Source organism: Brevibacillus centrosporus, from assembly GCF_003710815.1.
GTDB classification, from domain to species: Bacteria; Bacillota; Bacilli; order Brevibacillales; family Brevibacillaceae; genus Brevibacillus; species Brevibacillus centrosporus.
The window spans coordinates 1-230,686 of sequence record NZ_RHHP01000002.1 but is presented as its reverse complement, the minus strand read 5'-3'; the positions used below and the strand labels follow the sequence as shown (position 1 = coordinate 230,686).

At 49.7% G+C, this 230,686-nt stretch carries 227 protein-coding genes, 1 other RNA gene, 5 pseudogenes and 3 other annotated features (1 of these 236 cut by a window edge); of the genes and pseudogenes, 186 read left to right on the top strand and 47 right to left on the bottom strand.

Annotation, left to right across the window (positions count from 1 at the left end):
* From EDM55_RS04360 to EDM55_RS30160, 16 genes are all read left to right on the top strand, one after another.
* Window positions 1–1,002, top strand: partial view of an amidohydrolase/deacetylase family metallohydrolase gene (locus EDM55_RS04360; RefSeq protein WP_122959695.1) — the 3' portion only. Its footprint begins 150 nt before the window's first position; the window shows 1,002 of its 1,152 coding nt (coding positions 151–1,152); its start codon lies off the left edge, out of view; it ends in the stop codon at window positions 1,000–1,002.
* The gene (locus EDM55_RS04355) at window positions 993–1,367 is read left to right on the top strand and encodes a hypothetical protein (RefSeq protein WP_092274133.1); all 375 of its coding nucleotides are present in this window, start codon (window positions 993–995) and stop codon (window positions 1,365–1,367) included. Before EDM55_RS04360 ends, EDM55_RS04355 begins: the two co-directional genes overlap by 10 nt.
* 30 nt (window positions 1,368–1,397) lie before the next feature.
* On the top strand, window positions 1,398–1,760 hold the full coding sequence (locus tag EDM55_RS04350) for an SFCGS family glycine-rich protein (RefSeq protein ID WP_092274130.1): 363 nt from the start codon (window positions 1,398–1,400) through the stop codon (window positions 1,758–1,760).
* A gap of 3 nt (window positions 1,761–1,763) precedes the next feature.
* Complete coding sequence (locus EDM55_RS04345; RefSeq protein WP_092274127.1) at window positions 1,764–2,102, top strand: DUF4312 family protein; 339 nt, start codon at window positions 1,764–1,766, stop codon at window positions 2,100–2,102.
* A 21-nt stretch (window positions 2,103–2,123) separates the two neighbouring features.
* Window positions 2,124–2,912 (top strand): DUF4311 domain-containing protein, encoded by a 789-nt coding sequence (locus EDM55_RS04340; RefSeq protein WP_092274124.1) that lies wholly within the window; start codon window positions 2,124–2,126, stop codon window positions 2,910–2,912.
* Window positions 2,912–3,562: a DUF4310 family protein gene (locus tag EDM55_RS04335; RefSeq protein WP_122959694.1), complete on the top strand. Its 651-nt coding sequence runs from the start codon at window positions 2,912–2,914 to the stop codon at window positions 3,560–3,562. The genes EDM55_RS04340 and EDM55_RS04335 overlap by 1 nt, the downstream gene beginning before the upstream one ends.
* Window positions 3,563–3,591: 29 nt before the next feature.
* Window positions 3,592–4,707: a DgaE family pyridoxal phosphate-dependent ammonia lyase gene (locus tag EDM55_RS04330; RefSeq protein ID WP_122959693.1), complete on the top strand. Its 1,116-nt coding sequence runs from the start codon at window positions 3,592–3,594 to the stop codon at window positions 4,705–4,707.
* A 5-nt stretch (window positions 4,708–4,712) separates the two neighbouring features.
* A complete protein-coding gene (locus EDM55_RS04325; RefSeq protein WP_122959692.1) occupies window positions 4,713–5,432 on the top strand; it encodes a KDGP aldolase in 720 nt (239 codons plus the stop codon).
* 23 nt (window positions 5,433–5,455) lie between these two features.
* Window positions 5,456–5,713: an HPr family phosphocarrier protein gene (locus EDM55_RS04320; RefSeq protein ID WP_092274113.1), complete on the top strand. Its 258-nt coding sequence runs from the start codon at window positions 5,456–5,458 to the stop codon at window positions 5,711–5,713.
* 840 nt (window positions 5,714–6,553) lie between these two features.
* Complete coding sequence (locus tag EDM55_RS30730; protein WP_246071124.1) at window positions 6,554–6,727, top strand: ATP-binding protein; 174 nt, start codon at window positions 6,554–6,556, stop codon at window positions 6,725–6,727.
* A 252-nt stretch (window positions 6,728–6,979) separates the two neighbouring features.
* Window positions 6,980–9,235 (top strand): immune inhibitor A domain-containing protein, encoded by a 2,256-nt coding sequence (locus EDM55_RS04310; protein WP_122959691.1) that lies wholly within the window; start codon window positions 6,980–6,982, stop codon window positions 9,233–9,235.
* 228 nt (window positions 9,236–9,463) lie between these two features.
* A complete protein-coding gene (locus tag EDM55_RS04305; RefSeq protein ID WP_122959690.1) occupies window positions 9,464–10,294 on the top strand; it encodes an electron transfer flavoprotein subunit beta/FixA family protein in 831 nt (276 codons plus the stop codon).
* Window positions 10,291–11,322, top strand: coding sequence for an electron transfer flavoprotein subunit alpha/FixB family protein (locus tag EDM55_RS04300; RefSeq protein ID WP_092274105.1), 1,032 nt, complete (start codon window positions 10,291–10,293; stop codon window positions 11,320–11,322). The genes EDM55_RS04305 and EDM55_RS04300 overlap by 4 nt, the downstream gene beginning before the upstream one ends.
* On the top strand, window positions 11,306–12,601 hold the full coding sequence (locus EDM55_RS04295; protein WP_092274102.1) for an FAD-dependent oxidoreductase: 1,296 nt from the start codon (window positions 11,306–11,308) through the stop codon (window positions 12,599–12,601). Before EDM55_RS04300 ends, EDM55_RS04295 begins: the two co-directional genes overlap by 17 nt.
* Window positions 12,601–12,897: a ferredoxin family protein gene (locus EDM55_RS04290; protein ID WP_092274099.1), complete on the top strand. Its 297-nt coding sequence runs from the start codon at window positions 12,601–12,603 to the stop codon at window positions 12,895–12,897. The genes EDM55_RS04295 and EDM55_RS04290 overlap by 1 nt, the downstream gene beginning before the upstream one ends.
* Before the next feature lie 16 nt (window positions 12,898–12,913).
* Window positions 12,914–13,069 (top strand): hypothetical protein, encoded by a 156-nt coding sequence (locus EDM55_RS30160; RefSeq protein WP_170184507.1) that lies wholly within the window; start codon window positions 12,914–12,916, stop codon window positions 13,067–13,069.
* 66 nt (window positions 13,070–13,135) lie between these two features.
* On the opposite strand, the gene EDM55_RS04285 is transcribed toward EDM55_RS30160, so the two are convergent.
* The 5 genes from EDM55_RS04285 to EDM55_RS04265 all read right to left on the bottom strand — a co-directional run bounded on the left by EDM55_RS04285 (window position 13,136) and on the right by EDM55_RS04265 (window position 19,383).
* Window positions 13,136–13,525, bottom strand: a complete 390-nt coding sequence (locus tag EDM55_RS04285; protein ID WP_258957840.1) for a M67 family metallopeptidase — start codon at window positions 13,523–13,525, stop codon at window positions 13,136–13,138.
* Between the two features lie 22 nt (window positions 13,526–13,547).
* Window positions 13,548–13,760, bottom strand: coding sequence for a hypothetical protein (locus EDM55_RS04280; protein WP_092274093.1), 213 nt, complete (start codon window positions 13,758–13,760; stop codon window positions 13,548–13,550).
* Window positions 13,761–13,845: 85 nt separating this feature from the next.
* Window positions 13,846–17,025: a coiled-coil domain-containing protein gene (locus EDM55_RS04275; protein ID WP_122959689.1), complete on the bottom strand. Its 3,180-nt coding sequence runs from the start codon at window positions 17,023–17,025 to the stop codon at window positions 13,846–13,848.
* A gap of 163 nt (window positions 17,026–17,188) precedes the next feature.
* Window positions 17,189–18,391, bottom strand: a complete 1,203-nt coding sequence (locus EDM55_RS04270; protein ID WP_122959688.1) for a BMQ_0737 family morphogenetic spore coat protein — start codon at window positions 18,389–18,391, stop codon at window positions 17,189–17,191.
* A gap of 107 nt (window positions 18,392–18,498) precedes the next feature.
* Window positions 18,499–19,383: a glycosyltransferase family 2 protein gene (locus EDM55_RS04265; RefSeq protein ID WP_122959687.1), complete on the bottom strand. Its 885-nt coding sequence runs from the start codon at window positions 19,381–19,383 to the stop codon at window positions 18,499–18,501.
* A 152-nt stretch (window positions 19,384–19,535) separates the two neighbouring features.
* Here EDM55_RS04265 and EDM55_RS04260 point away from each other — a divergent pair, with 152 nt between their 5' ends.
* On the top strand, window positions 19,536–21,152 hold the full coding sequence (locus EDM55_RS04260; protein ID WP_092274082.1) for a hypothetical protein: 1,617 nt from the start codon (window positions 19,536–19,538) through the stop codon (window positions 21,150–21,152).
* 49 nt (window positions 21,153–21,201) lie between these two features.
* Here the strand turns inward: EDM55_RS04260 and EDM55_RS04255 are convergent, their stop codons facing one another.
* Window positions 21,202–22,281 carry a peptidoglycan-binding protein gene (locus EDM55_RS04255; protein ID WP_092274079.1) on the bottom strand — a complete coding sequence of 360 codons (1,080 nt, stop codon included), beginning with the start codon at window positions 22,279–22,281 and terminating at the stop codon, window positions 21,202–21,204.
* A 96-nt stretch (window positions 22,282–22,377) separates the two neighbouring features.
* On the opposite strand from EDM55_RS04255, the gene EDM55_RS04250 reads away from it, so the two are divergent.
* Window positions 22,378–22,725, top strand: a complete 348-nt coding sequence (locus EDM55_RS04250) for a DUF1360 domain-containing protein (RefSeq protein WP_092274077.1) — start codon at window positions 22,378–22,380, stop codon at window positions 22,723–22,725.
* A gap of 3 nt (window positions 22,726–22,728) precedes the next feature.
* On the opposite strand, the gene EDM55_RS04245 is transcribed toward EDM55_RS04250, so the two are convergent.
* A complete protein-coding gene (locus EDM55_RS04245) occupies window positions 22,729–23,922 on the bottom strand; it encodes a glycosyltransferase family 2 protein (protein ID WP_246071141.1) in 1,194 nt (397 codons plus the stop codon).
* Window positions 23,923–24,091: 169 nt separating this feature from the next.
* On the bottom strand, window positions 24,092–24,940 hold the full coding sequence (locus EDM55_RS04240; RefSeq protein WP_122959686.1) for a DUF1698 domain-containing protein: 849 nt from the start codon (window positions 24,938–24,940) through the stop codon (window positions 24,092–24,094).
* Window positions 24,941–25,172: 232 nt separating this feature from the next.
* Here EDM55_RS04240 and EDM55_RS04235 point away from each other — a divergent pair, with 232 nt between their 5' ends.
* The 6 genes from EDM55_RS04235 to EDM55_RS04210 all read left to right on the top strand — a co-directional run bounded on the left by EDM55_RS04235 (window position 25,173) and on the right by EDM55_RS04210 (window position 31,008).
* Window positions 25,173–26,024, top strand: coding sequence for a hypothetical protein (locus EDM55_RS04235; protein ID WP_092274068.1), 852 nt, complete (start codon window positions 25,173–25,175; stop codon window positions 26,022–26,024).
* 159 nt (window positions 26,025–26,183) lie between these two features.
* A complete protein-coding gene (locus tag EDM55_RS04230) occupies window positions 26,184–27,593 on the top strand; it encodes a sugar phosphate nucleotidyltransferase (RefSeq protein WP_092274065.1) in 1,410 nt (469 codons plus the stop codon).
* Complete coding sequence (rfbG, locus tag EDM55_RS04225; RefSeq protein WP_092274351.1) at window positions 27,586–28,713, top strand: CDP-glucose 4,6-dehydratase; 1,128 nt, start codon at window positions 27,586–27,588, stop codon at window positions 28,711–28,713. The genes EDM55_RS04230 and rfbG overlap by 8 nt, the downstream gene beginning before the upstream one ends.
* Window positions 28,710–29,486: a glucose-1-phosphate cytidylyltransferase gene (gene rfbF / locus EDM55_RS04220; protein WP_122959685.1), complete on the top strand. Its 777-nt coding sequence runs from the start codon at window positions 28,710–28,712 to the stop codon at window positions 29,484–29,486. Before rfbG ends, rfbF begins: the two co-directional genes overlap by 4 nt.
* Window positions 29,487–29,519: 33 nt before the next feature.
* Window positions 29,520–30,107 carry an FkbM family methyltransferase gene (locus EDM55_RS04215; protein WP_122959684.1) on the top strand — a complete coding sequence of 196 codons (588 nt, stop codon included), beginning with the start codon at window positions 29,520–29,522 and terminating at the stop codon, window positions 30,105–30,107.
* A gap of 4 nt (window positions 30,108–30,111) precedes the next feature.
* Complete coding sequence (locus tag EDM55_RS04210; protein ID WP_122959683.1) at window positions 30,112–31,008, top strand: NAD-dependent epimerase/dehydratase family protein; 897 nt, start codon at window positions 30,112–30,114, stop codon at window positions 31,006–31,008.
* A gap of 101 nt (window positions 31,009–31,109) precedes the next feature.
* Here the strand turns inward: EDM55_RS04210 and EDM55_RS04205 are convergent, their stop codons facing one another.
* The 6 genes from EDM55_RS04205 to EDM55_RS04180 all read right to left on the bottom strand — a co-directional run bounded on the left by EDM55_RS04205 (window position 31,110) and on the right by EDM55_RS04180 (window position 37,859).
* Window positions 31,110–32,549 carry an FkbM family methyltransferase gene (locus EDM55_RS04205; protein WP_122959682.1) on the bottom strand — a complete coding sequence of 480 codons (1,440 nt, stop codon included), beginning with the start codon at window positions 32,547–32,549 and terminating at the stop codon, window positions 31,110–31,112.
* Window positions 32,550–32,572: 23 nt separating this feature from the next.
* Window positions 32,573–33,679, bottom strand: coding sequence for a glycosyltransferase family 4 protein (locus EDM55_RS04200; protein WP_122959681.1), 1,107 nt, complete (start codon window positions 33,677–33,679; stop codon window positions 32,573–32,575).
* The gene (locus EDM55_RS04195; RefSeq protein WP_246071140.1) at window positions 33,676–34,635 is read right to left on the bottom strand and encodes a GDP-L-fucose synthase family protein; all 960 of its coding nucleotides are present in this window, start codon (window positions 34,633–34,635) and stop codon (window positions 33,676–33,678) included. The genes EDM55_RS04200 and EDM55_RS04195 overlap by 4 nt, the downstream gene beginning before the upstream one ends.
* 24 nt (window positions 34,636–34,659) lie before the next feature.
* Window positions 34,660–35,892, bottom strand: a complete 1,233-nt coding sequence (locus EDM55_RS04190) for a glycosyltransferase family 2 protein (RefSeq protein WP_122959680.1) — start codon at window positions 35,890–35,892, stop codon at window positions 34,660–34,662.
* 2 nt (window positions 35,893–35,894) lie between these two features.
* Window positions 35,895–36,878, bottom strand: coding sequence for a GDP-mannose 4,6-dehydratase (locus EDM55_RS04185; RefSeq protein ID WP_122959679.1), 984 nt, complete (start codon window positions 36,876–36,878; stop codon window positions 35,895–35,897).
* 120 nt (window positions 36,879–36,998) lie between these two features.
* Window positions 36,999–37,859 (bottom strand): hypothetical protein, encoded by an 861-nt coding sequence (locus EDM55_RS04180; RefSeq protein WP_122959712.1) that lies wholly within the window; start codon window positions 37,857–37,859, stop codon window positions 36,999–37,001.
* Window positions 37,860–38,092: 233 nt separating this feature from the next.
* Here EDM55_RS04180 and EDM55_RS04175 point away from each other — a divergent pair, with 233 nt between their 5' ends.
* Together EDM55_RS04175 and EDM55_RS04165 are read left to right on the top strand one after the other, a co-directional pair.
* Window positions 38,093–38,800: an FkbM family methyltransferase gene (locus tag EDM55_RS04175; protein ID WP_122959678.1), complete on the top strand. Its 708-nt coding sequence runs from the start codon at window positions 38,093–38,095 to the stop codon at window positions 38,798–38,800.
* Window positions 38,801–39,899: 1,099 nt separating this feature from the next.
* Complete coding sequence (locus tag EDM55_RS04165) at window positions 39,900–40,871, top strand: GDP-mannose 4,6-dehydratase (protein WP_092274031.1); 972 nt, start codon at window positions 39,900–39,902, stop codon at window positions 40,869–40,871.
* Between the two features lie 131 nt (window positions 40,872–41,002).
* On the opposite strand, the gene EDM55_RS04160 is transcribed toward EDM55_RS04165, so the two are convergent.
* On the bottom strand, window positions 41,003–42,121 hold the full coding sequence (locus EDM55_RS04160; RefSeq protein WP_122959677.1) for a deoxyribonuclease IV: 1,119 nt from the start codon (window positions 42,119–42,121) through the stop codon (window positions 41,003–41,005).
* Between the two features lie 198 nt (window positions 42,122–42,319).
* On the opposite strand from EDM55_RS04160, the gene EDM55_RS04155 reads away from it, so the two are divergent.
* The 13 genes from EDM55_RS04155 (at window position 42,320) to EDM55_RS04095 (ending at window position 56,483) form a co-directional block, all read left to right on the top strand.
* The gene (locus tag EDM55_RS04155) at window positions 42,320–42,964 is read left to right on the top strand and encodes a bifunctional transcriptional activator/DNA repair enzyme AdaA (protein WP_092274025.1); all 645 of its coding nucleotides are present in this window, start codon (window positions 42,320–42,322) and stop codon (window positions 42,962–42,964) included.
* Complete coding sequence (locus EDM55_RS04150; protein ID WP_092274022.1) at window positions 42,915–43,442, top strand: methylated-DNA--[protein]-cysteine S-methyltransferase; 528 nt, start codon at window positions 42,915–42,917, stop codon at window positions 43,440–43,442. The genes EDM55_RS04155 and EDM55_RS04150 overlap by 50 nt, the downstream gene beginning before the upstream one ends.
* Before the next feature lie 4 nt (window positions 43,443–43,446).
* Window positions 43,447–44,148, top strand: a complete 702-nt coding sequence (locus EDM55_RS04145; protein WP_373863316.1) for a 2OG-Fe(II) oxygenase — start codon at window positions 43,447–43,449, stop codon at window positions 44,146–44,148.
* Between the two features lie 28 nt (window positions 44,149–44,176).
* A complete protein-coding gene (locus EDM55_RS04140; RefSeq protein ID WP_122959675.1) occupies window positions 44,177–44,995 on the top strand; it encodes an SPL family radical SAM protein in 819 nt (272 codons plus the stop codon).
* 294 nt (window positions 44,996–45,289) lie between these two features.
* On the top strand, window positions 45,290–46,315 hold the full coding sequence (locus EDM55_RS04135) for an asparaginase (protein WP_092274014.1): 1,026 nt from the start codon (window positions 45,290–45,292) through the stop codon (window positions 46,313–46,315).
* Between the two features lie 69 nt (window positions 46,316–46,384).
* Window positions 46,385–48,061 (top strand): peptide ABC transporter substrate-binding protein, encoded by a 1,677-nt coding sequence (locus EDM55_RS04130; RefSeq protein WP_122959674.1) that lies wholly within the window; start codon window positions 46,385–46,387, stop codon window positions 48,059–48,061.
* 119 nt (window positions 48,062–48,180) lie between these two features.
* Window positions 48,181–50,244 (top strand): sigma 54-interacting transcriptional regulator, encoded by a 2,064-nt coding sequence (locus tag EDM55_RS04125; protein ID WP_092274008.1) that lies wholly within the window; start codon window positions 48,181–48,183, stop codon window positions 50,242–50,244.
* An 18-nt stretch (window positions 50,245–50,262) separates the two neighbouring features.
* Window positions 50,263–51,693, top strand: coding sequence for a dipeptidase PepV (gene pepV, locus EDM55_RS04120; protein WP_092274005.1), 1,431 nt, complete (start codon window positions 50,263–50,265; stop codon window positions 51,691–51,693).
* A gap of 17 nt (window positions 51,694–51,710) precedes the next feature.
* Window positions 51,711–52,643, top strand: coding sequence for an ABC transporter permease (locus EDM55_RS04115; protein ID WP_092274001.1), 933 nt, complete (start codon window positions 51,711–51,713; stop codon window positions 52,641–52,643).
* A gap of 9 nt (window positions 52,644–52,652) precedes the next feature.
* Window positions 52,653–53,588: an ABC transporter permease gene (locus EDM55_RS04110; RefSeq protein ID WP_174769297.1), complete on the top strand. Its 936-nt coding sequence runs from the start codon at window positions 52,653–52,655 to the stop codon at window positions 53,586–53,588.
* 18 nt (window positions 53,589–53,606) lie between these two features.
* Window positions 53,607–54,629 (top strand): ABC transporter ATP-binding protein, encoded by a 1,023-nt coding sequence (locus EDM55_RS04105; protein WP_092273996.1) that lies wholly within the window; start codon window positions 53,607–53,609, stop codon window positions 54,627–54,629.
* Window positions 54,626–55,576 (top strand): ABC transporter ATP-binding protein, encoded by a 951-nt coding sequence (locus EDM55_RS04100; protein ID WP_122959673.1) that lies wholly within the window; start codon window positions 54,626–54,628, stop codon window positions 55,574–55,576. The genes EDM55_RS04105 and EDM55_RS04100 overlap by 4 nt, the downstream gene beginning before the upstream one ends.
* A 319-nt stretch (window positions 55,577–55,895) precedes the next feature.
* Complete coding sequence (locus tag EDM55_RS04095; RefSeq protein ID WP_092273990.1) at window positions 55,896–56,483, top strand: hypothetical protein; 588 nt, start codon at window positions 55,896–55,898, stop codon at window positions 56,481–56,483.
* A gap of 59 nt (window positions 56,484–56,542) precedes the next feature.
* On the opposite strand, the gene EDM55_RS04090 is transcribed toward EDM55_RS04095, so the two are convergent.
* The gene (locus EDM55_RS04090) at window positions 56,543–56,920 is read right to left on the bottom strand and encodes a DUF3899 domain-containing protein (RefSeq protein ID WP_092273987.1); all 378 of its coding nucleotides are present in this window, start codon (window positions 56,918–56,920) and stop codon (window positions 56,543–56,545) included.
* A 16-nt stretch (window positions 56,921–56,936) separates the two neighbouring features.
* Entirely contained in the window at window positions 56,937–57,815 is an 879-nt protein-coding gene (locus EDM55_RS04085; RefSeq protein ID WP_122959672.1) for a LysR family transcriptional regulator, read from the bottom strand.
* A gap of 127 nt (window positions 57,816–57,942) precedes the next feature.
* Between EDM55_RS04085 and EDM55_RS04080 the strand changes: the two genes are divergently transcribed.
* Window positions 57,943–58,848, top strand: a complete 906-nt coding sequence (locus tag EDM55_RS04080; protein ID WP_092273981.1) for a PhzF family protein — start codon at window positions 57,943–57,945, stop codon at window positions 58,846–58,848.
* Between the two features lie 85 nt (window positions 58,849–58,933).
* Here the strand turns inward: EDM55_RS04080 and EDM55_RS04075 are convergent, their stop codons facing one another.
* Window positions 58,934–59,893: a superoxide dismutase gene (locus tag EDM55_RS04075; protein ID WP_092273978.1), complete on the bottom strand. Its 960-nt coding sequence runs from the start codon at window positions 59,891–59,893 to the stop codon at window positions 58,934–58,936.
* Window positions 59,894–60,062: 169 nt separating this feature from the next.
* On the opposite strand from EDM55_RS04075, the gene racE reads away from it, so the two are divergent.
* A complete protein-coding gene (gene racE / locus EDM55_RS04070) occupies window positions 60,063–60,875 on the top strand; it encodes a glutamate racemase (RefSeq protein ID WP_122959671.1) in 813 nt (270 codons plus the stop codon).
* Between the two features lie 77 nt (window positions 60,876–60,952).
* The gene (locus EDM55_RS04065; protein WP_122959670.1) at window positions 60,953–62,008 is read left to right on the top strand and encodes a GerMN domain-containing protein; all 1,056 of its coding nucleotides are present in this window, start codon (window positions 60,953–60,955) and stop codon (window positions 62,006–62,008) included.
* Window positions 62,009–62,081: 73 nt separating this feature from the next.
* On the opposite strand, the gene EDM55_RS04060 is transcribed toward EDM55_RS04065, so the two are convergent.
* Window positions 62,082–63,302 (bottom strand): MFS transporter, encoded by a 1,221-nt coding sequence (locus tag EDM55_RS04060; protein WP_092273969.1) that lies wholly within the window; start codon window positions 63,300–63,302, stop codon window positions 62,082–62,084.
* A gap of 225 nt (window positions 63,303–63,527) precedes the next feature.
* Here EDM55_RS04060 and rph point away from each other — a divergent pair, with 225 nt between their 5' ends.
* The 10 genes from rph to EDM55_RS04010 all read left to right on the top strand — a co-directional run bounded on the left by rph (window position 63,528) and on the right by EDM55_RS04010 (window position 75,402).
* Complete coding sequence (gene rph, locus EDM55_RS04055; RefSeq protein WP_092273966.1) at window positions 63,528–64,289, top strand: ribonuclease PH; 762 nt, start codon at window positions 63,528–63,530, stop codon at window positions 64,287–64,289.
* A complete protein-coding gene (locus EDM55_RS04050; protein ID WP_092273963.1) occupies window positions 64,282–64,884 on the top strand; it encodes an XTP/dITP diphosphatase in 603 nt (200 codons plus the stop codon). Before rph ends, EDM55_RS04050 begins: the two co-directional genes overlap by 8 nt.
* Before the next feature lie 46 nt (window positions 64,885–64,930).
* Window positions 64,931–65,455: a metallophosphoesterase family protein gene (locus EDM55_RS04045; RefSeq protein WP_122959669.1), complete on the top strand. Its 525-nt coding sequence runs from the start codon at window positions 64,931–64,933 to the stop codon at window positions 65,453–65,455.
* A gap of 126 nt (window positions 65,456–65,581) precedes the next feature.
* Complete coding sequence (gene tig, locus EDM55_RS04040) at window positions 65,582–66,874, top strand: trigger factor (RefSeq protein WP_092273957.1); 1,293 nt, start codon at window positions 65,582–65,584, stop codon at window positions 66,872–66,874.
* A 179-nt stretch (window positions 66,875–67,053) separates the two neighbouring features.
* A complete protein-coding gene (gene clpP / locus EDM55_RS04035) occupies window positions 67,054–67,635 on the top strand; it encodes an ATP-dependent Clp endopeptidase proteolytic subunit ClpP (RefSeq protein WP_092273954.1) in 582 nt (193 codons plus the stop codon).
* Window positions 67,636–67,655: 20 nt separating this feature from the next.
* Complete coding sequence (clpX, locus tag EDM55_RS04030) at window positions 67,656–68,921, top strand: ATP-dependent protease ATP-binding subunit ClpX (protein ID WP_092273951.1); 1,266 nt, start codon at window positions 67,656–67,658, stop codon at window positions 68,919–68,921.
* Window positions 68,922–69,087: 166 nt separating this feature from the next.
* Window positions 69,088–70,785 (top strand): ATP-dependent protease LonB, encoded by a 1,698-nt coding sequence (gene lonB / locus EDM55_RS04025; RefSeq protein ID WP_092269688.1) that lies wholly within the window; start codon window positions 69,088–69,090, stop codon window positions 70,783–70,785.
* Between the two features lie 236 nt (window positions 70,786–71,021).
* A complete protein-coding gene (gene lon, locus EDM55_RS04020; protein ID WP_122959668.1) occupies window positions 71,022–73,361 on the top strand; it encodes an endopeptidase La in 2,340 nt (779 codons plus the stop codon).
* Window positions 73,358–74,014: a ribosome biogenesis GTP-binding protein YihA/YsxC gene (yihA, locus tag EDM55_RS04015; protein WP_092269680.1), complete on the top strand. Its 657-nt coding sequence runs from the start codon at window positions 73,358–73,360 to the stop codon at window positions 74,012–74,014. The genes lon and yihA overlap by 4 nt, the downstream gene beginning before the upstream one ends.
* Before the next feature lie 35 nt (window positions 74,015–74,049).
* The gene (locus EDM55_RS04010) at window positions 74,050–75,402 is read left to right on the top strand and encodes a protein O-GlcNAcase (RefSeq protein WP_122959667.1); all 1,353 of its coding nucleotides are present in this window, start codon (window positions 74,050–74,052) and stop codon (window positions 75,400–75,402) included.
* Between the two features lie 78 nt (window positions 75,403–75,480).
* On the opposite strand, the gene EDM55_RS04005 is transcribed toward EDM55_RS04010, so the two are convergent.
* On the bottom strand, window positions 75,481–76,422 hold the full coding sequence (locus tag EDM55_RS04005) for a DMT family transporter (protein ID WP_246070948.1): 942 nt from the start codon (window positions 76,420–76,422) through the stop codon (window positions 75,481–75,483).
* Between the two features lie 258 nt (window positions 76,423–76,680).
* Between EDM55_RS04005 and hemA the strand changes: the two genes are divergently transcribed.
* The 18 genes from hemA (at window position 76,681) to EDM55_RS30155 (ending at window position 95,469) form a co-directional block, all read left to right on the top strand.
* Window positions 76,681–78,036 (top strand): glutamyl-tRNA reductase, encoded by a 1,356-nt coding sequence (hemA, locus tag EDM55_RS04000; protein WP_092269674.1) that lies wholly within the window; start codon window positions 76,681–76,683, stop codon window positions 78,034–78,036.
* 39 nt (window positions 78,037–78,075) lie between these two features.
* On the top strand, window positions 78,076–78,894 hold the full coding sequence (locus tag EDM55_RS03995; RefSeq protein WP_122959666.1) for a cytochrome C assembly family protein: 819 nt from the start codon (window positions 78,076–78,078) through the stop codon (window positions 78,892–78,894).
* A gap of 20 nt (window positions 78,895–78,914) precedes the next feature.
* Window positions 78,915–79,844, top strand: a complete 930-nt coding sequence (gene hemC / locus EDM55_RS03990; RefSeq protein ID WP_122959665.1) for a hydroxymethylbilane synthase — start codon at window positions 78,915–78,917, stop codon at window positions 79,842–79,844.
* Complete coding sequence (locus tag EDM55_RS03985; RefSeq protein ID WP_246070949.1) at window positions 79,841–80,665, top strand: uroporphyrinogen-III synthase; 825 nt, start codon at window positions 79,841–79,843, stop codon at window positions 80,663–80,665. The genes hemC and EDM55_RS03985 overlap by 4 nt, the downstream gene beginning before the upstream one ends.
* Window positions 80,649–81,623 carry a porphobilinogen synthase gene (gene hemB / locus EDM55_RS03980; RefSeq protein ID WP_092269664.1) on the top strand — a complete coding sequence of 325 codons (975 nt, stop codon included), beginning with the start codon at window positions 80,649–80,651 and terminating at the stop codon, window positions 81,621–81,623. Before EDM55_RS03985 ends, hemB begins: the two co-directional genes overlap by 17 nt.
* A gap of 7 nt (window positions 81,624–81,630) precedes the next feature.
* Window positions 81,631–82,914 (top strand): glutamate-1-semialdehyde 2,1-aminomutase, encoded by a 1,284-nt coding sequence (gene hemL / locus EDM55_RS03975; protein ID WP_122959664.1) that lies wholly within the window; start codon window positions 81,631–81,633, stop codon window positions 82,912–82,914.
* Between the two features lie 106 nt (window positions 82,915–83,020).
* Window positions 83,021–83,509, top strand: coding sequence for a GyrI-like domain-containing protein (locus EDM55_RS03970; protein WP_246070950.1), 489 nt, complete (start codon window positions 83,021–83,023; stop codon window positions 83,507–83,509).
* A 110-nt stretch (window positions 83,510–83,619) separates the two neighbouring features.
* Window positions 83,620–84,414 (top strand): alpha/beta fold hydrolase, encoded by a 795-nt coding sequence (locus EDM55_RS03965; protein WP_122959710.1) that lies wholly within the window; start codon window positions 83,620–83,622, stop codon window positions 84,412–84,414.
* Between the two features lie 90 nt (window positions 84,415–84,504).
* Window positions 84,505–86,379, top strand: a complete 1,875-nt coding sequence (locus EDM55_RS03960; protein ID WP_092269657.1) for a bifunctional metallophosphatase/5'-nucleotidase — start codon at window positions 84,505–84,507, stop codon at window positions 86,377–86,379.
* Window positions 86,380–86,487: 108 nt separating this feature from the next.
* Window positions 86,488–86,817: a PadR family transcriptional regulator gene (locus tag EDM55_RS03955; protein WP_092269654.1), complete on the top strand. Its 330-nt coding sequence runs from the start codon at window positions 86,488–86,490 to the stop codon at window positions 86,815–86,817.
* On the top strand, window positions 86,804–87,355 hold the full coding sequence (locus EDM55_RS03950; RefSeq protein ID WP_122924777.1) for an HAAS signaling domain-containing protein: 552 nt from the start codon (window positions 86,804–86,806) through the stop codon (window positions 87,353–87,355). Before EDM55_RS03955 ends, EDM55_RS03950 begins: the two co-directional genes overlap by 14 nt.
* A gap of 1 nt (window position 87,356) precedes the next feature.
* The gene (locus EDM55_RS03945) at window positions 87,357–88,205 is read left to right on the top strand and encodes a DUF4097 family beta strand repeat-containing protein (RefSeq protein WP_122959663.1); all 849 of its coding nucleotides are present in this window, start codon (window positions 87,357–87,359) and stop codon (window positions 88,203–88,205) included.
* 139 nt (window positions 88,206–88,344) lie between these two features.
* A complete protein-coding gene (hemE, locus tag EDM55_RS03940) occupies window positions 88,345–89,382 on the top strand; it encodes a uroporphyrinogen decarboxylase (RefSeq protein ID WP_092269645.1) in 1,038 nt (345 codons plus the stop codon).
* A gap of 19 nt (window positions 89,383–89,401) precedes the next feature.
* Entirely contained in the window at window positions 89,402–90,334 is a 933-nt protein-coding gene (gene hemH / locus EDM55_RS03935; protein WP_122959662.1) for a ferrochelatase, read from the top strand.
* A gap of 13 nt (window positions 90,335–90,347) precedes the next feature.
* Complete coding sequence (gene hemY, locus EDM55_RS03930) at window positions 90,348–91,760, top strand: protoporphyrinogen oxidase (RefSeq protein WP_122959661.1); 1,413 nt, start codon at window positions 90,348–90,350, stop codon at window positions 91,758–91,760.
* 272 nt (window positions 91,761–92,032) lie between these two features.
* Complete coding sequence (locus EDM55_RS03925) at window positions 92,033–93,475, top strand: LysM peptidoglycan-binding domain-containing protein (RefSeq protein ID WP_092269635.1); 1,443 nt, start codon at window positions 92,033–92,035, stop codon at window positions 93,473–93,475.
* 13 nt (window positions 93,476–93,488) lie between these two features.
* Window positions 93,489–94,487 carry a YutH/CotS family kinase-like spore coat protein gene (locus EDM55_RS03920; protein ID WP_092269631.1) on the top strand — a complete coding sequence of 333 codons (999 nt, stop codon included), beginning with the start codon at window positions 93,489–93,491 and terminating at the stop codon, window positions 94,485–94,487.
* Window positions 94,474–95,469 (top strand): YutH/CotS family kinase-like spore coat protein, encoded by a 996-nt coding sequence (locus tag EDM55_RS30155; RefSeq protein WP_092269627.1) that lies wholly within the window; start codon window positions 94,474–94,476, stop codon window positions 95,467–95,469. The genes EDM55_RS03920 and EDM55_RS30155 overlap by 14 nt, the downstream gene beginning before the upstream one ends.
* A gap of 40 nt (window positions 95,470–95,509) precedes the next feature.
* Here EDM55_RS30155 and EDM55_RS03910 read toward each other — a convergent pair whose 3' ends face one another.
* The gene (locus EDM55_RS03910; protein ID WP_174769294.1) at window positions 95,510–95,692 is read right to left on the bottom strand and encodes a YszA family small membrane protein; all 183 of its coding nucleotides are present in this window, start codon (window positions 95,690–95,692) and stop codon (window positions 95,510–95,512) included.
* A 175-nt stretch (window positions 95,693–95,867) separates the two neighbouring features.
* Between EDM55_RS03910 and EDM55_RS30725 the strand changes: the two genes are divergently transcribed.
* From EDM55_RS30725 to EDM55_RS03800, 22 genes are all read left to right on the top strand, one after another.
* The gene (locus EDM55_RS30725; RefSeq protein ID WP_246070953.1) at window positions 95,868–97,991 is read left to right on the top strand and encodes a PP2C family protein-serine/threonine phosphatase; all 2,124 of its coding nucleotides are present in this window, start codon (window positions 95,868–95,870) and stop codon (window positions 97,989–97,991) included.
* Window positions 97,992–98,023: 32 nt separating this feature from the next.
* Window positions 98,024–99,268, top strand: a complete 1,245-nt coding sequence (locus EDM55_RS03900; protein ID WP_122959659.1) for an ATP-binding protein — start codon at window positions 98,024–98,026, stop codon at window positions 99,266–99,268.
* Window positions 99,269–99,364: 96 nt separating this feature from the next.
* Window positions 99,365–99,715, top strand: coding sequence for an STAS domain-containing protein (locus tag EDM55_RS03895; RefSeq protein WP_092269621.1), 351 nt, complete (start codon window positions 99,365–99,367; stop codon window positions 99,713–99,715).
* Between the two features lie 32 nt (window positions 99,716–99,747).
* Window positions 99,748–99,990, top strand: a binding site (T-box leader).
* Between the two features lie 137 nt (window positions 99,991–100,127).
* Window positions 100,128–102,800, top strand: coding sequence for a valine--tRNA ligase (locus tag EDM55_RS03890; RefSeq protein WP_092269618.1), 2,673 nt, complete (start codon window positions 100,128–100,130; stop codon window positions 102,798–102,800).
* A gap of 43 nt (window positions 102,801–102,843) precedes the next feature.
* Complete coding sequence (locus tag EDM55_RS03885; protein WP_092269613.1) at window positions 102,844–104,217, top strand: bifunctional folylpolyglutamate synthase/dihydrofolate synthase; 1,374 nt, start codon at window positions 102,844–102,846, stop codon at window positions 104,215–104,217.
* Between the two features lies 1 nt (window position 104,218).
* Complete coding sequence (gene murC / locus EDM55_RS03880; RefSeq protein ID WP_122959658.1) at window positions 104,219–105,601, top strand: UDP-N-acetylmuramate--L-alanine ligase; 1,383 nt, start codon at window positions 104,219–104,221, stop codon at window positions 105,599–105,601.
* Window positions 105,602–105,740: 139 nt separating this feature from the next.
* Entirely contained in the window at window positions 105,741–106,739 is a 999-nt protein-coding gene (locus EDM55_RS03875) for a ketoacyl-ACP synthase III (protein WP_174769295.1), read from the top strand.
* 135 nt (window positions 106,740–106,874) lie between these two features.
* Entirely contained in the window at window positions 106,875–107,318 is a 444-nt protein-coding gene (locus tag EDM55_RS03870) for a prepilin peptidase (protein ID WP_122959656.1), read from the top strand.
* Window positions 107,319–107,375: 57 nt separating this feature from the next.
* Window positions 107,376–108,650: a hypothetical protein gene (locus tag EDM55_RS03865; RefSeq protein ID WP_246070951.1), complete on the top strand. Its 1,275-nt coding sequence runs from the start codon at window positions 107,376–107,378 to the stop codon at window positions 108,648–108,650.
* 161 nt (window positions 108,651–108,811) lie between these two features.
* Window positions 108,812–109,051 (top strand): DUF4321 domain-containing protein, encoded by a 240-nt coding sequence (locus EDM55_RS31250; protein WP_092269595.1) that lies wholly within the window; start codon window positions 108,812–108,814, stop codon window positions 109,049–109,051.
* A gap of 11 nt (window positions 109,052–109,062) precedes the next feature.
* A complete protein-coding gene (locus EDM55_RS03855; RefSeq protein ID WP_092269591.1) occupies window positions 109,063–109,647 on the top strand; it encodes a Maf family protein in 585 nt (194 codons plus the stop codon).
* Between the two features lie 100 nt (window positions 109,648–109,747).
* Window positions 109,748–110,446 (top strand): RadC family protein, encoded by a 699-nt coding sequence (radC, locus tag EDM55_RS03850; protein WP_122959654.1) that lies wholly within the window; start codon window positions 109,748–109,750, stop codon window positions 110,444–110,446.
* A gap of 44 nt (window positions 110,447–110,490) precedes the next feature.
* Window positions 110,491–111,534, top strand: a complete 1,044-nt coding sequence (locus EDM55_RS03845) for a rod shape-determining protein (protein ID WP_092269584.1) — start codon at window positions 110,491–110,493, stop codon at window positions 111,532–111,534.
* A 14-nt stretch (window positions 111,535–111,548) separates the two neighbouring features.
* Window positions 111,549–112,508, top strand: a complete 960-nt coding sequence (gene mreC, locus EDM55_RS03840; RefSeq protein WP_092269580.1) for a rod shape-determining protein MreC — start codon at window positions 111,549–111,551, stop codon at window positions 112,506–112,508.
* Complete coding sequence (gene mreD / locus EDM55_RS03835) at window positions 112,508–113,035, top strand: rod shape-determining protein MreD (protein ID WP_092269577.1); 528 nt, start codon at window positions 112,508–112,510, stop codon at window positions 113,033–113,035. Before mreC ends, mreD begins: the two co-directional genes overlap by 1 nt.
* Window positions 113,036–113,072: 37 nt before the next feature.
* Window positions 113,073–115,508, top strand: a complete 2,436-nt coding sequence (locus EDM55_RS03830) for a peptidoglycan D,D-transpeptidase FtsI family protein (protein ID WP_122959653.1) — start codon at window positions 113,073–113,075, stop codon at window positions 115,506–115,508.
* A 99-nt stretch (window positions 115,509–115,607) separates the two neighbouring features.
* Entirely contained in the window at window positions 115,608–116,279 is a 672-nt protein-coding gene (minC, locus tag EDM55_RS03825; protein WP_092269735.1) for a septum site-determining protein MinC, read from the top strand.
* 33 nt (window positions 116,280–116,312) lie between these two features.
* The gene (gene minD, locus EDM55_RS03820) at window positions 116,313–117,107 is read left to right on the top strand and encodes a septum site-determining protein MinD (RefSeq protein ID WP_092269570.1); all 795 of its coding nucleotides are present in this window, start codon (window positions 116,313–116,315) and stop codon (window positions 117,105–117,107) included.
* 57 nt (window positions 117,108–117,164) lie between these two features.
* Window positions 117,165–118,295, top strand: a complete 1,131-nt coding sequence (locus EDM55_RS03815) for an FtsW/RodA/SpoVE family cell cycle protein (RefSeq protein WP_092269566.1) — start codon at window positions 117,165–117,167, stop codon at window positions 118,293–118,295.
* Between the two features lie 233 nt (window positions 118,296–118,528).
* A complete protein-coding gene (locus EDM55_RS03810; RefSeq protein ID WP_005832370.1) occupies window positions 118,529–118,729 on the top strand; it encodes a cold-shock protein in 201 nt (66 codons plus the stop codon).
* A 159-nt stretch (window positions 118,730–118,888) separates the two neighbouring features.
* On the top strand, window positions 118,889–119,674 hold the full coding sequence (locus tag EDM55_RS03805) for a M23 family metallopeptidase (RefSeq protein ID WP_122959652.1): 786 nt from the start codon (window positions 118,889–118,891) through the stop codon (window positions 119,672–119,674).
* A 64-nt stretch (window positions 119,675–119,738) separates the two neighbouring features.
* Entirely contained in the window at window positions 119,739–120,500 is a 762-nt protein-coding gene (locus EDM55_RS03800) for a M50 family metallopeptidase (protein WP_373863317.1), read from the top strand.
* Here EDM55_RS03800 and EDM55_RS03795 read toward each other — a convergent pair.
* Entirely contained in the window at window positions 120,497–121,036 is a 540-nt protein-coding gene (locus EDM55_RS03795) for a GNAT family N-acetyltransferase (protein ID WP_373863315.1), read from the bottom strand. The genes EDM55_RS03800 and EDM55_RS03795 overlap by 4 nt on opposite strands.
* Before the next feature lie 125 nt (window positions 121,037–121,161).
* Between EDM55_RS03795 and EDM55_RS03790 the strand changes: the two genes are divergently transcribed.
* The 9 genes from EDM55_RS03790 to EDM55_RS03750 all read left to right on the top strand — a co-directional run bounded on the left by EDM55_RS03790 (window position 121,162) and on the right by EDM55_RS03750 (window position 128,465).
* Window positions 121,162–122,643, top strand: a complete 1,482-nt coding sequence (locus EDM55_RS03790; RefSeq protein WP_122959650.1) for an Rne/Rng family ribonuclease — start codon at window positions 121,162–121,164, stop codon at window positions 122,641–122,643.
* A 61-nt stretch (window positions 122,644–122,704) separates the two neighbouring features.
* Window positions 122,705–122,782, top strand: a sequence feature (ribosomal protein L21 leader region).
* A gap of 10 nt (window positions 122,783–122,792) precedes the next feature.
* Window positions 122,793–123,104, top strand: coding sequence for a 50S ribosomal protein L21 (gene rplU, locus EDM55_RS03785; protein WP_122924804.1), 312 nt, complete (start codon window positions 122,793–122,795; stop codon window positions 123,102–123,104).
* A gap of 15 nt (window positions 123,105–123,119) precedes the next feature.
* Window positions 123,120–123,473, top strand: coding sequence for a ribosomal-processing cysteine protease Prp (locus EDM55_RS03780; RefSeq protein ID WP_092269546.1), 354 nt, complete (start codon window positions 123,120–123,122; stop codon window positions 123,471–123,473).
* 1 nt (window position 123,474) lies between these two features.
* Window positions 123,475–123,774 carry a 50S ribosomal protein L27 gene (gene rpmA, locus EDM55_RS03775; protein ID WP_055743112.1) on the top strand — a complete coding sequence of 100 codons (300 nt, stop codon included), beginning with the start codon at window positions 123,475–123,477 and terminating at the stop codon, window positions 123,772–123,774.
* Window positions 123,775–123,963: 189 nt separating this feature from the next.
* Window positions 123,964–124,545: a Spo0B C-terminal domain-containing protein gene (locus EDM55_RS03770; protein WP_092269543.1), complete on the top strand. Its 582-nt coding sequence runs from the start codon at window positions 123,964–123,966 to the stop codon at window positions 124,543–124,545.
* Window positions 124,546–124,561: 16 nt separating this feature from the next.
* A complete protein-coding gene (obgE, locus tag EDM55_RS03765; protein WP_092269540.1) occupies window positions 124,562–125,839 on the top strand; it encodes a GTPase ObgE in 1,278 nt (425 codons plus the stop codon).
* A gap of 8 nt (window positions 125,840–125,847) precedes the next feature.
* Entirely contained in the window at window positions 125,848–126,513 is a 666-nt protein-coding gene (locus EDM55_RS03760) for a PilZ domain-containing protein (RefSeq protein ID WP_092269537.1), read from the top strand.
* Between the two features lie 290 nt (window positions 126,514–126,803).
* A complete protein-coding gene (locus tag EDM55_RS03755; RefSeq protein WP_092269533.1) occupies window positions 126,804–127,244 on the top strand; it encodes a helical membrane plugin domain-containing protein in 441 nt (146 codons plus the stop codon).
* A gap of 42 nt (window positions 127,245–127,286) precedes the next feature.
* Entirely contained in the window at window positions 127,287–128,465 is a 1,179-nt protein-coding gene (locus EDM55_RS03750; protein ID WP_092269530.1) for an NAD(P)/FAD-dependent oxidoreductase, read from the top strand.
* Window positions 128,466–128,538: 73 nt separating this feature from the next.
* On the opposite strand, the gene EDM55_RS30150 is transcribed toward EDM55_RS03750, so the two are convergent.
* Window positions 128,539–128,691, bottom strand: coding sequence for a hypothetical protein (locus EDM55_RS30150; RefSeq protein WP_170184398.1), 153 nt, complete (start codon window positions 128,689–128,691; stop codon window positions 128,539–128,541).
* A 188-nt stretch (window positions 128,692–128,879) separates the two neighbouring features.
* Here EDM55_RS30150 and EDM55_RS03745 point away from each other — a divergent pair, with 188 nt between their 5' ends.
* From EDM55_RS03745 to EDM55_RS03715, 7 genes are all read left to right on the top strand, one after another.
* Complete coding sequence (locus tag EDM55_RS03745) at window positions 128,880–129,323, top strand: ACT domain-containing protein (protein WP_092269527.1); 444 nt, start codon at window positions 128,880–128,882, stop codon at window positions 129,321–129,323.
* Window positions 129,324–129,345: 22 nt separating this feature from the next.
* The gene (locus EDM55_RS03740) at window positions 129,346–130,650 is read left to right on the top strand and encodes a homoserine dehydrogenase (RefSeq protein WP_122959649.1); all 1,305 of its coding nucleotides are present in this window, start codon (window positions 129,346–129,348) and stop codon (window positions 130,648–130,650) included.
* Window positions 130,647–131,729 carry a threonine synthase gene (gene thrC, locus EDM55_RS03735; protein WP_092269520.1) on the top strand — a complete coding sequence of 361 codons (1,083 nt, stop codon included), beginning with the start codon at window positions 130,647–130,649 and terminating at the stop codon, window positions 131,727–131,729. The genes EDM55_RS03740 and thrC overlap by 4 nt, the downstream gene beginning before the upstream one ends.
* Window positions 131,726–132,655: a homoserine kinase gene (gene thrB, locus EDM55_RS03730; RefSeq protein ID WP_092269517.1), complete on the top strand. Its 930-nt coding sequence runs from the start codon at window positions 131,726–131,728 to the stop codon at window positions 132,653–132,655. Before thrC ends, thrB begins: the two co-directional genes overlap by 4 nt.
* 23 nt (window positions 132,656–132,678) lie before the next feature.
* Window positions 132,679–133,542: a prephenate dehydratase gene (pheA, locus tag EDM55_RS03725; protein ID WP_122959648.1), complete on the top strand. Its 864-nt coding sequence runs from the start codon at window positions 132,679–132,681 to the stop codon at window positions 133,540–133,542.
* Window positions 133,543–133,650: 108 nt separating this feature from the next.
* Window positions 133,651–135,018 carry a SafA/ExsA family spore coat assembly protein gene (safA, locus tag EDM55_RS03720; protein WP_122959647.1) on the top strand — a complete coding sequence of 456 codons (1,368 nt, stop codon included), beginning with the start codon at window positions 133,651–133,653 and terminating at the stop codon, window positions 135,016–135,018.
* An 11-nt stretch (window positions 135,019–135,029) separates the two neighbouring features.
* The gene (locus EDM55_RS03715) at window positions 135,030–136,058 is read left to right on the top strand and encodes a YutH/CotS family kinase-like spore coat protein (protein WP_122959646.1); all 1,029 of its coding nucleotides are present in this window, start codon (window positions 135,030–135,032) and stop codon (window positions 136,056–136,058) included.
* 42 nt (window positions 136,059–136,100) lie between these two features.
* On the opposite strand, the gene EDM55_RS03710 is transcribed toward EDM55_RS03715, so the two are convergent.
* Window positions 136,101–138,089: a bifunctional 2',3'-cyclic-nucleotide 2'-phosphodiesterase/3'-nucleotidase gene (locus EDM55_RS03710; protein ID WP_122959645.1), complete on the bottom strand. Its 1,989-nt coding sequence runs from the start codon at window positions 138,087–138,089 to the stop codon at window positions 136,101–136,103.
* 187 nt (window positions 138,090–138,276) lie between these two features.
* Between EDM55_RS03710 and EDM55_RS03705 the strand changes: the two genes are divergently transcribed.
* The gene (locus EDM55_RS03705; protein ID WP_092269502.1) at window positions 138,277–138,849 is read left to right on the top strand and encodes a BofC C-terminal domain-containing protein; all 573 of its coding nucleotides are present in this window, start codon (window positions 138,277–138,279) and stop codon (window positions 138,847–138,849) included.
* A gap of 43 nt (window positions 138,850–138,892) precedes the next feature.
* Here the strand turns inward: EDM55_RS03705 and EDM55_RS03700 are convergent, their stop codons facing one another.
* A complete protein-coding gene (locus EDM55_RS03700) occupies window positions 138,893–139,978 on the bottom strand; it encodes a hypothetical protein (RefSeq protein WP_246070952.1) in 1,086 nt (361 codons plus the stop codon).
* 131 nt (window positions 139,979–140,109) lie between these two features.
* Here EDM55_RS03700 and EDM55_RS03695 point away from each other — a divergent pair, with 131 nt between their 5' ends.
* The 9 genes from EDM55_RS03695 to yajC all read left to right on the top strand — a co-directional run bounded on the left by EDM55_RS03695 (window position 140,110) and on the right by yajC (window position 147,901).
* Window positions 140,110–140,301 carry a hypothetical protein gene (locus EDM55_RS03695; RefSeq protein WP_092269499.1) on the top strand — a complete coding sequence of 64 codons (192 nt, stop codon included), beginning with the start codon at window positions 140,110–140,112 and terminating at the stop codon, window positions 140,299–140,301.
* Window positions 140,302–140,480: 179 nt separating this feature from the next.
* Window positions 140,481–140,981, top strand: a complete 501-nt coding sequence (ruvC, locus tag EDM55_RS03690; RefSeq protein ID WP_092269729.1) for a crossover junction endodeoxyribonuclease RuvC — start codon at window positions 140,481–140,483, stop codon at window positions 140,979–140,981.
* The gene (gene ruvA / locus EDM55_RS03685) at window positions 140,978–141,595 is read left to right on the top strand and encodes a Holliday junction branch migration protein RuvA (RefSeq protein WP_122959644.1); all 618 of its coding nucleotides are present in this window, start codon (window positions 140,978–140,980) and stop codon (window positions 141,593–141,595) included. The genes ruvC and ruvA overlap by 4 nt, the downstream gene beginning before the upstream one ends.
* A gap of 4 nt (window positions 141,596–141,599) precedes the next feature.
* Window positions 141,600–142,598, top strand: a complete 999-nt coding sequence (ruvB, locus tag EDM55_RS03680) for a Holliday junction branch migration DNA helicase RuvB (RefSeq protein WP_092269493.1) — start codon at window positions 141,600–141,602, stop codon at window positions 142,596–142,598.
* On the top strand, window positions 142,595–142,813 hold the full coding sequence (locus EDM55_RS03675) for a DUF2905 domain-containing protein (protein ID WP_092269490.1): 219 nt from the start codon (window positions 142,595–142,597) through the stop codon (window positions 142,811–142,813). The genes ruvB and EDM55_RS03675 overlap by 4 nt, the downstream gene beginning before the upstream one ends.
* A 318-nt stretch (window positions 142,814–143,131) precedes the next feature.
* Window positions 143,132–145,228, top strand: coding sequence for a SpoIID/LytB domain-containing protein (locus tag EDM55_RS03670; protein WP_092269486.1), 2,097 nt, complete (start codon window positions 143,132–143,134; stop codon window positions 145,226–145,228).
* Window positions 145,229–145,270: 42 nt separating this feature from the next.
* Window positions 145,271–146,299 carry a tRNA preQ1(34) S-adenosylmethionine ribosyltransferase-isomerase QueA gene (gene queA / locus EDM55_RS03665; protein ID WP_092269483.1) on the top strand — a complete coding sequence of 343 codons (1,029 nt, stop codon included), beginning with the start codon at window positions 145,271–145,273 and terminating at the stop codon, window positions 146,297–146,299.
* A gap of 117 nt (window positions 146,300–146,416) precedes the next feature.
* Window positions 146,417–147,547: a tRNA guanosine(34) transglycosylase Tgt gene (gene tgt, locus EDM55_RS03660; protein WP_092269480.1), complete on the top strand. Its 1,131-nt coding sequence runs from the start codon at window positions 146,417–146,419 to the stop codon at window positions 147,545–147,547.
* A gap of 15 nt (window positions 147,548–147,562) precedes the next feature.
* On the top strand, window positions 147,563–147,901 hold the full coding sequence (gene yajC / locus EDM55_RS03655; protein ID WP_092269476.1) for a preprotein translocase subunit YajC: 339 nt from the start codon (window positions 147,563–147,565) through the stop codon (window positions 147,899–147,901).
* Window positions 147,902–147,965: 64 nt separating this feature from the next.
* On the opposite strand, the gene EDM55_RS03650 is transcribed toward yajC, so the two are convergent.
* A complete protein-coding gene (locus EDM55_RS03650; protein WP_092269472.1) occupies window positions 147,966–148,367 on the bottom strand; it encodes a TIGR04086 family membrane protein in 402 nt (133 codons plus the stop codon).
* A 132-nt stretch (window positions 148,368–148,499) separates the two neighbouring features.
* On the opposite strand from EDM55_RS03650, the gene corA reads away from it, so the two are divergent.
* Entirely contained in the window at window positions 148,500–149,477 is a 978-nt protein-coding gene (gene corA, locus EDM55_RS03645; protein ID WP_055743137.1) for a magnesium/cobalt transporter CorA, read from the top strand.
* A 67-nt stretch (window positions 149,478–149,544) separates the two neighbouring features.
* On the top strand, window positions 149,545–150,261 hold the full coding sequence (locus tag EDM55_RS03640; RefSeq protein WP_122959643.1) for a DUF421 domain-containing protein: 717 nt from the start codon (window positions 149,545–149,547) through the stop codon (window positions 150,259–150,261).
* A 2-nt stretch (window positions 150,262–150,263) separates the two neighbouring features.
* Here the strand turns inward: EDM55_RS03640 and spoVB are convergent, their stop codons facing one another.
* Window positions 150,264–151,850 (bottom strand): stage V sporulation protein B, encoded by a 1,587-nt coding sequence (gene spoVB / locus EDM55_RS03635; RefSeq protein WP_122959642.1) that lies wholly within the window; start codon window positions 151,848–151,850, stop codon window positions 150,264–150,266.
* 88 nt (window positions 151,851–151,938) lie between these two features.
* Here spoVB and EDM55_RS03630 point away from each other — a divergent pair, with 88 nt between their 5' ends.
* The 9 genes from EDM55_RS03630 (at window position 151,939) to EDM55_RS03585 (ending at window position 162,249) form a co-directional block, all read left to right on the top strand.
* Window positions 151,939–152,175: a post-transcriptional regulator gene (locus EDM55_RS03630; protein ID WP_092269461.1), complete on the top strand. Its 237-nt coding sequence runs from the start codon at window positions 151,939–151,941 to the stop codon at window positions 152,173–152,175.
* Window positions 152,176–152,354: 179 nt separating this feature from the next.
* Window positions 152,355–153,593: a protein translocase subunit SecD gene (secD, locus tag EDM55_RS03625; RefSeq protein ID WP_092269458.1), complete on the top strand. Its 1,239-nt coding sequence runs from the start codon at window positions 152,355–152,357 to the stop codon at window positions 153,591–153,593.
* Entirely contained in the window at window positions 153,583–154,500 is a 918-nt protein-coding gene (gene secF / locus EDM55_RS03620) for a protein translocase subunit SecF (protein WP_092269455.1), read from the top strand. The genes secD and secF overlap by 11 nt, the downstream gene beginning before the upstream one ends.
* Window positions 154,501–154,599: 99 nt before the next feature.
* Window positions 154,600–155,505 (top strand): cation diffusion facilitator family transporter, encoded by a 906-nt coding sequence (locus EDM55_RS03615; RefSeq protein WP_174769303.1) that lies wholly within the window; start codon window positions 154,600–154,602, stop codon window positions 155,503–155,505.
* Window positions 155,506–155,613: 108 nt separating this feature from the next.
* Complete coding sequence (recJ, locus tag EDM55_RS03610) at window positions 155,614–157,968, top strand: single-stranded-DNA-specific exonuclease RecJ (RefSeq protein ID WP_122959641.1); 2,355 nt, start codon at window positions 155,614–155,616, stop codon at window positions 157,966–157,968.
* 12 nt (window positions 157,969–157,980) lie between these two features.
* Complete coding sequence (locus EDM55_RS03605; protein ID WP_092269448.1) at window positions 157,981–158,493, top strand: adenine phosphoribosyltransferase; 513 nt, start codon at window positions 157,981–157,983, stop codon at window positions 158,491–158,493.
* 579 nt (window positions 158,494–159,072) lie between these two features.
* Window positions 159,073–161,238, top strand: a complete 2,166-nt coding sequence (locus EDM55_RS03595) for a RelA/SpoT family protein (protein WP_122959639.1) — start codon at window positions 159,073–159,075, stop codon at window positions 161,236–161,238.
* 72 nt (window positions 161,239–161,310) lie between these two features.
* A complete protein-coding gene (dtd, locus tag EDM55_RS03590; RefSeq protein WP_092269442.1) occupies window positions 161,311–161,748 on the top strand; it encodes a D-aminoacyl-tRNA deacylase in 438 nt (145 codons plus the stop codon).
* Window positions 161,749–161,769: 21 nt separating this feature from the next.
* The gene (locus EDM55_RS03585; RefSeq protein ID WP_122959638.1) at window positions 161,770–162,249 is read left to right on the top strand and encodes an SRPBCC family protein; all 480 of its coding nucleotides are present in this window, start codon (window positions 161,770–161,772) and stop codon (window positions 162,247–162,249) included.
* 144 nt (window positions 162,250–162,393) lie between these two features.
* Here EDM55_RS03585 and EDM55_RS03580 read toward each other — a convergent pair whose 3' ends face one another.
* Window positions 162,394–164,226: an N-acetylmuramoyl-L-alanine amidase family protein gene (locus EDM55_RS03580; protein WP_122959637.1), complete on the bottom strand. Its 1,833-nt coding sequence runs from the start codon at window positions 164,224–164,226 to the stop codon at window positions 162,394–162,396.
* Between the two features lie 210 nt (window positions 164,227–164,436).
* Between EDM55_RS03580 and EDM55_RS30145 the strand changes: the two genes are divergently transcribed.
* From EDM55_RS30145 to EDM55_RS03550, 7 genes are all read left to right on the top strand, one after another.
* The gene (locus EDM55_RS30145; RefSeq protein WP_170184421.1) at window positions 164,437–164,607 is read left to right on the top strand and encodes a hypothetical protein; all 171 of its coding nucleotides are present in this window, start codon (window positions 164,437–164,439) and stop codon (window positions 164,605–164,607) included.
* 99 nt (window positions 164,608–164,706) lie between these two features.
* A complete protein-coding gene (locus EDM55_RS03575; RefSeq protein ID WP_092269436.1) occupies window positions 164,707–166,221 on the top strand; it encodes a coproporphyrinogen III oxidase in 1,515 nt (504 codons plus the stop codon).
* Window positions 166,222–166,308: 87 nt separating this feature from the next.
* Window positions 166,309–166,567, top strand: a binding site (T-box leader).
* A 71-nt stretch (window positions 166,568–166,638) separates the two neighbouring features.
* The gene (gene hisS / locus EDM55_RS03570) at window positions 166,639–167,919 is read left to right on the top strand and encodes a histidine--tRNA ligase (RefSeq protein WP_092269433.1); all 1,281 of its coding nucleotides are present in this window, start codon (window positions 166,639–166,641) and stop codon (window positions 167,917–167,919) included.
* Window positions 167,920–167,942: 23 nt separating this feature from the next.
* A complete protein-coding gene (aspS, locus tag EDM55_RS03565) occupies window positions 167,943–169,727 on the top strand; it encodes an aspartate--tRNA ligase (RefSeq protein WP_092269430.1) in 1,785 nt (594 codons plus the stop codon).
* Window positions 169,728–169,776: 49 nt separating this feature from the next.
* Window positions 169,777–169,958, top strand: a non-coding RNA gene (ssrS, locus tag EDM55_RS03560) — 6S RNA.
* Between the two features lie 68 nt (window positions 169,959–170,026).
* Window positions 170,027–170,782, top strand: a complete 756-nt coding sequence (locus EDM55_RS03555) for a tRNA threonylcarbamoyladenosine dehydratase (RefSeq protein WP_122925601.1) — start codon at window positions 170,027–170,029, stop codon at window positions 170,780–170,782.
* 6 nt (window positions 170,783–170,788) lie between these two features.
* Complete coding sequence (locus EDM55_RS03550) at window positions 170,789–172,147, top strand: AAA family ATPase (RefSeq protein ID WP_092269427.1); 1,359 nt, start codon at window positions 170,789–170,791, stop codon at window positions 172,145–172,147.
* 15 nt (window positions 172,148–172,162) lie between these two features.
* Here EDM55_RS03550 and EDM55_RS30140 read toward each other — a convergent pair whose 3' ends face one another.
* The gene (locus EDM55_RS30140; RefSeq protein ID WP_170184422.1) at window positions 172,163–172,336 is read right to left on the bottom strand and encodes a hypothetical protein; all 174 of its coding nucleotides are present in this window, start codon (window positions 172,334–172,336) and stop codon (window positions 172,163–172,165) included.
* A 96-nt stretch (window positions 172,337–172,432) separates the two neighbouring features.
* On the opposite strand from EDM55_RS30140, the gene cymR reads away from it, so the two are divergent.
* From cymR to EDM55_RS03530, 4 genes are all read left to right on the top strand, one after another.
* Window positions 172,433–172,852, top strand: a complete 420-nt coding sequence (gene cymR / locus EDM55_RS03545; RefSeq protein WP_092269424.1) for a cysteine metabolism transcriptional regulator CymR — start codon at window positions 172,433–172,435, stop codon at window positions 172,850–172,852.
* A gap of 38 nt (window positions 172,853–172,890) precedes the next feature.
* Window positions 172,891–174,039, top strand: coding sequence for a cysteine desulfurase family protein (locus tag EDM55_RS03540; protein ID WP_122959636.1), 1,149 nt, complete (start codon window positions 172,891–172,893; stop codon window positions 174,037–174,039).
* A 151-nt stretch (window positions 174,040–174,190) separates the two neighbouring features.
* Window positions 174,191–174,553, top strand: a complete 363-nt coding sequence (locus tag EDM55_RS03535; RefSeq protein WP_122959635.1) for a DUF4183 domain-containing protein — start codon at window positions 174,191–174,193, stop codon at window positions 174,551–174,553.
* A 123-nt stretch (window positions 174,554–174,676) separates the two neighbouring features.
* Complete coding sequence (locus tag EDM55_RS03530) at window positions 174,677–175,057, top strand: DUF4183 domain-containing protein (RefSeq protein ID WP_122959634.1); 381 nt, start codon at window positions 174,677–174,679, stop codon at window positions 175,055–175,057.
* 72 nt (window positions 175,058–175,129) lie between these two features.
* On the opposite strand, the gene nhaC is transcribed toward EDM55_RS03530, so the two are convergent.
* On the bottom strand, window positions 175,130–176,482 hold the full coding sequence (gene nhaC / locus EDM55_RS03525; protein WP_122959633.1) for a Na+/H+ antiporter NhaC: 1,353 nt from the start codon (window positions 176,480–176,482) through the stop codon (window positions 175,130–175,132).
* Between the two features lie 239 nt (window positions 176,483–176,721).
* Here nhaC and EDM55_RS31365 point away from each other — a divergent pair.
* The 6 genes and pseudogenes from EDM55_RS31365 to EDM55_RS03500 form a co-directional block, all read left to right on the top strand.
* A pseudogene (locus EDM55_RS31365) lies at window positions 176,722–176,805 on the top strand (methyl-accepting chemotaxis protein); the annotation flags it as partial.
* On the top strand, window positions 176,786–177,094 hold the full coding sequence (locus EDM55_RS03520; protein ID WP_375371889.1) for a hypothetical protein: 309 nt from the start codon (window positions 176,786–176,788) through the stop codon (window positions 177,092–177,094). The pseudogene EDM55_RS31365 and the gene EDM55_RS03520, both read left to right, overlap by 20 nt.
* A 97-nt stretch (window positions 177,095–177,191) precedes the next feature.
* On the top strand, window positions 177,192–179,453 hold the full coding sequence (gene recD2, locus EDM55_RS03515; RefSeq protein WP_122959632.1) for an SF1B family DNA helicase RecD2: 2,262 nt from the start codon (window positions 177,192–177,194) through the stop codon (window positions 179,451–179,453).
* Window positions 179,454–179,527: 74 nt separating this feature from the next.
* The gene (locus EDM55_RS03510) at window positions 179,528–180,007 is read left to right on the top strand and encodes a PRC-barrel domain-containing protein (protein ID WP_092269406.1); all 480 of its coding nucleotides are present in this window, start codon (window positions 179,528–179,530) and stop codon (window positions 180,005–180,007) included.
* 36 nt (window positions 180,008–180,043) lie between these two features.
* Window positions 180,044–180,250 carry a YrzR-like zinc ribbon domain gene (locus EDM55_RS03505; protein ID WP_049737968.1) on the top strand — a complete coding sequence of 69 codons (207 nt, stop codon included), beginning with the start codon at window positions 180,044–180,046 and terminating at the stop codon, window positions 180,248–180,250.
* Between the two features lie 28 nt (window positions 180,251–180,278).
* Window positions 180,279–180,473, top strand: coding sequence for a hypothetical protein (locus tag EDM55_RS03500; RefSeq protein ID WP_246011181.1), 195 nt, complete (start codon window positions 180,279–180,281; stop codon window positions 180,471–180,473).
* Window positions 180,474–180,654: 181 nt separating this feature from the next.
* On the opposite strand, the gene EDM55_RS03495 is transcribed toward EDM55_RS03500, so the two are convergent.
* Entirely contained in the window at window positions 180,655–181,341 is a 687-nt protein-coding gene (locus tag EDM55_RS03495) for a TerC family protein (protein WP_092269400.1), read from the bottom strand.
* 367 nt (window positions 181,342–181,708) lie between these two features.
* Here EDM55_RS03495 and EDM55_RS03490 point away from each other — a divergent pair, with 367 nt between their 5' ends.
* From EDM55_RS03490 to EDM55_RS03450, 9 genes are all read left to right on the top strand, one after another.
* A complete protein-coding gene (locus EDM55_RS03490; protein WP_122959631.1) occupies window positions 181,709–182,773 on the top strand; it encodes an AI-2E family transporter in 1,065 nt (354 codons plus the stop codon).
* Window positions 182,774–183,095: 322 nt separating this feature from the next.
* Window positions 183,096–185,744: an alanine--tRNA ligase gene (alaS, locus tag EDM55_RS03485; protein WP_122959630.1), complete on the top strand. Its 2,649-nt coding sequence runs from the start codon at window positions 183,096–183,098 to the stop codon at window positions 185,742–185,744.
* 118 nt (window positions 185,745–185,862) lie between these two features.
* Window positions 185,863–186,123: an IreB family regulatory phosphoprotein gene (locus EDM55_RS03480; protein WP_092269719.1), complete on the top strand. Its 261-nt coding sequence runs from the start codon at window positions 185,863–185,865 to the stop codon at window positions 186,121–186,123.
* Window positions 186,124–186,133: 10 nt separating this feature from the next.
* A complete protein-coding gene (gene ruvX / locus EDM55_RS03475) occupies window positions 186,134–186,550 on the top strand; it encodes a Holliday junction resolvase RuvX (protein WP_122959629.1) in 417 nt (138 codons plus the stop codon).
* Between the two features lie 5 nt (window positions 186,551–186,555).
* Window positions 186,556–186,846 (top strand): DUF1292 domain-containing protein, encoded by a 291-nt coding sequence (locus EDM55_RS03470; protein WP_092269388.1) that lies wholly within the window; start codon window positions 186,556–186,558, stop codon window positions 186,844–186,846.
* Window positions 186,847–186,998: 152 nt separating this feature from the next.
* Window positions 186,999–188,099, top strand: a complete 1,101-nt coding sequence (mltG, locus tag EDM55_RS03465) for an endolytic transglycosylase MltG (protein ID WP_246071002.1) — start codon at window positions 186,999–187,001, stop codon at window positions 188,097–188,099.
* A gap of 105 nt (window positions 188,100–188,204) precedes the next feature.
* Window positions 188,205–188,843, top strand: coding sequence for an O-methyltransferase (locus EDM55_RS03460; protein ID WP_092269385.1), 639 nt, complete (start codon window positions 188,205–188,207; stop codon window positions 188,841–188,843).
* Window positions 188,844–188,906: 63 nt separating this feature from the next.
* On the top strand, window positions 188,907–189,548 hold the full coding sequence (gene udk / locus EDM55_RS03455; RefSeq protein WP_092269381.1) for a uridine kinase: 642 nt from the start codon (window positions 188,907–188,909) through the stop codon (window positions 189,546–189,548).
* A 109-nt stretch (window positions 189,549–189,657) separates the two neighbouring features.
* Window positions 189,658–191,487 carry a peptidoglycan D,D-transpeptidase FtsI family protein gene (locus tag EDM55_RS03450; protein ID WP_122959628.1) on the top strand — a complete coding sequence of 610 codons (1,830 nt, stop codon included), beginning with the start codon at window positions 189,658–189,660 and terminating at the stop codon, window positions 191,485–191,487.
* Here the strand turns inward: EDM55_RS03450 and EDM55_RS03445 are convergent.
* Complete coding sequence (locus EDM55_RS03445; protein WP_092269375.1) at window positions 191,420–191,890, bottom strand: Mov34/MPN/PAD-1 family protein; 471 nt, start codon at window positions 191,888–191,890, stop codon at window positions 191,420–191,422. The two genes, EDM55_RS03450 and EDM55_RS03445, sit on opposite strands and share 68 nt — an antisense overlap.
* 170 nt (window positions 191,891–192,060) lie before the next feature.
* On the opposite strand from EDM55_RS03445, the gene EDM55_RS03440 reads away from it, so the two are divergent.
* Together EDM55_RS03440 and EDM55_RS03435 are read left to right on the top strand one after the other, a co-directional pair.
* Complete coding sequence (locus EDM55_RS03440; protein WP_122959627.1) at window positions 192,061–193,125, top strand: HD-GYP domain-containing protein; 1,065 nt, start codon at window positions 192,061–192,063, stop codon at window positions 193,123–193,125.
* 157 nt (window positions 193,126–193,282) lie between these two features.
* Window positions 193,283–193,855 (top strand): GNAT family N-acetyltransferase, encoded by a 573-nt coding sequence (locus tag EDM55_RS03435; protein WP_122959626.1) that lies wholly within the window; start codon window positions 193,283–193,285, stop codon window positions 193,853–193,855.
* A 72-nt stretch (window positions 193,856–193,927) separates the two neighbouring features.
* On the opposite strand, the gene EDM55_RS03430 is transcribed toward EDM55_RS03435, so the two are convergent.
* The 3 genes from EDM55_RS03430 to EDM55_RS03420 all read right to left on the bottom strand — a co-directional run bounded on the left by EDM55_RS03430 (window position 193,928) and on the right by EDM55_RS03420 (window position 196,282).
* Window positions 193,928–194,125: a hypothetical protein gene (locus EDM55_RS03430; protein WP_122959625.1), complete on the bottom strand. Its 198-nt coding sequence runs from the start codon at window positions 194,123–194,125 to the stop codon at window positions 193,928–193,930.
* 111 nt (window positions 194,126–194,236) lie between these two features.
* Window positions 194,237–194,986, bottom strand: a complete 750-nt coding sequence (locus EDM55_RS03425) for a PRC-barrel domain-containing protein (RefSeq protein ID WP_122959624.1) — start codon at window positions 194,984–194,986, stop codon at window positions 194,237–194,239.
* A gap of 12 nt (window positions 194,987–194,998) precedes the next feature.
* Complete coding sequence (locus EDM55_RS03420; RefSeq protein ID WP_122959623.1) at window positions 194,999–196,282, bottom strand: hypothetical protein; 1,284 nt, start codon at window positions 196,280–196,282, stop codon at window positions 194,999–195,001.
* Between the two features lie 401 nt (window positions 196,283–196,683).
* Between EDM55_RS03420 and EDM55_RS03415 the strand changes: the two are divergent.
* The 7 genes and pseudogenes from EDM55_RS03415 to EDM55_RS03385 all read left to right on the top strand — a co-directional run.
* Window positions 196,684–196,881: pseudogene (locus tag EDM55_RS03415) on the top strand (RNA polymerase subunit sigma-70); the annotation flags it as partial.
* Between the two features lie 384 nt (window positions 196,882–197,265).
* Entirely contained in the window at window positions 197,266–198,078 is an 813-nt protein-coding gene (locus tag EDM55_RS03410) for a restriction endonuclease (protein ID WP_170184423.1), read from the top strand.
* 136 nt (window positions 198,079–198,214) lie between these two features.
* Entirely contained in the window at window positions 198,215–198,538 is a 324-nt protein-coding gene (locus tag EDM55_RS03405) for an ArsR/SmtB family transcription factor (RefSeq protein ID WP_122959621.1), read from the top strand.
* An 18-nt stretch (window positions 198,539–198,556) separates the two neighbouring features.
* Complete coding sequence (arsB, locus tag EDM55_RS03400; protein ID WP_122959620.1) at window positions 198,557–199,615, top strand: ACR3 family arsenite efflux transporter; 1,059 nt, start codon at window positions 198,557–198,559, stop codon at window positions 199,613–199,615.
* 3 nt (window positions 199,616–199,618) lie between these two features.
* Window positions 199,619–200,044 (top strand): arsenate reductase (thioredoxin), encoded by a 426-nt coding sequence (gene arsC / locus EDM55_RS03395; protein WP_122959619.1) that lies wholly within the window; start codon window positions 199,619–199,621, stop codon window positions 200,042–200,044.
* A 15-nt stretch (window positions 200,045–200,059) separates the two neighbouring features.
* Complete coding sequence (locus EDM55_RS03390) at window positions 200,060–200,518, top strand: ArsI/CadI family heavy metal resistance metalloenzyme (RefSeq protein WP_373863326.1); 459 nt, start codon at window positions 200,060–200,062, stop codon at window positions 200,516–200,518.
* A gap of 280 nt (window positions 200,519–200,798) precedes the next feature.
* Window positions 200,799–201,944 (top strand): hypothetical protein, encoded by a 1,146-nt coding sequence (locus EDM55_RS03385; protein WP_122959617.1) that lies wholly within the window; start codon window positions 200,799–200,801, stop codon window positions 201,942–201,944.
* 77 nt (window positions 201,945–202,021) lie between these two features.
* Here the strand turns inward: EDM55_RS03385 and EDM55_RS03380 are convergent, their stop codons facing one another.
* The 5 genes from EDM55_RS03380 to EDM55_RS03365 form a co-directional block, all read right to left on the bottom strand.
* Window positions 202,022–203,068: a flavin-containing monooxygenase gene (locus EDM55_RS03380; RefSeq protein WP_122959616.1), complete on the bottom strand. Its 1,047-nt coding sequence runs from the start codon at window positions 203,066–203,068 to the stop codon at window positions 202,022–202,024.
* Between the two features lie 66 nt (window positions 203,069–203,134).
* Window positions 203,135–203,413 (bottom strand): ArsR/SmtB family transcription factor, encoded by a 279-nt coding sequence (locus EDM55_RS03375; protein ID WP_122959615.1) that lies wholly within the window; start codon window positions 203,411–203,413, stop codon window positions 203,135–203,137.
* Between the two features lie 127 nt (window positions 203,414–203,540).
* Window positions 203,541–203,708: a hypothetical protein gene (locus tag EDM55_RS30135; RefSeq protein ID WP_170184424.1), complete on the bottom strand. Its 168-nt coding sequence runs from the start codon at window positions 203,706–203,708 to the stop codon at window positions 203,541–203,543.
* Between the two features lie 5 nt (window positions 203,709–203,713).
* On the bottom strand, window positions 203,714–204,208 hold the full coding sequence (locus EDM55_RS03370) for an ArsI/CadI family heavy metal resistance metalloenzyme (protein WP_122959614.1): 495 nt from the start codon (window positions 204,206–204,208) through the stop codon (window positions 203,714–203,716).
* Between the two features lie 72 nt (window positions 204,209–204,280).
* Window positions 204,281–204,607, bottom strand: coding sequence for an ArsR/SmtB family transcription factor (locus EDM55_RS03365; protein ID WP_373863325.1), 327 nt, complete (start codon window positions 204,605–204,607; stop codon window positions 204,281–204,283).
* Window positions 204,608–204,754: 147 nt separating this feature from the next.
* On the opposite strand from EDM55_RS03365, the gene EDM55_RS03360 reads away from it, so the two are divergent.
* The 4 genes from EDM55_RS03360 to EDM55_RS03350 are packed head-to-tail and all read left to right on the top strand — an operon-like array spanning window position 204,755 to window position 206,807.
* Entirely contained in the window at window positions 204,755–205,204 is a 450-nt protein-coding gene (locus tag EDM55_RS03360) for a MarR family winged helix-turn-helix transcriptional regulator (RefSeq protein ID WP_122959613.1), read from the top strand.
* Between the two features lie 55 nt (window positions 205,205–205,259).
* Window positions 205,260–206,126, top strand: coding sequence for a permease (locus EDM55_RS03355; protein WP_122959612.1), 867 nt, complete (start codon window positions 205,260–205,262; stop codon window positions 206,124–206,126).
* Window positions 206,127–206,139: 13 nt separating this feature from the next.
* Complete coding sequence (locus tag EDM55_RS30130) at window positions 206,140–206,292, top strand: hypothetical protein (protein ID WP_170184425.1); 153 nt, start codon at window positions 206,140–206,142, stop codon at window positions 206,290–206,292.
* Between the two features lie 23 nt (window positions 206,293–206,315).
* On the top strand, window positions 206,316–206,807 hold the full coding sequence (locus tag EDM55_RS03350; RefSeq protein WP_122959611.1) for an arsinothricin resistance N-acetyltransferase ArsN1 family A: 492 nt from the start codon (window positions 206,316–206,318) through the stop codon (window positions 206,805–206,807).
* A gap of 271 nt (window positions 206,808–207,078) precedes the next feature.
* Here the strand turns inward: EDM55_RS03350 and EDM55_RS03340 are convergent, their stop codons facing one another.
* Entirely contained in the window at window positions 207,079–207,693 is a 615-nt protein-coding gene (locus tag EDM55_RS03340) for a hypothetical protein (protein WP_141295464.1), read from the bottom strand.
* Between the two features lie 78 nt (window positions 207,694–207,771).
* Here EDM55_RS03340 and EDM55_RS03335 point away from each other — a divergent pair, with 78 nt between their 5' ends.
* The 6 genes and pseudogenes from EDM55_RS03335 (at window position 207,772) to EDM55_RS03315 (ending at window position 214,668) form a co-directional block, all read left to right on the top strand.
* Window positions 207,772–208,143: a hypothetical protein gene (locus EDM55_RS03335; RefSeq protein ID WP_122959608.1), complete on the top strand. Its 372-nt coding sequence runs from the start codon at window positions 207,772–207,774 to the stop codon at window positions 208,141–208,143.
* 122 nt (window positions 208,144–208,265) lie between these two features.
* Window positions 208,266–208,466 (top strand): hypothetical protein, encoded by a 201-nt coding sequence (locus tag EDM55_RS03330; RefSeq protein ID WP_122959607.1) that lies wholly within the window; start codon window positions 208,266–208,268, stop codon window positions 208,464–208,466.
* A complete protein-coding gene (locus EDM55_RS03325; protein ID WP_122959606.1) occupies window positions 208,459–209,937 on the top strand; it encodes a recombinase family protein in 1,479 nt (492 codons plus the stop codon). Before EDM55_RS03330 ends, EDM55_RS03325 begins: the two co-directional genes overlap by 8 nt.
* Window positions 209,938–210,082: 145 nt before the next feature.
* A pseudogene (locus tag EDM55_RS30715) lies at window positions 210,083–210,382 on the top strand (recombinase family protein); the annotation flags it as partial.
* 48 nt (window positions 210,383–210,430) lie between these two features.
* The gene (locus EDM55_RS03320; RefSeq protein WP_259676066.1) at window positions 210,431–211,486 is read left to right on the top strand and encodes a recombinase family protein; all 1,056 of its coding nucleotides are present in this window, start codon (window positions 210,431–210,433) and stop codon (window positions 211,484–211,486) included.
* Window positions 211,487–211,950: 464 nt separating this feature from the next.
* A complete protein-coding gene (locus EDM55_RS03315; RefSeq protein ID WP_122959604.1) occupies window positions 211,951–214,668 on the top strand; it encodes a TrlF family AAA-like ATPase in 2,718 nt (905 codons plus the stop codon).
* Window positions 214,669–215,156: 488 nt separating this feature from the next.
* Here the strand turns inward: EDM55_RS03315 and EDM55_RS03305 are convergent, their stop codons facing one another.
* Window positions 215,157–216,119, bottom strand: a complete 963-nt coding sequence (locus tag EDM55_RS03305) for a ParB/RepB/Spo0J family partition protein (protein ID WP_122959602.1) — start codon at window positions 216,117–216,119, stop codon at window positions 215,157–215,159.
* 490 nt (window positions 216,120–216,609) lie between these two features.
* Between EDM55_RS03305 and EDM55_RS03300 the strand changes: the two genes are divergently transcribed.
* Together EDM55_RS03300 and sigK are read left to right on the top strand one after the other, a co-directional pair.
* Window positions 216,610–218,238 (top strand): recombinase family protein, encoded by a 1,629-nt coding sequence (locus EDM55_RS03300; protein ID WP_122959601.1) that lies wholly within the window; start codon window positions 216,610–216,612, stop codon window positions 218,236–218,238.
* Window positions 218,207–218,740, top strand: coding sequence for an RNA polymerase sporulation sigma factor SigK (sigK, locus tag EDM55_RS03295; protein ID WP_092269296.1), 534 nt, complete (start codon window positions 218,207–218,209; stop codon window positions 218,738–218,740). Before EDM55_RS03300 ends, sigK begins: the two co-directional genes overlap by 32 nt.
* Here the strand turns inward: sigK and EDM55_RS03290 are convergent.
* On the bottom strand, window positions 218,700–219,017 hold the full coding sequence (locus tag EDM55_RS03290) for a hypothetical protein (protein ID WP_092269290.1): 318 nt from the start codon (window positions 219,015–219,017) through the stop codon (window positions 218,700–218,702). The two genes, sigK and EDM55_RS03290, sit on opposite strands and share 41 nt — an antisense overlap.
* 754 nt (window positions 219,018–219,771) lie before the next feature.
* Here EDM55_RS03290 and EDM55_RS03280 point away from each other — a divergent pair.
* The 5 genes and pseudogenes from EDM55_RS03280 to EDM55_RS03255 all read left to right on the top strand — a co-directional run bounded on the left by EDM55_RS03280 (window position 219,772) and on the right by EDM55_RS03255 (window position 223,391).
* Window positions 219,772–220,947: a hypothetical protein gene (locus EDM55_RS03280; RefSeq protein ID WP_092269272.1), complete on the top strand. Its 1,176-nt coding sequence runs from the start codon at window positions 219,772–219,774 to the stop codon at window positions 220,945–220,947.
* Window positions 220,948–221,455: 508 nt separating this feature from the next.
* Window positions 221,456–221,746, top strand: a pseudogene (locus tag EDM55_RS03270) (sigma factor-like helix-turn-helix DNA-binding protein); the annotation flags it as partial.
* Window positions 221,747–221,906: 160 nt separating this feature from the next.
* Window positions 221,907–222,332, top strand: a complete 426-nt coding sequence (locus tag EDM55_RS03265) for a DMT family transporter (RefSeq protein ID WP_122959600.1) — start codon at window positions 221,907–221,909, stop codon at window positions 222,330–222,332.
* Between the two features lie 23 nt (window positions 222,333–222,355).
* Entirely contained in the window at window positions 222,356–222,931 is a 576-nt protein-coding gene (locus tag EDM55_RS03260; RefSeq protein WP_092269261.1) for a Crp/Fnr family transcriptional regulator, read from the top strand.
* Between the two features lie 10 nt (window positions 222,932–222,941).
* The gene (locus tag EDM55_RS03255) at window positions 222,942–223,391 is read left to right on the top strand and encodes a DMT family transporter (RefSeq protein WP_122959599.1); all 450 of its coding nucleotides are present in this window, start codon (window positions 222,942–222,944) and stop codon (window positions 223,389–223,391) included.
* A gap of 59 nt (window positions 223,392–223,450) precedes the next feature.
* Here EDM55_RS03255 and EDM55_RS03250 read toward each other — a convergent pair whose 3' ends face one another.
* Entirely contained in the window at window positions 223,451–224,128 is a 678-nt protein-coding gene (locus EDM55_RS03250; protein ID WP_122959598.1) for an MBL fold metallo-hydrolase, read from the bottom strand.
* A 223-nt stretch (window positions 224,129–224,351) separates the two neighbouring features.
* On the opposite strand from EDM55_RS03250, the gene EDM55_RS03245 reads away from it, so the two are divergent.
* Window positions 224,352–224,852 carry a CarD family transcriptional regulator gene (locus tag EDM55_RS03245; protein ID WP_092269251.1) on the top strand — a complete coding sequence of 167 codons (501 nt, stop codon included), beginning with the start codon at window positions 224,352–224,354 and terminating at the stop codon, window positions 224,850–224,852.
* Window positions 224,853–224,964: 112 nt separating this feature from the next.
* Here the strand turns inward: EDM55_RS03245 and EDM55_RS31360 are convergent.
* Window positions 224,965–225,030 (bottom strand): annotated as a pseudogene (locus EDM55_RS31360) (MerR family DNA-binding transcriptional regulator); the annotation flags it as partial.
* A gap of 151 nt (window positions 225,031–225,181) precedes the next feature.
* Between EDM55_RS31360 and EDM55_RS03235 the strand changes: the two are divergent.
* Together EDM55_RS03235 and ybaK are read left to right on the top strand one after the other, a co-directional pair.
* Window positions 225,182–226,003 carry an SDR family oxidoreductase gene (locus EDM55_RS03235; protein ID WP_092269248.1) on the top strand — a complete coding sequence of 274 codons (822 nt, stop codon included), beginning with the start codon at window positions 225,182–225,184 and terminating at the stop codon, window positions 226,001–226,003.
* A gap of 65 nt (window positions 226,004–226,068) precedes the next feature.
* The gene (gene ybaK / locus EDM55_RS03230; protein WP_092269245.1) at window positions 226,069–226,548 is read left to right on the top strand and encodes a Cys-tRNA(Pro) deacylase; all 480 of its coding nucleotides are present in this window, start codon (window positions 226,069–226,071) and stop codon (window positions 226,546–226,548) included.
* Window positions 226,549–226,562: 14 nt separating this feature from the next.
* On the opposite strand, the gene EDM55_RS31355 is transcribed toward ybaK, so the two are convergent.
* Together EDM55_RS31355 and EDM55_RS03225 are read right to left on the bottom strand one after the other, a co-directional pair.
* Window positions 226,563–226,781 carry a GNAT family N-acetyltransferase gene (locus tag EDM55_RS31355; RefSeq protein WP_326245068.1) on the bottom strand — a complete coding sequence of 73 codons (219 nt, stop codon included), beginning with the start codon at window positions 226,779–226,781 and terminating at the stop codon, window positions 226,563–226,565.
* 36 nt (window positions 226,782–226,817) lie between these two features.
* Window positions 226,818–227,873 carry a CapA family protein gene (locus EDM55_RS03225; protein WP_122959597.1) on the bottom strand — a complete coding sequence of 352 codons (1,056 nt, stop codon included), beginning with the start codon at window positions 227,871–227,873 and terminating at the stop codon, window positions 226,818–226,820.
* Between the two features lie 156 nt (window positions 227,874–228,029).
* On the opposite strand from EDM55_RS03225, the gene EDM55_RS03220 reads away from it, so the two are divergent.
* Together EDM55_RS03220 and EDM55_RS03215 are read left to right on the top strand one after the other, a co-directional pair.
* A complete protein-coding gene (locus tag EDM55_RS03220; protein WP_122959596.1) occupies window positions 228,030–229,211 on the top strand; it encodes a UDP-N-acetylmuramoyl-tripeptide--D-alanyl-D-alanine ligase in 1,182 nt (393 codons plus the stop codon).
* A gap of 221 nt (window positions 229,212–229,432) precedes the next feature.
* Window positions 229,433–230,398 (top strand): C40 family peptidase, encoded by a 966-nt coding sequence (locus EDM55_RS03215; RefSeq protein ID WP_092269233.1) that lies wholly within the window; start codon window positions 229,433–229,435, stop codon window positions 230,396–230,398.
* The last annotated feature ends 288 nt before the right edge of the window (window positions 230,399–230,686 follow it).

Here is a 230,686-nt window from a genome sequence, read left to right as displayed (position 1 = left end):
ATCGAAGCAAACGAGACAATCAACGCGGAAGGCTGCCTGGTCACGCCTGGTCTGATCGACCTTCATGCGCATGTGTTCCCGACGCAAACCTTCCTCGGTGTGGAAGCTGATCGGGTAGGAGTGGAGCAGGGAGTCACTACTGTCGTCGACGCAGGGAGCACAGGGATAGGGGCCTTTGATGCTTTTCTCGAAGAAGCCGTACGTCCTTCTGTCACACGAATTCTCGCATTTCTGAATATATCCGGCGACGGCTTGTGCAAAGGGGGAGGAGAGCTAGGGGATATGTCCCGCCTGACTCCACGCGAGGCTGCCGCGCTCATCCGCGAGCAGCCGCTCCTTCGGGGAATCAAGGCCCGCATGAGCAGCTCGGTAGTCAAGCACAATGGCATTCGACCCTTGCATGTAGCCAAGGAGGCGGCGAGGGAGGCCGGTGTCCCCATGATGGTTCATATTGGCAACGCTCCACCCAGACTGGCGGAAGTTCTGGCATTGCTGGATCGAGGGGATGTGGTCACGCATGCTTTTCACGGAAAAGCGGGGGGGATGTTTGACGAGGGAGGGGAGCTGATTGCGGAGGCGCAGGATGCACTGGATCGCGGTGTTTTGTTCGACATCGGGCATGGGGAGTCCAGCTTCAGCTTTCGCACATTACGTCTCGCGCAGGAAAAAGGAGTCGCCCCTCATGTGATCAGCACAGACGTGCATCGGCGAAATTTGGATGGTCCCGTGCACAGCCTGACGCATACGCTCACCAAGTTTCTCGCAAATGGCTATCCGCTCGAAGCGATCGTCGCCGCGTGCACCAGCGCACCAGCGCGCATCCTCGGAATGGAAAACGAGATCGGGACACTGAAGCCAGGGGCCTGTGCAGACGTTACGATCCTGCAACTGCGAAAAGAGCCGACACGATTAACGGATTGTGAAAAGGAAACCATCGAGACAAGTGAACGACTGGTAGCTCATCAAGTGATTACTTCAGGAAAGGTACTGACATGCAAATGATGGATGACATCCTCAAAGAGTTGACAGAATCAAAATCAGAAAATATATCTGAAATTTCTGAATGTAAGGCGATTCTTCAAAGGATCGAAGGAGAAACCCTGCGAGTGGGCATCTGCATTCCAAAAGACAGGTGGCTAGCCATCGGTGCTCATGTTCTCGGGTTTGTACGCCGCATGAAAAACAAGGAAAGGCTGCCCGTAATTGAAGCGGAGCTGTTCGCAGAAATCCATCCGGACATGGTCGCGCTCTCACGCCGGGTACTGGTATCTGTGGGCGAAGCCTGGCAAGTGGATGAAACAGAAGCCTTTTTACTTGCTGTACATTTTGAGGCCATTCGTGTCATGCAGACAGATCCATCGCAGTGAAAACGGCTAGGAAAGAGAGGGTGTCTACACATGTCCAAAGTAAAGATCGTGATTGGGGATCGTCTGGGAAAAGGGCAAAACATTGCCAGAGGTATTGAAGCCGCTGGCGGGACGGCCATCATTATACCAGGTGTTGGAGCAGATATGAAGGTAGGGGACGTGATGGTACGGGAGGGAGCAGACCTCGGGCTGTCGTTTTGCGGGAGCGGAGGGGCAGGAGCGCTCACAGCCAAGACCAAGTACGGCTTTCCTGTCGAGTACGGACTGCGTTCAATCGATGCGGGTATCACCGCCTTGCGCAGCGGTAAAAAAGTGATTGGCTTTGGCTTTATGGACACCGAGGAGCTGGGCAGGCGCATGGTGGAAGAATTCGTCAAGCTGGGAGGGAGGTAGCGCATGTATAAGGAAACGACACAGACCTTGCGATTATCCGGAAGCGCCGATACGAAAGAAGGGGCCTTCAACAAGATATTTTCCCAGATCAAGCACGTGGTGGCGAGACAGACAAACGATTTGGTCGTGCGGATCGAACCGATTGGTCTAGAGGTGATTTCGGCCACGGAGACCGTTCGCCAGGAGCGGCTGTTCGGCTTGTTCTTCCCACGGAAACGGACGCGATATGACATCACAGTCGATATGCAGGTGAGGCTCGGCGTCGTGCAAGTAGAAAACATTTCGTTTCATCAGCAGACCGAGCAGACTGCAGATGCCTGGCAGCTCGTTCGTCAGCGATAGAAACAAACAGGGGGAAGGTTCATGGTAACTTTGATGATCATTTTGAAGTCCATCGTCATCGGAGCGTTGGTCGGCTTCGGTGTTGGGGCAGGGGCGGCGAGGATGTTTCATGCGCCCAATGTCCAGGGGATGGGGGCGTTCCGGACATTCGGTGAGCTTAATGCGTGTGCGGGCGATCCGATATCCCACTTTTCGTTCGGACTGGGCTTTTTGTTCAACTCCTGGGCATCCGTCGTTGGTGCCGGTGCTTTGACACAGGATGTGGACCATCGTGTCATTCCGAACTGGGCGGCGGCAATCCTGCTGTGGAAAAACAAGAATGTCGAAGAGACTTTGCACAATCCAAAGCGGATGGCGATCGCAGGAGCGGCTGTAGGGGTAGTTGTGGTGACTCTCCTGAATTCCACGGCGACGGCGATTCCCGAATCGATGCAGCTCGTGGCGACAAAAGTGCTGGTGCCAGCCGCGAACTGGCTGATCAATCCGATCATGCCGATCGTATTCTGGATGGCGGCTATGGATGCGGGCAAGCGGACAGGGATATGGGGAACTGTCCTGGGCGGTATGTCGCATCTGGTCATGGGCAACGCTGTTCCGGGGATCGTTTTGGGGATCTTGATCGGAAAAGGCTTGGACGACAGCGGCTGGAACAAAATCACGAAGACGATGCTGGTTGCCGTGATCCTGCTGTTTGTACTGAGCGGTTTCTTCCGTGCCTTTGATGTCGCCCTCCTGAAGAGCATGCATGTAGAAATTCCTGACTGGCTGGTACAGCTTCACGAAACGTTTGGATCGGCGGTGAAAAAGTAATGGGTGAACTTACAGCAAAAGGATTTTGGTATTCCGAATGGGCGTTTCCTCTCTTTGTCGCGTGCTTGGCTTCAGGAATTTTTGCCGGTACTCATCTCTACTACGTGTATCATATCGGGGCTTTCAATGATATCGCGATCGTCGCGATGCTGGAAGCAGGGATCAAGGGAGGAGGATACGGCGCAGCTGCTGCGTTCGGAGCAAGCTTCCTGTTCGCGCGAATTTTAGAGGGGCCGTTGGTCGGGATTCTTGACATCGGGGGCTCCCTGCAGACGGGGATCGGGATCGGCGTTCCTGCCCTTATGCTGGGTGCAGGCTTTACGGCTCCCCTGACTTCCTTCCCATTGGCGTTGGTGACAGGGGCATTGCTCGGCTTCGTCATTGGTTCCATCATCATTTTGATTCGCAAGTATACGATCAATGCGGCCAACTCCACATTTGGTGCGGATGTCATGATGGGAGCGGGAAATGCTGCGGGACGTTATCTGGGACCTCTGATCGTGATTTCGGCGATCATGGCTTCCATTCCCGTAGGACTGGGTGCGACGGCGGGAGCGGCGATTTTCTACTATTACAATAAACCGATTGCGGGTGGAGCGATTATCGGTGCGATGATCCTCGGCGCGATTTTCCCCATACCGACACAATGAGTACGATCAACGGGAAGGATGGACACCGAATGGGCATTTATCAAAAGCTGGGACTAAAGCAGGTGATCAATGCGAGCGGGAAAATGACGGCGCTGGGTGCAAGTGCCGTCGCTCCTTCTGTCGCACAAGCGATGGGCGATGCCGCCATGGATTATGTAGAAATGAGTGAGCTGATGCTCGCGGCTGGCCAGCACATCGCAGCGGCTACTGGGGCGGAGGATGGTTGTCCGACCTCGGGGGCAGCGGCGGGTATCGCCATCAGTGTAGCAGCGGTGATCACGGGCACGCATTTGAGCTTGATCGAAAAACTGCCTTGCTCGGAAGGCTTGAAAAACAAGATCGTGATCCAAAAAGGACACGCCGTCCATTTCGGTGCGCCGGTTCAGCAAATGATTGCACTGGGCGGTGGCAGAGCAGTAGAAGCTGGAAGTGCCAATCATGTTGAGGAAGCTCATCTGCGCGAGGCCATCGATGAACAGACGGCAGCACTGATCTACGTCAAGTCCCATCATGCCATCCAAAAGGGGATGCAGTCGCTTGAGACGATGATCCGGATAGGCCGCGAGCAAGGGATACCTGTCATTGTCGACGCTGCAGCGGAGGAGGATCTGCGAGGTTATCTAGTCAAGGGAGCGGATCTGGTCATTTACAGTGGAGGAAAGGCGATCGGCGGGCCGACCTCTGGATTTATTGCAGGTCGAGCGCCTTTGATTGCAGCCTGCCGCGCTCAGTATAAAGGGATTGGCCGGGCAATGAAGGTCGGGAAAGAGGCGATCGTAGGCCTACTGACAGCTTTGCAGCAGTACGACCCGGAGAATCAGGACGCATCATGGCAGCGCACACGGGTAGAGTGGCTGGCAGGGGAGCTGGGCAGCATCGCTGGCGTGACAGCAAACATCGTCCAGGACGAAGCAGGCAGAGCTATCTACCGCGTGCAGGTACGCATGGACGAACAAGTGACGGGGAGGACAGCACAGGAGCTGGTTCGCTTGCTGGAGCAGGGCGACCCGGCCATATTCACGCGCAACCACGCTATTAATACAGGCGTGTTCGCCTTTGATCCTCGGCCGTTTCATGCAGGGCAGGAGAAAATCATTGCCGCTCGGATGAAAGAGCTGCTGGAAAAACGAAAAGAAGGAGAGTAGTCCGCGTGCGCACAACAAACATACGCTTGAATGTACTGGCAAAGGATGTAGAAAACGCAATGCAGATCAATACCTTGGCAAAGGGCCGCGTGTTGATCGGAGTGATGGTCAAAGGATTTGCCACCGTCGAAGCGGCCGTTCGAGCCGTCCAGCAATACCAGCAAGGGGGGATACCCGTTTCAGTAGGATTAGGAGCAGGCGATCCAGCTCAATGGAAAAAAGTAGCGCAGGTGGCAATCCAAACAAGTCCCGATCATGTCAACCAGGTCTTTCCCGCAGCAGGCTATACGCTGGGCGCCTTGCAGGCAATCGGCAACAGCCATACGCTTGTGAATGCATTGATCACCCCAAGCAACCAGGCAGGAAAAGTGCAAGTGACTACGGGACCTGTAAGTGAAAAGGTGGGGGAAGTGCTCTCCTGCGAGGCAGCTGCGGCCATGCTGGCAGAAATCGGGGTGCATTCGGTCAAATTTTATCCGGTAAACGGAATGGAGAAGCTGGATGAGATCAAAGCAATGGCGAGAGCTGCCGTCCGTTTCGGAATTCCCGTTTTTGAACCGACAGGGGGAATCGATGCCACCTCGATCCGTCCGATTGTCGAGGTCTGCTTGGAAGCAGGCGTCCAGCAGGTCATCCCTCATATCTACACCTCGATCGTGGATAAAACAACAGGTCTGACCCGGCTTGAGCAGGTAGAAGAGCTGCTGGCTGCCGTAGACAAATAATGATCAAGTAAGGAGTGATTCAAGTGAATGAAAGACAGGTGACCGTTCAGCTGTCGCAAGGATTGCATGCTCGCCCTGCTACATTGTTTGTGAAGCTGGCGGCGTCCTTTTCCAGTGAAATCGGAGTAAAAAAAGAAGACAAGCACGTAAATGGGAAAAGCATCATCGGAGTCATGTCACTGGCGGTCGCAAAGGGGCATACGGTTACCTTGACGGCAGAAGGCGCAGATGCAAGGCTGGCTTTGGATGCACTGGAGCAGGTGTTGATTTCCGAGGCCTAACTGGACATTTCCATTTCCGATAGACTAGAATGGAAACCGTGCCGACTACAAAAAGAAAGGCAATGGTTTCAAGGACATGGTTACTGCCTATTTGAAAAACTATCGGATTCTGCTCATCATGCTCATCTCGGCTGTACTTTTCTTCGTAATGACATGTGTGAGTATCGCCGCTTCTTACTTCAATACGATTCAATCCGTCCGCCTTTCGATTGCCAACCAGAGCATGAAGGCGGCTTCTTTTGTCGCGAGCCAGCTGGATACGCGGGCCTACCAAGCCTTTCTCGAGAACCCGGTAAAAGAAAATCCGGCATATAAGCAGCTGGAGAAAGAGCTGGCAAAGGCGAGAGAGCAGTTTGGAGCGCTATTTTTATACATCTCAAAGATTGATGCGGATCAGCAAGGGGGGCGTGTCATGATTGCTTCCCTTCCTCCAGACTCGGATTACACGATGCAAATCGGAGAGCCCTGCTATATTAACGCAGAGCAAATCCAGATGATCGTGAGCGGTCAAACTTACTACTCCGATGTTATTTCGGATCCAATACACGGCAAATACCTATCGGCAGGGGCACCTCTCTTGGGGGAAAGCGGCCAGCTTCTAGGAATTGTAGGGGTGGATATGGATGTGCTGTCTGTTGATGGAATCGGCAGCGATGTTGTTCGAAGAAGCGTCCCCCTCTTCCTCTTCCAAGGACTGTTTGTCGCTGTGCTCGTATTCGTCATTCTTGGGCTGCAGCGTTGGTATCAGCGGGAACTGAAAGCGGCTGTTGGGGATGCAGAGAGGACATATCAAGACGAGCTGCGATCGAGAATTCTGGCCCCGAAATACTGCGAGAACAAATGGACAAGCTTTTCGACTTTGGGTATTCGACGAAGCACTCCGTCGGAGGAAGGGCGCGTGGAGCGGGTCTGTGTATTGTGCAGTCGGTGGTGAAGAAGCACGGTGGTAGGATTGAGGCCGTGTCAAGCGAGGGTGTGACAAAATTCACGGTGCATTCGCCGCTTCGTTTATGATGCTACCATCATGAATATGCTAGTTCGATCGGATGGATATTTCGAGCTTTTACGACTTTTTTCGAGGGAATCAAGCTAGGACTATCGGAGGGTTTCCTTTTTGTGGAATAAACTCTTTTGATCAAACATGATATATTTGTCGAATAATTAAAATTGGTAAAAAACGGTCTGCGTGTCATAATTGACTTGTGTCGGAACTGGGGGGTAATCGGTTTTCCGGCCAATCACGAGAGATAGAAGAGGGTGAACGCAGTGAAGAGTGGCAAGAAGTTTTTATCCATCTTATTTTCTTCTTCCTTGGTTTTCAGCAGCTTTGTAGCGTTTCCGGCAGTAGGTATGGCCAAGTCAAAGGACAAGCCCCCGCTTGAAATGGACTTGGCAACGGTCAACATGGATAAGTTGATTCAAGCGTTGGTGGAGCAAGGGGAGATCGACGAGGACGCAGATCCAGAGGAAATCGACAAGGCGGTCGAGAAGTTTCTGCGCAGCAAAAAAGTTCCACATGGGATCGATGAGTCCAGCTCCTTCGGAAAAAAAGCGAGCAAGTCTCAGCTGGCAGCCGTTTCAAAAGCAGCCAATAAAGTTACCAAGGTGAAGGATGACAATCAAGTACGAGCTTCCAGAGGGGTACATACGGATAATCTAGTAATTGCACTCGTAGAGTTCTCTGACCTGGAACATAACAGTTTGGAGAAGAAGAGCGACACCTTGTGGACAAAGGATTTCAACCCAGAGCATTACGAGAAGATGCTCTTTGACCGCAAAGGCTATGAAACACCTGAAGGCACGAAAATGACGACAATGGCGAAATACTATTACGAACAGTCCGGAAATACCTGGACTGTTGATGGAGTCGTAACGCCATGGCTTACTGCAGAGAATGACAAGGAATACTACGGTGCCAATGACAAGAACGGTAACGATGCGCGCCCTCGCGAACTGGTGATTGAGACGCTGGAATCAGTAGGGGATGCAATCGCTGGACATGAAGACGATTACGACCAGCGTGATCCATACGATTTGGACGAAGATGGCGATCTGATGGAACCGGACGGCATGCTGGACAACCTGATGCTCGTTCACTCCGGGATCGGGGAAGAAACCTTGGAAGATGAGGATGCTATTTGGTCCCATCGCTGGACGTTGGAAGAGCCAATTAAAATTCCTGGTACTGACTTGAAAGCGTATGATTATATGATTCAGCCCGAAAATGGAGCACCAGGTGTTTTCGCGCATGAATATGGCCACAATTTGGGACTGCCAGACCTTTACGACACGTCTCGAGCTGGCCTTGATTCTCCGGTAGGGGTATGGTCATTGATGTCTTCTGGCAGCCATACAGGCGAAGTGTTCCAAACCCAGCCAACCGGCTTCGATCCTTGGTCCAAATTAATGCTGCAGGAGATGTACGGCGGCAGATGGATTCAACCGGAAGTTCTTAACTACCAGGATCTTAAGAAGCGCAGTAAAACTTTGTCGCTCATCGATGGAAGCAGTATTGACAAAGGTGGAAAAGTGATCAAGCTGAACATGCCACAGGTTGAGAAGCTGCCACCCATCCAGCCGAAAGATGGAGACTATTCCTATTTTTCTGATGAAGGGGATAACCTGAACACAAAAATGACGTCTGAAGTCATTGACTTGACAGGGGCAAGCGATGCTTCCATGAGTTTTGATTCCTGGAGATCGATTGAAACGGGCTATGACTACCTCTATGTGAACGTTATTGACGCTGACACAGGTGAGAGCGAAAGAATCGAGTCATACGACGACGAAACCAAGGGTTGGGATAAAGAAGAAATCAGCCTGAAAGATTTCGTCGGTAAAAAGATTCAGGTCGAATTCAATTACGTAACAGACGGCGGTTTGGCAATGTCCGGCTTCTATCTGGACAACTTTGAAGTCGAAGCAGACGGAGAGGTTGTGTTCGATGACGATGCGGATGGCGACAAGAAGTTTGACTTGGATGGCTTCCTCCACTTCGATGGAAAAGGCAAAATGTACGATGCCTATTACTTGGTGGAGCTACGCTCCCATGAAGGAGTAGATATCGGCCTGAAATATTTCCGCCGTAGCGATACGTTCCTGACGTATGATCCAGGTATGGTTATCTGGTACTATGATGGCCGCTATGGCAAAACGCAAGACAACAATACGAGCAACCATCCAGGCTACGGTATGCTGGGTGTAGTCGATTCCCATCAAAAACTCCACTATTGGAATAACGATGAGGGAAATAAAGATGCAATCGCAGAATCCCGTTACCAATTGAACGATGCGGCATTCAGCCCAGAGAAAACATCTCCTGTGAATCTGGATTACAAGCTCGGTACGATGGATTACAAGTCGGAAAAAGGCGTTACCGAATTTAAAGACAGCAATGACTATTCGATGCCAAAGGCGCCGGAAATAGGGAAAATCTTGCCAAAGATCGGTCTGCAAATCAAGCTGTTGAGCGTGAGCAAGAAGTTTACGAATGCTCGTGTGCAGTTCTCGATCAAAAAATAAGAATAGGCGTGATCGTCATAGAAAGAGGATGCATACCCAGAATGAGGGTATCGTGTCCTCTTTTTTCATTCTCTTGTTCGTGCCTTCGATTGCCCGTGTAACTGGTCTAAGCCTCCCTATTCTGAAATAGGTTATAACAATGAACGACAAGCTGCCCGTAGCTTCGCGCGCGAAGGAGACAACCAGTGGTACAAGTATACGCGGCTGGGCAGCAAGGAGGGATAGAACATGCTGCACATCGTCGCTTGTATTAAGCAAGTGCCGGATACGAAAATCATCAAGATGAATCCCAAGACCAACACGATGGATCGGGCGAGCGCACCTGCGATCCTCAACCCCTATGACGCTCATGCGGTTGAAGAGGCGGTAAGGCTGAAGCAGCGTTATGGCGGTGTCGTTTCGGTCGTTACGATGGGGCCGCCACCAGCAGTCAAGGCTATTCGGAAATGCATCGAAATCGGCGCGGATGCCGGGTATCTGGTGACAGACAGGGCTTTTGCCGGAGCAGATACGCTGGCGACGAGCTACGCCATTACCAAGGCAATTGAGAAGATTTCGGAAACGCAGCCGGTAGACTTGGTGATTTGTGGAAAAATGACCATCGATGGCGATACCGGGCAGGTAGGTCCAGGCATTGCGAGAAGGCTCGACATGCCCCCTTTGACGAGTGTCAAAAAGGTAGTGGAAGTAAACAAAGCAGAAGGCTACTGTATTGTTCACCGCAAATTAGAGGATGGCTACGAAGTGATCCAATCCTCGCTGCCCTGCCTGTTCTCTGTAGAAAAGGAGATCAATGAGGTGCCGTATTCACCTTTGCCCAACATGCTGCGGGCAGCGCGTTACGATCCTGTCATTTGGGCTGTGAACGACTTGGGGGATATCGATCGCACCCTGCTAGGACTGAAAGGCTCGCCAACCATCGTAGCCAAGGTATGGCCGCCCGAAAAGCCAAAAGGCGGCGAGATGCTGGAAGGAACAGCCCAAGAACAGGTTTCGCGGCTCATGGAGATTTTACAGGAGAAACAACGGTTGTTCCGGGTTAAGGAGGGGCAGGCATGAATATCGAGGAATACTGCGGCATCTGGGTGTACTTGGAGGTGAATGACGGTAAGATCGCGCCGGTTTCCTTGGAGCTTTTGGGTGCTGGACGCCAAATGGCAGACAAAAGGGGAGTGCCGCTCGCAGGTCTTTTGATCGGAGAGAAGGTGAAGGAGCTGGCAAAAACGGTCTTTCCGTATGGGGCAGACCAGGTTTATGTATACGACGACCCGATCTTTCACGATTATCGAACGGAGTCTTACATGCGTGCAGTCATCGAGTGTGTGAACAAACACAAGCCGGAAATCATTCTGTACGGGGCGACCTCTACGGGAAAAGATCTGGCGAGCGCGGTAGCCACGGATCTGGAGACTGGACTGACAGCGGATACGACGATGCTCGATGTGAACGCAGAAACGGGCCTTCTGGAAGCGAGCCGTCCGGCATTTGGCGGCAATATCATGGCGACGATCTTGTGCAAAAAGCATCGACCGCAAATGGCAACGGTCCGGCCCAAGGTCATGAAAGCGCTGGAGCCGAACGCGGATCGAACGGGAGAAGTCATCGAAGAAACGATTACCCTGCGTGAGGAAGACATTCGCACAAAAGTACTCAAGATCGTGCGCGAAACGAAAGAAAAGGTCCGACTGGACGAAGCCGACGTGATTGTCGCAGGCGGGAAAGGCATGGGAAGCAAAGAGGGCTTTGCGCTAATTCACCGCTTTGCCGAAAAGATCGGGGCGACGGTCGGGGCAAGCCGGGATGCCGTTGAGGCTGGCTGGATTGATCACGAGCATCAGGTCGGGCAAACGGGCGTGACGGTCACCCCCAAAGTATATTTCGCGATCGGCATTTCAGGGGCGATTCAACATCTGGTCGGAATGCGCAATTCCGGTCTGATTATCGCCATTAACAAAGACCCCAATGCGCTTATTTTTCAATCGTGCCACTACGGTATCGTGGGTGATGCCTTTGAAATTGTACCGATATTAATGGAAGCGTTTCAAAAGGAGCCGGACAAGGAGGTTCAATATGGCGGAAAAGTTTGATGTCATTGTGGTGGGAGCAGGTCCGGCGGGAACGGCTTGTGCATATACACTGGCGAAAAAAGGCGTGAATGTCCTGTTGATGGAGCGGGGGGAGTATCCCGGCTCCAAAAACGTGATGGGCGGCGTCCTGTATCGGAAAACCATGGAGGACATCATACCTGGGTTCTACAAGGAAGCGCCTGTGGAGCGGCCGATCGTGGAGCAGCGCTTCATGATGCTGGACAAAGAATCCGCTCTTAATTTCAGCTACAAAGGGATGGAGTGGGCACAGGAGCCGTACAACAACTTCACTGTGCTGCGGGCGAAGTTTGATCAGTGGTTTGCCGACAAGGCCGTGCAGGAGGGAGCGCTGCTGCTCAATGAGACGGTGGCACTCGAATGTATCGTAGAAAACGGAAAGGTCGTCGGAATCCGAACCGACCGCCCCGATGGGGATGTGTACGCGGATGTCATCGTCCTGGCAGACGGTGTCAATTCGCTGCTTGCCAAATCGCTGGGCTTCCATAAAGAGTTCCGTCCGGATGAGGTTGCGCTGGCCGTCATGGAGGTACTCAAGCTGGATCGGAAAATTATCGAGGACCGCTTCAATTTGGAAGGGGATCATGGCTGTACCATTGAGATTTTTGGGGACTCGACGAAGGGAATTCTCGGGACGGCCTGGCTGTATACGAACAAAGACAGCTTGAACATCGGGGTAGGCACGATGCTCTCCGGTCTAATCAAGAACAAGATCAAACCGTATGAGCTGCTGGATTATGTCAAAAACCACCCAATGATTCGACCATATATACAAGGAAGTGAACAGCAGGAATACTTGGCACACTTGATTCCAGAGGGCGGCTACCGCTCGATGCCAAAGGTTGTCGGAAACGGGGTCATCGTCGTGGGAGACGCGGCTCAGCTGGTCAATGCGATCCACCGGGAAGGCTCCAATATGGCTATGGCTTCCGGAGTGATGGCGGCAGAAACCATCATGCAAGCGCGCGAAGCCGGCGATTTTTCAGAGCGAATGCTCGATTCCTATCGGACGAATCTTTTGAACAGCTTTGTCGGGCAGGATCTGAAAAAATACAAGGATGCTACTCATCACTTTGAGAAGTTCCCGCAGTACTTTGAACAGTATATTCCGATGATGAACAAGGCAGCGAGCCAAATGTTTACCATAGACGGCACTTCCAAATGGACCAAGCAGAAGAAGATCTGGAGCGAACTCGGGACAGCCAAGGATAAATGGAAAATGGCTCGCGATCTGATGAATGCATGGAGGGTGATGAAGTGATGGCGAACATACCCAAAGGCCAGTCGATCGAGGAGAAGCAGTATTTGGTTCGGTTTAAGGCCGATACACAGTCCCATCTCCACGTGCTCAGTGCAGATGTCTGTGCTACCCAATGCCCGGATAAGCTTTGTACAATCTTTTGCCCAGCGGAAGTCTACAAATGGGAAGAGGTGCGGATGCATGTGGGATACGAAGGGTGCCACGAATGCGGAAGCTGCCGGATCGGTTGTCCCTATGAAAACATCAAGTGGGAATACCCAAAAGGTGGTCACGGAATCATCTTTAGACTCGGTTAATAGGCGGGGAAGCACGATGATACAAGAGGGCGACAAAGTAGTATTTCTGAAGGATGGGGTTCGCGGGATAGTCATCCGTGTCGAAGCAGATCGTTGCCACGTCTTGTGGGAGGATGAGTTTGTCAGTTGGGAAAAGATCGAGCTTTTGCGTCTGGAGCCGAACGATTCATGAAAATTTTCCGATAGCAAAAACAAAGAACAGCGGGGCCGAGGGCACCCGCTGTTTCTTTTTCAAAACCTAGCACCTAAGTTCTACGCGCAGAGGCAGTGCTCGTGACCCGACGATCCGGTAACAGCCGATATTTGGCTGTTTGGAGGCGAGTGAGACGATCAGATAGGCTGCTTCCGGATAGTAGGCATACGCGATATCCTCAGGGGATGGCAAGGGAGGAGCCGTAGGATGGGAATGATAGATCCCTACTAGAGCTTCCCCCTTTAACGCCATTTTCTGCAGTGCTTTTTGTATATGACGAGAGTCCATGGAAAAGGCAACCGGACTCTTTTCGATGTTTTCCATTCTCCAGATGGTTTCTGCACAACCGTTTCGTCCCGAAAGCAAACCGCAGGCTTCGAAAGGGCGCTCCTCCATACAGTGTCGGATCATTTCGTTCCAGACCGAATGGGACACCAAGAAAGGTGGCGTGGAGGACTCAGGCTTGCCAACGCCTGCCGCAGCAGCCCCCGGTTGTTTTCGATTGAACGTGAGGCTTGACGTTGTGAACAGGGCCTGTTTTGGGCAATGGAGTCATAGGTCTAGGCGCTTGAACTTGCCCTCTAGCTGCTTGCTGCTGCTGGAGTTGAGCTTGACGGACAGCCATTTGCTGGCGTTGTTGATGGTATGCGCGTAGTTGTTCAGGTGTCATGGTATTTCCCTCCCTTTCTTTACTGTACTATGTTCTATTCAGTGTCTGGCACCGTGGGAACGGCTATTGCACATTGGCAGAGAGTTCACTTGAACGGATTAAAGGTGTTGCCTCGGTTCAAGTGTGGAGGGAGTGGAAAGTTGGCAGGAATCGAGTTGGAGAATTGCTGGTTTTGCTGCTGGATCTGCTGGGATTGTGAAGAGGACTGCCCAGATACGGAATTGCCGGGTGAAGTATAGGTGCTAGGCAGCTGACTGAGCATTTTGTTTGCGCGGGCTTCCTTTTGTGTAAAATCTTTGATGGCTTGTTTGTATCTTTCTTCCTTGTCTTGGAGTTCCTTGACCATCTGTTTGAGCCCATCGACTGTTTTCTTAAGCACTTTCTCTTGTGCGGCGAGCTGCTCATATTGCTTATCTTTTTCACTTTGCATTTGTTTGTACTGGAGTTCGATGATCGTCATTTTCGAGAGCAGCTGTTGGTAGTTTTCGGCTGCGTCATTGGCGTCTTTCACCTTCTGCTCATAGTCCGCCGTTTTTTGTTTCTCAGCTTCCAGAGATTTGCTTGCTTCGGTCAGCTTTTCCCTCCAGGTGGCTTCAGCGGATGCTGCCAGCTTGAGCTCATGCTCGCGCTGCTCAAGGCTGAGTGTACTCTCCTTCGCTTGCGCCTTCCAATGGGAGATAGCTTCTTCTGCATCTGCTTTTTCCTGAAGCAGCCTTGCTTCTCGTAGCTGGAGGTCTTCGATCTGTTGCATAGCGGCCTGCAGCTCCTGCGCTTGCTGCTCTTTCCATTCCGTATGGCTGGTCAGGGTAGCCTGCAGCTCCTGATCGTGCTGGTCTAGAGCGAGCTTCCATTCGTCTGCCTTGGCTTCCCACTGGGCAATGGTCTCATCTGCCTGCGCTTGGGCATCGAGCAACTGCGCTTCTCGTTTCTTTTGCTCCCCGATCTGCTGCAGGGCTGCTTGCAGCTGCTCTGCCTGTTGTTCGTTTTGCTCGGTTTGCCTGGTCAGGTGACTCTGCAGCTCCTCATACCGCTGGCCCAGCGTCTGGTGCGCTTCTTTTTGCTGATCGAGCGCGAGCTGCCACTCAGCTTGTTTGGCCTCCCAATGAGCGTCTGTCTGCGATTGTGCTTGGAGCAGCTGAGCTTCGTGATGCTGGAGCTCTTCGATTTGTTGCAAGGCTGCTTGCAGCTGCTCTGCCTGTTGTTCGTTTTGCTCGGTTTGCCTGGTCAGCTGAGTCTGCAGCTCCTCATACCGCTGGCCCAGCGTCTGGTGCGCTTCTTTATGCTGATCGAGCGCGAGCTGCCACTCAGCTTCTTTGGCCTCCCAGTGAGCGTCTGTCTGCGACTGTGCTTGGAGCAGCTGAGCTTCGTGATGCTGGAGTTCCTCGATTTGTTGCAAAGAGGCTTGCAGCTTTTGGGACGTTTGCTCGATTTCTTCGGCTTGAGCGGTCAAGTGGACTTTTTGCTCTTCCAGGCTCTGGTTAAGTGCTTGGCGTTCCTCTTGCCATTCAGCTTCTTTGGCTTCCCAGTGAGCGATCGTCTCGCTTGTCTGGGACTGAGCTTGGAGCAGGCTTGCTTCTCGCTGTTGAAGCTGCTCGATCTGCTGTGATGCGGCCTGCAGTTCTTCCTTGTGCTGATCAAGCATCTGCTGCCATTCAGCGATCTGTATTTCCCAGTGAGCAAGCGTCTCATCAGCTTGTGATTGAGCCTCGAGCAGCTCAGCTTCGCGCAGCTGGAGCTCTGCGACTTGCTGCAAAGCGTCTTGCAGCTTCTCGGTCTGTTCCTTGAATTCTGCTGCCTGTGCGCTCAAAGCAGTCTTCAGCTCATCGTTTTGCTGGTCGAAAGCGAGCTGAGCTTGTGATTGAGCCTCGAGCAGCTCAGCTTCACGCTGTTGGAGCTCTGCGACTTGCTGCGTAGCGGTCTGCAGCATCTCCGCCAGCTGATCGCTGTCCTCGGAATGAATACTCAGAGCCGCATGCAATTCTTCCGTTTTTTGATCAAGAGCGAGCTGAGCCTGTGATTGCGCCTCGAGCAGCTCAGCTTCACGCTGCTGGAGCTCTGCGACTTGCTGCGTAGCGGCCTGCAGCATCTCCGCCAGCTGATCGCTGTCCTCGGCATGAGTACTTAGTGCCGCATGCAATTCTTCCGTTTTTTGATCAAGAGCGACCTGAGCCTGTGATTGCGCCTCGAGCAGCTCAGCTTCACGCTGCTGGAGCTTCGTGATTTGCAGCAAAGCGTCTTGCAGCTTTTCAGCCAATTGATCGCTGTCTACAGCGTGGGTACTTAAGGCTGCCAGGAGCTCTTCGTTTTTCTGCTCAAGAGCGAGCTTCCATTCGTTTTCTTGTGCTTCCTGCTTGGCGATTGTTTCTTCAAGCTGCTCGCGTTCTTGAAGCAGCTGGGCTTCGCGTTGACCAGCAGCGGAGATTTGATTCTGCGCTGCCTCCAGCTTTCCATTCCATACGCGCTCGTGCTCTTGTAGCAAGAGGATGACATGCTCCTGATCTGCGACGAGCTGGATGAGCTCCGATTCTCTTTTCGCAGCGGCTCCCAGCTGTTTTTGAGCCGCTTCCAGCTCCAGATTCAGTTGGTCTGAGGAATCCTGCTCATGTTCTTGAAGCTGCTGACGCAAGCTTTCGATTGCCTGCTGGAACGCTGCCTCCTGTTCCTGATAACGCGCAATGACCTCATCTTTTTGCTGGCTTTGCTTTTCGGCTTCAGCGGCGCGATTCGCGATCTGTGCAAGCTGCTGTTCCCATTGCGAAGTGAGCTGCTTCAAATGCACCTCTGTTGCTTCTTGCTGCGCGAGGAGAAGCTCTTCATCGATGGTGGTGGCGTTTTTTGCCTCTAACAGTTCTTCCTTGAGATCTTCCGCCACTTGTTTCCATTTGCCCTCGCGTTCCTTATAGAGAGAGATGGTCTTGTCTCGCTGCTCAAGCGCCTGCTGATGCTGCTTGAACTTTTCTTCAAGCTGCTCGAGCTTGGCTTGTGTTTGGCCGAGAGAGCGTCTTGTGCCTTGCTCCTTTTCTTGGAGGTCTTGCAGCGCCTGCTCGTATTGATTCACAACATCCTGATAGGCTTGCTCCTTCTCTACTAAGGCTTGCAGCTGCTCCTGAAGCTGGGATATTTCCAGGCTGTATTGCGTTGCTTTTGCTTCATAATAGTACGCTTGCTTTTTTAATAACAGCAGCTTTTCTTTTCCGCTCTTTCCCTTGCTGGTAGTGGTGCTCGACACACTTTGGCCTGAGGTGGAGGTCCTTTTTTTGAGCATAGTGTTGTCCTCCTTTTTTCATATAGGTATCCACTATAGACATATGTAACGGGCAGGGATTGGTGCCTGTATCTCGGGGAGCAGTCGAGCAAAGAAAAGACGGGAGAAGCCATGGCCTTCTCCCGTCGAGTTATGGAAGGAAAGTTGTCTGAAGAGGAATAGCTTACGGGGTAGTGATGACGATATCGCCGAAGGTTACGCAATCGGCAACCAGCAATTGTTCGTCTGGAACGACCGTGACAGTTGCAGAGAACACGAGGATACCATTCACATCGGTCAGTGTCAGGATGATGACGTCTGGCAGTCCGAGTCCAGTTTCGGCAACGGTCAGCGAATAGGTCATCGTCTCTTGCACACCGCTGGATGTGAAGGTGCGTACCCCTGTACCGGTAACAGTGAGTCCTGTCAAAATTGCGAGACCAGGCAGGACGGTAATGCAGGTCGGCGAGCTGATGGACGTAGGCGAGAAGCTGAAGCTTTGGTCGCCAGGCAGTACATCAGGCAGGACATTATCAAAGAAATTAAAGGTAAACGAGCTGCTGGAAGGATCGCAGACTGGGCAGATATCGGCGATGAGCTGAATCGTACCGACTGCAAGCGTAAGCGGAATACCGAGAGATACGGAGACATTTGGTACAAGTGCGTTGACGGACGCTTGGCAATCGCAGTTCGCCACTGGGAAGATTGGCGGGCATTGTGGCGGGAATACAATTGGTGGGCAACGGAAGGAAGGTGTTGGCGATGGAACAGGAATGTTGTTTGGACGAGGCGAGCAGAATTTCGCCAGCACTTCGAGTTTGACTTCCGCTTCCACCTGGATTTCTACGCACACAATGACGTCGAGTTGCACCATGCCACCCAGGAGGACATTGCCGATTGGGTTGCACTCGATTGCGCTGATGCGGCAAACGATGTTGCTTTCATCGAGCGGTTCAGGCAGGCACAAGACGACTTCCTGGTCGAACTGAACGGTTGTCGTAAATTCGCACAGAGGCGTGCTGTCGGCAAAAACGCGCACGACAACAGTCGCACCAAATACGAAGCGAACGACCCCAACGCGAACAGAAGTACCACCAACTACAATGTTTTCGCGACGAATGCTTACGACATTGCAAGAAGGACCTGGTACGACTGGCTCGATGCAGGAGATGGTGATCTCTTGACCGGCACGAATAGCTGCGTCTACCAGAGCTCGACAATCGTCGGGAAGGGCAATCTTGTTACGGTAGCTGTTGGCAAGAACGACCCAGTCATACACTTTGTTGACGCGAATGCACTCTGGCTGCAGGTTGTTGGAGATCGGCGGAGTGGCGGTAGGCGTCGGTGTAGGGAGCTGGCGACCCTTAATGGGCTTCACATGATTCACCGTATGAATCCTTCCTTTCCTAGGGGATTTGCTTTGCAGTTACATACTATGTGGGCAATGGGAAATTTGCTTGTCAACGAATGCCTATTTTTAGGTAAATCAACTGATTAAAATGGAATGTTGAATTGTTTAAAGAACCAGCTGTCGTCGTATTTCCGTTGGGCGAAGTAGCGCATGCGCTGTGCGGCTGCCCCATGAGTCAGAACATCGTCATCGATTTCAGACGCTTTTGCGTAGAGAATGAGCTTTTTCGTCGCCTCCACACGCGGCTCACTGAAGTGGCTGTACGCCATCCGAAGCATGTTGTAGTAGACATGCTCATGCACAACTGAATAAGGATGTGTCTGTCGGAACAGATGGAGAATTTTTACAGAAGGCTGGACCATGCAGGTGTAGCCGAAAAGCCACATCTTGATGGAAAATTCGATATCCTCAAATCCCCAAACACGAAACCCTCGATCAAAGCCGCCTACTTTTTGAAAGACTTCTTTCGATACGAGAAAACATCCCCCAGGCAAGATGGCAACTGGAATCGGCTTTTGAGGATTGGGATTCCACGTAATCCCCAGACGCTGATCCAGATTTTGCCCATATCCTATTTTGTGCGGCTCCGTCATGGAAGCAATACCTGGTGCCACCCCATCTGCCTTTTTCGCAAGAACCATCTCCATCAATCGGTCAATCCAAAAGTTTTCAAACGTCAGATGGGCATCGCAAAAAATGAAGTAGCTCCCTCTCGCACGCTCGGCTCCCAGATTACGAGCTGCGGCTGCGCCGATTCCTTCGGTGGTAATCAGGGTGATTTGCGGTGATTTCGGCTGCTGGGAAAGAAAGTGACAGCAGTGATCGGTGGAAGCATCATCGACCACGATGACCTCATAAGGAAAGCTGGTTCTGCTATTGAAAAGGGACACGATGGTAGAGCGCACGTTGTCCCCCTCGTTTTTCACGGGAATGATAATGGAAACCAGCGGCTTTTGGTGTATGGACATAGGACCACTCCTTTCTCATAAGCCATGGTATGCCGCTTTGCTGTAGGGGGAACGCCAGGAGGCCCAAAATCATAGAGGGAGATGTTCACTCATGGCGATGGGCATTCATACAATATCGCGGATACCGTTAGTGCTGTGAAGGAGTGACAAGGATGGACGTCGAGGTATATTACGGCGGGCAGCGTGGGGGAACGATGCCATATACGGCACTGCCTGCTTTTCGATTGTTTTGTAAACAGAATGGTTTTCAGCTTAAGTGGGACCCTAAAAACAAAAGAGTCGATCTGGATTCAGGGTTAAAAGGAAAGGTATGCGTTCTGTATACAGGACCTGCTTCCACGGAGAATGCCTATGAAAAGGAAATCGTGGAAAAGGTCCAGCGCTTCGTTTCCGAATATCGAATGGAGGTTGTATTTGGGCCAAAAAACAGTGCAGCTGCTGCGAATGCTGACGTTGCCATTCGCGTAAGTGTAAAAGAGATGCGTTTGCTGGAAAAGCCGAGAATTCTCCTCTTTCAGCAGGAGGATCGCAGAGAGCTGGTCAAATCCTTGCAGTCGGAATTAAAGCAGACAGGGATGCCTTGCCTGATTCGAGCGAACAAAGCGGCTAAATCTGGGAATGCCGCCGTCCATTTGCAGCTGCAGATCCCTCAGTTTACGGAAATCTACAAGCGGAAGACCTATGCAGAAAAGCTTGCTTTTTACCTAGCATCTGGTATTTTGAATTACTTTCAGGAAGATTTGCATATTCAACCTTTTGCGTATTTGCCGCCAAATCTGTTAAAAGTGTTCTTTGACAGCGTGATGTTCGGTCAATCGTTGCAAGGAGAAGGCGAATCCGATCAGGTAAATGCAGGCGAAGGCGTGGAGGATCCGCAGGACAGCGATGAACGGGATGCGTCAGGAGTAAGTCACGAGGAGTCAGATGACGACGACAAGCTCGATGGGGATGAAATGCAGGAACTCGACGAGGTGCAGGAGCCTCAGGAGCTTCAGGAACTTCAGGAACTGGGAGAAGATGAGCTGATTCTGACGATACACGAACCCGAGGATGAGCCGGTGCTGGATGAGGTCACGGAAGAGTCGCAGCAGAGCTCAGAAGCGGAAGCAAACCTGACGGAAGCGGAAAACCAAGTCGAAGCAAAAAACCAAGCTAAAGTGGAGGAATCATCCGCTGTAGAAGAACAAGACTTCCCGGTAAATCAAGCACCGATAGAGGAAACCAATAGGGGCGAGACATCTCTGGTCTTAGCGGAACCGACCGTTCATCATCCGATTCCCGAATCGATGCAGACAGCCCAGACCCTGGAGGCAGAAGTTTACTTTGACTACACGTTGATCCACTCCGATTCCGAAGACAGACCCTTTTTGCTGATCGGGACCCTGCAAGTCAAAAATACAGGGACAGCGGATCTCTACAACCCGATTGTGTGCTTGCGCGTGACTCCTGCTGATTCGATCAAAATGGGTGGTCAGATACTTCCTCCGAAGTTCGTGGAAACGATGGCCGTTCAAGGAGCTTCGGGCTTAAGCGGATGGAGGTATTTGAACGATGACTGGTTTGCGCAAGCGCAGGAACGCGGGGAATACTGGATCGCACCGATTCAGCCGGTCCTGATCGAGCCGAAAGCGACGGAAGCCTTCCAAAATTTCCAAATCTCCTTTTTGAAGCAGCCTTCCGGAAAGGGTGTCACGGTCGAAGGAGTCGTCCTTTGCAACAATCAGGAAGTAAATTTTTCTGCCAATAATCGGATCGCCATTTCGTTCTAAAAGAAAAACCCACCATTTCCTCGTGAAATGATGGGTTCATCCTCGTATCTTATTTTTTCAAGAACATTTGTACAAACGTTTTCCCGTACGGTCCGCCATTGACTACGGCGATCCCGACATAGTCGTAGGAGCTGCTCATGATGTTGGCTTTATGTCCCGAAGAATTCATGAACATTTGATGAGCACCGCTTACGGTTTGGTTCTGCGCAATGTTTTCAGCTGCGGCCATATAGTTAATGCCGAAAGATTCCATCATTTGAAATGGCGAGCCGTACGTAGGAGACGTGTGGCTGAAATAGCCTTTGTCTACCATTTCCTGTGCTTTTACGCGTGCGACCTTCGTCAGCTGCATGTCGACCTGATAAGGAGTCAGCCCTTTACTCACGCGTTCTTGATTGACGAGCTGCACCATTTCTTTTTCGTCTGCAGTCAATTCAGATGGCAATGGAACTTGGGCACTTGGATTTTGACCCGTTCCTGGATTTTGCGAGGAGCCATTGTTCTGAGACGGCGGTGTCGTAGGTGTTGTCGTACCTGGTTTGATATTTTTAAATTGCTTGGAGATTTCGCTATACGTCTTCGAATCAGCTTCGCCAGTCAATGTTTGCTTGTTTCGAGATTGGAACAGCATGACAGCGAAGCGGGTAGAGTCGTCGTAAGTACCGGTAGCCGTGACTTTGTAGCCAAGTGCAGCCAGCATTTTTTGCAAATCTTTGACTCGTTCACCGGTAGAGCCAAGTTTCAGTGTAGCAGTTGTTGCTTGATCACTTGGCTTCGTGGGATTGGTCGGTTTGGTTTCCGGCTTCGTCGCCGGTTTTTTCGAAGCATTGTACACTTGCTTCAATTTGTTGTACGTTGCGAGGTTTACGATGCCTGTTTGCTTCAGCTTGTACTTCTTCTGAAACTTCTTAACATTGTAAACAGTATTGACGTTGTAAATCTTGTCCACTTTGAGCTTGTAGTCAAACTTCAAAGCATCCAGCATTTTTTCCACTTCAAGGACTCTGGAGTTGTTCATACCCTTTTTTAGAGGAGTAAACGTGGTTTTTGCATCAGCTGTTTGTCCGATCATGGTGAAGGAGACGGACAGGGAAAGGATAGCTGCAATCTTCGTTACGTGGCGATTCATGTCATCACGCCTTTCTCTGGTTTGTCCTGACCAATGTTAACAAAGTGCTGTGATAGATGAAAAGTGAAAAATATTGGAAAGGGAGGAAAGAAGCCTGTGTTCGACCTTTCATGGATTGACCTGACCATACTGGTGCTGGCTAGTTTTCGTCTGACCCATTTGATAGTCTTCGACGAAATCACGGCGTTTCTTCGGAATCCCTTTTTTACGGTCACCTATGAGACAGATGCATCCGGTCAGCTCCTGCGACAGATTTACTTTAAAGGGGGCAAAATTCGCAGCTGGATCGGACGGCTGCTCAGCTGCTATTGGTGCGTAGGTATTTGGGTGGCACTGGTAGTGGTGGGGCTGTACTTGTATGTACCGGCTGCCTATCCGCTTCTTCTCCTGCTGGCGATCGCAGGAGCGGCAGCCGTGATTGAAACCAAGATGTACATGAGCTAACGATCAGTTGCGAAACGCGCGATACACGATGGCTTCTTCGTGACTGAGCGGGAGCACATCTTCGGCCAAATAACCGCCTACGCGCATGTTATCGATCTGAGGCATGGCAGGGACGCTCGTGCTGGTGGAAGAAATATCGATCCGATGAGTCAGACTTCGTGGATCGAGCGGGATTTCCAGGGCAAAGAGGGCTTTCGTGACCGTGAAGCTCTTTACCAGCATTCCGTTTACCAACGCAGTCAGCGTAAAAGGCTTCGGCAGCTGCATGGGAACACCCGGGATCTTGCCTTTTAGCAGCAAAAACTGGGCTGGGGCCGCAGGGTCAGACTCCATCGTGATGCGCAGGATCGGAGGGGCCCAAAGATCTCTGTACCGATTCATGCCCGTAATCTTTGATGAGTTGGAACGGAGCGTTTTGAGCTGTCTCAGCAAATCGACGACGCCCATGCCCCGATATTGGGGGACGTAGGACACCCAGCCAGGTGGGATCGAAGAGTAATTTTTGGCGAGAGATTTCAATACTTCTGGTACCCCGACCGAATGCCATTGCGTAGCTGATTTGCAGGCACCGTGTATGCGTGCGCTTGCCAAAAACTCGGGGATGAAACCGATTGGATAAGCCTTGGCAATTCGCATCCACAGGTCATAGTCCATGCAAAATTGAAGTCTTTCATCGACGCCACCCATTTGACGAAAAACATGGGTGCGAATGAAAGCAGTTGGCTGACAGATGACGCAGGACTGGTACAAGGACTTGGCATCTGCTTTTTCAGAGGGATAGGCACTGTAAGCTGTACCGGACTCATCGACAACCTGACCTCGCCCATGAAGCATGCCCCATGCGGGCTGCTGCTGGAATGCATGGACAGCTTTTCGGATCGCACCTGGCAAATACGTATCATCGGAGTTGAGCCAGCCGATGATCTGTCCCTTTGCCAATGCCAGGCCTTTGTTGATGGCATGAGACTGTCCGTTGTCCGGCTCCGAGATGAATCGAAAGCGTGGGTCTTTTTGCGCATATTCCTGCAGGATGGAAAGGGTCTGATCAGTCGAGCCTCCGTCTATGACAATGTGTTCGATGTTTGGATAGTCCTGTTTCAATATGCTATCTATCGTTTCGCGGATGAACTTTCCTTGATTATAGGAGGGCGTAATTACGCTCACTAAAGGCAGCTGTGGTAGAGACAACTGGAACACTCCCTTGCGTGAAGTCAACACGAACAAAAACGTGCTACCTACAGATTATGTACAAGGGCTCCTTTCTGCATCAGGGTGGCCGCCCGATTTTCCAGCTCTCCGTGAGGCAAGCATGATAAAAAGGTACACAAGCCTTCAACAGCTGTGTGCACCTTTTTTCTATTTGCAGCTACAAATAATCAGGGACCAATCCAGGGTTGCGGTAAATTCGGAGGAGCTCGGCATAGGCTTCTCGGTCCATTTCACTGGCTGGAATGGCTCGTGCTACCAGACTGATCCGCCCGCCTTCATAGCCGCCAAGCGATCCGGACGGGATGGTGCGGATCGATTCGGGAATAGGCTCAAACATGGTGCCACGCAGCATTTCCATCAAACAAGGAACGGTTGGCAGCAACCAAGTGGTGATGTCCGAGTAAAGCCGATTTTGTTTACCGGGAGGGCCGTTGTACACCATCATGGATTGATTCATATCCAGGATGCAGGCTGTCTCCAGGAGTAAATGCCCGCCTGTTTTCAAGACGCTTCTGCTCTGGGACAAAGTCCACATCGGGTCACGAAGGTGATAGAGTAGCCCAAGGTGCTGCACGACATCAAATTTGTTGTAATAAATTTGCTTCGGAAACGGCAAGGGAACGGTGACGTCATCCATCAGGAGGACCTGCAGCCCTTCCCAAAGCTTGTAGGGAGTGATGTTGTAAAAAGGTACAACCTTGCTCTGCAAGATGTTTTTGCAGAATTCGAAGTTGGAATACAGAAGATGCAGGCAATCTGTCGCTACGACCAGGCTTGCCCCGAGCTTTTCTGCTTCAAAAGACCACATGCCGTCAAAGCTGGCGAGGTCCAAAACACGTTTACCCGCATAGGAGATATGACCCCTGGATTGGCGGGTCATGTTCCACAAATCGACTAGCTGCTCAATACCTGGAGTCACGATGCCTGGTCGTAGCTGAATTTTATGATACCAGGCGCGTTTTTTGATCTCTTGGAGAATTTCCTCATTGGTCCAGTGCCTTCCCAATTTCCTGCTTCCTCCTTTATTTTCGGCCATGCTGGTATTGCTGTGAATTTGTTGCTCTATACCATATGTACAAGGTGTTTTCATGGAAACGGGATAGAAATATTATTTTTGTCCCCATTTATGTAAATGCGAGAAAACCTCTTCTGCATGCTGGCAATTGTCCGGTTCTCCTTGCTTGCAAAAGACATAGAGTAATGCAGGGAATTAGGAGAGAGGCAGGAGGCGTAATCAAATGTCTTTACCCATTGTTTTCATCCATCGGGGGGATGACGAGTATCTTGCCTATGCTCTGGCGCAGGCAAAATGGAGCAATCCAAACTCACCCATTTTTTTGCTGGGAAAGCCGTTGAATCAGCAGTTCGCACAAAATGGGGTCATCCATGTGAGGATGGACGATTACATGGAGACCGCTGCGCATTTTGCGAAAGTATACAAGCATATTCATTACATGCCCTTTGAATACAATCTGTTTTGTTTTCAAAGATGGTTTATTTTGCGCGATTTCATGAAGAGTCACAATATCCAGAAATGCTGCTATCTTGATTCCGATGTGATGCTGTACACGGACGTAAATCAACCCCAATTTGAATCGTTTTTTATGGAATTTGTCTGGACCAATTTCGTTGATATACAGCGGCTCGATCGGTTTTGCGCTTTTGTCACAAGCCACTTCGAAGACTTGGGACTGTTTGGGCAAGTGGTCTCGTTTGCCCATAGAAGCAAGGATCACGTCAGGGACGGCATGCCCCTGATCACAGACATGGTGCTGAGTGTGATGTATCTGAGGCAATTTGCGGGATATCGATTGACGCACGGTCTGTTTCCCGACGCCTTCTTTGACGGAAACATACAGCAGTCGTATTTGACGGAGAGTCTGGACGGGAAAAAGAAAGTCTATTTGAAAAATGGCGCCCTCTATTGCAAAGACAGCCAGTCAATGCGTGATCACAAGCTCTATACCTTGCATTTTCAGGGGACGATCATGAAGCATTATATGAAATTCTTTTACTCTCCCGCCCTCGCGCAGGCAGGTTCCTTTTACTTTGATTATCAGAGGGCGAAATGGCAGCCCGTACACGCATAGGGAAAGGAGCCTGGTGCTGTTTGCGCCGGGCTTTTTGCTGTGGGCAGCTATCTTCCCTACCCTAGTGAATCGACCATTTTCATGGGACAGTAGAGCATCCATTTCACGATACGCATATGATGAGTCAAGCAACGAGATTAATGGACTGAGGTGGCCTGAGTGAAACTGATATTGCTATCGGGTGGTTCAGGAAAAAGACTGTGGCCGCTCTCCAATGATGTCAGATCCAAACAGTTTCTAAAAGTGCTCCACAATCCCTTGGGGGAACAAGAAGCCATGGTCCAGCGCGTCTGGAGGCAGCTGGCAGAAACAAATTGGCAGCAGCCGGTGTACATTTCCTCTGGAAGCGCGCATATCGATTTGATTCACAGCCAGCTTGGAGAAGAAGTCCCGCTGATCATCGAGCCACAGAAGCGCGATACGTTCCCTGCCATTGCTTTGGCTGCATCCTATTTGCATACGTGCGAAGGTGTCGGACTGGAAGAGGTAGTTACCATCATGCCGGTGGATGCGTACGTAGAGCTGCCCTTCATGGAAAAAATGAAGGAGCTGGAGTCGGTCCTACGCCTATCAGAAGCAGATCTGGCTCTAATCGGAGTGACGCCTACCTACCCTTCTACCAAATACGGCTATATTGTCCCTCGCAACATCAAGGAAGAGAGCAAAGACAGTCTGCTCTATTACGAGGTGCAGTCTTTCAAAGAAAAACCGGCAACAGAACAGGCAAAAGCGTTACTCGCAAGGGGGGCATTGTGGAATTGCGGGGTATTTGCTTTCCGGCTAGGCTATCTGATTCGGGAGCTTGCTAGCAAAAAGTGGCCAACGGATTATCACACGCTCGTGCAGCAATACGGACAGCTGCCGAAAATCAGTTTTGATTACGAGATCGTAGAAAGAGCAGAAAAGGTAGTCGTCGTCCCCTATTACGGAGATTGGAAGGACCTGGGCACCTGGAACACGCTGACCGAAGAGATGAACGTGGAATCGGTCGGGCGGGTGCATCTGATTGAAAGCAGCTCCAACACTCATGTATTAAGTGAGCTGGACATACCCGTCGTAGCGATCGGACTTGCGAACACAGTCGTCGCAGCCAGTCCGGACGGGATACTAGTAGCCGCAAAAGAGAAAAGTCACTTGGTCAAAGATATCGCCACGGACTGGAATCACAGGCCGATGTACGAAGAAAAGCGATGGGGCTGGTATCATGTTCTTCATTTCCAAAAAACGGAAGAAAAGGGAGAGGTGCTCACGAAACGGCTGCACATCCACGCGGGGAAAAATCTGAGCTACCAATACCACAACAAGCGCAGCGAGGTATGGATGGTCGTCACTGGAGAGGGCGAGTTTATTCTCGATGATCAGCTTCGGCACGTCGGTCCTGGCGATGTTTTGGAAATACCCGTGGGGGCCAAGCACTCCATCCGGGCGCTGAAAGATTTGGAGTTCATCGAAGTGCAGATGGGAAGCCAGCTCATTGAGGAAGATATCGTCCGGTTGGGGATGTCTTGGGAGGAAATCACGGATCAGATTGCCAAACCTTGCCAAACGAAACGTGATGCTCATGATTGACAAGGGCTTTTGGAGAAACAAAAGGGTGTTGATCACAGGGCACACGGGGTTTAAAGGCTCCTGGCTCTGCTTGTGGCTTCACGAGCTGGGAGCGAATGTAACCGGATTTTCATTGGCGCCTCCAACGACGCCCAATCTGTTTGAGTCTACCGGTATCGACAAGCTCGTGCATTCCATCATCGGCGATGTACGCTCAAAGGAACAGGTACAGGAAGCTCTCTTCCTGGCGAGGCCGGATATCGTCATCCACATGGCGGCTCAGCCACTTGTGCGATTTTCCTACCTTTCTCCGGTAGAAACGTATGCAGTCAACGTACTGGGAACCGTTCACGTTCTGGAGGCAGTGCGCCAAGCAGTCGACAGCGGCATTCCCATACGGGCCGTGATTAATGTAACGACGGATAAATGCTATGAGAACAAAGAGTGGAACTGGGGGTACCGGGAGATTGACCGCCTCGGAGGCTACGACCCCTATTCGAATAGCAAAGCGTGCAGCGAATTGGTGACGATGAGCTACCGTCATTCTTTTTTTTCTGCCGCCACTTACGCAAATCACGGGGTGGCACTCGCATCAGCTCGTGCGGGAAATGTCATCGGAGGCGGGGATTGGGCACAGGACCGGCTAATTCCTGATTGTATTCGGGCGATCGGAGAAGGGCGGAAAATCAAGATCCGCAACCCCGGTGCAGTCCGCCCCTGGCAGCATGTGCTGGAGCCGCTGAGAGGGTACCTGATGCTTGCCCAAAGCATGTGGAAGGAAGGCGTTTCCTTCGCGCAGAGCTGGAACTTCGGCCCTGAGGATGGCGATGCCAAGCCGGTTGAGTGGATGGTTGAAAAGCTGCTGGCAAGCTGGGGAGAAAATCCCGGCTACGAGCGGGCCACGGACACTACTTGGCATGAAGCCCATTATTTGAAGCTTGATTGCTCGCTAGCGAAAAGCCTGCTGGGGTGGAAGCCGCTGTGGTCACTCGAACAGGCGCTGGACAAAATCGTGGAATGGAATCAGGCATACCTGCGCGGAGAAGATATGCGGGCGGTTTGTCTCTCCCAGATTGAACAGTTCATGCAAGGGGAAACCGAGCAGCCAAAAAGTTCAAGGAAGGGGGGAAAAGCTGAATGAAGGTAGTCATACTTGCTGGAGGGTATGGCACGAGAATCGGAGAGGAAACGCACATCAGGCCTAAACCCCTGATCGAGATCGGAGAGATGCCGATCATTTGTCACATCATGTCCCACTACTCGCGGTACGGCTACAATGACTTCATTATTTGCCTCGGGTACAAAGGGTACATGATTAAAGAGTACTTTGCCCATTACTTTCTGCATCACTCCGATGTGACATTCGATTTTCGCAATGACAACCAGGTTCACTATCACCAGCACAAGACGGATCCGTGGAAAGTGACCTTGATCGATACGGGGAAGGATACGGCAACAGGAGGCAGGGTCAAACAAATCCAAAAGTATATCGGGAACGAGCCGTTCATGCTCACTTACGGGGATGGAGTCTCCAACGTAGATATCGCGAAACTGGTTGAGTTCCACCGAGCGCATAAAAAGCTGGCGACGATCACCTCGACGCAGCCTCCAGGAAGGTTTGGGGCGCTTGATCTGACGGAGAATGGTGCGGTCTCGGGCTTTCGCGAAAAGCCAAAAGGGGATGGAGGCTGGATCAATGCCGGCTTCTTTGTGATGGAGCCCGGCGTGTTTGATTACATTTCAGGTAACGACACCGTTTTGGAGAAAGAGCCGCTGGAAGCCCTTGCGCGCACGTCACAGCTGATGGCCTACAAGCATACCGGCTTCTGGCATCCGATGGACACGCTGCGGGACAAAAATTACTTGGAAGAGCTGTGGAGATCAGGCAAGGCTGAATGGAGTCACGAACCGTAAAGTAGACGGGACCAACGAGGGGGTAGCGCAGCAGTGTTGAATGAAAACAGCGAGGAATTGTTTGCTTCCATCCGTCCAGGAGATATCGCCATTGACTGTGGGGCAAACGTGGGGGAAGTGACGCAGCGGCTGGCGGATAAAGGCGCGTTCGTCTTTGCCTTTGAACCCAATCCGTTTGTGTACCAGGCCCTTTGGAATCGATTCAAGGGCTATCCCAATGTCATATGCATCAACAAGGGCGTGTGGCATGAGAATTACCAGCTGCGCTTGTATTTGCACCAGCATTATCAGCTGGATCCAGTGGGGTCTGCCTATGCATCTTCCATCCTGGCACAGCATCCCGTCACCGACACAAGCCAGTTCGTTGTTGCAGAAATCATTGACCTGACCCAATTTATCGACAGCTTGAATCGCGAGATCAAGCTGGTCAAAATCGATATTGAAGGTGCCGAATTTGAATTGCTGGAGAAGATGGTAGCCAAAGGCCAGCACAAACGGATCGAGAAAATCGTCGTGGAAAATCACGAATGGCTGATTGAGCATCTAAGGCCGATCGCAGCCAATTTTCGAAAGCTTATGGCAGAGCAGCAGATTCATAACATTGATCTAAACTGGGTGTAAAGACATGTTCGTGCTCATGACGGGGGCGACCGGTTTCTTGGGGAGTCATCTTGCCAGGGGGCTCCTCGGGGACGGTCACAAAGTTGCGATCCTGAAGAGAAGCTACTCAGATTGCACGCGGATTTCCGATATTTTGCCGCAGCTGTGCGCCTTTGATGTGGACCACGCAGACTGGGTGGAGCAGCTCGAAGCGTGCGGGAGGATAGAGGCTATCATCCATGCAGCAACAAGCTATGGCCGTCAGGGTGAGAGCTTGGTGGAGCTGGTGCAATCAAACGTCACCTTTCCCTTGCAGCTGCTCGAGTTTGCCATCCGGCGCGGTGTTCCCTTTTTTCTCAATACGGATACCTTCTCAAGGGTGCCATCTGTGCTCTCCTCCCATCTGTCTGGCTACAATCTCACCAAGAGGCAGTTTCTCGAGTGGGGAAGCCTGCTGGCAAGCTCCTCGCCAACCCTCCGATTTCGCAGCCTGCGTTTGGAGCATGTGTATGGGCCTATGGACAGCGCAAACAAATTTGTTCCGTTTGTCATTCGCAGTTGTCTTCAGCAGGAAGGCGAGCTTGCACTGACGCTTGGCGAGCAAAAGCGTGATTTCATTTATATTGATGATGTGGTGTCGGCATTTCTAACGGTCCTGAGCCGTGCGGGAGATTCTGAGGTGCCGTTTCTGGAGTATGAGGTCGGAACCGGTGTGGCGACTTCCGTTCGTGATTTCGTTCGGCTGGTTCACAGTCTGACTGCATCCAAAACAATACTGCGCTTCGGTGCGCTCCCTTATGCCACGCATGAAATCATGCTGTCACAAGCAAATACGCTTCCGCTGGAGCAGCTGGGCTGGTCCCCACACACAACGCTCACAGACGGGATCCGTAACATGATCAAACGGGATATAAGCCGGTAGAAGAGGACACTCTTCGCCGGCTTTTCATTTCGGAGAGCATTTTTGAACACCAAAAAGCATGGCTGTAAGGGAGCCATGCTGGATCAAAGGTGCAAGCGACATCAAACGAGGAAGGTTTTGTTTGTGCAAAACAAATCGGTGTGGAAAGGCTTCATTTCATCGAGCAGCTGATTGTAGTTGTTGATTTTCACGACCGTGTCGTCTCTCTTCAAAATGTAGATGTGAGAAAACAGTTTTTCCAAGAGGACGTACAGTACGAGCGGATGCCGGTTGAAATTTTCCCGAATGCTATCCAGGTTAAACTCGATAATCAGATCGGGGTTCCATTTTCGGATCGTGTTCAATCCGCTTTCTAGGACGGTATATTCCGACCCCTCCACATCAAGCTTGATCAGGTCTACACGCGGAATTAGGTTTTGATCCACCCAGTCATCCAGGCGCACGCAATTGACTTTCTGGTTGGATTGCGCAGCCACTTTTTCATCTGGGGGAATAAAGGACCAGCCTCCTCCACGGGATTCCTCGTGAAAGTGGATGGTTCCATTCCGGTCGAATACCCCAAGGTGAAGAGGCTCGATGTTTTTGACTTGATTCTCCGCGATGTTCTTCACCAAATAGGGATAATTGATGTGAGATGGCTCAAAGGCGTACACTTTGCCTTGGTTCGCCAAGTAACTGAAGGCGAGTGAGATGGTCCCGATGTTGGCGCCGATGTCCAGGCATATGAAATCAGGCTGGATGACGTTTTTCAGGGGAGAAATCACATAGTGCTCATAGTAGCCCTTTTCCGTCCCAATAAAGTGAAGGACACTTTCATCTGATTCACTTCCATACACGGTAAAAGACTTTTCATCAAATGGCAGGAGGAATTCTACTTTTTTCAACGAGCTTGTCGCTCCTTCTACAGGTTTGCAAATGCGGATGATATCGTTTTGAACGAAAAACGACATGTCGGGCCGCAGCTGGTGAACAAATTCCTCCAGCTGCGCAATGGTCGGATAATCCTTCAGTAAGGAATTCGGACCGATAAAGCAACGGGCATCATCGATGAGGATGACATGATTGTCGACAGTATGCTGCAGGATGGCTTCTAGCTCTTGGAGGATGGGGGTATCGACGTCTCCTCGTGCTGACTCCAGAGACAGCGGAATGTAGTGCCCGTCTAGCCAAAACAGGCATGGCTCCGTAACGGATTCCAAAATACTCGGCAATACACGGGCGCTGTCCCCATGAAGAATGGTGATGTGGGGATCGGCGACAAAGCGGTTTTTTGCAGCCTGATACAGCTGCGGGTCCAGCTCAACCGATGTAATCTTGTGAAAATTGTGCTTCATCCACTCGACCATGTCTCCCTTGAATGTCCCCGTTTCGATAAAACTGTGGATGTTGTAGCCTTTGGCGTAAAACTGAATCGTGGATACCTTCAACTGCACGGTGGGCATCTCGTGCATCCAGAAGTCCCAAGTCTCCTGTTCAGTCAGTGCGTAAGGTATCTTCATCTCTGATCTCCACGCTTGCACAATTTCTTTCATCCGTGACATGGCAGATCCCCTCCTTTCAACGTTTATTTTCGAACGACGGAACGAAAGACGGCGAGAGTCTCTCGGGCGCATTTCTCCCAAGAAAATCTCTTTGCCTGATTGATTCCTTTGGCGATGAGATCGTCTCTGATGTCAGGAAGCAAAATAGCCGCCAGCTTCACGGCAATGTCCTCGGGCATGGTCGGGTCGAACAAGAGTGAAGCGTCACCTGCTACCTCAGGGATACTGCCGCAATTGGAGCTTGTGATGGGGATTTGCGAGCGCATGGCTTCAACCAGCGGAATGCCGAAGCCTTCGAAAAGAGAAGGGAAGCACAGGAAGCCCGCGTTCCTGTACAAGTAAGGCATCTCCCCCTGTGGAACATAATTCAGCCATTTGATCTGATCCCACAGCTGGTTTTGGGAAATGAAGTTGACGACGGATTGATTGGCTTCCTGAGCGAAGCCAGTGAAGACCATCGGGATACGCAGGTCGTACTTTTGCCGCAGAATGACGAGCGCCTTCAGCAAATTCAGGTGGTTTTTGTGGTGCCAGGTGTTGGCGGGGAAAAAGCCGTAGCCTGGAGTCAGCTGATATTTTTGAATCACGTGCTGGTTGAGGCTCTCGTCAAAAGGCAAGGAAAACTCTTTGGATGCATCCAAGTGAATAGCATGTACTTTGTGCGCAGGAAGCCCGTATTTTTGGAGGATGGTTTGCCTGGAAAATTCGGAGAGGGTCAGGACAGCGCTGCTGCGTAAAGCAGAGGATTTGTAGTTTTCCAGTCTCCATCGCAAGGCATGATTCTCAAAAAATTGCGGGTAGTATTCGTGTTGGATATCCGGGATGTTGATAACGCTCGGGATCGTGACATCTGCCGGGTTGAGCACCAGCAACGGACAAAACCACAGATCAAGCTTCAGAGTGCGTATCCAGTGGTGGAAGAGCTGATGCGCGTTCGCATTCTCCGGAATCATGATTTTATGGACGTTGCTCTGCGAATCGAAGGTATGGAAATTATGGTTGGTGAGAAAGAGAAACCACGTCTTGCCATCTCCAGCATTCATGGAGTAGGAGAGCAAATTTCGCACGTATTGCTCCATGCCGCCGATCTTGCCAGGGATGACAGACAGCAGATTGATGCCAATCCTCAATCTGACCCCCCCTTTTCCTGCTGAATATGGTTGCGATACCAATCGATGGTTCGCGTAATGCCCGCAAGCAAGGAGGTTTTCGCTTCAAAGCCAAAGTGTTTCTTTGCTTTGCTGACGTCCAAAAGCCTTCGAGGCTGGCCGTCCGGTTTGCTCGAATCCCAGACGATGTCGCCCTGATAGCCGGTTAAAGATTTGATGACCTCCGCCAGCTCCCGGATCGACACCTCCTCGCCGGATCCGATATTGACCGGTTCGGACTGATTGTAGGAGCGAGTGGCAGCTACGATCGCTTCTGCGGCATCTTCGACGTAGATAAACTCACGGGTTACCTCTCCTGTTCCCCAAAGAACGATCGATTTTTCTCGATTTTGCGCAGCTTCCACGCATTTTCGGATGATCGCCGGGATGACATGAGAGGTTTCCAGGTCAAAATTGTCCCAGGGTCCGTACAAATTGACCGGAAGCAAAAAAATGGAATTGAAGCCGTACTGCTCGCGGTAGGCCTGTGATTGGACGAGCATCATCTTTTTGGCCAATCCGTAGGGAGCATTCGTTTCTTCCGGATAACCGTCCCACAGATGCGTTTCGCGAAAGGGGACAGGCGTGAATTTGGGATAGGAGCAGATCGTACCGATGGCCACGAATTTTTCGACGCCAAACAGCCGCGATTGTTCGATAAGCTGTGTTCCCATGATCAGATTGTCGTAGAAGTACTTCCCGGGATTTTTTTGGTTCGCTCCGATTCCACCAACCACTGCGGCTAAATGGATGATAATATCCGGGCGAAAGTCTTGCAGCATGCATTGAATGTCATGTTCCTTCCGCAAATCGTAATCACGGCTCCTGGGAATAAAGATGTGCTCACAGGATGTGCGATGCAGCTTTTCCACAACATGCCTTCCTAAAAAACCAGCTCCACCCGTGACGACGATTCGCTTTTCCGCCAGATTCAGCATGGTATCCACCTTCCTTTCCGAATGTCAGTAGTGTAAGGGGGTTGGTTTGCGATTATTGACCCAGTTCTGAATGTGGGCAGGCCCTTTGGTGAATTCCTGGTAAAAGGCGTATTCTTCTGCGGAGAGAGGGAGGATCTCCAAGGCGTGATAGCTGACCGATCGAGAGCTTCCGTCCGGTTGGGAGAGCAGTGTCTGGCGGTTGCAAATAATGCTCACATTACAGCTGGGACCGCGGGAATGAAGGGGAATCGCGACGTCGAAAAGGGGCTGTGTCACTGTGAAGTTGTGTACGAGGGCGCCATTTACCATGACGTGAAAATGCAAGGGAAGCTCCACCATGGTGCTGCGTCCTTTCATAACCAGTACCTGCATTGGCAGAATGGGAGGAATCTGTATCGACAGACGCAGGTGCTGTGGAGCCCATCGGTCCGCATAGCGATTGGAAGTGACCAGCTGCGGGCCTTTGCCAAAGGCATGGTAGTGCTTGAGCTTACTTAAGAACCAGTGAGCCCCTTTATGGTAGTGATGAGTGGTGTAGTGGTAGAGCCATTCATTTGAGACCGTTCCGAAATGCTTGACACTTGTTTTTAAAATTTCGGAAAAACCCGGTTCCAGCTCATTGACAATGGTTTTGCAGGCGGCATACAACCGGGAGTTGGCCAAAAATTCCGGCACCCATCCGATCGGATAATGCAGTGAGATCCGGTTCCATAAATCGTAATCCATGCACCAATCATGTTCCTCGTCTACTCCGCCTACACTTTCAAATGCGCGCTTCCTGAGAAAGGCTGTGGGCTGGCAGATGAGGTTGAGATGAAACAGCTTTTTTCGATCGAATTCCATCCATACATAGGGATATTTCATTTTATTGTTCTCGTCGATGTGCATCCCCTTCCCGTATACGACGCCCCAATCGGGATGAGCGAGGAGCGCTGTTACGGCTTTTGTGACGGCCCCGGGAAAGTACGTATCATCTGAATTGAGCCAGCCGATAATTTCGCCGCGTGCCATTTTCAGCCCCTTGTTGATGGCGTGAGACTGACCGCGATCAGGCTCGGAGACATATCGAAAACGTTCACCCAAATGACTGTATTGCTGCAAAATAGCGACCGTTCCGTCCTTCGAGCCACCGTCTACTACGATATGCTCGATGTGGGGATAATCCTGCATCAAAATGCTGTCGATGGTCTGCTTGATAAAGCTGGCTTGGTTGAACGAAGGCGTGATGATACTGACGAGCGGCAAAGACTGATTCATCTTCAACAATCACCTCCCGCAGATTTTTGCTGCCGAATGATCCCACGCCAGTAATTCAGCAGATCCTCCATCGACTGCTCGAACGAGATTGCTGGAGCCCAGCCTGTAACAGAACGGAACAGGGAAGAATCCCCGAGAACGACATCTACATCAGAAGGACGAAGCCGTTTGGCATCGATGTGAATATCTACATGAACATTGGCTTTGGACAGCAAGGTTTGCAGCATTTCCCCGATCGTGATGCTCGTGCCAGAAGAGATGTTGTAGACTTCTCCGGGCATTCCCGATTCGAGGGAAAGCCAGTACGCCCGGACAATATCGCGTACATCTGTAAAATCGCGGACGGCCGAAAGATTTCCGACATAGACATGGGGCGGTCGCAAGCCTTCTTCAATCAAAGCGATTTGCTTGGCGAAATTGGAGGTCACATAGCATTCTTCCCGGCGCGGACCTGTGTGATGGAAGGCACGCGTCCGTACGATGTTCAGCCCGTAGCTTTGGTGGTATTGATAGCCGAGGTAATCTTGGGCTATTTTGCTGACTGCGTACGGATTGAGAGGGCGAAAAGGATTGTTTTCCTTGATCGGGGACTCGTTTGGATGAACCTTTCCGTACTCCTCACTGGAGCATGCAATCTGAATCTTGCAGTCCACCTCCAAGTGACGGACAGCCTCGAGTATGTTCAGTTGACCTACCAGGTTGTTCACGAGAGTCTCTGCAGGTGCGTGCAAAGAAGTAGGGACAAAGCTCTGGGCTGCGAGGTGGAAAATCAGATCCGGCTGCGTCTGCGAAATGAGGCGATTCACGGATTCAGCGTCTGTCAGCTCGCATTTCAAGAGCTGCACGTTCTGCTGTAGTGCGCCGAGTGACTCCAAACGACCAGGCGAACGAAAGGTTCCGATCACGTCGACATCTCCACGCGATAGGAGATACTCTGCCAGGTGACTTCCAGCAAACCCGCTTATTCCGGTAATCAGAGCCTTCATGGGAGAAAACCTCCTACAGGAGCAAAGATCGTCTGCGGATGACAAAAAGCTTAACATAGTATGGATATGAGCCAGTACGAGAGGACGTCACGGCAGTTGCCTCCCATAGATTTTGAATGGCTAATCTTTCGAGTTAGCCAAGAGCCATTGGCATGTGGCGTAATTAAAGTAGTGGAGCTCATCGTGGGAGGGCAGATTGCTTGGGAGAAAAGAGGGGATGTAATGCTTGGTTGCTCCTTGAAAATGCAGAGAGTTTACCTTGAGGAACCCATCTTTTTCGGAAAGCTTGCCAAGCAGGGCTCCGTTCTTCCAATAAATCTTTTTCTTCCCATCCAAGAGTTCTATTTGTTCGCAAGGGGGAGCGAGCGGGCAACTCAGATTATGATCGAAGAATGAGTCACCGAACACGCCATAGGTACTGGCCATCCGTAGGTAATAATTCCGAAAATGAATGCAAGTGACCATGTCGGAGAGAGGCGTGTTTCCAATGGAGCGGCAATAGTCAAGCAGCTTGTGCTGCAGCTGGGTCTCCCTGAAATGAGCGGTGAGATAGGCGCAATAACGATCCAATGTAGGAAGATTGCAAACAGTTGTCCAAGAAAATTCCAAGGCAAGCCTCTCGTATTCAGGCTTGTTGATGTCGCAGTACAAAAGCACATCTGAATCGAGATAAAGGATCTTCTGCAGCTGATTTACCTTCATGAAGTCTCGCAAAATAAACCACCGCTGGAAACAAAAAAGATTGTAGGCGAAGTTATTGGGAGAAAGGTGGCGGTAGAAGCTGGCGAAGCCCTTGGCGCTTTGGGAGTAATCGTCAATCAGGTGATGCTCTGTCCCATCTGGGGTATGTTTTCGATTTTCGCGGGTTCCGATGAGAATGACACGTGACTGCGGGTTGCTTGCCTTGGCTTGCTGCATGCACAACCCGAGGTGTTCTTCATCTGCGCGATGAATAAAAATCACAGGGATGCTCAACCGCATCAGCTCCTCTGTCGATGCTGAAATACATGCAGACAAAAATTTCTTGTTAGCATATGTACTAAAAGAGAAGAAAGCAACGGCGGCAGCCTTTAAAGGGACATTTCCGTTAAACAGGATCATAGAAGGGCCTATTTTTCTCCCTGAGGCTGGAAAGACCAAGCTTTTTTCGGATGGAGACATAAGATATCCGTGAAAGAGTAGAGATAAATTTCAACCACAGGGAGTGAAATGGGATGGATACCCTTTCTTTCTACGAAAAACAAGTCTATTCGCAGAACGGGGAAGACGGAATGATTGAAGAGCTGTTTTCCCGAATCGGGACGACTAACCAAATCTTTGTAGAGTTTGGAGTCTCAGTGGGACTGGAGTGCCTGACCCACAATCTCCTCGTTCATCACGGATGGTCCGGCTTGATGATTGAAGCAGATCCGCAGCACTTCCAGCAGCTGGCAGTGAACTTTGGTCACATCTTACGTGTCACCCTTCACCACGAGCGGGTATCGAGGGAGAATATTGCTTCCATTTTCCGTGCGAACCACATTCCAACATCGTTTGATTTCCTCTCCATCGACATTGACGGAAACGACTATTGGGTCTGGCAAGCCTTATCTGAATGGAAGCCACGTGTCGTCGTGATTGAATACAATGCGTCCTTTCCTCCCCCGCAAAAAATGGTTGTGGTCTACGATCCAAACTTTTCTTGGGATGGGACGACACATTTTGGAGCAAGTCTGACTTCCCTGGCTGGGCTTGGCAAGCAGCTTGGCTACGCGCTTATCGGAACGGATACACGCGGCGTCAATGCCTTTTTTATCCGCCGTGAATTACTTGCTGCCAGCGGTTTCGAGGAACAAACGCCAGAACAAGCATACCATCCTCCTTCTTATGGACCCGTTGAAGGTGGTCACCCTCGCCGCATTGGCCCCTATTTGGAAATTTGATTCCAGAGGTACTTATAGACTGCAAGGGACCCATCGAGAGGTCTGGTAATCAAAATGAGAAGGAGAAGAGACAGCGGAGAAGCCGGGGGACACAAAGTGCTTCATATAGGGCTTTGCAAGTCCTTGGAAGTGCAGGGAGCAGACACGGATGAAATCACCTGACTCGATCTTTTTGCAATAGAGCTGATTGCTTTGAAGGTACACTTTCTTTTTGCCGTCCAATTGCTCTAACTGAAAAAGGTAGCTCGGCAGGGGGCAGTTCACGTTGTGATCAAAAAAGCAGTCGGAAAACAGGCCGAAGCACTTGGGGAGTTTCGGATGGTCGAGATGAAAGAGATCGCAAAGCACCATGTCGGATAAGAGACCATGCCCGAGTCTTTCAGCGTAGTACACCGTCCGGGAATAAAGCGTGGGATTTTGGAACTGCTTCATCACATAACTGCAAAAGGAATCTAGCCTGTCGAGGGAACAAAAGGACGTCCAAGAAAATTCCATAGAAAAAGAATGAAAGCGGGGAGAGTCAATGGAGGCGTATAAGAGCACATCGGAGTCTAGAACACAGCACTGTGACAGATTGTGCTGTTTCATGAAATCCTTCAAGATGAACCAACGCAGAAAGTTAAAAAGGCTGTAGATATAGGGATTCGTGGATTTGTGCTGATAAATAGCTTCAAAGGAAGAAGCACTCTCTGTGTAATTGCTGATGAGGTAGTGCTCTACGCCACCTTCGCACAAGGGAGCGCAGTCCTCTGGTCCCAGAAGGATGACGCGTGAAGAAGGATTGCTGACGGTTGCTTGCTGCAAGCTGTACTTCACGTGCTCTTGATGATTTCTCTGCAAAAAAAGGATAGGTATGTTCATCTCGAGGCCCCCTTTCATTCTCTGTCCTGTATCATATGAATGTGAAATTATGTGAGATCGCCTTGTTTTTGCAACAAAGAGCGGAGCGGTGTGCTGTAGACTGTCAGACAGCGATAACCTCTGCATATCGGGTGAACCCAATCTAGCGCTGAGTCGAACGAACTTCGTGACCTTGACATACTTATAAGCATGTTGACACGAACCAGGGAACTTATGTGACTGAGGAGAGAGGGAGTCTATGAAAACTGCTTTCCTTACAGGGATCACTGGTCAGGATGGGGCTTATCTGGCCAAGTTTTTACTGGAGAGGGGCTACCATGTAGCAGGATTGGTTCCTCGTCGCAGCACGGTGGACAGATGGCGGCTGGACTACCTGGGCATTGTGGACCAAGTGGAATACATCGACGGGGACATCATGGATGTGTCCTCTCTCATTCGTGGGTTGAAGGCATGCAAGCCGCAGGAGGTCTACCATTTGGCCGCACAAAGCTTCGTCGGCTCTTCCTGGGAGCAGCCGATACTGACAGCTCAGGTGACTGGTATGGGAGTCCTGCATGTGCTGGAGGCGATCCGGGAAGTGGATCCATTCATAAAGATGTATCAGGCATCCTCCAGCGAGCTGTACGGACTCATCCAAGAGCCGCAGCAGTCGGAGAATACCCCATTCTATCCACGCAGTCCCTATGCCGTATCCAAGCTGTTTGGCTACTGGATGACCAAAAACTACCGAGAGAGCTTTCAGATGTACGCCTGTAACGGAATTCTTTTCAATCACGAATCACCGTTGCGGGGTTTTGAGTTTGTGACGAGGAAGGTAACGGATGCTGTCGCCAGGATCGTGCATCAAAAACAAAAGGAATTGCGGCTTGGCAACATTGCGGCGAAGCGAGACTGGGGCTTTGCGGGAGACTATGTGGAAGCGATGTGGCTCATGCTTCAGCAAAATACGCCCGATGATTTTGTCATCGCTACGGGCAAGACCTCCACAGTCGAGGAAATGTGCAGGATCGCGTTTGATTACGTAGGCTTGAATTATCAGGATTACGTCGTCATTGATCCAGCGCTGTACAGACCGGCAGAGGTAGATATTTTGCTCGGCAATCCGGAAAAAGCGAAGCAGGAGCTGGGGTGGGCGCCCAAAACAAAGCTCGAGCAGCTCGTCCACATGATGGTCGAAGCGGATCTGCGGCGGGTAGCCAAAATGTCATGAGCCATGAAAAAACGAGGCTGCACTTCAGGCAGCCTCGTTTTTTGCGCTACAGTAAGAATTTATAAGATTCTTAGCCAGTATAAGTGCAACTAAGGCTCCACCGCAAAGCTTGGCGGAGCCAAGTTTTCTAATTAAAAAGCAGCTTTCCCCGCGAACCAAGCGATCATGCGCTTGTTGATGTCTTCCTCGGAGAGATCCTCAAACAGTCTGGCTTCCACGACCATGTCGTACAGGCGCTCCATTGGCTCGCGACCGTCTGCTTTTTTGGCTTTCGCGTCGTTTTTCAGAAGCTCCCACGTATTCACGACGAAGTCGCGACGGTCAACCTCCTGCTTGTGGAAGAAGAATTCCAAGCGCTCGACGTGGTCGAGGAAATCACTGCCAAAACGATTTTCCGCCTTTCCTTGCAGGAGGGCGATCTCCGCTTCGTACATCGGGCGTTCATTGCCTTTTTCCTTGGAGATCCAAGGGGTTTCCAGAATCAGCGGCAGATGACGGAGCTTTTCGTGACCAGCGATGTATTTCATGGCGTCAAAGCCGATGAGGCCAGCCCCTACAGGAGCGTGGCGGTCTTTACCTGCGCCGCGGAAGTTTTTACTGTCGTTCAAGTGGACAACGGCGAGTCGATCTAGGCCGATCACGCGGTCAAACTGGTCGAGAACCCCATCAAAATCGTGCACGACATCGTAGCCGGCATCGTGAATATGGCAGGTGTCCATACATACGGTAAGGCGGCGGTTGTCTTCTACCTTTTCCATGATCGAGGCAAGCTCCTCGAAAGAGCGGCCAATTTCGGTTCCTTTCCCTGCCATCGTTTCCAGCGCGATGTTGACGTCGGTATCCTTGACGCCGTTAAGTACCTCATTTAAGCCCTCTGCGATGCGCGCAATCCCGTATTCCGCATCTTTGTCCGTATAAGCTCCCGGGTGAAGCACGATATTTTTTACCCCGAGATAGTGCGTGCGGCGGATTTCCTCCTGCAAGAAATTGACGGCCAGCTCATACGTGTCATCCTTGTACGAGCCCAGGTTGATGATGTACGGCGCGTGGACGACGATTTCTTCCATGCCATGCTTGTCCATCACGGCCTTGCCTTCCGTGATGAATTGATCTTCAATCGGTTTGCGCCGCGTGTTTTGCGGAGCCCCTGTATAAATCATAAAAGTGCTCGAGCCGTATGTGACAGCCTCTTCCGCTGCATTCAGCAGTCCTTTGCCCGAGAACGATACGTGCGATCCGATCTTAACCATCCAGCAATCATTCCTCTCTTATCAGGTAGTGCGAAAAGCTGCAATTGTCTCTTTCCTAACATAGCCGAAGATGAGCGATTCGTCCATCGGGAAGACACAGGCAGACGTGCAATCCAGCTTCACTATCTTGCTTATCTATTCGAGAATGCGTACAGAACCCCTTCCCAGCGGGTATACTGACGTTGGAGGTGAAGGGAAATGGAAACAGCAGGAACCAATTCTGAACAGCTGACAGATGAAAAATGGCAGGCCATTGTGGGCAACGACACTGCCTTCGATGGGAGCTTCTTTTACGCCGTAAAGACGACGCGCATTTTTTGTCGGCCATCCTGCAAGTCGAAGCCGCCGAACAAGGAAAATGTACGTATCTTTGAAAATGCGCAGCAAGCCCTGTCCGCAAAGTTCCGTCCCTGCAAAAGATGCAAGCCGACGGGTCAGCGTTTGCCTGACAGGGAGTGGGTAGAGCAGATCACGCAATATATCGACACGCATTTTTGCGAGAGGCTGACACTCGAAAGTTTGGCAGAAGAGTGCCACGGCAGTCCGTACCATTTGCATCGCACCTTCAAACGGATCAAAGGTGTCACTGTGGTCGAATACGTCCAGCAGACTAGGATCGAGACGGCCAAGGAAATGCTCGCTCATACCGATCAGCAGGTAGCGAAGATCGCCGCTGCAGTAGGCATGCCAAATACGTCTTATTTCATGACACTCTTTAAAAAACTGACAGGGCGTACACCTACAGAGTATCGCCAATTTCATCATAAACAATCGTCCGTGGAGGGATTTATTCATGAAAATGGAGAAGAAGCCGGAAGTGTACTGGACATTGCTGAGCCATGAGGGATGGAGTCTGTATGTGGCAGCGACCTCGGAGGGCCTATGCTTCGTTGGGTCGCAGGACCATCCGTGGGACGAATTGTCCGCATGGGTTAGCCAGCGTTTTCCGGGCAGCAAGCTTACACAGGATGATGCGAGATTGCAGCCGTATGTCACTGAATTGATCGCGTACCTCGACGGGGAAAAAGATCGCTTTTCGATCCCTCTCGATGTGCGCGGGACCCCCTTTCAACGAGCGGTCTGGGAGGCCCTCTGTCAGATTCCGTTTGGACAGACGAGGACTTACTCGGACATCGCCGCGCAGATTCAAAAGCCTGCTGCGGTGCGGGCGGTAGGAGCCGCGATTGGAGCGAATCCCGTGCTGATCTGTGTTCCCTGCCATCGCGTGATCGGAAAGAACGGGACGCTGACGGGGTATCGGGGCGGGATGGAGATGAAGGAAGTCCTCCTGTCTCACGAGGGGAGTGCGCTGCGTGTCTAGGCCGATGCGAGAGAGGATTGCAGCCTTCGATTGGGAGAGCTTGCAGCAATCATTGGACGAACAAGGCTATGCGGTCCTGCCGCCCTTGCTAAACGAAAGGGAATGCCACAAAATGATAGAGACCTATCAGAACCCCGCGCTTTTTCGCAATACGATCGACATGGCGCGTTATCGCTTCGGAATCGGCGAATATAAATACTATCAGTCTCCTCTGCCAAACTTGCTGCTGGAGCTGCGCGAAGGGTTCTATCCAGAGCTTGCCAAATCGGCAAATCGCTGGCTCGGGCAGCTCGGCCGCGAACCCTATTATCCTGCTGCGCTGTCTGAATATCTCGATCATTGCCACCAGCTAGGACAAACGCGGCCGACTCCGCTGATCCTAAAGTACGAAGCAGGCGGCTACAACTGTCTGCATCAGGATTTGTATGGAGAGGAATTCTTTCCGTTTCAGGTAGTATTCGTGTTAAATCAAAAGGAGCGGGATTACACGGGCGGCGAGTTTTTACTCGTCGAACAGAGACCGCGTGCTCAGAGCAGAGGTCATGTCATCGCGCTTGAACAGGGAGCTGGCCTGATTTTCCCCACGCAGCATCGGCCGGTGGCAGGGACGCGTGGTTACTACAGGACGACCCTTCGCCATGGCGTCAGTACGATTGCGTCTGGGACAAGGTATAGTCTGGGGATTATTTTTCACGACGCCAAGTAGGCTCGCGTCTGGAAGGGAACGGTTTGGCATGCATGTGGAAATAGGAGAGAAGCACCCGAAGACGCTCTTGAATAAAGGAACGGGCTTTCTAGTAGACTACAGTCATTCATTGAATCCTTATACTGGTTGTTCCTTTGGCTGCTCATACTGCTATGTAAGGCAGATGCCTGTATCCCTCTTTCGTTCACAGCAGTGGGGCACATGGGTGGATATCAAGAAAGAAGCGGCAGAGCTGTTGCGCAAAGAGCTGTACCGAGCCAAAGCCAAAGGGAAGGTCACCATTTTCATGTCATCGAGCACGGACCCTTACCAGCCTATCGAATTTAAAGAAGAGGTTACGCGTTCGTTGCTGACCGTAATGGTAGAGGATCCTCCCGATTTTCTGTTCGTACAAACGCGGAGCCCTCTCGTCACCCGCGATATCGACTTGCTGCAAAAACTGGAAGACAAAGTACGGGTCAGCATGACGATAGAGACAGACCGCGATGACATCCGCAAAGCGTTTTCGCCTGTGGCTCCTCCGATCCAAGCAAGGCTCAAGGCTTTGGAGAGGTTAAAAGAAGCGGGAGTGCCTACGCAAGCGACGATTGCTCCGTTATTGCCGAGCAGTGAAGCCTTTCCTGATAGGCTAGTTCCTCTTGTTAATCGTGTCTGCGTGGACGACTATTTCATGGGGGATGGCAGCGGTGGCAAAAGGACGCGAAGTCTCGGTATTTCCAAAAGGTACGAGGAGCTGGGACTGTTGGAATGGTATCATCCTGATGCGTACAAAATCGTCCTGGAGCGAATGGGGCAGGTATTCTCTGCTGATCAAATCTACGTGAGTCAAAACGGGTTTGCTCCCTAACGTACGCATGGCATGTAGATAGAAAGAATTCAGCACCCTATTTCCGGAAAGTACGGGAATGTAGGGTGTTTTTTTGTGCAAACAAGGAGAGGTTACCCTGTTACCGGAATGAATGGACCTATTGTGTAAAATAGGTTAACCTATTTTCTTGGAGGTTTGGAACGGGTTTTCCCCTTTTTACTGGGAAAATGGGAAAGAAACGATAGTTGAGGTACATTTTTTAGCGTTGGCACGCGACTTGCTTAGTAAGAAAAGTACAAACATTCAAACTAACGCAGTCAAAGGAGACTTGTTATGAACGTGGTAGCAAACGTATACCGGGGCGAGAAGGTAGAAAGCTCCCATCTCGGCCATATTGCTGTCGTACATCCTGATGGTACTCTGCTCTACTCCTATGGCGATCCATTTCGACTCACGTACGCAAGGTCCAGCATGAAGCCGCTGCAGGCGATTCCGATCGTGGAGACGGGAGCTGCCGATCGATTCGGACTGGAGCCTGCCGATCTGTCGCTCTGCTGCGCATCTCACAGTGGGGAACAGCGTCATCGCTCTCGTGCGATGGGAATCCTTGCGCGCGCAGGTCAGCAGGAAGCTATGCTGCAATGCGGGACACATGTGCCGCGTGATGAGGAGAGCTACAAACAGCTGATCCGCGAAGGGAAGCCTCTGACACCTGTATTTAGCAACTGCTCAGGTAAGCATTCCGGTATGATCGCCACAGCAACGCATATGGGAGAGGATGTCAGCACCTATCACTTGCCCGACCACCCGGTGCAGCAGCGCATTCTCGACGTCGTGGAAGACATCACGGGCTATCCAAAAGAAAAGATTTACATGGGAACAGACGGCTGTGGAGTGCCGGTCCACGAGCTGCCTTTGGCCAACTACGCCTGGGCATTTGCTAAACTGGCGAAGCCGGAAGTCGTGAAAAGTCCTGACCGTCAGAAGGCGATCCAGCGAATCACCGATGCCATGACAGCTCACCCCGAGATGGTAGGCGGCAACAACCGATACTGCACGGACCTGATGACCGCTTTTAAAGGAAGAATCGTTGGCAAGGCAGGTGCTGAATCCGTCTATTGCCTGGGAGACCGCAAAACGGGCTTGGGCGTTGCGGTGAAAATCGAGGACGGGGGTGCCAGAGCGATCAATCCGGTGGTCAATGAAGTGCTTCGTCAGCTCGGAATAGGCACGGATGGTCCTTTGGAAGAGCTCGGTGCCTACACCAACCCGTTGATCAAAAACATGAGCGGGTCGACAGTGGGTCGCATTGAAACCGCGTTTACGCTCGAGGCAGTCAAGCAATCTCTTCGTGCATAAATGGCTTCTCTCTTCGGGAGCTGTTTATCCATATACTCATGTGGCAAAGAATAAGGGGGTCTTACACAAATGAAAAGGCAAAAAGCATGGAAGGTTCTCAGTACAGCTGCTCTTCTGGCTGTACTCGCAGTCACTGGCTGTAGCCAATCGGCAGCGCCACCACAGCAGGGTGCGCAAGGGGGATCAACACCAGGGCAAGCGACTCAGGATGCTGGCGGACAAGCTGACATGACAGCCAAGCTCCGGTTGAATCTGAAAACGGAGCCGCCTTCACTCGATCCGCCGAAAGGTTTCGACAGCACGTCCAATGAGGTGTTGAATGCCACCATGGAGGGCTTGGTCCGACTGGACAAAGATCACAAGCCTCAACCGGCGATGGCAGAGAAATGGACCGTCAGCGAAGATGGAAAAACGTATACCTTCACGCTGCGCGACAGCAAATGGTCCAATGGCGATCCAGTGACGGCTCAAGACTTTGAATTTGCCTTCAAGCGGATTCTCGACCCGAACAACGCATTTCCGTCGGCCTTCCTGGCGTACTACATCGATGGCGGCGAAGCGTTCAACAAAGGAGAGGGAACAGCGGACGGCGTGAAAGTGAAAGCCTTGGACGACAAGACTTTTGAAGTCCATCTCAACGCACCTGCGGCTTACTTCCTGCACATCATCACCCAGCCGACTTTCTTCCCAGTCAACAAGAAGGTAGTCGAGAGCAATCCGAAATGGGCAGAGAATGCGTCCTCTCTCGTGACGAACGGGCCGTTCAAAATGGAAGATTGGGTGCATGACCAATCCGTGAAGGTCGTGAAGAACGACGGCTACTGGGACAAGGACTCCGTCAAATTCGCAGGAATCGATTGGGTCATGGTCAACGATGAAAACACGCAATATCAAATGTACAAAACCAGTCAATTGGACATGGTGCAGACCGTTCCGATCGATATGAAAAAGGAATTGATCGACTCTGGTGAGGCAAAGGTAGAGCCGGAAGCATCCATCTACTACTACCGCATGAACACGACCATGCCGCCGTTTACTAACGTCAATGTGCGCAAGGCGTTTGCTCTGGCCATCGACCGCAAGACCTTGATCGAAAATGTCGTACAAGGCAAACAGCCAGCTGCGCTTGCACACGTACCGCTCGGATTCCCAGAGCCGGAGGGCGGAGATTTCCGCGAAAAGGGTGGAGACTTCTTCAAAGACAATGATGTCGAGCAAGCGAAAGAGCTGCTGAAAAAAGGAATGGAAGAAGAGGGCTGGACGACACTGCCGCCAGTGACCCTTACCTTTAATACGAGCGATACGCACAAAGCGATCGCCCAGGTACTCCAGGAAATGTACAAGAAAAACCTCGGTGTTGATGTAAAGCTGGAAAACAAGGAATGGAACGTATTCCTGGCAGACCAGCGTGCCCGCAAGCTGCAGTTCTCCCGTTCCACGATCCCCGCGGACTACGGCGATCCTGTGAACTATCTGGAGCTGTTCGTGACAGACCACCCGGGCAACCGCATCAATTACAGCAACAAAGATTACGACGCACTCGTAGAAAAAATCCGCAATACGGCAAATGAGACGGAACGCTTCAAGCTGATGCATGACGCGGAGAAGATCTTCATGGATGATATGCCACTGGTGCCTATCTACTTCGGAACAAAAGTGTATATGGATCAGTCAAATATTAAAGGCATCATCCGCCACCCTGTAGGAACAATTGATTACAAATGGGTGGAAATTGGGAAGAAGTAAGGTAGAAGGAAGACTGGAGCCGCCTGCTTTTCGGCTCTGGTCTTCGCTTTCCCGTTTTCATCGACGTCTTACACGTTTTGGCGCTTTCGATCACCGAAGAAGAGTATGGAGCGAATGTTATGGAGAAAAGAACAGTCACGTTTGTAGCCAAAATGGATGAGTTTTTGCAATCAGTTGTCAGTCAGTGCCATGAGCTTGGAATCTCGGAGGACATCCACATCGAGGCGATCCGGGTAGACCAGCTGCCGTTTCGTCCGATTACGCCAGGTTCGCTGGTCGTGCTCTCTACCAAAAGTATAGTCCCCCAGGTAGAGTCGTATGTGCCACCTGGATCCAAGCTGATCGTTGCCAAGCGAATGCTGCCTTATCACAACCTGCGCGAGATGCTGGAAATTCCCAAGGGTGTCAAGGTGCTGCTGGTGAGCGATACAGCGGAAACCGCGCAGGAAAATGTAGAGCTATTACGCGCATCAGGTATGGACTTTGAAGTGTATCCGTACTACCCGGGAGCCGATTACCCGCCTGACGTCGAGATCGCCGTGACGCCAGGAGAAGCGGAGCATGTCCCTCCCCATATCCGCAAGGTGGTGGACATCGGGTTTCGCGTCATCGATCTTTCTACGCTGCTCGCGATCTACGCCCACTTCAACAGCGACAATTTTCAAAAAGTGACGGCACGAGCCATGCAGTCCTTAATTTACATCACGAAGGAATTGAACAAGGAAATTCAGCATGCTCATTTGTTGAGTAAATATTTGGAAGCCATCGTGAACCGAATTGAGGATGCTGTTATCGCGTTTGATGAAAGCGAGATCGTCCGGTTCGTCAATCAAAAGGCAGTGGACTCGCTTAATCTGCATGGCGTCGATGTGGTGGGAGAGAAGTCAGCGGTCTGCCTGCCGCCTGATTTTTATGAAGCCATCCAGCAATGTGAGGAAAATGAGGATGTATTGGTAGATTGGGCGAACAAAACCTACTTTTTTCGCAAGATGCACATCGTGATGGAAGGAAGCTTTCTAGGGAGTCTGATCCTGTTTCGCAAGGCGGCCGACATTGAAAAAATGGAGCACGAATACCGGCTTCGTCTTTACAGCAAAGGCCTCGTAGCGAAATACCAGTTTGATGATATCTACGGTGCGAGTGCCACGTTTTCGCAGGTGATTCAGATTGCTAAAAAGATTGCTAGGAGCAATTCCACCGTCTTGCTTCTGGGAGAAACGGGGACAGGAAAGGAATTGCTCGCCCAGGCTATCCACAACGCTTCGCCTCGGCGTAGAGAGCCGTTTGTAGGGGTGAACTTTGCTGCTATTTCCGAATCCTTGCTGGAGAGCGAGCTGTTCGGTTACGAGGAAGGCGCTTTTACGGGGGCGCGGAAAGGCGGACATATCGGTTGGTTCGAGCTGGCCCATAAAGGAACCATTTTCCTGGACGAGATCGGGGATGCCAGCGGCGCGATACAAAACAGGCTCTTGCGTGTCCTCCAAGAGCGCCAGATCATGCGCGTCGGAGGGAGTAAGGTCATTCCCACAGATATACGCGTCATTGCAGCGACCAATCAGGACTTGCAGCAAATGGTGCAGGAAGGAACTTTTCGTGCGGATCTCTACTACCGCCTGAACATTTTACCGATCCATCTGCCGCCTCTGCGCAAGCGGCGGGAGGATATCCCTTGGCTAGTCGAGCATTTCGTGAAAAAGTACTCGTTTGATCTGCGGCGACCTCCCTTCACTCTTTCAGCGGAAGCGATGAAAGCCCTGCTGGATTACGATTGGCCGGGCAACATTCGTGAGCTGGAGAATGTCGTGGAGTATTTGGCCCACATCGTAGACGACGAGGCATACAGCTGTCACCTCCCGTTTTTGCGCGAGGTCACGCACACTCCTTTGCCTTCTGTCGTGATGGATCAGGAATGCGAAGCGATGATCGCGGAATACGGGAAGCGCGGATTTCTGGAGGAAATGACGGCGATTTTGCAGCAGCTCAGTCAAGGAGGGCAAGGGCGTTACAACCTTGTAGAGCAACTGCAGGAGAGTGGCCTTCAGGTATCGTCGCAGCAGCTGCGTTATCGTTTGAAGCTGCTCCAGCAGGATGAGCTGATCCATGTCGGCAAAGGCAGACAGGGCAGTCAAATATCCTCCAAAGGAGAAGCGTTGCTTGCTTATCTGAAGTCGTCGAGATCTTGAGTGAATGGAGGCTACTATATGAAGGATTATTGGCAACAGCAGGCACTGCTTCATCGGGATGGTTTCGTGAAAGAGCTGCACTCGTTTTTGTCCATTAACAGCATCGAGGATATGAGCACAGCCGCCGAGGGCAAGCCATTTGGAGAAGGAGTCGCTGCGGCGCTGGAATACATGCTGGCCCGCGGCGAGTCCGATGGCTTTCATACGAGAAATGTGGACGGGTATGCCGGTGTCATTGAATACGGAGAAGGAGAAGAAGAAATTGGGGTGCTCGTCCATGTTGATGTTGTCACTGTAGGTGAGGGCTGGACGACTCCTCCCTTCGAACCGAATGTTCGAGGAGGCAGGATTTACGCACGAGGCGCGATCGATGACAAAGGGCCAGCTCTAGCCGCTTACTACGCCTTGAAAATGGTGAAGGACTCAGGCCTCGCGCTAACCAAAAAAGTCCGGCTGATCATCGGAGGGGACGAAGAGAGCGGCTGGCTGTGCATGAAGCACTTCGCCCTGCACGATAAAGTCCCGCAAATCGGGTTTTCGCCGGATTCATCCTTTCCCATGACACATGCGGAAAAAGGTCAGATCAATCCAACCTTGGCGCTTCCAGTCCAAGTGAGCTCTAACGCTGATGCATGCTTTCAGCTGCTGTCCTTTCTATCGGGCGATCAAGGAAACAGCGTACCGGAATTGGCGAGGGCAGCTGTAAAAGCACCGCAAAAGACAAGCCCAGAATGGCAGCGAGAAGTGAAGAGCGGCTGGGAAGCGTTTTTGGAGGCGCAGGCAACGACAGGGGAACTTGAGATCACTAAGGCTGGTGATCTCACATTTGTCCTCCACGGCAAACCTGCACATGGCATGGTCCCGCAAAATGGGGTGAATGCTGGCACACTGCTTGCTGCGTTTTTGCTCTCTTTGGATTTTGAAGCTTCCGATTATTCATTCTTATCGCTGCTTGGCGAAGTACTGCACGAAGATTTTTATGGCGAGCGGCTGCATGTGGCCTGTGAGGATGAAGTGTCAGGGAAGCTGACGGTCAATGCAGGTATCTTGAGGTACGATCGCTTGGAGGGAGGGAGTGTGCGGCTCAATATCCGTTATCCCGCTACGGTCTCCTGTGAAGAGTACGTGGAAAAGCTGACGCAAAGAGTCGATGAGCTCGGCTGGACGATTTCCAATCTGCGTACCTCCAAATCGCACTATGTGCCAAAGGATCGTCCTGTCATCCAGACGCTGTCACGCGTCTACGAGGAGCATACAGGCTTGCCGGCCCATCTGCTGTCTTCGGGAGGAGCCACCTACGCCAAGATTATGAGCGAAGGTGTCGCATTCGGACCGCTTTTCCCTGGCAAGGAATCCATGGCACACCTCACAGACGAATATGCCGACATCAACGATTTGCTGCGTGCGATGGGGATTTACGCAAATGCCATCGCAGAGCTTGCCAAATAAACAAGGAGGCGCTACCTGTGTCCAACTTTCTGGTCAAACGCGTGCTGATGATGCTGGTCACCCTGTGGATCATCGTGACGCTGACATTTTCTCTGATGCATGCCATCCCAGGCAATCCGTTTGCCTCCGAGTCCGATCAGCTGCCGGAGCAAATTCTCGCCAATTTGCGGGCGAAATACCATCTGGATGAGCCATTGCCCGTACAGTATGTGCTGTATTTAAAAAACCTGGTCATGCTCGATTTGGGGCCATCGATCAAATCCGATTCACGCGGTGTGAACGATATGATCGCAGACGGTTTCGGTGCCTCCGCTTGGCTGGGAGCCCAAGCTATTGTGATAGCGCTTATTCTGGGCATCACCTTTGGAATCATCGCTGCCCTAAACCGCAACAAGCCGCTTGATTACATCGCGATGGCCCTGGCCGTTCTGGGGGTAGCCGTTCCCAGCTTCATCATGGCGCCTCTCTTGATCAATTTTTTCGCAATCAAGCTGACGATCTTTCCGGTCGCAACCTGGGGTACGTGGATGCATACGGTGCTACCCTCCCTGGCTCTCGCATTTGGACCCGTCGCGGTTATCACTCGCTATATGCGTGCCAGCATGATTGAAGTGATGAACCAGAACTACATCCGGACCGCAGAGGCAAAAGGGATACCTACGTTCCTGATCGTTATCCGGCACGGCATCCGCAACGCGATTCTACCTGTCGTCACGTTTCTAGGACCACTGATCGCTTCTTTGATTACCGGGACGTTTGTGGTAGAGAAGATTTTTGCGATTCCGGGCATCGGAAAGTATTTCGTAGACGGTATTTTCAACCGGGATTACCCCGTCATTTTGGGCACGACGATTTTTTACAGCGCGATCCTGATCGTGACCATCTTCCTCATCGATATCGCGTATACGCTGATTGACCCGCGGATCAAGTTGACCAACAAGGAGAGATAAACAGTGGCGATGGAACAAAGAATAGACCCTTTATTTCGCCCGTTGTCCAAGAACGCACAGGCCCAAGCGATTTCGAGGCCGAGTCTTTCATTTGGGCAGCAAGTCATCCGCAAGCTGGTGAAAAACAAGCTGGCGATGCTGGGGCTTGTCATCATCGTGGTGCTCATTGCGATGGCGATTATCGGCCCCAATCTGGTGCCGTACAGCTATTCGGATCAAAGTCTTCTGATGAAAAATCAGGAGCTATCCTCGGAGCATTGGTTTGGTACGGACGAGCTCGGACGTGATATGTTCGCGCGTACCTGGTACGGAGCGCGCATCTCGCTGACCATTGGTGTAGTCGCAGCCCTCATCGACTTGATCATCGGAGTGGCCGTCGGGGGCATTGCCGGCTACATGGCTGGACGCGGCAAGCGTGGAGAGCGGATCGATACCATCATCATGCGGGTCATTGAGATTTTGTATGGCTTGCCGTATTTGCTTGTCGTGATCCTGCTCATGGTCGTGATGGAGCCGGGGCTCTTGACGATTATCATCGCGCTCTCTGCGACGGGCTGGGTAGGCATGGCGAGGCTCGTGCGCGGGCAAATTCTGCAGCTGAAGAACCAAGAGTTCATCCTGGCAGCACAGGTATTGGGCGCCAAATTTTCCCGTATCCTTTTGAAGCACCTGATTCCGAACACATTCGGCGTCATCATTGTCAATCTGACCTTTACCATTCCGTCGGCGATTTTTGCCGAATCGTTCCTGAGCTTTTTGGGCTTGGGCGTACAGGCTCCGGTAGCTAGCTGGGGGACGATGACAAACGACGGCTTAGGCGTTATTTTGACTGGAGACTGGTGGCGGCTGTTCTTCCCGGCGTTGATGATCTCGCTGACGATGTTCGCTTTCAACGTATTTGGGGACGGCTTGCAGGACGCGCTCGATCCACGTTTGCGCGATTAGGAATGGGGGGCCTTTGCGATGACGAAGCATTTGCTTGAGATAGATGATCTAAAGGTGAATTTTAAAACGTACGGCGGAGAAGTGCAGGCGGTTCGCGGCGTCAGCTTCCACGTGGATAAAGGGGAAACCGTTGCGATCGTAGGGGAGAGCGGCTGTGGCAAAAGCGTGACTGCGCAGGCCATCATGGGTCTGATTCCAAATCCGCCAGGCAAGATCGTTGGTGGAAAGGTCGTCTTTGAGGGCCGGGAAATCAGCCAGCTTCCGAAAAGCGAACTCCTCAAAATTCGCGGCTCCGAGATCGGCATGGTGTTCCAGGACCCGATGACCGCGCTGAATCCGACGATGAAAGTAGGCGCCCAGATTGTAGAGGGCTTTGTTCGCAGTCAAAAGGTAACGAGAGAGGAAGCACGGAAGCGGGCGATTGAAATGCTGCGGCTTGTCGGCATTCCTGACCCTGAGGATCGAGTAGACCAGTACCCGCACCAATTTAGTGGCGGGATGCGCCAGCGGGTCGTCATCGCCATTGCACTCGCGTGTCAGCCAAAGCTCGTGATCGCCGACGAGCCGACCACTGCTTTGGACGTGACCATTCAGGCGCAGATTCTGGATCTGCTGCACAGATTGCAGGAGGAGCAGGAGCTGTCCGTCGTCATCATCACGCACGACCTGGGGGTTGTCGCAGAAATTGCGCATCGCATGGTTGTCATGTACGCGGGAATCGTGGTAGAGACGGGCTCGGTGGAAGATGTTTTCGCCAATCCGCGCCATCCGTATACATGGGGATTGATGAGGTCGCTGCCCCGGCTGGATGAAGGGGAAAAACAGCGGTTGGTTCCGATCGATGGCACCCCGCCAGACCTGTTCAATCCGCCAAAAGGCTGTCCGTTTGCAGCTCGCTGTGACTTTGCAATGGAAATTTGCGATCAGCAGATGCCGGCAGCGACGGATTTTGGCGGAAATCACAGAGCAGCATGCTGGCTGCATGATTCACGAGCGCCGCGCATCGATGAGCTGGTTGCAGCAGGGAGGCAAGGAGTATGACGGACGCATTAGTTGAAGTTCGCGATTTGAAAAAGTATTTTTCCATCGGTGGCGATTTTGAGCTGAAAGCCGTAGATGGTGTCTCCTTTACGATTCAAAAGGGAGAGACCTTAGGGCTGGTAGGCGAGAGTGGCTGCGGCAAATCGACGCTTGGCCGCACGATTATCCGGCTCTATGAAAATACGGGCGGAGAAGTGCTTTTCAAAGGAAAAGACGTACATCAGCTTCGCGGGAAGGAAGTCGGACAGTTCAACCGCGACGTTCAAATGATTTTTCAGGACCCGCAGGCCAGCTTGAATCCACGTATGACTGTGGAAGACATCATTGCGGAAGGGCTGGATATCCACAGACTATCCAAAGGGATGCGCCGGGAGCGGGTAGCCGAGCTGTTGTCTCTCGTAGGCTTGCACAAGGAGCATGCGCAGCGGTTTCCTCATGAATTCAGCGGCGGACAGCGGCAGCGTATCGGCATTGCGAGAGCGCTCGCGGTGGAACCGGAATTCATCATTGCGGACGAGCCGATCTCGGCGCTCGATGTATCCATTCAGGCACAGGTCGTCAATTTGCTGGAGGATTTGCAGCGTGACCGGGGCTTGACCTATTTGTTCATCGCCCATGATTTGTCGATGGTGAAGCATATCTCGGACCGCATCGGAGTCATGTACCTGGGGAAAATGGTAGAGCTCGCTGCAAGCGATGCCTTGTATGCGCGACCGCTGCATCCGTATACCCAAGCTCTGCTTTCCTCTGTACCCGTGCCTGATCCCACGATCAAAAGGGAGCGAATCGTTTTGCAAGGGGATTTGCCGAGCCCTGCCAACAAACCGAGCGGATGCGGATTTCGGACGAGATGCCCGGCGGCAATGGAGCGATGCGCACAGGCGGAGCCGATCTGGAAGGAAGCGGAGGCGGGCCACTGGGTCGCTTGTCATTTGTTTGAGGGGTAAGGATACAACGAAAAAAGAGACGTTCCGATCCTGCTAAGACGTTCTCTATTGAATCGCAAATATTGATTTCATAACACAAATAGGGTACGGAATCGCAATGGTTCCCGTACCCTATTTTTTGTTAATATTTCAGAGGATTGAAGACATTAGGCATAGAAAATCGTATGGCAATACAATTTAAAAAGCATTCGGAGAAAAGGGAAAGGTAGTTCTGACGCTTCAGCATTTGCTCATTTTTGGCTCATACAGCAATTGTTACAGGCGAAAGTGTGGTGGTTATAGAGGCAGGTTAGAAAAAAATAAAAAAGGGGTATGCAATATGAAAAAAGGGTTAATGTTTTGTATTACGATAATGTTGATGCTATCATCGGCTTGTAATACTTCGAATAATAGCGTAGAAAATGTAACTGTTTCCAAAGGTGCAGAAACTTCTCAAACAAATACTACCAGTGAGCATGAATATTGTGATGGGGTATGGACAAATTTGGATAGTGAAACTGAAAATTTTTTCCATGGAACTTGGAAAGTTGAGAAACTTTTGGGGTTTGCAAATTCATACAATGATGCTTCTGAATATCCAACAGGGCAAAAAATGATTGGTGATGAATTTATTATCAAAAAAGACTTCTTTTCATCAAAAGGACTTAAAAACTATAAGGATTATCAACATGAACTGAAAAACCCAATATATAGGCTAGAATTTATATGCTATAACTCAGACTCTTTTTATCGTTTATTTAAAACAGATCCCGATCCTTTACACATAAATATCAATGATAAAGTAAAATACATAGTCATCAATGACTCTTCTACAAAACTTGGCATACCTCTAAGTTTTTTTATTGTGAATAATGATAGGGTTATCTTGTTAGTAGAGGCAACATCTTTTGAACTTAAAAAAGCATGACCTATTCTACATGTGCATGGTCATGCTTTCGATAGAAGAATTCTTGCCCTGCCATTTCGTTACACGTAGTAGAAGCAAGTGAGGACCAGGGAAAACAGGATCATCCCGAAACCGGATACGAGCAAAAGCGACGTTCCGCCTCGTAGGATCGCCTCCTTTTTTCGCCGAAAAGAAGCATCCTCTGCCGAATAAAGATCGCTTTCCAGGACGCGGGGTTTGCGGAAGATCATGTCTTTTAACTGCTGGAAGCCGCGTGCGAAAGCGGTGAAGAACCCTGAGCGAATGACCAGGATGATACAGCCGAAGATGACGAAAAAGAGTCCGTACAGAAAGCTGTTATTAATCAGCGGCAAGAGGCTCGATGTCTGGGTGATGAATCCTAGCACGACGCCGCTCGCGATCATGAGCGCGAGTAGCGGGTACGTCCATTTTTTCATGGCGGGTGCACGTCCTTTACTTCGATGTAGGGGTGTTTAGCAATCGCTCAGCCTCCCGCATAAAGGCCAGGGTGGATGGCGAGCAAGCCGCAAGAGAGCGGACGACGAGCCCAATTTGCCGATAGACAGGCGGTGAGAGCTCGATCACTTTCACGTTTGGCAACAAAGAGGGCAGCGTGAGCTCAGGGACGACGGTCACGCCAATGCCGGCTTCTGCCATAGCCAGAATCGTCGTGTTGTCGACGACCTCGTATTTAATCTGTGGTGTTAGGCTTCTTTTGGCAAATTCCTGATGCAGCAGAACCTCGCAGCCGGCCATGGGCATGATAAACGGCTCAGCGGCGAGCTGCTCAAAGGTGAGCGCTCTTTCATTGGCCAGCGGATGCTCTGAGGACAGGACGGCCTTTAGCGGATCCTTCCTGAGTAAAATCCCTTCCAGCCCTTCTTCCGGCAGGATGTGAAATCCCACATCGATGACGCCAGAGTGAATCCACTCTTTGATCTCAGGATAGGTCTCCTCAAAAAGGCGTGTTTCCAGGTGGGGATACAGGCTGCCCAGCTCCCGGATGAGCGGATGCGCGAAATGCTCCGTGGCACTGGGAAAAGAACCGATGCGAATCGTCGTATGTAAAAGGCCGGATGACTTTGCTGCAATTTCTTTGATACGTGATGAATGCTGCAAAATCAATCGGGCAGAGGCAACGATTTCTTCACCGGCTGCGGTAAGCTGTACGCCCGTGCGATTCCTCACAAACAGGGAGACGCCGAGCTCCTTTTCCAAGGTACCGATCGTATGACTCACCCCCGATTGGCTAAGTCCGATCTCCTCACCTGCCCGTGTGAAGTTACCTTTGCTTGCAACCGCTACCAGCACTTCGATTTGAAACAAGGTCATGCCTCTCGTCCTTTCATGAAGGAAATGTCATGTCTAGCATGGGAAACTCTCATTTTACACAGAATTGTGGCAGAATTATGATAATAAACAAGGAAGCAGATCCGAGACCTCTAAAGGAGAGAGCAAAATGAAATTGGTAAATGTCTATCACGTGGACGCGTTTACGCAAGATTCTTTCGCAGGGAACCCCGCAGGCGTTGTTCCTGATGCTGATACGTTGACTGTACAGCAAATGCAGCAGATTGCCAACGAGCTAAACCTTCCTGAATCGGCTTTTTTGATGGCAAGTGATCACCCGGAGGCCGATTTTCGTATCCGCTACTTCACCCCTACGACCGAAATCAATTTTTGCGGCCATGCCACAGTCGGATCGACCTGGCTATTGGCCACCGAAAGAGGATGGCTGGAGAAGGGACGTCCGATTGTATTCGAGACCAATGTCGGGTTGATTCCTGTGACCCTTGACGTCGAGGACGGACAGCTAAAAAAAGTGACAATGACCCAGATTGCGCCATCTGTGCGTGAGATCGAGCTAGATCAAGCAGAGGTAGCACGTATGGTAGGCATTCGCCCGGAAGATCTGGACGATCGCTACCCGATGAAGCTGGCTTCCACTGGGGGATTGCATTTGCTGGTTCCGGTACGCACATATGAGGCGATTGACCGGGCTGTACCGCTGTTTCCAGAGCTGGAAGCATTGAATCGGAAACACCAAATTACCACTACGCATTTGTTCACTTGGAATGGGCCACAAGGCTACGATGTCTACACGCGCGATTTCGCTCCGGCAATTGGCATCCCTGAAGATCCCGTAACAGGTGCAGCCAATGGAGCTTTGGCAGGTTACTTTGTATTGGAAGGCTTTTTGGAAAAAGGAAGCGTGCATCACCTCGTTGTGGGGCAAGGGCATGCGATCCAACGTCCGGGTACCTTGTATGTGACAGTGGAAATGACAGGGGAAACGCCGGTCATTCGCGTCGGTGGAGCTGCCCATGTCACGATTGCAGGTCAGCTTCGCCTGAAAGCGGAGTAATTTTTTCGAAAATAAAGTCCCCTTCATTTGCCTATAGAGGAAGTGCGGGGACTTTTGCTTGAGGTTCCGTTCACTTGCAAGGAAATCAGTATGGCTGCCAGCGCAGCTTCCGGGCTTGGGCAAAGCGCTCCTCGACGTACCGCCAGTTGACGATGTTCCACCAGGCGTTTACGTAGCGGTCCCGTTCATTTTGGTAATGCAGAAAATACGAATGCTCCCAGACATCGAGGACGAGCAGGGGGACCGTATCCCATTGAGACAGGTTTTGGTGCTTTTCCGCCATTAAAATCTCCAGATGCTGGGCGCGAGGTGACCAGACGAGGATCGCCCAACCCGGACCTTCCACTTTGTTTGCCGCCTGGGTGAACTGTGCTTGAAACGAGGAGTACGAGCCAAAGTAGCGTCGGATTGCTTCCGCCAGATCTCCGCTCGGTTCCCCGCCCCCATTTGGGCTCATCGATGGCCAGAAAATGGTATGGAGGTAGTGTCCAGCGCCGTTGAATGCCAGTTCGCGCTCCCAATGCCGAATCAGATCAAAGTTTCCGTTGGCGCGTGCTTCGGCGAGCTTCAGCTCGGCTGTATTCAAGTCGTCTACATATTTTTTATGCAGCTTGTCATGATGGATCCGCATCGTTTCCGCGTCGATATGCGGTTCCAGTGCATCGTAGCTGTAGGGGAGCGGGGGCAGTGTATGGCGGCCAGCAGCGAGAGGGCGGGCGACAGGAACAGGCTCGCGCTGGGAAGGGTAGGAAACGGGAGTGACGACTGCATCAATCTTCTCAGGCTCGTTTAACTGCACCAGACGCAGGAAACGGTGAAACTGCTCCTGTACTTCTTCCGCGCGCGCCAATAGGACAGGCAGCTCCTCGGATTGGGTGTCAGCATTCAGCCGTGCTGCCTTCCTGCCCAATTGGATAAAGGTTTCTTCGAATTTATGCAGGTGATGCTCTAGCTCGCGATTCCATTTTTTCTGGTCTCTCATGCGTTCAATCCACTGACGGCCCCACTGACTCCAGTCCAGCAGCTGCTTGGTTTGTTCTTCCAAGGAAATTCCTCCTGCCTTAGGCAATTCTCATTCCCAACGTATGAAAAGGGCCCAGTGTGTGTGCGGCATTCGCGGAGTACAAGAAATTTAAACTACGCATATGGTAGTAGCACACATGTCAGAGTGGTATGCTGTACTATATTCATCACAACAGGGGAGACACAATTGCATGAGTAGAGAGCGAGCTATAGCCGTCATTGATTCAGGAGTGGGAGGATTAACCGTAGCCAAGGAAGTCATGCGTCAGCTGCCCGAGGAACGGATTGTATACGTGGGAGATAATGCCCGCTGTCCGTACGGCTCCAAATCACCGGAAGAAATTCGTGCCTACAGTTTTCAGATGATTGATTTTGTGATGAAGTCTCCGCTAAAAGCGTTGGTCATTGCATGCAACACTGCGACTGCAGTTGTTCTGGAAGAAGCGAAGGCGCATTTGCCGCTGCCGGTCATCGGCGTGATCGATCCGGGAGCACGTGCTGCTGTCAAAGCAACGAAAACGGGTCATATCGGAGTTATCGGCACTGAAACGACGATCCGTACGAAAGCATATGAGCGCGCATTGCTGCGTGTTCAACCCGATTTGATCGTGTCGGGCATGGCTTGTCCGCCGTTTGTTCCGTTGGTGGAGAACCATATGGCCGACACAGATGAGGCACGCCGCGTGGTGCGGGAAACACTGGCACCTCTCGTCGGCCAAGAGCTGGACACTCTTATCCTGGGGTGCACACATTATCCGCTGCTGGCACCGATCATTCAGGAAGTGATGGGAGATCAGGTCACTTTGATCAATTCTGCCGAAGAAACGGCCAGTGAGCTCGCGAATCAGATTGAGGCGATCAAGAGTATTCAGACGCGGGAAGTGCCACAGCATTTGTTTGTGACGAGTGGGGAAACATCGCGTTTCCGCTCCATCGCAGAAGAGTGGCTGAAATGCCCGGTGCAAGTCGAACACCACTCCTTGGAAAAGTCTTTTCAGTCGTAATTGTCGACTTTGAACGCATAAACCCAAGCCCTGCTCGTATACATGGTAGTACAAAGTGTCTCGAGGAGGGCTGGGAAATGAAGATTCGAAGCATTAGCCAAGCGACAGCTGTGCTAGGGGTCAGCGCTTTGCTGCTATCAGGCTGCGGTCTCTTTGGCCCGGAAAAGGAAGCGACTAGTATCGATGCACCTCCGCAGTCACAGGTGGCAGTGGATGTGCCGGATCTGACGTCGCCTGACAATGGTGCAGCGACAGAGGGAACAGAGACAGTCTTGCAGGGAACAGCTGAGCGTACCGTGTACTTGCAGGATCCGAACGGGTACGTCGTGCCTGTATCTTTGACTCTTCCAAAAGAAGAAGGGGTTGCCAAGCAGGTTCTGAGCTACATGGTCAAAGGTGGGCCGGTAGAAAGCCTGCTCCAGGGTGGATTCACTGCCATACTGCCGCAAGGGACAGAAGTAAAGGGCATCGTCATCAAAAACGGAGTAGCGACCGTCGACTTTTCCAAAGAGTTCAAGACGTATGAGGAAAAAGACGAAAAGCGGATTCTGGATGCGGTGACTCGCGCCATGACAGAGTTCAGCAACGTCAAAACGGTGCAGATCTGGGTGAATGGAACGCCGTTGACGGAGATGCCGGCAGCCAGCACGCCGATTACGCAGCTCGACCGGGGTCATGGAGTCAACCTCGAGTTGGCGGATGGCGCCATACCGGGCAACACATCGTCCGTGACAGTATTTTTCCAAGGGCAGCTGGATGACTCCCGTACGTATTTTGTACCTGTGACTCGTTTGGTTCCTGCTACGGCAGACATCGCGAAGGCTACAGTAGAAGAGCTGATCAAAGGGCCGAAAGAAGGCTCGCAGCTGTTCAGCTCCCTGCTCCGTACGACCCGCGTCCTGGATGTCAAACAGGAGAAAGACCTGCTCACTGTCAACCTGAGCAACGACATCCTCAAGTATGACGAAGGCAAGGAAGCAAGTCCGGATGCACTTGAGTCGCTCGTTTTGTCACTGACGGAGAGCACGGGCGCACCAAAAGTGCAGCTATTGGTAGAGGGTAAGCCCTTGACGAATGGCGACTACACCAAACCGGTGAGCCGTCCCGTTCAGCTAAATCCGCTGCAATTCTAATCTACCAGAGGCAAAAGACCACGTTCGGCGCTGCGAGCGTGGTTTTTTTGTACAGTAAGAATTTGCCACAAAGCTAGGCGGAGCCAAGTTTTCTAACTACGCTTTTTCGAGAGGCTCTCCACAGACTCCAACCGATGACGACAGAGAAAAGCGTGACGCATGTCCCAGCAGCAAACCCTACTAGTCTGGGCTCCGCAAAAGAGAGCAGCCAGCCTCCAGCCAGCATCGACAGCCCGATAAGTACGTTGGATACCGTTGCTTCTAGGGCGAATACCCGCCCTTGATAATCACTTCGGACATGCTGCATCAGCAAGGTGCGCAAGCTGGCGTTTCCGATGCCTCCCGCAATCGTGGACAAGGCATAGCAGACCGCCGCCACGTAGATGGTGGGAGCCATGCTGGTCAGGATTAATGCGACTCCCTCCAATGACAGACTCCAAAAGGACGTTTTGTACAGCTTTTTCGCAAAGCGATCCGCAGCCAATCCCCCAAGGATAAAGCCAACACCAATCGCACCATAGAATAGACCGATCCCCATCTCACCCGCCTGGAAGACCTGATAGGCATAGACGCTGATCAGGACGTTGATGATTCCTCCTCCAATCGGCCAAAGGGCAGTCATCAGCAGGATGGAGCGAACGATCGGAGTGTGAGCCGCAAAGGCAATCACATCACGATAAGAAGCTTGAGGCGTTGATGGAGAAGGACAGCTGCGATCGGGACGAGGAAAGGCAAGACGCATGATCAGAATTCCAGACAAAAGGAACGACAAGGAGTTGTAGACGAAAGCAGCCTCTGTTCCCCATAAGGCGATAAAAATCCCCCCAATCAAAGAGCCGATCGCCATTACCATTCCGTACACGCTTTGATCGAGAGCGTTTGCAGTCGCGAGCTCCTCTGGTTCGACGAGGTGAGGCAGGATCGACAGGCGGGATGGCTGATACAGCGAGGAGAATGCCACGAGAGAAAACGTCCCGAGATAGACGAGCCAGATGTCGTCCGCCGAAGAGATGAGCAAGAAGCTCAAAGCGAGAAGAGCACGGGCAAAGTCACAGAAAATCATGACTTTCTTTTTGTCCCAGCGGTCGGCGAGGACCCCGCCCAGAGGGCCGAACAGCAGATGGGGAAGCGTTCGCAGAGCAAGCGTAATGCCGACAGCCATTGCGCCTGACGTCAATTCCATGAGCAGGCTGAGCACGGCGACGCTGTTGAACCAATCCCCGATGCCACTAAGCAGATTCGCGGTGAGCATCCGCCGCAGGTTGGGATGGCGTAAAACGTGTACCGATTGCATGAGGATCACCTGATTTCTATAAATTAGATAATTAGCTAATTAGATAATAATCGAATTTATAAATCAATCGCAACCCTTTTTCTCGCCCGAAGGAGGAATCATCCTATTCATGCGAATATTTGCAATTGAGGCAAATAGCCGTTGGACGTTTGTTCAGTGGCAGACCAAATCCTGCCTCTGGTATAATGAGCGAAGTGTATCAAAGCGATTTAGGAGGAACTTGGAATGAGAGTGGATGGCCGTGCCCATGACCAATTGCGCCCAGTTACGATTACGCGCAATTACATTAAACACGCAGAAGGATCTTGCTTGATCGAAGTCGGAGATACAAAGGTGATTTGTACGGCAACTCTGGAGGATCGAGTACCTCCGTTTATGCGTGGTGGCGGAAAGGGATGGATCACAGCCGAGTACTCCATGCTCCCGAGAGCGACAGCAACGCGCAATGCTCGGGAGTCGTCCAAAGGGAAAGTAGGCGGGCGCACGATGGAGATCCAGCGCTTGATCGGGCGTGCCCTGCGTTCAGTCGTTCATCTGGAAGCGATGGGCGAGAAGACGATCTGGATTGATTGTGACGTGATTCAGGCGGATGGCGGTACGAGAACAGCCTCCATTACAGGTGCATTCGTCGCCTTGGTTGATGCGATGCAAAAGCTGGTGGTGAGCGGGACCTGGAAGCAGCTGCCCCTGCACGATTTTCTGGCAGCGACCTCAGTAGGCGTCATCGGGGAAGAAACGCTGCTGGACTTGAATTACAAAGAAGATTCGACAGCTACCGTTGACATGAACGTCGTCATGACAGGCAAAGGCAAATTCGTTGAGCTGCAAGGTACCGGGGAGGATGCTCCATTCTCGCCTGAACAGCTGCAGGACATGATCGCACTTGCCAAAACAGGGATCAACCAGCTGGTTGCCGCTCAGAAAGAGGCCTTGGCTGACGTACCTTTGACGTTTGCAGACAATGTAGCGGAGGAAAGCCATGTCTAGTCGTAAACAAGTGGTGCTCGCCACGCGCAACCAGGGAAAAGTCAAAGAGTTTAACAGACTCTTTGCGGAAGCAGGCTGGGAAGGTATTAGCCTGGCGAATTTTGAAAACGTGCCTGAAGTAGTAGAGGATGGAGAAACATTCGAAGCAAACGCGATAAAAAAGGCAGTGACGATTTCTACATACTTGGGAATGCCTGCAATCGGTGACGACTCGGGCTTGGAGGTCGATGCCCTGGAGGGGAGACCGGGTGTTTACTCGGCACGCTATGCAGGTGAGGACGCTACCGACGAAGAGAATTGGCGCAAGCTCCTGCAGGAAATGGAAGCTGTACCGGATGCGGATCGTACGGCGCGCTTCCGCTGCACACTGGCTTTTGTTGTGCCAGGAGGGGAGCCTGTCATCACGAGTGGTGCCTGCGAAGGTATGATCGCACACGAACCGGCTGGGACGAACGGCTTCGGCTATGACCCCGTCTTTTATTTGCCCGAGCAAAATAAAAGGATGGCACAGCTGGCACCGGAGGAGAAAAATCAGATCAGCCATAGAGCGCGTGCCATGCAAAAATTGCTGCAAGTCCTGCGCGAGCAAAAGTAAGCAAGCGGCGCCAGCTAAAAGAAAGAACGGGAGAGTGAGGTCGCAGGTGGGGATTCTGGTGATGAGCGACAGCCATGGTCTGGTGAGGGAAGTTGCGCAAGTTGTGGGCAGACATAAAGTAGAGAAAATCCTGCATTGCGGGGATTTCTGTGTGGATCATACGCGAGATCCCTTTTCCAAAATGACGCTCGTTAGGGGTAACTGCGATACCACAAAGGCGGTCCCGACGGAGCAGCAGACGAAATGGAATGATTTACATATTCTGCAAACCCACGGCCATCTGTTCGGCGTGAAAAGCTCGCTGCTGCGTCTCCATTACCGTGCAGAGGAGACGGGTGCAAACGTCGTCATTTTTGGCCACTCCCATGTTCCCGTCTGTGGCGTGGAGCGGGATGTCCTGTTCCTCAACCCCGGAAGCCTCCAGATGCCGCGCGGTTTTGACGTCCCGACCTATGCGATTTTGGAGCAAACGGGAGTAACATCCACTGCCGTGCAAGTCTCGGTTTCTTTCTACGATCATCTGGGCAGCCCTGTGAAAAGTCTGGGAGGAAAATACTCTCTTAGACGCTAAAACAGGGTCTTGTTGAAAATGAAAAGTTTTGTGCTATACTAGAATGGTTATAATGGCTAGAATATTATCGTCCGAGCCTGTATGGCTGGCGGTGTTCTTTGATCCAATCTAGGAGGGGAAGTTTACGTGGCAGCAAATTGGGAAAAGGTAGAGAATAACCAGGGAGTCCTGACGGTTGAAGTAGATGCTTCGGAAGTAGACGCAGCATTGGACCAAGCGTTTAAAAAAGTGGTTCAAAAAGTTCAGGTTCCTGGATTCCGTAAAGGGAAAGTTCCGCGCAAAATGTTTGAAGCGCGTTTTGGTGTAGAATCTTTGTATCAGGATGCACTCGACATTCTGCTTCCAACTGCATACGGACAAGCTGTGAAAGAAGCTGGCATCGAGCCAGTTGACCGTCCAGAAGTTGACGTAGCACAAATGGAGCAAGGAAAAAACCTCATCTTCAAAGCGACTGTAACTGTGAAGCCAGAAGTGAAACTCGGCGACTACAAAAACCTGAGCATCGAAGAAAAAGACTTCTCTGTAACAGAAGAAAGCGTTGATGCTGAGCTGAAGCGTATGCAAGAGCGTCATGCTGAACTGGTAGCAGTTGAAGAGGGTGCTGCTCAAAACGGCGACCTGGCAGTAATCGACTTCGAAGGCTTCCAAGACGGTGTAGCGTTTGAAGGCGGAAAAGCAGAAGACTACTCTCTGGAACTGGGTTCCGGTACTTTCATCGCTGGCTTTGAAGAGCAAGTAGTAGGCTTGAATGTTGGCGAAGAAAAAGACATTACCGTAACATTCCCAGAAGAATACCACTCTCCAAACCTCGCTGGTAAAGAAGCGGTATTCAAAGTGAAACTGACTAGCTTGAAGCGCAAAAACCTGCCAGTTTTGGACGACGAGTTCGCAAAAGACGTGAGCGAGTTCGACACTCTGGAAGAGCTGAAAGCTGACACCAAGAAAAAACTCGAAGAAAAATCCGCGCAAGACAAAGATCAATATGTTCGTGAGCAACTCGTTCTGAAAGCAGCTGAAAACGCTGAGATCGATCTGCCAGAAGTTATGGTAGAACACGAACTGGATCAAATGGTAAACGAGTTTGGCCAACGTCTCCAATACCAAGGTATGACATTGGAGCTGTACTTCCAGTTCTCTGGTATGGACGAAAGCCAACTGCGTGACCAACTGCGCGCAGATGCAACTTCACGTGTTCGGACATCCCTGACACTGGAAGCAATCGGAAAAGCTGAAAACATCGAAGCAACAGAAGAAGATGTAAACGAAGAGCTGAACAAGCTGGCTGGCGTTTATGGCCGCCCTGCAGACGAGTTGCGTAAAATCTTCTCCGCTCAAGATGGTATGGCAGCCCTGTACCGCGATGTTCAAACTCGCAAAACAGTAGATTTCCTGGTTGCAGAAAGCAAAGTAAGTGCATAAGCTTAGGAAGAACGAATGATTGACCAGTAGGCGGGCAACCGCTTGCTACTTTTGGAAAACACAAGGCACGATACGCTCGTGCCTTGTTTTTCCACCGAAGGATATTTTTTTCGAGGTCCTTCTCACTGCATTACGAGGTCGCATAGCCACATGCTTTTCGGCAAAGGAGGAACATACATATGCTGATCCCTATGGTCATTGAACAAACGAGCAGAGGCGAACGCTCCTATGATATCTACTCGCGCCTCTTGAAAGACCGGATTATCCTTTTGGGCACAGAGATTGATGATGAAGTCGCCAATCTGATCGTCGCCCAACTGCTGTTTTTGCAGGCAGAAGATCCGGACAAAGATATTTCGCTATACATAAACTCTCCTGGCGGTTCTGTAACCGCAGGCATGGCTATCTACGACACGATGCAGTACATTAAGCCTGACGTTTCTACGATCTGTGTAGGCATGGCAGCAAGCATGGGAGCGTTCCTCTTGGCGGCGGGAGCAAAGGGCAAGCGTTTTGCTCTGCCGAACAGTGAAGTCATGATTCACCAACCGCTCGGCGGCGTGCGCGGGCAAGCAGAGGATATCCGCATTCATGCAGATTGGATCCTCAAAACCAAACGCCAGCTTAATGAAATTTTGTCAGAGCGGACAGGTCAGCCTATCGAACGAGTAGAGGCAGATACGGATCGCGACAATTTCATGAGCGCAGAGGACGCAAAGGCCTATGGCTTGATCGATGCTATTATTGAACGCAAAAACTGACCCGTTGTGAGGTGAAGCGCATGTTTAAGTTTAACGACGACAAAGGCCAATTGAAGTGCTCCTTCTGCGGCAAGTCCCAGGAACAGGTGCGCAAGCTGGTAGCTGGTCCTGGTGTATACATCTGTGACGAGTGTATCGAACTGTGCAATGAGATTGTACAGGAAGAGCTGGGCACGGAAGAAGAAATCGACATGAAGGAAATCCCGAAGCCAGTGGAAATCCGCAAAATCCTGGACGACTATGTCATCGGTCAGGATCTGGCGAAAAAATCGCTGTCTGTCGCGGTATACAACCACTACAAACGGATTAATTCCGGCGCCAAGATCGAGGATGTGGAGCTGCAAAAATCCAACATCATGCTGATCGGGCCGACTGGTAGCGGTAAAACCTTGCTGGCGCAAACGCTGGCTCGCATCTTGAATGTTCCGTTCGCAATCGCTGATGCCACTTCCCTGACAGAAGCCGGCTATGTGGGCGAAGACGTGGAAAATATCTTGCTGAAGCTGATCCAGGCAGCCGATTACGATGTAGAGAAAGCAGAAAAAGGCATTATCTACATCGATGAGATCGACAAGGTCGCTCGCAAATCGGAAAACCCATCGATCACACGCGATGTTTCCGGTGAAGGCGTACAGCAAGCTTTGCTCAAAATTTTGGAAGGTACCGTTGCGAGTGTTCCTCCGCAAGGCGGCCGTAAGCATCCGCATCAGGAGTTCATCCAGATCGATACCTCCAACATCCTGTTCATTTGCGGTGGAGCATTTGACGGGGTGGAGCAAATCATCAAGCGCCGTTTGGGCAAGAAGGTCATCGGTTTCGGTGCCGACTTTACGGAAGGCGTAAAAGGCGATCTGAAAGCTGGAGAGTATCTGAAATACGTACTTCCAGAAGACCTTTTGAAATTTGGTCTGATTCCAGAGTTCGTCGGTCGTTTGCCAGTACTGGCGACGCTCGAGCCATTGGATGAAGAGACGCTCGTACGCATTTTGACGGAGCCGAAAAACTCCCTCGTGAAGCAGTATCAAAAACTGCTGAGCTTAGACGGAGTCGAGCTCGAGTTCGATGCGGGTGCACTCCTGCAAATCGCGAAAGAAGCGATCAAACGCAATACAGGTGCACGCGGACTTCGTGCGATCATCGAGCAAATCATGCTCGATATGATGTACGAACTGCCTTCTCGTGAAGACGTCGACAAGTGCGTCATTACGGAAGAAACCGTACGTGATAAAGTGAAGCCGCAGCTCATGAACAAAGAGGGTCATGAAGTTCGTGGAGAAACTGCATAAGCTACTTGCTGGAAAAAAAGCCGCTCCGTGCATTCGGGGCGGTTTTTTGCATTTCCGAAAGCCTTTTGGGGACGTGGGTTCTTGGTTTACGTCTACGATTGCGGGGCAATACTACAAGATATAGTTCAAGAGACGCTTTTACATAGGTGCAGTGGGAGGGATTCAAATGGACTATACGACATTGGTCATTGCCGTCATTGAAGTAGTCGTTGGGATCGTAATCGGGACCTACTTTTGGAATTTGCTGCGAGCACAACGGAATACCAAGACGTCCACGGAGAAAGAGTCGAGAAAGGATCTGGATTCGATTCGGCGGATGAGAATGGTGGCTTTGACGGAGCCGCTATCCGAGAAGACGAGACCGTCCACACTGGAGGAGATCGTCGGACAAGAGGATGGGCTGCGTGCATTGAGGGCAGCGCTGTGCGGACCAAACCCACAGCATGTCATCGTATATGGGCCGCCGGGAGTAGGCAAAACGGCAGCAGCCAGGGTCGTTCTGGAGGAAGCCAAGAAAAATCAGCTTTCCCCCTTTACTGCGGATGCCAAATTCATTGAGATTGATGCGACGATTGCGCGATTTGACGAACGAGGGATAGCGGATCCGTTGATTGGCTCCGTCCATGATCCGATCTACCAAGGAGCAGGCTCCCTCGGTCAGGCAGGGATTCCCCAGCCGAAGCCAGGAGCTGTTACCAAAGCACACGGAGGAATGCTGTTCCTCGACGAAATTGGCGAGCTGCATCCTGTGCAAATGAACAAACTGCTGAAGGTGCTGGAAGACCGTAAAGTTATGCTGGAAAGCGCTTATTACAGTGAGGAAAACAGCCAAATTCCTTCGCATATTCATGACGTGTTCAAGTATGGGCTGCCTGCTGACTTTCGTTTGGTGGGAGCAACGACGCGATTGCCGGAGGAACTGCCTGCCGCGCTGCGCTCCCGTTGTCTGGAGATCTTTTTCCGTCCATTGAAGCCAGGTGAGATTGGCAGCATCGTGCGTACGGCAGTTGCCAAGATGGAACTGGATATTGAGGATGCGGCAGTTTCTGTCATTGAGCGCTATGCGACAAACGGGCGGGAAGCGATCAATACGCTGCAAATCTCCGCCGGGATCGCCTTGACGGAAGAACGGAAGAATATCGTCGCTGCGGATGTAGAGTGGGTGATGCACAGCAGTCAGAAATCGCCGCGCCCGGAAAAACAGGTGCATGAAACCCCACAGATCGGCTTGGTCAATGGTCTTGCCGTCTATGGCCCCAACATGGGCAGTGTGATGGAGCTTGAGGTAACAGCATCGCCAGCCATGGTCAATGGCCAAGGAAAAATGGCGATTACGGGAATGGCAGAGGAAGAGGAAATGGGCAGTCGCAGCAGGACCATTCGCCGAAAATCGATGGCGAGAGGTTCCGTGGAAAACGTGTTGACCGTTTTGCATCGCATGGGCATACGTCCGTACGATTACGATCTGCATATCAATTTTCCAGGTGGGATTCCTGTAGATGGACCATCAGCAGGAATTACGATTGCAACAGCGATTTACTCTGCAATTCGCGGCATTCCGGTTGACAACCGTTTGGCGATGACCGGCGAAGTCAGCATCCACGGGAAAGTGAAACCAGTGGGTGGGGTCGTTGCCAAGGTCGAAGCAGCCAGACAAGCTGGGGCGACACGCGTCCTTATTCCTGAGGAGAACTGGCAAAGCATTTTTGCGGAGATGAAAGGCATTGAGATTATCCCGGTATCGACGGTTGCCCAAGTGATGGAGCTCGCGGTACCTGAACAGGCCGAGCCCGAGGCGGAAACGACGGGCTTTACACTGCAGCTTCCTGCTGATGATCTGGCATCTTCGCCATTTTCCTTGTAACACTCGGGAGCGCATGCAAATTAGACATCGCATGGCGTTTGCGCTACAATGGAAAAAAGCTTCTGCTTGCAAAGAGTAGTGGGCCGCTATTCCTTGGCCCGCTTTGCTTTTGGGGGCGCCGTACGGGAGCGAAAACGGCTATTTCAACCGTTTTTGCATGTACGACCAAAAGACTGAAAACTCTTAAGCTGACTCATTGCAAGAGGGATAGATTCAACAAGGAGAGGTGCATCCGCTTGGGCGAACGTTCCGGTAAACGAGAATTACCGCTTCTCCCGCTGCGTGGCTTGCTTGTGTATCCGACTATGGTGCTCCATTTGGACGTGGGACGTGAAAAGTCTATTCGTGCCTTGGAGCAAGCGATGGTGGACGACAACAAGATCTTGCTTGCGACACAGGAAGAAGTACACATAGAGGAACCAGATGCTGAGCAAATCTACAGCATCGGAACTGTTGCACGCGTAAAACAGATGCTGAAGCTGCCAAACGGTACAATCCGTGTATTGGTAGAAGGCTTGCAGCGTGCCAAAATCGAGGAATATCTTCAACAGGAAGATTATTTCGTCGTGTCCATTACATATTTGCAGGAAGAAAAAGCAGAGGAAAACGAAGTGGAAGCGTTGATGCGTTCGCTGCTCAACCACTTTGAGCAATACATCAAGCTGTCGAAAAAGGTTTCCCCGGAGACGCTCACATCCGTACAGGACATCGAGGAGCCGGGCAGACTTGCCGACGTGATTGCTTCTCATTTGCCTTTGAAAATGAAGGACAAACAGGAAATTCTCGAGACGATTAACATCCAGGAGCGTCTGGAGATCCTGCTCACGATCCTGAACAACGAGCGCGAGGTGCTGGAGCTCGAGCGCAAGATTGGCAACCGAGTAAAGAAGCAGATGGAGCGCACGCAGAAGGAATACTACCTGCGTGAGCAAATGAAGGCGATTCAAAAAGAACTGGGCGACAAGGACGGCCGCCAGAGCGAAGTAGATGAGCTGCGTGCTCAGCTGGAAAAGTCCGATGCACCTGAGCGGATCAAAACCAAGATCGAAAAAGAGCTGGAGCGTCTGGAAAAAATGCCGTCGACCTCCGCAGAGGGCTCTGTCATTCGTACGTATATTGATACGCTGTTTGCGTTGCCGTGGACAAAGACGACCGAGGATAACCTCGACATCAAGCATGCAGAAGAAGTACTGGACGAAGATCACTACGGTCTTGAAAAGCCAAAAGAGCGCGTGCTGGAGTACTTGGCTGTCCAAAAGCTCGTCAATTCCATGCGTGGCCCGATTCTTTGTCTGGTCGGCCCTCCTGGGGTAGGGAAAACGTCACTCGCTCGCTCAGTTGCTCGTGCACTGGGCCGTGAGTTTGTCCGTATTTCCCTCGGTGGTGTGCGGGACGAAGCAGAGATTCGTGGTCATCGCCGCACATACGTAGGGGCCTTGCCAGGACGGATTATCCAGGGAATGAAGCAGGCTGGCACGATTAATCCTGTATTTTTGCTGGATGAGATCGACAAGCTCGCTTCTGACTTCCGCGGCGATCCTGCTTCCGCTCTTCTGGAAGTGCTCGACCCGAACCAGAATGACAAGTTTAGCGATCATTATATAGAAGAAACGTACGACCTGACGAACGTGATGTTCATTACGACGGCGAACAGCCTCGACACCATTCCGCGTCCACTGCTCGACCGGATGGAGGTCATCTCGATCTCCGGCTACACGGAGCTGGAGAAGCTGAACATCCTGCGTGGCTACCTGCTGCCTAAGCAAATGGAAGACCACGGTCTGGGTAAAGATAAGCTGCAAGTGAATGAGGATGCAATGCTCAAGCTCGTTCGTTTGTACACGCGCGAAGCCGGGGTGCGCAATCTGAATCGCGAAGCGGCAAACGTATGTCGAAAAGCGGCCAAGATCATCGTAAGCGGAGAGAAAAAGCGCGTAGTGGTTACGGCCAAAACGTTGGAATCTTTGCTCGGCAAACCTCGCTATCGCTACGGCCTGGCTGAGAAACAGGATCAGGTTGGTTCCGTCACAGGATTGGCATGGACACAGGCTGGCGGCGACACGCTGAATGTAGAAGTGAGCATTTTGGCGGGGAAAGGCAAGCTGACTCTGACCGGTCAATTGGGCGACGTAATGAAAGAGTCGGCGCAAGCTGCATTCAGCTACATCCGCTCTCGTGCCAACGAATGGGGAATCGACCCCGACTTCCATGAGAAGAACGACATCCACATCCACGTACCAGAAGGCGCGATTCCTAAAGACGGTCCGTCTGCAGGGATTACGATGGCAACCGCATTGGTGTCTGCTCTGACAGGAATTCCGGTGAAAAAGGAAGTCGGAATGACGGGCGAAATTACCCTGCGTGGCCGTGTGCTGCCGATTGGAGGCCTGAAAGAAAAATGCATGTCTGCACACCGCGCAGGCTTGACGACGATCATTTTGCCAAAGGACAATGAAAAAGACATCGAGGACATTCCAGAAAGCGTTCGCGAAGCCCTTACTTTCTATCCGGTTAAGCATTTGGACGAAGTGCTGCAGCGTGCTCTAACGAAACAACCGGTAGGTGAAAAGAAATGAAAGTAACATCATCCGAGTTTATCATAAGCGCTGTTGGACCCAAGCAATACCCGGAGGACGGACTGCATGAGATCGCTCTCGTGGGCCGTTCCAACGTCGGTAAGTCATCCCTATTGAACAAAATGATGAATCGCAAAGGTCTGGCGCGTATCAGCTCCCGTCCAGGGAAAACGCAAACCTTGAACTACTTTCGCGTCAACAACATGCTCTATTTTGTAGACTTTCCTGGCTACGGCTACGCGAAAGTAGCGAAGACCATCAAAGAGCAATGGGGCAAGATGATTGAAGGCTATTTGAAGAATCGCCAGGAGCTGCGCTTCGTGATTCAGCTGGTCGATATTCGCCACGCACCGAGCAAGGACGATATCGCCATGTATGACTGGTGCAAGCAAATCGGGATTCCGACTGTGGTGGTGGCGACCAAAGGCGATAAAATTGCACGTGGACGCTGGCTGCAGCATACAAAAGTAATCCGTCAAAGTCTGCGTTTGCGCGGAGATGACACAATCATCGTCTTCTCCTCGGAGACAGGACAGGGTAAAGATGAGCTATGGGGAGAAATTCTCCGCCGCTTGCGTGGTGGCGATCAGACGGCAGAAGTGGCGGAGACACCCGTGGAAACTCCTGCGCCTGTAGCAGGTAAAAACGACTGACGCTATTTCCGGAGGGGGAAGGGGAGGCAGCATTCGTGAGCGAGGTTGCACGCTTTGCCATACGTGGCGTAATCGAAGGTTTTTACGGAACGCCCTGGACGCATGCAGAGCGGCTGGACATGATCCATTTCCTTGGCAGACATGCCTACAACACCTATTTTTATTCCCCAAAGGACGATTTGTACTTGCGGGAAAAATGGATGGAAAAGCATCCAGAAGTGGCTGAGCGTGAAATTGACGAGCTGATCAGGCAGACCGTAAAAGACAAGGTCCAATTCGTCTACTGCCTAAGTCCGGGATTGAGTATGGAGTACAGCAATCAGGACCATACCGACTTGCTTTTGAGGAAATACCGCATGATGTACGACAAAGGGGTTCGGTTTTTTGCTCTGCTGTTCGATGATATTCCGATGCACCTCCTGCACGCGGCGGATACAGCGCGATACGATCATTTGGCGGCAGCCCATGTCGATGTCACGATGCGTGTGTGGAGCGAGCTGAAAAGCTGGTCGCAGTCGATCAAATTGGCAATCTGTCCAACCCAGTACAACGGGCTTGGAAAAGAACCGTACGTCCAGTATGTGGGCATGCATCTGCCAGAGGGGATCGATCTTTTCTGGACAGGTCGTTTTGTCTGCTCCCCATTTTTAACGGATGGCGACGCACAGCGATTTCAGAAATATACGAATCACAAGCCTTTGTACTGGGACAATTATCCCGTGAATGATTTGGCGATGGCAAACGAGCTGCATATCGGTCCGCTGCGTCACCGGGACCCCGATCTGTGGAGTCATTCAGAAGGCTACGTGGCGAATGCGATGTCCAGGCCGGAATGCTCGAAGATTCCTTTGATTACGACGGCGGCTTACTTGCGCGATCCGCTGGGCTACGATCCGCAGACGGCATGGGAAGAAGCTGTAAATGAGGTCGTCGGTGAAAAGGACGCAGCTGCCTTTATGCGCTTCGCTGATAACGTGCAGAGCTCCTTTCTGAACGAAATCGAATCACCGCGGATGATGGAAGCTCTGCTCAAGTTTCGCTTTCAGTTTCTTCAGGGAGACCGACAGGAGGCGGTAGCACAGCTGCAGTCTCTGTTTGTCGAAATGGAGGAAGCCGCAGAGCAGCTGCTGCAGGGAATGACCAATCAAAAGCTTGCACTCGAATGCAGGCCATGGCTCGAAAAGTACCGCCACTGGGCGAAAGTCGGCCAATCGGCTGTCGGTCTGGTCGAGGCAGGGACGAGTGGAAGGCTGACACAGGCTGCCTTTCACCTGCTGAAGCTGAAGCAATGGCTGAAGCGGACGGAGAAGCTGCCGCAAAAAGTATGCGGGCAAGTCATGAATCTGTTTGTCGACGCGGTCATGCAGGAAGTTCGGAAGGCGACCTGATTGCCCTTACAGAAAAACAAAAAGGTTCCCCTCTCGATCCGTGAGAAGGGAACCTTTTTGTATCAGATGGAACTTATCTTATACAGATTCGCTGCTATCGTTCGGTTTGTTCTTTTCTACCCGACTGCTGCGGATCCATTCCTGGATGGGAAGCTCTGCCAGTATCATCCCGATGAAGATCAGCAGACAGCCGACGAGCTGTCGTCCGTTCAAGACTTCGTGGATGAAGATGTAGGAGGTCAGTGCGGCGAATACGGGTTCCAGTGCAAAAATAAGCGCGACCCTGGTCGAGCTAGTCTGCTTTTGCAGGGCCGTCTGTGCCAGAAAGGCCAAGGCTGTTGCAAAGATAGAAGTGATGATGAGCCCGAATGCAACTTCTGTCTGGAACAAAATGTGTGGATCAAAGGCACGGCTGTAATCCTCAAAGAAGAACGCGTAGATCCAGCTCATGATCGCTACGGTTCCAAGCTGGGTGATGGCAAGCGGCAGGGCGGAAAATTGCGGCGCGTACTTTCCGGTAAAGACGATTTGCATCGCAAAGCAGATCGCACAGCCAAAGACGAGAATGTCACCAAGATTAAAAGAGAACTCTTGATTTTGTGTCAGAAGGTACAGACCAAATGCAGCAAGGATAACCCCGACAACTGCTGCCGGTTTGGCACGCTCTTTTAATAGAAGCATGGAGAACAACGGTACCAGAACGACAGACAGACCTGTGATGAAGCCTGCTTTCGATGGCGTCGTGTAGAGAAGCCCCACTGTTTGCAGAGCGTAGCCGAGGCAGAGCCAAAACCCGAGGATCACGCCGGATTTGACCAGCTGGCGGCTCCAATCCTTCCAACGATGACGGTACAAGAAGACTTGTATGATGAGCAAAAAGAGTGCAGCGATGGTAAAGCGAACCGCATTAAACGTGTTTGGAGGAAGCAACTCGATCGCCTGTTGGACGACCAGGAAAGTAGACCCCCAGATAAAAGCAATTAATAGCAGTGTGAAATCTGCCACCCATGGTTTTTTCAATGCTTCTAATCTCCCCTCCACCAACATTCGAAATGTTATGGTTTTTCTTTTATCTAGCCTGCATCTTAAGCCATTCTACAGGGGAAAGCAAGGGAATGGAACCATGAGTTTCGATATGAAAACCGACTCCATCGGATGGAAAGTGCACGCCGTTAATAAATTTTTCACAATTACTCGTGGTCGATTCTGGACATAATGTTATAATAATAGTGCATTTTACACATGGTGTATGTAAGCACGTCATGCTGGGAGGACATTATGGATATTCTTTTGCTGGGCCTCAATTATAAAACGGCGCCTGTCGAAATACGCGAAAAATTTACGTTTAGTGACGATGGGACCGCCCGTGCTCTTCATCTACTCTCCCAGACGAAGAGTATTGCGGAATGTATCATTCTCGGTACGTGCAATCGCACGGAGATTTATGTCGTATGTGATCAGGCCAACATCGGCCGTGACTATACACGTCGCTTTTTAGCGGAATGGTTTGGTGTGGAGAAAGAGCAATTTAAGGATCATTTGTATATAAAGGAAAACGAAGAGGCGATAGACCATCTGTTCCGTGTATCTTCTGGACTGGATTCCATGGTCGTAGGAGAGACGCAGATTTTGGGACAGGTGCGTGACGCTTTCTTGCTGGCGCAGGAGCATGCGACGACGGGCACTGTGTTTAACATGCTGTTCAAGCAAGCGATTACGTTTGCCAAGCGTGCGCATACCGAGACAGCGATTGGTCAAAATGCCGTATCGGTCAGCTACGCGGCTGTTGAGCTCGGGAAGAAGATTTTCGGTTCCTTTGCAGGGAAATCGGTGCTGATCGTAGGGGCAGGCAAGATGAGTGAGCTGACAGCCAAGCATTTGCATGCGAATGGCTCGGAAAAAGTGATCGTGGCCAATCGCACACTGGAAAGAGCGCAGCTGCTGGCCGAGAAATTCAAAGGGGACTCCTGTACGATGGAGCAGCTGCCAGCGGCGCTGCTCGAAGCAGACATCGTCATCAGCTCGACTGGGGCAAACGGCTACGTCCTGGGCAAAAACGAACTGGCTCCGATCATGAAAAAGCGCAAGCATCGTCCACTGTTCATGGTCGATATCGCGGTACCGCGTGATTTAAACCCTGATTTGCACGATCTGGACAATGTGTTTCTCTATGATATCGACGATCTGGAAGGCATCGTGGCGAGCAACGTGGCTGAGCGTTCCCGTGAAGCAGATCGCATCGATGCCATGATTCAGGACGAGATCCTCGCTTTTTCCAACTGGTATCAAACGCTTGGCGTGGCACCTTTGATTGCTGCTCTGCGTGAAAAGACGCTGGGTGTCCAGGTGGAAGCGATGCGCAAGATCGAAAACAAGCTGCCTAACCTGACAGAGCGCGACCTACATATCATTCGCAAGACGACAAAAGGGATCGTGAATCAGCTCATGCATGATCCGGTGGTGCGCTTGAAAGAGATGGCGGCTTCAAAAGATGGCGAGGAAGTTTTGGAGATGTTCGCCAAGATGTTTGCCTTGGAGGATATTTTGGAACGTACAGAAAAGGAAGCCAAGTGGGCAGACGAGAAAACCAAACAAGTAGCTGCTCCCGCGCCCGCGATTAGAGCAAACCGATAGAAACCGATAGAAACCGATGGGAAAGAGGGGAGAGAGTGCATGGCCGAGGTGAGATGGATCTACGACCTGACGATCTTTCTCTACGCTGCAAGTGTTCTCTTCTATTTTAACGACTTCTTGCAAAGCAACCGGAAAGTCAATCGTTTGGCTTTCGGGTTGCTTGTTGTCGTTTGGGCCTTGCAAACTGCTTTTTTTGTTTCACAGACAATCATGAAGACGTATTTTCCTGTCATCACTTTGTTTGAAACGCTCTTTTTTTATTCATGGGTGTTGGTAAGTCTCTCACTTGCCATTCACTATTTTTTTCGAATAGACTTACTGGTGTTTTTTACGAATATTATTGGGTTTGTCGTTCTGGTCATGTCCATGTTTTTGCCGGAGACACCGATCGTCGCCGTATCGAGCGTTTTGCAATCCGAGCTGCTGTTGACACATGTAACGCTGGCGATGTTCAGCTACGGCGCATTTTCCTTGTCCCTGATTTTTTCCGGCATGTACCTGCTGCAGCATAAAATGCTCAAGGAACGCCGATGGACACCGCTGCTGCGGAGGCTACCGAGCCTCGATCAGCTGGAGAGCTACGCGTACCGGATGAACATGCTCGGTGTGCCCATGCTGTTGCTTTCGATTGTATTGGGGATTATTTGGGCGAAAATGGTACTGCCGGATAAATTTATGCTGGATGCCAAGGTGGTCCTTTCTCTCATCGTGCTAGCCAGCTATTCCTTCTGGGTTTATAAAAGATACAGGGATACGATGCCGATTCGCAAAATGCAGATTTGGAACATCCTTGCATTCGCTTTGCTTTTGATCAACTTTTTTGGAGCGAATACTTCAACATTTCACAGCTGGTGGTAAAGCTGTTCTAGGAGGCAGTCATGAAAAAATGGAACGTGGGTACGCGGCGCAGCAGATTGGCGCTGATTCAGACGAATTGGGTGGTAGACCGTCTGAAGGAGATCGCGCCGGAAGCGGATTTTGCTCTGCATGAGATCGTGACCAAGGGCGACCGCATCCTCGATGTGACCTTGTCCAAGGTCGGGGGAAAAGGCTTGTTTGTAAAAGAGATTGAACAGTCTCTGTATGATAAAGAAACGGATTTTGCCGTACACAGCTTGAAGGACATGCCTGCTGAGCTTCCGGAGGGGCTGGTCATTGGCGCGATTCCCAAACGGGTGGATCCGCGAGATGTACTGCTCTCGAAGGACGGAAAAACGCTGGATGAACTCCCGGAAGGAGCGATTGTGGGAACGAGCAGTCTGCGCCGTGCCGCACAGCTGATGGCGTATCGTCCTGACATCCAGATCGAGTCCTTGCGCGGAAACATCGACACGCGTATGCGCAAGCTTGCGGAAGGAAACTTCGACGGGATCATCCTGGCCGCAGCTGGATTGGAGCGTGCGAGCTTCGATGGAACGATCTCTCAGTACCTGCCAGTCGAAATCTCTTTGCCTGCAGTAGGGCAGGGTGCACTCGCAATCGAATGCCGTGCTGATGATACAGAGACGCTAGAGCTGCTGCGTCAGCTGGATCATCAACCGACGAGATTGGCGGTAACAGCTGAACGCAGCTTCCTGCACAAGCTGCAGGGCGGCTGCCAGGTGCCGATCGGTGCGTATGCGACGATCGGAGAAGGCGACCTGATCACGATGACAGGAATGGTCGGTTCCCCGGATGGCAAGCAAATGTTTAAAAATACCGCGAGCGGCACGGATCCTGTTGCTCTGGGCATACAAGTAGCGGAAGCACTGCTTGCCCAAGGCGCCGGAGAGGTGCTGGCCCAAGTGCTGCGGGAGAATGAGCAATGAGTATGACAGATGCGCAGCTCGAATCTGCTGGACCGCTGGCAGGCAAGCGCATCATGGTCACGAGGGCTCGCAGCCAGGTGCGGGAGCTCGTTGGAAAGATAGAGGCTCTGGGAGGAGAGGCTTATGCCTTTCCTCTTCTGAAAATGGTTGCGCCCGATGATCCAAGTCAGGTGGATGAAGCGATTGCTCAGCTCGAGACGTTTGACTGGCTGATCTTTACCAGTGTGAATGGCGTTCAGTTCTTTTTGGAGCGGATGCGAGCCGTCGGAGCTGGAATCGAAATGATCCATGCCGAGGTGGCAGCAGTTGGCCCGAAAACAGCCGCAGCTTTGCAAAAAGAGGGGCTGAGCGTTGCTGTCATCCCTTCGGATTATGTAGCAGAAGGGCTGCTTTCGAGCTTGCATGATCGGCTTGTTCCCGGTCAGCGTGTGCTGCTCCCAAGGGCGGACATTGCTCGCAAAACTTTGCCGCAAGAACTGGTTCGACTAGGATTGGAAGTGACGGAAGTAGATGTGTATCATACCGTCATCGATGCTGGGCTGGCACCTGAAGCGGCTCGGCGCATTCATAACCACGACATTGATGGAATCCTGTTTACCAGCTCTTCCACCGTGACTCATTTTGTGCAGGCCATGGCTCCTTTTGCCCAGGAAGGATGGCTCGATCAGGTGACAATCGCCTGCATCGGTCCTATCACAGCGGAAACGGCACAGAAAAACGGGCTGAAGGTTCAAGTGGTCGCAACGGAGTTTACTGTGGAGGGCTTGCTTACAGCTTTGATAGAGAAACTGGGAGGGAATAGACATGGCACAAACATTTGATCGTCATCGCCGCCTGCGTAGTAGTGCGGCCATGCGCAATCTGGTTCGGGAAAACCACGTACGGATGGAGGACCTGATCTACCCGCTGTTCGTTGTAGAAGGAAGCAATGTGAAAAAAGAGATTCCTTCCATGCCAGGTGTGTACCAGTTTTCCCTGGATCAACTGGCAATCGAGATGAAGGAAGTCGTTGCGGCAGGTATTGAATCGGTCATCATGTTTGGTGTACCGGAAGCGAAAGATGCGTGCGGTACTGGCGCATACGATGACAGTGCGATTACCCAGCAGGCGATTCGTCTGATTAAAGAAGCTTACCCAGAAATGATCGTGATCGCGGACACCTGCCTGTGTGAGTACACCGATCACGGACACTGTGGCGTCATCCACGATGGAGATGTGGATAACGACGAGTCGCTCAAGCTTTTGGCGCAAACGGCTGTATCCCAAGCGAGGGCCGGAGCTGACATCATCGCGCCTTCCAACATGATGGACGGCTTTGTGATTGCCATCCGTGAAGCGCTCGACGAAGCTGGCTTTACGCATATTCCGATCATGTCCTATGCGGTTAAATACGCTTCTGCTTTCTACGGTCCTTTCCGCGATGCAGCGAATTCTGCTCCACAGTTCGGCGACCGCAAAACGTATCAAATGGATCCGTCCAACTCGCGTGAAGGCTTGCGTGAAGCTGCCTCTGACGTAAAAGAGGGCGCGGACTTCTTGATCGTCAAGCCAGGCTTGGCTTTCATGGACATGGTGGTGCGTCTGCGTGAAAACTTCAACCAGCCTATCGTGGCTTACAACGTGAGCGGCGAGTACTCCATGGTGAAGGCAGCAGCTGCCAATGGCTGGATCGATGAAGAGCGTATCGTGATGGAGACATTGGTCGGCTTCAAGCGTGCGGGTGCCGATCTGATCATTACATATCACGCCAAAGACGTTTCCAAATGGCTGAAAGGGTGACGAGAGCATGAAGAGAGAAAAATCGACACAGCTCTTTGCGGAAGCACAGCACTACATTCCAGGCGGGGTTAACAGCCCGGTACGTGCTTTCAAAAGTGTAGGTGGCAACCCGGTTTACATCGAAAAGGGAGAAGGCTCCCATATCTTTGATGTAGACGGCAACAGCTATATTGATTACATCGGATCCTGGGGTCCGCTGATTCTCGGACATGCGCATCCACGCGTGCTGTCAGCGATTACGGAAGTCGCAGCACTTGGAACGAGCTTTGGTGCACCAACCGAGCGCGAAACCGAAATGGCAAAGCTCGTATGCGAGCTGGTGCCATCGGTAGAAGTGGTACGGATGGTAAACTCCGGTACGGAAGCGACGATGAGCGCATTGCGTCTCGCTCGCGGCTACACCAAGCGCAATAAAATCATGAAATTCGAAGGCTGCTATCACGGTCATGCCGATAGCCTTCTGATCAAGGCCGGTTCCGGTGTCGCGACGCTCGGACTGCCTGACAGCCCAGGCGTACCTGAAGGAACCGCGATCAATACCATTACCGTTCCGTACAACGATTTGGAAAGCGTAAAGCTTGCTTTCTCCTCGTATGGAGACGATATCGCTGCAGTGATCGTCGAGCCGATCGGCGGCAACATGGGGGTAGTTCCTCCGATTGCAGGTTTCCTGGAAGGCTTGCGTGAGATCACACAGCAATACGGAACACTGCTCATTTTCGATGAAGTGATGACAGGCTTCCGTGTCGCACGCGGTGGAGCGCAGGAGCTGTTTGGCATTACACCTGATCTGACCACGATGGGGAAAGTGATCGGTGGCGGACTGCCAGTCGGGGCATATGGCGGCAAACGGGAAATCATGCAGCAAATCGCACCGGCCGGTCCTATCTATCAGGCAGGGACGCTCTCCGGCAACCCGCTGGCAATGGCTGCGGGTCTGACTACGCTGCAAGAGCTCAGCAAACCGGGCGCTTACGAGTATCTAGAAAAGCTGTCCGCGCGTCTGGCAGAAGGCTTGGCGGACAATGCTGCGAAGCTCGGCATCCCGCATACGCTCAATCGCGTTGGATCCATGGTCTGTCTGTTCTTTACCGATACACCGGTTATCAACTACGAGACAGCCAAAACCTCCGATCTGGAGCGGTTCTCTTCCTACTTCAGCCATCTGCTGGAGGAAGGCATCATGATCCCACCGTCCCAATTTGAAGGCATGTTTGTCTCCCTGGCACACACGGAAGCGGATATCGAAAGAACGATTGAAGCAAGCTATCAAGCGATGAAAAAACTGTAGGAAGTATACTGAGAGCTTCTCCTGAACGGATCAGGAGAGGCTTTCTTTTTTTGCGAGTTGTCCTTTCGACTATGGTAAAATAGAAGAAAAAAATGGGAATAGGGGCGTGAAGCAGGTGGAAGGGAGCATCGTGGTCGTACCGCAGAAGTTGCTGATTGGAGTGAGCTTTTCAGGGACTTTCCCAGCCCTGGTTGCAGAAATGCCAAAAGTATGGGAAATGTTTTTGCAAAGACAGCCAGAAATTGCCCAAGTGATCGACCCGCATGTCCGTTACGACATTAGCAGCGAAAATCAGAAGTACCAATTCTTTACGGAGTACATCGCTGTCGAAGTGGAAGCCTTTGCCCAGATTCCCGCAGGTATGGTCGGTTTGACGCTGCCCGAGAAGACCTATGCCCGTTTTAGGCATGAAGGCCCCATGGAGCAGGTGCAGCAAACGTATCTCGGTGCGTTCCAATGGGTGAAAGACAATGGGCATCTGGTAGATGAGCAAGCGCTGCGTATGGAGCGGTACGACGATCGGTTCGTCCCCTCGGTGCATGCTTCCGAGCGCAAAGAAAATGCGTACGAAATCTACCTGCCCCTGAGTTCCTAGTCCGGGACTGACTACCGGCTGTTCGATCTCTTGTGTACGAGCCCCACCAAAAGAGGGAATACTATCCTTTGAAAGCTCTATTGAAAAAAGCCTGGAAAGGAAGATCACATTTGGAAAAACAGATACAGCTCGAAAATGACGTGCATGTCGTCTATCAGGAGGAAGGCAGCGGCACGAAAACGGTCGTTTTGCTGCACGGTTTTTGCGGCAGCTCTGGTTATTGGCAGAAAGTTCTGCCTGCGCTTTCTCCATCCTTTCGCGTCATCGCGGTTGATTTGAGAGGTCATGGGGGCAGCTCCGCTCCAGAAGAGACGTATTCGATGGAAACATTTGCAGAAGATCTCGCCCAGTTTGTGGACAAGCTTGGGGTGGGACCCATTCATTTGTTTGGGCATTCACTGGGCGGGTATGTGACCCTCGCCTTCGCGCAGAAGTATCCGGACAAGCTGGCCAGCTTTGGGCTGATTCATTCGACAGGCTATCCAGACGATGAGGCAACGAAGGCAAATCGGGACAAAGGGGCTGAAAACATTCGGGAAAACGGCATGGAGCCATTTATCAAGGCACTGATCCCGAAACTGTTTGCGCCTGGACATGTGGCGACGATGCCTGAAAACGTGCAGCTGGCAAAGGAGATCGGACTGTTCACGAAGCCAGTCGGAGCCATTCAGACATTAAAAGGGATGCGCGATCGCGTAGATCGTACCGAAGTTCTGCAGCAAACGAAGCTCCCTGTGCTATTAGTCGCGGGTGAAGAGGATCAAATCATTCCTGCTGAAAAAACGTTCACTGCAAATGGGGAAAACATCGAGCAAGTGAAACTGCAGGGTGCTGGTCATATGGGGATGCTGGAGGCACCGGAACAGCTGACAGAAGCAATCGTCCGTTTCGTGTCGAAAAATTAGATAATTCTCACCAATGGCCTAGTAAATTTTGCTATAATGGACAAGGAAATTCTATCAATATAGATACATATGAGAGAGGGGAATTCCCAAATGAAAAAGGCACGTCGTATCACGATGACAGCTTTTGCATCGGTGGTCTTTGCTTCCATGATGGCTACCTCTGCATTTGCTGCACCGCTTCATCCTGTACAGCACGCTGACTGGATGGTCAAAAAATCCATCATCTCCGCTGGTCAAAACGGCGATCTGGCTCTGGATCGCAGCGTAACACTGGCAGAAGCAACGGTTGTCTTTGCAAAACTGAAAGGCGCACAAATCGCTGCACCTGCAAAAGGCGAAAGCTGGTCTGCTCCTTACCTGGCTTGGGCAAAAGCACAAGGCGCTGTCTCTGCAGAGGATGCGGCAAAAGCAACGCAAGTTCTCACCTCCACCAAGCTGGCAGAAGTAGCAAGCAAACTGGGCTACAAGATCGCATTGGAAAACAAAGCGACAGTAACGCGTGGCGATTTCTTCAACGCTTTGGGTGAAGCTGCTACTACGCATATCACGCTTGCTCATACCAACGATACACATGGACATATCCAAGAAGATACCGCACAAAAAGAATTCGGCTATGCAAAAATCGCTACGCTCATTAAAGAGTGGCGCGCGGAAAATCCAAACTTCTTGCTGCTGGATGCAGGTGACACCTTCCAAGGAACGGTATTTGTGAACCAGTTCAAAGGGGAGTCCATCCTGCCTATCCTCAACAGCCTGGACTACACGCTGATGACGGCTGGTAACCACGAGTTTGATTTTGGCTACGAGCAATTGCTGAAGCTGCGCGATTCCCTGGATCATCCCGTGATCAATGCAAACGTATTTACCGCAGATGGCAAAAACCTGCTGGTACCGACGTACAAAGCGGAGATCGGCGGCAAGAAGTTCGCGTTTGTGGGCTTTGTAGCAGAAGATACGCCTGTTCTGACTCACCCGAACAACGTAAAAGGCCTGACGTTCAAAAGCCCGGTAGAAGTGGCTAAAACGATCGTGCCTGAGCTGAAAAAGGAAGCCGATCACGTAGTGGTAGTCTCCCATATCGGTGTGGACGTAGACCGTGAAATCGCGAAAAACGTACCGGGAATCGATCTGATCGTAGGCGGTCATTCCCATACGCCACTGAAAGCACCAGAAGTAGTAAACGGCACCTACATCGTTCAAGACTGGGAGTACGGCAAGTCTCTCGGACGTGCTGACCTGTACTATCTGGGCGAAGAGCTCGTTGCCTTTTCCGGCGGATTGAAAGAGTACGATGAAACCGTCCAAGCGGATCCAGAAGTGGACAAAATGGTAAAAGACGTCGTGTCTCAGATTGACAGCGTAATGAACGTAGTGATCGCGAAGTCCGAAGTACCTTTGGATGGCGACCGCGCACTGGTTCGTGCGAAAGAAACCAACGTCGGAAACCTGATCGCGGACATCATGCTGGAGCGCACGCAGTCCATCAAAGGCCATGAAGCAGATGTAGCACTGGCAAATGGCGGAGGAATCCGTACCCAGCTGAACGCAGGCGACATCACCAAGAAAAACCTGTACACGCTCCTGCCGTTTGAAAACAATACCTTGTCCATCGTAGAAGTAACCGGTGAAGAGCTGAAAGCAGCACTGGAAAACGGGGTAAGCCAAGTAGAAACAGGTGCTGGACGCTTCCCGCAAATCAGCGGCATGAGCTTCTCGTACAACCCGACCAAACCGGCTGGCGAGCGTGTGATCGAGGTAAAAGTTGGCGACAAGCCGCTTGACCTGACCAAAACGTACAAAGTGGCTACCATTGACTTCCTGGCAGCTGGCGGAGATGGCTATGAGTCCTTCAAAAAGCCATTCTTCAACACAGGCTTGTCGATGTACAGTGTCGTAGAAGAAGCACTGATCAAGCGCCAAGTGGTCAATCCAAAAGTAGAAGGTCGCATTGTAGAAGTCAAATAAGGACGTTTAGCAAGGGCAGGGCGCTGCAAGGCACCCTGTCCTTTTCTTCGTAAAGTACCTTGCAATATACAGTACCTGTTTGGTAAACTTTGACATGGGTGATGGACATTGAATGTGCAATTTAAAAAAGGCGTTTTGGAGCTTTGTGTCTTGGTTTTGACGGCCAAGCGTGACAGGTACGGCTACGAGCTTGTTGCGAGCATCTCGGAAAAGTTTCACATCGCCGAAGGTACGGTCTATCCCTTGCTGCGTCGGTTGACTCAGGATGGTTACTTTACCACATATCTGATGGAATCACAGGAAGGGCCGCCGCGCAAATACTACCGGTTGACAAAGCAAGGGCGTGAGTACATGAACGATCTTGTTTTGGAGTGGCGCATTTTTGACCGCGGTGTCAACCAGATCATAGGGGAGGGACTCGGTTATGACGAGACGTGAGTTCATGGATGAAATGGGCTCGTTGCTAAGCGAATTGCCAGACAAGGAACGGCTCGATATTTTGGCAGACTATACCGAGCATTTTTTGATGGGGATACAGGAAGGAAAAAATGAGCATGAGATCGCAGAGGCATTGGGAAGTCCCAAGCTGCTGGCTCGTGAGCTGCTTGCAGGGTACCGGATCAATCAGGCGCAGTCAAACGCTTCCGTGGGAAATATGACGCGTGCCATCGTGGCCACTGTCAGTCTCGGATTTTTTAATTTGATTTTCGTGCTGGGACCGTTCTTGGCTTTGATCGGGGTATTGATCTCCTGTTATTGTGTAGCTGTGACTCTACTGGCGGCGCCGCTGGGGATGGTGGTTCAGTACGGTATCCCAACGGTATCCCAGGAAAGGCTCTTTTTGCTGTTCGGCAGTCTGGCCTCTGTTGGATTGGGTGGCATGCTGATCATCGGCCTGCTGCGTCTGACTAGATGGATGTATCGGCAATTTTTGCGGTATCTCCAGTTCAACGTGCAAATGATCAGGGGGAAATAAAATGAGAAACGTAGCAAAGAAGCTGTTCGGTCTCTGCTTGCTGCTCTTTATCATTGGAGTAGCCGGACTTGGTTGGCTATTTTCCAAGCAGGAGCAGTTTGCATTTTCCTTAAAGACAATCGATGAGGCTCGAACCATAGAACAGAAGGTCAAAGCATTGGATTTGTCGGTCGACACGACGGATGTCTTGATCAAAAAGAGCGATACGGGTTCGACCATGGTCCGGCTGGTAGGGGAAACGGCAGAAGACGATGTGGACAGAATTCAATTTGAGAGCAATGTGGACGCAGATGGAATGCTGCGCGTGAGTGTGCGAAAGCCCATGCAGTTCAAACCGTTTTTCATGGGGAATGGCCAATTGCGGGTAGAAGTCATGCTGCCGGAAGCAGTCTACGATTCCATTTCCCTGGAAACAGCTACGGGCGATATCAAGAGCGAAGCGATCGCAGCCAAGGAAGCAAATGTGACCTCGAGCACAGGAGATATCGACATCGCAGGATTTACGGGAGACAGGCTCACTCTCGATACGGATACCGGGGATATGAAGCTTTTGAACATTCGATCGGCTCTGACTATCGAGAGCAGTACAGGGGACGTGTCGAAATTAGTGTTGTCCGAGCTTTCACACGATGTGGATATTCGTACGGATACGGGAGATATACGTCTATCTACTGAAAAGAAGCCGGCAGAAGCCAAATTGGAGCTGCAAACGGATACAGGTGACATTTCGGTGGATTGGCCAGGGTTGAATTACGAGGAAAAAGAAGAGCATTACGTGAAAGCTTCGGCTGGTTCGGGTGGTTCCATTCTTTCCGTAAAAACATCGACAGGCGATATTCGCATTCAATAGGGGAAGATTGGAAAGACTGATGGAATAGCTTGGCAAAACGAGAAACGAAAAGATTTTGACACAAAAGGTCCCTACATTGTCGAATGCCCAATGGTATCATAGGGTAGGGGAAGATTCTTGTGTAAAGAGAGGTTTATTCATGACCGCAAAACCATTTAACGATACGTTTTTGAAAGCATGTCGAAAGGAAGCGACGGACCATGTACCAGTTTGGTACATGCGGCAAGCTGGACGTTACCAGCCTGAATACCGTGCGATCCGGGCGAAGCATAGCTTTTTTGAAATGAATTACATACCGGAAGTCTGTGCGGAAGTAACGCGTTTGCCAGTGGAGCAGCTGGGCGTGGATGCAGCTATCCTGTTTGCCGATATTATGACGCCACTCAAGCCGATTGGGGTCGATGTGAACATTGAATCGGGAATTGGTCCAGTGATTGCCAATCCGATTCAGTCACTTGCAGATGTACAGCGACTGCATGAGCTGGAACCAGAGACGCATGTTCCGTACATTTTGGAGTCGATCAAGATTTTGCGCCAGCAGCTGTCTGTGCCGCTGATCGGTTTCGCGGGTGCGCCGTTTACGCTTGCCAGCTATATGATCGAGGGCGGCCCTTCAAAGCATTACCATAAAACAAAAGCATTCATGTATACCGAGCCACAAGCATGGCAAGCGCTGATGGACCGACTGGGCGACTTGACGATTACGTACCTCAAAGCACAGGTCGCAGCAGGTGCACAGGCTGTTCAGGTGTTTGACTCGTGGGTAGGTGCATTGAACGACGAGGACTACCGTGAATATATTACTCCAGTGATGACCCGCATTTTCCATGCATTGAAGGACACGGGCGTTCCCACCATTTACTTCGGAATCGGTGCGGGACATCTCTTGATGGACTGGAACGCTCTTCCGGTGGACGTCGTGGGTCTGGATTGGCGCACGTCGATCACTACGGCGAGAGAAATGGGCGTAACCAAGACGCTGCAGGGCAATCTGGATCCTACCTTGCTCTTGGCGCCATGGGAAAAGCTCGAGTCCAAGGCAAAGGAAATTTTGGATGAGGGAACCCGTCAGCCAGGCTTCATTTTCAATCTGGGCCACGGTGTCTTCCCTGATGCGAAGGTAGAGACTTTGCAAAAGCTGACCCAGTTCATTCACAGCTACAAACGCAACTTGTAAGCCAGGAGGCGTATGGACGATGGCAAAAAGAAAGACGGGGCTGCTGATGATGGCCTATGGCACACCGCGCAGCAGCGAAGATATTGAACCGTACTACACACATATCCGACGCGGAAGAAGACCTCCACAGGAGCAGCTGGACGATCTGAAGGCACGCTATGAGGCTGTCGGAGGGCTGAACCGTTTCGCTGAGATTACAGACGAGCAAGTATCGGCATTGGTGAAGGAAATGAACGAGCGTTATCCGGATCGGGAGTTCGTCGGATACCTCGGCCTGAAGCACATCGCCCCTTTTATCGAGGATGCCGTGGAACAGATGAAGCAGGACGGAATCACGGAAGCGGTCAGCCTGGTCCTCGCGCCGCACTACTCCAGCTACAGCGTAAAAGAGTACAACGGCCGGGCCAAGGAGCATGCTGAGGCGATTAATGGCCCAGAGATTCACAGCATCGAGAGCTGGTATCTCGAGCCAGGCTTTATCGACTACTGGGTCAAAGCGATCAACGATACGTTTGCCCAAATGCCGGCTGAGCATCGGGAAAAGGCAGTCGTTATTTTCTCTGCCCATAGCTTGCCGGAAAAAATCTTGAAAGCGGGAGATCCGTATCCGCGCCAGCTGGAGGAAACCGCCAAGCTGATTGCGGAAAAGTCGGAGATTCCTGATTTTGCGATCGGCTGGCAAAGTGCGGGCAACACGCCTGAGCCATGGCTGGGTCCCGACGTTCAGGATCTGACACGCGAGCTCTATTCGAAATACGGCTTTACTACTTACGTATACTGTCCAGTTGGTTTCGTTGCCGAGCATCTGGAAGTGTTGTACGACAATGATTATGAATGCAAGACGGTCACTGAAGAACTGGGCGTCCAATATTACCGCCCGCCGATGCCGAATGCCAGACCTGCTTTTATCTCCTGTCTGGCCGATGCCGTCGGGAAAAAGCTGGCGGACTAGGGGATCGATTTGTATGAGTGACAAAACGTATCATATTACGATTGTAGGTGGCGGCATCACAGGTTTGACCGCCGCCTTTTATTTGCAGAAGGAAATTGAAGAAAAAGGCTTGCCGATTCAGTTCCAGCTTCTTGAGGAAAATGGACGACTCGGCGGCAAGATTCAGACATGGCGGCATGAAGGCTTTGTCATCGAGCAAGGGCCAGATTCCTTCCTGGAGCGAAAAACAAGCGCGGCGCAGCTAGCGACGGATCTCGGGCTTGCGCAGGAGCTCGTTCGAAACAGCACGGGACAGGCCTACATCTGGCACAACGAACGGCTGATCCCGATTCCTGAAGGGGCTGTCATGGGCGTTCCCACGAAGCTCATGCCGTTTGTCACGACCGATCTGATTTCCTGGCCAGGGAAAATTCGTGCCGCCGCTGACTTGATCTTGCCTGCATCAAGTGGTGACGGGGACATCTCGGTCGGGGAATTTTTCCGCCGCCGCTTGGGTGATGAGGTCATTGAAAATCTGATTCAGCCGTTGTTGTCTGGCGTCTACTCAGGCGATATTGACAACCTGAGTCTCCTCGCCAGCTTCCCGCAATTCGCCCAGATGGAGAAGCAGCACCGCAGTCTCATCCTGGCTATGAAAAAGTCTAGGCCGCAGGCGAAGGTGCAAGGAAAGCCCAAAGGAATTTTTCTCACCCTGAAAAACGGTTTGGAATCGTTGGTTGAGGGGATTGAGAATGAGCTGCCAGCCAGTGCCATCCGTAAAAATACAGGGGTCAAAGAGCTGCTGAAGCAGGAATCCGGAAAATATACGCTCGTTATGAAAGACGGGGAGCGGATGGAAACAGATGCCGTTTTGTTCACCGTTCCTCATGCTGTTGCCGAACCGTTATTACGTCCTTATACGTCTGTACCTTCCTTGCCACAGGCAAAGCCCCATATGGTGGCTACGATCAGCATGGCGTTTCCGGAATCAGCTGTCGACTTAGGCTTGGAGGGAACGGGCTTTATCGTTCCTCGCAACGCTGGTGCGAAAATCACAGCGTGTACATGGGCGCATCGTAAATGGCCGCATACGACTCCCGCAGGAGCGGCACTGCTGCGCTGTTTCGTAGGGAAAGCCAAGGAGCAATCGTTCATGGAGCTGACCGATGAAGAAGTCATGGAGCTCGCGCTGCGAGATTTGCACAAAACCATGACGATCCGTCAGAAACCAGACTTCTACCGCGTGACGCGATTGCAGAACGCCATCCCGTACGTCGTGGGCCACCAGGCATGGGCGCGGGACGTTTCCGAAAAAGTGGCGAGCAGCCTCCCGGGAGTCATGCTGGCTGGGGCATCGTACAACGGTGTAGGTGTGCCGGATTGCATCGATCAGGGGAAAAAGGCTGTCCCCCATTTGCTAGAGACTGTTCAGAGATTGAGAAAATGATGATTAGTGCAAAGAAGCCTCGCCTTGTGGAGCAGGCTTCTTTTTTATGCTCTTGAACCCGAATCATCGTGAAATGCCGCAGCTGCCGCAGAAAGGAAAAGCTGGCCGAGGAAAAGGGAGAAAATTTTCCTCCCCTCCGCCAAAGTTCGAACCTAAGCCAGCATTTTCCCATCCTTCATGCCATTCACTGTTTCTAGAATTTCCGGTGCTAAACGACTTGTCCTGCCCATATAGTATAGGGAAATGTCCTGCACCTGAAAGGAGGAGCATGAATGGCATTACAGGATGGATTGCTCTCGTTTGCCATCAAGGAGACCATTTTCCTGTCATCCGATAGAGCTGGAATAGGCGAGTTGCAAGAGCTGGAACTGGTACCGGATGTAGAGGTATTGGAGAATGAATCCTACATCTCCATCACAGGCTGCTTGCAGTTGTTCGGGAAGTACGAGCCGATCAGGGATACCGCTGCGGCGAACGGCGGGGGAACGGAAACTCTGGTTGAGGCAATGACTTTCGCGCCGTTTCGGCCAGAAGGTTCGGAGGGGCCGTATTACGGCTGGGAGGAGCAGATCAGTCATCGCGTACCGCTCAACATCACGATTCCACTAGAACGTATTGCGGAGATCGGCGATATCTACGCGATCGTGGACAGCTTTGACTACAGCATGGAATCCCCGCATCAACTGCTGATCGAAGCAGAGCTGAAGATTGTTGGAATCATGCTTTCGGATCAGACGGCAGAATCGCCTGCCCAGCCAGAGTCTGCCCGTCAGGAAGAGGCATGGGAGTTCGCCCATGTGGCATCCGAGCAACCAGACAACGTAGTGGAGCCTGCTTCACTCGAGGAAATCGAGCAAAAGCTGGTTGAGCTTGAGCAGCAGATGGAGAGGCAGGCAGAACCAATCGCTTACGAGGAAGAAGACTCGACTTCGTTATACAATGCACCGGCTGTCGAGGTTTCAACACATGATTACTATGAGCCTCAAAGCTATGGGGAAGTGACCGAATCGACAGAGGAGCAGCCTACCTATTATCCACAAGAGGCGTATACCGATACTTCGATAGCCTGGGGAGCAGATACACCCGCTATCGAATCAGCGGGATATGAGGAGTTACCTGTTTATGAACCGCAAGTAACGAATGAGGATCAGGTAGATAATCAATGGGGCGATGCTCCCCTGCAGAGAGATGAGCCGGAAGAAGCGACCCTGGCTATTCACGACCATCATGATCCGGATTTTACACCGGTAGCTACGGAAGAGACTTCGCAGGCAGAAGAGCAGGTGGAGGAAGCTGTTCCGGTAATGGCAGAGCCAGAAGCCAGTGAAGAAGTTGAACTGCGTGTAGCGATTTCAGGCAAGCCTTCGCGCGAAGAGACGGGAAATGTCAATATTACCTCCATCTTTTCGCAAGCCAGTCGTGCAAAACAGGAAGCATTGGCCCAGGAGGCAGCAGAATCCTCCAGCTCCTCACGCAGGGGAGGCTCGACAGCCAATGCCACTCCGTCCACTGTGGAAGCGATGCAAAACCTGACCTCCTTTATTCGCCATAAAGAGGAGCGCTCCAGTCGTTTGAAGATGTGCATTATTCAGCGAGATGAGACTTTGGAGCTGATCTCCCAACGCTATTCCCTGCCCGTTTCCAAAATTGTGGAAGTGAATCGACTCGCATCGGAGCAGCTTGTCGCCGGACAAATCCTGTACATTCCACAGTGAGGAGTGGGGGACCGTGGACAAGATCGATTTATCCGAGGTTTGTCAAAACTATCGAGCACGCGTAATCCGTGTCACGCCACTCGATGATTGCTATTTGCTGGAGACAAACCGGGGCCCCAAAGAACTGCATGTCTGGCCGCGTATCGACGTGATGCGCTGGTCGTTTGCCTGGCGCGAACGACTGGCGCGTCAAGGTTTTCGTGAGGTGGAGCGCTTTATCCGCACACGCGAGTCCAAACCGTACGTTCTCGTAGGCAAGCAGGGTGTCACGATGACCGATCACGTAAGGAAGCTGGAGGCGTTTCATCCTGAGCGGGATACGGCCTATCAAAGTGGGCGTGTCGTCGCCATGATGCATCTCTCCCAACAGGAAAGCAATTTGCTGGCGGGTGCAGATTATTTACGGCAGGAGCAGATGAAGGCAGAGACGGAATGGACGCGGGCCAAGTCCCTGTTCGAATCCTATCGTGCCAAATTCGCCAAGGAAAAAGGAGAAAAACGCTGGGTGGGCAGCTTGATGCAGCCATTGCTGCAGCGAATGGAACGATCGGTCACGATGCTCGGAGATGACCGGATCGCAGCGGATGTGCTCAGTGTTTCTCATAAAGATCTAATGTCTGACAACTGGGGACTTGCCAACGGAAGGCTCCATTTGCGAGGCTTCTTCCGACCTGCTCTCTCCGTCCAGCAGCGTGACGTAGCCGGATATTTACGCCACCTGTATTTGACGCAGCTCGATCTGAGTCAAGTCGATGCTTTTCTGGATGGCTATGAGGAAGTGAAGCCCCTCACCCGTGAAGATTACACTTTGATGCTCGCATTTATGGCACGTCCAAGGGAGATTTGGCGGAGTGTGGAAGCCTACGTCAATCGCGTTTCGAAAAACAAGGAAATGCCGATAACCGGAATCGAGCAGGCCATTAAAAGCCAGCAGTCCGTGGATGTTTTGCTGCGGCACATTGCTGACCGGGCCGAGCGACCAAGGAGTGAGAGCGCCAATGAGCCGCTTTGAAGACATCTTCCCACTGTTTCAGGAGTATGACATGTTTGCCCAGAACATCGATGTCCTGAAGGAGCCAAACGTCTTCAAGGCGATCACTCCGTATGGCTCGTACGTCTGCAAACGAACACAGGCTCCTGGACAGCGCCTTCTCTATGTGAGCGATGTATTGCGTCAGCTGAAACGACGGGGATGGGATGGGGCTGTCCCATTTTTGCACACCAAATATGACGATCCGTTCGTCCAATACCAGGATGCGACCTACTATCTAACCTCCTGGCAGCCGAGCAGTGAGCCAGGAGAGGATCAACCGCTTGCTTGGGCTACCCCTACCTTGGAGCGCTTGGCAGAGCTTCATCACTTGACGCAAAATTACCGCTTCGACGATCCGCGGCAGGTGGAGCCGTTGATTGATTCCTTGCTCAATCGCTGGCACTATTGGCAAAAGCAAGTGGATAAGGCGGCACAAATTGCAAGCGAGCGTCCCTATCAGTCTCCGTTTGATTTGGTCTTTCTAGCAAATCGAGCGTTCATCGCAGAGTTGGCCAAGTCAGCTGCGGATCTGTTACTTGACTGGAGGGAGCGACATGAGACGCACGCGCATTTTCGACTGTCATTGATCCATGGATCCCCGCATCCTGCCCACGTCATATTGGACCGCTTTGGAAAAGGCAAGCTGCTGAATTTCGATCGTGCGACATTTGATACGCCAATCAGGGATTTGACCTTGTTTTATCGGACGTACTTTCAAATGGCTGGAGATGAAACCGGCGCTTCGCAGCTTTTCCGCCATTACTCCGCCATCTTCCCGCTGCGGCCCGAAGAGATCGAGCTGTTGGCTGCGTTTCTTTCGTATCCGGAGCGCATCATGCGGGATGTCGATATCTACTACAATGGCCGCCGGGAATGGAGCGAGTTGTATGCCGTCAAACGGCTGGAAAAAGATATGGACCGCTTGATGCGGCTGCATCGTTGGGTCCAGCAAGCGTTTTAGGGAGCAGCGTCTCACGTGTGGGGCGTTGTTTTTCTTTGCGCTAACACCAGTCCAGCGCTATTGCTACATAGGTCAACGCCAGGATTCCCAGGATGACGACGTCAAAGGAGGTTGGCAAAATGATCGTGCGGACGAATTGAAAGATAATCAGGGGAATCAACACTTGCTTTAATCCGTATTTGATACGCAGGTAGGTAGGATTGTACTTCCAGCGAAAATTCATCACAATCACCTCATTACTATCCTATGCGCCAATGGAAGGGACAGTGCTAGATAGTCAAAAAGATGAGAAGCAGGCCGATCGGGAAGCGAGGGCTGGCAGAAGGAGGTTTCAAAAGGGAATCAAACGGGAACGTAAATGGGCAGGTACCAATAGGACGTAAACGAAGGTGATTGACATGATTTTGGAAGCCTTTCTGTACGGGCTGGAAATGCTCGTAGGGATTTGGATAATGACACGCATATATGGTCGTTACTCGGTGAGACGGTGGTATCATGTTTCGTTCTTACAGGGAATCGGTTTGCTCACATGGGGGCTTGGCAATCTGCTGGCGCAATCTTCGGTTGCCTGGGTGCAAAAGATTTGCATGCCTGCCTGTTTTTTTACGTATACGTTCTTTCTGTTGTCCCTGCATGCCCTTCAGCATGCGACTTTAGCGTATGAATCCTGGAAGACGGTTTGGGATAGCGTCACCTTGATCGTAACGTTTACAGCTATTGTCGTTGTCCATGAACTCGCTTACACCTCAAGCGGCCACTTGCCGGTTATGATGCATATCCTGGGGGGCGTCTTTCTGTTGATCCCCGCCATCACCACGTTTGCACAGAAAGGACAAGCATCTGGACAAGCGATGAAGGAGCGAAAACAGCATCGGACATTGATCTTGGCTACGAGCGTGTTTATCGTCTATACGATGATAATCCCGTTTGTTCCTTCTGTCGCCCGCATTGCCGCAGGTGTTATCAGCATCGCCTTTCTCATACTGGCCCATTACCGTGCTCCTGGAATATCACGGGCTCGAATGGAGCAGCCTGAGTATCGCTACCTGTTTCAAAAGCTAAACTTTGTCAAGCGGGATGCATTTATGGTCCAAGTCTTGCTGATCCTATCAGGAGCCTTGCTGCTTGGAGTTCCGGCGATTCCTGAAGACGGCCAGTTCGGGCTGTGGGTCGCCATCTTGTTTGGCAGCATTCGTGTGTATCTGACGATTCGCGACCACCAGCTGCTGGTCAACCAGACGTTGATGTCCGCCACCCGTTTGGAGCATCAGCTGATTGAACAGCTCGCATTGACCCAGCAATCGAACCAGCAGCTGACGCAGGTACTGGGGCTGAAGCAAAACTACGAGCATTTGCTGGTGGCAAGCAATCAACAGAGGTTGAAAAAGGTTACGTATGAAACGATGCAGCAGGTAATCGAAGAACTTGTTGAGACGTGGTATTCCAAGCTGGATAATCTCGTCTATTTACGGCTCTCGCTGGAGTCCTCCGATCGTCGCGTCTACTTTCAGGCGGAGAGAGGGAAGAGAAGGGAGTGGGCAGGGATTCATCAGTTCCAGGAGCAGATCGTGGTCCACGAAACGCTGGATTCAGGCTTGACTCCCCGCTTTGTCACCCTTGAAGCTTTTGTAAAAGAAGATGATTGTCTGAAAAAAGAGCTGGAGCAGTCCTTTTTTCAATTACTATTAGTGAATGTTCGCGACCTGGCTTTGCGCTGTCGGCACCAGCATCAGGAGCTTGAGCTGCGTTTCATGGAGTCCGAGATGGAGCTTGCCAAGCGAATCCAATCCATGCTTGTTCCAAAAGAGCAGCTGACGTTAAAAAGCCTGCGGGCACGGTCGGTATATGCTCCGTTTACTTATGTTGGTGGAGATTATATTGATTACATACGCGTGGATGAGCGGTATACTTGCTTTATTGTCGCGGACGTTTCCGGACATGGCTTGCCAGCCAGTCTGCTTGCCGCAGGGATTCGTACTGCGGTTCGCGCCGTGCTGCAAAAAAGCATCTCGCCTGATGAAGTGCTAGAGCGGTTGAATCAGCTGCTCTTTGAGGATTTGTCAAAGACGAGAACGTATATTACGATGCTGGTGTGCTTGTATGATGCACAGGAGCATGCTCTGCTCCTCAGCCGCGCCGGACACCCGCAGCCGCTCTATTTGACCGCAACACAGAGAACTGTGCTACCCTTGGCAGGGGGAATAGGCCTAGGGCTTTCGCCTGATAGCACTTACAAGCTGGAAAAAGTACCATTAAAAGAAGCGGGCTTGCTGCTCATGTATACGGATGGGCTCGTAGAATCAGGGAGAAAAGAATTATACCGCTGCTTGCATACGTGGCAGCATGACCTGACCCAAATATTGGACAGGTATGGAAAAGAAAAAGAAGCTACGATGGATCATGTGGAGACATATATTTGGGAAAAGACGAGAGAAGGACAGCAGACAGATGATATGTCTGTGTTGATTATTCAATTCCAGTCTGCCGGGGAACAGCTCTTCGCGGACGCGGATGTATCTTGACCTCACTACTGGTCATGAAAGGAGGATAACCTGTGATTTTGTGTGAGGGATGTCCCGACAATCCCGGTTGCCACAATTGCCTTGATCAACTCGGTATGGGGGGATCGGCTCAAAAGGTGATACCGGCTCGGACGGTAAGAGTTACGAACCTGTCAACAGCGAAAGTTTGTAATGCGCAGTTGATTGCAGTCAGCCGAACGGCGATTGGCATAATCAGTCGGGATAAACCATTGCATGGACGTTTGGAGATAGAGCTGGCCGGAGATTTTCGGATTATTGGGAACGGGCTGCACGGTATTGAGGGCGTGCCTTACTACGTGATTGATATCGAAAAGGTTTTGCGCCGGGATGAGGTATTAGGGCGGCTGCTGCTCGAAGAATTTCACAATTGGCACATGAGTGGAGAGCTGGACCCGTCAGCGCTTTTGAACGATGTGAAAAAGCGGGATGGGGAAAGAGAACGCCTGATTAAGCAAGAGCTGCAAAAGCTGTCCATCTTGCGCCAAATCGGGACCATTTTTCTCTATCTGTTCGATGAAGGCAAGCTTCGACCGCTGGGGACAACGCGGGCAGAGAGGGAAATCGAGCAGGAAATGTTTCGATTGATCCAGAATGATGTGAGTACAGGCGTATCGATACGGGAGCAGCTCGTATCTGAGGATGGCAGGAAGCTCTACGAGATGTATGCCTCGCTACTGCCTGATCAAACTTGTGGAATCGCCTTGATCGACGTGACTGAGGCGATCACAGAAGAGCGTCGCCGGCAGAGGCGCGAGTGGGAAATTTACCGGGACATTCTCGGGGTGGTTACGCAAAACAAGCTGCTCTTGCTAAGTGATGAAGAGCTGTTTTTTCTGTTGCGAAACGGCCGGAAATCGTTTGCCATGGACTTACGCGCACCCGAGCATCTGGCAGATCTGCGCAGGGCCTGCAAGCGTTCACTGGAACCGCTTGGGTTGTCGGACAAGCGGATCTTGCAGTTCATGGTTGCCGTCAGTGAAGCCGCGTCGAATACGCTGAAGCATGGCGATGGCGGCATGATCACGGTCTACACATCTTTCGAGCAGCACATGTGCAGGGTGGTGATTCACGATCAAGGCCAGGGCATTTTGCTGGAGGAATTGCCGCGCGCTACATTGCAGCAGGGGTATTCCACGCGTGAATCACTCGGGGCTGGCTTTTCGGTGATGCTGCAGTATTGTGACAGGGTGTACCTCGGCAGCTCGTTTGCAGGGACCAAGCTCATTCTGGAATGCGTATCCCCCGTGGAAGAATGAGAGAGGAATAAACAAATGTTTGCTAGACAAAAAAAGGGGGTACAAGGATAGAGGGTGAACCTGAAGGGACCTATCATCAAGGAGAGGAGTTTGTGCATGGACTATCGAGCAACAGAAACAAATGGACAAGCCACGCTGTTTTTTGACGGTGAACTGGACATGGCGGTGGGGGACCGAGTAGGCGAATTGCTCCAGCAGTACGGGACGCGCAATGAATCCGTTACTGTAGATTTCCAGGGCGTCTCTTTTGTTGATTCTTCGGGAATAGGCAGTCTGTTTTTTACGACGAAAGAATTGCTGGCATTGGGCAAAAAGGTAGAGATTGTGAATGTGCGGGAGGAAATACTAGATATTTTGAGTGTGCTTGGCTTCACAGAGGCATTGGGTATCTCCGTGGCAAAGGCTGCTGAAACTGGGTTTGACGCGTATGCGAGTGATTGTATATAATAGCAATGAACTGTCAATGATAATTCCATATGTAATCAACGTTGAATGGGAAGAGTAGGTCATGATGCCTTGGCAGAGAGGAGAATCACCAGCTGCGAGATTCTCTAAGGAATATGATGACTGAAGGTCGCCCAGGAGTTGTTCCGGTGAGACGCATGTTCGTTCAGCCGGAAACGGTTCGCAGCCGTTATCGTGTTTGAGGGAATACGCATGGTGTTTACCTATCGTGCGTGTTAACAAAGGTGGTACCGCGAAAATATCCTTTCGTCCTTTGGATGAAGGGTTTTTTTATTTTTTTTACGTGTAGGAAAGTTGAAATTGACTTTCCGGAACGCATAAAAAGCTTCCTCTAACGAAGAACCACCTTCTTCGAGAGTGCTTCAATACATGCTTTTTTTAGGAGGAGTCACGTATGTCATCTCAACCGACACAAGACATCGATCAGCTGCTGCCCAAGAATTACGATCCAAAAGCAGCTGAAGCCAAGTGGTATCCATACTGGATAGACAAACAATTTTTCAAGGCCGAGCGCGACCCAAACAAAAAACCGTTTACGATCGTGATTCCCCCTCCGAACGTAACAGGTAAGCTGCATTTGGGGCATGCGCTGGATACGACACTGCAGGACATCATCATTCGTACCAAGCGGATGCAAGGGTATAGCGCCCTGTTCCTGCCAGGGATGGACCACGCGGGAATAGCGACACAAGCCCGTGTAGAAGCTACCCTGCGCGAGGAAGGCGTTTCCCGTCACGACCTCGGCCGTGAAAAGTTCGTAGAAAAGGTTTGGGAATGGAAGCATATTTACGCTACGCACATTCGTGAGCAGTGGGAAAAGCTTGGCTTGGGGCTGGATTACTCCCGCGAGCGCTTCACGATGGACGAGGGATTGTCCCGTGCCGTTCGCGAAGTTTTTGTTCGCCTGTATGAAAAAGGCCTGATTTACCGCGGCAACCGCATCATTAACTGGGACCCAGCGGCGCGCACTGCCATTTCCGATATTGAAGTAATCTACAAGGAAGTAAAAGGCGCTCTGCACCACATGCGCTACCCGCTCACAGATGGCACGGGCTATATCGAGGTTGCGACTACCCGTCCGGAAACGATGCTGGGGGATACAGCTGTTGCGGTTCATCCAGAGGACGAACGCTACAAGCACCTGGTCGGAAAAACCGTTATTTTGCCAATCGTAGGACGTGAAATTCCGATCGTGGCAGATGACTATGTAGACCCTGAGTTTGGTTCAGGTGCAGTCAAAATTACTCCAGCGCATGACCCGAATGACTTTGAATTGGGATTGCGCCACAACCTGCCGCAAATCGTGGTCATGGATGAATCGGGCACGATGAATGAGCAGGCGAGCATTTACAAAGGCATGGATCGTTTTGCCTGCCGCAAGCAGATTATCAAGGATCTGACCGAGCAAGGCGTAATGTTCAAAGTCGAAGAGCATATCCACCAGGTAGGGCACAGCGAACGCAGCGATGCTGTAGTAGAGCCGTATCTGTCCACGCAATGGTTCGTGAGCATGCAGCCACTCGCTGATGCGGCACTGGCGAATGCAGCGAGCGAGGAGAGCGTCAAATTCGTTCCGGAGCGCTTTAAAAACAACTACCTGCGCTGGATCGAAAACATCCGCGACTGGTGCATCTCCCGTCAGCTCTGGTGGGGTCACCGCATTCCGGCTTGGTACTGCGGCGATTGCGGCGAGACGATCGTTTCCCGTGAAGACGTGACGGAGTGCCCAAGCTGCCACAGCCACAATCTGGAGCAGGACAACGATGTTCTCGATACCTGGTTCTCTTCCGGTCTGTGGCCGTTCTCCACACTAGGCTGGCCAGAAGATAGCGAGGACATGAAGTATTTCTATCCGACAAACGTTCTGGTAACAGGCTACGACATCATCTTCTTCTGGGTTGCCCGTATGATTTTCAACGGCTTGGAGTTCACCGGACAAAATCCGTTTGAAACCGTACTGATCCACGGAATCATCCGTGACTCGGAAGGACGCAAAATGTCCAAGTCGCTTGGAAATGGTGTCGATCCGATGGAAGTGATTGAGAAATACGGGGCAGATGCGCTGCGCTACACCTTGGCAACAGGGAACTCTCCAGGCAACGACCAACGCTTCTACTGGGAAAAGGTGGAGGCGAACCGCAACTTCGCCAACAAGATCTGGAATGCTTCTCGTTTCGCTCTGATGAATCTGGAAGGCTTCCGCTATGAAGATATCGACCTTAGCGGCGAGCTCTCTACACCGGATAAATGGATTCTGTCTCGACTGCAAGCTACGATTGCCGATGCGACCCGCTTGACAGATGCATATGAGTTCGGTGAAGTTGGCCGTGTTCTCTACAACTTCATTTGGGACGATCTTTGCGACTGGTATATCGAAATGGCGAAGCTGCCGCTCTACGGTACCGATGAGGCTGCAAAGAAAACGACGCAATCCGTACTTGTAACGGTACTCGACCAGACGCTGCGCTTGCTGCATCCATTCATGCCGTTCATCACGGAAGAAATTTGGCAAGCACTTCCACACCAAGGGGAGAGCATTACTGTCGCTGCATGGCCAACGGTCAACGAGCAGTGGATCTTTGCTGATGCAGAAGCGGAAATGGGTCTTTTGATGGAAGTCATTCGCAGTGTCCGCAACATCCGTGCGGAAGTGAATGTGCCAATGTCCAAAAAAATCGAGCTGCTGATCAAGCCAAGCGACGCCCTCGCAAGTGAGCGTCTCAAGCGTGGGGAAGACTACCTCAGTCGTTTCTGCAATCCGGAGCGCCTTGAAATCAGTGAGCAGCTGACGACTCCAGAAAAAGCGATGTCCGCTGTGATTACGGGAGCAGAGCTGTTCTTGCCTTTGGCAGGCTTGATTGATTTGGATCAAGAGCTCAAGCGTTTGGAAAAAGAACTGGCAACACTGCACAATGAAGTGGACCGGATTGAAAAGAAATTGAACAACGCCGGCTTCATGGCAAAAGCACCGGAAAAAGTGGTAGCAGAAGAAAGAGCGAAAATGGCGGATTACATGGAAAAGCGGGATAAGGTCGTTGCTCGACTGGCTGAATTGAAGAGCGAATGATCCGCTGATCCAGCGCATATTTTTGAGAATGGAGCATGGTAGTATGCATGCAGAAGAACGATTTGTGGAATACAAGCAAGCCCTTGACTGGCTGCATGGACTTCTCCGCTTCGGCCAACGGCCGGGGCTGGAGAGGATGCAGTGGGTGCTCGGTGAGCTGGGCAATCCGGAGCGCAGAGTTCCTTTTATTCACGTTGCAGGTACGAATGGAAAGGGATCGACCTGCGCATTCCTGACCCAAATGCTCATGGAGGCAGGGTATAGCGTAGGAACGTTTACCTCTCCGTATTTAATCGATTTTCGCGAGCGAATTCGTTACAATGGCAGCATGATTGAGGAAGAGGATCTGCTGCAGCTGGCAAACGAAGTCCGTGTGCTGGTAGAGCGCTGCGAAAAAGAGACGGAATTCGGTTCTCCAACCGAGTTCGAAGTGATCACGCTCATCGCTATTCTCTATTTCGCGAGAGTAAAGCTTCCCGCAGTAGTTGTATGGGAAACAGGGCTTGGTGGTCGATTGGATTCCACAAATGTGGTGATTCCACTGGTTTCCGTCATCACGAACATCGGGCTGGATCATACAAGTGTGTTAGGCGACAATCTGGTCGATATCGCAGGGGAAAAAGCCGGTATCATCAAACCAGGTGTGCCTGTAGTCACGGGAGAGCGTCGAGCTGAAGTGCTCGCAGTTTTCCATGAAAAAGCCAAGCAGACGAGAAGCACGGTCTACGAGATCGGGAACCATTTTGCCGGTGAGCAAGTCGAGGAGAAGCTGGGTGAACAGCAGTTCCGTTACAGAAGCAGGCTCCGCCGCAACGAGGAAACCTATCGTTTGACCATGAATGGCATCCATCAGACGGACAACGCATCGATCGCTTTAATGACGATTGATATCTTACGGAACTACTTCTCATTCCTGCTGGAGGACGAAGAAATATTTCGCGGTTTGCAACAAACGCGTTGGCCTGGTCGTCTAGAAATCGTCTCCCCGAGACCTTTGGTGATCTTGGATGGGGCACACAACCAGGAAGGAATGGAGGCGCTCGCAGGCAGTCTGGAGAGGCTGTTGCCAGAGGGTGCCCGTTTGCATCTGCTGTTTTCCGGCTTGGCGGATAAGCCGCTTTCCCAAATGGCTGAGACGCTTTTGCCGCTACAGTCGCGGATAGAGTCCCTCTATGTAACGACTTTCGACTTCCCTCGTGCTGCAGAGAGCGAAATGCTGCACGATGCCTTCCACACAGGAGGATGGGAAGCGGAAAAACTGGAGGCAGTCCCTGACTGGCGAGCATTTCTCCTTTCTTGGATGCGTGAGAAGCAATCAGCGAAGGCGGATGACTGGTTAGTCGTCTGCGGATCGCTCTACTTCATCGCCCAAGTGCGCGCATTCTTTCCCACTACAGTAGAAGAGGCAGGTGAATAGGGTGGATCAGGCAGAGCACGTCCACTTTGTGGGTATAGGCGGATATGGTATGAGTGCTATTGCCCGCGTCTTGATTGACCTTGGATACAAGGTAACCGGTTCCGATGTCGCCATGAACGATTTGGCGAAGAAGCTGGAAGCAAGAGGGGCGGCCGTACATATAGGCCATTCTGCAAGCCATGTGGAGGGAGCAGACATCATTGTATACTCCACCAGTATTTCAAAAGATAACCCTGAGGTTGTTGCGGCAGAAGCAAAAGGTATTCCCGTCCTGCATCGTTCGCAAATGCTTGCCCAAATTTTGAACGAACGTACCGGTGTTGCGGTTGCAGGAGCTCATGGGAAAACGACGACGACTTCCATGATCTCCCATGTTTTAGAGGAGTGTGGAGTCGATCCGACCTTTATCATCGGCGGAGAGCTGATGAACGCTGGAACGAATGCAAAAGCAGGCAGCAGTGACTATGTTATTGCGGAAGCGGACGAGAGCGATGGTTCCTTCCTCGAGTATCGCCCTGTATATGAGATCGTTACCAGTATCGAACCCGATCACCTGGAGCATTTCGATGGTGACTTTAATAACCTGAAACAAGCGTACGTGAAATTTCTGAGTCACCTAAAACCAGGAGGAAAAGCGGTCCTGTGTATCGACGACCAGCATGTAAGGGAAGTGCTGCCGTCTGTGACCGAAACAGTTGTCACGTATGCCATTGAAAAGCCGTTCGTGGACACGGCAGATTATCGGGCAGTTTCCATCGAGTGTGGAGATCGGCGCAGCCGCTGCGAAGTGTATCATCGCGAGCAGCTGTTGGGAGAGCTGATCCTGACTGTTCCGGGCAAGCACAATATTGCGAACGCGCTGGCTGCAATCATCGTCTGCCTCGATACGGGCTTGTCGTTTGAACAAATTGCAAACGCCCTGACTTCGTTTCGGGGTGCGAAGCGTCGTTTCCAAATCATCGGAGAGGCGCGTGACATTCTCGTGGTAGACGATTATGCGCACCATCCGACGGAAATCATAGCGACACTGAAAGGTGCCAAGGCATCTGGGCGACGTGTGATCGCGGTATTTCAGCCGCAGCGCTATACGAGAACCTTTTTCCTGATGGATGAGTTCAGTCGTGCGTTCGCGGACGCAGATGAGGTCATCATCACGGATATTTACTCACCTGCAGGGGAAGCCAAGATCGAAGGTGTATCCTCTGAGGTACTGGTGCAAAAAATTCGGGTGAACAGTCATGAACGGGCGCAGTACATCCCGACGAAAGAACAGCTGCAGGAACAGCTGTTTCACGATCTGAAGCCTGGCGACCTGGTGCTGACCATGGGGGCGGGCGACATTTGGAAGTCAGCTTTCTGGCTTGCAGAAAAGCTTGGTAAATAAAGAAGACGCTCGTGTAGAAAAAGGTTTGGACCCATTCGGTTCAAGCCTTTTTCTTATTTCTTAAGACAAAATATATTTTAGTACCAGATACTAATAGTTGATGTTATAATGAGGTTATAAAAAGGAGAGGTGATGAATCATGACGCTTCGCTCCCAAGCTAGAATTACGGCAATCGGCACTTATGTTCCGGACCGCAGACTGACGAATGCTGATCTGGAAAAAATGGTGGATACATCCGATGAATGGATTTTGCAAAGAACCGGGATTCATGAACGCCGAATCGCCAGCGAAAAGCAATTCACCAGCCATCTTGCCATAGCTGCTGTAGAAAATATGATCAAGCAATACGACAAGTCAGTCGAAGATGTCGATATGATTCTCGTGGCGACCTCGACCCCTGACTATCCGTTTCCGAGCGTCGCCAGTCAATTACAGGCACACTTTGGCATCGAGCAAACCGGAGCCATGGATCTGAGTGCCACCTGTGCGGGCTTTACGTACGCACTGCATACAGCAAACGCATTAGTCAGCTCCGGGATGCATCGAAAAGTGCTGGTTGTCGGTGCGGAGACGCTTTCGAAGGTGACAGACTATACGGACCGGACGACCTGCATCTTATTCGGAGACGGTGCTGGTGCGGTACTGGTGGAGTATGACGAAGCCAATCCAAGCTTTCGTTCTGTTTACTTGGGGACAAAAGGGGACGGGGGTATACACGTATATCGATCGGGGCTTGCCAAAACGATGGCTGATCGTGAGCTTACTGGCGAAGGGTGCATCGTCCAAAACGGCAGAGAAGTGTACAAATGGGTGGCGACAACCATTCCCCGTGGGATGAAGGAGGTCGTTCACCGAGCAGACGCGACGCTGGAGGAAGTAGATTGGTTCATCCCGCATAGTGCCAACCTGCGCATGATTGAATCCGTTTGTGAAAAGAGTGAATTTCCCATCGAGAAGACGCTTTATAGCCTGGAGTATTACGGCAATACCTCGGCAGCGACGATTCCCCTCGCTTTGGACAAAGGCATTCGGGAAGGATCGGTAAAAGAGGGAGACACCCTCTTGCTGTACGGATTTGGGGGTGGCCTCGTCCACGCCGGCATGCTCATAACCTGGAATCCTTCCAATCGCTCCTGAATACCTTGAAGTCGTCCGCGGGTCAATCAACCTCGCAGGGCGACTTTTTTTGTGCCAATGAGCAAGCGGAAAATGGACATGCAGCTTCGCCAAACATGAATCTCTTCGTACGATGCGGGGAGGATCTTATCGGAAATGAGGGAGACCGTGTACATACATTGGCTGCTACTTGTGGTGATTTGTTTCTACCTTTCCTGGACAGATATGCGACAAAGACGGATACCGAACATGGTACTTTTGGTAAGCGGCATTTTCACGGGTCTTTCCGGGGCCTTTCTTTGGGGATGGGAGCAGTGGATGGAGCATCTTTTCCTCACAGGAGGAATCCTGCTCGCACTTGGCCTGATTGCCTGGCATCGACCGGCACTCATCGGGATGGGGGACGTAAAACTGCTAGGACTTCTAGGATTTTCGCTAGGTATAAGAGGGTTTGTCTTCACCATGACATGGGCGTGTGCGATGGCGTTTCTGGTATCCCTGCTCTTGCTGCTGCTAAAACGAATCGACAGCCGTACCCCCATTCCTTTTGCTCCGTTTCTAACTGTTGGACTGCTCGTGTATGGGCTTGGCATCTCGTAGTCATAACCTGTCCTTGGACAACGTAAGCTAGTAGAAAGAGCCTGTTGCAGGGGGGGCATGGTTGTGAGCGGAGATAAAAGAAGCAATGTCACTGTCAAAATGAACGGAAAGTTCTGGGATGAAAAAAGAGAGAGTGCCAAGCTGGCTGAAACGGTGAAAACGGTGAACACAGAAAAAGGAACGGGGAAACGCACGATCCCTTTTCCTGCTCAGCCGATCGTTGAAAAGGGAAACGAAGCCTGGGAACGCATGATGCAGCTGCGAAGCCGGGCAGAGCGGGAGCCTAGCAGAGAGACGGGAATCGTTTTGAAAGAATCCACAGAAGCTCGCTTTGAAGACGATCAAGAGGAGAGTGTGCTGAGCAAAAGGCCGGCGACACGTTTGTTTTCTTCTTGGACGAAGAGACCCATTTTTCGGACGGTGCTGACAACGGGTGGCGGTATTGCGATCGGCCTCTTGTTCGGCTTCCTCGTCCTCACCGTCTTTTCGGAAAAGGAGCTGTCCCAGTCGTATCGGAATGTCCTGAGCGACACTGTCCAAACGCTGACAGCAAATCCGGCAGCAGGGTCTCCCGAGGGACAGCTGCCTATCGCGGGTCCCGTTTTGCCAGGAATGGATCGGCCAATGACAGATGCGCCTGCAGCACCAGCCTCCGGGTTACCGACTGATGTCAAAGTGCAGCTTCCGGATTTGAAGATGTTTGTCGCACAAGCAGGGGTATTTTCGCCAGATGCCTCGGCGCAAGCTGCCGTCGAGCCGCTCGATAAGCTGGGTGTTCCGCACCTGCTTTACAAGGACACGGCCAATCAGTACATGTTTGCGGCAGCCGCTCCGACAAGAGATGCCGTGCTCGGTTTTGCGACGAACCTGAAGAGCAAGGGCGTCGATGTGTATGTAAAGGAATTTTCCTTTCCGACCTATCAAGGGACAGTGGGTGTGGCCTCAGCCAATTCTTCCGCCGCTCCAGATTTGAACGTATTTTTTGCCAACGGAATAAAGCTTGCACAGACGCTTTCCGCTCACTCCGGGCAAGTGATTACCAACGCCCAGCCCGTTCTTTCCACGGAAGAGGCAGCCGCGATGAAGGAGCAGCATCGCCAATTCCTGGAGGAAAGCCGTCTCGTTTCGGCGCAGGCAGGCACTACGCCATACTTTAGTGAAATGGTGAATGGCATCAATCAGGCGATGGATGCACGCGATAAAATGGCGGAGGCAAATGCAGGCAAGAAGGCGCAAAGTGCTGAATCGTATGCCTGGCAGGTTCAGGCAGGCGTGTTGAAGTATTTGGAGAATTATGCGGCCTGGGTCAAACAGGCGCAAAAAACCGAATAATCAGCCATGGAACAGACTTCCGCAAAGGTTTTCTTGCAGGAGGTCTTTTCTTTATTTACAGTAACTACCAGGAGTATTCGGGGATTGTTTCGTACCCTCCCATTTGCTACACTTATTGATGGCAAAAAGAGAATCCCTAGTAAACAGGGAGTGGGAAGGTTATGGGGAAAGATACACTAATACTATTGCTTCTTCTGGCTTGTGGACTATTGTGTGGCAGCATTATTGGGGAGATTTTGGAGCCCTGGATCCCTTTCCTCATGAAGAGCAAAGAATTAAGATGGTCACCCTCGGCGGATTTAGAAATTTTGAAGTACGACCTGAACTTTCAGGTAAAACTAAATCTAGCCAGTGTAGGAGGGTTAGCCCTCGCTTTTTGGATACATCGACGAATGAAGTAGGTTGAAAAACGATGAAAACACAAACATCTCTTATTCTTGCCTCATCCTCGCCACGTCGCAGAGAATTGCTGCACACCTTGGGGCTCACTTTTACCGTGCAGACGAGTGACGTGGACGAGACGACTGCGCCTGGCATGTCCCCAAAAGAAGTAGTGGAAGAATTGGCGGTTCGAAAGGCGCAGACGGTCGCTTCTACCTGCAAGGAAGGGGTAGTATTGGGGTCGGATACGATTGTCGTTCTCGACGATCAGATTTTAGGTAAGCCGGTGGATGAGGCTGATGCGTTTCACATGCTGTCCATGCTGCAAGGCCGCGAGCATACTGTATACAGCGGAGTGGCACTGCTTGATGCAGCTACAGGACGAGCAGAGGTTGCACACAGTCACACACAGGTGCGGATTCGTTCTCTCTCGGAATCCGAAATAAAAGCTTACATTGCGACGCGAGAGCCGATGGATAAAGCTGGCTCGTATGCGATCCAAGGAATCGGTGCGACGATCGTGGAAGGCATCACGGGTGATTATTTTACCGTGGTCGGACTTCCTCTCTGTCTCACAGCCAAGATGCTTTCCCGCTTTGGAATCACTGTTTTGTAAGCAATACATTGCCTGGTTTCAAGCGGCAACGGCATTCCATCACATGTTCGTCTCCGAGCCAGCCGTTTCCGAATTATCGAATGGCTGGAGGTCGGTTCAAATGCCAACAAATACCTGTAACAAAAACGTGCTCAAAAACGTCCCTTACTATGACCGTCCACGCGAAAGACTGCTTCGCGTGGGAGCGGACCATCTGTCTGATACAGAACTGCTGGCCATCTTATTGCGGACAGGCACAGAGAAAGAGACGGCATATGAGCTGGCACAGAATCTGTTGGCCAGGTTCGGCGACTTGAGGGAATTGGCCCAGGCCTCTCACGCTGAGTTAATCGAACAAAAGGGAATTGGTCAGGTCAAGGCGATCGAAATGCACGCCGCATTTGAGCTGGGAAGAAGGCTCACGGGTGTGCAGCGGCAGAGCCGTGCAGCTATTCGATTGCCCCGTGATGTGGCTGATTTGATGATACCTGAGTTGGCTCATTTGACACAGGAACACTTTGTTTGTCTCTTCCTCAATACCAAGAACCGGGTTATTGGCAAGCAGACGATTTTTGTAGGCAGTTTGGACGCTTCGATCGTGCACCCTAGAGAGGTTTTCAAGGAAGCCATACGTCGCAGCAGTGCATCGGTGATTTGCCTACATAACCATCCAAGCGGCGATCCTACACCCAGCCGGGAAGATATTGCGATTACGCAAACACTGCGAGATGCAGGTGAGCTGGTGGGAATTGCACTCTTGGATCATGTAATCATTGGGGATGGAAAGTATGTCAGCTTGAAAGAGCAGGGGTACTTCTAAAAGACAATTTGCTTGCAACTGTAAATATCGGAAGGAGTTTTTTTATGTTTGGTGGATTTACACGTGACTTGGGGATTGACCTCGGCACTGCCAATACACTGGTGTTTGTAAAAGGCAAAGGAATTGTGGTAAGGGAACCGTCCGTTGTGGCGATCCGCACCAACAACAATTCGATTGAAGCGGTAGGGAATGCGGCGAAAAGCATGATCGGACGTACTCCAGGCAATATCGTGGCTGTTCGCCCGATGAAGGATGGGGTCATTGCGGATTTTGATACGACCGCAACCATGATGCGCTACTTTATTAACCAGGCCCAAAAAAATCAAGGCCTGTTCAGCCGCCGTCCGAATGTCATGGTATGTGTGCCATCTGGTATTACTGCAGTAGAAAAACGTGCGGTGGAAGATGCGACGAAGCAAGCGGGAGCGAAGGAAGCGCACACGATTGAAGAACCATTCGCAGCGGCAATCGGTGCTGATCTTCCTGTTTGGGAGCCAACAGGGAGCATGGTTGTCGATATTGGTGGCGGTACGACTGAAGTCGCGATCATTTCCTTGGGTGGGATCGTTACCTCCCGTTCGATTCGCGTAGCAGGCGATGAGATGGACGAAGCGATTATTCAGTACATCAAACGCAGATACAATCTGATGATCGGGGAGCGCACAGCTGAGACGCTGAAGCTGGAAATCGGTTCTGCGATCGCACCGGAAGAGCCTGAAAATGTAGAAATCCGCGGTCGCGATCTGGTGACAGGTCTGCCGAAGACGTTGTCCGTCAGCAGCTCGGAAATTGCAGATGCTTTGGCAGAAACCGTATCTGCTATCGTGGAAGCAGTGAAGGTGACTCTGGAGAAAAGTCCGCCAGAGCTGGCTGCCGACATCATGGATAGAGGCATCGTACTGACTGGTGGCGGGGCATTGCTGCGAAATCTGGATCGCTTGCTGAGCAAAGAAACAGGCATGCCTGTACACGTGGCAGAAAATGCACTGGACTGCGTTGCGATCGGAACAGGACGTGCATTGGAGAACATTCACCTGTTCAAGTCAAAGCACGGCATCACCTCTTCCCGACAAAAACGGGGTAAATAAACGGAGGTTAGGGCATGTCGTTTTTCGGGAACAAGCGGCTGATTATTGTGCTCGTCGGCTTGGTTCTGCTCATCTCTGTCGTGGGTTTTACTTCCCGTGAACGAGTGAAGCTGACCTGGCCCGAGATGTTTTTTAAAGATACCTTCAGCGTGGTGCAGGGCTTTTTTTATCGCCCTGCCCAGGCTGTTTCTGGCTTTTTTCAGGAAGTAGACGATGCTTACAATGTCTACGAGGAAAATAAGGCTCTGAAGGCTGGACTGGATCAATACGCCCGTATGTCTGCCGAATTGCTTGATTTGCAAGCGGAGAATACGCGTTTGAGAGAAGCGCTTCAGGCAAAGGAATCACTCAAATCCTACCAGCTCCGTTTTGCAGAGGTCGTTGCCCGTAACCCGGATACTTGGAACAACGTCATAACAATCGATAAGGGACTGAAGCAGGGGATCCGAAAAGACATGGCGGTAATTACGTCCAAGGGCTTGATCGGGCGAGTACAGAGTGTAGCCAACTTTTCATCTTCGGTTGAACTCTTGACCAGTTATGAACGACGCGACCATATTTCGGCTGTTGTCCAAACGACACAGGTCGTGAACGGTCAAACGACGGTGCACCCTGTGAGCGGGGTTGTGGAGGAATACGATCCACAGGAGCGTTTGCTCATCATGCGGAAGATTCCTTGGGGACAGAAAATTGAAGCAAAGCAGCAAGTCATCACTTCGGGTCTAGGCGGAGTAGTTCCGCGTAACCTGCCCATCGGTTACATTGTTCGGGTAGAACCTGACGATTACGGTCTGACCCAAACGGCGTACATTCAGCCGAGTGCCGACTTCTCACAATTAAATGAAGTCATGATCGTGGAAAGAAACTTTTCCATCTCCCCGACCGGAGAGCTGATCCCTCAGCAAAATGCCGGCCAGATAACGAATGTACCGAATCAAGGGACCTCGACCTCGCAGGTTGGGGGTGGGCAGTAATGCAACGCTTTATTTTGACGCTAACAGTACTGGTCCTGTTCCTTCTAGAAGGAACTGTCGTTCAAGTGATTGCAACAGCTACATGGGGTCTGTCGTGGATGACAGTACCCCGCTTTGCGCTAGTATGCTGCATTCTCATCTCCATGTTCATGGGCAGGCGGGAAGGTCTCTACTACGGACTCGCGTTCGGGTTTTTGCAGGATGTGCTTTTCGGTCAGGTCATCGGCATTTACACGATGTCCATGATGGTAGCGAGCTATTTTGCAGGCTTGATCGTTTTGCTGTTCCAGCGTGGATTTGGCATGGTATTCGTAACAAGCGCCCTGATCCTGTTTGGTCATGAGTGGCTGCTCTACAGCTTGTTCCGACTGTTTTCGGCTGCGCCCTATGACGTCCAATGGATGCTGAACCGCCAAATTCTGCCCAGTGTCATACTCAACCTCGTTGTGACACTGCTGATTTATGTCCCGATCATGAGAATGTGCAACAAGATTCAGGCGAAGAAGCGAGATTTGCACGCAGAATAACCATGATTACGGCGTATCTGTAAGGAGGGGAGAACTCGTGGAGGAAACGAAAGAACCGAAATCGCATATACCGATTCGGCTGAACATTTTGTTCCTGATCGTGTTCCTGTTTTTTGCCGCTATCATTTTGCGTCTCGCTTTCGTGCAACTGGTAGAAGGAGAGCAGTACCGACATGAGCTGGAGAAATTCAGCATTCGCGAGCTGCCAATTTCAGCTCCGCGGGGCAGGATTCTCGACAAGAATGGAGCGGTGCTCGTCTCCAACAAGCCAGTTTATACGGTGCAGTATGTGGAAGAGCAAGGACAGGATATTGATGAAGAAAAAGTAGCAGATCGCCTAGCCAAAATCCTGATTCCCGATGGTGGGAAATTGGGGACGGACAAAGAGCTGCTGAAAAAGACCATTGAGCTGCGGTCTACATTGCCGGTAGCTTTTGATGAGAAGAAAACGAATGAGCTGAAGGCGCTGATCACGCCGAAGCTCCAGCTGGTTCCAAAGCAGGAGCAGGTCGATTCGATGTCCGATTACAACCTGGTGAAGACAGCTCTGTACGTGGGGCTGCGTGTACGCTCTCCTTTTGATGATAAAGAGAGAGAGAACGTCATCAACAAATTAAAAACGAGTATGAAGAACGGCAATGCTACTGCTCTAGATGGACTGTCCGACCTGGAGCTGCTAAAGACGGCCTTCCATGCAAATGTCCAGTTCTCCCTTACACTGGATAAAGAAGACCGCGATGATTTGATTAAGGAAGTAAAGGCACAAATCAGACAGCTGCCGACACCTGCTCAGCTCTCGGACAAGTCTGACATGGATTTGCTCCGTTACGCCTCCTTGTTCGAATTGGACGTTCCTCTGCCTTTGACGGATCAACAGCGCCAGTTCCAGTGGCATAAGCTGTCCCTGCTCCAGGAAATGCGCTCTCCTCAAATGGCGAGCTACATCCCGCGTCGTGTGAAGGTCAACATCACACAGCAGGAAATGTTCCAGATCGAAGAGAGGCGGACAGAGCTGCCGGGGATCAGCGTAGAGCTGGAGCCGGTAAGACAAATCATGCCCGATCCCGACGGTACAGCTTTTGGCACGCACTTCCTCGGGTATATCAATGCCATTCGCCCGGAGAGCCTGAAGGAATACGAGGCGCAAGGGTATAATGCCATCGACCGTGTAGGGGTAACCGGGCTTGAAGCCTACTACGAGCGATACCTGCGTGGAAAAGACGGGATCATGGATGTCCACGTCAACAAAAACTCGGAGACGGTAGAGAAGACCATGCGTCAGGCACCTGAGCCGGGTAATGATCTCGTGCTTGCCTTGGATTGGCGCTTCCAGAGCAAGGTAGAGGCTATTTTAAAGGAAGAAGTCGAAGCCTACAAAAAGAAGCCGACCACGCCAAAGGAATTTAAGGATGCTCACGTAATGGCCATGAACCCGAATACGGGGGAAATTCTGGCTATGGCGAGCTACCCTGACTACAATCTGAATCTGTACTACGACCGGAAAGAATTTAACAAGGTATACTCCTCGTTGATTCTCCCGAACGAATCCAACCGTTTCATTTACACGCCTTACCCACCGGCTTCCACGTATAAGCCGTTGTCTGTCATGATTGCCCTGCAGGAAGGGTTGACCACTCCGAATGAAACCATTTATGACCGCGGAGGCTTGGAGGTAGGGACTTCGTACAAGCGGAACTGGAAAGCGGGGGGACACGGTCCGGTCAATGCGAGACGTGCGCTGCAAGTATCCAATAACACGTACATGTACGAAATGGCGATTCGTCTGGCGAAGAAAGGCACACAAGGCTGGGAGAAACAGTTTTCCGTACTCGACTTCTACAATGCTCAGTTTGGTCTCGGGGTAAAAACCGGTATTGACCTGCCGGGAGAAAAGACAGGCTGGGAAAACCCCAACTTGTACTACGGTAACCTGGCGGATGCGATGATCGGGCAGTACGATCTGTTTACCCCCATTCAGATCGCGCAGTATATATCGACGATTGCCAACGGTGGCTACCGGATTCGTCCGCATCTCGTCAAGGAAATCCGCAGAGGGACGACAGATCCGAAAAAACCGGGACAGACACTGACTTTGATTGAGCCGCAAGTCTTGAATCGGGTAAACATCGATCCGAAGTACATTCAGGTCGTAAAAGAAGGGATGCACTTGGTTACGCAGCCAGGTGGTACCGTTTCCCGTGCCTTTACCGGCTTGCCGTACAACGTCGCTGCCAAGTCTGGTACCGCTCAGACTGGGCGTCGGGCAGAGAACGCGCTGGTCGTAGGGTTTGCTCCTTACGAAAATCCGCAAATCGTGTTTGTCGTCGTGGCACCTAACAGTTTGAAGGACGGAACCTCCAGCTCGGATGCGACAGGTCCCATTTCTCGTCGCTTGCTGGAGGCGTATGACGAATTAAACCCGGGTGTTCTGCACCCAGCATCGCCCACTTCTTCATCCACAACCAAGCCCTAAAGGTTCAAACGGCGTGATGTGACCCGATTCGGCAAATTTTTCAAGTAGAGCAGGAAAAAAGTTTCTGTATGGCGAATGGTATCGGTCGAGGTGAAACAGGTGACGACTGTGAAAAGCAAGGTCACAATCAAAGGAACAAAAGAGGGGCTCGTCTTCTTCATGGACGATACCTGTTCCTTCGAAGAACTGCTGACCGATGTGCGTGAAAAAATAGAGCATAGCCATCAACAGATTTTGTCAGGACCGCTGATACGGGTATCCATTAAATTGGGGAAAAGGTACTGCTCACCAGAACAACAGGAGCAGTTGACTCAAATTATTCGGCAAAAGGGGAATCTGGTCATTCATACCGTTGAGGCGGATGTGATCACAAAAGAGGAAGCTTTTGCCGAACGCCTGAAAACACATTTTTCCGTCCAGGTACACACGGTTCGCTCCGGTCAAGTACTCGAGTACGACGGAGACTTGCTCCTTTTGGGGGATGTCAACCCGGGAGGAATCGTTCGCAGTACGGGAAATATCTATGTTCTGGGTCATCTGCGAGGCTATGCCCATGCAGGGATCGATGGTGACAGTCAGGTCATTATTGCTGCAGCCGTGATGAGTCCTACCCAGCTGAGGATTGCCGATGTAATCAGCAAGCCAGGGGAAGAGTGGACCAATCATTCCGGGGGTACAGAGTTTGCGTACCTGGAAAATGAAACGATGCTGGTGGCGAAAATGAACTATCTGGCGCGGATCCGGCCAGAACTGGGAGAAAAGAAGGCTTGAGGCTTGTGGGTAGAGTGAAGAGGGGGAACGGACGTGGGGATAGGAATAGTCGTAACTTCGGGTAAAGGCGGCGTGGGTAAGACGACCACCTCCGCGAATTTAGGTACTGCACTTGCTTTGCTGGGTCAAAAGGTGTGCATGGTCGATACGGATATCGGTCTGCGCAACCTGGATGTTGTCATGGGCTTGGAGAATCGGATCATTTACGATCTGGTCGATGTTGCAGAAGGCGCATGCCGATTGCAGCAGGCGTTGATTAAGGACAAGCGATTTGAAAATCTGTCGCTTTTGCCGGCTGCCCAGACGAAAGACAAGTCTGCAGTTACACCTGAACAAATGGAAGAAATCGTTACGCAATTGAAACGTGAATTCGATTACGTCATCATCGACTGCCCTGCCGGAATTGAGCAAGGCTTCCGCAATGCAGTGGCAGGTGCTGATCAGGCGATAGTCGTTACGACACCGGAAAAAGCGGCAGTGCGTGACGCTGATAGGATTATTGGACTCTTGGAGCGGGAAAAGGTAGGCATGCCGAAGCTGGTTATCAACCGTGTGCGTTCGCATATGGTGAAAAATGGTGATATGCTGGATGTAGAGGACATTCTGGATTTGCTCGCCATTGACTTGATCGGTGTGGTACCGGATGATGATCATGTCATCAAATCAGCAAACCAAGGGGAGCCAGCTGTGATGAACCACGAGTCTCGCGCTTCGATCGCGTATCGCAATATTGCCCGCAGACTTTTGGGTGAAGCTGTACCCCTGCAGCCATTAGAAGAAAAAGCAGGGATGCTCCATAAAATGCGCAAGTTTTTTGGCTTGAAATAGGTTAGGCATGGCTCCCGTCTGAAAAAGGTGGGAGCCACGTTTTCTAGGAGGACGAGCATGGACCTGGAAAAACGACATTTGAAAACTGTCGACTGGACCATCATCATGATTTTGGTGGGACTCGGGATCTTCAGTTACCTGGGAATCTCCGGTTCTGCCGCAGGTGTCGATAAAGCTCATCAGCAGGTCATCTGGTACATCGTTGGATTTGTGGTACTAGTGGGTACCTTGTTGTTTGACTACCGCCTGTTCTACAACATGTCGTATGTTTTGTACGCGATCGGACTGATCCTCTTGATCGGAGTTTTTCAGACTAAGCCGATCAACAATACAACAAGCTGGTATGATCTCGGCCCAGTGCTGCTGCAGCCGTCAGAGCCGATGAAGCTGTTCACCATCTTGACGGTAGCCCGGTTCATGGCAAAGCGGGCAGAGGATCCGGATCGGTTTTACTATTTTTACAAGCTGATCCCGGTGGCTTCGCTCGTAGGCGTTCCGCTGCTGTTAATTCTAGTACAGCCTGACTTGGGGACGGCCCTTGTCTATACCGGTATGCTCGCAACGATGCTGATTGTCGGTGGGATCCGCTTGAAGCACGTCGTCTACGTGGGAGCTCTTGTAGGCAGCTTTTTTGCTGGCATGACGCTGCTTTATCAATACAAGCAGGAGATTTTCTTTAAGATCATTAAGCCGTACCAATGGGATCGGATCATCTTCTGGATGGATCCGGATCTGGAGGCGATGGGAAGAGGCTTTCAGCTAAAGCAGGCTTTGATCGCGATTGGCTCTGGTCAGCTCTTTGGAAAAGGTATCGATACACCGACGCAAGCGAGCTTTGGTTGGGTTCCGGTTGGAGAGAGCGACTTTATCTTCACCGTCATTGCAGAAAAGCTTGGGTTTATGGGTGCAGGGCTTCTGATGATCCTGTTCTTCTTTTTGATTTATCGCATGATCCGTATCGCGATGGAAGCCAAAGATCCATTTGGCTCCTATGTAGTAGCGGGTGTGGTCGGCATGCTGACCTTCCAAATCTTTGAGAACATCGGCATGACCATTCAGCTGATGCCGATCACCGGGATTCCGCTTCCCTTTATTAGCTACGGGGGGAGCTCGCTGATTACGAACTTCCTGATTATCGGTGTAGTTTTGAATGTAGGCATGCGCAAGGACAAGCTGCGTTTTGACTAAAAAGCGTGACAAATGGAAGGCGCTGTGATAAAATCATCCTAAGTTAACCATTTTTACAAGTTATAGTGTTTGATGGATTGGTTATGGAGTCGTACCGGTTGAGTGTGACGAACCATTTGTCAATCTCAGCTATGTACGACTTTTTTCCTTGACGCAAAAAGCTTTCTGTAAAAAAGGGTTGACGCTACACTTTTTCGCCTCGTGGGGCGTAATGTTCAGGGAGGTTTTGTTTCATGCAACAAGGTATCGTAAAATGGTTCAATGCGGAAAAAGGATACGGCTTCATCCAAGTTGAAGGTGGAGACGACGTATTCGTACACTACAGCGCGATCCAGTCAGAAGGTTTCAAATCTCTGGACGAAGGTCAAAAGGTTGAGTTTGAAATCGTTCAAGGTAGCCGTGGACCTCAAGCTGCTAGCGTAACTAAACTGTAATTTAACTTCGGCAGATTCAGAGGCAGTCTCTCAATGGGGAGACTGTCTTTTTTGTTTTTCAAGAGCCTATTGATACGAAATGCCCACTTGGACACGGGTCATAAAGCAGGTAGACAAGTCATAAGATGGTACAAAGGCTTGGCCTGCGGAGGGATGAGGATGTTTCGTGAAGTCGATCGGGTGAAAGAGAGAAGACGGGAGAGGTTAGAGCGGATCCGCATGCAGCCGCGGGACAGCTTTTCGCCTTTTGTGGATGATTGGAAGGACCCTATTGAGCCTACTGCGGAGCCGTTCGCCTTTTCGCTCAAAGAAGAGGAAGATCCGGTGAATCACCGCCATTCACATGAGATGTGGGGGCTGCAAATTCTTGCATCGGTACTGTTAGTCGGTGCAGCCTACTTGCTCTTTCAGACGTCGCTCATTCCTGCGACGTGGAAAAACTCAGCACGTGAAGTCATGACTCGCGACTTTAATTTTTCGGGTGTGGCCGATTGGTATGAAGCACGATTTGGCTCGTTGCCTACTCTGCTTCCTTCTCTTCATGGTCCGAATGCTGTACCTGCAGCGGGTACGACGACAAAACAGGTGGATGCTTGGAAACTGCCGGCGAACTGGAAGGTAGTCAAGTCCTTTGAACCGAAAAGTGCGAAAGTCGTACTGACCACGGCTTTGAATGATCAGGTAACGATTGGTGAAACGGGTTGGGTCACGTATGTGGGGGAAAAGCAAGGATACGGAACAACGGTAGTTGTCCGTTTAACGAAAGACCGCGAAGTGTGGTTTGGAAATCTGGAGCGAGTCGCTGTAGCAAAAGATGACGTTTTGCAGGCAGGGCAGGAAATCGGAGTGGCAAGGGCGGTGAACAACAGCTCCAGGCATCTTTATCTGGGGGTCAAGCAGGAGGATCAATTCGTGAATCCGCTGGATGTGATCCCATTTGAGTAGAGCTTTCTTTGGGGTTCGAATTCGCATACACTTGCTGTTCTGGGCGGTTATTGGCCTGTCGATCATGACGGGCCATTTTTTAGAGGTACTTACGCTGTTCGTCATTGTGCTCATCCACGAGATTGGCCATGTAGCGATGGCGCGTGAGCTGGGCTGGACCGTGACAGAAGTACAGCTGCTGCCCTTCGGTGGAGTCGCAACAATGGAGGATGCCTATGCGACCGACCCGCTGGATGAAATCGTGGTCGCGCTGGCTGGACCATTCTTGAATGTCGTGATGATGGCTGTCTCCTACTTGTTCTGGTACACGGGCATATGGACAGAGGAATGGGCGTACTTCTTTCTGATCAGCAACGTGACGATCGCTTTGTTTAATTTGCTTCCCATCTGGCCGCTCGATGGCGGACGAATTGTCCAGGCGATCCTGTGCTGGTTTATGCCTTACCGCCAAGCAGCGATTATTTCGTTGACAGGCAGTACGCTCTTGGCGGGTCTTTTGGTAGGCTTGTCGGCATGGGAGCTTAAGATCAATGTGCTTGTGATCGGGGTATACCTGCTTGCGGTCAATATTCAAGCGTTTCTTCGTTTTCCCTATCAATTCTTTCGTTTTCTCATGGAAAAATACGTTCGGCAGCCGGATGAATACGCCGTTCAGGCACTCAGTGTCGAGCCGGGAGAGACTGTTCTGGAGGTTGCGCACAAGCTGAGGCGAGGGTGCTCCCACCTGTTTTACGTTCAGGGAGCCGGGCTGCTCGCGGAGGAACAGCTTTTGCATGCCTTGCTTTTTGAGCAGAAGCACGATGCCAAGATCGGTCAGCTTGTCTAGGAAAGGGAATTCCACTCCATAAGCCAGCAGTCTCGCATGCTTCCTTCGTGCCATTCGCGACGAGGAAGCCATTTTACTTTCTGGAAGCCGCACTTTTCGTAGCAGCGTATCGCGCGAGCAGTGGAAGCCTGCGGATCGAGGACAACCCTCTGAGCACCAAAATGCGTAGACAGGTGAACGAGAAGGCTTTGAACGAGGAAGGTCCCGAGGCCTCTGTCCCAGTACCACGGTTCCCCGATGAACTGATCTATGCCGTAGATGATGGTAGAAGCATCATATCCATATGCCTGCCTGCTCTCCTGATCCAACGGGTAATACTGCCCGTACCCGATAGGATGTCCGTCATAGAGAAAGAGGCAGCGGGACGTATCGTCATCTTTCGGGTAGAAATGCTCATGAACAAGCTGTAGATCATGAGGGCGGTCACGTCCTTCGTAATAGTGCAGCACACGCTTGTCTGAAAGCCATTTAACCAAGAAAGGAGCATCCTGCTGAAGCAGGGGGCGCATTTTCAACAAGTCAGCTCTCATCGTCATTTCTCCTTTGGCAGCTTGCCTTTTCTTTTCCAAATACCTGTGATAGGATTACTTTCTGGAAGTCCGAAAGTCCTTTTTTCGGGCAAATAGGTACGGGACAAGCAGGGAGTAGGAGAGTGAATGCGTTGAGACAAGTAGCGATTAGCGGGAGCGGTGGTGTGCTGCGAGCAGCATTGCTCGAAAACGGGCGGTTGCTTGAGTGGCGTGAGGAGAACGAAGGGCAGGGAGTTTTGGCAGGAGATGTGTATCGCGGTCGGATCGCGGATGTCTTGCCGGGGATTTCGTCCGCTTTTGTCGATATTGGCGTCGGTCAAAATGCTTATCTGTATGTGGATGACACCTTGCCGAGGAGAGGTTCTGCACCTGGCAAAGCGAATATCAGCGAGCGAGTGCAGGTCGGTGAAAAGGTAATCGTACAGGTGAGCAAGGAAGGCACGGAGCTGAAGGCGCCGAAAGTGACGGCGCGGATTAGCTTGCAGGGCAGGTTCCTCGTGTATCTCCCGGTGGAAGCAGGTGTATCCCTTTCCCGCAAGATTACCGATCCGGCAGTCAGACAGCAGCTCTCTGAGAGGCTTTCGGCGCATCTCGCACCTGAAGAAGGCGTCATCGTAAGGACGGAAGCGAAAGACGCGCCAGAAGATAGGCTCCGCGAAGAACTGGAATATTTGAAGAAGCGTTGGTGCGAAATGATAGCTCATGCAGACCAGTTAAAAGGTCCCGGACTTGTGACGAGAGAAATGGCGTTGCTAGAGTCGATCATCAGAGACTTGGCTGCTTGGGGAGTGGAGGAAGTGCTGGTGGAGCACGCTCCTACGCTTCAGCAGGTAAAAGAAGTGATGCAGGTGCTTGCCGAGGAAGACTTGAACAAGCTGGGCGCGTACCAGGGCAGAGAGCCGTTATTTACGCAGCTGGGAATCGATGCGCAGCTTCAGCGGGGATTGAATCGGCAGGTACCACTGCAAAGCGGGGGGCATCTGGTCATCGATCGAACAGAAGCGATGACGGTTATCGATGTCAATACGGGCGCATTCACAGGGAAAGGCGGCCAGCAAAGGGAACAGGCGATTACTGTCGCGAATGTGGAAGCTGCTGTAGAGATTGCAGCACAGCTTAGGCTTCGCGATATTGGCGGGATTATCATCATCGATTTCATCGACATGAAGGAAGCGGCGAACAAGGAAAAGGTGTTGGCAGTGCTGAAACGGGAGCTAGCCCGTGATCCTGTGCCGTCCACCGTTTTAGGCATGACTGCTCTTGGACTTGTGGAAATGACCAGGAAGCGCGTGCGTGCGAGCTTGTCGGAGAGATTGACGGAACCTTGTGCTGCGTGCGATGGCCGTGGTCGAGTAAGGTCGGTCGATGAAATGAAGCGCCGTCTATGCAGCGAGCTGACGTCTCTTGCGAAAGGCCAAGAGGCAGAGGCAGCGGTAATTGAACTGCCGAGACGGCTGTATCATCCTTTGTCTGAGCTGGGCAGCGAGCAGCAGAAGCTGTGGCCTGTGCACTTGTTCCTGCTTGAAGCTCCTGCGTTAAAGCCGGACGAGTATCGAATCGTGTACGCCGGTCGTACAGAAGAAGCCAAACGATTGTACGGAAAACAAGAGTAAATGACTTGACTGGGCGCTCTGTGCTGTGATAACCTAAGGTTTGTCATGCAGCTATGTCTCGTGCATACTGTAACCGCACGAATCAGGTACATAAGTCGTCGCTTGCGACGCACCTGCTGGGGCGAGTCTGAGTATAGGAGGTGCACACAGTGTACGCAATTATCGAAACCGGTGGAAAGCAATACAAAGTTGAAGAGGGTTCTGTTCTCTTCATCGAGAAACTGGCTGGCAACGAAGGTGAAGCTGTTACTTTTGACAAAGTTCTGTTGGTAAACAAGGACGGTCAAGTAACTGCAGGTGCTCCTACTGTTGCTGGTGCTACGGTAACTGGTAAAGTAGAAAAACACGGTAAACAATCCAAAATTATCGTGTACAAATACAAAGCCAAGAAAAACTACCGTCGCAAACAAGGTCATCGTCAACCATTCACCAAAGTTGTGATTGAAAAAATCAACGCTTAATTTTGGACGAATCCGATGATTACCGTAAAAGTGCAGAGAAATGAGCAAAATGAGATTGAAGCCATTACCGTTTCGGGACATGCCAACGCTGCTAAGCATGGTTCAGACATTGTCTGCTCCGCTGTTTCGGCGGTGAGTATGGGAACGATTAATGCCGTAGATCTTTTGCTCAATAGTGATCCGGATGTTCAGCTCGCAGAGAAGGATGGCGGGTTCCTGAAATGGAACGTGCGTCCTGTAGAAGACCCGCTGGTCAGCGAAAAGCAGCAGCTTTTAGCTGAGGGCATGGTTGTCTCTCTGTTTATGATTGCTGAATCATACGGAAAATACGTTACGGTTCATGATACAAAATGGCAAGGAGGTGTCTGACATGAACTTTCGTTTTCCTGTAGACCTACAGTTCTTCGCTTCGAAGAAAGGGGTAGGTTCCACAAAGAACGGTCGCGATTCCATTTCCAAACGTCTGGGAGTGAAACGTGGTGACGGTCAATTCGTTACAGCTGGAAACATCCTCGTTCGCCAACGCGGTACGAAGATTTACCCAGGTGCTAACGTAATGAAGGGCGGAGACGACACTCTGTTTGCAACAGCAGACGGCGTTGTTCGTTTCAAACGTCTGGGCCGCGATCGCAAACAAGTTGTGATCGAACCAGTTGCTTCTGAAGCGTAAATAGTGGATGAAAGGAAACCCAGCCTTGTTGCTGGGTTTTTCTTTTTCTAGCTGGTGTTTTCTCTTTGGAGAAAAGGGGAATATAAAGGATAGCGATCTGTTTTATTCAGTAGAGGTTTTCTTATTTATACGGGAATTTTTTGTGGTACAATAGGACAGAAAGAAATCTTATCGACTTGGGTGAATGTGATGAGGGACGAGCGGAGGCTGTTTACGCAGCAAACTGACCAGCTGCTTACCGTACTGAACCGGCAGCGGCATGACTGGTTGAACCACGTTCAGGTTCTGCTCGGCTATTTGCATTTGAACCGTACTGAACAGGGAGAAGCGCATTTAAAACGCATTGCGGAGCTTGCTATGCAAGAAAGCATGATCGCCCGTTTGAACAGCTCTCTGTTGTCTGTCTTTTTCTTGACATTTAATGCGCTGAACAAGGAAATGCTTTTGGAAGTAGAAGTGTGCAACGAAGTGGATCTGATGAGGGTCGCACTGAGTGAGCAGCAATTGTTTCAGCTGATGTCAGAGATATTATGCACAGTGAACGATCATGTAGATCCTAACAGCTATGAACCTGCGAGCATGCAGCTTTCCTTGGTAGCGGACGCATGCGGCGTTCATTTTCGTTTTGACCTGGCCGGAAAGCTATGTGCATCCGGATTGGAAGAACTGGAAAAACTGATACGTAAAAATGAACAGAGTACGGTGGAGGTCACCGAGTGGATACATACGGAAGAGGAATGGATTTTGGATTTGCGGATTCCATTCGCGTAATGAAAGAGGTGACACCATGTTTGTCGATCAGGTAAAGATTTATGTAAAAGGCGGGGACGGGGGAAACGGAGCCGTCTCCTTTCGCCGGGAGAAATACGTTCCATTAGGTGGACCAGCCGGTGGTGACGGCGGTCGCGGCGGAGATGTTGTGTTTGTAGTAGATGAAGGACTGCGAACACTGGTTGATTTCCGCTACCAGAAGCACTTCAAAGGACCGCGTGGGGAGCATGGCCGCAATAAAGGACAGCACGGCGCAGGCGCGGAAGACATGCTGGTACGCGTGCCACCGGGAACAACCGTCATCGATGATGATACCAAAGAAGTGATCGCGGATCTGGTCGAGCATGGCCAGAAAGCAGTCATTGCAAAAGGCGGGCGCGGCGGTAGAGGAAACATGCGTTTTGCCAATTCATCCAACCCAGCTCCGCACATCTCGGAAAACGGGGAACCGGGTCAGGAACGCTACATCGTGATGGAGCTGAAACTGATTGCAGATGTAGGTTTGGTTGGCTATCCGAGCGTAGGGAAGTCTACTCTGTTGTCCAGCGTGACAGCAGCCAAGCCGAAAATTGCCGCGTATCACTTCACGACGCTGACACCAAACCTCGGTGTGGTGGAAGTGGGGGAGAACAGCTTTGTCATGGCCGACCTGCCAGGTTTGATCGAAGGGGCGCATGAAGGCGTCGGATTAGGTCATCAGTTCCTGCGTCACGTCGAGCGTACGCGTTTGATCGTGCACGTGATTGACATGGCTGGCGTCGATGGACGTGACCCGTACGAGGATTATTTGCAGATCAACCGCGAGCTGAAGCTGTACAACCTGAAGCTGGAAGACAGGCCGCAAATCGTGGCTGCCAACAAAATGGACATTCCCGAGGCCCAGGAGAACCTGGCGCGCTTCAAGGAAAAAGTCCCGGGCGTGACGGTTTACGAAATTTCTGCGGCTACTCAAGAAGGCGTTCAGGAGCTGATGTATGCCGTCGGTGATCTCTTGGCGACTATTCCGGACAAGCCAGCTGTCGAAGAAGTGGCTGAAGTCGAAGAACGTGTCGTGTTCAAGGCTGAGAAAGAGCCAGATCCATTTGAAATCACACGTGACAACGACGTGTTCGTAGTCAGTGGGGATAGAATTGAAAAGCTGGTTAGAATGACCAACCTGAACAGCTACGATGCCGCTCAGCGCTTTGCCAAAATCATGCGCAGCATGGGAGTGGATGAAGCCCTGCGCAAGCACGGTGCCCGTAATGGAGATACCGTACGCATCGGTAAGCTTGAGTTTGATTTCGTGGAGTGACGAAAACCATGACGGATGTCCCATCTCTTAGCCCATTTCTATCAGATAAACGGTTCCAGCGCGGATCCATTTTACCGATGATGATCTCCAGGCAAGTCAAGACACCATTGCAAGTCATGGTGGAGCATGTAAAAGGTGGGTATCTCGTAGTGTCCACAGAGATGAACGCGGAAGCCAAGACAGCACTGATTGGTTCAACCGTGCGTTTGCGGTGGGAAACGGATGCGGCTGTCAACACCGTTGATCTGGAAGTCGTACAAGAGCAAACGATATGGCCGGTCAAGCTGTTGGCATTGATCCCAATCGCGATAGGCGTAGAAATCGTGACGATGGGAAAAAACGGACTAGTCTCACCAGACAGGCCGATTCACGTTCCGTTCAAGGTGATGGGAGCAAGACCGATCGAGGAAAAAGGAGAAGCGGAACTGCTCAAATTTTCTCCGACTCGGTTGGTGCTTCGTACCGACTCCTACGTGTCAAAGGGTGATTTCATCCATCTGTCGTTTACGGTACCGAACCAGCAGATGGAGATTGTCGGAATGGCCAAAGTGGTAGAAAAGACGTTTCAGGACACGCAGACAGTGATTGAATTGATCTTTACGGATATACATGACAAGCATCATCAAGTCATCAAAGATTATTATAAAAAACTGTCGACCGCCGCTTCTTACTGAAGAAGCGGTTTTTTTCCTTTGCTGTTCCTGCGAAGAAGGTATATAGTATAGGCATAGAGTTCTTATTCGTGCCTGTTCCCTAGAATTGATCTGGAAGAGCGACTAGCCTGTTATATCAACTTGTGAAATATTGCACATTGATACTTCCATCCGTTTGCATACTGCACTTTGTGAAAAATAGAACAAATAGGTTAGACTATCGGATACAGGGTGAATTTCGGCCGTCACTCGGATGAACAGGCAACGAGAATACCAGGCCTCTATTCCAAAGCAAAGGAGGACGTTTTCTTATGTCACAAACAACTACGCAACAAGCTGAAGCAGCTACTACAGCGGCTCTGGCACCCGAGCAAATGGATGTGCTCGATCAGTTGATGAAACCGGAAATCCAAGAATCGTTAACTGTTTTGGTGGCGAATTTGCCTAAATTGGCAGAGATGACAACAATCCTGACCAAGACGTACGATCTGGTACAGACAGTGGCAAATGACCAAGTGCTGATCCAGGACCTCAAAGGCGGAATGGAAGAGTTCGTCAAACCGATCCAAGACAAAGCAAAAGGAATCGCCCAAGCAGCAATCGAAGCTAACGACCGTTCTCACGTCGAGTCGTCTACGATCGGTTTGTTTGGTATGCTCAAAATGCTGAAGGATCCGCAAGTACAAAAAACCTTGCGCTTTGCTCAAGCATTCCTGGAAGTACTCGCTGAGCGCGAGCAGCAAAAGCGCTAACCACACATAACGAACGAAAGACAAGGACGGGAGGACCAACGCATGTCGAAGCATATTTTGATTCTGGGCGGCGGTTACGGCGGATTGTTGAGCGCATTGACTGCCCGCAAATACATGACAGCTGAAGAAGCTACTATCACGGTTGTAAACCGTTTTCCTACTCACCAAATCATCACCGAATTGCACCGTTTGGCAGTAGGCAACCTGTCTGAGCAAAACGTGGCATTGCCTTTGGAAAGATTGCTGCGTGGCAAAGACATTAACCTGGTTATCGACTCGGTTGAAAAAATTGGCTTGGATTCGCAGCGTGTCACTTTGGCGAGTGGCGAGTCCATTAAATACGATGCACTTGTTGTCGCGCTGGGTAGCGAAACAGCTTTCTTCGGCATTCCAGGACTGCAAGAGTACAGCTTTACCCTGAAGTCTGTAGAAGAAGCAAACCGCCTGCGTGCACACGTAGAAGGGCGCATCGTGGCTTACAAAGAAAGCAAGGATAAAGCAGATGCTACTTTCGTTGTCGGTGGTGGCGGTCTGACGGGGATCGAGTTGGTAGGGGAATTCGCAGATATGCTGCCTACCCTGTGCCACAAGCATGGCGTAGACTTCGCAGACGTATCCTTGTACTGTGTGGAAGCTGGTCCGTCCATCCTGGCTGGTTTTGCTCCTGAGCTGGTTGAACGCGCAAAAACAAGCTTGGAGAAACGCGGCGTGACCTTCCTGACAGGGGTACCAGTAACGGAAATGAAAGAAACCACAGTTTTTCTGAAAGACGGCAACACCATCGAAACGAAAACCATGGTTTGGACGGGTGGCGTACAAGGAAATCACGTTGTAGCGGAATCCGGCATCGAAGTAAACCGCGGACGCGCGACTGTCACAGAAAACCTGCAATCCACGTCTCACCCTGAAGTATTCCTGGCTGGAGACAGCGCAGTCGTGATGGGTCCAGAAGGTCGTCCATATCCGCCAACAGCTCAGCTGGCATGGCAAATGGGTGAAGTAGTAGGCTACAACCTCTTCGCTTATTTCAACGGTACCAAAATGGAAACGTTCGTACCTGTATTCTCCGGTACACTGGGCAGCTTGGGACGCAAAGATGCAATCGGTACCATCGGCGCTAGCCAAATCAAGCTGAAAGGCTTGCCTGCTTCCTTGATGAAGGAAGCAAGTAACGTTCGTTACCTGTCACACATCAATGGTTTGTCCTCTTTGGCATATTAATCTCTTTATGTAAAAGAACAGACAACAAGGCAAAACCCGGGATCTTACTCCCGGGTTTTTTTCATGCAGTCGTTTATCCGTTACCGCTTGGATCCTCGACAATGTTAGGGGATTGCGCCATCTTTTTGCCCTGGGTCTGCGTGCCAAATTGGTCAAGATCGCTCGGCTTTCCGGGAGGATGATTATTGCGACGCTCGGACTTGTCTGACTTACCTCTTCCTGCCATGTAAAAGTCACCTCCTGTGGAATCAATCGTTTCTATTCTGTACGAAGCGGGCCATCGTCATGTAAGCACAAGTGAACTGAATATCATTCCATGAAAAAAATTGGCTAATAAGGATTGTCACAGCAAGTTGGAAAGGTTATAATGTCCTCTATGAAGAAACAACTGTTTTTCTCAGGAGGACACAACGGATGAAACGGGATGAAAAGTTTTATTTAATTCGATCCGACATCCTGCCAGAATCCATCGTTAAAACGATCGAGGCCAAAAAAATGCTCGAATCAGGCGAAGTGGATACGGTGAATGAAGCAGTGGAACGGGTGGGATTGAGTCGGAGTGCCTTTTATAAGTACAAGGATGGCATCTTCCCATTCAACTCCATGATGAACGAGACGATTATGACCATCACATTTTCGCTGGAGCATACGTCTGGCTTACTGTCTAAAGTGCTGACCTACATGGCGGAACAGGGCGGAAACGTATTAACCATCAATCAAACGATACCGTTGCAGGGAATTGCTACGATTTCCATGTCCGTTGATATGGCGCATATGAAGGTTTCCAGCACGGAATTCTTGGATGGCTTACAACAACTACCCGGCGTGCGCAAAGCAATGATCGTTGGTAGAGGGTAGAAAAAGGGTAGGGGGAGAGAACATGGAGAAGCAAACGATAAAACTAGGGCTGTTGGGGTTCGGAACGGTCGGTACCGGAGTCGTTCGAATCATCCAGGCACATCAAGAGGATCTGCAAAAACAAACCGGATTGGGAATCGAGATCACCAAAATTCTCGTGCAGGACGCAGAAAAGTCCCGCAATATTGTGGCGATGGAAGGCAAATTGACGACGAATCCGGCAGATATCCTGGAAGATCCGGAAATTGAAGTGGTCGTGGAAGTAATCGGGGGCATTCACCCGGCGAAGGATTTTATCTTGGGCGCATTGGAGCGAGGCAAGCACGTTGTCACAGCTAACAAGGATCTGATGGCGCTGCACGGCGCTGAGATTTTGAAAAAAGCGCAGGAGAAGGGCTGTGACGTGTTCTACGAGGCGAGCGTTGCCGGGGGAATCCCGATTTTACGCGCACTGGTGGAGGGCTTCTCGTCCGATCGCATCACAAAAATGATGGGGATCGTCAATGGTACCACGAACTACATCCTGACCAAAATGAGTCAGGAAGGAGCAGAATATGCTGACGTACTGAAAGAAGCACAAGCGCTTGGATATGCAGAAGCCAATCCGACCTCTGATGTGGAAGGCTATGATGCGGCTCGTAAAATGGCGATCCTGGCAACGCTGGGCTTCCGTGTCCCCATGAAGCTCGAAGATGTCGACGTCAAAGGAATCAGCGGCGTGAGCAAGGAGGATATCGCGTACGGCAAGCAGCTCGGTTATGAAGTCAAGCTGCTGGGCTTGGCTCGTCGGGATGCAGAAGCGATCGAAGTCAGTGTCCAGCCGACGATGATTCCAAAATCCCACCCGCTGGCGTCTGTGAACGGCGTATTTAATGCCGTATACGTTCACGGAGAAGCGGTAGGAGAGACCATGTTCTACGGGCCTGGTGCGGGGGAGCTGCCAACCGCGACAGCTGTTGTCTCTGACCTAGTGACCGTCGTGAAAAATCGAAAGCTCGGTGTAAATGGACGGGGCATGGTAGCTCCGTACAAAGAGAAAATCCTCAAAGATGACTCCCAAAAGCTTTCGAAATATTTCCTGCGCATCGTCGTGGCCGACAAGCGTGGCGTGCTTGCACAAATTACCCAGCTGTTAGCTGACAAAAACATCTCCTTGGAGCAGGTCATTCAACAGCCGTACAACAACGATAAAGAAGCGGAGATCATCATGATCACCCACTTGTCTTCGAAGAGTGACATGGATGGCGTGCTCGCCTATATGGAACAAATGGACATCGTCACCAAAGTCAAAAGCTGTTACCGCGTGGAAGGGGGAGAACAAAAATGAGTCAAGATCGTCAATCAGGGATTATCGCACGTTACCGGGAATTTCTCCCGGTCACAGATAAAACACCATTAGTTAGCTTGCATGAAGGGAATACCCCTTTGATCCATGCACCAAATTTGTCAAAGCAACTGGGTGTCGAGCTGTATGTGAAGTACGAAGGTTTGAATCCAACCGGATCCTTTAAGGACCGCGGTATGGTGATGGCGGTAGCAAAAGCGGTGGAGGAAGGAAGCACAACCATCATGTGTGCGTCCACCGGGAATACCTCGGCCGCTGCTGCCGCGTATGCAGCTCGTTGCGGGCTCCGTTGCATCGTGTTGATCCCTAGCGGAAACATCGCATTGGGCAAGCTCGCCCAGGCGATTGCGTACGGTGCAGAAGTCATAGCTATCGATGGCAATTTTGATGAAGCCTTGAATATTGTTCGGGAAATAACGGCGAATGAGCCGATCACTCTTGTCAACTCGGTGAATCCATACCGCATCGAGGGCCAGAAGTCAGCGGCTTTTGAGGTATGTGACGCATTGGGAGATGCTCCTGACATTCTCGCTATTCCAGTAGGGAATGCGGGCAACATCACTGCTTACTGGAAAGGGTTTAAAGAATACAAGGCAGCAGGAAAGTCGCAAAGTCTGCCGCGTATGTTTGGCTTCCAGGCTGCAGGAGCTGCACCGCTGGTTCATGGGCAGCCTGTACCGAATCCGGAAACGATCGCGACTGCGATCCGCATCGGTAATCCTGCCAGCAAGGATGGCGCACTCAATGCCATCAGCGAATCGAACGGTCTGGTTGCCAGCGTGACAGACGAAGAAATTCTTCACGCGTATCAATTGCTTGCCAAAAGCGAAGGCGTATTTTGCGAGCCCGCTTCAGCAGCATCTCTTGCCGGCATTCTGAAGCTGAAAGCAGCAGGTAAGCTTCCAGAGGGTGCGAAAGTGGCTTGCGTGCTTACCGGAAATGGACTGAAGGACCCGAATATCGCACTGGGGCTGGTTGGGGAAGAGCCTCGCTCCGTTCCTGCCACGCGTGAAGCCGTTATGGCTTTGGTAAGCCAAAGAGGGAGTGAAGTTCGGTCATGAATGGCAACCTCGTAAAGGTCACCATTCCAGCGAGTACGGCGAATCTGGGTCCAGGGTTTGATGCCCTGGGCCTGGCTTTCCAGTTGTATTCCGTCGTGGAGATGAAGCTTAGCGAGAAAACAACGATTGAAATCGTGGGCAAGGAGCTGCAAGGCGCTCCAACAGACAAAAGCAATTTGCTTTATCAGGTTGCCTGCACGCTTTTTGAAAAAGCGGGCTTGCCAACCCCAGAGCTCGCGATTCGCGCTTCTAGTGACGCACCCCTGACAAGAGGCTTGGGAAGCAGTGCGTCAGCGATTGTTGGGGCCTTGGTCGCTGCCAATCACTTAGCTGGGGAGCCGTTCACCCGAGAAGAATTGTTCCAGTTTGCTACGGAGATGGAGGGCCATCCAGACAATGCAGGAGCCTCCATGTTCGGTGGTATTATCGTAGCTACTATGCCTGAGAATGCTGGTTCACCAATCCCCTATATTCGTATCGCACCTCCTGCTGGTTTGCAGGCACTCGTAGTCATTCCAAAGTTCCCTCTGTCGACAGAAAAAGCGCGAAACGTATTGCCACAGGTGTACAGCAAGCAGGATGTTGTATATAATGTTGGTCATAGCAGCCTGCTTACGGCCGCATTGGCGCAAGGAAGGCTGGACCTGTTAGGACAAGCAATGGGGGATCGGCTGCATCAGCCGTACCGCGCAGAGCTTGTTCCTGGCCTAAAAGACATCCTGGATGGAGCAACAGCCCACGGAGCATTAGGTGCGGCGTTGAGTGGTGCTGGTCCGACAATCCTTTGTTTTTTCTCGACGGACGAACAGCGGGAAAAATTACAAGGATTTGTAGACAGTGTGATGAACAGTCACGACATCCCGTATCGTGTGATGATATTGCAACCGGATGAACATGGCGTGCAGGTCGAAATCCATCAGACGTAGATAAAATGGATAGGAGAAACGCCATGCTGAACAAACTCGCATTTCTCGGGCCAAGAGGGACGTTTTCCGAAGAGGCTGCCCGTTCGATACCGATCGGGACGCCAATGGATTACGTGCCATATCCGAGCATTATTGAAGTGTTGAATGCAGTAGCTAAAGACGAAGTGAATTACGGAATTGTACCCATCGAAAACTCGATTGAAGGCACTGTGAACTCCACATTGGATTGGTTGATTCATGAGGTTGATTTGCCGATCCTCGCAGAATTGGCTATGCCGATTACCCAGAATCTGCTGGTAGCGAAGCGCGATCAGCCGTTGCCGCTCTCGGCTATTACCCGGGTGATGTCCCATCCTCAGGCGATTGCCCAAAGCTTTCATTTCATACGGGAAAACCTGCCGCAGGCTGTAGTGGAGAATGTAAACAGTACGGCTCTGGCAGCCCAAACAGTGAGTGAACATCCGGATGAGCCGTGGGCAGCCATCGGGACCCGCCTCAATGCGGATATTTATCCTTTGGAAGTGGCGCAGCCTCATATTCAAGACTTTTCAAACAACTATACCCGCTTTGTCTTGGTCGGAAAAGAGCCGATTGAGCTGCCAGTATCTGATCGGGAGAAGACTACGATCCAGGTTATCCTCCCTGAGGATTTTCCGGGTGCGCTCTATCAGGTGCTCGCCGCTTTTGCTTGGCGAAAGATCAACCTGTCCCGTCTGGAATCCCGTCCTACCAAAAAAGGGTTGGGCAGCTATTTCTTTGTGATCGACATTGAACAAAAAATGGATGATGTGCTGCTTCCAGGTGCCTTTGCAGAGATTGAAGCGATCGGCTGCCAGGTCCGGCAATTGGGAACATATCCATTTTACTTGCAAAAGGTCAACTCCTAGAGTTGGCTTTTTTCTTTTTAGATTCCCTTCAAGAAAAGGGCTCACTCAGGAGCAAAACGCCCATAGGTGCATACCATGATAGGGAGTTTCCGCGAGGGAGGAGAAATAGTGAGAATCCACGTAGTCCAAAAAGGCGACACCATGTGGAAGATCGCCAAGAGATATGGCGTCGATTACAAGGAGCTATTACGACTGAACAGTCAGATCAAGACTCCCGATACCATCTATCCAGGGGCGAGGATCAAGATTCCGTCGAAGGGTGTGGCTGTTCGTCCACAACCGAGACAACCACAACGGCAATCGAGCGAATCCCCCTATGTAAAAGAAAGACCTATTCGCGAAGAAGAGCAGAGCCAGGAGGTTCCTCAAGAGATTGAGCGCAGGCCAATTGAGGTGGAAGAGGAAGAGGAAGTAAGAATTGAGGCTGAAACGGAAAGGGCTCCACGGCCAGCCCCAACGGAGTCGATCAAGGAAGCGCCGCCGATTCCTCCTACACCAAGTGTCATGCCTGAAATGCTGACACCGGCATTGCCGCAGCCTACGCGGCCTATTGCACCTCCGCCGACCAAGCCATATATGCCAAACATTCCGAAACAGAAGATGATGCCGCCAATGCCGCCGTCGATGCCACCTATGCCGCCGATGCAGACACGTCCGGCACCACCGCCAGTTCCGCCGACCATGGTAAGTCCGTATATGCATCAGCCCAATGTGCCACCATCCCAGCTCAGCCCACTGCGCCCTAACGTAGGGCCGAACCAGGTGAGCCCGTATATTTATCGGCCGCCAGTGGCGCCAGCGCCTGTACTTCCCATACGGCCAACGGTATCGCCGAACTATTGCCCGCCGTGCCAACCATATCCACAGGTACAGCCTACGAGACAGCCTACACACGTTCGTCCACAGACAACGACTAAACCACAGGTGCGGCCACAAACAACAGTGAGACCGCAGGCACCCGTGCGCCAGTATGTGCCGGTCCCAATTCCGCCGTGTCCACCATTCCCAACACCATGGATGAGGCCAATTTTCCCACCGATGCCGCCTATTTCCCCGTTCCCGCCGATGCCGTTTCCAAGACCGGGTCAAGTATCGCCTGAAAGCATAGGGCCAGGGCCGTTTAGACCACCGTTTGGTCCGGCGTTTGGGCCACCACCGATCATGCCATTCTTCCCTCCAGTTCCTCCTCGACCAATGCCGATGCCGATGCCAATGCCAATGCCATTCCCGCCACAGCCGTATCCATGCCCGCCAAGGCGTCCAAAAGTAGTGGTGGAGTCTTCTTGCTCATCTTCATCTTGTGAGTGTTCCCCGGATAGCCCACAGCGAAAGCCTAGTCGCGGTTATAAGAGAGACCGCGGGCAAGTGAACCCGAACAACATGATGTTCCCACCACCTCCTCGGCTGGCTTCCATGCCTGACACAGGGCTATGGCCGCATTGGGGCGATGGGCACGAAGAATCTTCGTCATACTGAACGGTTCCAGTATGAACAAAGGGCTAATAGCATCTCTTGAAAAAGCGTTTCGCTGTCAAGTTCACGCCGTTAAGCCAAAACGAAATGTGAATTTGCTGAAGACCGACCGGGGTCACTGGATCATCAAGGGCTATAAGCAACTGGATAAAGCAGTATGGGTAACGCAGCTCGCCGAAGCATTGCGGGAGAAAGGGTTTATGCATACGGTGCAATATGTACCGGATGCAGGGGGATCAACGATTTTTCCGTATGAGGACCGCTATTTTACGATCATGAAAATGATTGACGGACGAGAAGCGGATAATGCATCCCTCTTTGATGTGAAAAAGACGGCTGAGACCCTTGCGCGCTTTCATGTAGCCGCTCAAGGGTTCCCCGTCTCGCATACTTATGCGTATGAAGGCAAGTCTGCGCTACTCGACAAGTGGGAAAGCAGACTCGAGCAGTTCGAAAGAATTACGTGGGGCATTGAGCAAAATGGCCCGCAAAACAAACTGGAGCAGGTCATCCAACAGATGACGCATGCCATCATCCAGGATGGTCAAGACATGCTGCAATCCGCATACAAGCTGCCTTTGACGCCTGAGATGTTTTCTGCTGTAGAGAGAGGGACGCTGGCTCACCGTGATGTAGCGAGCCATAACTTTTTGCTGACTCCCCGGAGCAACTGTTATCTCATTGATCTGGATACTGTAGGGCATGACGTGCAGCTGGTCGATCTGGTTCAATTGATGTCTAGAATGCTTCTGCTCCAGGAGTATCGGATCGGATCGTTTGTCGAAGCGATCGAAGCCTATAGCAAAGTAAACTATTTGAGTGACACGCAAATCTGGACAGTGCATCAATTGCTGCGCTATCCCGATAACTTTCTGCGCGAGGTCACCGGGTTGTACAGCAATCGCCCTGGCTATCACATGCGGGGAGTACTGCAGCTTGTTCAAATGGAAGGAAAGCTTCTGCGGGAGCGTCAAGCGTTCTTGCAGTCAGGAGAGCAAATCTTTCAGCGATCACCCTGGGGACAGTACCATTTCGTGGGGTGAAAAAAAGAAGCTGACGGCGTTGATGCCATCAGCTTCTTTGCCTTATTTGGAGGCTGGTTTGGACAGGTCAATGCTGTATTTCGCAAAGCCCGACTCAAGGGTGTTGATGTATTTCAGGTTGGTCATTTTTTCTGCAAATGGTTTTGCCTCTGGGGCCGTTGTGAACGTTACATTCACTTTTGCGTTTACAGGAGCAAATGCCCAGTTTTGGTCTGCAGCAGGGTTGATCGTTTTTTCGCTCAGGATGTAGTCGATCACAACTTGACGGTTTTCATCCGGAGAATCAATCACGATGTTTGTGCCATCCAGACCAGGGAAGTTACCGCCACCGCCAGCGCGGTAGTTATTGGTTACCACGATGAACTTGTCTTCCGCCTTCACTGGTTTTCCATTGTAAGACAGGTTTTTGATGCGGTTTGCTTTCTCGTCAGCCAGCTTGCCGTCGATTGCGTATTTGGATGGCTCCGTAACATCTACTTGGTAGGTTACGCCATCGATTACATCAAAGTTGTAAGTAGGGAAAGCTTCGTTGACCAAAGGCTGTTCTTCGGTTTTCTTCACGTCAATTTGGTTGTACTGGCCAGCGGAGCGCTCCAGCCACTCTTGCAGCTGAGATCCATTGATCATTACAGCCTTCAGCGTGTTTGGATAGATGTACAGGTCAGATACGTTTTTGATCGCGATGGTTCCAGCAGGAATGTTAGTGTAGTAGCTTGCGCCATTGCGACCGCCTGCTTTAAATGGAGCACCTGCGGACAAGACTGGAATGCCATCGTATTCGGTACCTTTGATGTTTTTCTCAACATACCATTTTTGTGCATTGGTTACGATTTGGATCGATGGGTCATCTTGAACCAGTGCAAAATAGCTGAAGATTGGGGAAGTGGTTGTACCTACAGCAGAACGTACCCACTCCACTGTGTGATCGTGATCTTCCTTCACGGCATCGAGGATCGCTTGGTCAGCGTCAGCCAAGGAAGCTTTGTTTGTTTTGTCATAGATTGGAACAGCTTTGGAGGCCGAATCTGCCACTTTCCATTTGCCGTTTTCTTGAGTGAGGGTCAGGTCGATTACACCCAGGTTGTTCCCCCAGTAGCCAGGCATAACAGCTGGTTTGCCATTGATGATCCCTTTGGTTCCGTCAACGCCTTCGATGTTCTCAAAGCCAGGGCCTGGGAACACGAGGTGAGAGTGACCGAAAAGGATAGCATCGATGCCTTCGATTTTGCTCAGCTGGTAGCTTGCGTTTTCCAGATTGGCAGCAGATTCAACAGGGCCGAGTCCCGAGTGAGCTACGGCTACGATGATGTCAGCGCCTTTTTGCTTCATCTCTGGCACGTATTTGTTTGCCGATTCCAAGATGTCCTTGGCAACGACTTTCCCCTCGAGGTTTGCCTTGTCCCACTGCATAATTTGCGGAGGAACAAATCCGATCACGCCGACTTTCAAGGTAACTTCTTTGCCGCTCTCATCCTTGAACTTGCGGTCGAGGATTTGGTATGGCGTAAACAGGTTTTTGTCGTTAGCTGGGTTGTTGTCTTTGTCATCTACATACACGTTGGAGTTGATGTACGGGAAGTCAGCGCCTTTGATGCTGCGCTCCAGATGCTCCAAGCCGAAGTTGAATTCATGGTTGCCGATGTTACCCAAGTCGTAGTCCAGGAGGTTCATCGCTTTGTAAACGGGGTGCGTTTCGCCGTCTTTCAGCGGATCAATTTTGGCAACATAATCGCCGAGCGGGTTTCCTTGGAGCAAGTCACCGTTGTCGATCAGGATGCTGTTTTTTGCTTCTTCACGGGCTTTTTTGATCAGTGTTGCTGTTTTGGCAAGACCAAACTCGTCAGTAGACTTATCTTGATAGTAGTCATAGTTGACAATGTTGGTGTGGATGTCTGTCGTTTCCAACAGGCGGAGCTTGAGGGTGGAGCTGGTTTGAGCGCTGACAGGGGTTTGAGAGAACGTCAGAGCGCTTACGATCAAAGATGTGCTGAGGAGACACGCAGTCAGCATGTGCTTGTTCGCTTTTTTCATTTTTGGGTTGACCTCCATAACTTTACAATAATACCAAGCAAAATAAGTTTATCACTAGAATTATAGGATTGGTAGATATTACTCATGAATTTGTTGTAAATTACGAATCTTGAGAGTATCGGGTATGTAGGCCCTTTTTACTGGCGAGAATAGGGAGAAAAGGCGTATAAAGGGGTTCAATCGAATCATGATCAAAAAGTGGATGATGTATGCATCGTGGGGTATTGCCCTTTTTACAGGGCTGATACTGGGAGTTGTCCTTTCACAAAGCGGTGGCAAGGAATCGGCATCCCTGACTCAATTACTTGCAGGTGGCACAGGCAGATCCTTAGAAGCGGCTGGGAATTCCTATAATTTGGTTCTCACTCGCAGCTATTTATGTGGCGTTCGAGACGAGGAGCACAAACCAGTAGCACTCAATCACATCGCGGATTCGATGGCAGATTACAAAGGGTGGGAGATCGTTGCGGCGGATGCTTCCAAGATGATTCTGCTGAAGAGAGAGCATGATATTTCACCCGAGTGTAAAGAGAATGGCCATTTTGGCTTGTCTGCGGACGGAATGCTGACGCTGTTCCACGGCCTGCCTGCCGATCAGGAGGTCGTACAGACCTTTTACCGGATCAATACGGAGAAGATGGAAGCTAGCCTTCCGAAAGAAGAAGTGGAAAGCTTAAAGCGAGGAATACGCGTGCGGGATCTGGCTGAGTACAACAGCGTTCTGTCCACATATGGCGAATTTCAGCTGAGCGCGGAATAAAAAGGGCTGCCCCGCGGGGCAGCCTCATTGCGAAAGAGGGCTATTAGGTGGAAACATCGATGATCTGCCATCTTTCCCAAGGGGCAGAGCGCATGAGAAGAAAGTGCCATAATCCTGCGCCTGTTTTGCCAGAACGCAGTGAATACTCGACTCGAACTGGGATGTCAACGATCATGAGAGCAGCGGGGTCAGAGGGCTGAATATCCTCTGGCTTGTGCACAGAATCAATGTCACGCAGAAAGGTAGGCAAGGGAGTGCCCGCTGTGGTCATCCGCAACGTGTGAGCATCGTGTTCATTCAGCGAGGTGAGGAAATACCCGACCAACTCTTCTGGTCCTGCCTCCAAGATCGCCTGTGGCAGGGAACCGGAGGCTTTGAGAATCATCAGGCTATGGCTGGGATTGGGCTCGATACGTCGATGAGTAGAGCTTCCGGAAAAATGAATGCAAAAATGTCCAGGGAAGTCGTTGCCTTGAATAGCACCAGCCCCATGAGGCATTCCGTGCATGGAAGCAGCATAGAAAATACCGTTGACCTCGACCAGGATGGCACGTCGTTTCCAGCTCCATTTTCCTTGATATATATGCTTCATGATGTGGGTATCGGAGCGCGTGAGTGGTTGGACGTCAGCATGCCGAATGCCTGCTCTGCGCTGGACGGAAAAGCGCTCCCCTGTCTCCAGATCGATGACGGTTGCGTATTTCATTCGGCCGAAGGAATGCTTTACTTTATCCCAGGGTACGGGTTGTCCGAAGTGAGCCTTTTCAACCGTCTGAACGAGAAACTCCAGGCTTCTTTTCGTTTCTTCAGACAAAAGGTATTGTCGTGACTTTTTGATGTCAAAGAGCTGACCGTGATAATCGTAGATCAGGGCGCGGCCGTTTATTTTCATCTTGGCGCGGACCCATTCAGAAGAAATCTTGGCTGGGATAGTAGGAGTGCGTTTGAGCTCGCGAATAAGCGGGTGAGATTTTTCAAAGACCAGGGTAGAAACGAAGGGCGAGTCTGGTGAAACAGAGACAGAAATGACGATCTCGTTTGCGGAACTCGCTTGAGCCTTGCCCGGTATAGTCATCCATAAAGCAGCGAACCACAGGCTCTGAATCAGAAGCAGCTTGACTAGCCGCACGCAGAACACCTCCACCTAAGGTAGTGTCTCCACTTGAACGAACGAATGACGAGAAAATCTTGCCATCATAACTCGCGGGCAGAGGCGCCATACTGTTCTCATACGGTGATCCTAAGGAGGAGTCTTTTAGCATGTCTTCTATGCCCAGAGGTAGCTATAAAGACCAGTTCCATCAGCGTTTGTACGTTCAATTAAATCAAGGACACAACAAGCTAAACTACCGGCAGATCAACATGATCCAGGAGCAGATGCAGAGCGGCGTCGACGACTACGCTCACATGCAGCATGATGTGTCAGATTTGGAGGGACTGAACAAACACTAACAAAAAGACACCGTATATGGCCCGTCTCCGAACAGGAGGCGGGTTTTTCCATGTCCAGATAAAATGATCCGTTGCTTGTCATTGTCAAGTTTTCTTCGATGGAATGGAAATGCACGTTCGCTTTTTTGGTGCTTTGTGTTACAGTAGAAGGTAGAATCTTTGTACACGGAGTGTGGGCCATGCGCATCTTAGGAATTGACCCCGGTATTGCTATTGTAGGATTTGGGGTGTTGGATAAACAGGGAAGCCAGCTTCGTCCTGTACAGTACGGAAGCATTCAGACCGAGGCGGGATTGCCTGTTCCTCTGCGCCTGAAACAGATTTTCGAAGCGATGCAAAGCTTGATAAGCACTTATCAGCCAGATGAAATGTCCGTAGAGAAGCTCTTTTTCAACAAGAACGTAACGACTGCCTTCACAGTAGGCCAAGCGCGTGGCGTGATCTTGCTCGCAGCAGAGCTGGCAGGTGTGCCCGTATACGAGTACACTCCCATGCAGGTAAAACAGGCTGTGACCGGTTACGGGGGAGCAGAGAAAAAACAGATTCAGGAAATGACGAAGCTGCTCTTGCGCTTAAAGGAAGTGCCCAAGCCTGACGATGTGGCGGATGCGCTGGGAATTGCCATTACGCACGCTCAGTTCCGCGCGTTCATTTCCATTTCGGAGGGAGTTCAGAAATGATTGATTTTGTCGAAGGTACATTGTGTTACCTGGATTCTGAATACATAGTGCTTGAGACGGGAGGGATCGGCTATCGTCTGTTCTGCCCGAATCCGTATCAGTTTGTCCGCTATGAAGGAAGCAGGACGAAGCTGTACACCCATCATCATGTACGCGAGGATGCGATCCTGCTTTACGGGTTTGCTACGCGCGACGATCGTGACTTGTTCCGCAAGCTGCTCGATGTGAACGGGATCGGCCCAAAAGGTGCGCTGGCGATTCTCGCTGCTGCGACACCAGAGCAAATCGTCATGGCTGTCCAACAGGAAAACGTGACGTATTTGACGAAATTCCCGGGTATCGGGAAAAAGACGGCGCAACGTATTATTTTGGATTTGAAGGATAAGCTGGTCGGTTATACACCATCTGCAATTTTGAATGTAGCGGCAGGGGATTTGACGGCAGGAGAGTCTGCTGTGTCTGCTTTAAACGAAGCTTTAGATGCCTTGACCGCCCTCGGCTATTCGGATGGCGAGCTGCAAAAAATCAGAAATGCGCTTTCCGAAAAGTCCAAAGAAGGCGATGGTGTGGAAAAGCTCATCAAGCAAGGGCTTGCTTTGCTCATGAGGGGGTAGGATCTTGGACCAGCGAATTATTACGACGCAAATGGATTGGGAAGAGGATGCGGCGGAGCTTAGCCTGCGCCCGCGCTATTTAAACGAATACATTGGACAGCAGCACGTAAAGGAAAATCTGAAGATCTTTATCGAGGCTGCCAAAATGCGCAAAGAATCGTTGGATCATGTGCTGCTGTACGGCCCGCCTGGCTTGGGGAAAACGACTCTGTCGCAGATCATTGCAAACGAACTCGGCGTAAACATCCGCACGACTTCGGGGCCAGCGATTGAGAGACCGGGTGACCTGGCAGCGATTTTAACGAATTTGCAAGAAGGCGACGTTTTGTTCATCGACGAGATCCACAGGCTGAACCGCAGCGTTGAGGAAGTTTTGTATCCGGCCATGGAGGATTTTGCCCTGGATATCATCATCGGGAAAGGGCCGAGCGCACGCAGTGTTCGCCTGGATCTGCCGCCGTTTACACTGGTAGGCGCTACGACACGTGCTGGTATGCTGTCTGCACCGCTGCGCGACCGTTTTGGCGTGGTGAATCGTTTGGAGTTTTACACGGTTCCCGAGCTGGCGTTTATCGTCTCACGCGCTTCGGATATCCTACAGGTAGTGATCCGCGAAGGCGGCGCGGAAGAGATCGCGAAACGGTCCAGAGGCACACCGCGTGTGGCGAACCGATTGCTGAAGCGCGTCAGAGACTTCGCGCAGGTAAAAGGGGAAGGCGTCATCACGACGGAAATTGCCAAGGAAGCGCTGGAGCGTCTGCAGGTCGACGCTTGCGGACTGGATCATATCGACCACAAGCTGCTTTTGGCCATCATCGAGCGTTTTGACGGCGGGCCTGTCGGGCTGGATACGATCGCGGCAACCATTGGCGAGGAATCACAAACGATCGAAGACGTTTGCGAGCCGTACCTGATGCAGATTGGCTTTATGCAGCGTACACCGCGCGGAAGGGTCCTGACCCCTAGCGCATACCAACATTTTGGTCGGGAGATGAAAGCGTGAATCCGATAGCCAAGCTTTTGATTATCGGGGGTGCCATTTTGATTGTGATCGGGCTCTTGTGGCAGATAGGCGGACGTTTTTTCCCCCTTGGCCGCTTGCCTGGTGACATCGTGGTCGAAAAGGAAAACGTGAGGTTCTACTTTCCGGTGGTCACTTGTATTGTCATCAGCATCGTGCTTTCCCTGGCGACTTATTTGTTTCGGCTGTTCAAATAAAAACCATTGGGGCTTGTTCCCAATGGTTTTTTTAACGTATAGGAATTTATAAGCGTTAGGCTTATGAATTCCGGAGCGCATGACGAAGTGCCTCAGCGTCTGCTTCTGGCATTCCTTCGGTAAAACTTTCCGCTAAAACGCGGTCGCTCCTCCTTGAACAGGCCTCGATAGAGGTTTTCTTACGTTGATTTAGAGGAAATGAGGAATCAGCCAGGCCCCAAATTAAGAAAAAGGGAAGGAGAACCCGCTCGGTTTGTCGAAAAACATGGGAGTTCATGCCAATTTTCGACGAAACCTAACCTAAGGAAAGGAAGGACAATGGACGACATGTGGAAGAAATGGATGGGAAAAGTCCTTTCAGCGGGGCTAGTGTCAGCTGTGCTTCTCGGGGGGTACACGCCCGCTGACGCAGCAGGGAAGAACATTCGGGTTGCTCTTTTTGTAGATACAGGGCAAGGCTATCGTGGCGTCGTACCAGCTGTCACTCTAACGACAGAAAAAGGAATGGAAGTCACACTGTCAGGCCCACAAGGGAAAGAAAAGCTCCCAAGCTTGGGAGGAGAAGACGCTCGCTTTCGTGTCGATGAATATCATCTGATCGTGGCGGAAACGGGTGACTGGAATCAAGCGCAGCGGGTAGCGCAGCAAATGAGCCAGCGCAAATATGAAGGCAGCATCCAGGTGGCCAAACGAGGCGGTCAAACTGTGTACCAGGTCGTAAGCGGCACGTATGGCTCCTACCAAATTGCTGCGAATGCGGCGAAAACCATCGCGCAGGCAACGGGACAACAACCTGCTGTGAAAGGTCCACTCAGACTGGAGGCAGGCCGCTATGGCAGCCTGAAGGAAGCCCAAAGCTGGCAGGAAGTCTTCGCTTCCTCCGGGATTTCCGCCTATCCGGTTCTCGTGGCAGATAACGGTAAAATCGCCTATGCGGTTTGGGTTGGAGACGAAGTCAGCCAAGATGCTTTGAATGCACTCGCGAAAAAGGCCTCCGCTGAAGTTCCTGGGTTTTCGTATAAGCAAGCGTCAGCGCAGTCCTATGTTGTGCTAAAACAAGACGCATTTGGCTCGAAAAATGATACGATATGGAAGTACGTCTTTTCTCCGCAAGTAAAATTGTCAGTGGAGCCGAAAAAAGCGGGTTCGACTACGGTGATTGGCGTCGTCGAACGGGAACAGCGCACCTATCGCGGGGAAATGGAGCTTTCTGAATACAAAGGAAACCTCACGCTCGTCAATGAGGTGTCCATGGAAGAATATCTGTACGGCGTTGTCGGATCGGAAATGGCTCCAGGCTGGCCCATCGAGGCGTTAAAGGCACAAGCGGTGCTTGCACGTACGAGAGCCGCAGGTGCTGGTAATAAATACGGGGTAGCCAATGTTTCGGATACCGTGTACGAACAAGCCTATTACGGATATACAAAAGAATCCAAAGATATTCGCGAAGCTGTCGATGAGACAGAAGGGGAAGTCATCTACTACAAAGGGAAGATTGCTGAATCCTTGTTTTATTCCAACGCGGGCGGGATGACTGCAGATGGGACGGAAGTATGGGGCAACCCAGTCCCTTATTTGCGACCGGTCATGAGTGATGATACAGAGCCATTGGAAAAGGCAAACATCTGGTACCAGGTATCCTTGAACGATGGGACACTGGGCTACATTCGCAGTGATCTCGTGAAAATGACTGGCGGCAAGAACGCGATGGGCCTTCGCCAGGCAGTCGTGAGCACGTCGAGCACCAATTTGCGTTCAGGGCCAAGTACAGCTTATCATCGAGTGCTGTCCACCCTGCCGACGGGTGCCGAGGTGACGATCGTAACGGATGCGCCGGAGGAAAATGCGTATTCTTGGACCAGGGGCCCCTATACTCCTGCAGAGGTAGCGGGTATGATTAACGCAAACCAAACGAAGAGTAATGCACCGCGCGTCTCCGCTTCTCTGGAAAGCTTGCGGGTCACCGAACGAGGCCCATCCGGACGTGTCGTGGAGATGGAGGCAGACGGTACACGGATTGCAGCCTCCTCACCAGACGCGCATCGCTCCATTTTTACACAAGGGGCAAGCTCCCTGCGCAGCACTCTTTTCGACGTGGAGGAAATGGGGACGTACACGATTTTAGGAGCGGGCGGCAAACGCACGACGTACCCTGCAGGGGGCCGCAGCCTACAGGCAGTCGGTGCGGATGGCTACGCTGATTCAGCGAATGGCTACAGCGACGAATTTTTGATCTATCGCGGAACAGATGATTGGCGTGTAGCCAGCAAGACTCAAAAGTTTCTTTTTAAAGGGACAGGCTACGGTCACGGTCTCGGCGTCTCCCAGTACGGAGCAAAAGGGATGGCGCAGAGCGGGTATGACTACAAGGAGATCTTGCAACACTATTACCAGGATGTGACAATCGAAGAGTAGCATCGAGAAGCACATGAACTGTTTTAAAAGGAGCAAGGACTCGTGGATGTACAACAATTTGATTTTGAACTGCCTGAGCATTTGATAGCCCAGCATCCGCTGCAGGAGCGTACTTCTTCCCGTTTGCTGGTGCTAAACAAAAAGACGGGAGATATCCTGCACCAGCGCTTTACTGACCTGATCGAACATTTGGTTCCTGGTGATGTACTCGTGATGAACGATAGCCGGGTCCTTCCCGCTAGGCTGATCGGCGAAAAAACCGATACGGGAGCGAAAATTGAGGTCCTCCTGCTGAAGTCGCTGGGGGATGATCGCTGGGAGACACTCGTCAAGCCGGGAAAACGGATGAAGATAGGGACTGAGGTGGTCTTTGGAAACGGACTTTTGCGCTGCACCTGCGAGGAGGTAACGGAGACAGGAGGACGCATCATCCGATTCCACTATGACGGTATCTTTTACGAGATATTGGATCAGCTGGGCTCGATGCCGCTGCCTCCCTATATTCATGAGCAGCTGGATGATCAGGAGCGCTATCAGACCGTATACGCTCGTGAGCGCGGCTCAGCCGCAGCCCCCACTGCAGGTCTGCACTTTACCAAGCCTTATCTGGAGCAAATCGCGGCCAAAGGGGTTCAACTCGCTTACGTCACTCTGCATGTAGGCCTAGGGACATTTCGGCCGGTCTCGGCGGATTCCGTCGAAGAGCACATCATGCATGCCGAGTATTACGAGATCCCAGAAGAGACAGCAGAGATCGTCAACCGTGCCAAAGCAGAGGGAAGACGAGTAATCGCTGTAGGAACGACCTCATGCCGAACGCTGGAGACAGTTGGCAAGGCAAACGGCGGGAAGCTCACACCGACATCGGGGTGGACGGATATTTTTATTTACCCGGGTTATACGTTCTCGATCTTGGATGGGTTACTGACGAACTTTCATTTGCCGAAGTCGACACTGGTCATGCTCGTGAGTGCTTTGGCAGGAAAAGAGAATGTCCTGCGAGCTTATAAGACTGCGGTGGAAGAGGAATACCGCTTCTTCAGCTTCGGGGATGCGATGCTGATTTTGTAACAAAGTAAGCACATTCGTAATTGATTATATATCCGGCGGGTTATGTGGGTTTACTTCATTGTGAGATTTTTTTATAATAGGAAAGACTTACATACATAGCTTGAGGAGTGCAAAGAGTTGGCTGTACGCTACGAATTGATCAAAACATGCAAGCAAACCGGTGCACGTCTCGGCAAACTGCATACGCCACATGGGACGATTGACACCCCTGTCTTTATGCCAGTCGGCACCCAGGCAACGGTAAAAACGATGAGCCCAGAAGAACTCAAAGCCATGGGAGCAGGGATTATTCTCAGCAATACGTATCATCTGTTTCTACGTCCTGGACACGAAATTGTCCGAGAGGCTGGAGGACTGCATGGATTCATGAACTGGGATCGTGCTATCCTCACAGATTCTGGGGGATTCCAGGTCTTTAGTTTGAGCAATTTGCGCAAAATAACAGAAGAGGGTGTTTCTTTTCGGTCCCATCTCAATGGGGAAAAGCTGTTTATCGGTCCGGAAGAAGCTACTCACATTCAAAATGCATTAGGTGCCGATATTTTTATGGCGTTTGATGAATGCGCACCGTATCCTGCAGAGTACGATTACGTTCAGAAATCGATGGAGCGTACGACTCGCTGGGCAGAGCGTTGCTTGAAAGCACATACCCGTCCAAATGAGCAGGCCTTATTCGGTATTGTTCAAGGCGGGATGTACCACGATTTGCGCGCCCAAAGCGCACGTGATCTCGTTTCCATGGATTTCCCAGGTTATGCGATCGGTGGATTGAGTGTAGGAGAGCCCTTCTCTTTGATGTACGAGGTACTGGAAAGCACAGTTCCGTTGCTGCCGACGGGCAAACCTCGCTACTTGATGGGAGTGGGGTCGCCAGATGCATTGATTGACGGTGCGATTCGCGGCATCGACATGTTTGACTGCGTGTTGCCGACACGTATTGCCCGAAATGGGACATGCATGACGAGCCAAGGACGTTTGGTGATTCGCAATGCGAAGTACGCGCGCGATTTCACTCCGCTTGATCCAAACTGTGATTGCTATACCTGCAAGAATTACACCCGTGCTTACATCCGACATCTGGTCAAGTCGGAGGAAACCTTTGGCATACGCTTGACCACGTATCATAATCTGCACTTCCTCGTGAAGCTGATGGAAAATGTACGCCAAGCAATTGCCGAAGACCGTTTGCAAGATTTCCGCGACCAGTTTTTCGCTCAATATGGATTGGGTGAAGATAGATCTTTTTAATCGAGGGGGATTTACATGGATGGCTTAACTAATTTTTTACCGATTATCATCATGTTCGCGATTTTCTACTTCTTGCTGATTCGTCCTCAGCAAAAGAAAGCCAAACAGCGTAATGCCATGCTGGCTGCTGTCAAAAAAGGCGACAAGATCGTTACGATCGGCGGTATGCACGGAACGATTCAAGAGCTGTCAGATGACACCGTTACCCTTCGTGTAGCTCACAATGTAAACATCACGTTTGACCGTGGTGCAATCAACAGCGTGACGTCTGCAAGTGCAGCTGCTCCTGCAAAAACAGAACCAGCGAAAGCTGAGCCTGCGAAAGCGGAAGAAGCAACAGAAGAAGCAAAATAAGAATGAAAAAAGCAGGTGGGGTAGCCCGCCTGCTTTTTTGCATCTGTTGAGAAGGAAGAGAGGATCAGCGTCTTGTCTTGATTCCTTTGGGCTTATGGCCGGAGTTGATGGAGTTTACCCCCAGAATACCGCCGAGCCCCGCAAGGACAAAGGCAGCAGCCAAATAAAGAATGGTTCCCCATTGCATGGGTGCATCAAAGCCGAGGAAGCCGATGAGCAGAACGACGATGAAATAAGTGAGTCCAGTCAATCCGCCGTAGTACCAGCCTTTTCCCCCGCAGCGACGCCCGGTGACGTAGCCGCCGATCAGAAGTCCGATCGCATTGATGAAGTACGTAAAGTAGGGGAGTGAGCTTTCGCGTACATTGGTGAAGCTAAGGAGAAAGGTAGCGAGCAGCGCTCCGATCAAGACGAGACCGAGCGTATACAAAAGACCTGTTAGTACAGAGGTGGAAGCACTCCGCACGGTATTACCCCCTCACTGGTCAACTGTTTGTACCATCTATATGAGAAGCTTGGCTTACGTATTCATCTTCGCGTTGAACATTGAAAGGAATTTTCGTATGATGGATGGGGAATGAGACGGGGGTGAAGAAGAATGATTAAAACGTACTTTTACAACCACTCAGAACAGAAGATGTTCCATGATGTAGATCTGGCCACCAAAGATCAATGGCTGAAGTCACCGGAGGATCTGCTCTGGATCGATCTGTATGATGTGGGAAATAACGAACTTCCCTATATTGCCAAGATATTCGACTTCCACCCGCTGGCAATTGAGGACTGTCTGCACGTCAGTCCGCGTGCCAAGGTAGACAAATACGACGACTACTACTTCTTCGTCTTCCACGCCCTGCGTTACAACGAGGAGAGCGACGATGAAATTACTACGGTAGAACTGAACGTGTTTCTCGGTCCGAACTACATCGTGACCATCCACAAATCCCCGATGAACACCATCGGAAGGATCGCAGCGATGTGTCACCGCAACATCTCGTACTTGAATCGGGGCCCGGATTATCTGCTCTATGCCATTGTAGACGGCATCACGGATGAATACTTTCCGATCATTGACCGAATCAGTGTGCGGATTGACGAGCTGGAGGACGAGATTTATGAGCACCAAATGGAGGAAATTACGGAAGAGTTCCTGGCATTGAAGCGAACGATTATTTTGATTCGTCGCGTGATTATGCCGCAAAAAAGGATCTTCGCAAACGTAAATGGCCGCTATTCCTTCGACATATCCGAGGAAAACGTTCCGTTCTACAGTGACCTGACAGACCACTTGGAGAGGATTTCCGATTCGACGGAGACCTTCCGGGATTTGGTGAACGGTGCACTTGACACGTATTACACCATCATTAGCGCAAAGACAACGGAGACGATGCGCGTCCTCACCATTATCTCCACGATTATCCTCCCGCTGACGTTTATTACCGGCTTGTTCGGGATGAATACGTTCGCCTGGCTGGGTGAAGAAGCAGAGCCTTACATGTTAGTCGTTGCCCTGGTCATCATGCTAGGGATGACCTTTGCCATGCTCCATATTTTCCGCAAGCGCAAGTGGCTGTAATTGGCGGTAATAGTTGTGCGCCCCCTGCTAAAGAATAGTATCAAATGTTCTGTGGGGGGCGTTTCGCATGGAAGACATGACAACAGCGTTACTACGCACCCTGTTTTCGTACTTTTTTCTCCTGTTGATGCTGCGCGTGATGGGGAAAAGGGAGCTGGGGAAGCTGTCTGTATTTGATGTTGTCATTTCCATTATGCTAGCGGAAATGGCAGTTCTGGCTATCGAGGAAATCGAGAAGCCAGCGATACTGTTCTACATACCGATGCTGCTGATTGGACTTCTGGAGTTTCTCATGGCGTACATCTCGCTGAAAAGCAAAAAAGTCCGGGATGTGGTAGACGGATCGGCGGATCTCATCATCGAGAATGGGGAAATTCGGGAAGCAGCGATGAAGCGTAATCGGCTGAACATGGACGATCTCATGGTCCATCTGCGCCAAAAAAACGTCAAAAACATTGCAGACGTCGAATTTGCCTTGCTGGAGCCAACCGGCCAAATGAGCGTTTTTTTTAAAGAGCGCAAAGATCCTGTCACCCGTGAGGATCTAGGGCTATTTGAACGGGAACCGGTTGGACCCGTATCTTATAAAGGACTACCCATTCCCTTGATCCTGGACGGACGGATTCGCACGGAAGCTCTGAACAAAATCGGACAAAACGAGCTGTGGCTCAAACGAGAGATACGAAAGTACGGCATTCGGGATATCCGGGACGTATCTTTCTGCAGTATCGATGAACATGGGATCATCTATCTCGACAAAAAAGACAAACCGCCGCTGCATTAGCTCTAGCGGCGGGGGAAAAAGATGGACAGCTGCTCGCCAATCCAGGGGATTCGGCGAACGTCTTGTTTTCCCAGAACTCTCATCGCAACGAGGAGCACGACGTAGAGCACCGTGCTTGCCATTGTGCAGGCAAGCAGAAGCTGTCCTACCGTAACATCCGTAAACCAGTGCTTCGCCATGTAAGATCCGGAGTAACCCATGGCGAGCATGGCTGCACCGATTTTTCCGAACTCTTTGACATCGATCGTAAATCCAATTTTTTTGATCAGACTCGCAAAGTGGAGAAGGGTCACGAGGGTGATCCCGATGTTCAGCGCGATGACCGTGCCATAAATTCCAAAGCTCGGCTGGGCGGTAAAGAGAAACATGGCAGCGGTTTTGACGATGGCGCCGATCAGAGTGTTGCGAAAGACGACCTGGGCGTAATCAAGGCCTTGCAGAGCGGCTGCCAGCGGTGCTTGAAAAAAGAGGAAGACAGAAAAAGGCGCCATCTGTTTTAGCAAATATCCGACTTCATGAAACTGTTCACCGTAAATCAGGCCGCAAAGCGGCTCCGCAAAAACGGTCAGCAATACCGTGCACGGTGCTCCTATCACGAGTGAAATCCGCATTGATTGATAGATGCGTCGATGCACGAGGGGAGCATTATTTTGAAAGGCGGCTTCCGCAACGGCAGGAACGAGGGAAACGGATAAGGAATACGTAAGAAAAGTCGGGAACGTCAAGAGTGGTACGGCCATTCCTGCAAACTGCCCGTACAGTCCGGTGGCATTTGCAGTCGTAAAACCGGCCATGACCAGAGCAAGAGGTACAAGCATTGGCTCTAGGACGTAGGCAATCGAGCCAATAATGCGGCTCATCGTTACAGGAAGCGCGACATGAATCAGTTGGCGCAGGCTTGCACTGTGTGCGGAGACTCCTTGTAGGAAAGGCTTTCTCAGGAGCAGCGCAGCCGTCTTCTTGCTGCCTTTTCGATACTGCCACAGGATGTAAAGGAGGCCAGCTGCTTCCCCGAAAATGATACTGGCTACCGCTCCTGCTGTTGCATACTCGACGCCATGCGACATAAAGGAGATGGTCATCACAACGACGAGCGCCATTCGAACGAACTGCTCGATCAGCTGTGAAACCGCGGTAGGTATCATGTTCTGTTTGCCTTGGAAGTACCCGCGAAGGACCAGGGAAATGCTGGAGATAGGGATCACTGGGATGGCGGCCAGCATCACGATGTGAGCCCGAGGGTCGGCAAACAAGCCGCTCGCGATCCACGTGGAAAATAGCAGCAAAACGGAGCAGATGACGAGACTGATGCCACCTGCGACGGACAACGCCAGGAGGAGAAAGCGGCGCGTCAGTCGGGGGTTGTTGGCCGCCTCGGTTTCTGCAACTTGCTTGGCGATTGCAACAGGCAGCCCAAATGTGGTCAATGTGATCAGAAAGTACAAGAGGGGCACGACCATTTGATAGAGCCCCATTCCTTCTGCACCAATGATGCGGGAGAGAACGATTCGGTGAGCAAAGCCAAATACTTTCGTGATGCCGCCAGCGATGATGAGGATAACCGTCCCGTAAAAGAATGACTGTCTCATGGAGGGCTCCTTTGCAAAGGAAATTCACTTATTAAAGAATATGGACGTGCCACAGTCGGCATGACTACTTTGGGGAGGGAAACAAAAGATGGACCAAGCGGAAAAAGATGGTTGGTTTCGGCAGGTTTCAGAGATTTGCCAGAGTAAAGCTGAAGAATTTTCCTTTCTTGGCTATGAAAATGTGACAGCAAAAGACATATGGGAATGCGTCAGCCATCCGTACAAGGAGATCCCGCCGATGCATCGCCTAGTCAACGATGTTCTGTCCCTAAAACCCAATAAGTACATGAATTACCTCATGATTCAAATGTATAAAAACTCATAATGAAACTTCTTTGTCGCACATTCGTATGAACACAAATGTGCATGCAACGGCAAGGGGTTGGTTACCATGGTTCGCTTTTCCAGCAATAATTGACACGTTTTTTCATACTTCGCTATAATGGGCATACTGGTTTCTCGTCAAGGGACGGGACCCTGTTACGAAAGAGGGGTATTACTGCGATGATAAAATGGGGAAGATTCCTCCTGTTCCTGGTTGTTGTAGCCTTGCTAGGTACATTGGTAGCAACGACGACCACGCAGGTGGCAGGCAAGATCACACTCGGTCTGGACCTTCAAGGCGGTTTTGAAATTCTGTATGAAGTAGAGCCGCTAGAAGCTGGACACCAGGTTGATATTGAATTGCTCAAATCAACCGCACACATGATTGAGAAACGGATTAACATTGGCGGCGTGGTGGAGCCTGTTATCGATACAGAATTGCCGAACCGTATCCGTGTGAAGATCGCTTCACAATCCGCCGACCAGGACAAGCTTCGCGAGCTGATCGGTAAACCTGCAGTTCTGACTTTCCGTGACGAATCGGGTAAAGTCATTCTCCGCGGTAGCGACTTGGCTCCAAATGGTGCGGCTGTCGGCTACGATGATTTGAAACGCCCATTGGTAACAGTGAAATTCTCTGATTCGAAAAAACTGGAAGATGTTACGCGCGCAAATCTGCATAAACGCATGGCGATCTTCCTGGATGAAAACCTGCAAACCAACCCGACCATTCAGTCGGTCATCACGGGTGGCAGTGCACAAATCACTGGGGACTACACACAGGAATCCGCACAAGAGCTGGCTGACCTGCTGAACTCCGGGGCGATGCCTGCCAAGCTGGTTGAGAAGCAGGTAACCTCTGTGGGAGCTTCCTTGGGTGCTCTTGCTCTGCAAAAAACGATTTATGCCGGTTATATCGGTGCCGCTTTGATTTTCCTGTTTATGGTGCTCGTGTACCGTATGCCAGGTATGATCGCAAACATTACTTTGGCGGGCTTCACGTACTTCTGTCTGGTTGTTCTGGACTGGATGGATGCTACACTGACGCTGCCAGGTATCGCTGGTTTCATTCTCTCGATCGGTATCGCTGTGGACGCGAACATCATTACGTACGAGCGTATTCAAGAAGAAATCCGTTCTGGCAAAACAATCCTGTCGGCTTTCCGTGCCGGTGAGCGCCGTTCCTTGATCACGATTTTGGACGCGCATATCACGACCTTGATTGCAACTGGGGTACTTTTCTACTTCGGGACAAGCTCCATCCAAGGCTTCGCGGTTGTCCTTGCCATGACGATTGTTGTGAGTATCATCACCAACGTGTTCGGGTCTCGATTCCTCCTCTGGCTGGTAGTCCGCTCCAACATGTTTAAAAAGCCGTTCTGGTTCGGAGTAAAGGAGAGTGAGATCGGTGAGCTTTAATAATCAAGACACGGTTGTCCGATTTGACATCGTAAAAAACCGACGGAAGTTTTTTATCGGATCTTCCGCGATTATCATTTTAGGCTTGTTATTCATCTTGATCCAAGGACTTCACTTGGGCGTGGATTTCAAGGCAGGTACTCGTCTTGACCTGTACATCGGGAAAGAGTTCAAGCCGGCTGATGTAGAGGCAGTTATCAAGGAGAAAATCCCGAATGTGACTTTCTCCCCGGTAACGACTTATGGTACGTATCAAGCTTTCACTCGCTTTGATCAAACGGTTTCCTCCGATACGATGAGTACGGTTGAGCAAGCGTTGAAAGCAAAGTATGGAGACCAAGTGAACAAACAGGTGTCCACAGTTGACCCGAGTATCGCGAGGGAAATGGTGAAAAAGGCAGCTATTGCGGTTGCAATCGCTGCTGTCGGGATTGTTATCTACGTTGCCATTCGTTTCCAATGGCTTTTCGGGGTGGCGACAGTCGCGGGTCTTTTGCATGACGTGTTCATTCCGATTGCCATCTTCTCGGTATTGGGACTTGAGGTCGACTTGACCTTTATCGCAGCATTGCTGACCATTCTGGGTTACTCAATTAACGATAAAATCGTTATTTTTGACCGGATTCGGGAAAATCTGAGAACCATGAAATCTAAAAGCGTCGAAGATCTGGAGCATTTGGTCAACGTATCCCTCTGGCAAACCATGCGTCGTTCCGTTTACACGGTAGCGACTGTGTTCTTTACCGTTTTGGCTATTGCCGTATTGGGGAGCGAAAGCATTCGCAACTTCTCCCTGGCTCTGTTGTTCGGTCTGGTGAGCGGTACCTATTCTTCTATCTTTATTGCAGCGCAAATTTGGGTAAACTTAAAAGAACGGAATATGCTAAAGAAGAAAGCAAACTCGTAAGAGAACAGCTTTCCCATCAGCGTAACCGAAGTGCCGCGGGGGATCTCCCCGCGGTTTTCTACTCTCATAAGGGTTATCGACAAAGGGGGCATCACGATCGTGGATGATCGATTGGCAAAAGCGCAGTTTGGGGCGTGGGTCGGGATCGTGGGGAATCTCGCATTGGCAGCCGTAAAGCTCGTCATTGGACTCGCTGCCAAGTCACAAGCGCTCATTGCGGATTCTGTTCATTCGGCTTCAGATGTGGTTGGATCGGTGGCTGTCTTGATTGGCTTGCGTGCAGCGGAACGTCCTCCGGATGAAGATCATCCCTATGGACACGGGAAGGCAGAGTCTGTCTCTGCGATCATCGTGTCAGTGCTGCTGGCCATCGTCGGATTTGAGATTGGGATGTCGTCCATCAAGTCGTTCTTTGCCCAAGTAGAAGCTCCTGGTTTTTTGGCTGTATGGGCTGCGATCGGTTCCATGATCGTCAAAGAGTGGATGTTTCGTTACAAGTACAACCTCGGTAAAAAGCTGAACAGCCAATCTTTGATCGCGAATGCGTGGGAGCATCGCTCGGATGTGTATTCGTCTTTTGCGGCGCTCGTAGGGATTGGGGGAGCCATATTAGGGGATCGGGCAGGCGTTTCGTGGATGCTGTACCTGGATCCGGCCGCTGGCATTTTCGTCTCCGCTCTTGTCCTGAAAATGTCGTACAATATCTTGATGGAATCCATTCACAGTACTCTGGACCATGTGCTTCACGAGGATGATGCATTGCCTTTTCGCGAGTGCATAGAGGGCGTGAAGGGTGTTTTGCGAGTCGATTCGCTGCGAGCCAGGGAACACGGCCATTATCTCATTATTGATGTGAAGATTGGGGTAGATCCGCATATGACGGTGGAAGAAGGCCATCGTATAGGCAAGCAGGTCAAGCATGCGCTGCTGGAAAAGTTTTCACAGGTGCGTGACGTATTTGTCCACATCAATCCCTTTGATGCAGGCTCGGATAGACAAACGTAGAATACTGATGCTCCTTTTCCATGAAACAGCTACTGCGGATGGCTTTTTACGCAGTTGTCAGTCTCCTGCTCCATCCTCTATAATGAATGAGGATTGGAGGTGTGCTCATTGTTGAAAGCGAAAACACGCTGGCAACTGGCTGCTTACGACGAGCAATTGGCGGCAGCACTTGCTGTCGAGTGCGGATTGACCCCGCTCGTTTCCAAGCTGCTGGTGATTCGCGGCATTGACTCACCACAGAAGGCTCGTGATTTTCTGCAGGCTGGCCCGGAGCTGTTTTACGATCCGTTCCTGCTGGACGGTATGGAACAGAGTGTGCACCGAATCCGGCAAGCCATCGAGAAGAAGGAACCGATCTGTATTTACGGAGATTACGATGCGGATGGTGTAAGCTCGACATCGTTCATGGTACATCTGTTGCGCCAAATGGGCGCGGTTTTTGATTACTACATCCCTAACCGTTTTACGGAAGGATATGGGTTACATAAAGACGCGTTGGCTCACTTGCACGAGAAGGGTTACAAGCTGGTCGTGACAGTCGATACCGGGATCAGTGCGGTAGAGCAGGTGGAATACGCCAACCAGCTGGGTCTTGAGATCATTGTAACCGACCACCATGAACCTCCGGCTGTGATTCCGGAGGCATTTGCTGTGATTAATCCGAAAAAGCCGAGCTGCTCCTATCCATTTGATATGCTCGCAGGTGTTGGCGTAGCTTTCAAGCTGGGTCATGCCCTGCTCGGAGAGGCTCCGCTTCACTTGGCGGATCTAGCGGCAGTAGGAACGATTGCAGACCTCGTTCCGCTGGTTGATGAGAACCGCATTTTGGCGCGAGCCGGTCTGAAGAGGCTGAACCAGACGCGCAATGTCGGACTTCAGGCATTGATCCGCGTATGCGGGCTTGCAGACAGTGAGCTGTCAGCAGGGCATGTAGGATTCGCTCTGGGACCGCGATTAAATGCGAGTGGGCGCTTGGAGACCGCAGAATCTGCTGTGAAGCTCTTGACTACCGAGGATCTGGACGAGGCAGAACAGTGTGCGCAGGCATTGGATGATCTCAACCGAGAGCGTCAGGAACTGGTTCAGACGATGACAGAGGAAGCCATCCAGATGGTCCGCGAGAATTACCCGCCCGATGAGCATCGTGTTCTCGTCGTGGCAAAAGAAGGCTGGAATGTCGGTGTCGTCGGGATTGTCGCATCGCGGTTGGTTGAACAGTTTTACCGTCCGACGATTGTTTTAGGAATTGATCCGGTCAAAGGCACGGCAAAAGGCTCTGCCCGCAGCATCGCTGGCTTTGATCTGTACGAGGCACTGACCGAATGCAAAGAGTGGCTTCCACATTACGGGGGCCACACGATGGCAGCAGGCATGACGTTGCCTACGGAGAATCTCGACCCTTTGCGCCAGCGCTTAAATGAGCTGGCAAAGGAGTGGCTGACGGCCGATGACTTTACTCCGCTGACCAAGGTGGATGTAGCCATGGACATACAGGAAGTCAGTCTCGACGCGGCAGAGCAGCTGGAACAGCTAGCACCGTACGGAATGGGGAACCCAACGCCACTCGTTATGCTAGAGGACGTGGAGAGCGTGGGCATGCGGACGATTGGCCGCGATGACAATCATCTGAAATGCTCCTTGCAAAAGCAGGGAACGACGGTGGATGCGATCGGCTTCAACTGGGCGCATGTAACAAAAAAGGTAACGCCAAAAGCGAAATTCCGCGTGCTAGGTGAGCTCTCTGTTAACGAATGGAATGGGAATCGCAAGCCGCAGCTGACCATACGAGACATGTCCGTACCCCATCAGCAATTATTCGATTGGCGGGGAAGCCGGGACAAGTGGGAAAAATGGCTCCAGCTGGTGGAGGAACCTGCTTCCTGGACCGTTGTCTTTCGAGAAGAAAGCTATGCGAGCTTCACGGCAAAAGCATTACCGGAGCAATCGAATTCCGTGTTATATGTAGGTGCAGCAGACATGAAGGACCCATTCCCGGCCCTGCAAACTGTCATCCTTTACGATTTGCCAAAACGACGTTCCGAGCTCACCGCCATATTGGCTCAGGTGAGACAGGCGGAGCGCATTTACTGCTTGTTCGGTGATCCTGATCTTGGAATGGAAAGGCTTTCCTGCCCGGGTAGGGAGCATTTTAAACAGCTGTACCAGTTTTTGGTCCAAGTGCCTGTCGTCCCTCAGATTCATCTGGATGCCCTGGCGAAAAGACTGAAGTGGAAGCGCAGCTTGCTGGACGGTATGATCGCCATTTTTATGGAGCTCGGCCTCTTGGCAGAAGAGCCAGATCAGTACAGACTGCAAAACCCGGGAGAAAAACGACCGCTGGAAAGCTCTTTGCTTTATCAGGCTTGGAAGGAAGAAGCGGAGCTGGCAACTGAGCTGCTGCTCTCTTCTTCAGAGGATTTGATTCGAACGTTTCATCAGTTGGTGGAAACAGCCACCGTTTAGGAGGAATTTTTCATGGATTATAAACAGTACATTCGCGTTATTCCCGATTTTCCCCAGCCTGGGATCCGTTTTAAAGATATTACTACCTTGCTGAAAGACGGCCCGGCTTATCGCTCTGCCATCCAGGATCTGGCGGAATTTGCTCGTGAAGTGGATGCTGAGGTCATTGCAGGACCGGAAGCGCGTGGCTTCGTAGTGGGTGCACCGCTCTCCTATGAAATGAGCATCGGTTTTGTGCCGATCCGCAAATCCGGCAAGCTGCCATACGAGTCCATCAAGGCAGAGTATGACCTAGAATACGGGAAAGACGCATTGGCTGTTCACGTAGATGCCATCCAGCCTGGCCAACGCGTGCTGATCGCTGACGACCTTTTGGCGACTGGCGGTACGATCGAATCGACCATCAAGCTGGTGGAACAGCTGGGCGGAAAAGTCGTAGGTGCTGCATTCTTTATCGAGCTGTCCTACTTGGATGGACGCAAAAAAATAGGAGATATCCCTGTGAAATCCTTGGTGCAATACTAAGGAGGAGCAAGCAAGAACGGGCAAATTGCCCGTTTTTTGTTTTATAGAGAAGGATTTAATATCCTCAAAGGAAAGAGTGCCCAAGAATGAAGGGATTCTTATCCAGTATAAGTGCGGCAAAGGCTATGCCAAAAAGCCCCGCACAGCCAAGTTTTCTAATTTTCTAATACTGTTCATACTTTACAGGGGAATACGGCTTTACAATACGAACGACTTACAAGATAATAGTATGAAATAGACATGATTCTCATTTTCCATCCTAACGCATGACCGATTTTGTGAACCGGCTTCGCAGGACTTTTTTTTTATACTATCGTTTCCTGGCGATGCTTGTCTGGCAGGCTAATACTAGTAGTGGTACCAACTGCCTGATTTTCGTACCTCAGCATTCGCTTCAGGCATGGCTGCGGTATATCCTTCCTCTACAACGTGGTCATTCATCCTTGTGGAGGCCTTACTAGAGGATTTCTTGTATAGATAGGGATGGATAAGTTTCCTATCCAGTATAAGTGCAACTAAGGCTACGCCCGAGGCTTGGCATAGCCAAGTTTTCTAATGAGAGGATAAGGGAAGGGAACTATGATTACCGGCATTGATGAGGTAGTAAAAAAAGCGAGCACATATTTATCTCAAGCGGATTTAGATCTGATAACCAGAGCCTATCAGCTGGCCGAGAAAGCCCATGAAGGTCAGGTGCGAAAATCAGGTGTTCCTTACATCATGCACCCGATTGCGGTCGCAGGCATCCTGGCAAACTTGCATATGGATGCGGTTACGATTGCAGCAGGCTTCTTGCACGATGTGGTGGAAGACACGGAGATCACGCTTGATTACCTCCGGGAGCAGTTCGGGCCGGATGTGGCGCTTCTGGTAGATGGCGTTACCAAGCTGGAAAAAATTAAATACAAATCCAAAGAAGAGCAGCTCGCGGAAAACCACCGCAAGATGCTAATTGCTATGGCTCAGGATATTCGGGTCATTATGATCAAGCTTGCAGACCGCCTGCACAATATGCGAACGCTGCGGCATATGTCGGAGGAGAAACAGCGGGAGATTTCCGATGAGACACTCGAGATCTTTGCACCGCTGGCACATCGTCTCGGGATCGCCTCCGTCAAATGGGAGCTGGAGGATACAGCACTTCGCTATCTAAATCCGCAGCAGTACTACCGGATCGTTAATCTGATGCAGAAAAAGCGGGTAGAGCGTGAAGCTTATCTCAACGAAGCATCAGACACCATCCGGGAAAAGCTGGGCGAGCTGAATATCGAGGCGGAAATTTCGGGAAGACCAAAACATATTTACAGCATTTATAAAAAGATGACCAGGCAGAACAAGCAGTTCAACGAGATTTATGACCTGCTGGCTTTGCGGATCATCGTGAATGACATTCGCGACTGTTACGCCGTGCTCGGTATTGTTCACACCTTGTGGAAACCGATGCCAGGTCGTTTCAAGGACTATATTGCTATGCCGAAAACCAATATGTATCAGTCCCTGCATACGACGGTAATCGGACCAAAAGGCGAGCCGTTGGAAGTGCAAATTCGCACATGGGATATGCATCAAACGGCTGAGATCGGGATTGCTGCGCACTGGGCGTACAAGGAAGGCAAGAGCGTCGTTCAGGGATCCTTCGCGGAAAAGCTGGGAAATCTGCGTGAGATGATCGAAGGCGGGTCTGAGGAAGCGCCAAACGCTCAGGAATTCATGGAAAGTCTCAAGCAGGATCTGTTCTCCGATACCGTTTTTGTTTTTACGCCAAAAGGAGACGTCGTCGAGCTGCCCAAAGGCTCCGTGCCATTGGACTTCTCTTACCGGATTCACTCGGCAGTCGGGAATCGAACGATTGGCGCCAAAGTAAATGGCAAGATCGTGCCACTCGACTACGCGATGAAGACAGGCGACATCATTGAGATTTTAACCTCCAAGCACTCTTACGGTCCTAGCCAGGATTGGCTGAAAATGGCGAAGTCCGCTCATGCTCGCAACAAGATCAAACAATGGTTCAAAAAAGAGAAGCGGGAAGAAAACGTAGCCAAGGGCCAGCAGATGGTCGAGGCTGAGGTGAAAGCCCGCAATTTTGATATTAAAGATGCGATGACGGAAAGCAATCTGAAGGAAGCGGCTGCCCGTTTTAATTTCCAGGGAGCCGAGGATATGTTTGCCGCCGTGGGCTATGGCGGGATTACGGCTTCTCAGATCGTGACACGCTTGGTCGACAAGCTTCGTCGGGAGCGAGAAGAACAAAATCCAGTCATTCCTGAATACAAGCCGAACCCGCAGCATACCAAAAGCGAGTCTGGTGTCAAGGTGCGCGGTGTAGACAATTTGCTTGTGCGTATTTCCCGTTGCTGTACGCCGGTCCCAGGTGATCAGATCATCGGTTTCATTACGAGAGGCCGCGGGGTTTCCGTGCACAGGCTGGACTGTCCCAATGTCTTGGCTGATGAATGCTCCGAACGATTGATCGATGTCGAATGGGACACGGACTTTAAGCACAACTTCAACGTGGAAATTGAAATCACGGGCAATGATCGAAGCGGTCTTTTAAACGATGTTCTGCAGGTAGTAGCGGAAACCAAGACCAATATTGCCGCCGTAAGTGGCAAAGCCGATAAAAACCGGGTAGCCACCATCCACATGACGATTTCCATCAGCAATGTGGATCATCTACAGAAAGTGGTAGAACGCATTAAGCGTATCAAAGATATTTATTCGGTTCGCCGGATTTTGAGCACCTGATCCTTCGCGGATTGGGTGTTCTTGTTTTCAGATTGTGCGAACCGACGTGATAGAGAAGGGAATGGAAGAAGAATGAGAGTAGTGGTACAACGAACACGGGAAGCGAGTGTAACAGTAGCAGGAGAGATAGTGGGACAGATTGATCACGGCTTGATGCTGCTTGTAGGAATTACCCACGAGGATGGCGAAAAGGAAGTAGAGTTCGTCGCCGATAAAATTGCCAACCTGCGTATCTTTGAAGACGAGGAAGGCAAAATGAATCATTCTGTCCTCGAGACGGGCGGACAAATCTTGTCTGTTTCGCAATTCACGCTGTACGGCGATTGCCGCAAAGGCAGACGCCCCAATTTCATGGCTGCGGCAAGACCAGACCATGCAGAGCCGTTGTACGAGCTGTTCAACGCCAAGCTGCGGGAAAAAGGTCTGCAGGTCGAAACAGGACGCTTTGGTGCGATGATGGATGTTCGCTTGCGAAATGACGGACCTGTTACACTGATTGTTGAGTCCTAAGCCAGACAGGAGGAGATATCCTTGTTAGCTTTCATGCAAAAAGTGGAGAATGTTTATATCGCTCGTTTTGAACGGAACATCAAGCATTCCGTCGAGAAGGTGTGGGCGCTACTCACGGAAAACGACAAGCTGGCGAAATGGTTTTCGGAGCTATCTGTGGATGATCTTCGCGAGGGGGGCGTCATCAAGTTTGACATGGGAAACGGCACCTTTGAAGAGATGAAGATCCTCGAACTTCAGACACAATCCGTACTCGAGTACACATGGGCTGAGGATATAGTCCGATTTGAGCTCTATCCTCAGCCAGAAGGCTGTCAGCTTGTTTTGATTGAAAAGATCACAAGGATCACCGACCATACGCCGCGGGATCTCGCTGGATGGCATGTCTGTCTGGATGTGATTATCGCTTTGCTGGATGGCAAAACCATCGACTCCCGTAAAGAGGAATGGGCCAAATGGTACGAGAAATACGTACAAGCTGTCGCAGAGGTAGCGGAGTAAAAAGGATTCGGAGCCGTAACCAAAGAGAGCGATGAACGCCACCAAAAGAGAACAGCAATAAAAAAGAACGCGGAAGTCCGCGTTCGTAAACGAAAGGGAACCCGTCTTCGCAGAGGGTTCCTTTTTTGTTTATTCGGGGAAATACTAGCTGCCCTGCGTATTTTGCGAGGAGAAGTACTGGAGGATCCCTTTGTACAAGCCCTCTGCAGCCAGGTCCTGCTGCTTCTCGGAGCGTACACGAATTTCCTCGTTGTAGTTGGAGAGGAAGCCGATCTCTGCCAGAATCGCTGTCACCGGATTCTCCCGCAGGACGAAATAGTCGCCAAAACGGGACTGCAGGTCTTTGTAGCTGGTTGCCTTGACAAGCTCATTTTGCACGAGGGAAGCCAGCTTGCTGGAGTTGCCCTGGTTGTAGAAGAAGACGATCGAGCCGTTTGTAGCTGTATTCGGATGCGTATTGTGATGAATGCTGACGAAAATATCAGCGCGATTGGTGACCGCCACATCGACTCGCTGCTGCAAGGTCAGCTTGCGATCATCGGGGCGAGTCATGATGACTGTGGCACCGGCTGCCTCGAGCTTGTAGCGCAGCAAAAGGGCCACCTGCAGATTCACTGTTTTCTCCAAAGTCGAAAAGCTAGCACCTGTAGCACCGTTGTCATTTCCGCCGTGTCCGGCATCTACGACGATCACTTTTCCAACCAATTCATTGGATTTGATCACTGCGGGAGCCCCGCTAGCGGATACGAGCCATCCGGCGATGTAGCCAGTCGAGCCGTTGCTGAGCGTGACCTGGAACCAGTCCCCCGCTTTGTTGATGATCGCGTATTTTTCCCCCGTTTGTACATGGGAAATGACCTCGTGCTCGGTACCAGGACCAGAGCGGACATTTGTATCCGGGTTAATAATAGTGACATAGGGACCACTCGGCGTCGGCGCTGTTGGCTGGGAAACAGTCACCAGCCAGCCTGCGACCCATCCTGTCTTTCCGTCTGGTGCCTGGACGCGATACCACTCACCTTGCTTTTCCAAAACGGTCAAGGTGCTGCCTATTGCGAGCGTGCCCTGAATAGCGCTTGTCGTGTTTGCCTGGCTGCGCAGGTTTAGGCCATCTGTATTGACTCTCACAGTCTGTTTGGCAGGTGATGTAGGCTGCGTTACAGGTGGAGTGGTTACGCTTGTGTTTCCCGCTCCTGTTCCACTGCCAGTGCCCGTATTTGGCAGAGTGGGCAGTGAGTTTTCGTCAGTGGAGATCCAGGCATTCACACCGTCATACGGGAATTGAATCCAGCCGTTCTGCTGAGTAAGCACGGTGATGCTTTCACCGGCATGCAGCTGGCCGATCGCAGGTGTGCTGGCATCTGGGGTCGCATAGACGTACGGAGCAAATTCAAGAGTCAGGCTTGCTCCCTGCACCGCACCAGGCTTTGCTGGGGGCGTAGTTCCCGTATTGGCTGCAGGCGGAGATTCAGGAGAAGGCTTCGTGCTGGTCTGTCCGCCACTGTTAATTTCCTTGACCAGCCAGGAGGCGACCCAGCCTTTGGTTTGACCGGAGAGTTGAATCTGAATCCAGTCGCCATTTTTTTGAACGATGCTATAACGAGTCCCAGGATCGATCGTCTGAATGACAGAATAGGTCTGTCCAGGGCCAGAGCGGACGTTAAGCTTGTCTGCCGTACTTTCAATTTGTGCGACGGAGGCAGGGGTCTGCTGCTGGGTAACGAGGTAATTTGCGACCCATCCACTTTGGCCGTTCGGCAGCTTTACTTGAATCCAGTCGTTTTTGGTAGAAAGAACGGGTAACACGGTTTTGACAGGCAAAGTAGTGATGATGGAATCCTGGAGGCTAGGACCTGAACGGACATTGAGCTTGTCCACGGAGACCTGAACAGAACCGGCGGCCCAAGCTGTTGTGACTGGGAGGGAAACGGCACATAGAAAAGTCAGGAGCGACCTCAGGAATTTTTGACGAAACACTTTTTTGACATCCTTTCTAGCTGAATTACGATTGTCAACCCCATATTTCTGGTATCTTTTTGGCAAAGGTATCTATTTCGCCTTATATCGCCTTTTTTCCTGCAACTTCCGACAAACTTCCTCATGTCAATCCCGGGTTGATTTTCCTAAGGATCGGCAATACTTAGGGAGAGTGACGACTGCATCGTGTATCAGGAGGAATGGAAGACAGTGAGACAGTCAGAAAAGGAAACCTTTACACAAGATTTGAACCGCAAGCTTTTTTCAGCAGATTTTCACGATTTTTTGGAAAAAGAATCGACGATAAACGATGTGGAAATGTCCAGAGAGTTTCAAGCGAGTGTAAGAGACCTGCAGCATTTGCGCAGAAAAAGGAAATAAAGGCCGAGATTGCTTGCAGGTGGTGCCACTTGGATGGTTGACCGTCTTCCTTTCGGTCAGCTAAGATGAGGAGTGGCATACTGAAAAGCAGGTGAACCTATGATTCAGATTACATGCGTAGGTCACGCGTTCGAGCGTGAGCTCTCGCTGATTCTCGCTTTGTTTTACGAAGATCCGCAGCTCTCTTTTGTCAGTGAGTGGACAGATGAGTCTGATCTCAAGCTAAAGCTTGCATTGACAGTGAAAGAAGACGGCGTAGTGGCTTGTGGCGAGCTGTTTGATGGTGCTCGGCGAATCGAGCATCAGGTCAATCGAAGCTATGTGTCTCTTGAAGAAAAGGCGATGCGCAAGACAGCGAAGCAGGCACTTTGCTACGCGTTGCTGTTGATGCTGGAAGAATACACAGGAATGGAACAAGGCTGGGGCATTTTGACGGGCATCCGTCCGACCAAGCTGCTGCATCAGATGAACGTGGCGGGTATTGGTCGAGAGGAAGCGCATAAGCGCCTGCAGGAGGAAGTGATCCTGCGCCCGTACAAGCTGTCACTGCTGCAGGACATCGTTGACAGACAGCTGCAGGTGGTGCCTGACCTCTATCAAATCGATCAGGAGCTGTCCGTCTACATTGGCATTCCTTTTTGTCCGACGAAATGCGCGTACTGTACGTTTCCTGCCTACGCCATTCGCAGCCATACCGCATCGGTAAATCCGTTTCTCGAAGGGCTTCACTACGAGATCGAGCAGCTTGGAAAATGGCTTGCGAAAAACGATCAACGGATTACTTCAATCTACTTCGGGGGAGGCACGCCGACGAGCATTACGGCGGAGGATATGGATCAGCTCTTCGACACGATGTATCGCTCCCTCCCTCACATGGATGGCGTCAGAGAACTGACCGTAGAAGCAGGAAGACCGGATACGATCACGCGTGAGAAGCTGGATGTGATGAAGCGGTGGGAGGTTGACCGCATCAGCATCAATCCGCAGTCCTTCACTCAGGAAACGCTGAACGCCATCGGGCGGCATCATACGGTGGAAGAGACCATCGAAAAGTATCACCTCGCTATGGAGATGGGGCTTACGAACATCAACATGGACTTGATTATCGGGCTGCCGAACGAAGGGGTAGCAGAGCTGGCACACAGCCTGCGAGAGGTTGAAAAGCTGATGCCTGCATCGCTTACGGTCCATACCTTGTCTTTTAAACGAGCTTCTGAAATGACGCAGAATAAGGAACGCTATAAAGTCGCCAGCCGGGACGAGATTAGCAAAATGATGGAAATGGCGTCAGAATGGACTGCGGCGAACGGTTATGATCCATACTACCTGTATCGCCAGAAAAACATTTTGGGCAATCTGGAGAATGTCGGGTATTCCAAACCAGGTCAGGAAAGCATATATAACATCATGATCATGGAAGAGGTGCAGACCATTCTTGGACTCGGATGTGGCGCGGTGTCCAAACTGATGGCCCCAGGGAGCGGCAAGCTTACGCGTTGGCCGAACCCGAAGGATCCGAAAACGTACAATGACACGTACCGCACCCTCGTAGAAAACAAGCTGCGAGATCTGGACGACATTTATTCCGGTAATCCAGTATCTGTAAAACGATGAATCGTTAATAAAAAAAGTTTTACAAAGTGCCTGTTGACGCGTGTTGGCAGGTTTGCTATGATTCACAATAAGCTTTTGAAACAAGACAACGATCTAATGACGGGAACAAGTATCCAAGAGACGGATATCCAGAGAGAAAGCACCGTGGCTGAGAGTGCTTTTGTATAACGACTTGGAAAATGACATCCCTGAAGACCGCAGTGAACGGTTGAAGCAGCAGCTTCCTCAGTAACTGGCAGGCGTATGCCGACGTTACCGGCTCATGAAGTGGAGTGACTTTTCGTTTGAAGAGAGTCGCTCAAACAGGGTGGCACCACGGGAGTAAAACCAGTCTCTCGTCCCTGACTTGTAGTTTGCGCTACAGGTCAAGGACGAGGGGCTTTTTTATTTTCTTAATTCTATTGGGGGTTCATTCGAATGACGCGTATTCAAATTCCTCGCGGTACGCAGGACATCATGCCCGGTACCGTAGAGCTGTGGCACTACGTGGAGGCAAAAGCCCGCGATTTGTGCCGGCGTTCCAACTATCAGGAGATCCGCACACCGCTGTTTGAAAGCACTGAGCTTTTCCAGCGCGGAGTGGGTGAGACGACTGACATCGTGGAAAAAGAAATGTACAGCGTGGCAAATCCGCGCAGTACCGATGCGCTGACGCTCCGTCCAGAAGGAACAGCTGGCGTCGTCCGCTCTTATGTCGAAAACAAACTGTACGGTGTGCCGAATCAGCCGACCAAGCTGTACTACCTCGGCCCGATGTTCCGTCACGAGCGTCCGCAAGCAGGTCGCTACCGTCAGTTCGTACAGTTTGGTGCAGAGGCGATCGGCTCCAGCGATCCGGCGATTGACGCTGAGGTGATTGGACTTGCGATCCGCTTGTATCAGGAGCTGGGACTGACTGGGCTCAGCGTAGAGCTGAACAGCGTAGGAACGCTGGAAGATCGCGCTCGTCATCGCGAGCATCTGCTGGCACATCTAAATGGCGTGCGCACAGAGCTTTGCGAAGACTGCCAATCCCGGATCGACCGCAATCCACTGCGCGTTCTCGATTGCAAAAACGAGAAGTGCAAATCGCTGACGAAAGATGCTCCGTCGATTCTCGACTACCTGAGTGAGGAGTCTGCCGCGCATTTTGAAGCCGTGAAAGGCTACCTGACAGCACTGGATATTCCGTATCACGTGAACCCACGTCTGGTGCGCGGATTGGACTACTACACGCTGACCGCTTTTGAAATCAAAATGGCGGAAATCGGTGCGGTAGAAACCTTGTGCGGTGGAGGACGCTACAACGGACTGGTGGCAGAGCTGGGTGGAGATGACATGCCGGGAATCGGCTTTGCACTCAGTATCGAGCGCTTGCTCCTGGCACTGGAAAAGCAAGGCGTACAGCTGCCGATCACAGGTGGCATCGATTGCTTCGTCGTCGTACAGTCTCCTGAGGCAAAAACGCAGGGCTTCGTCCTCGTCGACCAGCTGCGTCAAGCTGGAATCGCCGCTGAGCTCGATTACCTGGATCGCAAAATGAAGGCACAGCTGAAGCAAGCTGATCGTTTGTCCGCACGTTTTACGGCGATCATCGGCGAGTCAGAGCTGGCAAACGGCACAGTCGTGCTCAAAGAGATGGCAACGGGTGAACAGCAGGAAGTCAAGCGGGAAGAGCTCGTTTCCGTGCTGAACGCTACATTACACCATACAAACTAGAAATTGAGTGGGGGATTACCAACATGTCATGGCAATATCGCACCGTACATTGCGGAGAAGTAACAAAAGAACACGTAGGACAGGAAATTGTCCTGAATGGCTGGGTACAAAAACGCCGCGACCTCGGCGGAGTTATTTTCATCGACTTCCGTGACCGTACAGGGATCGTGCAAATCGTATTCAACCCTGAGCACCACAAAGGCGCATGGGAGCTGGCCGACAAGGTCCGCAGCGAATACGTACTGGTCGTAAAAGGAACCGTCGTGAACCGTGCACCGGAAGCGATCAACCCGAAACTGCAAACAGGTGAAATCGAGGTCCATATCTCTGACATCCAAATCTTGAACGAAGCGAAAACGCCTCCGTTCCAAATCGAGGATGAGATCGATGTAGATGAGCAGGTTCGCCTGAAATACCGCTATCTGGACCTTCGTCGTCCCGAAATGCAGCGCTCCCTGTATCTGCGCAGCAAAGCAGCGAAAGCGTTCCGCGATTACCTCGACAACAACGGTTTCTTAGAGGTTGAAACTCCGATCCTGAATAAGAGCACTCCAGAGGGCGCTCGCGACTACCTGGTGCCATCTCGTGTGCATCCAGGAGAATTCTACGCATTGCCTCAATCTCCTCAGCTGTTCAAGCAGCTGTTGATGGTATCCGGTCTGGAGCGTTACTATCAGATCGCCCGTTGCTTCCGTGACGAAGACCTGCGAGCTGACCGTCAACCGGAATTTACGCAAGTGGACATCGAGACCTCTTTCCTGTCGATGGAGGAAATTTTGCCGATGATGGAAGAGATGGTGGCTCACGTATTCAAAGCAACGCTTGGTGTAGACATCCCAACCCCATTCCCGCGCCTGACTTATGCAGAAGCGATGGGACGCTATGGCTCCGACAAGCCGGACGTACGTTTTGGTATGGAGCTGACAGATGTATCTGACCTCGTGGCATCCAGCGACTTTAAAGTATTTGCAAGTGTCGTTGCAGGCGGCGGTCAGGTAAAAGCGATCAACGCAAAAGGCTGCGGTCATTATTCCCGCAAAGAAGCAGACGACCTGCAAAAATTCGCGAACCGCTATGGTGCAAAAGGCTTGGCTTACATCGGCTTCCAAGGCGGCGAAGTAAAAGGTCCAATCGCGAAGTTCTTTAAAGAAGAAGAGATCGCGGAGCTGAAAAAACGCCTGTCTGCAGAAGATGGCGACTTGCTCCTGTTCGTAGCAGACAAACCAAAAGTGGTTGCAGATGCGCTGGGCGCTCTGCGCTCCAAGCTGGGTGCAGAACTTGGCCTCATCGACCACAGCAAATTTGCTTTCCTGTGGGTCGTAGACTTCCCGCTGGTTGAATGGGATGAAGAAGCAAAACGCTACGTGGCGCTGCACCATCCGTTCACACGTCCAAAAGACGAAGACCTGCACCTGTTCGACACGGATCCAGGTCAAATCCGTGCACAGGCATACGACATGGTACTCAACGGCTATGAGCTTGGCGGCGGTTCCATGCGGATCTTCAAGCGCGATGTCCAAGAGAAAATGTTCAAAGCGCTCGGCTTTACACAAGAAGAAGCTCGTGAGCAATTTGGATTCCTGCTCGATGCTTTCGATTACGGCACACCACCACATGGCGGTATCGCCCTTGGTCTGGACCGCTTGATTATGCTGCTGGCTGGACGTACGAACCTGCGTGAAGTAATCGCGTTCCCGAAAACAGCGAGTGCAACCGACCTGATGGTAAACGCACCAGATGTCGTAGCACCAAGACAGCTGTCCGATCTGCATATCGCAACGACTGTAGAAGAAAAGGTAGAAGCGTAAGCGACTTGCACAACCGCATGACGATTTGATACAGTGGTAATACTAAAAAGAAGCCCTGAGATGTACGTGAAATCCGATAGTTTTGAGCCACAAAGTTTGTTTAGGGAGTTTTTCGTCCGCAACTGTAAAGGCATGCCTCCATCGAGTGGACGTCTGTAATGGTTGGGCAAGACACCCACCTGCGATGAGCAGGTTCAAAACTAAGGAGCTACACGGCATAATGGGGCTCCTTTTTTCGCTGGAATCCTACTTTTCCGATGGATTATAATTTCGCGGATGAAATGAAAGGTGACAAGAAGATGCTCCATCAATTTTCTCGTTGTGAATTGGCCTTCGGTCCCGAAGGTTTGGAAAAAATGAAAAATAGCCGCGTTGCGGTATTAGGTATAGGCGGAGTGGGATCATTCACGGTTGAGGCATTGGCCCGCACAGGCGTAGGCAAGCTTGTAATGGTTGACAAGGATGTCGTGGATATTACAAACATCAACCGTCAGATTCATGCTACACTAAATACCGTCGGGCAAAAAAAGGCGGAGCTGATGAAGGAACGAATCGCCGCGATTAATCCGGAGTGCGAGGTCGTTACCTTGAACATGTTCTTTACAGCGGAGACCGCCGATGAATTTTTCGCGCATGAAGTGGATTACATCGTAGATGCCATGGATACCATGTCCGCGAAGCTTTATTTGATCAAAGAAGCGAAACGACGCAACATTCCCATTATCTCCAGCATGGGAGCGGCCAACAAAATGGATCCAACCCGTTTCGAGGTAGCCGATATCTCTCAAACGAGCTACGATCCGATCGCCAAGGTGATTCGTCGTGAGCTGCGCAAGGCTGGGATCTACAAAGGGGTAAAAGTGGTCTATTCCCGTGAGATTCCGGTGACCGTCCGCTCAGATGTACGTGAACAAATCGTTTCCAATCCGGATTCACCCATTAGCAAAGTGCGGCAGCCTCCAGCAAGCAACGCCTTTGTCCCTTCCGTAGCTGGATTGATTCTGGCAAGTGTCGTTGTGCGTGATCTGTTGGACTGGCAGCCGATAAAAGGATAGTGACCTATGGATGATCTTTTCACGTTTGCCTACGACCAGCAGGGTGGAGGCAAACAAAAGCCATTGGCTGCCCGCATGCGCCCCCAATCGATTCAAGAGGTCATCGGGCAGTCTCACATTCTCGCTCCAGGTAAACTATTGCGACGTGCGATTGAAGCCGACCAAGTATCCTCGCTGATCTTTTACGGACCGCCTGGAACGGGGAAAACCACTTTAGCCAAAGTCATTGCGAGGTCGACGCGGTCCCATTTTTCAGAATTGAATGCGGTCACGGCTGGCGTCGCAGACATCCGGAAAGTGGTGGAAGCAGCCAAAGAGAGGCTTGTCATGGACAATCAGCGAACCACGTTGTTTGTCGACGAGATCCATCGCTTCAACAAATCCCAGCAGGACGCTCTTCTGCCTTATGTAGAAGAAGGGACGATTATTTTGATTGGAGCGACCACGGAGAATCCTTTTTTTGAGGTGAATCCGGCCTTGCTGTCCCGCTCCCAGATTTTTTCACTACAGTCGTTGACGCACGAAGAATTGGGTCAAGTGATGGAGAGAGCGTTAACGGATGAAGTAAACGGACTGGGAGAGCTTCGGGTCTCTCTGACACCAGAAGCTTCTGAGCATTTGATCCATTACGCAGAAGGCGATGCCAGGAGATTGTTGAATGCCTTGGAGCTGGCTGTTACCACGACGCCTGCAGGTTCCGACGGGCGTGTGACGATTACCCTGGATGTCGCGGTAGAGTCTATCCAGCGAAGAGCTGTTCGTTATGACAAGAGCGGAGACAACCACTACGATACGATCTCCGCTTTCATCAAATCCATCCGCGGCTCTGATCCGGACGCAGCCTTGTATTGGCTTGCACGAATGATCGATGCGGGAGAGGATCCGCGCTTTATTTCCCGCAGGCTTGTCATTTCTGCTTCGGAGGACATTGGCAATGCCGATCCGCAAGCCATCGCAGTCGCTACCGCCTGTTTTCAAGCAGTGGAATTGGTTGGCATGCCGGAAGGACGGATCCCACTGGCACAAGCGACGACCTACCTGGCTACAGCTCCGAAAAGCAATGCCGCATACAATGGAATCAATGCAGCCTTGGACCGGATCAGAAACGATGGTCACAAGGCAGTCCCGATCCATTTGCGCGACGCGGCCTACAAGGGTGCTGCCAAGCTGGGGCATGGAAAAGGCTACAAGTACCCGCATGATTACCCATATGGGTATGTCCCGCAGCAATATTTGCCAGATGGTGTGAACTATTCGTTTTACCTGCCAAAAGACCATGGCTACGAAAGGCATATCAAACGATTTCAGGAAGAGCGAAAAAAACTGGATGACCGGGGATTGCCACAAAAAAACTCCCCCGAATAGAGGGAGAGCTTTTCGTCAGGTACGGACATCTCCGCCTGGCTTATTTGGCAGATCGCCATTTTCATTCGGCTGCTTGCTCTGCTCGGTGGCACCGTAGCGGGCTTTGTGAGCGATGGTTCCTGCCGGCTGATCGTACAAGGTATTGGACGGGTGGTTCTTCCCGCGTTCTGAACCCTTATTTGTCGCCATGTGACTTCACCCCCATGGATGCTAGTTTGTCCCGACACGCCCAAGTCATGTAGGGGCTGGCGGGGGAAAAGATTTGTATAGAGGAGAGATTGTTACGTGAAGATTTCTACGAAAGGGCGTTATGGGCTCACGATTATGATGGAGCTGGCCAACCGTAACGGTGAAGGGCCGACTTCCTTGCGCAGCATCGCCCAGCGCCATGATTTGTCAGAGCATTATTTGGAGCAATTGATCGCGCCACTGCGCAATGCTGGACTAGTAAAAAGTATTCGCGGTGCTTACGGTGGATATGTCCTTGCCAAGCAGCCAGAAGAAATTTCGGCTGGCGATATTATCCGTGTGCTGGAAGGTCCGATTAGTCCTGTAGAGTTCGCGGAAGAGGAAGATCCAGCAAAACGCTACCTGTGGCTGCGCATTCGCGACAGCATTTCCGCTGTACTCGATTCGACTTCCCTGCAAGACCTGATTACGTTTGAGGATGACGGTCGTTCGGACAGCTACATGTTTTACATTTGACCTATCGTCAAATGATTAATGAGCAGAAGGTGACACCCGTGTCTGACATGATGTACTTTGATCACGCCGCCACTACCCCGGTGCATCCACGGGTATTGGAGGCTATGACCCCATACTTGACGCAAGTGTTTGGCAATCCGTCCAGCGTTCATGGCTTCGGTAGAGAAGCACGCAAAGCTTTGGAGCAGGCGAGGGATCAGATTGCTGCTTTCATGGATGCCGATCCCCAGTCACTCATCTTTACTGGCAGCGGGACAGAAGCAGATAACCTGGCGATTATCGGAGGAGCGATGGCACAGCGGGAACGCGGCCGTCATATCATCACCTCCCAAATTGAGCATCACGCCGTTTTGCATGCGTGCGAATACTTGGAGCAGGAAGGCTTCGAGGTGACGTATCTTCCGGTGGATGAGACAGGTTCCGTGCGATTGGCTGATCTGAAGGAGGCTGTTCGACCGGATACTGTGCTCGTATCCATCATGTACGGCAACAACGAGGTAGGCACGATTCAACCGATTGAGGAGATCGGTACGTTTTTGCGTGAAAAAGGCATTCTTTTTCATACCGATGCTGTACAAGCCTTTGGGGTACTGCCTATTCGCGTGCGGCAGCTCCCTGTGGATATGCTCTCTGTGTCTGCCCATAAGATCAATGGACCCAAGGGAGTAGGAGCGCTGTATCTGGCGAAAAAAGTTCCGATCGAACCGATCCTGCATGGAGGCTCCCAAGAGCGGAAACGGCGAGCAGGGACAGAAAACCTCGCGGGAATCGTCGGATTTGCAGAAGCTACAAAGGTGACCGAAGAGGAAATGGACGACCGCGTCTCCAAATACAAGCGAATGAAAGAAGAAATGCAGGCGGTTTGGAAGGAAGCGGGGATTGCTTACCAGGTCAATGGTCACCCCGAAATGGTCATGCCGCATGTTTTCAATGTCAGCTTTGTCGGCGTACATACAGAGACGATGCTGATGAACCTGGATTTGGTTCATATCGCTGCATCGAGTGGATCTGCATGTACGTCTGGCTCGCTCGAGCTGTCCCATGTTTTGAAAGCCATGCATCTGGAGGACAGCGTCTCGCACTCTGCCATTCGCTTTAGCTTTGGTATCACGAATACCGTGGAAGAAGCTCGCCGTGCAGCAGACGCTGTTGCCAAAATCGTACAGCGACTGGTCAAGCGCGCATAAAAGAATGGATTGGTATAGAGAAAGAGGATGGAAACCGTTTGGGAGTAGCTGCCCGAGCGGTTTTTTTGCATGTACCTGGTAGGTGAAGAACCATGCCATTCTGTAAACAAAAACATATTCTAAAGAAAATGACAGTGAGCAGGGGGAGGATATGCACATACGAGATGCAGCCTCAGCGAGACGGAAGCTACTTGTGCCATCAGGCTGTCCCGATATTTTTCCAGGCAACAATCAAGGCCAATTCCTGCAAACCGAAGTGTACTATTACTGTGCTTTGGCAAGTGGCAGTACCCGTTATTTTACGGACCACGACCGTCTGATTGAATACCAGTCTTCACTCATTCTCGATCCGCAGCAAGTGTCCTATATGAATCTTTTTGTCAATGGCATGCTCCAGCCTCCCATTCTGTATGAAGTGAGGAGGGGACTTTTGCTTCTCAAGACAACGGATGTACCTCAGTCCGGAGTCATGATTATGCTGCAATTTGTAAAGATTCTTTTGCCTAATCCGTGAGCGACCAACACCGAATCGTTTTGTGCTGAAAAAATAGGAGCTGCATCAGCGGCACTTGTCCACACGCTTTCAGCAAGTCCTCATACAATACAGTATGGATGAGGGAAAGGAGGAGAGTTTCACATGGCACTTGAAATCATGAAAATTGTCGTAGGGGCTACCACTGTCACAAATGTAGTACCGACGGCGACTCGTCTGTTTTATCAGGTTCCCGCTTTGACTACTGGTCCGACGACGTTGAGCATCGACGCAGCTGATTTTCTCCAGGACGATGGAAACGCGGCAACCACTCTGCCTACCTTGGATGCGAACAACAGCTACTACAACGTGTTCATCAATGGCGTTTTGCAAATGAGCGGCCTTTCCGTATATACACCAGGAGCAACAGGAGTAGGGAGTCTTGCCATTACCGTGCCTACAGGGGAAAGCATTTCTGAGGATACAGTCGTGGTGCTGGAAATTGTCAGCTACGTTCCGACTTCGACTACGACGATTACGGGGTAAAGAAAGAGCAAAAACCGTTTGGGAAAACGAGCCCGAACGGTTTTTTTGTAGAAATTCTCTTGACGATCGAAGCTACGCCTTTTTGCGCCATGCGTACAGGAATGTCAGTAGAGGCGATAGCCACAGGTACATGACGTAAGGCAGGTATTCCAAAGTAGAGACGTGCAGGGTCGTGCTAAAAAAGGCACCGCTGACTCCCCAAGGGATGAGCGGATTGACGAGCGTGCCGCAGTCCTCCAGCGTACGGGACAGTCTTCGGCCTTCCATCTTCCGAGCTACGAATGCTTCTCGAAACATTTGCCCAGGCAGAAGGATAGAAAGATATTGTTCCCCTGTCAGCACATTAACGAGGATGGAGGAAGAGCCAGCCAGGCCAACCAATTCCGCGTCTCTTCGTATACGCTTGATCAGGCCGCTAAATAGAGCATCGAAAACGCCGCTGCTCTGCAGGATGCCACCGAGGGACAGCGCAATCAGAATGAGGGCAATGGACCAGGTCATCGACAAAAGGCCGCCCCGATTCACGATGGCTGTCACCGCTTCGTTAGGAATGTCGAGGGTAAAGCCGTTTTGCATGACATTCATCCAGGTCACGGGTGAATAGACACCTTGCATCCACGCTGCCGTAGCAATACCGCTGACAATCCCGCAAACGAGTGTAGGGAGAATCGGCTTTCGCAGCGCGGAGCAGACGAGCACGACGAGAGCCGGCAACAGGGTTCCGAGCCCTAAAGCAAAGTGCTGCTCCAGAGCGATTCGGATTTGGGAAATGGCATTCATATCAACTTCAACCGTTCGCCCCTGCATTCCGAAAAACAACGCGGTCAAGACGAGCGCGGGGATCGACGTGTTCATCATGAATTTAATATGCGAGGCCAGGCTGACGTCTGCCATGGCTGCCGCGAAGTTGGTCGTATCCGAGAGCGGAGACATTTTGTCCCCAAAGCAAGCCCCGCAAATGATCGCGCCGGCAGTCAGCAGCGGGTCCAAGCCGAGGGCAGTTGAGACGCCCATCAAAGCCACACCGATGGTACTGAGCGTCGTAAAAGAGCTCCCCGTCACACTGGATACGATAATCGTCAAAAACAGGGTACTGATCGTAAAGTATTCAGGGGAGATCACGGAAATCCCGAGATCCAGGATAGTTGGGACGGTTCCACTCATCATCCAGACACCGATCAGGATGCCAATCAGGCAGAGGATGAGCATGGGAGCGATGGCAGACTGGATGCCTTTGATCAGTCCATCCTCCATTTGCTTCCAGGAGACTCCAAAAAAGCGCAGTAGGGTAGCAGCTACGATCGTTGCCCCCAGGAGCGGCATATGCGGCTCTACTTTACCAAAAAACAGGGCAGGAAAGAGAATCCCAAATATAGCAAGCAGCACCCAAATGCTTTGGGCAAAAGATACAGATTTGTTGTTCATGCTGAAAACTCCTCGTAGATGGTAGGTTCACTTTTCCGCTTCTTTGCTTTTGCGCTTTTGTGCGTTTAAGTGAGCTAGAGGTACTTTATCCCGATTTGCTAGATTCGTCAACGAATTCCGCTGTATTCGTAATCGTAAAAAAATACGGAGTAATGAGCCGTTTTGTCTGTGGTGATCTATTCCAATTGTGGTTGATTCTGGAAAGTGGTACACTTATGCTTGGCAGGCTATGACAATAGAACTACTGCTCCGATCAGACTAATCTGCTCGCGCTCAATGCAGCGATTGAAGCAGCACGTGCTGGTGAGCAGGGGCGGGGTTTCATCCGCGAGCGAAAGCTTCCAGCAGATCTTGATCGCCGTCCAGGATGTAAGCCATCAGGTCAATCGAATGAACGAAGCGGCTCAGACGATCCATCGCGATACCGAAAAGCTGGTAGGAAACTCGGATCGCATCGCGAAGCTCGCCGAAACGGCTGCCCATGACACCCAAGAGGTAGCAGCTGCGTCCCAAGAGCAGACCGCGACAACAGAAGAGATGTCTGCTGCTGCGGAAAACTTGGCGCAAATGGCAGAGCGGTTGTCAGAACAGATAAAACGATTTACAATTTAACAAGCGTTTACTGGTAGAATCCACTTTGGTTGAAAGTGGATTTTTTCCTTCCCAACGGGTATTGAGACGAAAAAGAACTGGGCAAGGAGGAAGCAAGATGGACGAGCAGCAATCAATTTCCTTGTTTGCTGAAAACTACATTCGGGGATTTGTCACCCAAGAAATTTTTTACAATGAGGAAACATGGTACGGTGTTATCCGTCTAAAGATAGAAGAGACAACGGAAGCCATCAAGGATTCGGAAGTCATCATCGTAGGGAATTTTCCAAAGCCACATCCGGATGAGCTCTATACGTTTTACGGGGACTGGAAAACACATGCGCGCTTTGGACAGCAGTACGTGGCCAGACGCTACGAGCGGGAGACACCCAAAACGATTGCAGGGGTCGAACGCTATTTGGCGAGCGGGCTTTTTCAGGGCATCGGAAAAAAGATGGCGAAGCGCATCATTGAGCAGCTCGGAGTGGACGCTTTGACCATCATCGCAGATTATCCGGAGAGGCTGGCAGAGGTACAGGGGATTTCCGAATCGAGGGCCAAGATCATTTATGAATCGGTAATTGAGCATCGTTCGCTGGAGAGTGCGATGGTGTTCCTGTACGATTTTGGCATCGGTGTCAACATGGCGCTGCGCATTTACCAGACCTACAAGCTGGAAACGATGACAGTGCTCAAGGAAGAGCCGTATCGCCTGATTGAGGATGTCCAAGGCATCGGTTTTAAACGGGCGGATGATATCGCGCGCTCAACGGGGATTGCCGCTTCTTCAGAAGAGCGGGTAAAAGCAGCAGCCTTGTTTACGCTGCAGGAGGCGTCCTATTCGGAAGGGCACGTATACCTGCCCGTGGACGAGCTTTGCGAAAAAACGATGAGGCTTTTGGACGAGTGTGGCGGGCATGCATTTGCGGCCGATGAGATTACTCAGGCTGTCGAAGCGCTGTTTATCGCTACAAAGATTGCCTGGGAAGACGATCGGGTTTATTTGCCCTCCCTGTTTTTCGCAGAGCTTGGACTGGCAAAGAGACTGCGGCATTTCTCCGAGCGTGATCAATTTGCTTCCTTTCCTACCTCCGAGTTCTACAGAGCCATCGGAGCGGTGGAGGATGAGCTGGCCATTACGTATGCACAAACGCAGCGTGACGCGATCCAGCAAGCGATTACATCTGGACTGATGCTGCTGACTGGGGGACCTGGTACAGGGAAAACGACCGTGATCAGAGGGATCTGTCGTGTGTTTTCTCAGCTGCATGGCTTGTCGCTGGACCTCAAAAAGTATGGAGAGGACAATCCGTTTCCTATTTTACTCGTGGCCCCTACTGGCCGTGCAGCCAAAAGGATGACGGAGACGACTGGACTTCCTGCGATGACGATCCACCGACTGCTCGGCTATAAAGGCGAAAGCTTTGAGCATGACGCGGAGCATCCGATCCAGGGACGCCTGTTGATCATTGATGAAATGTCCATGGTGGATATCTGGCTGGCAAACCAGCTTTTCAGGGCGATCCCGGATGATATGCAAATTATTATGGTGGGTGACCCTGATCAGCTGCCGTCTGTGGGGCCAGGAAACGTGCTGCAGGACATGATCCGCTCGGGATTGCTGCCGCTGGTTCAACTGACCGAGATCTACCGTCAGGCGGAAGAGTCCACGATTATCCGGCTTGCGCATGATGTGCGAAAAGGAAATGTACCGGCGGATTTGCTGCACACGACACCGGATCGGCGATTTTTCACAAGTTCGCCACAAGATGTGCCGGAAGCAGTGAAACAAATTTGCTCGGGGGCCGTAAAGAAAGGGTATACGGCAAAAGATGTACAAGTCTTGGCCCCTATTTATAAAGGAAGTGCCGGTGTTAACAAGTTGAATGAAGAGTTGCAGGAGCTGTTTAATCCAAAGACAGCCCAAAAGCGGCAAGTGACGTTTGGAGAAACGGCTTTCCGCACGGGTGACAAAGTCCTGCAATTGGTGAACAATGCCGAAGAACAGGTGTTCAACGGTGACATGGGTGAGATTGTTGCGATTTTTTTCCCGAACGAAAACGCAGAGAACGAAGAGATGCTGGTCGTATCCTTTGACGGCCGGGAAGTAACATACAAGCGCTCCGCGTATCATCAGCTGACGCTGGCGTACTGTTGCTCCGTTCATAAGTCACAAGGGAGCGAATTTCCGATCGTAGTTATGCCGTTCGTAAAAAGCTATTACCGAATGCTTCGGCGCAAGCTTGTCTATACAGGGATTACCCGAAGCAAATCCTTCCTCATCATGTGCGGCGAGCCGGATGCATTTCGCGCGGCAGTGGAAACAGATGAAGAGGGCGTGCGGTACAGCTATCTTGAGGAACGGCTTCGGCAAGGGTAGGTTTGGAACCTTTTGCGTGGAATGACCCCCGTCCAATCGCCAGATACTAAAAGGGCGGAAGGAGGAAATCCCACATGCGCAAGGCATTGGATGTAGTCGGCTTGCCCGTCGTTTGCCTACAAACAGGAGAGACGATCGGTACCGTCCGTGACATTCTTTGTGACTCCAGCTGGTATGTACGCGGAGTCTTGCTGAGCGAGCAGGGTTGGTTCCATTCAGGTACCTACATTCCTACCGAACGTATACACGCGGTAGGGGAGTCCTGCCTTACCGTATCGGGTAAAGACGCGATTACGCCCTTGCCTCATCTCGCCGGTCTGGAACCTGTCGGCTTCGTGACGGGAAAGACGAAACTAAAAGGAAAAGCGGTTATTACCGCTTCCGGTGAACTCCTGGGCAGATTGGAAGACGTTTACTTTTCTGCGAACTGGGAGAAACTTGTAGGGTACGAACTGTCTTATGGCTGGTTTGCGGACATAACCGAAGGCCGAAAACGCCTCTATGCGCCGCCTACCGTTATCGTCGGGGAGGAAAACCTGATCGTGCCGGACTAATGGTTCGTAGCCAGGCGTGAAAGGGAGGAAAGCGTAATGCGTGTCATTTGCCCGAACTGCAGTTCCAAAGATGTAGGAAAAATTGGTACCAATCAGTACTACTGCTGGAATTGCTTTATAGAGATGAGCGTGACTAACGAGCAGATCGCCTCTGTCTACCAGGTGGAGGAAGATGGGTCGTTGCACTCGCTCAATGATCTGTTTATCGAGGATCAAACGGTTAGCGCTCAACTGAATATGTAATTTCACTGAGCGACTAAAACAACTGGAGGTGGCACGCTTGGTAGTAAGAAGCCTGTTGCGCGTCCTTGCCACAAGCGGTATCGTGGCAATCATTGGCTATTTGATGGCTCCGCGCCGACGCAGTCGATTCGCATTCAAATGGAACCGAATGCCTTTCTCCATGCGCGACATGCAGCGTATGATGAAAACAGGGCGCAAACTGATGCGTGCCGTTGCCAGGTAACCTAGATGAAACGATCCAAAAGCTGACGCCTGTCATTTCGGGTGTCAGTTTTTTTGTCGTTTCATTTATCGCAGAAAAAAGACACCTCCTGCATCCGCACCGACTATCCTGTAAGATGGCCGCTGCTCTGCGAGAGGTGTCTTTGGTTATTTATAGGTTAGATGCAGCAGGGCTAGCCAGCTTACGATTGTTCTGCCAATCGCTTTTGCTTCTGGCTTTTCATGCGACCCGTCAGCAGTACGCCCACTACGATGGCTACGATGAATACCCATTTCACCCAAGGATAAGCGGCGAAGAAGGGTGCCAGGAATTTTTCCGAGGTAACCATGCTTGCTGCCGTATAAGCCAATACAGCAGAACCGATGTAGATGACGATCGGGTATTTCTCCATGAACTTCAGAATCATGGTACTTCCCCACACCATGATCGGAACGCTGATGACCAAACCGATGATCACCATCAGGAAGTCGCCATGGGCAGCACCTGCAACTGCGATCACGTTATCCAGCCCCATCACCGTATCTGCGACGATAATCGTCCAGATCGCTGCTCCCAAACTGCCGCTTGCTTTCATGTTTTCATGACTGTCATCCTGTACGAGCAGCTTCAGCGAGATCCATACGAGGATCAATCCACCGACGAGCATCAGGCCAGGAATTTTCAGCAACCAAACGACTGCCATAGTCGCCAATGCACGAATGACAATGGCACCGACCGTTCCCCAAATAATTGCCTTTTTCTGTTGATGTGCGGGAAGATTTCGAGCGGCCATCCCGATGACAATCGCGTTGTCGCCTGCTAAAACCAAGTCGATGACGACAATGGCAAGCAGCGCCGACCAAAACTCAGGGGTAAACAATAGATCCATTTCTCTTCCTCCTCGTCCTTGGAAAGTAAAAATCCTCCGGCCGTTTTCTTGATACCTCCTATAGTTTGCTGCAGAGGGGGAAAAAGAAAACGACCTTTCCCTGGACAGGCAAAGGTCGTGAAACAAACAGAAAACAACCTTTACCTGTTAGGCAAAGGTCTTGCTTACAACATAAGGTACATGTTGCCAACATAGCCGGGGATTTCTCCCGTAATGACGACTATGTTGCGAAAAAGCTACTCCCCTTTGGAGATATCCACTTGTAATATCATACTACTTCGATGATTCCGATGTGTCAATAGGGTACATGATTTTTGTGCGGCTGAGCCATTCTATTAGATACGGAAAGGAAGGGAGGTCTGTCAGCATGGATGAACTCCGGCGCAGTCGCCTGTTCGCCGCCGCCATTTGGCTCATTGCCCTGTTGATCATCGCCAACTTGCTGTGGCTGCTGCGACCTGTCTTGTCACAGCTGTTTCATTTATTGGAGGAAGTCCTGGTCCCCGTTCTGGTCGGCCTGATTATCGCGTACTTGCTCCATCCCATTGTGCAGCTGCTGGAGAGGCGCAGAGTTCCGAGGCTCATGGCTGTATTGCTTATCTACGGTTCCTTTGTGCTCATAATTGCTATCGGCGTCGTCAACGCCATCCCGATTTTTACGAAACAGCTGGTGGAGCTGTCCGATGATCTGCCGAGGCTATCTGAATGGTATTACAAATGGATGAGCGAATGGGAAGCACATAAATATTTTTTGCCTGACAGCATCTCGCACGGGGTGGATCGCGTTATTATACAGTCGCATGAGAATATGTCGCGTTCCGTCACGCAGCTGGTAAACAACGCCCGCAACTCAATCGGTAAGGTGCTTGCGTATGCCGTTGTTCCGTTTATCGCCTTTTATTTGCTGAAGGATATGAAGCAGCTGCATGAAGCGGGAATGTCAGTCGTGCCTCGGGCATACCGCAAGCAGGTTCTCGCGGTATTGCGCGACATCAACGAATCTCTGGGAAACTACATACACGGTCAAATGACGGTCGCGATTATTGTTGGCGTATTTGCTTACCTGGGATACTGGCTGGTCGGAATGCCTTATCCGTTTGTCCTCGCAGCTTTTGTCTGCTTGACGAACATCATTCCGTACATAGGGCCTTTGATCGGTGCAGCGCCTGCAGTCGTAGTGGCCTTGACCATTTCAACCAAGATGCTCCTGCTTGTGCTTTTGATCAATATTGTGATTCAGGTCGTGGAGGGGAATATCTTGTCGCCCAATATCGTGGGGCGTTCCCTACACCTGCATCCGCTGCTCATTATCATGGCACTCTTGGCAGGGGAGGCCATTGGTGGTGTCATTGGCTTGATCGTGGCTGTACCTGTGCTGGCCGTTTGCAAAGTGATTATCAGTCGAGTGGCTTTGATGTTGCATGAAAGTTGACAGTGATCGCCTAAAAAATTTATAATACGAACAAAGCAATACTGCATTGATCAATGAGGGAACGAGTACGTTGCAGCCCTTCTACAGAGAGGACGCTCCACGGTTGAGAGAGCGCCCAGAAGAAGTGCGACAGAAGGCTACTCCTAAGACCGGGCAAAAACCGGCGGCTTGGCACCGTTAAAAGCCGGAAAGCGACAGGTATTTTGGCTCTTTGTTTAAGAGCATGGTGTATGCCTGTAAGCAGGGTGGTACCGCGAGAAAAACAGTTCTCGTCCCTGAGGGGATGGGGGCTTTTTTTATTTTTCTTTAGAGGAGAATGTAAATGAAGAAACTGACAGGCAATCAAATTCGCCGGATGTTCTTGGACTTCTTTGTGGAAAAAGGACATCGAATTGAACCGAGCGCTCCCTTGGTTCCGATCGACGACCCTTCCTTGCTGTGGATCAACAGCGGTGTGGCGACTCTCAAAAAATATTTTGACGGCCGCATCATCCCGGACAACCCACGCATCACCAACTCGCAAAAATCCATTCGTACCAACGACATCGAAAACGTTGGACGCACGGCTCGTCACCATACGTTTTTCGAGATGCTGGGGAACTTCTCCATCGGCGACTACTTCAAAGAAGAAGCAATCGAGTGGGCATGGGAATTCTTGACCAGTCCAAAATGGATCGGCTTTGATCCAGAGCTGCTTTCCGTTACCATTCACCCAGAGGACGAGGAAGCTTTCGAATACTGGAATAAAAAAATCGGCGTACCGGAAGAGCGAATCGTTCGTCTGGAAGGCAACTTCTGGGATATCGGCGAAGGCCCAAGCGGTCCGAACACGGAAATTTTCTACGATCGTGGTGAGGCGTTCGGAAATGATCCAAGTGATCCTGAACTCTACCCAGGCGGTGAAAACGAACGCTATCTGGAAGTTTGGAACCTGGTGTTCTCCCAGTTCAACCACAATCCAGACGGCACGTATACACCACTGCCGAAGAAAAACATCGATACCGGTATGGGTCTTGAGCGCATGGCTTCCATCATTCAAGGGGTGGACAACAACTTTGAGACAGACCTGTTGTTCCCGCTGATCGAGGAAACCAGCAAGATCTCCGGTGTGGCATACAAGACAAGCCCTGAAATGGACGTTGCCCTGAAAGTTGTCGCTGACCACGCTCGTACGGTTGTGTTTGCTATCGGTGACGGTGCACTTCCTTCCAACGAAGGTCGTGGCTATGTTATCCGCCGCCTGCTTCGCCGTGCCGTTCGCATGGGTAAGAAACTGGGAGTGGAAAAACCGTTCCTGTACAGCCTGACAGCTACAGTCGGTACCATGCTGGGCGAATTCTACCCAGAAGTGGTGCAAAAACGCGAATTCATTGAAAAAGTCATTCGTGCCGAGGAAGAGCGTTTCCACGAGACGTTGAACGATGGACTGGCGATCCTCTCCGACATGGTGAAGAACGCGAAAGCAGCAGGCAAAACGCAGCTTTCCGGACAAGATGTGTTCAAAATGTACGATACGTATGGATTCCCTGTGGACCTGACAGAGGACTTTGCGGATGAGCAGGGACTGACCGTTGACCGAGATGGCTTCGATCAAGCGATGGAAGAACAGCGTGAGCGCGCTCGTGCAGCTCGTCAGGATGTAGACAGCATGCAGATCCAGGGCGGTCCTTTGTCCGAGCTGACGGTTACGAGCCAATTTGTTGGTTATACTGAATTGGTAGCGACAGGTAAAGTAGAAGCGATTATTTTCGAAAACCAACTGACAGAGGAAGCGGAGGAAGGCCAGACCGTTCAAGTCGTTCTGAGCCAGACACCGTTCTATGCGGAGAGTGGCGGACAGATCAACGATGAAGGCTATCTGATCTCCGATTCCGTAAAAGCACGTGTAACCGACGTACAAAAAGGTCCTAAAGGCCAAAACGTACACTCTGTTACGGTGGAAGCGGGCACACTGCGCAAAGGCGATGAAGTACGCGCAGAGGTGAATCGCGAAGCACGTCTGGCGATCACCAAGAACCACACGGCTACACACCTGTTGCACCAGGCTTTGAAAGACGTACTGGGCACGCATGTTAACCAGGCTGGTTCATTGGTTGCTCCTGAAAGACTGCGTTTTGACTTCACACACATCAGCGCTATCACAGCAGAAGAGCTGGAGCGCATTGAAGCGATCGTCAACGAAAAAGTGTGGGAAAATCTCGCTGTCGAGATTTCCAACAAAGCGATTGCAGAAGCAAAAGCAATGGGTGCTATGGCTTTGTTTGGCGAAAAATACGGTGACATCGTACGCGTGGTAAAAGTGGGCGACTACAGCCTGGAGCTGTGCGGTGGCTGCCATGTAAGCAACACGGCAGAGATCGGACTTTTCAAGCTCGTGAGCGAAAGCGGCATCGGTGCAGGCACTCGCCGTATCGAAGCGGTAACCGGTCGCGGTGCTTATCAGTTCCTGAACCAGCAGTTTACTACGCTGAAGGAAGTTGCACATGCTCTGAAAGCTCCTGTTATTGCAGAAGCTCCTGCACGTGTAGAAGGTCTGCAGCAGCAGCTGAAAGAGGCACAGCGTGAGAACGAATCGCTGCGCGCGAAGCTGGGTAATATCGAAGCGGCTTCCTTGACCGATCAGCTCAAGCAAGTAGATGGCATGAACGTGCTGGCTGCACGCGTATCCGCAGTCGATATGGACAACCTGCGCGGCATGGTGGACGAGCTGAAAAACAACCTGGGCTCGGCCGTGATCGTTCTCGGTGCAGTAGACGGTGACAAGGTGAACCTCGTAGCAGGGGTCACCAAAGATCTGATGGATCAAGGCATTCATGCCGGTAAGATCATCAAGGAAGTCGCGACTCGTTGCGGCGGTGGCGGCGGTGGCCGTCCTGACATGGCACAGGCAGGCGGGAAAGATCCATCCAAGCTTCAGGAAGCACTGGATGCAGTAGCTGAGTTCGTGAAAACGCAAGCAGTGGCGAAATAACACAGCCAAAGTGTAAAATTTGCGCGATCTACAAGGAGTAGAGTCGAGCAAGGTCGAATACAATGGGTAGCAAGAAGCCAGTAAGGTACAAGTCTCAAAGGAAATCGAGGTGTTGATTGTGAGTTCGTTGGATAATACCATGAAGTTCACGGTGCCAAAGGAAGCAAATGCGGCGGAAGTGCAAGAGACGTTGACAGAGGTGTACAAAGCCCTTCAGGAAAAGGGATACAACCCGATCACCCAGATCGTCGGTTACTTGCTCTCTGGCGATCCGGCGTTTATCCCACGCCACAACAACGCGCGCAGCCTGATTGGCAAATTGGAACGGGACAAAATCATAGAAGAGTTGGTGACCGTTTACTTGTCAGAGCGCAAGTAAGCCTGCTTATATGACACGATTAATGGGTTTAGATGTTGGCGACAAAACGATTGGAGTAGCAGTCAGTGATGAGCTTGGTTGGACGGCCCAAGGGGTAGAGACGATCAAACGGCAATCCAAAGAAAAGGATTTTGCCCGCTTGCAGGAGCTGATTGCCCAGTATCAGGTTGGAGCCATCGTGGTTGGTTTGCCGAAGAATATGAACGGCACGATCGGCCCCCGTGCGGAAATGTGCCAGTCATTCGGCAAGCTTCTGCAGGAGAAGACCTCTCTTCCTGTCCACATGTGGGATGAAAGGTTGACGACCATGGCAGCGGAGCGTATGCTTATCTCTGCCGATGTCAGTCGCCAAAAGCGAAAGACGGTAATAGACAAAATGGCGGCCACATTGATCCTACAAGGATATATGGACGCAAAATCGAGGTGACCACAATGACTGAAGAGATGAACGAAGAGTTTGAAGTGGGCGATGTGATTGCCCTGACAGAAGAAGGTACCGAGGAGCCTCGTGACTTTAGGATCATGTACATCTTTGACATCGAAGATCGCAGCTATTTGGTGCTTGTACCCGTCGATCAAGAAGAGGAAGAGGAATACGAAGTTCACTTCCTGCGCTATGATGGTACAGACATGCTGCAGCCGATCGAAGACGACGAAGAGTGGGAGCAAGTCGAAGCTACCTTCGAAACGCTGATCGCGGATCTCGAGAAGGACGGTATTTAAGAAAAAACGAAGGAGGACCCAGATGAGGGTCCTCTTTTTTCTACAAAAATCGCGCTTTTTTCCTGAAATATCCTATATCGTGACAAGGTAGACAACCCTCCTGTATAATGATGAGGATCGAGAGAGAAGACCCTAAAGGGAGGATTTCGAATTTGAAACCCATGTCAGTGAAGCCTGATCGCCAGGCGGATCGACCAGTTGTCATGCGACGTAGACGAGGCGGAGGTCTCTTTCGCTGGATTGTCGCTCTCTTTTTGCTGATGGTAGTGGCTGTCGGGGGAGGCAGTCTGTACATCTATCAGCAGCTGCAGCCGGTCGAAGGTGAACAAACCGCCAAAAAGGTTACAATCCCGTCAGGTTCTTCCGTCCGGGACATTGGACGGTTGTTAGAGGAAGCGGGATTGATCCGAAATGCAGATATGTTCAGCTACTATGTAAAGTATAAAGGGGTGGCTCCCGAACTAAAAGCGGGAGAATACCTGTTTACCACGGGGCAGACCATCGATGCCTTGCTCCTGGATATGACGGAAGGAAAAACCGTCGTGAGTGCAAAACGCTTTACGATTCCAGAAGGCTGGAATGTGGAGCAAATCGCTGAGCATTTGGACAAGGAAGGCATTGTCGCAAAAGCAGCCTTCTTGCAGGAGGTAGACAAAGGAGAGTTCCCGGATTATCCGTTTGTCGCGCAAATTCCTGCCAGCAAGGAACGCAAGCATCGTCTGGAAGGATACTTATTTCCGGAAACGTATGAGATAAAAAAGGATGCAACAGCACACGATGTCGTATCCAAAATGCTGGCGCAGTTCGAGAAAGAATGGAAGCCGGAATGGACGACTGAGCTGCAGCAACGTAAACTGACGGTGGATCAAGCTGTGAATCTCGCGTCTATTGTCGAGCGGGAAGTGACCGTGGATAAAGAAAGACCGCTCGTTGCCGGTGTATATTACAACCGAATCCGCGACAAATGGCCGCTGCAGGCGGATGCCACTGTGCAGTTTGTTTTGGGCAAGCAGAGGGATCGTCTGACCTTCGAGGATTTAAAGGTAAAGAGCCCGTACAATACGTATACCAACCCGGGACTGCCGCCAGGACCGATCGCGAATCCGGGGAGAGCTTCACTAGAGGCTGTGGTGAAGCCAGCCAAGCATGAGTACTTCTTCTACGTGACGAAAAAAGATGGTACATCCGAACACTATTTCTCTCGAACGCTGGAAGAGCACAATGCGAATAATGCCAAAAGCAGGGGAAACTAACCAAGTTTCCTCTGTTTTTTTGTTTGTTCGGGTGACAGACCTCGGTATAGATTTTCTACGGAGGTATGCTATAATAATTCGGTTGCATGATAGAGGAGTGAAAAGATGATTACCCATCCAGCGATAGATGACTATATTGCAGGCTTGGTTCCTGAGCGCTCGGAATTGCTTGCGCGCTTGGAAAAGGAAGCGGCTGCTGAAAATATTCCCATCGTCCAGCTGCCTGCGGCTCAGGTCATGAGGATGCTGCTTTTGCTGCACCGACCTCAGTCGATCCTCGAGGTAGGAACGGCGATCGGCTATTCTACCATTTGGCTGGCTGAAGCAGCACCTGAAGCTCGTATCGTTACTCTGGATATTGATGAGGAGCGGTTGACACGAGCTCGTGCGAATGTAGCGGAGGCGGGCGTTCAGGATCGGGTTGAAATCCTGCTGCGTGATGCTACGCTGGGTTTGCCGGACTCCTACCAATTTGATTGCTTGTTTATTGATGCTGCCAAGGGTCAATATCGGGCATTTCTCGATCTGTACCTTCCTTTACTGCGTGAGGGAGGGCTGGTGATCAGTGATAATGTTTTGTTCCGCGGGCTGGTTGCTACACCGGAAGAGGCTACGAAACGTCAGCGTCCGATGATCGATAAGCTGCAGGCATTTAACAAGCATTTAGTGGAACATCCGGAGTTGGAGACCACTTTTATACCCGTAGGCGACGGTCTGGCTGTCAGCCTGAAAAAGAAGAAGTAATCGTCGAGCAAAAAATCCGAGGTCGATAGTGCCTGGATGCCAAATAGGAAGGGGATATGAGGCATGCGCAACCCCGTATTGATTGGGGTAGCTGGAGGCAGTGGCTCTGGAAAGACGACCGTCGCCAGAGAATTGTTTCGCCAGTTTCAAAACGACAGTGTGACGATGATCGAGCAGGATTCTTATTACAAGAACCAAGATCATTTGAAAATGGAAGAACGTCAATTGACCAACTACGATCATCCTTTTGCTTTTGACAATGACCTGATGCTTTCCCATCTGCAGGATTTGCTGAAAGGCAAGGCGATCGAAAAGCCAATCTACGATTTTAAAGAGCATACGAGAAAAAAAGAAACGCTCCTGATTGAACCGAAGGATGTCATTATCCTGGAAGGGATGCTGATCCTAGAGGACGAGAGGATCCGCGGTCTGATGGATATCAAAGTATTCGTGGATACGGATGCGGATGTCCGGATTGTCAGAAGAATGCTTCGCGATATCGAGGAGCGGGGACGCTCGATGGAATCGGTAGTTAATCAGTATCTGAATGTCGTCCGCCCGATGCACCTTCAGTTCATTGAACCGACGAAGCGTTATGCTGACGTGATTATTCCCGAAGGCGGCTATAACCGCGTCGCGCTGGATCTTTTGTCTACGAAAATCAGCAACATTCTGCTGGAAAAACAGCAGCTGGCCAATACCTAAAGCGATTCCACCAAACACGCTGTCTTTGTCAGCGTGTTTTTTCGTGCTTCTCGTTTCCGGTACTCTCTTTCGGGCAATACTGGCTAAAAAAGCCAGGGAGGGAAGATTCGTGCAACTGGAACGGCGGCTGAAACGCAGGCACTTTCTGGTCTTGATGGGTATGACGCTCGTATGGATTGGTTTAATCACGAGACTGTGGTGGATTCAGATAGGGGCTCCTCACCGCTTTACCAAGCGCAACATCGATCTGGTCAAGAACGCGGTTAAACAGCGGCAGCAAAGCATTGTCCTTCATAGCGGACGCGGTGATATACGAGATCGGAACGGCTATGCCTTTACAGGGGAAGAGCATCGGGCTTTGATCCTTTTTCCGCTCGCACGTGGCGCTCTGGCAGGAACAGATGGTTTATCCCGTCTGGCCGCGATTGTTTCCCAACCGGTAGAACGGCTTGCGGAAGTCATGGAGAAAGCGAAAGCTCCATTATTACTGCGCAAGGAAGACGGGAAGCTGATCGTTCTCAACGAGAGGCAGGCTGAGCAGATCAATGCGCTGGACATTCCGGGAGTCGTAGCGCTGGCAGTCACGGAAAGATACAGACCTGATGAGGTAGCCAAGCATGTCATCGGCTTTATTAATCAAAATCCCAACCTGGTCGAGTCACTGTATCCAGAAGAATGGGCAAGCGGAAAAATGAATGCGGACAGCACGATCGGAGCTTCTGGCTTGGAGCGCAGCTTTGATCGATTTTTGCAAGGGGTGGAGCCTTCTATCTTATCGTATTACGTAGACGGACAGGGGAAGCCGCTGCGTGGGCTCGACATCCGCTATTCAAAGCAGGAAAACGAATACTACCCGCTCGCTCTGACAACGACTCTCGATGTGCATATCCAGCGGAGCATGGAGCAAATTGCGGATGAAGTGGGCTTGAAGCAAGGGAGCATTGTCGTGCTGGATGCCCAGACTGGAGATATCCGGTCGATGGTCAGCCGCCCTACATTCGATCAGACGAAGGTCGATGTGCGTGGGGATGACTGGAAAAACAGAGCGGTGAAGCAGCTTCCGCCAGGCTCCATTTTTAAAACAGTGGTAGCGGCGGCGGCCTTGGCAGAAGGACTCGTTTCACCAACGGAGCGTTTCACTTGCACGGGGGAATATGGCAAGTATCATTTTTCTTGCTGGAAAAAGGAAGGGCATGGAAGCGTGACGATGGATGAAGCCTACGCCCAGTCGTGCAACATCGCATTTGCTCAGATCGCCAATCGGGTGGGGGGAGAAAAGCTGGAGGAGTATGCAAAGCGCCTAGGCTTGTCCGAGCAGGTCGGTCATGCGACAGCTCACTTGTTCAAGCTCGATGGTTTTCGCCAAATCGAAGGCGAGGACCGTGGCGCAATATTCGCCCAAGGGGTTTCCCGCCGAGACGAAGGAGTCCTGATACAGACAGCGATCGGTCAGCGGGATGTCCGGGTAACCCCCCTGCAGGCTGCAAATATGGTCGTATCGATCTTGCGCGGTGGTCAGCCAGCACAAGTACGTGTGGTCAATGAAATTGCGTACAGAAACGGACAAACCTTTCACCGTTTCCCTATGCAGGTACTTCCGGTTCAAGGCATTGACTACGTCACGGCGAGCAAGCTGCGCAAAATGATGCGAAAGGTAGTAACGGAAGGGACGGGGCAGCTGCTGGGAAGCGCGCCATGGGAGGTGGCTGGCAAGACTGGGACGGCACAGACAGGTGGAGCAAACCAGTCGCAAAATCACCTCTGGTTTATCGGCTATGCACCATATGATGAACCGCAATACGCACTCTGCGTGGTAGCGGAAAATCAGCCAAGCTGGGGAGGAAATCAGGCTACGGAACTGTTCCGCCGGGCTATTGATGCACTTTCCGGTCAAACAGCTCAATCTTCCCAACCTCGCGCAGGGAATTCCCAAGAATAAAGCCTCTTGCCTGGACTTGATTATGTCTACCCAGACCAACGATCAGCATCAGCGGAGAGGGAGACGTGTAAATGGACTGCGTGGCTTTTTCCCAGATGGTCTTTTTGTCTCCCTTGCTGGGCGATAGCCTTTTAATGGTATGACTGTGCCAATCCCCGAGATACTCCCATTTCCTGCTCTTGCTCAGGTTGCGAACGAGTTTGCGTAAATGAGCGTCGTCGAAATAGACGGAATGGGGGCTCTGTATGGCTTTTGGCCCAGGCTCACTTGCATAAGTCACGACCCAACGATCATCACCCATCGGATATCCCATCATTACCCCTCCGGTCTCGAGCGAGGGGTCTTTTCTTACGGCGGTCTCGATCTGTTTCCAAGCTTTCGGAGTGATGTACAGAATCGTCATCTGACGGATGTCCCTCCTAAGAAATCACCTGTTGCTACTCACTCATCATATGTAATGAACGGGCAGAGTGTCCCGAATGAGAATGAAGTTTAGGAATGTTTTAAAAAATAGATTGTAACCAACATCCACGACTTCTATAATTTAGAAAAAGAGAGTGAAAGGTTGATCCTATGTCTTTTGCACCAGTAGACAATTCACTAGAGGGAAGAGTCTTAGCAGCTGATTTGTTCACGGAAAATGGAATCCTGCTGCTACCCGAAGCAACGGTTATTACCGCAGCCCATGTGCAGCTGCTTCAGAAGCAACGGATCAGTGAGGTAGAAGTGCTGCAGGAGCTAGCTGAGGGAGTGGAGACGAATATCCGGACACAGCTCATGGAGCTGGATGCAGATGAAAAGACGGTCGCCGCGTACATCGAGGCTTTGGACAAGACTAAGTCGCTGTTTGACCAAGCGAGTAAAAGCGAGACGCCAGAGCTTGCGCAGTTCGCGGAAATCTTCGGCCAGGTAGCCGAGCAATCCATGAAGCAGCTGGGATTATTTCGTTCGCTGTACGTATTGGAGGGAGCGGATAGCTATACCTACCGTCACTCTTTAAATGTCGGAATTCTCTGTTCGTTGATTGCGCGGCTGATCAAATGGGATGGGGAACGTGCCGCGTTTATGGGAACAGCAGGCTTTCTGCATGATTTGGGTAAGATGAAGGTCCCTACAGAGGTTCTGCTCAAGCCTGGAAAGCTGACAGAAGAGGAGTTTGCTGATGTCAAGAAGCATACGCTGTATGGCTATCAGATGATCAAGGAAATGGAAGGCTCCTCTGAAATGCTGGCGCTCTGCGCACTGCTCCACCATGAGCGTTTGGATGGCTCCGGGTATCCCAAGCAGCTCAAAGGCGATGATATCCCAGTGGAGTGCCAAGTGCTGGCGATCGCCGACATGTTTGATGCGATCTGTTCGGATCGGGTATACAAGGAACGAACTTCGCCTTTTGAGGCTGCCCAGCTTCTCTGGAAGGAAGCATGCAATGGAAAGCTGAACATCGAGATTGTCTCCCAATTTGTGCGCTATATCGCCCTGCTCTATGTTGGTGCAAGAGCTCGCTTGAACAGTGGCGAGGAAGTCGAGGTTATTTTGATTCATCAGGATGAGCCGATGCGACCGCTTGTCAGGAGACGGGACGAGTTTATCGATTTGCGCCATGACAGGAAACTGACGATTGAAAAAATGATTGGATAGTCCACATCGTGATAAAGGCCGCTCTTTTATGGGAGCGGTTTCATTTTTGCTGTTCTGTGAACGTTTCCTTGGTTAGCTCGACCCCTCAGACGGATTGTGACACAATAAAGAAGTGCACGATATGGGGTAGATGCATAGAGGGAAGGAGAACAACAACATGATACGTCAAGCCACACCTGAGGATGCTGTTTTTGCGTCGCCGCTCATCTATGAGGCTATCGGTGATATAGCCCACTCACTTACAGGAGCGACTGATCCGCAGGAGGCCATTCGAGTAATGAGCCAGTTCTTCGCTCAACCGAATAACCGCTTAAGCTACCAGAATGCGCTCATCGCAGTGGATGAAGACAAAGGCGAACCGATTGGACTGGCTCTGTTTTACCACGGCAGCCAAACGAAGCAGCTGGATCAGCCATTTGTCGCGTATGTCGAGCAAGTGACAGGTACAGCGCCGGTCATTGTCAAAGAAGCACGAGACGATGAGTTTTATCTGGATACAGCTGTCGTCAAAGCGGAGTACAGAGGAAAGGGAATCGGGAAATCTCTGCTGAAAGCTTTCGAACAGGAGAGCAAGCATCGCGGGTATTACAAAATTTCCCTGTTGGTGGACCAGGAGAATCCGAGTGCCCGTAGGCTGTATGAAGCTATCGGCTATCACCAAGACGGAACGATTGTAGTCAGTGGACATTTATTCAGCCATATGGTCAAAAACTTGACTGTATGGGTATAGGGGAGAACCGTTTCCTTGCGTGCAAGAGCTGCTCGCGGGAAACGGTTTTTTCGTGGAGGGAGGTTCTTTTCGTTACGGCTTCTTGGAACGAAGCTCTTGTTCCAGTGCTTCCACCCGTTTTTCAAGTGCCTCGATCGCATGTTGTCTTACTTTGGATTGATTGGTGACTTTTCGAATAGCCATGATCACGAGGATGGTGGGAAGGAGAAAAAAGATGAGTTGAATAATCAATGTCCCCCATTCAAGGGAGACGGCTCCGAAGTCTAGCATGGATATCCTCCTTTTTGATTATTTTTATTATTTTACCAAATGAACAGATACAAAAGAAGACCCCGGCTGCCGAGGCGGCTGAGGTCCTATCACTTGAAAGAGGAAGAAAGGCTATTCCGCTACTTTTAAGGCAAGCTCCAAGGCTTTGTTGCTGCCCATCGCCTTTGTCTGATTGACAATCTCAGCCGTGATGACCGTACCTTCCTCAGCAAACAGCTCGCCGGAGGGATCGTACAGATTTGCGGACAAGGTTTTGCCGATCAGCTCATCGAGGTCAAGCCCATCCGAAGAGGAGGAGGGTGCCGGTTCCTGTGTAGAGACAGGAACATCTGCATGCTCAACTTGTTCCTCATCTGCCTTTCCAGAACGAAAAACTTCGTCGGAAACAAGAGGATTTTCACCTTCATCAGAAATGACGGTTATTTCCTTCCCAAAAGTGATGACGGAAGTCTCCGGCAGGACAGAAATTGCGTCAGGGGTATCCAGGATACAACCTAGAATTTTCCCCGTTTCTGGATCGAAATAATATTCGGTGATTTGTCCGAAGTGCTGGCCTTTTCGCGAAATGATTCGTGAGCCTTTAATTTGGATGTTTTTACTCAGCAGCTCGTTGGCAATGGGGATGTCGGCGAGATCGATCACGGCGTTCTCCGATTCGATTGTGACGGCATAATCACCCAAACCTTCGACTAGCTTGAAGGGAATAGCCTTGATTCCAAAATCCCACTGATCATTTTGGACGACCATGAATTCGATGCTGCGCATGTCTGGATTGATGACGAAATTTTTTACTTTGCCGATTTCTTTCCCTGCCAAAATGCTGATGATCGGTTTTCCCAAAACTTCTTTGCTTTGTTTCATGACGTTGCTCCTTTAATGAAATGGGATGGCTGGGGTGTTCTCGCACTTGCTCGGAAACAACGAGCGATAGTGCATGAGCACTTTCTGGTGAATCGCAGGCGGGACGGACGACCAAGAAAGATTCCGTTTATTTTCGAGCTGCAATTGGTGGATCAGCGCTTCTAGATAGGTGATCTGTGCGGAAAATTCATCGCGCTTCTTCGCAGACAACGAAGGGTATTCCCGCAGGGTCTTTTCCATGACCGAGATGCTTTCTTGGTAAAGGCCCATCTCATTGAGCACCTGTACCAATTGCCGGCTCAGTATGTAGGCTGCCGTCGGGGGAGCGGCAAATGACAAGGCTTCCCGAAGAAACTGGTAGGCACGCAGAAAATCCCCCCGCTGCAGGGCCTTCTCTGCATTTTCGGAGAGTGTCTGAATACGTTCGCGATCGACGGGCACGACCGAAATGTTTCCAGCGGAAGGGGACGACAGCGAATTTACTTTCTCAGCTGGCACCCCCGTGCTCTCGAGCTTCGCGGAGTCGTTGCTTGCTTCGAAGGATTCCAGCCCTACCGATGAAGATTCTGGCTCGGCGATGGTCTCGCTGGGAGTCTCTGGGGAAGTCTGTACCGAATCATCAATGACAGATGTCGTTTCGGGAACAAGCTCAACTTCGGCCGCATCGCTGGATGGCGCTTCTGGTTCCGTGATTTCGACAGGGATAACTGGAGCGTCTATTTCAAGGCTTAGTTCTTTCTCAAGATTCAACTCTTCCTGAACATCCAGCTCTGCCTCATCCACAAGCACTTCCGTAGCCGCCGTTACCTTTTTCGCTACAGTCTCAACTGCCACGGGACTCTCCCGAGGCTCTGGCATCGGCTCTTTTTCCCCATTTTCCACTCCGATTTCTTCAATCGGTGGCAAGGCTGGATGGATTTCCAACAATTTAGGCTCCGGAGTAAATGGAAGCGGAGCTGAAGCAGTGGTCAGCTCAGAAGGAATGGCATCAATAGATCCAAGCGAAAGAGGCTGTTCAGACTTCAGAGCGAGCTCAAAATGCTCCTCAATCTGCCGATCCTCGCGTCTATGCAGGTAGATGACAGTGACTGCGACCCCCAAAAAAATAAACAACGCCAAACTGACGGTCCATCCAATCCCGATGCTGGAGGCACTGGAATATCCGACCAGGCCAGCGCTGGCAAAGGCCAGGACCAGTATGAATAGGCTGCGCAGTTTGTGAAACAGCTTACGGGTATAAAAAAAGATCAGGACGAGCACAAGGGCTGTCAGGCCGATTATTTCTGAAGCAATCATAGGAATCACCCTGCACAAGTTTGATGGGGGAGTCAGTCTGACTTACAAAAGCGACGAAGCTGTTGGATTCTATAGGCGTCTCATCCTCTCGTCATTGGTAAGATTTCGGTAAAACTCGTATAGATATTATCGGCATTCGGTGGGGGAGGCATTATGGAAAAAAGGCGCGAAAACGCGATAATACTGCGGTTTTACGATAAATGGGTAATTGGAAGTAGTAAGTTTGCGACTATTTTCCTAATGGAGTAAGGAGCGTAAATGGTACGGATGAGAATGGTAACCTTCCAGAAAAGTGGTTTGCCGATGGGGAGTTTTCCGACGTTTTTTTTCGTACTTGCACTTATGGGCAACTGCCCACATAAGCATAGGAGTAAGCTATCCCAGGCGTGGAGGTGGCAGCCATGTCCAGTATTATTGCAGCACTTTCGTTGGTCTTCAAAGAGCTTTTGATGTTTGTGGCGTACGTCAAAAACAATGCTTTCCCGCAACCGCTTCCTGACACCGAGGAAGAAAAGTACTTGCGTTTGATGGCAAAAGGCGACCCCTATGCGCGCAACAAGCTGATCGAGCATAATCTGCGGCTAGTCGCCCACATCGTGAACACATTAAAAACACAAAGCAATGTCAAATTGATCAGTTAAGATTCCTTATTACATCAAGGTTTTACTTGCAGAGGACAAGCCTATTTGAGAAGAAAAAGCTTGTACAGATTGAAAAAGTAAATATAACCATATAGCTATATGGTTATATTTTGGTGATTTTCACATATATAATGAATGAGGTGATAAACGCAGTCAATAAGATACCAGGAAATATCAAGGATATATTTGTAAAAGATGACCTTATATTTTTCAGAGCCGACAAGATGTGGTATGTGTACGATGAAGAAGAAGATGCGTACCGAAAAGCCTGAGTTAATCAGGCTTTTCTCATTTGTTATGAAGCTTTGTCTTGTACCATACATATGTAAGGAGGTGAGAGCTATGGGAAGACGAAGAAAGTCTGTTCGTTCAAGCGATGATGGATTGTCCTATCTCGCTGGAGTAGGGCTATTCATTTTACTCATCTATTCCCTTTTTCAAAAAGTCCTCGAGTGGATAGCACTACATAAGAACGAAATCATAATTGGTGGGATTTGTTTCATTGCTCTTTTAATAATTAGCTTCTTAATATGGAATTGGTTCGAAAACAGGAATAGGAGTAATATGGGAACGCAGCATAAAAACCCTCCGTCTTTCACTTCAGCTAGACCATCACAAAATGATGATCGATCATTCGTAAATAATCAGCAACTCAATCATAACGAAATAAGGCTTACTACTGTGGATATTCAGGAGTGGAACAATAGACAAAAATTACGTGAAAAAGAACAGCGTAGACAAAGAGAGTTTGCTTTTTCGGGAATTGAACAAATTGACAAAATGACAGGTCGAGATTTTGAAAGGCGCATGAAGGTTCTTTTCGAAATGAAAGGATGGAAAGCTGAGTTAACACCCGATACAAACGACTTTGGGGCAGACCTATTAGTTTGGACACCCGAAGGGAAGAAAATTGTTGTTCAATGTAAACGCTACAGTAAGAATATAACGAATAAAGCTGTACAAGAAGTGGTTTCCGCAAAAGCACACTACAAAGCAGACGCTACAATGGTCATTACAAATCAATGGTTAACAAAGAATGCCCGGATATTGGCGGAATCAACTAAAACAGAAATTTGGGATCGTGACAGGCTTATCTTGGAAATTGAGGAAGCTGAAAAGCGTTTTGATGATAACAACAGAACGTTCAAAGCATAATAGGCGAAATGTAGAGATACCCACGTTTGTTAAACGTGGGTATCTTTGATTCTAAGGTTTACACAGTCTTTACAAACCTAAATATTGAAATAGCCATATGGCTATATTAGTATTTGATGTGGAGAGGAGAATGATTATGGAATTTAACAAATTAGCCGATGCCTTAAAAGCATTAGGAGATCCGACTCGGTTAAAAATCATTGCCTTATTGAATATGCGCGATTGTTGCGTATGTGAACTGGTTCCGATCTTTGGAATATCGCAGCCATCCATTTCTAAGCACATGAGTCGATTGAAAAATGTCGATCTTGTAACAGAGAAACGGAAAGGACAATGGGTCTTTTATTCCTTGAACCGACAACAACTTGAGGATATTGGTTTTTCGCTGAATCATCTTCCTGACTTCTCTTTGGAGTTTAATGAATTAGAGAAGCAAGGTCTCTTGGTCACGTGCGAATAGGAAAGGAGTTGTCAAAACGTGAGTGATAAAGTAGGGGAAAGGTTATCGTTTCTTGATCGCTACTTAACTCTTTGGATTTTTGTAGCAATGGCAATTGGGATCGGAAGTGGATTTCTTTTTCCGAACTTCGTGTCTGTATTAAATGAATTTCAGGTAGGTACGACTTCGATCCCGATTGCGATTGGTCTTATCTTAATGATGTATCCGCCGCTTGCAAAAGTGCGTTATGAAGAGTTAGGTCGCGTATTTAAGGATGGAAAAATTCTCGGGCTTTCCCTTATCCAAAACTGGGTGATTGGTCCAATCTTGATGTTTGTTTTAGCTATTGTCTTCCTTCAAGGTTATCCAGAATACATGGTAGGACTCATCATGATTGGCTTGGCACGCTGTATTGCGATGGTCATCGTTTGGAATGATCTCTGCAAAGGCGATACCGAATACGCAGCAGGTTTGGTGGCATTCAACTCCATCTTTCAAGTATTGTTCTACTCGATCTACACGTATTTTTTCATAACCGTAATGCCTGGTTGGTTCGGGCTACAGGGAATGGTTGTCGACATTACGATTACGGAAGTTGCTAAAAGCGTGTTTATTTATCTGGGAATTCCATTTCTTGCGGGAATGATTACACGGTATACCTTGGTCAAAGCAAAAGGACGTGACTGGTATGAGAAAGTGTTTATTCCGAAAATCAGCCCCATCACCTTGATTGCATTGTTATTTACCATCATCGTTATGTTCTCGCTAAAAGGCGAGGTCATTGTTGCACTGCCGCTGGATGTGGTCAGGATAGCAATCCCGCTGCTCATTTACTTCGTCGTAATGTTCCTGATCTCGTTCTTGATGGGTAAGAAGGCTGGAGCCAATTATCCTGTAACGTCGACTCTGGCTTTTACAGCAGCGAGTAACAACTTTGAGCTAGCCATTGCTGTAGCAGTAGGGGTATTCGGTATTCACTCGGGAGCAGCATTTGCAGCCGTCATTGGTCCTCTGGTGGAAGTTCCGGTCATGATTGCTTTGGTGAATGTTGCCCTCTGGTTTCAAAAGAAATACTTCAGTAAAACAAAAGGAGCATAAAACATGGATAAGAAACCATTAGTGTACTTTCTTTGCACAGGAAACTCTTGCAGAAGCCAAATTGCAGATGGATTTCTAAAAGCCTTGGGCAGTGACAAATACGAAGTGAAAAGTGCTGGCTTGGAGGCTCATGGGTTAAATCCACGTGCTGTACAAGTGATGAGAGAAGCAGGTGTTGACATCAGTAGCCACACATCCGATGTCATCGATCCAGAGACATTGAACCGAGCGGATTATGTTATTACCCTCTGTGGTCATGCGGATGAACATTGCCCTGTTATCTCCAATAAAAACGTCGTGAAATGGCATTGGGGTTTTGACGACCCAGCAAAGGCAACAGGAACGGAAGAAGAAATTATGGCAAGCTTTCGTACCGTTCGTGATTCCATCAAAGAACGTATTGAAAAATTTCTGGCTGAAGGCAAATAGGGAGGTACGATCATGATTAAAAGGATGCATGTGGCTGTAAACTGCACCGACCTTGAGGCTTCCTTGAAATTTTATCGTAGCTTTTTTGGGGCGGAACCGACCAAAGTAAAAGAGAACTACGCGAAGTTCGAATTGGACACACCAGCCCTCCACTTTTCCTTGAATGTACGTCCTTTTGAGAAAAAGGGTGTACTAAACCACATGGGATTCCAAGTAGACAATACAGAAGACGTATTAAAAATGGGTGACCGTCTACGTGAAGCAGGTTTGCTTACGATAGACGAAATGGGCACTACTTGCTGCTACGCTGTGCAAGATAAAGTATGGGTGTATGACCCAGACGGAAATGCGTGGGAAATATTTTTCACAAAAGAGGACTCGGAGTTTGAATCTGCGGGTGAACAACGCGACATATCCCTGTGCTGTGCACCACCTGCTCCCATTCAAATTGAGTTTGGTTCTTGGAAAAAGTAATCATATACCCCTCGATCACGAGGGGTATTTTTCTAAACATCTCAGGAGGAAAAATCATGCATAAAGTCGAGTCCTTGGAACCAGTCCTGCGGGACTTATGGAGAAGACTTAATTTGAGGATTGTTCAAAAATTTAGATATTATACTTCAAAACGGTTGCTTCAAAGGAAGCCGTTTTTATGTTACTCGACTATAGGACAGGATAGCTGAAAAATAAAGTCCAAGAATTCTTGTTAAAATGGTAAAATAAAGCAACAAATTGCTGCTTTGGAGTTGGGATAGTGACTATTAATATTAATAATTCTTTAATAGATGAATTTCGAAATAAGGTTAATGAAAATAAGTTTTTTCGAGAAAAGTTCAGAAATGTAAATGGAAGAAACCATTGGAATATTATATGTTCCGCAATGGATTGGATCTCAGTAGCTGCTGATGGATTGCCCGAAATTAATTTAAAAACGCCAAAGGGGTTCGGTTATAACCATCTCGAAACGCTTAATTTAATGCAATATATTATTACGGTAGACATTTTAGCTGAGTCAATTATTCAATTATTTAGGGTTATTGATGGATCCAAGCCATATCCTTTATCAGAAGATCATGAAATTTTTGAGCAAAGTAAATTAAGCGATGATAAATACTTCAAACATCTTCGTGCGGTTTTTAGCACTCATCCAGTTAATTTAAATAGCGTGGATGGCGTAAAAAAAGAAGATGATGAAAGGTTTTTTGCTAGTTGGGTTGCTAAGAATGGAGTAGGTAATGATGATTTTTATGTACTTTTATATAGTAGTGATCCCGCAAAGGATCAAGTCAATCCTTTAGGAATTAACATTGAGGACATAAATTTATATGCGGAAAAAAGGTATAATCTTTTAAGAACCTTGATGGATAGAGTTGATCAAATAAATATAGAACATATACAATCTTGTAGGAAAAAAAATATTCCTATTGCAAATGATCCAATAGAGCAAATAGAAATATTGTTAGAAGAAAATGAAAAACGGTTCGGAAAGGACTATGGTTATGCGAATGGACTGCATTACCTTTACAGTTTATTAAAAGTTGATACAAGTCCAATTGTTAACGACTCTGAGAAAGCTGTAATAAATGAATATAAAGATTTTCTGCGATCTTTAATACCTCAAATAAAAGATGGATTGCAAGATATGTTGATTACATCAAATTGGAAGGCGCCTTATAAATACGAATACGAATTCGAAAAAATTTATACGTATTTTAGGGATGGAGTGCACCCTATAGGAAAGCAGTATTTTAATGCACTTATTAAAAAAGGACCCCTTCCAAATGTTCTCGCGACTTGTGAAGATCTTGGTTTAAAGCAACTGGTAATGGATGCATATTTACATAAAGAATCAACAAAATTAGATAGACCTTTATCATTTAAGGAATTTTTAGGTAGCTAGTTTATTGGGTAATGGAAGATAGTAAGCGTAAGCGTAACAAGAGCTTTGCTTTCAATGAACACCAGAATAACAAAAGGTTATTTGTTTTTCATCTGTTTTATCACATATTCTGCGTCACTCCCAACACCGCGAAGAGTGGCTGAAGCAAGGGATCGTTGCCAGGGAAGACCGACATAAAACAATCCGTTTACTGATGTACTTATGCCGTTTCGATGAAGGGGTAAACCATCGACATCTAAAGCCTGCAATGAAGAGAGGTATTTTACGTTTGGTCGATAACCGGTTGCAAAGATGACAGCATCCACTTTTTCATGCGTACCGTCTAACCAAACAATGCCTTCTTCAGTAAAATGGGTAAACATTTCTCTTTGAGTGGGCTTTTGATTCTTGATGGCAAACTGGTATTTGCCCGTATCCAAAACACCTTCTTCTTTTGCTCCAAGCAGCCATTTTCCAAAGCTGGATTGATCAATCCCAAGAACCGTGACCCAGAAATGAATATCATTGCCGAGAAGTATTTGTGGCTTGAAGAGAATGGGGGAGCGCGTGGCGATAGTTACATCAGCATCTGCTGCCAACTCGACAGCGATTTGAACCGCAGAGTTACCGGCTCCAACAACTACGATTCGTTGCTTTTGAAAAGGAAGGGGATTTTTATATTCCTTTGAATGGAGAGTGGTTCCTTGAAAGTCTTCAATCCCTGGTAGTTGAGGAATAAATGGTCGGCTAAATCCGCCTGTCGCAGCTATTACATTCTTGGCTTGAAATGTCTCACCTGATGCAGTTGAGATCAAAAACACCCCCTTTTCCTTCCGAACATCCGTTACAATCGTGTTTGTGCGTATTGGGAAGCGAAAGCGGCTTGCGTATTCAAGTAAATAAGCAACTACTTCATCGCGTGTAGGGTATCGATGAGGAACTCCTGGAAAAGGGAAGCCGGGGAGTGAAGAATAGCGTGCAGGTGAGAACAAGGTAAGGCTGTCATAATATTGGGACCATGATCCAACAGGTTTATCACTTGCCTCGAGAAGCAGAAACTGAAGTCGTTCTTGCTGGAGATGGTAACTCGCAGCCAAACCTGCCTGACCACCGCCGATAACAATACAATCATATATTGAGTTCATAAATCCACTTTCCTTTCGTTAAATCGTTATATAACGATACGTTTCAAGAAAAAGATTGTAAGTATTTCACTTACAACAGTTAAGTAAGCAGGTATTCAATTGCTGTAATAACGCCATAATCTGCTCCCGATTAGGGGCATAAAATACCTCCTTTCCTTCTTTACGAGAGAGAAGCAAATTAGCTCTTTTTAGGATTGCAAGCTGCTCCGATGCTGTTGATTGACCGATCTCAACGAGCTGAGCTACTTCATTTACCGTAAGCTCTTTTCGTTCCATAAACAAAAACATGATTTCTTGTCTTTTTTCACTGGCGAGAGCTTTTAAGAAGGATTGGATTTCATTCATTGTTACAAAAACATCCCTTCGTTTCGCTGTATCGCTAATTAACGATATGATATTTCTAAAAAAAGGAACTGTCAATGCCTAAAAAAAAGGAGGTCTGGCACAAATATTATGCGAGACCTCCTTACTGTTACACAGCGGGGCAGCAGGTCGGTTGTGGTTGAATTTCCATTTTGGTTGTCGACTTCACTTTCTTGTCTTTCAGATCGGTGAGCATCCAAGCGGAGCGGGATCGGTTTTCGATTTCAGCTTGCTTTTGCTTTAATTGATATTCCGTGGCGTAATAGTTATCAAACATCTCATTCACTCCCCTTTGGATGTAGAGCAGCAGCTGCTCACTTTCTTCTCTTGGATAGAATCGCAGCATTCATCGGTTACTGTTTCGGTTTTAGGAACGCAGCATGCGCCATTGTCTTCACTGTGAACATCAGCATCCGCTTTGGTGAAGAAGAACTCCCATTCGTTACCGTCAGGGTCATGGACCCAGAACTTATCTTGGAGGGCGTAACAGCAAGTCGTGTTCATCTCATCGTATTGTGACAAGATACCTGTTTCTTCAAGACGTTTTTTGTGCCCAATGACCTCTTCAGTGCTAGCAACCTGAAAACCAAAGTGTCCGACTTGATTGCCGCTGACGTCATCGCGAAGATTGAGTGTAAAATTAAGCCCAGGCGTTTCAAGCAGAAACTTTGCATAATCAGGTTTAACCTTTACAGGTTCTTTCCCAAACAACTTCGAGTAAAAATCGACCGATTTCTCAAGGTTTGTTACGTTAAGACCGATATGTGCATACATCATGATAAAGTCCTCCTAATATCAATTTTATTTGATGTTTTAAACAAAAAAACTTGATGAATGTGTGAAAAAAATTTAGCAACAGTTGTTGTCTGTACGAAAGAGACAGCAGAGTTCTTCGGATAAGAGATGGTTAACCTCTTTATGATTCAGTTCGTAGTAGTTCATGGTTGCATCTGTTTCTTTTAGCAAGAGGTTGGCATCCAGAAGAATTTTGAGGTGGTAAGAAAGCTTAGATTGCGCCATGTCCATGATTTCAGCCAGGTCACAAACGCAAACCTTTCCTCGCTTTGTTAATTCGTACATGATCTGCAATCGTTTCTTATCAGCTAAGGCTTTAAATTTTGCTTCATAAGTCTCAAACGTAACATCCATCTGATTAATAATCGGTAGTTCCTTCATGGCAGCATCACCTCCATCAAATTTTCTTGATGATCTTACTATACTCCTCGTTTTTCCAAAATGCAACAGGCAACATCAAAATTTTTTGATGAAAAATACTTGTGTTTTGCAAATAATCGGTGTATAAATGTGGTAAGAGGTGAGGAAATGGAAAATATACGTGAAATCGTGCAAACCATGACCCGTCGTATCGGACTATTGAACAAGAATTGTTGCTCAATAGATGGGATCGATATATCGGTTGCTCAAAGTCACATTCTATATGAGATTAGCCGTCATAGGCAGCCATCCATTCAACAAATTGCAGAACTCTTGGGTTTGGATGTGACAACGTTTAGCCGGCAAGTTCAAACGTTGGTCGAAGCTGAGCTTGTGCGAAAAACACCTTATCCGGATGACCGCCGAATTCAAATTTTGTCGCTAACGGAGAAAGGGGAGAGTATAAATAGGTATATCGATGAAGTTATGGGATCGTACTATCAGGATATCTTTTCCCATATGACTACGTTTGAGCAAGAGACCGTGATAAGGTCGCTCATGTTATTGAACGAAGCGATGGCAAAGACAAAGCAATGTTGTAATCCAATGGGTTCTTGAACCCATTTTTCTTCTGCTCATACTTGCAAAATGCAAATAAAGAGGAGTGATAACCGTGTGGCTTGAAGTTTTAAGTAGTTTCTTATGGATTGCATTGGAGTTAACGGTATTATTTGTAGCTATCTCGTTTCTCATTAGTTTGCTTCAAAGCTTTATCCCATATGAAAAGGTTGAAAAGTTCTTGGCAGGGAAAAACACAGCTTTGGGGGCACTAATGGCTTTGGTGTTTGCCTTCGTTACACCATTCTGTTCTTGTTCAACCATTCCAGTGGTTGTGAACTTGTTAAACAAAAGAATACGTTTTGGGATCGTAATGGTGTTCCTTTTCTCTTCACCGGTGCTGGACCCAACCATTATTACCCTCATGGGTGCAATGCTTGGAGTAAAAGTAGCCATTGCATACACCGTAATCACATCCGTATTATCGGTCATAATCGGATTTACCTTGGAACGATTAGGGTTTGAAACACAGCTTAAACAAGTTGTGATGACTGGATATAACGAATCGAGTAAGACATTTAGCATTAAAGCAGCTATTGCAGAAACACTTGGTTTGATGAAATCTGTTTACCCATATCTGATTATTGGTGCAGCAATTGGATCTGTGATTCATGGGGCAGTACCTACAGAATGGATTACAACTTATATCGGTGGCGATAAGTGGTGGATGGTGCCAATAGCAGCCGTCATTGGTATACCTCTCTACATTCGACTATCGACAATGATCCCCATCTCGCAAATCATGATTGCGAAAGGAATGGCATTAGGACCTGCTATGGCATTGATGATCAGCTCTGCTGGAGCAAGCTTGCCTGAGCTAACATTACTAAACTCGATCTTTAAGAAACGACTTGTAGGGGCATTTGTTGTATCAGTATTCACCATGTCCACCATTTCTGGCTTGTTATTCTACATTATTTGAGGAGGAATAGTATATGGGATTCTTGAAAGATTTGTTTGTAAAAAAGGACAGTTCATGCTGTAACGTGAAAATTGAAGAAGTTAAAGAAACAAAGGAATCATGCTGCAATACGGAGGAAGCTGTTAGCAAAGAAGTGGAGAAGGGTAATGATTCTTGCTGCAAATAAGACCTGTTAAAGGGGAACCTGTCATGAACCTTAATATTCGTAAAGCATGTGAAGCTGATCTTGAGTCGATACTTACGATTTACAATCAAGGGGTTGCGGACCGAATTGCGACTTTAGAGACGGAGGAAAAGGATTACCCCTATATGTCCAAATGGTTCCATGAACATCAGGGGCGATACCAGGTTCTTATCGCCGAAATGGATGATACCATCATCGGATGGGCTTCCCTAAATCGTTACTCCAATCGATGTGCTTACGATGGGGTAGCTGATTTATCAATCTACATTGAGCGATCGTATCGAGGAAAAGGAACTGGGAAAGCATTGTTACAAGAACTTGAACAGATTGCACGATTAAACCAATTTCATAAAATTGTTCTGTTCACCTTTCCATTTAACAATCTTGGTCAGGGGCTTTATAAAAAATGTGGGTATCGTGAAGTAGGTGTGTTTCAAAACCAAGGAATTCTGGACGGGAAATTCGTTGATGTGATGGCGATGGAGAAGGTTTTATAACAGGGGAAGTGGTAATGGTTTATGAAGATTAACAGGGGCAGTGTATTGAGTAAAGAGTATTTTCTTGCTTATTTCAAACACATAATGTTCGTATTTCAATTGAATGTGGAAGAAGCTAAAAGAAAAACCGAAGACCAATTGTTTCGAGGCAACATGTATGCATATGGGGAAGAAACACGAGATAATTTTCTCAAAGCATTTGATGAGCTAAAGCTAAGATTCAAGTAAGATCAATGTTTAAGAGCCTGATGGTCCCTCATCAGGCTCTTCTTTACGCATTCGTTAAGATCAGCAATCGAATTTCCTTTCGATTTAAAATACTTTTTTCAATGGTCTTTGTAAGGACATGTGTTACATCAACATTTTGTGCGTTAGCTCGAACTACCGCTAGATGGACAATTTGGTGAGTGTCAATGTTGTATTCAGCTACAAAACCTAATTCAACTTTTTTAAACATGAGCCGGATATACCGAATACTGCTGTCAGAGTGCTTAGGATCAAGCTTAATCCAAGATACAACAGATTTATCAGTAAGCCTTTGAATTTCTGATAATATGAATGATTCGTCATGTAACACCCAAAATATCCGAATATCATTTTGAATGGCACTCACAAGCAACTTAAGCAAAGACATATCTGTTACACGGTGTTCCTTCTTTTTTCCCTGATATTGATAAATAGAATCTATCCACCAATCGTTATTATGAAAAAATATAACCACTTCGTAGGAAATTCCTGTGCTGAGTATTATCCGAAAAGTTTTAATCCAGCATTCTGAACTCAAATCAAAATCGATTCGATTAAAAAAGCGATTAGATATTTTGGTAATTATGAATTTGATCCCTCCATATTGGCAGAATTGACAATCGGATAAGATTTTATTCAAAAGAAAGGAGTTATCTTCTAAAAAGTGGAGAGCAAACATACTTCTTTAGTAACATATACCCAGCCAGGAGGTGTATCTATGGTTAATGAGAACCGATTGTCTCAAGTTGAGCCGGATTTTCCACATCCTGATACAGAGGGTGAACCATTTTATGCGTTAGTTGAGGTCTTAAATGGCAACCCAACTGGTTTTATGGAATCCCATACACACAATGGAAAAGCAATACCGGTACTGTTCGTATTTAAGGATTTAGCTGAAAAAACAAAAGAAGCAAGGGGACAACGCTATAGTAATTACTATCCAGCGGGAGTTAAAAGAATTTGGCTTGAGGAGCACTTGTTACAAACAGTCGATGAATTTTTGTTGGTTATGGCTGGGGATGGAAACAAGGGTGCATTCATAATTGTAAAAAGTCAATATGCTCTCGATGTTATAAAAAGCCGCTCATAAAGCGGTTTTTATTTTAGTGATATCAATTTTTGTAAGTTGTGTATAATTTCCACTTTTTGGTTCATTCTATCTATACAACACTCATTAATGGGATGTTGATATTTAAAAAGAAAGGGGGCTATATGAAGCGTAATTCAAAAAAGGAAAAACAAAAGTTAAAAATCACCTCAATAAGTTTCGTCCACGATCCAGATGCAGCGAAGAAGTGGTTTAACATCTTCGTGGAAATCGTCGCCGACCACATGTTGGAGAAGGCTTCTAATGAGTATGAGGAGCAGCATATCATGAAACCAAATACCACAATGGGGGAAAGCGATGAGTAAAACCGTTGCTTATTATCGTAGTTCAACCGATCTGCAGGAACATTCGATTGGTATGCAACGTCACAGTGCTTTCATATGCTCATTAAAAAATGGTCTGCTGGTAGAGAAGGAATACGTCGATGAGGCTGTTTCGGCATTATTGGTACCAATGGAAAAAAGACCAAAAATGAAAGAACTGATAAAAGATATTGAATCGGGCACAGTTGGTACAATCGTTGTGTATAAAAGGGACAGATTTGCAAGACGATCTGTCGAATACCTTAAATTTTATAATCTGCTTAAACAATATAGAATTAATGTTGTCTTTGCCAGTTCAGACGAAATGCCGATGAAGTTTACGCCAATTGGAGAATACCTTGAAAATATTATGAGCGGATTTATCCAGATGTCAGCAGAACAAATTAAGAAAAACATCTTGGCAAGCAAGATTGCAAACTTCCAAAAAGGTGATTATTTTGGAAGGATCCCGTACGGATATCGGATAGACAAAGAAAAAGGGGAAATTATTCGTAATGAGGTGGAGTTAAAGAACATTAGATTCTTTTATGATGAAGTCTTAAACGAAAGACATAATACATTTAATGATTTACACAAGTATCTAATTGAACAGAAGATAACAAAAGAAGGAAAAGCTTTCACCGCTCAAAATCTGTTTAAACTGATCACACATCCGTTATTCCAGGGTGACCATGTAATGAGTTTTGGCGGAGAGAAATATACAAACCGATATGAATATCTGGCAATTGTGTCGTTTGAGGAATGGAATCGAGCACAAGAAATTGCTTCAAGAATGTCAACTAAGCGTATCAAAAAGGAAAAGGTGGAGATAACCTTTCTTGCGGAGAGTCTTCTCTTTTGCAAAACTTGTGGTCGGAATTTGGTTCCAAAAATTAGACAACGTTCCGGACGGGAGATTGGGATGTATGAGTGCAGCGAACATGAAATTAAAGTTGAAAAAGGAAAGATTGAACAACTTATTTTTGAACGAGCAAAAGACATGTTCAGTTTACTCGTAAAGTCAAATTATCAATCGTTATTAAATCGGTACCAAAAAGAACATGATCAGAAAATGAAAGTAATATTAAATCGTCAAAATAAAAAAATAGAAGACTTGGAGGTGGCGATTGATCAATGGACTGAAAAATATCTCCTTGAACGTAATGGAGATAAGAAGGTTGAAATAAAAAATAAAATAATGCATCTTCATGGGCAAAAAAGTGAGGAGGTCAATACCAAGGAAGAACTGGAGGAACAAAGTATTAAACTAACCAGTAAATTGCAGCATGGAGAATCACTTACAGCAACCTTATTCAAGTATCCGGATTTTATTGATCAACAAGAAAATGACACGTTGATTCAACTACTTCGTGATATTGTGTACAAGGTTACAGTGAACGAGTATTGTATTCACATTGATTTTAAACATCCATTCATGACAAGTGCGGAGGTGTTAGAAGATGCAACTATCTGACACTTTAAAGCCAGGAATGAAGGGGGCTTTTTATGGAAGGTATTCAACTGACAAACAAGAAATGACTGCACAAAAACATTCTGTGGAGACTTTAGTTAAAAAATATCAATGTGTAATAACGGAGAATTAATTAGACGAAGCGGTATCAGCAGTGAAGAAGAAGATGGAGAAACGTCCAGAGCTTCAACGGTTATTCGAAGATGCGAAAGTTAAAAAGTGGGAATTTGTTGTTGTTTATAAAAATGACAGGCTAGCTCGGGATACGTATGAGCATCAGCAAATTCGTGAGCTAATGGGTGAGTTAAATATTCCAATTGTCATCTCCAGTACCGAAAGTCTTTACAATACGGGGAATTTATTTTATCACATTTCTGAAGATGCTTTTACGATGCTCGAAGCTGCTAACATCCGAGAAAGAACAGCAAGTACCTACAAGTACAAAGTAGACTATGGACAATGGACTGGCGGTAAGGTTCCTTATGGATATCGTTTTATACGGGAAGGCAAGAAGATTACCGTATTCGAGGAGGAAGCCGCATTAGTACGGGAGATTTTTGGTCTATATAAAAAGGGGAACGGATTCGATTCAATCGCAAAACGTCTCCCGCAAGAATTAAACAATGGTAAGGCGTGGACAAAGGAAAAGATCAAAACAATAATAACAAATCCTTTTTATGCCGGGTTCATCAGTATGAATCGAAAGAAGAAAAGTGCTGGTAACTCCGTTAATAATCGGGATACATGGTCAATGAGTCGATGTCCTGACATCACTCCTCTGATACCTCTTGAAGATTGGGAATACTGCTTTAAAATTTTCGAACAAAAAAGAAATGGAGAAGTTTCACCAAAGTTTTTTAAGACGAGCTTCTTATTTAATGGACTCCTGATATGTGGACATTGCTCTACATCGCTTAACTCTAAAAATCAAAGAACTACAAGCAATTCTGGGAAACATTATGGTGAGAGTATTTATTTTTGCAGGGCGTGCGGGGTAAGGGTAAAAGCGGCAGATCTTGATCAGCAGGTGCTGTATAAATTACTAAATGCAGTCCTCAACAAAAGTCCATTTGGAGCTCCTCCGAAGCTTATTCATGAAGATGTGATCAAGCACTTCCATCAACAAAAAGAAGATCTTGAGAAGCACATTTTCTATTTGGAGGATCACTTCAAAGAGCTAACAATCATAAAAAATAGAACTACTGAGGAGTTACGTGCAGGACTGTTTGATCAAAGTGAGGAAAATAGACGTTTTCTATACGTTCTTCAAGAAAGTGCGTTGCGTTATAGTGATAAGCTCAGAAAGCTCGAAGAAGAAATTTCAAAAACTCGAAAAAGGATTAATCACATTCAATATGTAGAAGCTGATTTCAAAGTATTACACAATGTATACCTAGATGTAATTGACGGAAGGCGAGATTTGGACAATACAGCTACACGTAGGCTCATACTGTACCTAATAAATAAAGTTGTAGTGAACAAAGATGGGAACATTCAAATTGAGGCGAAAATAGACTTAAACGCACAATACAATCTGGATATAGAAATATAAAGAGCAGCCCTCGATAACGGGAGCTGCTCTTTTCTTTTATCTGAATCAATTCTTGATTACATTGATAGACTAATAGATTTGCATTATTTTCGGTAATTAGGTGGTTATTGGTTAATTTTTCCTCGGTAGTAGGGTAGATTTGGGATCCCAGACCTACCCTTTAGCCGATATTGATATGACTGAAAAAGGGCTTGCACTATATATTTTTTGGACAAACTGATAGTACATTTTATGACGAGTAGTTAAGAGGAAAAACTCGTATCGGCATCTAGGTGAAAATGCATATCGCTTTTTTCGGTATTTGGGTAGTTATGCTAAAGTCTACCAAAATTTAATAGTTTGTAAGATTGAAGAAGATGATAGCTATGAGTATATTCCTAGGGCTTTTATCCTGTTGTTTATAGACACTACTGATATGGAAGGTGTAAAATTTAGGTAAAAACGATGACGAAAGAGGTATTTTTATGGAATTTAATGGCGCAAAATGGTGGAAATTTGATTTTCATACTCACACACCAGCATCTTTCGATTATGGAAGAGGTGAACATGCTTTAAAAAGCCTTACTGCAAGGCAGTGGCTTTTGAATGTAATGAGTAATGAAATTGATTGTATCGCAATTACTGACCATAATACGGGTGCCTGGATAGATATCCTAAAATCAGAGTTAATGACAATGGAAGCAGAAGGGGCTGAAGGTTATCGACCTCTGATACTATTTCCAGGAGTTGAGATTACAGTACATACTGGTGTACATGTATTAGCAATTTTTGATCCGGAAAAAAACAGTGAAACAATAGTTGAGCTATTAGGCGCTTGCGAATACGAGGGTACAAAAGGTAATTCTGATGGCTGTACAAGAAAGTCGTTCAGTGAAGTAGTTGAAGAAATAACCAAGAAAAAAGGTATTGCAATTCCTGCACACGTTGATCAAGCGAGTGGGTTATTTGTAGTTCATGAGGGAAATACGTTACGAAGCAGTCTGCAATCTAATGGTTTATTAGCTATTCAGGTATGTGATCCATCTTTTCCAAAACCACAAATTTATGTGGAATCAAAACTAAATTTATCAGAGGTAGCAGGGTCCGATAGTCATCATCCAGATCAACTTGGTACCTCATATACATGGGTAAAAATGGAGAGTCCGGACTTAAATGCACTTAGATTGGCTCTTCATGATGGTGAAGACGGGGTATTAAGGCACGATAATTGTCCTCAAAATCCTAATGTATTAGATAATCGATTCTTTATAAAAAACATTGAAATTAAAGATGCAGCTATAGTCGGAAGAGGAAAACCACTTAAGATTCCTTTTAGCCCGTGGTTAAACACCATTATCGGGGGGAGAGGTTCAGGAAAATCAAGTGTTCTAGAATTTTTACGATTAGTGTTAGATCAAAAGGATAATCTACCGGAGAAATTGAAGAATGATTTCGAAAAATTCGCCCAGATTTCCGAGGGTCGCGGTAAACAGGGCATGCTTGCGAATAATACAGAAATCAGAGTGGAAATGAGGAAAGATGGAAGAGACATTGCCCTTACATGGACACACAATTACATTAAAGAAGAGCACAGAAATGCCCAAGGACAATGGGAGGAGCAAGAACAAAGTAATATTGTTGGGAAAAGATTCCCGGTCCGCTTGTTTAGCCAAAAGCAATTATTTGAACTAACACACGAACCAAAAAGTTTATTGCATCTTGTGGATGGCAAATTAAATAAAATGAGCTGGGAAGAGACATGGGATGATTTAGTAAATAAGTGGTTTAATTCACGAAAAAAAGAACGAGAAATCAATTTAAAATTAAAAAATAAATCAAATATAAAAATACAGCTCCAAGACACAGATGCAAAGATACAAATTTTTGAAGCGTCAGGTCACAAAGACCTTTTATCCAGTTATAGAGAGGTGCAAAATATCAACAATGAAATTGAGGAAAAGTTAAATAAATTCAAAGGAATTAGGGAATCTGTATCTAATCTGCTCCCTACGTTGGATGTGCCTGATATCTCAGAAGTTTTAAGTAAAGGTTTAGACGATGCATCTTTAACTATTATTAAAAATAAATTGAGTGAATTTGATCAAATAAAGACTAAAATGGAAACGTTAAATACTGAAATTAAATCATATGTTGACCAATTAGAAGAAGACATTAAACAAATCCCTTTCTCAGTAACAAGAGAAGAGACAATACACAAATATGAAGAATTGGTTCAAAAACTTCAGGATGCAGGTGAAAAAAATCCAGAAGCTTATGGAGAGTTAGTTTCAGCAAAAGAAGTGCTGGAGACGAAAATAAAAGAAACGGTCGAGATTGAAACTGAGCTTGAGTCTCAGAAACAAGAATCTAAACAATTGTACCAAGAGATTGTCCAGCACCAAAGAAAGCTACGTGAAGAAAGAACTAAAATAATTGAGCTTTGGAATGCAAGTAACGAAAATATACGAATATACCTTGATGAAATGGGTGACATCGGTCAAGGAGAAGTTACCTTTAGGGATTTAATTCGACGACCAGGAAAGGAATTTTCTAAAGATTTATGTGATCGTGACAGGGACGACAATCCACAAGGTGGTTTTTTTAATGATTTACTTTCAAAAAGTGCAGAAGAAAGATGGGCATTTAGGGAAAAATTTATTAAACAGATTGTACAAGGAGAAGATACTACAACGACTTTTAGCAAGCCGTTTTTGAAACATATCCAAACCATCTCGATAAATACCCCAGAGGACATCGACAGATTATGCACATGGTTCCCTGAAGATAAGATTATTCTCAAGTTGTATAAAGATGGTCGTGAAGAAGATATCGAAACTGGGTCTGCGGGACAAAGAACAGCAGCTATGCTTTCGCTTCTTCTGTTATTGGATGATAGTCCTCTGATAATTGATCAACCTGAAGATGATCTAGATACAAAGCGAATTACTGATTTGGTTGTTGCTGGATTAAGAACTTTTAAGACAAAGCAACAAATTATTATTGTCACCCATAATCCTAATATCCCTGTAAACGGAGGAGCAGAAAACATTATTCAGATGAATTACGCAAGGGGTTTAATTAGAACCCTAACTCAGGGAGCTCTTCAAAAAAATGAGGTAAGGGAAGCCGTCTGTGATGTGATGGAAGGGGGAAGGACTGCATTAAATAATCGGTATTTCAGAATTTCCAAAGCCCTACAATGAATTTCGGTGTCCTATTAGCTTGTACACCTTAATAGGGGTTGAAAACGCATGTGTTAATTCTGAGTAATCCTGTTTATAAGCATAATATTGTTGTGGTAGCGAATGATAATATTTTTTTGCTTTTTCAACGGTATCCCAAAGTGAAATAAAATGGATGAGCCCTTCAGATTTTAGTAATTGAACCTTTTCTTTGCTCAAGACTTCTAACATTTTTTTCACCCTCTCGAATGATTTAATTGATGATACTGAGCTTGGTCAATATTTATTCCTCTTTTATAGAGACCGTAAAAAAGGAGTTGACAAAGCAGCTCCTTTTTTACTCTGTTGGTTGTTAATGAAACACAGGATGGTTTTATTGATAATGGTCCATGGAGCTCTAAATAAGCTCCCTAGAGGTGAGCGTTTATGAACGGAATGTTTGACATCAAGTAAATGCCAAATTGAATGATGAGTGGATTGAGAGACACTTGAACATATTGTTCAAGTGTCTACTTCTGATGATTTAAATGAATGATCATTTGTTTACGTTTCGGTCTTTCCAAGTTTTCGACTGGAAAGGTACGCCAATTGATCGGGAGGCTTGTTTTATCTGCAAGTGTAGTGATAAAGAGATGTAGTTTATTCAATTGTTCTTTGCTCAAATTACTAAGAAAATTTTGATGTAAGTAATCACGCTGAAATTTGTCAATGTCCTTGTTCATTTCTTGGAACATGTACCGATGAGATTTCTGATCAAACTTTTCCTTTAGCAAAACGCTGTTTACAATTCGATTTGCGTTGGTTTTTGAGAATCTTGTCTGCTCAATAGCCTGATGTAAGCACTCATCTTGTGCAGACATATTTAAATTGTTAAAGGATTCATGATTTGCAACAAGTTCAATTGAATCAACATGGTAACTCCGAATTTCCTTAGCAAGATACTTGTCTTGATACTTTTCTTGAACATCTTCATTCATGGTCTTAATTGATAAAAAACGTGTTAAACCATCTTTCCCGACTCCATTTAGCTCTGCTAACTTTTTAACATCAGAGTCGATTTGAAGACTTTTCATGTGCTTCCGTATAGTTGCCCTGGTTAGGTTTGTTTCACGAGCAATTCGGTCAACATCGTAACCATTCTTTAACAGAAATTCAATCATCCGTTCCCGTTCGTACCCGCTTTTCTTTTTGTGATGAAATTCATTTCCTAGTCTTTTGACTACGCGTTCGGCATTATTCGTTTCTTTTTGGACAATGCAGTGTGTGTGTTTATACCCAAGTTGAACAAGACTAACGTATCTGCGATATCCTTCAACTAAGTAAAACTTTTCCGGATCAACCGATTCTTCAACAAGAAGGGGAATCTGGAGCTCACGCCGTGAAATGTCGAGTGTTAAAGCAGAATTCTCGGCATCCTTGCGAAAAACGTCCTCGAGTATCAACGATGCTAAAGAAATCTCCTTTGTATCCATTTAATCACCCACTTCATGCGTTTATAAAGTATTTATGATGTAGGGTTTTTGTCCTATTCTAAAAAAACTATCCTGGCATAGGACAATTCATCATATTAGTTCGTTGTCGAAGGTGAGTGGGGGTAACGAGTTAAAAGTAAATGTCGGAAATAGGGTAAATCACGGTAAATTACGGATATCCAATTGATTTTGAGATCTTCAGCACTTATTTGAAATAGGACAAATTCTGCACCTCATATGTATAACTGAGGTGGTTGGTATCAAACACGGAATAGTGAAAATGCGTTTTGTGTACACACCTTACAAATGTAATTATCAAGCTGAAGAACAGAACAAAGCAGCTGAAACTCAGCGTCAAGTCATCGAACTACTACTAAAAAAAGCTCTGGGTAAAATTGCCGGCAAATAAGTCGGCTTTTTTGTTTGAGTGCAATAATATTTATGTCTACAATAAACGTAATTCATTATGAACACAAAGGAAGGTATCATTATGTTCGTCGCAATTTATGTCCGTGTTTCTACTGGACTTCAAGTAAAAGAAGGCACAAGCTTAAATTCTCAAGTGGAGATATGTTTTAAAAAAGCGCTTGAATTAGGATTTCATAAAGAACAAATAAAAGTGTATCGGGAAGAGGGAGAATCGGGAGAGGATTTGGAAAGACCTCTACTGGATCAACTCCGTGGCGATGTTGCATCTGGGGTAATTTCTCATGTGATAATTACAGATCCAGACCGTTTTTCCCGTGACATGACGAATAAGTTGTTGATTTGTCGTGAGCTTCAAAAGAGAGATGTAGAACTGATTTTTACCGACAGTGACTATAAAAACACTCCTGAGGGAGAACTCTTCTTTAACATGAAGTCGGCAATTGCACAGTACGAATTGGCAATGATCAAGAAACGTACAGTAAGAGGCAGAAACCAAGCGGTAAAGAAGTTAAATAAAGTGATGCCAATGCGAACACCACCGTTTGGCTACGATTGGGTTGACTGTTCTCTTGTGGTAAATGAGAAAGAAGCTGAATTTGTACGACTCATTTATAACTGGTATGTCTTCGAGGGGCTAACCTTACGTGAAATGGGGACAAAACTCTATGAGCTGGGTGCTGTGCCAAAACGTTCAGAGTCGGGAAACTTTAGTGCAAGTTCTCTCCGACGTATCCTAACTAGTGAAATTTATATTGGAAGGTACGTGTACAACCGTAGAGAGACAAAGAAGCTACAAGGTGAACGTACAAAATCTGGAAAACCTAGAAAAACTTATTCGATTCGTAATGAAGAAGATTGGATCGAAGCAAGCGTCCCTAAGATCATTGATCCAGCCATATTTGAGTTGGCTCAACAGCAAAAAGAAAAAAACAAAAAACGAGCTGGAAATGTCAAACACGATTATTTATTGAGGGGCATGATTCGCTGCTCTCGCTGTGGGCGGGTTTGGGAATCCACATCGTATTCAGGTAGGGTAGATAAAAGCACTGGAAAGAAAAGCACCTACGCATGCTACAGATGCCCTAATAAAAATCCGAAACGGTACGGGGACGGTATTCACAAATGTGATGTTAAAACGATTCGTACAGACATACTGGATGAATACATTTGGGGATTAATCGTTCAAACATTAAAAAGTCCTAACCTTGTGATTGAGCAACTTCAAAATACATCGGATGAGGCGACTAATGAAATTAAACAAATACTTGCGTTAACTGAAACTCAAATCTCCAAGAAGGAAGCAGAGCGGGAAAGAGTGAAGACCATGTTTAAACGTGGGGTAATTGACGAAAGCGAGATGGTTGGAGATCTTACCAAAATTAATACAGAGATTGAGACATTGGACAAAAGGAAAAGAGAATATCGAACTCAGATTGATTCCCATTTAAAAAAAGAGTTGAGCTCCAGGTATATTGAAGGGGCAATAGAAGCATATCGCAATACTCTTATGAATAATTTTGAGCTCTCTTTTGATGAAAAACGAAACATCGTTGAAAAACTTATTCAAGAAGTGATTATTGATTATGTGGATGACGAGGTAAAGGTCACATGTGTTGGTGTACTTGACGTGTTAATGAACAAAGAACACGAAAACGACATTGCTTTGGAGCTACAACGTGAAGAAATTTGAAAACACCGGTGAAGACAGCGAAGATCTCATCTCCATCGGGACGATCGGTTTAATCAAGGCAATCGAGAGCTATCAAGTGGAAAAAGGCACCAAGCTGGCTACCTATGCAGCGCGTTGTATTGAAAATGAAATCCTCATGCATCTTCGCAGTCTGAAAAAGACCAAGAAAGACGTTTCCTTGCACGACCCGATTGGGACAGATAAAGAGGGGAATGAAATCACCCTCATCGACGTCCTCGGCACAGAAACCGACGAAGTAGTGGATGCGGTGCAGCTGAAGCTGGAATCGAACAAGATTTATCAGCACATTCATATTCTCGACGATCGGGAAAAAGAAGTGATCATCGGGCGATTCGGATTGGATCAGGACAAAGAAAAGACCCAAAGGGAAATCGCTCGCGAATTGGGCATCTCGCGCTCCTATGTGTCCCGTATTGAGAAGCGTGCTTTGATGAAGCTGTTTAACGAATTTTACCGTACGAAGCAGACGCAGAACCGGTAAGGGAATGGAAAAAATCCTGACGTATCGCAGCAGCCTGCAAGATCGGCATGAGAGAGATGCCCATCTTGCGGGTTTTTTGTTGTTTAAGGTACGCTTTTTTACTGAACGTGAGGATAATGCGCAAGGTTGCTACCATACCGATGCCCATACCACAACTGGTTAGAACAACTGTATGTTCCCCTCCATGCTTGGATTTCACTTTTCCGAGACAGAATGCCTTACCTGCACCTGATCCCTGAATACTGATGTCTCTAGGCTCCTTAAGCAAAACCTTCATTGCTGCATACTCCTAGGGAAGTGCTGTAATAATACCGATTGTCGGTTCCATGTTAATACTCAAACCGTCCACCCTACCTTAATTATTTGTTATGAAGAGAAGATATTAAGTGGAATCTATATCGGAAAGTATTAAGTAAAATCCTTCCTTGTTTTCATGTTTACTACTGAAATAAAGGCTATTGTTGAGCGGAAAATGGAGGGCATAGTAGCAAAGCATAAGGATGGCCGTTACCACCCTGGGTAGCGAACTGAGGACTTCGTTAAGATGATTAACTACGACTACACGGAAGTTCAGATTGCGGGGTATCGGAAAGGGGATTTTGGGTGGCAGGCACATTAAAATGGTCGCCATGTTGGAGTTATAGAACTCGGAGTTCCTCCCACTCATAAGGAGGCGTTCTACGGTGTAGTGAGGCCGTTGATTACGGGCGAGGATCGTGATTTCGTTTATGTGCAGCCGTGTATCAAGGCGCGAGTATAATTCCGGAACTGGACGAAGGGTGGTATGTTGCGATCGCCGGTATTTGTTGAATTTGTACTAGCCAATTAGCTTACTCATTAAATTCAATGGCCTTTTCTCTTTTGAGAAATGGCCATTTTTTGTTGTATCTCATTACCACAGTAACTTATATACATAATTAGAGATTTCAATGATTTGGAATAAAAAACCAGAAATATATAATAATTGACAATTGGTAGGTTAATGGTAATAAATTAAATGTATAAAATTACTAAATAAGGGAGAGGTTACTGTGAGTAAGTTTCGTACAACGTCTGCTTTTCTTATGACTGCGCTCTTGTTGACAACGGGTGCACAAGGTTTACATGCAAAGGGTTCTAAAAACGTCGAAATCCTAAATAATAGTAGTTTTGATTTTTCAAAACAAGCTATTAATAAAATTAGTGATGTGGAGAACTATAACTTAGATCTCGATAATCCAGGAAAGAAACTTAAAGCGTCTAAGAAAGGTACAGCGGATGTAGTGATTGTAGATTTTAAAGAAAAAGGAGAATTAACTGCGCTTGCAGATGAATACAAATTAGTCATTGGTATTGAAGAATCTGAAGATAAAGAGACTGATGTTTTGCTCTATTGGGTAGGGGAAAATAAAAACGGAGTCAAAATATCTGGTAAAGACGATATTTTTGTTAATGTAGATGCTTACAAGAAAGAAAAAAAGAAGGATAAAGGTCTAGTTCTTCAAACAACTATTTTAGATTCGGTGACAGACCACTTGGAATTTTTAGAAGAAGATGATACAGACGAAGAAACTGCAAAAGAAAACAGGTTATCACTTGCAGCAGCAACGGGAGAGTATGATTGGAAAAGCGTTGATTGGGATCAGGTATCTAAGCTTTCTCCACCTTATGGAAAGGTACGTCTTAATTACCAAGTTTCAAAAGCAGTTAGCCTTGATTCATCTGACAAAGGAAATTACATGTCAGCCTACTTAAACGCACAAGTTAATCCAGGGGCACAGCTTGCTGGGAGTAACGATGACTATGATGCTGATTACCAAGTTTATGAAGTTGAGTTAAGAGCTGAGCCTAGAAATTCAAATGGGACACCATACGTTATGTTGGACCACGAACCTGTAAACGCGGGTAATTCTGGAAGCACATCCCACTCTGGTGGTGTGGGATTTGATATGAAGGGGGGAGGTTCTTTTTCCTACGCGTATCAATTTTCTCAAAACTGGACTGAGCTTGATTTAACAGATGACAGTGATGATTATGGAAAATGGATTTACAGTGTTGAAGGTGATTTACAAGAAGAAGTTGTTACAGTTAAAGGTGGAGCAATTTACAAAACTCCCACTAGTTATTCAAGCCATAACATGAATGTATATGCTTATGTAACATTTGATGGCCCATTTGTCAGTCCAGTTAAAAGAACTGCAAATGAAAGAATATCTATCAGCTGGTAATTTATGGTGTAATAAAGTATAATAGACATACCTTTAATATGATAAAAGGTGGTGTCGCTTTGTGGAGAAAACAATTTCAGTCTTCCTAGCCTTTTTAATCGGGTTTGTGTTCACAATGTTGAAGGTAGGAAGTGATCTTGATTTTCTTGAATTACCAGTGATCATTCTAAATATTATCGGATTGATTGTTATGGTAATATTTGGAATCATCTCGCTAATTAGGGCTATCCAACTGTTGAGAAATAACTGATTGGTAATGCAAATAATTTCTCTTTCAGATAGAACTGAGAAAGACTGCCTGACCTAGGAAACCCGTCCAAAAATTGAGGACGGGTTTCCTAATTTCCCCTTGTTCTGTATCAAGCAAGGATTGACAAAATTCTTAACGAACTTGTTCATGTAATAAGTCAAGCTTCTTGATTTTTCCTTCGAATCATTCATCTAAAATGTCAGCTTTTGATTACAGTAATAATAAAGAACCGGAAAATACAGATAAGAAGTAAGGGTTAATGAAATCACCCTCATCGACGTCCTCGGCACAGAAACCGACGAAGTAGTGGATGCGGTGCAGCTGAAGCTGGAATCGAACAAGATTTATCAGCACATCCATATTCTCGACGATCGGGAAAAAGAAGTGATCATCGGGCGTTTCGGATTGGATCAGGACAAAGAAAAGACCCAAAGGGAAAGCGCTCGCGAATTGGGTATCTCGCGCTCCTATGTGTCCCGTATTGAGAAGCGTGCTTTGATGAAGCTGTTTAACGAATTTTACCGTACGAAGCAGACGCAGAACCGGTAAGGGAATGGAAAAAATCCTGACGTATCGCAGCAGCCTGCAAAATCGGCATGAGAGAGATGCCCATCTTGCGGGTTTTTTGTTGTTTAAGGACAGATGTCCTTTTTCCTCGCTTTCATTTGTCTTTTAATAAAGAAAGACTCAAGAGGAGGGAATCCAAAAGATGAAAGGGAGCATGTTTGCGATTGTTGGCGGGGCTTTTCTGACCTTGCAGGGCGTAGCAAATACCCGGATCAGCGAGAGCATCGGTACGTGGCAAACGGCCATCTTAACGCAGTTTACCGGGTTTTTGGCAGCTTTCGTGACCCTGTTGTTTATACGCGATACCAGACGGGGTGGCTTTCGAGCGGTAAAGCCACTGTACTTGGCAGGGGGAGCCTTCGCGGCCATAATAATATCCAGCAACATCACGGCAATTCAACAGATAGGGGTAACGCTCACGGTCGCTATCTTGATGATCGCGCAGCTGTGCTTGACCTTTTTGATCGACAGCAACGGCTGGTTCGGTGTAACTCGGCAAAAAATGAAGCTGCCTCAGTTCCTTGGTATTGCCATGATGATCGCAGGTGTGGTGATACTGAAGCTATAGGTAGGAAAAAGGGGGCGTCGCCATTGAGAGAATGGCAGGATCATGAACTGGTCGAGCAGTATTTGCGGGCACACAACATAGATACAGTCTGGAATGAGCAGATCAAGCCGCATATATCCTTGTATGACTTTGAAGTGGGGGAGTTGATCTGCTCCCAAGGAGAATCCGCAGCTATGCTGTATGTATTGGTCAGGGGGAAGGTAAAAGTCTACACCACCTCTGTAGAGGGAAAAACATTGATTCTCTCGTTTAAAACGTTCGATCCTGCTCTCCTGCAGTTTTTGTTGGAGCACATCACGATGAAGTTTTATGCAAAATCGCATTCCTTGAGCTTTAATTTGCTGTATCCGGTGGAAGTGAGAATGGCTAGCTACCTGCTTTCCGTTTCCTTTGACGAGGCGGACAAGAGGCTGGAGAAAAAGCTGAGCACGGCTGATTTGATGGATGCGGCAAGCCTTTTGGGAACGAGCTATCGGCATTTCAATCGAGTGCTGCAGCAGTTTTGTGCAAGTGGACTCGTTGAGCGGAAAAAGGGCTTCCTGCTTGTGAAGGATCCTGAGGGCTTGCGGGAGATAGCCGGACAAAATATTTACGAATAGAGGGAAAGTCATGCTAGTAGGGATGGCGTTGGCACTGCTTGCGGGCTCACTTATCAGCCTGCAAAACATTTTCAACAGCAAAGTGAATGAACGTGTAGGCTCGTGGGCGACGACTACTTTCGTTTTAGGAATGGGATTTTTAGCGTCTCTTTTGATGGGACTGCTTACCCAGGGGAGTCATCTGCTCGAGGTAGGACAGATGCAGCCATGGTTTTGGTTCAGCGGCTTGATTGGAGTGGGGGTCGTTACCAGTCTGGTCCAGGCGATGAAACGACTCAGGCCGACATTTGCGATCTCCATCGTTCTGACTGCACAGCTCGGATTTGCTCTGTGGTGGGACTCGATGGGGTGGATGGGGCTGGACAAAATTCCCTTTACCGTTCACCATTTGTTCGGAGTCCTCATGATTATTGGGGGAATGCTTGTTTTCAAATGGAGCGGGCAGTCGCATAGGGCATGAGTCAAGGTGAAAAAACCAATCGGAACACCGCTTGAGTGTCTCGATTGGTTTTTTGCATGTTAGACTGTAGTGTTTTCAACGATCTGTTGCAGTCGCTCTCGAATATTGCCGGTACAGACGCCGCCGTGGTAGACGATAACGGACTCAATCTCAAAATCGATTAGCTTGGCGATCGATTGCAGCGCCAGAGCTTTGTCTTGCGTAAAAGCAGGGTTGAAGGACATGAGCACACCGTCTTCTGCCGTCAGCGCATCTCCTGAGATCAGTGTCTTGCTGGGAATATGATAGAGCGAAATGTGATCGGGAGTATGGCCAGGCGTATGAATGACCTGAATACCGCCGCAATAAGGCAAAACGTCACCATCCTGAAGCACCTGATCGACTTTGACAGGGGGAGCTAAAACCCCACTTTTAATCAAAGGGATTTCTCCCGCGATAAAGGGAACGGCGATTTCATGGGCACATACCTGAATGGAGCCTTCGAAGGCATCGACGATTTCAGGCAGGCTGCCGATATGGTCTCGGTCCTGATGGGTGATGATGACTTTTTTAAGATTTTGAAAAGGGATTGCTTCCTGTTCGAAAACATCTTGAATCACGTCTAGCTGTCCTGGAATTCCCGTATCAACCAGAATGACCTCGTGCTCGTCCCACAATAACGCAGTATGGACGACAAACTGTCCGCCCTCCACGTTCATCGCCAATTTGATCGCTTTGATTCCTTCACGTGCATTCATGTCAGCCACCTCCACCATCCTGTAAAAAATACGTCCATGTTATTCTGCAAAAGCGGCTGGGAATCCTTCTCTACAAGTGTTTTTCCAAGCAGGGGAAAGAATACACTTACAGTAAAATTTTGCAAAGAAAAATATTGCCCAAAATTTAATTTCGTGTTAATATGAAAAATTTACTCTCGAAGTGTGCTATAATAAAGGGGTTGGAATTAAAGGAGGTGGACGTATGTTTCAAGTTGGAGACAAGATTTTTTATCCAATGCATGGTGCTGGAATCATCGAGGCATTAGAGGAAAAAGAATTTCTCGGTGAAAAGCACCTCTATTTCGTCTTGCACATGTTGTTGAAGGAACTCGACATCATGGTTCCTGTTGAAAGAATGTCCGCCCTGGGAATTCGTAGTATCGTAGACGGACAGACGCTGGAGAAAGCATTTAGTGTCTTCCATGAGGGAGAACCAAACCTGAGTGTGAATGCTGGACAGCGCTATAAGCTGAATACCGAAAAGCTGAAAAGCGGCGACATTTTTGAATGTGCCGAAGTGATTCGGGATTTGCTTAAGATCAGCAGAAACAAGGTTCTCGGCACGAGTGACAAAATGATGCTCGACAATGCCATGATGAACTGGGTCAGTGAAATTGCCCTCGTTCGTGACTTGAAGAGTGACGAAGCGACCGAGCTGTTAAAGCGAATGGTTTCAGAGGAAGCTGTAAAAGTCGCTCCATAACGGATACCTTCCCAAAGTACTCAATCTTATTTCATACGAAGATGAGGATGTGATTGCTGAAGCGATCGCATCCTTTTTTGTGTTGACTAGCTTTCCGACTTTTCCATCTTCTTTATACCCCTTTGATTAATCCGATTTGCCCATAATACCGCAATGTATGGATGCTCAGACCTGTTTGTAGTTGTTAGAAAAACCGCTCATCCTGGTATGGGACGGGCGGTTTCAAAGTTTTAATCGAAGTGTTGGTGCGCTCAATTTCTTGCGGTAATTATTTTTCTCTCTCTGGACATGGCGACTATCCAATAAAACCTTCCTTTTCGTAATAGCGAATGGTAGTTTTCGTAACAGGAGCAACAGGATACATTGGTTCTGCCGTCGTCCGCGAGCTTATGCAATACGGTCACCAGGTAGTTGGCCTCACTCGTTCAGACGAAGGTGCGGCAATCTTGAAGGCAGCTGGAGCGGAGGCGCATATCGGCACCCTTGAAGATCTGGCCAGTCTTCAAAGTGGAGCCGCTTCTGCAGAGGGAGTTATTCACTTGGCGTTTCGTCATGATTTCTCTGATTTCGAAGGTTCGCTCGCCACTGATCTTCGCGCTGTTGAAGCGATGGGAGCGGTACTAAAGGGCTCGGAAAAGCCTTTCGTTATTACGGCTCACGCAAATGGAGAGGGATCGGAGAACGCGGCGATGGCTCTCGCTGAGCAGGGAGTGCGGACATCCATCGTGTCGCTGGCTCCGTCTGTGCATGGCGAGGGAGACAAGGGGTTTGTACCGAGACTGATCCACATTGCGCGCGAAAAGGGTTTCTCCGCCTTCATTGGAGAGGGCTCCAACCGCTGTACCGCTGTACATCGTCTCGATGCGGCTTCCCTTTTCCGTTTGGCACTTGAATTTGCCCCGGCAGGTTCACGGCTGGACGGAGTAGACGACGAAGGAGTGCCATTTCGCGACATCGCCGGCATCATTTGCAAGCAATTGAATGTACCGGTCGTTAGCATTTCGCAGGAAGAGGCTCAGTCGCACTTTGGCTTTCTCGGGTTGATCGCATGCTTCAGTAGACGTATATCTGCCATTGATTGTGCCAAAGGCTGGACTGAGTCGATCCGTTCAGCCTTGTTTATTGCTCTTCTATGCTATGCAAACCTGTGACTGCAGCATCGTTTTCTCTTTATAATAAAAGGGAGCAAGAAAACGCATGGAATGAGGGAGAAGCGATGAAGCAAGGGAAAACGAACGCGATGCGTCTACTCGACAAAGAAAAAATCGAGTACGAAATGCTCACGTATACAGCAGATGACGGAAAGATTGATGGCGTGTCCGTCGCGCAAAAGATTGGGCGGGAAAAGGGCATCGTTTACAAGACACTGATTTCGCAGGGGGCGAGCAAGGCTTACTACGTCTTCGTGATTCCTGTCGAGGATGAGCTCGATCTGAAAAAAGCGGCAAAAGCCGTAGGAGAGAAGAAGATCGAAATGATACCGGTCAAAGACATAACCGCGGTGTCCGGATACATTCGTGGTGGCTGCTCTCCAGTCGGTATGAAAAAAGCTTACCCGACAGTGATAGACGAGAGCGCACAGGCCCTAGAGGTCATCATAGTCAGTGGCGGAAAAATTGGCGTGCAAATCGAGCTGACTGTTGCCGATTTGGCAAAGGCAACGAAGGCTTCCTTTGCGGGTGTTGCTATTTCCTGATGATTCGATTGGGCTCACACGTAATACACGCAAAGGAATCGTTCCACTCCAGGGTATTTTTCACCGAGACTTTTGATCTGAAAACCGTACTTCCGGTAAAAGCCGAAAGCCTCCTGATCCGTTTTGGCCGCAATCACCTTACTTTTGTATTTTTGAATCAGAAGGTCGATTAATTGGCTGACGTAGCCGTGTTCTCGGCTGGCTGCCCGCACTGCTATGTGTTGTAAGAACAGAAAAGGGGAACGTACAAGTTCACGCTCCCTTTTCGTTTAGATATATTTTCGGCCAATGACTTGAATGGCCCGTCTCCACATTTGCTGTAGCCGCCGCAGAGCGCTTAACGTCACGTGACGATCTGGTTTTTTCAAATAGGCTCGCAGCGGCAGGACACGAAAATGAACTCTTCCCCCGGAGAAATATCGCTGCGAATACGTCGGGACAACGGATATTTTGGTGATGGAGGTAACATCCTGCTCGTTTTTTTCAACGGTAAAGCGCAGGATGGCACCACATTGGGATTGGTCAAAGGAAAGCATGCGTTCCGAGGTAAAGTTCCCCAATGAGTAGGCTACCAGCGTTCGCTTTTTCCTGCCATCCGCTGTAGTGATCGTGGGGGTCACCACAGGTTGAAGAACATGGGGATGTGCCCCGAGAATGACATCTGCGCCGCGTTCCAACAGGCTTTGAGCGAGCAGCCTCTGCTTTTGGGTAGGGATGAACCGAAATTCAATTCCAAAATGCAGGCCGACGATCAAGAGATCGACTTGAGGGCGAAGTCGGGAAATGTCTTGTTCGATTTTGTTTTGATCCAACAGATTGACAAGCCATGGCGTGTTTGGTGGAACATGCTGTTGATTCGTTCCGTACGTATAGGCAAGAATTCCGATCCGAATGCCATTCACTTCACGGATTAAATAGGTGGAGGCTTCCGTTTCGCTGCGGTACGTTCCCGTATGAGCGATCCCACGCTGGTCCAACATGTCAAGAGTGCGCAGCAAGCCTTCGGGACCCCCGTCCAAGCAATGATTGTTGACCGTTGTTAAAACATCAAAACCTACTTGCTTCAGGTCCCTTGCCAGCTCGTCTGGACAGTTAAAGCGGGGATATCCTGCCCGGGCAGATCCGATTTGATAAGGCTGTGTTTTGCCGGAGAATGTCGTCTCCAGATTGCCGATCGTGAAATCAGCTCCCTGAAGGATGGGGCAGACAGGTGCGAACATATCTGCAAAGGAGTACTGGTCTGTCCCCTTTATCTGGGCAGACTCAATCTGTTCTCGCCACATCAGGATATCGCCTACTGCGGCGATCGTAGCTTTGCGATTCATAGGCATCACCTCTCCTCTATCACTACTTTATTCGGGAAGCTGGCCGCTTGTTTTGGATGAAAGCGGAGCGTTTTCATAGATAAAGGTCTAAACAGGCTGTCTTCCTTGTACATACAATATCGTTGATGGCGAAGACAGAGGTGAGGGGGAGTTCCATTGAGAGGTACCGGCAAAGGGAAAGTCAAGGGCAAAGCGAAAGCACCACCTGCGAAAACACTCATTCTCCAAAAGCCTGTGATCGCGGTGACCGGTAGTGCCGGAAAGACGACGACGAAAGAAATGATTGCAGACATCTTGAGCAGAAGATGGAACATCTATAAATCCATGTACAACAGAAACTTTTTAGGCAATACGCGGGCACATATCAAACGGATCAAAAGTGAGCACAAGGCGGCTGTTCTCGAATTCGGGATGACAAATAGTGGACATATCAAAAAGCACTGTCAAATGATTCAGCCATCGATGAGCGTGATTACCAATATTGGCACGGCACATATCGGGAATTTCGGCGGTCTGATCAATGGGGTCGCTATGGCAAAGTCAGAATTGATCCGCCACATGAAGACCACGGGAACCGTCTTTCTCAATATGGACTGTGAGTATTCTCGAAAGCTGACACAGAAGCCGTATGTCGGAGCGTTCGCGGGGACATTTGTTACCGTCGGCATAGAGAGTGAGGCCGATTATCGAGCAGAAGATATTGTTGTGGATGAGAAAGGAATCCACTTTACTTGTGTGTTTGGAGGGGAGCGAGAAGCGTTTTACTTGCCCATGCTTGGGGAGCATAATATTTACAACGCCTTGTTTGCTATTGCGGTAAGCCGTGCTCTAGGGTTTCCGATCGGAGTGGTTCGAGATGGTTTGCGCTCGTTTCAGGCGCAGCGAAAACGTCTGACACGCTACCGACTTGCGAATAACGTACAAGTACTGGACGACACCTACAGCTCCAACCCGGATGCGGCCAAGGCTGCGATTGATGTTCTCTGCCAAGTAGGAAGTGGAACGAAAGTAGCGGTATTGGCGAGCATGCTGGAGATGGGCAATTACGAGGTTGTCGGACATGAGGACGTCGGTCGTTATTTAAGCGAGAAGGACGTCGATTATTTATATACGATCGGAAAAAGTGCACGCCATATTGCAAGAGCCGCCATTCGTTCTGGTTTTCCTTCGAATCGGGTGATTCATTGCCAGACCAAGGCGAGACTTCACCGTTTGCTGGCGAAAAGAATTGGGCCGGATACCTCTTTTCTCGTGAAAGGCTCCCATCGACTAAAAATGGGAGAAACGGTCCTTTTTCTGTGCAAGGAAACGGTCCGACAATATCAGCAGCCGAAGTAAAGAGATTCTGGGGAAAAGCGCTTGCCACATAGGTGGACGAGGGCTTTTTCCATCTGTCTATGAAAACAGAATTAACCATTTTCCGCCTAGTGCTTTGGACATCCGTCTATGTAATCAAATCCTGTATTGGTAATATTTTATGCCTATTAGGGGTCCTCTTTTTCCAGTAAACTGGTTCCGTACCCAATCCGTTGGGATCGACACAGCCAGGAGGAGAATGAATGACGAAACGAGATTGGTTGCAAAGATCGACTGTCGCCGTCATGCTGAGTACATCCTTGCTCATGTTCGCAGAGGGCGGACATGCTGCAGCAGCGCAGACTGTGGATTCTCAATCTTCTGCCAAATCAGCAGAAGTAGTGAAGATCGCAAAGACACTGATAGGAAAAGATTACAAATACGGTGCAGAAGGGCCTAGTTCGTTTGGATCGGCTGGCTTGGCTACGTACATATTTAAGCAGGCCGGCATTCAAGTGGATGATACCATCGCGGAGCTGTACAAAGCGCTTGACAAAGTATCGTCTGCTAAGGAAGGCGATTTGGTGTTCTTTTCGTCGAATGGAAGTGGAGCTCCCAGCTTTATGGGGATCTACATTGGAGACGATCAGTATATTTATTCCTCCCAAGGGGAAGACGCTGTGGTGCTGAAAACCTTCAGTGATTATTCCAAAAAGCTGGTAGGGATTCGTCGGGTACTCCCAGAGGATACGGGAACTACCAATTCGGGAGACGGAGAGTCGTCATCTGCGATCGCGGACAAGGTCATTGCTGCGGGGAAAAAGTATTTGGGAACGCCCTATGAATACGGCTCAACACGTTCCAATAAAAAGACCATGGATTGCTCGGAATTCACGAAATGGGCGTATCAGGATGGAGCAAACATCGACATGGGCAACGGCGGGGCTCGCTCGCAAGCAAACTATGTCAAAAGTCACGGTTCCTATACAACCGACATCAGCAAGCTGAAAAAAGGAGACCTGGTCTTCTTCATGAGCTACAAAGGCTATAAACAGTCTGATTACAAAAATATTGATGTCCCCAAACAAAGCATCACTCACGTAGGAATTTACATGGGGGATGACAAGCTGCTACATACTTTCTCAAAAGAGTCCGGTGGAGTGAAAATCACGGATTTCAAAGGAACTCATTGGGAATACCGCTTTATCATGGGTGGACGCCCTTACTAAATACCATAAGTCTTCTGCCATCTACAACCATCGAACGTAAAAAGGGCAACGCATCTAGCGTTGTCCTTTTTACATGCAGTCTGCCTGCAAGCATACGTGACAATGGCATAGCAGACAGGAGCGGAAAAATAGGTAAATGACCACAGGCAAACGCACATGCCATAACTATATGTGCTGCATTTCCTATAGGGAGACTTGTAGGAGGTGAAACTTCATGTCACAATTCTTTCCGCCACCAGGAGGCTTCCCGCCCCCACCGCCAGGAGGCTTCCCACCACCGTCAGGAGG

Bases quoted from the DNA above. Each gene is read 5' to 3' on its own strand.
- EDM55_RS04355 (WP_092274133.1), top strand. From the start codon at position 993: ATGCAAATGATGGATGACATCCTCAAAGAGTTGACAGAATCAAAATCA.
- EDM55_RS04350 (WP_092274130.1), top strand. From the start codon at position 1,398: ATGTCCAAAGTAAAGATCGTGATTGGGGATCGTCTGGGAAAAGGGCAA.
- EDM55_RS04345 (WP_092274127.1), top strand. From the start codon at position 1,764: ATGTATAAGGAAACGACACAGACCTTGCGATTATCCGGAAGCGCCGAT.
- EDM55_RS04340 (WP_092274124.1), top strand. From the start codon at position 2,124: ATGGTAACTTTGATGATCATTTTGAAGTCCATCGTCATCGGAGCGTTG.
- EDM55_RS04335 (WP_122959694.1), top strand. From the start codon at position 2,912: ATGGGTGAACTTACAGCAAAAGGATTTTGGTATTCCGAATGGGCGTTT.
- EDM55_RS04330 (WP_122959693.1), top strand. From the start codon at position 3,592: ATGGGCATTTATCAAAAGCTGGGACTAAAGCAGGTGATCAATGCGAGC.
- EDM55_RS30730 (WP_246071124.1), top strand. From the start codon at position 6,554: ATGGACAAGCTTTTCGACTTTGGGTATTCGACGAAGCACTCCGTCGGA.
- EDM55_RS04305 (WP_122959690.1), top strand. From the start codon at position 9,464: ATGCTGCACATCGTCGCTTGTATTAAGCAAGTGCCGGATACGAAAATC.
- EDM55_RS04300 (WP_092274105.1), top strand. From the start codon at position 10,291: ATGAATATCGAGGAATACTGCGGCATCTGGGTGTACTTGGAGGTGAAT.
- EDM55_RS04295 (WP_092274102.1), top strand. From the start codon at position 11,306: ATGGCGGAAAAGTTTGATGTCATTGTGGTGGGAGCAGGTCCGGCGGGA.
- EDM55_RS04290 (WP_092274099.1), top strand. From the start codon at position 12,601: ATGGCGAACATACCCAAAGGCCAGTCGATCGAGGAGAAGCAGTATTTG.
- EDM55_RS30160 (WP_170184507.1), top strand. From the start codon at position 12,914: ATGATACAAGAGGGCGACAAAGTAGTATTTCTGAAGGATGGGGTTCGC.
- EDM55_RS04280 (WP_092274093.1), bottom strand. From the start codon at position 13,760: ATGACACCTGAACAACTACGCGCATACCATCAACAACGCCAGCAAATG.
- EDM55_RS04275 (WP_122959689.1), bottom strand. From the start codon at position 17,025: ATGCTCAAAAAAAGGACCTCCACCTCAGGCCAAAGTGTGTCGAGCACC.
- EDM55_RS04265 (WP_122959687.1), bottom strand. From the start codon at position 19,383: ATGTCCATACACCAAAAGCCGCTGGTTTCCATTATCATTCCCGTGAAA.
- EDM55_RS04260 (WP_092274082.1), top strand. From the start codon at position 19,536: ATGGACGTCGAGGTATATTACGGCGGGCAGCGTGGGGGAACGATGCCA.
- EDM55_RS04255 (WP_092274079.1), bottom strand. From the start codon at position 22,281: ATGAATCGCCACGTAACGAAGATTGCAGCTATCCTTTCCCTGTCCGTC.
- EDM55_RS04235 (WP_092274068.1), top strand. From the start codon at position 25,173: ATGTCTTTACCCATTGTTTTCATCCATCGGGGGGATGACGAGTATCTT.
- rfbG (WP_092274351.1), top strand. From the start codon at position 27,586: ATGATTGACAAGGGCTTTTGGAGAAACAAAAGGGTGTTGATCACAGGG.
- rfbF (WP_122959685.1), top strand. From the start codon at position 28,710: ATGAAGGTAGTCATACTTGCTGGAGGGTATGGCACGAGAATCGGAGAG.
- EDM55_RS04210 (WP_122959683.1), top strand. From the start codon at position 30,112: ATGTTCGTGCTCATGACGGGGGCGACCGGTTTCTTGGGGAGTCATCTT.
- EDM55_RS04205 (WP_122959682.1), bottom strand. From the start codon at position 32,549: ATGTCACGGATGAAAGAAATTGTGCAAGCGTGGAGATCAGAGATGAAG.
- EDM55_RS04195 (WP_246071140.1), bottom strand. From the start codon at position 34,635: ATGCTGAATCTGGCGGAAAAGCGAATCGTCGTCACGGGTGGAGCTGGT.
- EDM55_RS04190 (WP_122959680.1), bottom strand. From the start codon at position 35,892: ATGAATCAGTCTTTGCCGCTCGTCAGTATCATCACGCCTTCGTTCAAC.
- EDM55_RS04185 (WP_122959679.1), bottom strand. From the start codon at position 36,878: ATGAAGGCTCTGATTACCGGAATAAGCGGGTTTGCTGGAAGTCACCTG.
- EDM55_RS04180 (WP_122959712.1), bottom strand. From the start codon at position 37,859: ATGCGGTTGAGCATCCCTGTGATTTTTATTCATCGCGCAGATGAAGAA.
- EDM55_RS04175 (WP_122959678.1), top strand. From the start codon at position 38,093: ATGGATACCCTTTCTTTCTACGAAAAACAAGTCTATTCGCAGAACGGG.
- EDM55_RS04165 (WP_092274031.1), top strand. From the start codon at position 39,900: ATGAAAACTGCTTTCCTTACAGGGATCACTGGTCAGGATGGGGCTTAT.
- EDM55_RS04160 (WP_122959677.1), bottom strand. From the start codon at position 42,121: ATGGTTAAGATCGGATCGCACGTATCGTTCTCGGGCAAAGGACTGCTG.
- EDM55_RS04155 (WP_092274025.1), top strand. From the start codon at position 42,320: ATGGAAACAGCAGGAACCAATTCTGAACAGCTGACAGATGAAAAATGG.
- EDM55_RS04150 (WP_092274022.1), top strand. From the start codon at position 42,915: ATGAAAATGGAGAAGAAGCCGGAAGTGTACTGGACATTGCTGAGCCAT.
- EDM55_RS04145 (WP_373863316.1), top strand. From the start codon at position 43,447: ATGCGAGAGAGGATTGCAGCCTTCGATTGGGAGAGCTTGCAGCAATCA.
- EDM55_RS04140 (WP_122959675.1), top strand. From the start codon at position 44,177: ATGCATGTGGAAATAGGAGAGAAGCACCCGAAGACGCTCTTGAATAAA.
- EDM55_RS04135 (WP_092274014.1), top strand. From the start codon at position 45,290: ATGAACGTGGTAGCAAACGTATACCGGGGCGAGAAGGTAGAAAGCTCC.
- EDM55_RS04130 (WP_122959674.1), top strand. From the start codon at position 46,385: ATGAAAAGGCAAAAAGCATGGAAGGTTCTCAGTACAGCTGCTCTTCTG.
- EDM55_RS04125 (WP_092274008.1), top strand. From the start codon at position 48,181: ATGGAGAAAAGAACAGTCACGTTTGTAGCCAAAATGGATGAGTTTTTG.
- pepV (WP_092274005.1), top strand. From the start codon at position 50,263: ATGAAGGATTATTGGCAACAGCAGGCACTGCTTCATCGGGATGGTTTC.
- EDM55_RS04110 (WP_174769297.1), top strand. From the start codon at position 52,653: ATGGAACAAAGAATAGACCCTTTATTTCGCCCGTTGTCCAAGAACGCA.
- EDM55_RS04105 (WP_092273996.1), top strand. From the start codon at position 53,607: ATGACGAAGCATTTGCTTGAGATAGATGATCTAAAGGTGAATTTTAAA.
- EDM55_RS04100 (WP_122959673.1), top strand. From the start codon at position 54,626: ATGACGGACGCATTAGTTGAAGTTCGCGATTTGAAAAAGTATTTTTCC.
- EDM55_RS04095 (WP_092273990.1), top strand. From the start codon at position 55,896: ATGAAAAAAGGGTTAATGTTTTGTATTACGATAATGTTGATGCTATCA.
- EDM55_RS04090 (WP_092273987.1), bottom strand. From the start codon at position 56,920: ATGAAAAAATGGACGTACCCGCTACTCGCGCTCATGATCGCGAGCGGC.
- EDM55_RS04085 (WP_122959672.1), bottom strand. From the start codon at position 57,815: ATGACCTTGTTTCAAATCGAAGTGCTGGTAGCGGTTGCAAGCAAAGGT.
- EDM55_RS04080 (WP_092273981.1), top strand. From the start codon at position 57,943: ATGAAATTGGTAAATGTCTATCACGTGGACGCGTTTACGCAAGATTCT.
- racE (WP_122959671.1), top strand. From the start codon at position 60,063: ATGAGTAGAGAGCGAGCTATAGCCGTCATTGATTCAGGAGTGGGAGGA.
- EDM55_RS04065 (WP_122959670.1), top strand. From the start codon at position 60,953: ATGAAGATTCGAAGCATTAGCCAAGCGACAGCTGTGCTAGGGGTCAGC.
- EDM55_RS04060 (WP_092273969.1), bottom strand. From the start codon at position 63,302: ATGCAATCGGTACACGTTTTACGCCATCCCAACCTGCGGCGGATGCTC.
- rph (WP_092273966.1), top strand. From the start codon at position 63,528: ATGAGAGTGGATGGCCGTGCCCATGACCAATTGCGCCCAGTTACGATT.
- EDM55_RS04050 (WP_092273963.1), top strand. From the start codon at position 64,282: ATGTCTAGTCGTAAACAAGTGGTGCTCGCCACGCGCAACCAGGGAAAA.
- clpP (WP_092273954.1), top strand. From the start codon at position 67,054: ATGCTGATCCCTATGGTCATTGAACAAACGAGCAGAGGCGAACGCTCC.
- clpX (WP_092273951.1), top strand. From the start codon at position 67,656: ATGTTTAAGTTTAACGACGACAAAGGCCAATTGAAGTGCTCCTTCTGC.
- lonB (WP_092269688.1), top strand. From the start codon at position 69,088: ATGGACTATACGACATTGGTCATTGCCGTCATTGAAGTAGTCGTTGGG.
- yihA (WP_092269680.1), top strand. From the start codon at position 73,358: ATGAAAGTAACATCATCCGAGTTTATCATAAGCGCTGTTGGACCCAAG.
- hemA (WP_092269674.1), top strand. From the start codon at position 76,681: ATGGATATTCTTTTGCTGGGCCTCAATTATAAAACGGCGCCTGTCGAA.
- EDM55_RS03995 (WP_122959666.1), top strand. From the start codon at position 78,076: ATGGCCGAGGTGAGATGGATCTACGACCTGACGATCTTTCTCTACGCT.
- hemC (WP_122959665.1), top strand. From the start codon at position 78,915: ATGAAAAAATGGAACGTGGGTACGCGGCGCAGCAGATTGGCGCTGATT.
- EDM55_RS03985 (WP_246070949.1), top strand. From the start codon at position 79,841: ATGAGTATGACAGATGCGCAGCTCGAATCTGCTGGACCGCTGGCAGGC.
- hemB (WP_092269664.1), top strand. From the start codon at position 80,649: ATGGCACAAACATTTGATCGTCATCGCCGCCTGCGTAGTAGTGCGGCC.
- hemL (WP_122959664.1), top strand. From the start codon at position 81,631: ATGAAGAGAGAAAAATCGACACAGCTCTTTGCGGAAGCACAGCACTAC.
- EDM55_RS03960 (WP_092269657.1), top strand. From the start codon at position 84,505: ATGAAAAAGGCACGTCGTATCACGATGACAGCTTTTGCATCGGTGGTC.
- EDM55_RS03950 (WP_122924777.1), top strand. From the start codon at position 86,804: ATGACGAGACGTGAGTTCATGGATGAAATGGGCTCGTTGCTAAGCGAA.
- EDM55_RS03945 (WP_122959663.1), top strand. From the start codon at position 87,357: ATGAGAAACGTAGCAAAGAAGCTGTTCGGTCTCTGCTTGCTGCTCTTT.
- hemE (WP_092269645.1), top strand. From the start codon at position 88,345: ATGACCGCAAAACCATTTAACGATACGTTTTTGAAAGCATGTCGAAAG.
- hemH (WP_122959662.1), top strand. From the start codon at position 89,402: ATGGCAAAAAGAAAGACGGGGCTGCTGATGATGGCCTATGGCACACCG.
- hemY (WP_122959661.1), top strand. From the start codon at position 90,348: ATGAGTGACAAAACGTATCATATTACGATTGTAGGTGGCGGCATCACA.
- EDM55_RS03925 (WP_092269635.1), top strand. From the start codon at position 92,033: ATGGCATTACAGGATGGATTGCTCTCGTTTGCCATCAAGGAGACCATT.
- EDM55_RS30155 (WP_092269627.1), top strand. From the start codon at position 94,474: ATGAGCCGCTTTGAAGACATCTTCCCACTGTTTCAGGAGTATGACATG.
- EDM55_RS03910 (WP_174769294.1), bottom strand. From the start codon at position 95,692: ATGAATTTTCGCTGGAAGTACAATCCTACCTACCTGCGTATCAAATAC.
- EDM55_RS30725 (WP_246070953.1), top strand. From the start codon at position 95,868: ATGATTTTGGAAGCCTTTCTGTACGGGCTGGAAATGCTCGTAGGGATT.
- EDM55_RS03895 (WP_092269621.1), top strand. From the start codon at position 99,365: ATGGACTATCGAGCAACAGAAACAAATGGACAAGCCACGCTGTTTTTT.
- EDM55_RS03890 (WP_092269618.1), top strand. From the start codon at position 100,128: ATGTCATCTCAACCGACACAAGACATCGATCAGCTGCTGCCCAAGAAT.
- EDM55_RS03885 (WP_092269613.1), top strand. From the start codon at position 102,844: ATGCATGCAGAAGAACGATTTGTGGAATACAAGCAAGCCCTTGACTGG.
- EDM55_RS03875 (WP_174769295.1), top strand. From the start codon at position 105,741: ATGACGCTTCGCTCCCAAGCTAGAATTACGGCAATCGGCACTTATGTT.
- EDM55_RS03870 (WP_122959656.1), top strand. From the start codon at position 106,875: ATGAGGGAGACCGTGTACATACATTGGCTGCTACTTGTGGTGATTTGT.
- EDM55_RS03865 (WP_246070951.1), top strand. From the start codon at position 107,376: ATGGTTGTGAGCGGAGATAAAAGAAGCAATGTCACTGTCAAAATGAAC.
- EDM55_RS31250 (WP_092269595.1), top strand. From the start codon at position 108,812: ATGGGGAAAGATACACTAATACTATTGCTTCTTCTGGCTTGTGGACTA.
- EDM55_RS03855 (WP_092269591.1), top strand. From the start codon at position 109,063: ATGAAAACACAAACATCTCTTATTCTTGCCTCATCCTCGCCACGTCGC.
- radC (WP_122959654.1), top strand. From the start codon at position 109,748: ATGCCAACAAATACCTGTAACAAAAACGTGCTCAAAAACGTCCCTTAC.
- EDM55_RS03845 (WP_092269584.1), top strand. From the start codon at position 110,491: ATGTTTGGTGGATTTACACGTGACTTGGGGATTGACCTCGGCACTGCC.
- mreC (WP_092269580.1), top strand. From the start codon at position 111,549: ATGTCGTTTTTCGGGAACAAGCGGCTGATTATTGTGCTCGTCGGCTTG.
- mreD (WP_092269577.1), top strand. From the start codon at position 112,508: ATGCAACGCTTTATTTTGACGCTAACAGTACTGGTCCTGTTCCTTCTA.
- EDM55_RS03815 (WP_092269566.1), top strand. From the start codon at position 117,165: ATGGACCTGGAAAAACGACATTTGAAAACTGTCGACTGGACCATCATC.
- EDM55_RS03810 (WP_005832370.1), top strand. From the start codon at position 118,529: ATGCAACAAGGTATCGTAAAATGGTTCAATGCGGAAAAAGGATACGGC.
- EDM55_RS03805 (WP_122959652.1), top strand. From the start codon at position 118,889: ATGTTTCGTGAAGTCGATCGGGTGAAAGAGAGAAGACGGGAGAGGTTA.
- EDM55_RS03800 (WP_373863317.1), top strand. From the start codon at position 119,739: ATGACGGGCCATTTTTTAGAGGTACTTACGCTGTTCGTCATTGTGCTC.
- EDM55_RS03795 (WP_373863315.1), bottom strand. From the start codon at position 121,036: ATGACGATGAGAGCTGACTTGTTGAAAATGCGCCCCCTGCTTCAGCAG.
- EDM55_RS03780 (WP_092269546.1), top strand. From the start codon at position 123,120: ATGATTACCGTAAAAGTGCAGAGAAATGAGCAAAATGAGATTGAAGCC.
- rpmA (WP_055743112.1), top strand. From the start codon at position 123,475: ATGAACTTTCGTTTTCCTGTAGACCTACAGTTCTTCGCTTCGAAGAAA.
- EDM55_RS03770 (WP_092269543.1), top strand. From the start codon at position 123,964: ATGAGGGACGAGCGGAGGCTGTTTACGCAGCAAACTGACCAGCTGCTT.
- obgE (WP_092269540.1), top strand. From the start codon at position 124,562: ATGTTTGTCGATCAGGTAAAGATTTATGTAAAAGGCGGGGACGGGGGA.
- EDM55_RS03760 (WP_092269537.1), top strand. From the start codon at position 125,848: ATGACGGATGTCCCATCTCTTAGCCCATTTCTATCAGATAAACGGTTC.
- EDM55_RS03755 (WP_092269533.1), top strand. From the start codon at position 126,804: ATGTCACAAACAACTACGCAACAAGCTGAAGCAGCTACTACAGCGGCT.
- EDM55_RS03750 (WP_092269530.1), top strand. From the start codon at position 127,287: ATGTCGAAGCATATTTTGATTCTGGGCGGCGGTTACGGCGGATTGTTG.
- EDM55_RS30150 (WP_170184398.1), bottom strand. From the start codon at position 128,691: ATGGCAGGAAGAGGTAAGTCAGACAAGTCCGAGCGTCGCAATAATCAT.
- EDM55_RS03745 (WP_092269527.1), top strand. From the start codon at position 128,880: ATGAAACGGGATGAAAAGTTTTATTTAATTCGATCCGACATCCTGCCA.
- EDM55_RS03740 (WP_122959649.1), top strand. From the start codon at position 129,346: ATGGAGAAGCAAACGATAAAACTAGGGCTGTTGGGGTTCGGAACGGTC.
- thrC (WP_092269520.1), top strand. From the start codon at position 130,647: ATGAGTCAAGATCGTCAATCAGGGATTATCGCACGTTACCGGGAATTT.
- thrB (WP_092269517.1), top strand. From the start codon at position 131,726: ATGAATGGCAACCTCGTAAAGGTCACCATTCCAGCGAGTACGGCGAAT.
- pheA (WP_122959648.1), top strand. From the start codon at position 132,679: ATGCTGAACAAACTCGCATTTCTCGGGCCAAGAGGGACGTTTTCCGAA.
- EDM55_RS03715 (WP_122959646.1), top strand. From the start codon at position 135,030: ATGAACAAAGGGCTAATAGCATCTCTTGAAAAAGCGTTTCGCTGTCAA.
- EDM55_RS03710 (WP_122959645.1), bottom strand. From the start codon at position 138,089: ATGAAAAAAGCGAACAAGCACATGCTGACTGCGTGTCTCCTCAGCACA.
- EDM55_RS03705 (WP_092269502.1), top strand. From the start codon at position 138,277: ATGATCAAAAAGTGGATGATGTATGCATCGTGGGGTATTGCCCTTTTT.
- EDM55_RS03695 (WP_092269499.1), top strand. From the start codon at position 140,110: ATGTCTTCTATGCCCAGAGGTAGCTATAAAGACCAGTTCCATCAGCGT.
- ruvC (WP_092269729.1), top strand. From the start codon at position 140,481: ATGCGCATCTTAGGAATTGACCCCGGTATTGCTATTGTAGGATTTGGG.
- ruvA (WP_122959644.1), top strand. From the start codon at position 140,978: ATGATTGATTTTGTCGAAGGTACATTGTGTTACCTGGATTCTGAATAC.
- EDM55_RS03670 (WP_092269486.1), top strand. From the start codon at position 143,132: ATGGACGACATGTGGAAGAAATGGATGGGAAAAGTCCTTTCAGCGGGG.
- yajC (WP_092269476.1), top strand. From the start codon at position 147,563: ATGGATGGCTTAACTAATTTTTTACCGATTATCATCATGTTCGCGATT.
- corA (WP_055743137.1), top strand. From the start codon at position 148,500: ATGATTAAAACGTACTTTTACAACCACTCAGAACAGAAGATGTTCCAT.
- EDM55_RS03640 (WP_122959643.1), top strand. From the start codon at position 149,545: ATGGAAGACATGACAACAGCGTTACTACGCACCCTGTTTTCGTACTTT.
- spoVB (WP_122959642.1), bottom strand. From the start codon at position 151,850: ATGAGACAGTCATTCTTTTACGGGACGGTTATCCTCATCATCGCTGGC.
- EDM55_RS03630 (WP_092269461.1), top strand. From the start codon at position 151,939: ATGGACCAAGCGGAAAAAGATGGTTGGTTTCGGCAGGTTTCAGAGATT.
- secD (WP_092269458.1), top strand. From the start codon at position 152,355: ATGATAAAATGGGGAAGATTCCTCCTGTTCCTGGTTGTTGTAGCCTTG.
- EDM55_RS03605 (WP_092269448.1), top strand. From the start codon at position 157,981: ATGGATTATAAACAGTACATTCGCGTTATTCCCGATTTTCCCCAGCCT.
- EDM55_RS03595 (WP_122959639.1), top strand. From the start codon at position 159,073: ATGATTACCGGCATTGATGAGGTAGTAAAAAAAGCGAGCACATATTTA.
- dtd (WP_092269442.1), top strand. From the start codon at position 161,311: ATGAGAGTAGTGGTACAACGAACACGGGAAGCGAGTGTAACAGTAGCA.
- EDM55_RS03575 (WP_092269436.1), top strand. From the start codon at position 164,707: ATGATTCAGATTACATGCGTAGGTCACGCGTTCGAGCGTGAGCTCTCG.
- hisS (WP_092269433.1), top strand. From the start codon at position 166,639: ATGACGCGTATTCAAATTCCTCGCGGTACGCAGGACATCATGCCCGGT.
- aspS (WP_092269430.1), top strand. From the start codon at position 167,943: ATGTCATGGCAATATCGCACCGTACATTGCGGAGAAGTAACAAAAGAA.
- EDM55_RS03555 (WP_122925601.1), top strand. From the start codon at position 170,027: ATGCTCCATCAATTTTCTCGTTGTGAATTGGCCTTCGGTCCCGAAGGT.
- EDM55_RS03550 (WP_092269427.1), top strand. From the start codon at position 170,789: ATGGATGATCTTTTCACGTTTGCCTACGACCAGCAGGGTGGAGGCAAA.
- EDM55_RS30140 (WP_170184422.1), bottom strand. From the start codon at position 172,336: ATGGCGACAAATAAGGGTTCAGAACGCGGGAAGAACCACCCGTCCAAT.
- EDM55_RS03535 (WP_122959635.1), top strand. From the start codon at position 174,191: ATGCACATACGAGATGCAGCCTCAGCGAGACGGAAGCTACTTGTGCCA.
- EDM55_RS03530 (WP_122959634.1), top strand. From the start codon at position 174,677: ATGGCACTTGAAATCATGAAAATTGTCGTAGGGGCTACCACTGTCACA.
- nhaC (WP_122959633.1), bottom strand. From the start codon at position 176,482: ATGAACAACAAATCTGTATCTTTTGCCCAAAGCATTTGGGTGCTGCTT.
- recD2 (WP_122959632.1), top strand. From the start codon at position 177,192: ATGGACGAGCAGCAATCAATTTCCTTGTTTGCTGAAAACTACATTCGG.
- EDM55_RS03510 (WP_092269406.1), top strand. From the start codon at position 179,528: ATGCGCAAGGCATTGGATGTAGTCGGCTTGCCCGTCGTTTGCCTACAA.
- EDM55_RS03505 (WP_049737968.1), top strand. From the start codon at position 180,044: ATGCGTGTCATTTGCCCGAACTGCAGTTCCAAAGATGTAGGAAAAATT.
- EDM55_RS03495 (WP_092269400.1), bottom strand. From the start codon at position 181,341: ATGGATCTATTGTTTACCCCTGAGTTTTGGTCGGCGCTGCTTGCCATT.
- EDM55_RS03490 (WP_122959631.1), top strand. From the start codon at position 181,709: ATGGATGAACTCCGGCGCAGTCGCCTGTTCGCCGCCGCCATTTGGCTC.
- alaS (WP_122959630.1), top strand. From the start codon at position 183,096: ATGAAGAAACTGACAGGCAATCAAATTCGCCGGATGTTCTTGGACTTC.
- ruvX (WP_122959629.1), top strand. From the start codon at position 186,134: ATGACACGATTAATGGGTTTAGATGTTGGCGACAAAACGATTGGAGTA.
- EDM55_RS03470 (WP_092269388.1), top strand. From the start codon at position 186,556: ATGACTGAAGAGATGAACGAAGAGTTTGAAGTGGGCGATGTGATTGCC.
- EDM55_RS03460 (WP_092269385.1), top strand. From the start codon at position 188,205: ATGATTACCCATCCAGCGATAGATGACTATATTGCAGGCTTGGTTCCT.
- udk (WP_092269381.1), top strand. From the start codon at position 188,907: ATGCGCAACCCCGTATTGATTGGGGTAGCTGGAGGCAGTGGCTCTGGA.
- EDM55_RS03445 (WP_092269375.1), bottom strand. From the start codon at position 191,890: ATGACGATTCTGTACATCACTCCGAAAGCTTGGAAACAGATCGAGACC.
- EDM55_RS03440 (WP_122959627.1), top strand. From the start codon at position 192,061: ATGTCTTTTGCACCAGTAGACAATTCACTAGAGGGAAGAGTCTTAGCA.
- EDM55_RS03435 (WP_122959626.1), top strand. From the start codon at position 193,283: ATGATACGTCAAGCCACACCTGAGGATGCTGTTTTTGCGTCGCCGCTC.
- EDM55_RS03430 (WP_122959625.1), bottom strand. From the start codon at position 194,125: ATGCTAGACTTCGGAGCCGTCTCCCTTGAATGGGGGACATTGATTATT.
- EDM55_RS03425 (WP_122959624.1), bottom strand. From the start codon at position 194,986: ATGAAACAAAGCAAAGAAGTTTTGGGAAAACCGATCATCAGCATTTTG.
- EDM55_RS03420 (WP_122959623.1), bottom strand. From the start codon at position 196,282: ATGATTGCTTCAGAAATAATCGGCCTGACAGCCCTTGTGCTCGTCCTG.
- EDM55_RS03410 (WP_170184423.1), top strand. From the start codon at position 197,266: ATGGGAAGACGAAGAAAGTCTGTTCGTTCAAGCGATGATGGATTGTCC.
- EDM55_RS03405 (WP_122959621.1), top strand. From the start codon at position 198,215: ATGGAATTTAACAAATTAGCCGATGCCTTAAAAGCATTAGGAGATCCG.
- arsC (WP_122959619.1), top strand. From the start codon at position 199,619: ATGGATAAGAAACCATTAGTGTACTTTCTTTGCACAGGAAACTCTTGC.
- EDM55_RS03380 (WP_122959616.1), bottom strand. From the start codon at position 203,068: ATGAACTCAATATATGATTGTATTGTTATCGGCGGTGGTCAGGCAGGT.
- EDM55_RS03375 (WP_122959615.1), bottom strand. From the start codon at position 203,413: ATGAATGAAATCCAATCCTTCTTAAAAGCTCTCGCCAGTGAAAAAAGA.
- EDM55_RS30135 (WP_170184424.1), bottom strand. From the start codon at position 203,708: ATGTTTGATAACTATTACGCCACGGAATATCAATTAAAGCAAAAGCAA.
- EDM55_RS03370 (WP_122959614.1), bottom strand. From the start codon at position 204,208: ATGATGTATGCACATATCGGTCTTAACGTAACAAACCTTGAGAAATCG.
- EDM55_RS03365 (WP_373863325.1), bottom strand. From the start codon at position 204,607: ATGAAGGAACTACCGATTATTAATCAGATGGATGTTACGTTTGAGACT.
- EDM55_RS03360 (WP_122959613.1), top strand. From the start codon at position 204,755: ATGGAAAATATACGTGAAATCGTGCAAACCATGACCCGTCGTATCGGA.
- EDM55_RS30130 (WP_170184425.1), top strand. From the start codon at position 206,140: ATGGGATTCTTGAAAGATTTGTTTGTAAAAAAGGACAGTTCATGCTGT.
- EDM55_RS03350 (WP_122959611.1), top strand. From the start codon at position 206,316: ATGAACCTTAATATTCGTAAAGCATGTGAAGCTGATCTTGAGTCGATA.
- EDM55_RS03335 (WP_122959608.1), top strand. From the start codon at position 207,772: ATGGTTAATGAGAACCGATTGTCTCAAGTTGAGCCGGATTTTCCACAT.
- EDM55_RS03330 (WP_122959607.1), top strand. From the start codon at position 208,266: ATGAAGCGTAATTCAAAAAAGGAAAAACAAAAGTTAAAAATCACCTCA.
- EDM55_RS03325 (WP_122959606.1), top strand. From the start codon at position 208,459: ATGAGTAAAACCGTTGCTTATTATCGTAGTTCAACCGATCTGCAGGAA.
- EDM55_RS03315 (WP_122959604.1), top strand. From the start codon at position 211,951: ATGGAATTTAATGGCGCAAAATGGTGGAAATTTGATTTTCATACTCAC.
- EDM55_RS03305 (WP_122959602.1), bottom strand. From the start codon at position 216,119: ATGGATACAAAGGAGATTTCTTTAGCATCGTTGATACTCGAGGACGTT.
- EDM55_RS03300 (WP_122959601.1), top strand. From the start codon at position 216,610: ATGTTCGTCGCAATTTATGTCCGTGTTTCTACTGGACTTCAAGTAAAA.
- EDM55_RS03290 (WP_092269290.1), bottom strand. From the start codon at position 219,017: ATGAAGGTTTTGCTTAAGGAGCCTAGAGACATCAGTATTCAGGGATCA.
- EDM55_RS03265 (WP_122959600.1), top strand. From the start codon at position 221,907: ATGAAAGGGAGCATGTTTGCGATTGTTGGCGGGGCTTTTCTGACCTTG.
- EDM55_RS03255 (WP_122959599.1), top strand. From the start codon at position 222,942: ATGCTAGTAGGGATGGCGTTGGCACTGCTTGCGGGCTCACTTATCAGC.
- EDM55_RS03250 (WP_122959598.1), bottom strand. From the start codon at position 224,128: ATGAATGCACGTGAAGGAATCAAAGCGATCAAATTGGCGATGAACGTG.
- EDM55_RS03245 (WP_092269251.1), top strand. From the start codon at position 224,352: ATGTTTCAAGTTGGAGACAAGATTTTTTATCCAATGCATGGTGCTGGA.
- EDM55_RS03235 (WP_092269248.1), top strand. From the start codon at position 225,182: ATGGTAGTTTTCGTAACAGGAGCAACAGGATACATTGGTTCTGCCGTC.
- ybaK (WP_092269245.1), top strand. From the start codon at position 226,069: ATGAAGCAAGGGAAAACGAACGCGATGCGTCTACTCGACAAAGAAAAA.
- EDM55_RS03225 (WP_122959597.1), bottom strand. From the start codon at position 227,873: ATGAATCGCAAAGCTACGATCGCCGCAGTAGGCGATATCCTGATGTGG.
- EDM55_RS03215 (WP_092269233.1), top strand. From the start codon at position 229,433: ATGACGAAACGAGATTGGTTGCAAAGATCGACTGTCGCCGTCATGCTG.